This window comes from Streptomyces sp. NPDC048644 (assembly GCF_043199105.1).
Lineage (GTDB): Bacteria > Actinomycetota > Actinomycetes > Streptomycetales > Streptomycetaceae > Streptomyces.
Genome location: NZ_JBICVO010000001.1, coordinates 54,789 through 281,612 on the forward strand (window position 1 = coordinate 54,789; position 226,824 = coordinate 281,612).

At 72.2% G+C, this 226,824-nt stretch carries 199 protein-coding genes, 1 tRNA gene and 1 riboswitch (1 of these 201 cut by a window edge); of the genes, 77 read left to right on the forward strand and 123 right to left on the reverse strand.

What is annotated here, in order from left to right; translation table 11 throughout:
- Positions 1 to 174: 174 nt before the first annotated feature.
- Positions 175 to 329, forward strand: a riboswitch (cobalamin riboswitch).
- A 147-nt stretch (positions 330 to 476) separates the two neighbouring features.
- The 6 genes from ACGFNI_RS00285 to ACGFNI_RS00310 all read left to right on the forward strand — a co-directional run bounded on the left by ACGFNI_RS00285 (position 477) and on the right by ACGFNI_RS00310 (position 7,973).
- A complete protein-coding gene (locus ACGFNI_RS00285; protein ID WP_393679149.1) occupies positions 477 to 1,475 on the forward strand; it encodes a cobalamin biosynthesis protein in 999 nt (332 codons plus the stop codon).
- Positions 1,472 to 3,073: a cobyric acid synthase gene (locus ACGFNI_RS00290; RefSeq protein WP_393679150.1), complete on the forward strand. Its 1,602-nt coding sequence runs from the start codon at positions 1,472 to 1,474 to the stop codon at positions 3,071 to 3,073. The genes ACGFNI_RS00285 and ACGFNI_RS00290 overlap by 4 nt, the downstream gene beginning before the upstream one ends.
- Positions 3,074 to 3,141: 68 nt before the next feature.
- On the forward strand, positions 3,142 to 5,319 hold the full coding sequence (locus tag ACGFNI_RS00295; RefSeq protein ID WP_393679152.1) for a putative cobaltochelatase: 2,178 nt from the start codon (positions 3,142 to 3,144) through the stop codon (positions 5,317 to 5,319).
- A complete protein-coding gene (gene cobO / locus ACGFNI_RS00300) occupies positions 5,319 to 5,915 on the forward strand; it encodes a cob(I)yrinic acid a,c-diamide adenosyltransferase (RefSeq protein WP_393679154.1) in 597 nt (198 codons plus the stop codon). The genes ACGFNI_RS00295 and cobO overlap by 1 nt, the downstream gene beginning before the upstream one ends.
- Positions 5,916 to 5,922: 7 nt before the next feature.
- Positions 5,923 to 7,317, forward strand: coding sequence for a cobyrinate a,c-diamide synthase (locus ACGFNI_RS00305; RefSeq protein WP_393679156.1), 1,395 nt, complete (start codon positions 5,923 to 5,925; stop codon positions 7,315 to 7,317).
- Positions 7,314 to 7,973 (forward strand): VOC family protein, encoded by a 660-nt coding sequence (locus tag ACGFNI_RS00310; protein WP_393679158.1) that lies wholly within the window; start codon positions 7,314 to 7,316, stop codon positions 7,971 to 7,973. Before ACGFNI_RS00305 ends, ACGFNI_RS00310 begins: the two co-directional genes overlap by 4 nt.
- 32 nt (positions 7,974 to 8,005) lie before the next feature.
- Here ACGFNI_RS00310 and ACGFNI_RS00315 read toward each other — a convergent pair whose 3' ends face one another.
- Positions 8,006 to 8,761 carry a ZIP family metal transporter gene (locus tag ACGFNI_RS00315; protein WP_393679160.1) on the reverse strand — a complete coding sequence of 252 codons (756 nt, stop codon included), beginning with the start codon at positions 8,759 to 8,761 and terminating at the stop codon, positions 8,006 to 8,008.
- Positions 8,762 to 8,871: 110 nt separating this feature from the next.
- On the opposite strand from ACGFNI_RS00315, the gene ACGFNI_RS00320 reads away from it, so the two are divergent.
- A complete protein-coding gene (locus ACGFNI_RS00320) occupies positions 8,872 to 10,227 on the forward strand; it encodes a cobalamin biosynthesis protein (protein WP_393679162.1) in 1,356 nt (451 codons plus the stop codon).
- Positions 10,211 to 11,299, forward strand: a complete 1,089-nt coding sequence (cobC, locus tag ACGFNI_RS00325) for an Rv2231c family pyridoxal phosphate-dependent protein CobC (protein ID WP_393679164.1) — start codon at positions 10,211 to 10,213, stop codon at positions 11,297 to 11,299. Before ACGFNI_RS00320 ends, cobC begins: the two co-directional genes overlap by 17 nt.
- A 194-nt stretch (positions 11,300 to 11,493) precedes the next feature.
- Here cobC and ACGFNI_RS00330 read toward each other — a convergent pair whose 3' ends face one another.
- The 3 genes from ACGFNI_RS00330 to ACGFNI_RS00340 all read right to left on the reverse strand — a co-directional run bounded on the left by ACGFNI_RS00330 (position 11,494) and on the right by ACGFNI_RS00340 (position 14,026).
- Positions 11,494 to 12,624, reverse strand: a complete 1,131-nt coding sequence (locus tag ACGFNI_RS00330; RefSeq protein WP_393679166.1) for an SCO1860 family LAETG-anchored protein — start codon at positions 12,622 to 12,624, stop codon at positions 11,494 to 11,496.
- Between the two features lie 202 nt (positions 12,625 to 12,826).
- On the reverse strand, positions 12,827 to 13,573 hold the full coding sequence (locus ACGFNI_RS00335; protein WP_393679168.1) for an SDR family NAD(P)-dependent oxidoreductase: 747 nt from the start codon (positions 13,571 to 13,573) through the stop codon (positions 12,827 to 12,829).
- 45 nt (positions 13,574 to 13,618) lie between these two features.
- Entirely contained in the window at positions 13,619 to 14,026 is a 408-nt protein-coding gene (locus ACGFNI_RS00340) for a hypothetical protein (protein ID WP_393679170.1), read from the reverse strand.
- Between the two features lie 169 nt (positions 14,027 to 14,195).
- Between ACGFNI_RS00340 and ACGFNI_RS00345 the strand changes: the two genes are divergently transcribed.
- Complete coding sequence (locus ACGFNI_RS00345; protein ID WP_393679172.1) at positions 14,196 to 14,552, forward strand: ArsR/SmtB family transcription factor; 357 nt, start codon at positions 14,196 to 14,198, stop codon at positions 14,550 to 14,552.
- A 57-nt stretch (positions 14,553 to 14,609) separates the two neighbouring features.
- Positions 14,610 to 15,671, forward strand: a complete 1,062-nt coding sequence (locus ACGFNI_RS00350; RefSeq protein WP_393679175.1) for a bile acid:sodium symporter family protein — start codon at positions 14,610 to 14,612, stop codon at positions 15,669 to 15,671.
- A gap of 69 nt (positions 15,672 to 15,740) precedes the next feature.
- Here ACGFNI_RS00350 and ACGFNI_RS00355 read toward each other — a convergent pair whose 3' ends face one another.
- Positions 15,741 to 16,841: an amidohydrolase family protein gene (locus tag ACGFNI_RS00355; RefSeq protein ID WP_393679177.1), complete on the reverse strand. Its 1,101-nt coding sequence runs from the start codon at positions 16,839 to 16,841 to the stop codon at positions 15,741 to 15,743.
- A gap of 453 nt (positions 16,842 to 17,294) precedes the next feature.
- Between ACGFNI_RS00355 and ectA the strand changes: the two genes are divergently transcribed.
- The 5 genes from ectA (at position 17,295) to ACGFNI_RS00380 (ending at position 22,156) form a co-directional block, all read left to right on the forward strand.
- Positions 17,295 to 17,861, forward strand: a complete 567-nt coding sequence (gene ectA / locus ACGFNI_RS00360; protein ID WP_393679178.1) for a diaminobutyrate acetyltransferase — start codon at positions 17,295 to 17,297, stop codon at positions 17,859 to 17,861.
- Positions 17,862 to 17,985: 124 nt separating this feature from the next.
- Positions 17,986 to 19,254: a diaminobutyrate--2-oxoglutarate transaminase gene (gene ectB, locus ACGFNI_RS00365; RefSeq protein WP_393679179.1), complete on the forward strand. Its 1,269-nt coding sequence runs from the start codon at positions 17,986 to 17,988 to the stop codon at positions 19,252 to 19,254.
- 56 nt (positions 19,255 to 19,310) lie between these two features.
- The gene (locus ACGFNI_RS00370; protein WP_227045804.1) at positions 19,311 to 19,724 is read left to right on the forward strand and encodes an ectoine synthase; all 414 of its coding nucleotides are present in this window, start codon (positions 19,311 to 19,313) and stop codon (positions 19,722 to 19,724) included.
- Positions 19,725 to 19,829: 105 nt separating this feature from the next.
- A complete protein-coding gene (gene thpD, locus ACGFNI_RS00375) occupies positions 19,830 to 20,729 on the forward strand; it encodes an ectoine hydroxylase (RefSeq protein WP_393679181.1) in 900 nt (299 codons plus the stop codon).
- A gap of 107 nt (positions 20,730 to 20,836) precedes the next feature.
- Complete coding sequence (locus tag ACGFNI_RS00380; protein WP_393679183.1) at positions 20,837 to 22,156, forward strand: alpha/beta fold hydrolase; 1,320 nt, start codon at positions 20,837 to 20,839, stop codon at positions 22,154 to 22,156.
- Positions 22,157 to 22,196: 40 nt separating this feature from the next.
- Here ACGFNI_RS00380 and ACGFNI_RS00385 read toward each other — a convergent pair whose 3' ends face one another.
- From ACGFNI_RS00385 to ACGFNI_RS00400, 4 genes are all read right to left on the reverse strand, one after another.
- Complete coding sequence (locus ACGFNI_RS00385; RefSeq protein ID WP_393679185.1) at positions 22,197 to 23,258, reverse strand: aminotransferase class V-fold PLP-dependent enzyme; 1,062 nt, start codon at positions 23,256 to 23,258, stop codon at positions 22,197 to 22,199.
- A 111-nt stretch (positions 23,259 to 23,369) separates the two neighbouring features.
- A complete protein-coding gene (locus tag ACGFNI_RS00390) occupies positions 23,370 to 24,074 on the reverse strand; it encodes a DsbA family oxidoreductase (RefSeq protein ID WP_393679187.1) in 705 nt (234 codons plus the stop codon).
- 28 nt (positions 24,075 to 24,102) lie between these two features.
- Entirely contained in the window at positions 24,103 to 24,663 is a 561-nt protein-coding gene (locus ACGFNI_RS00395; protein ID WP_393679189.1) for a GNAT family N-acetyltransferase, read from the reverse strand.
- 5 nt (positions 24,664 to 24,668) lie between these two features.
- A complete protein-coding gene (locus ACGFNI_RS00400; RefSeq protein WP_393679190.1) occupies positions 24,669 to 26,219 on the reverse strand; it encodes an aldehyde dehydrogenase (NADP(+)) in 1,551 nt (516 codons plus the stop codon).
- 119 nt (positions 26,220 to 26,338) lie between these two features.
- On the opposite strand from ACGFNI_RS00400, the gene ACGFNI_RS00405 reads away from it, so the two are divergent.
- From ACGFNI_RS00405 to ACGFNI_RS00415, 3 genes are all read left to right on the forward strand, one after another.
- Positions 26,339 to 27,109, forward strand: a complete 771-nt coding sequence (locus tag ACGFNI_RS00405; protein WP_393679192.1) for an IclR family transcriptional regulator — start codon at positions 26,339 to 26,341, stop codon at positions 27,107 to 27,109.
- A gap of 307 nt (positions 27,110 to 27,416) precedes the next feature.
- Positions 27,417 to 28,019, forward strand: a complete 603-nt coding sequence (locus ACGFNI_RS00410; RefSeq protein ID WP_393679194.1) for a hypothetical protein — start codon at positions 27,417 to 27,419, stop codon at positions 28,017 to 28,019.
- A 51-nt stretch (positions 28,020 to 28,070) separates the two neighbouring features.
- Complete coding sequence (locus tag ACGFNI_RS00415) at positions 28,071 to 28,733, forward strand: class F sortase (RefSeq protein WP_393679196.1); 663 nt, start codon at positions 28,071 to 28,073, stop codon at positions 28,731 to 28,733.
- A 61-nt stretch (positions 28,734 to 28,794) separates the two neighbouring features.
- Here the strand turns inward: ACGFNI_RS00415 and ACGFNI_RS00420 are convergent, their stop codons facing one another.
- Together ACGFNI_RS00420 and ACGFNI_RS00425 are read right to left on the reverse strand one after the other, a co-directional pair.
- Positions 28,795 to 30,012, reverse strand: coding sequence for a hypothetical protein (locus ACGFNI_RS00420; RefSeq protein ID WP_393679198.1), 1,218 nt, complete (start codon positions 30,010 to 30,012; stop codon positions 28,795 to 28,797).
- Complete coding sequence (locus tag ACGFNI_RS00425) at positions 30,012 to 31,007, reverse strand: 5-dehydro-4-deoxyglucarate dehydratase (protein WP_393679200.1); 996 nt, start codon at positions 31,005 to 31,007, stop codon at positions 30,012 to 30,014. Before ACGFNI_RS00425 ends, ACGFNI_RS00420 begins: the two co-directional genes overlap by 1 nt.
- A gap of 276 nt (positions 31,008 to 31,283) precedes the next feature.
- Between ACGFNI_RS00425 and ACGFNI_RS00430 the strand changes: the two genes are divergently transcribed.
- From ACGFNI_RS00430 to ACGFNI_RS00440, 3 genes are all read left to right on the forward strand, one after another.
- Entirely contained in the window at positions 31,284 to 32,093 is an 810-nt protein-coding gene (locus ACGFNI_RS00430) for an NAD-dependent epimerase/dehydratase family protein (protein ID WP_393679201.1), read from the forward strand.
- A 225-nt stretch (positions 32,094 to 32,318) separates the two neighbouring features.
- A complete protein-coding gene (locus ACGFNI_RS00435; protein WP_393679203.1) occupies positions 32,319 to 32,591 on the forward strand; it encodes a GlsB/YeaQ/YmgE family stress response membrane protein in 273 nt (90 codons plus the stop codon).
- Positions 32,592 to 32,676: 85 nt separating this feature from the next.
- A complete protein-coding gene (locus ACGFNI_RS00440; RefSeq protein WP_393680290.1) occupies positions 32,677 to 33,930 on the forward strand; it encodes a TerD family protein in 1,254 nt (417 codons plus the stop codon).
- Between the two features lie 102 nt (positions 33,931 to 34,032).
- Here the strand turns inward: ACGFNI_RS00440 and ACGFNI_RS00445 are convergent, their stop codons facing one another.
- The gene (locus ACGFNI_RS00445; protein ID WP_393679204.1) at positions 34,033 to 35,085 is read right to left on the reverse strand and encodes an MsnO8 family LLM class oxidoreductase; all 1,053 of its coding nucleotides are present in this window, start codon (positions 35,083 to 35,085) and stop codon (positions 34,033 to 34,035) included.
- A gap of 102 nt (positions 35,086 to 35,187) precedes the next feature.
- On the opposite strand from ACGFNI_RS00445, the gene ACGFNI_RS00450 reads away from it, so the two are divergent.
- Positions 35,188 to 36,054, forward strand: coding sequence for a class I SAM-dependent methyltransferase (locus ACGFNI_RS00450; RefSeq protein ID WP_393679205.1), 867 nt, complete (start codon positions 35,188 to 35,190; stop codon positions 36,052 to 36,054).
- A 326-nt stretch (positions 36,055 to 36,380) separates the two neighbouring features.
- Here ACGFNI_RS00450 and ACGFNI_RS00455 read toward each other — a convergent pair whose 3' ends face one another.
- Complete coding sequence (locus ACGFNI_RS00455) at positions 36,381 to 37,889, reverse strand: hypothetical protein (RefSeq protein ID WP_393679207.1); 1,509 nt, start codon at positions 37,887 to 37,889, stop codon at positions 36,381 to 36,383.
- Between the two features lie 220 nt (positions 37,890 to 38,109).
- Here ACGFNI_RS00455 and ACGFNI_RS00460 point away from each other — a divergent pair, with 220 nt between their 5' ends.
- A complete protein-coding gene (locus ACGFNI_RS00460) occupies positions 38,110 to 39,948 on the forward strand; it encodes an endonuclease/exonuclease/phosphatase family protein (protein ID WP_393679209.1) in 1,839 nt (612 codons plus the stop codon).
- A 74-nt stretch (positions 39,949 to 40,022) separates the two neighbouring features.
- On the opposite strand, the gene ACGFNI_RS00465 is transcribed toward ACGFNI_RS00460, so the two are convergent.
- From ACGFNI_RS00465 to ACGFNI_RS00525, 13 genes are all read right to left on the reverse strand, one after another.
- A complete protein-coding gene (locus ACGFNI_RS00465; protein WP_393679211.1) occupies positions 40,023 to 41,006 on the reverse strand; it encodes an EI24 domain-containing protein in 984 nt (327 codons plus the stop codon).
- A 50-nt stretch (positions 41,007 to 41,056) separates the two neighbouring features.
- Positions 41,057 to 41,650, reverse strand: coding sequence for a hypothetical protein (locus ACGFNI_RS00470; protein WP_393679212.1), 594 nt, complete (start codon positions 41,648 to 41,650; stop codon positions 41,057 to 41,059).
- 195 nt (positions 41,651 to 41,845) lie between these two features.
- Complete coding sequence (dapD, locus tag ACGFNI_RS00475) at positions 41,846 to 42,835, reverse strand: 2,3,4,5-tetrahydropyridine-2,6-dicarboxylate N-succinyltransferase (RefSeq protein WP_393679214.1); 990 nt, start codon at positions 42,833 to 42,835, stop codon at positions 41,846 to 41,848.
- Between the two features lie 67 nt (positions 42,836 to 42,902).
- Complete coding sequence (locus ACGFNI_RS00480; protein WP_393679216.1) at positions 42,903 to 43,448, reverse strand: TetR/AcrR family transcriptional regulator; 546 nt, start codon at positions 43,446 to 43,448, stop codon at positions 42,903 to 42,905.
- The gene (locus ACGFNI_RS00485; protein WP_393679217.1) at positions 43,448 to 43,768 is read right to left on the reverse strand and encodes a DMT family transporter; all 321 of its coding nucleotides are present in this window, start codon (positions 43,766 to 43,768) and stop codon (positions 43,448 to 43,450) included. The genes ACGFNI_RS00480 and ACGFNI_RS00485 overlap by 1 nt, the downstream gene beginning before the upstream one ends.
- Before the next feature lie 134 nt (positions 43,769 to 43,902).
- Positions 43,903 to 44,244 carry a metal-sulfur cluster assembly factor gene (locus ACGFNI_RS00490; RefSeq protein ID WP_393679219.1) on the reverse strand — a complete coding sequence of 114 codons (342 nt, stop codon included), beginning with the start codon at positions 44,242 to 44,244 and terminating at the stop codon, positions 43,903 to 43,905.
- Positions 44,241 to 44,699 carry a Fe-S cluster assembly sulfur transfer protein SufU gene (gene sufU, locus ACGFNI_RS00495; RefSeq protein ID WP_227045783.1) on the reverse strand — a complete coding sequence of 153 codons (459 nt, stop codon included), beginning with the start codon at positions 44,697 to 44,699 and terminating at the stop codon, positions 44,241 to 44,243. Before sufU ends, ACGFNI_RS00490 begins: the two co-directional genes overlap by 4 nt.
- A 53-nt stretch (positions 44,700 to 44,752) precedes the next feature.
- Positions 44,753 to 46,009, reverse strand: a complete 1,257-nt coding sequence (locus tag ACGFNI_RS00500; protein ID WP_393679220.1) for a cysteine desulfurase — start codon at positions 46,007 to 46,009, stop codon at positions 44,753 to 44,755.
- Entirely contained in the window at positions 46,006 to 46,770 is a 765-nt protein-coding gene (gene sufC, locus ACGFNI_RS00505) for a Fe-S cluster assembly ATPase SufC (RefSeq protein WP_393679221.1), read from the reverse strand. The genes ACGFNI_RS00500 and sufC overlap by 4 nt, the downstream gene beginning before the upstream one ends.
- Positions 46,771 to 46,777: 7 nt before the next feature.
- Positions 46,778 to 47,107, reverse strand: coding sequence for a non-heme iron oxygenase ferredoxin subunit (locus ACGFNI_RS00510; protein WP_393679223.1), 330 nt, complete (start codon positions 47,105 to 47,107; stop codon positions 46,778 to 46,780).
- Positions 47,104 to 48,288: a Fe-S cluster assembly protein SufD gene (gene sufD, locus ACGFNI_RS00515; RefSeq protein WP_393679224.1), complete on the reverse strand. Its 1,185-nt coding sequence runs from the start codon at positions 48,286 to 48,288 to the stop codon at positions 47,104 to 47,106. The genes ACGFNI_RS00510 and sufD overlap by 4 nt, the downstream gene beginning before the upstream one ends.
- A gap of 86 nt (positions 48,289 to 48,374) precedes the next feature.
- Positions 48,375 to 49,796 (reverse strand): Fe-S cluster assembly protein SufB, encoded by a 1,422-nt coding sequence (sufB, locus tag ACGFNI_RS00520; RefSeq protein WP_129296988.1) that lies wholly within the window; start codon positions 49,794 to 49,796, stop codon positions 48,375 to 48,377.
- Positions 49,793 to 50,626 (reverse strand): helix-turn-helix transcriptional regulator, encoded by an 834-nt coding sequence (locus ACGFNI_RS00525; protein WP_393679226.1) that lies wholly within the window; start codon positions 50,624 to 50,626, stop codon positions 49,793 to 49,795. Before ACGFNI_RS00525 ends, sufB begins: the two co-directional genes overlap by 4 nt.
- A 269-nt stretch (positions 50,627 to 50,895) precedes the next feature.
- Here ACGFNI_RS00525 and ACGFNI_RS00530 point away from each other — a divergent pair, with 269 nt between their 5' ends.
- The 3 genes from ACGFNI_RS00530 (at position 50,896) to ACGFNI_RS00540 (ending at position 53,741) form a co-directional block, all read left to right on the forward strand.
- The gene (locus tag ACGFNI_RS00530; RefSeq protein WP_393679228.1) at positions 50,896 to 51,867 is read left to right on the forward strand and encodes an ABC transporter ATP-binding protein; all 972 of its coding nucleotides are present in this window, start codon (positions 50,896 to 50,898) and stop codon (positions 51,865 to 51,867) included.
- Positions 51,864 to 52,634, forward strand: coding sequence for an ABC transporter permease (locus ACGFNI_RS00535; protein WP_393679229.1), 771 nt, complete (start codon positions 51,864 to 51,866; stop codon positions 52,632 to 52,634). The genes ACGFNI_RS00530 and ACGFNI_RS00535 overlap by 4 nt, the downstream gene beginning before the upstream one ends.
- Before the next feature lie 108 nt (positions 52,635 to 52,742).
- Entirely contained in the window at positions 52,743 to 53,741 is a 999-nt protein-coding gene (locus tag ACGFNI_RS00540) for a heme A synthase (RefSeq protein WP_393679231.1), read from the forward strand.
- 138 nt (positions 53,742 to 53,879) lie between these two features.
- Here the strand turns inward: ACGFNI_RS00540 and ACGFNI_RS00545 are convergent, their stop codons facing one another.
- Positions 53,880 to 54,254 carry a hypothetical protein gene (locus ACGFNI_RS00545; protein ID WP_393679232.1) on the reverse strand — a complete coding sequence of 125 codons (375 nt, stop codon included), beginning with the start codon at positions 54,252 to 54,254 and terminating at the stop codon, positions 53,880 to 53,882.
- A 139-nt stretch (positions 54,255 to 54,393) separates the two neighbouring features.
- Positions 54,394 to 55,371 carry a heme o synthase gene (locus ACGFNI_RS00550; RefSeq protein ID WP_393679234.1) on the reverse strand — a complete coding sequence of 326 codons (978 nt, stop codon included), beginning with the start codon at positions 55,369 to 55,371 and terminating at the stop codon, positions 54,394 to 54,396.
- Between the two features lie 410 nt (positions 55,372 to 55,781).
- Here ACGFNI_RS00550 and tkt point away from each other — a divergent pair, with 410 nt between their 5' ends.
- Genes tkt through pgl form a run of 5 tightly spaced genes read left to right on the forward strand, consistent with a single transcriptional unit; the run spans position 55,782 to position 62,368 of the window.
- Positions 55,782 to 57,869, forward strand: coding sequence for a transketolase (gene tkt, locus ACGFNI_RS00555; protein WP_393679236.1), 2,088 nt, complete (start codon positions 55,782 to 55,784; stop codon positions 57,867 to 57,869).
- Positions 57,870 to 57,903: 34 nt separating this feature from the next.
- The gene (gene tal, locus ACGFNI_RS00560; RefSeq protein ID WP_393679237.1) at positions 57,904 to 59,022 is read left to right on the forward strand and encodes a transaldolase; all 1,119 of its coding nucleotides are present in this window, start codon (positions 57,904 to 57,906) and stop codon (positions 59,020 to 59,022) included.
- Between the two features lie 6 nt (positions 59,023 to 59,028).
- Complete coding sequence (gene zwf / locus ACGFNI_RS00565; RefSeq protein WP_393679239.1) at positions 59,029 to 60,552, forward strand: glucose-6-phosphate dehydrogenase; 1,524 nt, start codon at positions 59,029 to 59,031, stop codon at positions 60,550 to 60,552.
- Positions 60,549 to 61,589, forward strand: coding sequence for a glucose-6-phosphate dehydrogenase assembly protein OpcA (gene opcA / locus ACGFNI_RS00570; protein ID WP_393679241.1), 1,041 nt, complete (start codon positions 60,549 to 60,551; stop codon positions 61,587 to 61,589). The genes zwf and opcA overlap by 4 nt, the downstream gene beginning before the upstream one ends.
- A complete protein-coding gene (pgl, locus tag ACGFNI_RS00575; RefSeq protein WP_393679242.1) occupies positions 61,586 to 62,368 on the forward strand; it encodes a 6-phosphogluconolactonase in 783 nt (260 codons plus the stop codon). The genes opcA and pgl overlap by 4 nt, the downstream gene beginning before the upstream one ends.
- Before the next feature lie 90 nt (positions 62,369 to 62,458).
- Here pgl and pgi read toward each other — a convergent pair whose 3' ends face one another.
- The 13 genes from pgi to ACGFNI_RS00640 all read right to left on the reverse strand — a co-directional run bounded on the left by pgi (position 62,459) and on the right by ACGFNI_RS00640 (position 76,774).
- Positions 62,459 to 64,111, reverse strand: a complete 1,653-nt coding sequence (gene pgi / locus ACGFNI_RS00580) for a glucose-6-phosphate isomerase (protein ID WP_393680292.1) — start codon at positions 64,109 to 64,111, stop codon at positions 62,459 to 62,461.
- A 57-nt stretch (positions 64,112 to 64,168) separates the two neighbouring features.
- The gene (locus ACGFNI_RS00585; RefSeq protein ID WP_393679244.1) at positions 64,169 to 65,425 is read right to left on the reverse strand and encodes an MFS transporter; all 1,257 of its coding nucleotides are present in this window, start codon (positions 65,423 to 65,425) and stop codon (positions 64,169 to 64,171) included.
- A 216-nt stretch (positions 65,426 to 65,641) separates the two neighbouring features.
- Positions 65,642 to 65,977 (reverse strand): RNA polymerase-binding protein RbpA, encoded by a 336-nt coding sequence (locus ACGFNI_RS00590; RefSeq protein WP_006606296.1) that lies wholly within the window; start codon positions 65,975 to 65,977, stop codon positions 65,642 to 65,644.
- 157 nt (positions 65,978 to 66,134) lie between these two features.
- Positions 66,135 to 66,371, reverse strand: a complete 237-nt coding sequence (secG, locus tag ACGFNI_RS00595) for a preprotein translocase subunit SecG (protein WP_393679245.1) — start codon at positions 66,369 to 66,371, stop codon at positions 66,135 to 66,137.
- A gap of 166 nt (positions 66,372 to 66,537) precedes the next feature.
- A complete protein-coding gene (tpiA, locus tag ACGFNI_RS00600) occupies positions 66,538 to 67,293 on the reverse strand; it encodes a triose-phosphate isomerase (protein ID WP_393680294.1) in 756 nt (251 codons plus the stop codon).
- Between the two features lie 38 nt (positions 67,294 to 67,331).
- A complete protein-coding gene (locus ACGFNI_RS00605; protein WP_393679247.1) occupies positions 67,332 to 68,543 on the reverse strand; it encodes a phosphoglycerate kinase in 1,212 nt (403 codons plus the stop codon).
- A gap of 145 nt (positions 68,544 to 68,688) precedes the next feature.
- Positions 68,689 to 69,693: a type I glyceraldehyde-3-phosphate dehydrogenase gene (gene gap, locus ACGFNI_RS00610; protein WP_393679248.1), complete on the reverse strand. Its 1,005-nt coding sequence runs from the start codon at positions 69,691 to 69,693 to the stop codon at positions 68,689 to 68,691.
- Positions 69,694 to 69,977: 284 nt separating this feature from the next.
- The gene (gene whiA, locus ACGFNI_RS00615; RefSeq protein WP_030282946.1) at positions 69,978 to 70,967 is read right to left on the reverse strand and encodes a DNA-binding protein WhiA; all 990 of its coding nucleotides are present in this window, start codon (positions 70,965 to 70,967) and stop codon (positions 69,978 to 69,980) included.
- Complete coding sequence (gene yvcK / locus ACGFNI_RS00620) at positions 70,958 to 72,019, reverse strand: uridine diphosphate-N-acetylglucosamine-binding protein YvcK (protein WP_393679250.1); 1,062 nt, start codon at positions 72,017 to 72,019, stop codon at positions 70,958 to 70,960. The genes whiA and yvcK overlap by 10 nt, the downstream gene beginning before the upstream one ends.
- Positions 72,016 to 72,969 carry an RNase adapter RapZ gene (gene rapZ / locus ACGFNI_RS00625; protein WP_393679252.1) on the reverse strand — a complete coding sequence of 318 codons (954 nt, stop codon included), beginning with the start codon at positions 72,967 to 72,969 and terminating at the stop codon, positions 72,016 to 72,018. The genes yvcK and rapZ overlap by 4 nt, the downstream gene beginning before the upstream one ends.
- Positions 72,966 to 75,062, reverse strand: a complete 2,097-nt coding sequence (uvrC, locus tag ACGFNI_RS00630) for an excinuclease ABC subunit UvrC (protein ID WP_393679253.1) — start codon at positions 75,060 to 75,062, stop codon at positions 72,966 to 72,968. The genes rapZ and uvrC overlap by 4 nt, the downstream gene beginning before the upstream one ends.
- A 220-nt stretch (positions 75,063 to 75,282) precedes the next feature.
- Complete coding sequence (locus ACGFNI_RS00635) at positions 75,283 to 76,125, reverse strand: hypothetical protein (protein WP_393679254.1); 843 nt, start codon at positions 76,123 to 76,125, stop codon at positions 75,283 to 75,285.
- A gap of 4 nt (positions 76,126 to 76,129) precedes the next feature.
- Complete coding sequence (locus ACGFNI_RS00640; protein WP_393679256.1) at positions 76,130 to 76,774, reverse strand: papain-like cysteine protease family protein; 645 nt, start codon at positions 76,772 to 76,774, stop codon at positions 76,130 to 76,132.
- A gap of 240 nt (positions 76,775 to 77,014) precedes the next feature.
- Here ACGFNI_RS00640 and ACGFNI_RS00645 point away from each other — a divergent pair, with 240 nt between their 5' ends.
- On the forward strand, positions 77,015 to 77,953 hold the full coding sequence (locus ACGFNI_RS00645) for a hypothetical protein (protein WP_393679258.1): 939 nt from the start codon (positions 77,015 to 77,017) through the stop codon (positions 77,951 to 77,953).
- 34 nt (positions 77,954 to 77,987) lie between these two features.
- Here the strand turns inward: ACGFNI_RS00645 and ACGFNI_RS00650 are convergent, their stop codons facing one another.
- Both ACGFNI_RS00650 and ACGFNI_RS00655 read right to left on the reverse strand, forming a co-directional pair.
- Positions 77,988 to 78,398: a Rieske (2Fe-2S) protein gene (locus tag ACGFNI_RS00650; protein WP_393679260.1), complete on the reverse strand. Its 411-nt coding sequence runs from the start codon at positions 78,396 to 78,398 to the stop codon at positions 77,988 to 77,990.
- A 113-nt stretch (positions 78,399 to 78,511) separates the two neighbouring features.
- Complete coding sequence (locus ACGFNI_RS00655) at positions 78,512 to 79,519, reverse strand: zinc-dependent alcohol dehydrogenase family protein (RefSeq protein WP_393679262.1); 1,008 nt, start codon at positions 79,517 to 79,519, stop codon at positions 78,512 to 78,514.
- A gap of 147 nt (positions 79,520 to 79,666) precedes the next feature.
- On the opposite strand from ACGFNI_RS00655, the gene ACGFNI_RS00660 reads away from it, so the two are divergent.
- Positions 79,667 to 80,749 (forward strand): LacI family DNA-binding transcriptional regulator, encoded by a 1,083-nt coding sequence (locus ACGFNI_RS00660; RefSeq protein WP_393679264.1) that lies wholly within the window; start codon positions 79,667 to 79,669, stop codon positions 80,747 to 80,749.
- A complete protein-coding gene (locus ACGFNI_RS00665; RefSeq protein WP_393679266.1) occupies positions 80,746 to 81,744 on the forward strand; it encodes a carbohydrate kinase in 999 nt (332 codons plus the stop codon). The genes ACGFNI_RS00660 and ACGFNI_RS00665 overlap by 4 nt, the downstream gene beginning before the upstream one ends.
- 168 nt (positions 81,745 to 81,912) lie before the next feature.
- Here ACGFNI_RS00665 and uvrA read toward each other — a convergent pair whose 3' ends face one another.
- Entirely contained in the window at positions 81,913 to 84,903 is a 2,991-nt protein-coding gene (gene uvrA, locus ACGFNI_RS00670) for an excinuclease ABC subunit UvrA (RefSeq protein ID WP_393679268.1), read from the reverse strand.
- Positions 84,904 to 85,200: 297 nt separating this feature from the next.
- Positions 85,201 to 85,911, reverse strand: coding sequence for a TetR/AcrR family transcriptional regulator (locus ACGFNI_RS00675; RefSeq protein ID WP_393679269.1), 711 nt, complete (start codon positions 85,909 to 85,911; stop codon positions 85,201 to 85,203).
- 49 nt (positions 85,912 to 85,960) lie between these two features.
- On the opposite strand from ACGFNI_RS00675, the gene ACGFNI_RS00680 reads away from it, so the two are divergent.
- The 3 genes from ACGFNI_RS00680 to ACGFNI_RS00690 all read left to right on the forward strand — a co-directional run bounded on the left by ACGFNI_RS00680 (position 85,961) and on the right by ACGFNI_RS00690 (position 89,035).
- A complete protein-coding gene (locus ACGFNI_RS00680; RefSeq protein ID WP_393679271.1) occupies positions 85,961 to 87,562 on the forward strand; it encodes an FAD-dependent oxidoreductase in 1,602 nt (533 codons plus the stop codon).
- Between the two features lie 81 nt (positions 87,563 to 87,643).
- Positions 87,644 to 88,369 carry a maleylpyruvate isomerase family mycothiol-dependent enzyme gene (locus ACGFNI_RS00685; protein WP_393679273.1) on the forward strand — a complete coding sequence of 242 codons (726 nt, stop codon included), beginning with the start codon at positions 87,644 to 87,646 and terminating at the stop codon, positions 88,367 to 88,369.
- Positions 88,370 to 88,378: 9 nt separating this feature from the next.
- On the forward strand, positions 88,379 to 89,035 hold the full coding sequence (locus tag ACGFNI_RS00690; RefSeq protein ID WP_393679274.1) for an MBL fold metallo-hydrolase: 657 nt from the start codon (positions 88,379 to 88,381) through the stop codon (positions 89,033 to 89,035).
- Between the two features lie 91 nt (positions 89,036 to 89,126).
- Here the strand turns inward: ACGFNI_RS00690 and ACGFNI_RS00695 are convergent, their stop codons facing one another.
- The 4 genes from ACGFNI_RS00695 to uvrB all read right to left on the reverse strand — a co-directional run bounded on the left by ACGFNI_RS00695 (position 89,127) and on the right by uvrB (position 95,509).
- Positions 89,127 to 90,107, reverse strand: coding sequence for a TerC/Alx family metal homeostasis membrane protein (locus ACGFNI_RS00695; protein ID WP_393679276.1), 981 nt, complete (start codon positions 90,105 to 90,107; stop codon positions 89,127 to 89,129).
- Positions 90,108 to 90,380: 273 nt separating this feature from the next.
- Entirely contained in the window at positions 90,381 to 92,495 is a 2,115-nt protein-coding gene (locus ACGFNI_RS00700; RefSeq protein WP_393679278.1) for a TerD family protein, read from the reverse strand.
- 85 nt (positions 92,496 to 92,580) lie between these two features.
- Entirely contained in the window at positions 92,581 to 93,159 is a 579-nt protein-coding gene (locus ACGFNI_RS00705; protein ID WP_393679280.1) for a TerD family protein, read from the reverse strand.
- 214 nt (positions 93,160 to 93,373) lie between these two features.
- Complete coding sequence (uvrB, locus tag ACGFNI_RS00710; protein ID WP_393679282.1) at positions 93,374 to 95,509, reverse strand: excinuclease ABC subunit UvrB; 2,136 nt, start codon at positions 95,507 to 95,509, stop codon at positions 93,374 to 93,376.
- A gap of 651 nt (positions 95,510 to 96,160) precedes the next feature.
- Between uvrB and ACGFNI_RS00715 the strand changes: the two genes are divergently transcribed.
- From ACGFNI_RS00715 to ACGFNI_RS00725, 3 genes are all read left to right on the forward strand, one after another.
- Entirely contained in the window at positions 96,161 to 97,045 is an 885-nt protein-coding gene (locus ACGFNI_RS00715) for a glycerophosphodiester phosphodiesterase (RefSeq protein WP_393679283.1), read from the forward strand.
- Positions 97,046 to 97,133: 88 nt separating this feature from the next.
- The gene (locus ACGFNI_RS00720) at positions 97,134 to 97,697 is read left to right on the forward strand and encodes a methylated-DNA--[protein]-cysteine S-methyltransferase (RefSeq protein WP_393679285.1); all 564 of its coding nucleotides are present in this window, start codon (positions 97,134 to 97,136) and stop codon (positions 97,695 to 97,697) included.
- A gap of 39 nt (positions 97,698 to 97,736) precedes the next feature.
- A complete protein-coding gene (locus ACGFNI_RS00725) occupies positions 97,737 to 98,279 on the forward strand; it encodes a DUF1697 domain-containing protein (RefSeq protein WP_393679286.1) in 543 nt (180 codons plus the stop codon).
- A gap of 46 nt (positions 98,280 to 98,325) precedes the next feature.
- Here the strand turns inward: ACGFNI_RS00725 and ACGFNI_RS00730 are convergent, their stop codons facing one another.
- Positions 98,326 to 98,787, reverse strand: a complete 462-nt coding sequence (locus tag ACGFNI_RS00730; RefSeq protein ID WP_393679288.1) for a type II toxin-antitoxin system PemK/MazF family toxin — start codon at positions 98,785 to 98,787, stop codon at positions 98,326 to 98,328.
- A 203-nt stretch (positions 98,788 to 98,990) separates the two neighbouring features.
- On the opposite strand from ACGFNI_RS00730, the gene ACGFNI_RS00735 reads away from it, so the two are divergent.
- On the forward strand, positions 98,991 to 100,421 hold the full coding sequence (locus tag ACGFNI_RS00735) for a WGR domain-containing protein (RefSeq protein WP_393679290.1): 1,431 nt from the start codon (positions 98,991 to 98,993) through the stop codon (positions 100,419 to 100,421).
- Positions 100,422 to 100,470: 49 nt separating this feature from the next.
- Here the strand turns inward: ACGFNI_RS00735 and ACGFNI_RS00740 are convergent, their stop codons facing one another.
- The 4 genes from ACGFNI_RS00740 to ACGFNI_RS00755 all read right to left on the reverse strand — a co-directional run bounded on the left by ACGFNI_RS00740 (position 100,471) and on the right by ACGFNI_RS00755 (position 103,758).
- On the reverse strand, positions 100,471 to 101,109 hold the full coding sequence (locus ACGFNI_RS00740; protein ID WP_393679292.1) for a uridine kinase: 639 nt from the start codon (positions 101,107 to 101,109) through the stop codon (positions 100,471 to 100,473).
- Positions 101,110 to 101,150: 41 nt separating this feature from the next.
- Positions 101,151 to 101,588 carry a hypothetical protein gene (locus tag ACGFNI_RS00745; protein WP_393679293.1) on the reverse strand — a complete coding sequence of 146 codons (438 nt, stop codon included), beginning with the start codon at positions 101,586 to 101,588 and terminating at the stop codon, positions 101,151 to 101,153.
- A 139-nt stretch (positions 101,589 to 101,727) separates the two neighbouring features.
- Complete coding sequence (locus ACGFNI_RS00750; RefSeq protein WP_393679295.1) at positions 101,728 to 102,657, reverse strand: IclR family transcriptional regulator C-terminal domain-containing protein; 930 nt, start codon at positions 102,655 to 102,657, stop codon at positions 101,728 to 101,730.
- A 156-nt stretch (positions 102,658 to 102,813) separates the two neighbouring features.
- On the reverse strand, positions 102,814 to 103,758 hold the full coding sequence (locus ACGFNI_RS00755; protein WP_393679297.1) for a zinc-binding alcohol dehydrogenase family protein: 945 nt from the start codon (positions 103,756 to 103,758) through the stop codon (positions 102,814 to 102,816).
- A 717-nt stretch (positions 103,759 to 104,475) separates the two neighbouring features.
- Between ACGFNI_RS00755 and ACGFNI_RS00760 the strand changes: the two genes are divergently transcribed.
- Both ACGFNI_RS00760 and ACGFNI_RS00765 read left to right on the forward strand, forming a co-directional pair.
- Entirely contained in the window at positions 104,476 to 106,137 is a 1,662-nt protein-coding gene (locus ACGFNI_RS00760) for an FAD-dependent monooxygenase (protein ID WP_393679299.1), read from the forward strand.
- Positions 106,138 to 106,402: 265 nt separating this feature from the next.
- A complete protein-coding gene (locus ACGFNI_RS00765; RefSeq protein WP_393679301.1) occupies positions 106,403 to 108,214 on the forward strand; it encodes a CDP-glycerol glycerophosphotransferase family protein in 1,812 nt (603 codons plus the stop codon).
- Between the two features lie 103 nt (positions 108,215 to 108,317).
- Here ACGFNI_RS00765 and ACGFNI_RS00770 read toward each other — a convergent pair whose 3' ends face one another.
- The 4 genes from ACGFNI_RS00770 to ACGFNI_RS00785 form a co-directional block, all read right to left on the reverse strand.
- On the reverse strand, positions 108,318 to 110,486 hold the full coding sequence (locus ACGFNI_RS00770) for an NB-ARC domain-containing protein (RefSeq protein ID WP_393679303.1): 2,169 nt from the start codon (positions 110,484 to 110,486) through the stop codon (positions 108,318 to 108,320).
- 283 nt (positions 110,487 to 110,769) lie between these two features.
- A complete protein-coding gene (locus tag ACGFNI_RS00775) occupies positions 110,770 to 112,707 on the reverse strand; it encodes a helicase-associated domain-containing protein (protein WP_393679304.1) in 1,938 nt (645 codons plus the stop codon).
- Positions 112,704 to 114,290: an SWIM zinc finger family protein gene (locus ACGFNI_RS00780; protein WP_393679306.1), complete on the reverse strand. Its 1,587-nt coding sequence runs from the start codon at positions 114,288 to 114,290 to the stop codon at positions 112,704 to 112,706. Before ACGFNI_RS00780 ends, ACGFNI_RS00775 begins: the two co-directional genes overlap by 4 nt.
- Positions 114,287 to 117,274 carry a DEAD/DEAH box helicase gene (locus ACGFNI_RS00785; protein WP_393679308.1) on the reverse strand — a complete coding sequence of 996 codons (2,988 nt, stop codon included), beginning with the start codon at positions 117,272 to 117,274 and terminating at the stop codon, positions 114,287 to 114,289. Before ACGFNI_RS00785 ends, ACGFNI_RS00780 begins: the two co-directional genes overlap by 4 nt.
- Before the next feature lie 557 nt (positions 117,275 to 117,831).
- Between ACGFNI_RS00785 and ACGFNI_RS00790 the strand changes: the two genes are divergently transcribed.
- Together ACGFNI_RS00790 and ACGFNI_RS00795 are read left to right on the forward strand one after the other, a co-directional pair.
- On the forward strand, positions 117,832 to 119,466 hold the full coding sequence (locus ACGFNI_RS00790) for a UvrD-helicase domain-containing protein (protein WP_393679309.1): 1,635 nt from the start codon (positions 117,832 to 117,834) through the stop codon (positions 119,464 to 119,466).
- Positions 119,467 to 119,512: 46 nt separating this feature from the next.
- Positions 119,513 to 119,827, forward strand: a complete 315-nt coding sequence (locus ACGFNI_RS00795) for a DUF6343 family protein (protein ID WP_393679311.1) — start codon at positions 119,513 to 119,515, stop codon at positions 119,825 to 119,827.
- A 36-nt stretch (positions 119,828 to 119,863) separates the two neighbouring features.
- On the opposite strand, the gene ACGFNI_RS00800 is transcribed toward ACGFNI_RS00795, so the two are convergent.
- From ACGFNI_RS00800 to ACGFNI_RS00815, 4 genes are all read right to left on the reverse strand, one after another.
- Positions 119,864 to 120,241 carry a tetratricopeptide repeat protein gene (locus ACGFNI_RS00800; RefSeq protein WP_393679312.1) on the reverse strand — a complete coding sequence of 126 codons (378 nt, stop codon included), beginning with the start codon at positions 120,239 to 120,241 and terminating at the stop codon, positions 119,864 to 119,866.
- Positions 120,242 to 120,721: 480 nt separating this feature from the next.
- Positions 120,722 to 121,120 carry a cupin domain-containing protein gene (locus ACGFNI_RS00805; RefSeq protein WP_393679314.1) on the reverse strand — a complete coding sequence of 133 codons (399 nt, stop codon included), beginning with the start codon at positions 121,118 to 121,120 and terminating at the stop codon, positions 120,722 to 120,724.
- Positions 121,121 to 121,289: 169 nt separating this feature from the next.
- Positions 121,290 to 121,880 carry a dephospho-CoA kinase gene (gene coaE / locus ACGFNI_RS00810; protein ID WP_393679316.1) on the reverse strand — a complete coding sequence of 197 codons (591 nt, stop codon included), beginning with the start codon at positions 121,878 to 121,880 and terminating at the stop codon, positions 121,290 to 121,292.
- 97 nt (positions 121,881 to 121,977) lie between these two features.
- The gene (locus ACGFNI_RS00815) at positions 121,978 to 122,925 is read right to left on the reverse strand and encodes a proteasome assembly chaperone family protein (protein ID WP_393679318.1); all 948 of its coding nucleotides are present in this window, start codon (positions 122,923 to 122,925) and stop codon (positions 121,978 to 121,980) included.
- A gap of 424 nt (positions 122,926 to 123,349) precedes the next feature.
- On the opposite strand from ACGFNI_RS00815, the gene ACGFNI_RS00820 reads away from it, so the two are divergent.
- Entirely contained in the window at positions 123,350 to 124,330 is a 981-nt protein-coding gene (locus ACGFNI_RS00820) for a right-handed parallel beta-helix repeat-containing protein (protein WP_393679319.1), read from the forward strand.
- A gap of 93 nt (positions 124,331 to 124,423) precedes the next feature.
- Here ACGFNI_RS00820 and rpsA read toward each other — a convergent pair whose 3' ends face one another.
- Entirely contained in the window at positions 124,424 to 125,941 is a 1,518-nt protein-coding gene (gene rpsA, locus ACGFNI_RS00825) for a 30S ribosomal protein S1 (RefSeq protein WP_393679320.1), read from the reverse strand.
- Between the two features lie 371 nt (positions 125,942 to 126,312).
- Here rpsA and ACGFNI_RS00830 point away from each other — a divergent pair, with 371 nt between their 5' ends.
- Positions 126,313 to 127,161, forward strand: coding sequence for a class I SAM-dependent methyltransferase (locus ACGFNI_RS00830; RefSeq protein WP_393679322.1), 849 nt, complete (start codon positions 126,313 to 126,315; stop codon positions 127,159 to 127,161).
- A gap of 89 nt (positions 127,162 to 127,250) precedes the next feature.
- Positions 127,251 to 129,941, forward strand: a complete 2,691-nt coding sequence (gene hrpB, locus ACGFNI_RS00835; protein ID WP_393679324.1) for an ATP-dependent helicase HrpB — start codon at positions 127,251 to 127,253, stop codon at positions 129,939 to 129,941.
- 291 nt (positions 129,942 to 130,232) lie between these two features.
- Here the strand turns inward: hrpB and ACGFNI_RS00840 are convergent, their stop codons facing one another.
- The 4 genes from ACGFNI_RS00840 to ACGFNI_RS00855 all read right to left on the reverse strand — a co-directional run bounded on the left by ACGFNI_RS00840 (position 130,233) and on the right by ACGFNI_RS00855 (position 134,144).
- On the reverse strand, positions 130,233 to 130,871 hold the full coding sequence (locus ACGFNI_RS00840; protein ID WP_393679326.1) for a hypothetical protein: 639 nt from the start codon (positions 130,869 to 130,871) through the stop codon (positions 130,233 to 130,235).
- Between the two features lie 9 nt (positions 130,872 to 130,880).
- A complete protein-coding gene (locus tag ACGFNI_RS00845) occupies positions 130,881 to 131,906 on the reverse strand; it encodes a DUF3068 domain-containing protein (protein WP_393679328.1) in 1,026 nt (341 codons plus the stop codon).
- Between the two features lie 18 nt (positions 131,907 to 131,924).
- Complete coding sequence (locus ACGFNI_RS00850) at positions 131,925 to 132,059, reverse strand: SPW_0924 family protein (RefSeq protein WP_393679329.1); 135 nt, start codon at positions 132,057 to 132,059, stop codon at positions 131,925 to 131,927.
- A gap of 174 nt (positions 132,060 to 132,233) precedes the next feature.
- Entirely contained in the window at positions 132,234 to 134,144 is a 1,911-nt protein-coding gene (locus ACGFNI_RS00855) for a lytic transglycosylase (protein WP_393679331.1), read from the reverse strand.
- 153 nt (positions 134,145 to 134,297) lie between these two features.
- Here ACGFNI_RS00855 and ACGFNI_RS00860 point away from each other — a divergent pair, with 153 nt between their 5' ends.
- Positions 134,298 to 135,164 carry a DUF4184 family protein gene (locus ACGFNI_RS00860; protein ID WP_393679333.1) on the forward strand — a complete coding sequence of 289 codons (867 nt, stop codon included), beginning with the start codon at positions 134,298 to 134,300 and terminating at the stop codon, positions 135,162 to 135,164.
- Between the two features lie 167 nt (positions 135,165 to 135,331).
- Here the strand turns inward: ACGFNI_RS00860 and polA are convergent, their stop codons facing one another.
- Complete coding sequence (polA, locus tag ACGFNI_RS00865) at positions 135,332 to 138,070, reverse strand: DNA polymerase I (protein WP_393679335.1); 2,739 nt, start codon at positions 138,068 to 138,070, stop codon at positions 135,332 to 135,334.
- A gap of 254 nt (positions 138,071 to 138,324) precedes the next feature.
- On the opposite strand from polA, the gene ACGFNI_RS00870 reads away from it, so the two are divergent.
- Both ACGFNI_RS00870 and ACGFNI_RS00875 read left to right on the forward strand, forming a co-directional pair.
- The gene (locus ACGFNI_RS00870; protein WP_393679337.1) at positions 138,325 to 140,610 is read left to right on the forward strand and encodes an FdhF/YdeP family oxidoreductase; all 2,286 of its coding nucleotides are present in this window, start codon (positions 138,325 to 138,327) and stop codon (positions 140,608 to 140,610) included.
- Between the two features lie 114 nt (positions 140,611 to 140,724).
- Complete coding sequence (locus ACGFNI_RS00875; RefSeq protein ID WP_393679339.1) at positions 140,725 to 141,198, forward strand: PaaI family thioesterase; 474 nt, start codon at positions 140,725 to 140,727, stop codon at positions 141,196 to 141,198.
- Positions 141,199 to 141,290: 92 nt separating this feature from the next.
- On the opposite strand, the gene ACGFNI_RS00880 is transcribed toward ACGFNI_RS00875, so the two are convergent.
- A complete protein-coding gene (locus ACGFNI_RS00880; protein WP_393679341.1) occupies positions 141,291 to 141,953 on the reverse strand; it encodes an ANTAR domain-containing response regulator in 663 nt (220 codons plus the stop codon).
- A gap of 98 nt (positions 141,954 to 142,051) precedes the next feature.
- On the opposite strand from ACGFNI_RS00880, the gene ACGFNI_RS00885 reads away from it, so the two are divergent.
- Together ACGFNI_RS00885 and ACGFNI_RS00890 are read left to right on the forward strand one after the other, a co-directional pair.
- Positions 142,052 to 142,124, forward strand: a tRNA-Leu gene (locus tag ACGFNI_RS00885).
- A 110-nt stretch (positions 142,125 to 142,234) separates the two neighbouring features.
- Positions 142,235 to 143,008 carry a transcriptional regulator gene (locus ACGFNI_RS00890; protein ID WP_393679342.1) on the forward strand — a complete coding sequence of 258 codons (774 nt, stop codon included), beginning with the start codon at positions 142,235 to 142,237 and terminating at the stop codon, positions 143,006 to 143,008.
- 52 nt (positions 143,009 to 143,060) lie between these two features.
- Here the strand turns inward: ACGFNI_RS00890 and pyk are convergent, their stop codons facing one another.
- The 5 genes from pyk to pepN form a co-directional block, all read right to left on the reverse strand.
- Positions 143,061 to 144,497: a pyruvate kinase gene (gene pyk, locus ACGFNI_RS00895; protein ID WP_393679344.1), complete on the reverse strand. Its 1,437-nt coding sequence runs from the start codon at positions 144,495 to 144,497 to the stop codon at positions 143,061 to 143,063.
- Between the two features lie 143 nt (positions 144,498 to 144,640).
- Positions 144,641 to 145,357, reverse strand: coding sequence for an SIMPL domain-containing protein (locus tag ACGFNI_RS00900; protein ID WP_393679346.1), 717 nt, complete (start codon positions 145,355 to 145,357; stop codon positions 144,641 to 144,643).
- Between the two features lie 96 nt (positions 145,358 to 145,453).
- The gene (locus ACGFNI_RS00905) at positions 145,454 to 146,932 is read right to left on the reverse strand and encodes a lysine N(6)-hydroxylase/L-ornithine N(5)-oxygenase family protein (RefSeq protein WP_393679348.1); all 1,479 of its coding nucleotides are present in this window, start codon (positions 146,930 to 146,932) and stop codon (positions 145,454 to 145,456) included.
- Positions 146,929 to 148,731, reverse strand: coding sequence for a pyridoxal-dependent decarboxylase (locus ACGFNI_RS00910; protein ID WP_393679349.1), 1,803 nt, complete (start codon positions 148,729 to 148,731; stop codon positions 146,929 to 146,931). The genes ACGFNI_RS00905 and ACGFNI_RS00910 overlap by 4 nt, the downstream gene beginning before the upstream one ends.
- Before the next feature lie 182 nt (positions 148,732 to 148,913).
- Positions 148,914 to 151,475: an aminopeptidase N gene (gene pepN / locus ACGFNI_RS00915; RefSeq protein ID WP_393679351.1), complete on the reverse strand. Its 2,562-nt coding sequence runs from the start codon at positions 151,473 to 151,475 to the stop codon at positions 148,914 to 148,916.
- 184 nt (positions 151,476 to 151,659) lie between these two features.
- Between pepN and ACGFNI_RS00920 the strand changes: the two genes are divergently transcribed.
- Positions 151,660 to 152,382: a transporter substrate-binding domain-containing protein gene (locus ACGFNI_RS00920; protein WP_393679352.1), complete on the forward strand. Its 723-nt coding sequence runs from the start codon at positions 151,660 to 151,662 to the stop codon at positions 152,380 to 152,382.
- 138 nt (positions 152,383 to 152,520) lie between these two features.
- Positions 152,521 to 153,072 carry a MarR family winged helix-turn-helix transcriptional regulator gene (locus ACGFNI_RS00925; protein ID WP_393679354.1) on the forward strand — a complete coding sequence of 184 codons (552 nt, stop codon included), beginning with the start codon at positions 152,521 to 152,523 and terminating at the stop codon, positions 153,070 to 153,072.
- Between the two features lie 71 nt (positions 153,073 to 153,143).
- Here the strand turns inward: ACGFNI_RS00925 and ACGFNI_RS00930 are convergent, their stop codons facing one another.
- The 11 genes from ACGFNI_RS00930 to ACGFNI_RS00980 form a co-directional block, all read right to left on the reverse strand.
- A complete protein-coding gene (locus tag ACGFNI_RS00930) occupies positions 153,144 to 154,172 on the reverse strand; it encodes a Rieske 2Fe-2S domain-containing protein (protein ID WP_393679356.1) in 1,029 nt (342 codons plus the stop codon).
- Between the two features lie 5 nt (positions 154,173 to 154,177).
- Positions 154,178 to 154,393, reverse strand: a complete 216-nt coding sequence (locus ACGFNI_RS00935; RefSeq protein ID WP_393679358.1) for a recombinase-like helix-turn-helix domain-containing protein — start codon at positions 154,391 to 154,393, stop codon at positions 154,178 to 154,180.
- Positions 154,394 to 154,452: 59 nt separating this feature from the next.
- Entirely contained in the window at positions 154,453 to 155,391 is a 939-nt protein-coding gene (locus ACGFNI_RS00940) for a PDR/VanB family oxidoreductase (protein WP_393680295.1), read from the reverse strand.
- Between the two features lie 47 nt (positions 155,392 to 155,438).
- Positions 155,439 to 157,085, reverse strand: coding sequence for a thiamine pyrophosphate-binding protein (locus ACGFNI_RS00945; RefSeq protein ID WP_393679359.1), 1,647 nt, complete (start codon positions 157,083 to 157,085; stop codon positions 155,439 to 155,441).
- A 45-nt stretch (positions 157,086 to 157,130) separates the two neighbouring features.
- Positions 157,131 to 157,919 (reverse strand): SDR family oxidoreductase, encoded by a 789-nt coding sequence (locus tag ACGFNI_RS00950; RefSeq protein WP_393679360.1) that lies wholly within the window; start codon positions 157,917 to 157,919, stop codon positions 157,131 to 157,133.
- Between the two features lie 88 nt (positions 157,920 to 158,007).
- The gene (locus ACGFNI_RS00955; protein ID WP_393679362.1) at positions 158,008 to 158,760 is read right to left on the reverse strand and encodes an SDR family oxidoreductase; all 753 of its coding nucleotides are present in this window, start codon (positions 158,758 to 158,760) and stop codon (positions 158,008 to 158,010) included.
- Positions 158,760 to 159,281 (reverse strand): cupin domain-containing protein, encoded by a 522-nt coding sequence (locus ACGFNI_RS00960; RefSeq protein WP_393679364.1) that lies wholly within the window; start codon positions 159,279 to 159,281, stop codon positions 158,760 to 158,762. Before ACGFNI_RS00960 ends, ACGFNI_RS00955 begins: the two co-directional genes overlap by 1 nt.
- A 35-nt stretch (positions 159,282 to 159,316) precedes the next feature.
- The gene (locus ACGFNI_RS00965; protein WP_393679366.1) at positions 159,317 to 160,120 is read right to left on the reverse strand and encodes an alpha/beta fold hydrolase; all 804 of its coding nucleotides are present in this window, start codon (positions 160,118 to 160,120) and stop codon (positions 159,317 to 159,319) included.
- Positions 160,117 to 160,896: an aspartate dehydrogenase domain-containing protein gene (locus tag ACGFNI_RS00970; RefSeq protein WP_393680297.1), complete on the reverse strand. Its 780-nt coding sequence runs from the start codon at positions 160,894 to 160,896 to the stop codon at positions 160,117 to 160,119. Before ACGFNI_RS00970 ends, ACGFNI_RS00965 begins: the two co-directional genes overlap by 4 nt.
- A gap of 30 nt (positions 160,897 to 160,926) precedes the next feature.
- The gene (locus ACGFNI_RS00975; RefSeq protein ID WP_393679367.1) at positions 160,927 to 161,856 is read right to left on the reverse strand and encodes a VOC family protein; all 930 of its coding nucleotides are present in this window, start codon (positions 161,854 to 161,856) and stop codon (positions 160,927 to 160,929) included.
- A 45-nt stretch (positions 161,857 to 161,901) separates the two neighbouring features.
- Entirely contained in the window at positions 161,902 to 163,428 is a 1,527-nt protein-coding gene (locus tag ACGFNI_RS00980) for an aldehyde dehydrogenase (RefSeq protein ID WP_393679369.1), read from the reverse strand.
- Positions 163,429 to 163,705: 277 nt separating this feature from the next.
- Here ACGFNI_RS00980 and ACGFNI_RS00985 point away from each other — a divergent pair, with 277 nt between their 5' ends.
- On the forward strand, positions 163,706 to 165,139 hold the full coding sequence (locus ACGFNI_RS00985; RefSeq protein WP_393679370.1) for an MFS transporter: 1,434 nt from the start codon (positions 163,706 to 163,708) through the stop codon (positions 165,137 to 165,139).
- A gap of 563 nt (positions 165,140 to 165,702) precedes the next feature.
- On the opposite strand, the gene ACGFNI_RS00990 is transcribed toward ACGFNI_RS00985, so the two are convergent.
- The gene (locus ACGFNI_RS00990) at positions 165,703 to 166,590 is read right to left on the reverse strand and encodes a helix-turn-helix domain-containing protein (protein ID WP_393679372.1); all 888 of its coding nucleotides are present in this window, start codon (positions 166,588 to 166,590) and stop codon (positions 165,703 to 165,705) included.
- 141 nt (positions 166,591 to 166,731) lie between these two features.
- Between ACGFNI_RS00990 and ACGFNI_RS00995 the strand changes: the two genes are divergently transcribed.
- On the forward strand, positions 166,732 to 168,495 hold the full coding sequence (locus ACGFNI_RS00995) for a beta-galactosidase family protein (RefSeq protein ID WP_393679374.1): 1,764 nt from the start codon (positions 166,732 to 166,734) through the stop codon (positions 168,493 to 168,495).
- Between the two features lie 51 nt (positions 168,496 to 168,546).
- Here the strand turns inward: ACGFNI_RS00995 and ACGFNI_RS01000 are convergent, their stop codons facing one another.
- On the reverse strand, positions 168,547 to 171,627 hold the full coding sequence (locus ACGFNI_RS01000) for an endo-alpha-N-acetylgalactosaminidase family protein (protein WP_393679376.1): 3,081 nt from the start codon (positions 171,625 to 171,627) through the stop codon (positions 168,547 to 168,549).
- 189 nt (positions 171,628 to 171,816) lie between these two features.
- The gene (locus ACGFNI_RS01005; RefSeq protein ID WP_393679377.1) at positions 171,817 to 172,623 is read right to left on the reverse strand and encodes a S1 family peptidase; all 807 of its coding nucleotides are present in this window, start codon (positions 172,621 to 172,623) and stop codon (positions 171,817 to 171,819) included.
- A gap of 263 nt (positions 172,624 to 172,886) precedes the next feature.
- Between ACGFNI_RS01005 and ACGFNI_RS01010 the strand changes: the two genes are divergently transcribed.
- Positions 172,887 to 173,786: a hypothetical protein gene (locus tag ACGFNI_RS01010; protein ID WP_393679378.1), complete on the forward strand. Its 900-nt coding sequence runs from the start codon at positions 172,887 to 172,889 to the stop codon at positions 173,784 to 173,786.
- 22 nt (positions 173,787 to 173,808) lie between these two features.
- Here the strand turns inward: ACGFNI_RS01010 and ACGFNI_RS01015 are convergent, their stop codons facing one another.
- Positions 173,809 to 174,126 (reverse strand): MBL fold metallo-hydrolase, encoded by a 318-nt coding sequence (locus tag ACGFNI_RS01015; RefSeq protein ID WP_393679380.1) that lies wholly within the window; start codon positions 174,124 to 174,126, stop codon positions 173,809 to 173,811.
- A 317-nt stretch (positions 174,127 to 174,443) separates the two neighbouring features.
- On the opposite strand from ACGFNI_RS01015, the gene ACGFNI_RS01020 reads away from it, so the two are divergent.
- Positions 174,444 to 174,968 carry a hypothetical protein gene (locus tag ACGFNI_RS01020; RefSeq protein ID WP_393679382.1) on the forward strand — a complete coding sequence of 175 codons (525 nt, stop codon included), beginning with the start codon at positions 174,444 to 174,446 and terminating at the stop codon, positions 174,966 to 174,968.
- 127 nt (positions 174,969 to 175,095) lie between these two features.
- On the opposite strand, the gene ACGFNI_RS01025 is transcribed toward ACGFNI_RS01020, so the two are convergent.
- Together ACGFNI_RS01025 and ACGFNI_RS01030 are read right to left on the reverse strand one after the other, a co-directional pair.
- Positions 175,096 to 175,320: a hypothetical protein gene (locus tag ACGFNI_RS01025; RefSeq protein ID WP_393679383.1), complete on the reverse strand. Its 225-nt coding sequence runs from the start codon at positions 175,318 to 175,320 to the stop codon at positions 175,096 to 175,098.
- Positions 175,321 to 175,342: 22 nt separating this feature from the next.
- Positions 175,343 to 175,621, reverse strand: a complete 279-nt coding sequence (locus ACGFNI_RS01030) for a hypothetical protein (protein WP_393679385.1) — start codon at positions 175,619 to 175,621, stop codon at positions 175,343 to 175,345.
- A gap of 251 nt (positions 175,622 to 175,872) precedes the next feature.
- On the opposite strand from ACGFNI_RS01030, the gene ACGFNI_RS01035 reads away from it, so the two are divergent.
- The gene (locus ACGFNI_RS01035; protein WP_393679387.1) at positions 175,873 to 176,346 is read left to right on the forward strand and encodes a PPOX class F420-dependent oxidoreductase; all 474 of its coding nucleotides are present in this window, start codon (positions 175,873 to 175,875) and stop codon (positions 176,344 to 176,346) included.
- A gap of 10 nt (positions 176,347 to 176,356) precedes the next feature.
- On the opposite strand, the gene ACGFNI_RS01040 is transcribed toward ACGFNI_RS01035, so the two are convergent.
- A complete protein-coding gene (locus ACGFNI_RS01040) occupies positions 176,357 to 177,076 on the reverse strand; it encodes an SDR family NAD(P)-dependent oxidoreductase (protein ID WP_393679388.1) in 720 nt (239 codons plus the stop codon).
- 80 nt (positions 177,077 to 177,156) lie between these two features.
- Here ACGFNI_RS01040 and ACGFNI_RS01045 point away from each other — a divergent pair, with 80 nt between their 5' ends.
- Entirely contained in the window at positions 177,157 to 177,738 is a 582-nt protein-coding gene (locus tag ACGFNI_RS01045; protein WP_393679390.1) for a MarR family winged helix-turn-helix transcriptional regulator, read from the forward strand.
- Positions 177,739 to 177,888: 150 nt separating this feature from the next.
- Here the strand turns inward: ACGFNI_RS01045 and ACGFNI_RS01050 are convergent, their stop codons facing one another.
- The 3 genes from ACGFNI_RS01050 to ACGFNI_RS01060 form a co-directional block, all read right to left on the reverse strand.
- Positions 177,889 to 179,349, reverse strand: coding sequence for a glutamate synthase subunit beta (locus ACGFNI_RS01050; RefSeq protein WP_393679392.1), 1,461 nt, complete (start codon positions 179,347 to 179,349; stop codon positions 177,889 to 177,891).
- The gene (gene gltB / locus ACGFNI_RS01055; protein ID WP_393679393.1) at positions 179,342 to 183,970 is read right to left on the reverse strand and encodes a glutamate synthase large subunit; all 4,629 of its coding nucleotides are present in this window, start codon (positions 183,968 to 183,970) and stop codon (positions 179,342 to 179,344) included. Before gltB ends, ACGFNI_RS01050 begins: the two co-directional genes overlap by 8 nt.
- A gap of 289 nt (positions 183,971 to 184,259) precedes the next feature.
- Positions 184,260 to 185,000, reverse strand: coding sequence for a VIT1/CCC1 transporter family protein (locus ACGFNI_RS01060; RefSeq protein WP_393679395.1), 741 nt, complete (start codon positions 184,998 to 185,000; stop codon positions 184,260 to 184,262).
- Between the two features lie 313 nt (positions 185,001 to 185,313).
- Here ACGFNI_RS01060 and ACGFNI_RS01065 point away from each other — a divergent pair, with 313 nt between their 5' ends.
- The 6 genes from ACGFNI_RS01065 to ACGFNI_RS01090 all read left to right on the forward strand — a co-directional run bounded on the left by ACGFNI_RS01065 (position 185,314) and on the right by ACGFNI_RS01090 (position 192,778).
- The gene (locus ACGFNI_RS01065; protein WP_393679397.1) at positions 185,314 to 186,402 is read left to right on the forward strand and encodes an ADP-ribosylglycohydrolase family protein; all 1,089 of its coding nucleotides are present in this window, start codon (positions 185,314 to 185,316) and stop codon (positions 186,400 to 186,402) included.
- A complete protein-coding gene (locus ACGFNI_RS01070; RefSeq protein ID WP_393679398.1) occupies positions 186,399 to 187,727 on the forward strand; it encodes an ADP-ribosylglycohydrolase family protein in 1,329 nt (442 codons plus the stop codon). The genes ACGFNI_RS01065 and ACGFNI_RS01070 overlap by 4 nt, the downstream gene beginning before the upstream one ends.
- Positions 187,724 to 188,920, forward strand: a complete 1,197-nt coding sequence (locus ACGFNI_RS01075; RefSeq protein ID WP_393679400.1) for an ADP-ribosylglycohydrolase family protein — start codon at positions 187,724 to 187,726, stop codon at positions 188,918 to 188,920. The genes ACGFNI_RS01070 and ACGFNI_RS01075 overlap by 4 nt, the downstream gene beginning before the upstream one ends.
- Before the next feature lie 209 nt (positions 188,921 to 189,129).
- Positions 189,130 to 190,647 carry an ADP-ribosylglycohydrolase family protein gene (locus ACGFNI_RS01080; protein WP_393679402.1) on the forward strand — a complete coding sequence of 506 codons (1,518 nt, stop codon included), beginning with the start codon at positions 189,130 to 189,132 and terminating at the stop codon, positions 190,645 to 190,647.
- Complete coding sequence (locus ACGFNI_RS01085; RefSeq protein ID WP_393679404.1) at positions 190,644 to 191,855, forward strand: CaiB/BaiF CoA transferase family protein; 1,212 nt, start codon at positions 190,644 to 190,646, stop codon at positions 191,853 to 191,855. Before ACGFNI_RS01080 ends, ACGFNI_RS01085 begins: the two co-directional genes overlap by 4 nt.
- Positions 191,856 to 191,950: 95 nt before the next feature.
- Positions 191,951 to 192,778, forward strand: a complete 828-nt coding sequence (locus tag ACGFNI_RS01090; protein WP_393680299.1) for an HpcH/HpaI aldolase/citrate lyase family protein — start codon at positions 191,951 to 191,953, stop codon at positions 192,776 to 192,778.
- A gap of 94 nt (positions 192,779 to 192,872) precedes the next feature.
- On the opposite strand, the gene lgt is transcribed toward ACGFNI_RS01090, so the two are convergent.
- From lgt to hisI, 11 genes are all read right to left on the reverse strand, one after another.
- Complete coding sequence (gene lgt / locus ACGFNI_RS01095; RefSeq protein ID WP_393679406.1) at positions 192,873 to 193,937, reverse strand: prolipoprotein diacylglyceryl transferase; 1,065 nt, start codon at positions 193,935 to 193,937, stop codon at positions 192,873 to 192,875.
- A gap of 105 nt (positions 193,938 to 194,042) precedes the next feature.
- Entirely contained in the window at positions 194,043 to 194,852 is an 810-nt protein-coding gene (locus tag ACGFNI_RS01100; RefSeq protein ID WP_393679407.1) for a DsbA family protein, read from the reverse strand.
- A gap of 137 nt (positions 194,853 to 194,989) precedes the next feature.
- Entirely contained in the window at positions 194,990 to 195,826 is an 837-nt protein-coding gene (trpA, locus tag ACGFNI_RS01105; RefSeq protein WP_393679408.1) for a tryptophan synthase subunit alpha, read from the reverse strand.
- Positions 195,826 to 197,076 carry a tryptophan synthase subunit beta gene (gene trpB / locus ACGFNI_RS01110; RefSeq protein ID WP_393679410.1) on the reverse strand — a complete coding sequence of 417 codons (1,251 nt, stop codon included), beginning with the start codon at positions 197,074 to 197,076 and terminating at the stop codon, positions 195,826 to 195,828. The genes trpA and trpB overlap by 1 nt, the downstream gene beginning before the upstream one ends.
- Positions 197,077 to 197,582: 506 nt before the next feature.
- Positions 197,583 to 197,729, reverse strand: a complete 147-nt coding sequence (trpM, locus tag ACGFNI_RS01115) for a tryptophan biosynthesis modulator TrpM (protein WP_393680300.1) — start codon at positions 197,727 to 197,729, stop codon at positions 197,583 to 197,585.
- A 175-nt stretch (positions 197,730 to 197,904) separates the two neighbouring features.
- Positions 197,905 to 198,714, reverse strand: coding sequence for an indole-3-glycerol phosphate synthase TrpC (trpC, locus tag ACGFNI_RS01120; protein ID WP_393679411.1), 810 nt, complete (start codon positions 198,712 to 198,714; stop codon positions 197,905 to 197,907).
- Positions 198,715 to 198,887: 173 nt separating this feature from the next.
- Positions 198,888 to 199,400, reverse strand: a complete 513-nt coding sequence (locus ACGFNI_RS01125; protein ID WP_393679413.1) for a DUF2752 domain-containing protein — start codon at positions 199,398 to 199,400, stop codon at positions 198,888 to 198,890.
- Positions 199,401 to 199,540: 140 nt separating this feature from the next.
- Complete coding sequence (locus tag ACGFNI_RS01130; protein WP_393679415.1) at positions 199,541 to 199,780, reverse strand: HGxxPAAW family protein; 240 nt, start codon at positions 199,778 to 199,780, stop codon at positions 199,541 to 199,543.
- Positions 199,781 to 199,866: 86 nt separating this feature from the next.
- The gene (locus ACGFNI_RS01135) at positions 199,867 to 200,514 is read right to left on the reverse strand and encodes a TIGR02234 family membrane protein (RefSeq protein WP_393679417.1); all 648 of its coding nucleotides are present in this window, start codon (positions 200,512 to 200,514) and stop codon (positions 199,867 to 199,869) included.
- 73 nt (positions 200,515 to 200,587) lie between these two features.
- Positions 200,588 to 202,111, reverse strand: a complete 1,524-nt coding sequence (locus ACGFNI_RS01140; protein ID WP_393679418.1) for an anthranilate synthase component I — start codon at positions 202,109 to 202,111, stop codon at positions 200,588 to 200,590.
- An 11-nt stretch (positions 202,112 to 202,122) separates the two neighbouring features.
- Positions 202,123 to 202,536, reverse strand: a complete 414-nt coding sequence (gene hisI, locus ACGFNI_RS01145) for a phosphoribosyl-AMP cyclohydrolase (protein WP_393679420.1) — start codon at positions 202,534 to 202,536, stop codon at positions 202,123 to 202,125.
- A gap of 82 nt (positions 202,537 to 202,618) precedes the next feature.
- Here hisI and ACGFNI_RS01150 point away from each other — a divergent pair, with 82 nt between their 5' ends.
- Both ACGFNI_RS01150 and ACGFNI_RS01155 read left to right on the forward strand, forming a co-directional pair.
- Complete coding sequence (locus tag ACGFNI_RS01150) at positions 202,619 to 202,798, forward strand: hypothetical protein (protein ID WP_393679422.1); 180 nt, start codon at positions 202,619 to 202,621, stop codon at positions 202,796 to 202,798.
- A gap of 87 nt (positions 202,799 to 202,885) precedes the next feature.
- On the forward strand, positions 202,886 to 203,518 hold the full coding sequence (locus tag ACGFNI_RS01155; RefSeq protein ID WP_393679423.1) for a TIGR03085 family metal-binding protein: 633 nt from the start codon (positions 202,886 to 202,888) through the stop codon (positions 203,516 to 203,518).
- A gap of 10 nt (positions 203,519 to 203,528) precedes the next feature.
- Here the strand turns inward: ACGFNI_RS01155 and ACGFNI_RS01160 are convergent, their stop codons facing one another.
- Positions 203,529 to 204,422: a LysR family transcriptional regulator gene (locus ACGFNI_RS01160; protein ID WP_393679424.1), complete on the reverse strand. Its 894-nt coding sequence runs from the start codon at positions 204,420 to 204,422 to the stop codon at positions 203,529 to 203,531.
- A 95-nt stretch (positions 204,423 to 204,517) separates the two neighbouring features.
- Here ACGFNI_RS01160 and ACGFNI_RS01165 point away from each other — a divergent pair, with 95 nt between their 5' ends.
- Genes ACGFNI_RS01165 through ACGFNI_RS01175 form a run of 3 tightly spaced genes read left to right on the forward strand, consistent with a single transcriptional unit; the run spans position 204,518 to position 207,997 of the window.
- On the forward strand, positions 204,518 to 205,222 hold the full coding sequence (locus ACGFNI_RS01165; RefSeq protein ID WP_393679426.1) for a succinate dehydrogenase cytochrome b subunit: 705 nt from the start codon (positions 204,518 to 204,520) through the stop codon (positions 205,220 to 205,222).
- Position 205,223: 1 nt separating this feature from the next.
- Positions 205,224 to 207,218 carry a fumarate reductase/succinate dehydrogenase flavoprotein subunit gene (locus tag ACGFNI_RS01170; RefSeq protein ID WP_393679428.1) on the forward strand — a complete coding sequence of 665 codons (1,995 nt, stop codon included), beginning with the start codon at positions 205,224 to 205,226 and terminating at the stop codon, positions 207,216 to 207,218.
- The gene (locus ACGFNI_RS01175; protein ID WP_393679430.1) at positions 207,215 to 207,997 is read left to right on the forward strand and encodes a succinate dehydrogenase/fumarate reductase iron-sulfur subunit; all 783 of its coding nucleotides are present in this window, start codon (positions 207,215 to 207,217) and stop codon (positions 207,995 to 207,997) included. Before ACGFNI_RS01170 ends, ACGFNI_RS01175 begins: the two co-directional genes overlap by 4 nt.
- 15 nt (positions 207,998 to 208,012) lie before the next feature.
- On the opposite strand, the gene ACGFNI_RS01180 is transcribed toward ACGFNI_RS01175, so the two are convergent.
- The 11 genes from ACGFNI_RS01180 to hisD are packed head-to-tail and all read right to left on the reverse strand — an operon-like array spanning position 208,013 to position 214,993.
- Entirely contained in the window at positions 208,013 to 208,603 is a 591-nt protein-coding gene (locus ACGFNI_RS01180) for a nitrile hydratase subunit alpha (protein WP_393679431.1), read from the reverse strand.
- A complete protein-coding gene (locus ACGFNI_RS01185) occupies positions 208,593 to 208,883 on the reverse strand; it encodes an SH3-like domain-containing protein (RefSeq protein ID WP_393679433.1) in 291 nt (96 codons plus the stop codon). The genes ACGFNI_RS01180 and ACGFNI_RS01185 overlap by 11 nt, the downstream gene beginning before the upstream one ends.
- A complete protein-coding gene (locus tag ACGFNI_RS01190; protein WP_393679434.1) occupies positions 208,876 to 209,145 on the reverse strand; it encodes a hypothetical protein in 270 nt (89 codons plus the stop codon). The genes ACGFNI_RS01185 and ACGFNI_RS01190 overlap by 8 nt, the downstream gene beginning before the upstream one ends.
- A 40-nt stretch (positions 209,146 to 209,185) precedes the next feature.
- Positions 209,186 to 209,941 (reverse strand): imidazole glycerol phosphate synthase subunit HisF, encoded by a 756-nt coding sequence (gene hisF / locus ACGFNI_RS01195; RefSeq protein ID WP_393679436.1) that lies wholly within the window; start codon positions 209,939 to 209,941, stop codon positions 209,186 to 209,188.
- A 12-nt stretch (positions 209,942 to 209,953) separates the two neighbouring features.
- On the reverse strand, positions 209,954 to 210,343 hold the full coding sequence (locus ACGFNI_RS01200) for a RidA family protein (protein WP_393679438.1): 390 nt from the start codon (positions 210,341 to 210,343) through the stop codon (positions 209,954 to 209,956).
- A gap of 23 nt (positions 210,344 to 210,366) precedes the next feature.
- Entirely contained in the window at positions 210,367 to 211,095 is a 729-nt protein-coding gene (priA, locus tag ACGFNI_RS01205; protein WP_393679440.1) for a bifunctional 1-(5-phosphoribosyl)-5-((5-phosphoribosylamino)methylideneamino)imidazole-4-carboxamide isomerase/phosphoribosylanthranilate isomerase PriA, read from the reverse strand.
- Positions 211,095 to 211,736, reverse strand: coding sequence for an imidazole glycerol phosphate synthase subunit HisH (gene hisH, locus ACGFNI_RS01210; RefSeq protein WP_393679442.1), 642 nt, complete (start codon positions 211,734 to 211,736; stop codon positions 211,095 to 211,097). Before hisH ends, priA begins: the two co-directional genes overlap by 1 nt.
- Positions 211,733 to 211,897 carry a hypothetical protein gene (locus tag ACGFNI_RS01215; protein ID WP_393679444.1) on the reverse strand — a complete coding sequence of 55 codons (165 nt, stop codon included), beginning with the start codon at positions 211,895 to 211,897 and terminating at the stop codon, positions 211,733 to 211,735. Before ACGFNI_RS01215 ends, hisH begins: the two co-directional genes overlap by 4 nt.
- Positions 211,894 to 212,487, reverse strand: a complete 594-nt coding sequence (gene hisB / locus ACGFNI_RS01220; RefSeq protein WP_393679446.1) for an imidazoleglycerol-phosphate dehydratase HisB — start codon at positions 212,485 to 212,487, stop codon at positions 211,894 to 211,896. Before hisB ends, ACGFNI_RS01215 begins: the two co-directional genes overlap by 4 nt.
- Complete coding sequence (locus tag ACGFNI_RS01225; protein WP_393679447.1) at positions 212,484 to 213,647, reverse strand: histidinol-phosphate transaminase; 1,164 nt, start codon at positions 213,645 to 213,647, stop codon at positions 212,484 to 212,486. Before ACGFNI_RS01225 ends, hisB begins: the two co-directional genes overlap by 4 nt.
- Positions 213,644 to 214,993, reverse strand: coding sequence for a histidinol dehydrogenase (gene hisD, locus ACGFNI_RS01230; RefSeq protein ID WP_393679449.1), 1,350 nt, complete (start codon positions 214,991 to 214,993; stop codon positions 213,644 to 213,646). The genes ACGFNI_RS01225 and hisD overlap by 4 nt, the downstream gene beginning before the upstream one ends.
- A gap of 240 nt (positions 214,994 to 215,233) precedes the next feature.
- Between hisD and ACGFNI_RS01235 the strand changes: the two genes are divergently transcribed.
- From ACGFNI_RS01235 to ybaK, 3 genes are all read left to right on the forward strand, one after another.
- A complete protein-coding gene (locus tag ACGFNI_RS01235; protein WP_393679451.1) occupies positions 215,234 to 216,835 on the forward strand; it encodes an oxidoreductase in 1,602 nt (533 codons plus the stop codon).
- Between the two features lie 130 nt (positions 216,836 to 216,965).
- Positions 216,966 to 217,712, forward strand: coding sequence for an LON peptidase substrate-binding domain-containing protein (locus tag ACGFNI_RS01240; protein WP_393679452.1), 747 nt, complete (start codon positions 216,966 to 216,968; stop codon positions 217,710 to 217,712).
- Positions 217,713 to 217,768: 56 nt separating this feature from the next.
- Positions 217,769 to 218,278, forward strand: a complete 510-nt coding sequence (ybaK, locus tag ACGFNI_RS01245; protein WP_393679454.1) for a Cys-tRNA(Pro) deacylase — start codon at positions 217,769 to 217,771, stop codon at positions 218,276 to 218,278.
- Positions 218,279 to 218,300: 22 nt separating this feature from the next.
- Here ybaK and ACGFNI_RS01250 read toward each other — a convergent pair whose 3' ends face one another.
- The 4 genes from ACGFNI_RS01250 to ACGFNI_RS01265 form a co-directional block, all read right to left on the reverse strand.
- Positions 218,301 to 218,972: an ABC transporter permease gene (locus tag ACGFNI_RS01250; protein WP_393680302.1), complete on the reverse strand. Its 672-nt coding sequence runs from the start codon at positions 218,970 to 218,972 to the stop codon at positions 218,301 to 218,303.
- 68 nt (positions 218,973 to 219,040) lie between these two features.
- Complete coding sequence (locus ACGFNI_RS01255; protein ID WP_393680304.1) at positions 219,041 to 219,871, reverse strand: ABC transporter permease; 831 nt, start codon at positions 219,869 to 219,871, stop codon at positions 219,041 to 219,043.
- A gap of 78 nt (positions 219,872 to 219,949) precedes the next feature.
- Positions 219,950 to 220,960 (reverse strand): ABC transporter ATP-binding protein, encoded by a 1,011-nt coding sequence (locus tag ACGFNI_RS01260; protein ID WP_393679456.1) that lies wholly within the window; start codon positions 220,958 to 220,960, stop codon positions 219,950 to 219,952.
- A 73-nt stretch (positions 220,961 to 221,033) separates the two neighbouring features.
- Complete coding sequence (locus tag ACGFNI_RS01265; RefSeq protein WP_393679458.1) at positions 221,034 to 222,326, reverse strand: NYN domain-containing protein; 1,293 nt, start codon at positions 222,324 to 222,326, stop codon at positions 221,034 to 221,036.
- Between the two features lie 274 nt (positions 222,327 to 222,600).
- On the opposite strand from ACGFNI_RS01265, the gene ACGFNI_RS01270 reads away from it, so the two are divergent.
- The gene (locus ACGFNI_RS01270) at positions 222,601 to 222,774 is read left to right on the forward strand and encodes a hypothetical protein (protein ID WP_393679460.1); all 174 of its coding nucleotides are present in this window, start codon (positions 222,601 to 222,603) and stop codon (positions 222,772 to 222,774) included.
- A gap of 73 nt (positions 222,775 to 222,847) precedes the next feature.
- Here ACGFNI_RS01270 and dnaE read toward each other — a convergent pair whose 3' ends face one another.
- Entirely contained in the window at positions 222,848 to 226,390 is a 3,543-nt protein-coding gene (gene dnaE / locus ACGFNI_RS01275) for a DNA polymerase III subunit alpha (RefSeq protein WP_393679462.1), read from the reverse strand.
- Positions 226,391 to 226,693: 303 nt separating this feature from the next.
- Between dnaE and ACGFNI_RS01280 the strand changes: the two genes are divergently transcribed.
- Positions 226,694 to 226,824, forward strand: partial view of a DUF2252 domain-containing protein gene (locus ACGFNI_RS01280; protein WP_393679464.1) — the 5' portion only. 1,213 nt of this gene lie beyond the right edge of the window; only the first 131 of its 1,344 coding nucleotides appear in the window; the start codon lies at positions 226,694 to 226,696; the stop codon falls past the right edge of the window.

The window sequence follows — 226,824 nt, forward strand, 5'->3', positions numbered from 1 at the left end:
GTCCGAGGCGCCCGGTGGTCCGCACTCCCGCGGCTGCCGGGCGCCTCGTCCGTGCGCTCTGCGGCCGTCCTGTGGTGTGTGCCACAGCTCATGACGGGGCGGAGCACCGCAGGTCAAGGGTGAGTTGACGGCGTTCGCGGGGCGTGGTGGACTGCCGGAGCCAATCGGCGACAGAAGAGGAAGTCCGGTGAGAATCCGGCGCGGTCCCGCCACTGTCACCGGGGAGCGCTCCTCCAACGAAGGCCACGGTCCGCACGTGTCCGCCCGCAGGGTGGGTCCGCAGGGACGGGAAGGCCGGGGGAAGCGCCGATCCGGGAGCCAGGAGACTCTTGTCGCCGTCACGTCGAGCCAGGGCGCGGACCCTGAGTGAGGACATACCGCCATGCCCGGCCGCAGTTCGAGATCTTCGTGCGACGACGCACCGGCACCCGCCGCCGTCGGCCCGTTCCTCCGAGGCGTGACGGCGGTCTGATCCGATGCGTGCCGAACACGCCGGCTACGCGTGCGGCGCGGCCATCGGCTTCCTCGGCGACCTGATCGTCGCCGATCCCGAACGCGGCCACCCGGTGGCCGCGTTCGGCCGGGCCGCCGCCGCCGTCGAATCCCGCCTCTGGCGCGACCACCGTGGATACGGCGCGGCGCACGCCGTGCTGTGCGCGGGCGGTGCCGCCGCGGGCGCCGCCCTGCTGGAGCGCGCCGTACGCGGCGGCCCGCGCACCCCGGGCCCCGCCCGCGCCGTGGCCGGCACGGCGCTGACCGCGGCGGCCGTCTGGGCCGTCCTGGGCGGCACCTCGCTCGGCCGGGAGGCGCGCGCCATCGGCGACGCGCTGCTGGCCGGTGACACCGACCTGGCGAGGCGGCGGCTGCCGCACCTGTGCGGACGCGATCCGCAGGCGCTGGACGGGCCGCAGATGGCGCGCGCGGTCGTCGAGTCGGTCGCGGAGAACACCTCGGACGCCGTGGTGGGCGCGCTCGTCTGGGGCGCGCTGGGCGGCGTACCGGGTCTGGTGGCGTTCCGTGCCGTGAACACGCTGGACGCGATGGTGGGCCACAAGTCGCCCCGTTACCTGAAGTTCGGCTGGGCGTCGGCCCGGCTCGACGACGTGGCCGGCTGGCCAGGCTCCCGGCTCACCGCCGCGCTGACGGTGCTCGCCGCACCCGACAGGCGGGCCGCCGCGCGCGCCTGTCGGGCGGACGGCGGTGCGCATCCCAGCCCCAACGCGGGCCCGGTGGAAGCCTCGTTCGCGGGCGCGCTGGGGGTGCGCCTCGGCGGCACGCTGGCGTACGGCGGGCGGGTGGAGCACCGGCCGCAGCTCAACGGCGCGGGCCGGCCGGCCGGGGCCGCCGACATCGCGCGTGCGGTACGGCTCTCCCGCCGGGTGGGTGTGCTGGCGCTGACGACGACGGTCGCCGGGAGGCTGGCCGCGGGCGCGCTGCGCGCCGCGGTCTCCCGGCGCGGAAGGAGAACCGGGTGAACGGGCGGCACACCGCGCGGGGCGGGGCGCTCGGCGGCGGCCTGCTGGTCGCGGGCACGACGTCGGACGCGGGCAAGAGCGTGGTCACGGCGGGGATCTGCCGCTGGCTGGTGCGGCAGGGCGTACGCGTCGCGCCGTTCAAGGCGCAGAACATGTCGCTGAATTCCTTCGTGACCCGCCGGGGCGCGGAGATCGGCAGGGCGCAGGCGATGCAGGCAGCGGCTGCCAGGACGGAGCCGACCGCGCTGATGAACCCGGTGCTGCTCAAGCCGGGCAGCGACCGCAGCAGCCAAGTGGTGCTGCTGGGCAGGCCGGTGGGCGAGATGAGCGCCAAGGGGTACTTCGGCCGCAGCGGGGACCGCGGCGGCGCGGGCACGCCGTACGCGGGCCGGCGCGAGCAGCTGCTCGGCACCGTCACCGACTGCCTCCAGGAGCTGCGGCGCACCCATGACGCGGTGATCTGCGAGGGGGCGGGCAGCCCCGCCGAGATCAATCTGCGGCGTACCGACATCGTCAACATGGGCATCGCGCGGGCCGGGCGGCTGCCGGTCGTGGTGGTCGGCGACATCGACCGCGGCGGGGTGTTCGCCTCGTTCTTCGGCACCACGGCGCTGCTGTCGAGGGAGGACCAGTCGCTGGTCGCCGGGTATCTCGTCAACAAGTTCCGGGGCGATGTGTCGCTGCTGGAGCCGGGGTTGGAGATGCTGCGCACCCTGACGGGGCGGCCGACGCTGGGTGTGCTGCCGTTCGCGCACGGTCTCGGCATCGACGAGGAGGACGGGCTGCGCGTCTCGCTGCGCGGCGCGGTGCGCGAGAGCGTGGTGGCGCCGCCGCACGGCGCCGATGTGCTGCGGATCGCGGTGGCGGCGGTGCCGCTGATGTCGAACTTCACGGACGTGGACGCGCTGGCCGCCGAACCGGGTGTGGTGGTGCGGTTCGTGGACCGCGCCGAGGAGTTGGCCGACGCGGACCTGGTGGTGCTGCCCGGCACCCGTGGCACGGTGCGGGCGCTGGAGTGGCTGCGCGAGCGCGGTCTGGCGGACGCCATCGCCCGGCGGGCCGCCGACGGCCGCCCGGTGCTGGGCATCTGCGGCGGTTTCCAGATGCTCGGCACGCTGATCGACGACGAGGTGGAGTCCAGGGCCGGCACCGTGCCAGGTCTGGGGCTGCTGCCCGTACGGGTGCGGTTCGCCGCCGACAAGACGCTGGCCAGGCCGGCCGGTACGGCGCTCGGCGAGCCCGTGGAGGGGTACGAGATCCACCACGGTGTGGCCGAGGTCGACGGCGGGGAGACGTTCTTCACCGACGCACGGGGGCAGGCTCTGGACGGCTGCCGCGTGGGTGCGGTGTGGGGTACCCACTGGCACGGCTCGCTGGAGAGCGACGCCTTCCGCCGGGAGTTCCTGCGGCGGGTGGCGGCCGACGCGGGCCGGGCGTTCGTACCGGCGCCCGACACCAGCTTCGGCGCGCTGCGGGAGGAACAACTGGACCGGCTCGGCGATCTGATCGAGGAACACGCGGACACGGACGCGCTGCTGCGGCTGATCGAGAAGGGGGTGCCGGAGGGGCTGCCGTTCGTTCCTCCGGGGGCGCCGTGACGTCCCGATCCGTACCGCCCGACCACGCTCCATCCCTCGAACCCACCCTCGAAAGGGGTACCCGTTACATGGCCTCGGTTCCTTACCCGTTCACCGCGGTCGTCGGCCAGGACGACATGCGTCTCGGCCTCGTGCTCAACGCGATCTCGCCGGCCATCGGCGGGGTGCTGGTGCGCGGCGAGAAGGGCACCGCGAAGTCGACGATGGTGCGCGGCCTGACGGCGCTGATGCCAACTGTCGACGTGGTGCCCGGCTGCCGCTTCTCCTGCGCGCCGCTCGCCCCCGACCCCGGCTGCCCGGACGGCCCGCACGAGGCGGGCGCGGGCCAGGACCGTCCGGCCCGGATGGTCGAACTGCCCGTCGGCGCGTCGGAGGACCGGCTGGTGGGGGCACTGGACATCGAGCGGGCGCTGTCGGAAGGGGTCAAGGCGTTCGAGCCAGGACTGCTGGCCGACGCGCACCGCGGCGTCCTCTACGTCGACGAGGTCAACCTGCTCCACGACCACCTCGTGGACCTCCTCCTGGACGCGGCTGCCATGGGCGCCTCGTACGTGGAGCGCGAGGGCGTGTCGGTGCGGCACGCGGCGCGGTTCCTGCTGGTGGGCACCATGAACCCCGAAGAGGGCGAGCTGCGGCCCCAGTTGCTCGACCGTTTCGGTCTCACGGTGGAGGTCGCCGCGTCCCGCGAGCCGGATCTGCGGGTGGACGTCGTCAGGCGACGCCTCGCCTACGACGCCGACCCCGCGGGGTTCGCCGCGCGCTGGGCCGCCGATGAGGACGCGCTGCGCGAACGGATCGTCGCGGCACGGGAGTTGCTGCCGCGGGTGACGCTCGGCGACACCGCGCTCCGGCAGATCGCCGCGACCTGCGCCGCGTTCGAGGTGGACGGGATGCGCGCGGACATCGTCATGGCCAGGACGGCGGCGGCGCTGGCCGCGTGGGCGGGGCGTGATGACGTGCTCGCCGAGGACGTCCGGCAGGCGGCGCTGCTGGCGCTGCCGCACCGCAGGCGCCGTAATCCGTTCGACGCCCCCGGCCTGGACGAGGACAAACTCGACGAGACCCTGGACGAGTTCGGCGGGGCGGACGGCGAGGACGATCCGGAGCCCGAGGGTCCGGACGACGGTCCCGACGGCGGCGGCGACGGTCCCGACGGGGGCGGCCCTGACGGCGGGCCCGACGGCGGCGGACCCGCGCCGCAGGACGACACCGTGCCGGGGCCGCGCGAGCAGGGGCCGCCGTCCCTGCCCGAGCAGGACGGCGGCGCCGCGGACGGTGCTCCGGACGCGCCGCCCGCCGAGCAGCCCGCCGGTGCTCCCCGGGCGCAGCAGGCCGCGGTCGGCGCGGCGGAGCCGTTCAAGACCCGGCGTCTCGACGTGCCGGGTCTGGGTGAGGGCGCGGACGGCCGCAGGTCGCGGGCGCGTACCGCGCGCGGCCGTACGACCGGCTCCCGGCGCCCGCAAGGCGCGCTGGGCAAGCTGCACTTGGCGGCGACCGTGCACGCGGCGGCGCCGCACCAGCGGGCGCGCGGGCGCAGCGGCCGTGGCCTGGTGCTGCGCCGGGACGATCTGCGCGAGGCGGTGCGCGAGGGCCGGGAGGGCAATCTCGTCCTGTTCGTGGTGGACGCCTCAGGTTCGATGGCGGCGCGCAAGCGGATGGGCGCGGTCAAGGGCGCGGTGCTGTCGCTGCTGCTCGACGCGTACCAGCGGCGCGACAAGATCGGCATGATCACCTTCCGTGGCACGGAAGCCGAGCTGGCGCTGCCTCCGACGTCGTCGGTCGAGGCGGGCGCCGCGCGCCTGGAGACGCTGCCGACCGGTGGCCGTACGCCGCTGGCCGAGGGTCTGCTCAAGGCCCACGAGGTGCTGCGCGTGGAGCGGATGCGGGACGCCTCGCGGCGGCCTCTGCTGGTGGTGGTGACCGACGGGCGGGCGACCGGCAAGGGCGGCGGGGCCGCGGGCGGGCCGCTGGAGCGGGCCGCGCGGGCGGGCCGGCTGCTCGGCGCCGACGGCGTCGCGTCGGTGGTCGTGGACTGCGAGGCGGGGCCCGTACGGCTGGGCCTCGCGGGCACGCTGGCGCGGGAGTTGCAGGGCACCGCCGTCACCCTCGACGAGCTGCGCGCGGACAGCGTCTCGGCGCTCGTACGTGAGGTGCAGGGGGGCCGCGGCGGGGAACGCGCGGACGTCGCGGGCGGCAGGTACGCCCGCGGTCAGGCACACACTCAAGGATCCAGGAGGGTCGCGTAATGCCGCAGGGACAGCCGTCCGTCGTACCGAACGACGGGCTCACCACCCGCCAGCGCCGCAACCGCCCGCTGGTCTTCGTCCACACGGGCGTCGGCAAGGGCAAGTCGACCGCCGCTTTCGGTCTCGCGCTGCGGGCCTGGAACCAGGGCTGGCCGGTCGGGGTGTTCCAGTTCGTGAAGTCGGCGAAGTGGAAGGTCGGCGAGGAGCGGGCGCTGAAGGTGCTCGGCGAGACCGGTGAGGGCGGCAGCGTCGCCTGGCACAAGATGGGCGAGGGCTGGTCCTGGGTGCAGCGCGACATCGCGTCCAGCGAGGACGCGGCGCGCGAGGGCTGGGAGCAGGTCAAGCGGGACCTGGCGGCCGAGACGTACAAGCTGCTGGTACTGGACGAGTTCGCGTACCCGATGCACTGGGGCTGGATCGACACCGACGAGGTGGTGTCGGTGCTGCGCGACCGCCCCGGCACCCAGCACGTGGTGATCACCGGGCGCAACGCCCCGCAGCCGCTGGTGGACTTCGCCGATCTGGTGACCGACATGTCGAAGGTGAAGCACCCGATGGACACCGGCCAGAAGGGCCAGCGGGGCATCGAATGGTGACCGTGGCATGAGCGCAGGCACGATCCCCCGGCTGGTGATCGCCGCCCCGGCGTCCGGCGCCGGCAAGACGACGGTGGCCACCGGTCTGATGGCGGCGTTCGCCGAGGCCGGTCTCGCGGTGTCGCCGCACAAGGTGGGGCCCGACTACATCGACCCGGGCTACCACTCGCTGGCGACCGGCCGCCCCGGCCGCAATCTGGACGCCTATCTGTGCGGTACGGACCGGCTCGCGCCGCTGTTCCTGCACGGTGCGCGGGGCGCCGATCTGGCCGTCGTCGAGGGCGTGATGGGGCTGTTCGACGGCGCGTCGGGGATGGGGGAACTCTCCTCGACGGCGCAGGTCGCGAAGGTGCTGCGGGCGCCGGTTGTGCTGGTGGTCGACGCGTCGTCGCAGTCCCGGTCGGTTGCCGCCCTGGTGCACGGCTTCGCGTCCTGGGATCCGCAGGTCAGGCTGGCCGGCGTGATCTTGAACAAGGTCGGCTCGGACCGCCACGAGGCGCTGCTGCGCGAGGCGATGGAGTCGTCGGGGGTGCCGGTCCTGGGGGCGCTGCGCCGCACCGGTGAGGTGCGTACGCCGTCCCGGCACCTGGGCCTGGTGCCGGTCGCCGAGCGGCGTGCCGACGCGCTGGATTCGGTGCGCGAGCTGGCCGCGCGGGTGCGCGCGGGCTGCGACATGGAGGCGCTCCTTGCGCTGGCGCGCGGGGTGCCCGAACTGCCGGACGCGGCGTGGGATCCGGCCGCCGAGGCCGCCGCTGCCGGGGGTACGGCGCCGGCCGGCCGGCGTCCGCTGATCGCCGTCGCGGGCGGCGCCGCCTTCACCTTCTCGTACGCGGAGCACGCCGAGCTGCTGGCCGCCGCGGGCGCCGATGTGGTGCCGTTCGATCCGCTGCGCGACGAGCGGCTCCCGGAGGGCACCGGCGGGCTGGTGATCGGCGGTGGCTTCCCCGAGGTGTACGCGCCGGATCTGTCGGCGAACGCGCCGCTGCGCGCGGCGGTGGCGGCGCTCGCCGCTTCCGGGGCGCCGGTCTCGGCCGAGTGCGCGGGGCTGCTGTACCTCGCCGGGTCGATCGACGGGAAGCCGATGTGCGGGGTGCTGCCCGCCGAGGCGCGGATGTCGGAGCGGCTGACGCTGGGGTACCGGGAGGCGGTGGCGCTGGAGGACAACGCGCTGGCCGCGGCCGGTACCCGGGTGCGCGGCCACGAGTTCCACCGTACGGCCGTCGAGCCGGGCGCCGGCGCGTCCCCCGCGTGGGGGTTCACGCACCCCGAGCGCCGGGTGGAGGGCTTCGTACAGGGCGGGGTGCACGCCTCGTATCTGCATGTGCACTGGGCGGCTTCGCCCTCGCTCGCCACCCGGCTGGTGGCGGGCGCCGCCCGGGGTACCACGGTGGGTGTCCGGTGAGCGGGGCCGCCGGGGCCGCCGCGGTGCTCGATCACCTCGTCCTGGCCACCCCTGATCTGGACCGCACCGTCGCCGCGTTCGCCGGACTGACCGGACTGCGGCCGGTACCGGGCGGCAGCCACCCGGGCCGCGGCACCCGCAACTGCCTGCTCGGTCTCGGCGACGGGGCGTACCTGGAGATCATCGGTCCCGACCGGGAGCAGCCGGCGCCGGCCGGGCCCCGCTGGTTCGGCATCGACGCGCTGTCCGGGCCGTGCCTGGTGACGTGGGCGGCCCGCTGCACGGACATCGCCGCACGGGTGGCGCGCGCCCGCGCGGCGGGCCTGGACGTGGGCGCGCCGGTGGCGATGGACCGGCGGACACCGGACGGCGGGACGCTCGCCTGGCAGCTGACGCCACCGGTCGCGGTCGACCGCCTCACGCCGTTCCTGCTCGACTGGGGTGACACCCCGCACCCGGCCGCCGCGCTCCCCGTGCTGCCGCTTCGCTCGCTGCACGCGACCGCGCCCGACCCCGGCGCCGCGGCGGACCGGCTGGCGGCGCTCGGCGTCCGGTGGCCGGGCGCCCCGTTCGCCGCAGGTACCGCCGGGCTCACCGCCGTGGTGGCCGGCCGGCACGGTGCGGTGCGCCTGGGCCGGGGGATCGCGGCGGTATGAGGGACGCCCCGCCGTCGTTCGGACACGGGCTCTCAGGTCGCGAGGCCGACCACCAGCCAGATGAAGCCGGCTCCGGCGACGGTGCAGGCCAGCGTGGTCAGCGCGGGGTGGTCGTGGTGGGCCTCGGGCAGGATGTCGGCGGTCGCGAGGTAGAGCAGCAGTCCGCCGAAGAACCCGAGGTAGATGCCGAGCCATTGCTCCGGAAGGGTGAACAGCAAGGTGGCGCCCGCACCGGCCAGCGGCGCCACCGCGTCCGCGCCCAGCATCAGCAGCGCCCGTTTCCTGGCGTTCCCGTAGAGGCTGGTGAGCGTGTACGTGTTGAAGCCGTCGGCGAAGTCGTGGGCGATGACGGCGAGCGCCACGGACACCGCCATCTCGTGGCCCGCCTGGTAGGCCAGGCCGATCGCGAAGCCGTCCATGGCGCTGTGCACCACCATCGCGGCGGCGGCGGTGAGCCCGACCTGCGGCACCCGCTGCCCGTCGGCCGGCCGGTGCGAGGTGGCGTGCGGCGGTCCCGCGCCGTGCGCGGCGCCACGGACCGCGAGCAGCCTCTCCAGGGCGTGCGCGGCGAGGTAGCCGAGGACGAAGCAGAGCAGCGCGAGGGGAACGCCGAAGACCTCGGCGCCCGCGGCTTCCAGCGCCTCGGGCAGCAGGTCGAGGCCGACGACACCCAGCATCAGGCCGCCCGCGAGGCCCAGGACGAGGTGCCTGCGGTCGGTGACGTGCTGGGCGACCCAGCCGCCGAACAGCGTCATCACGAACGCGCCCAGCGCGATGACCACCGGCACTGTCCCGCTCCTTTCCCCGCGCCCGCCCCCCACTGTCACCTGCTTACCTACCCACCGCCGCCCCGGCACGTCCTGCGGCCCGTCCGCCGCCGCCTCCAAGGGGCCCGCCGGTGACCGCGGAAGGGGCGGCCCGCGGGCTCTGTGCCGGGGTGGGCGCGGGCCGTGGCGTGCCGGTGTCCGAGGTGGTGGCGCTGGTCCGGGAGACGCTGGCGCGGGCCGGGTGTCCCGTGGGCGCGCTCGTCGCGCTGGCGACGGTGGAGACCAAGACGGCGGAGCCGGGGCTGGCCGGCGCGGCGCGGCTGCTGGGCGTACCGCTGCTGGGATTTCCCGCCGGTGCGCTGGCCGCCGTGCGGGTTCCGGCGCCGCCGTCGGCGACCGCGCTGGCCGCCACCGGGACGCCGAGCGTGGCCGAGGCGGCGGCGCTGCTGGCCGCAGGTCCCGGCGCCGAACTGCTCGTCGGCAAGCGGAAGTCGGCGCCGCCCGGCGGCCCGGCCCGTGCCACCTGCGCCGTCGCGGCACCGGCCGACGGCGACCGTGGTCGGGCGCCGGCCGTCCCCTCGGCTATCGTCATGGCCTCCCCCACCCGGCCCGGCTGCGGACCGGCCCTGCGGACGCGGAACTCGTACCAAGGAGACAGTGTGCCCACCCCTCCCGCTCTGCTCATCGCCGGTCCCGGCACCCGTGACGACGGCGGTGCGCAGGCCCTGCGCACGCTGCTCGACGTCATCGGCGCGCGCCATCCGGAGGTGCCCGTCGCCGGCGGGTTGACCGGTTCCGCGCCGTCCGCGCTGCCGCTCGGCGCCGCCGTCGACGCTCTCGCCGGGCAGGGCGTGACGCGGATCGCCGCGGTGCCGCTGCTGCCCGATGTGTACGGCGGGGTGCCTGCGGCGCTGGCGCGGGCCGCCGGGCGCCACCCGGATCTCGCGTACGTCTGCGGGCAGGACCCGGGCGGCCATCCGCTGCTCCTGGACGCGCTGGAGCGGCAGCTCGACGAGGCGCTGGGCGGCGGCGCGCGGCGGCCGGGCGACCGGGCGCGGACGACGGTGCTGCTGGTCGGCGGCGGTTCCGGCGACCCGTACGCGAACGCCGACGTGGCGCGGATGGCGCGGCTGCTGTGGGAGGGCCGCGGCCTCACGGGTGTGGAGACCGCCTTCCTCACGCACACCGCGCCCGACGTGCCCGCCGGCCTGGACCGCTGCCGGGTGCTGGGCGGTGCGGTGCCGGGTCCTGGGGCGCCGGGCCGGATCGTGGTGCTGCCCGCCTTCCCGCTGTCCTGCGGCGTGGCGGAGCGGCTGCGGCTCCAGGTCGACGGGTGGCAGGCCGCGCATCCGGAGACCACGGTGACCTGCGCGGAGCCGGCCGGTCCCGGTCCCGAGCTGGCCGACGCGCTGGTGCAGCGGTACCGCGAGGTGCTCGCCGCGGGGATACCCGCCGCGGCGCGGGGGCATCGTGTCGGCGCCCGCTGAGCCCGCGCCGCCGCGCGCGCGGGCGGCCCACGAGCCCGATCTGCGGCATCACGGCGACGCCGAAGTGCGGGGCGGCGAGGCCGGGTTGGCCGATCTGGCGGTCAATGTCCGCGCCGGCACTCCCCCGGCGTGGCTGAAGTCCAGGATCGCCGCGTCGCTTGAAGGACTGGCGGCGTATCCCGACGGGACGGCGGCGCGCCGCGCGGTGGCCGGCCGGCACGGTCTGCCCGTGGAGCGGGTGCTGCTGACGTCGGGCGCCGCGGAGGCGTTCGTGCTGCTGGCGCGTGCCGTGCGGGCCCGCAGGCCGGTGGTGGTGCATCCGCAGTTCACCGAGCCCGAGGCGGCGCTGCGGGACGCCGGGCACACCGTGGGCCGGGTGCTGCTCGACGAGCGGGACGGCTTCCGGCTCGACCCGGCCGCGGTGCCCGACGACGCGGATCTGGTCGTCGTCGGCAATCCGACCAATCCGACGTCGGTGCTCCATCCGGCGGGTGTGCTGGGCGCGTTGGCGCGGCCGGGGCGCACGCTGGTGGTCGACGAGGCGTTCATGGACGCGGTGCCCGGGGAACGGGAGTCGCTGGCCGGGCGGACGGACCTGCCGGGTCTCGTGGTGCTGCGCAGCCTCACGAAGACCTGGGGTCTTGCCGGGCTGCGGGTCGGCTATGTGCTGGCGGCGCCGGAGATCCTCGCGGAGCTGGCGCGGGCGCAGCCGTTGTGGCCGGTGTCGTCGCCCGCGTTGGTGGCGGCCGAGGCGTGCTGTGAGCCGGCCGCGCTGGCGGAGGCGGAGGCAGCCGCCGTGCGGATCGCGGCGGACCGGGAGTATCTGCTGGCCCGGCTGGGCGAGTTCGGCCGGATCACCGTGTGCGGGCCTGCCGCAGGACCGTTCGTGCTGATCGGCCTGCCGGACGCGGCGGCGGTGCGGACCGGGCTGCGGGCCCGTGGGTTCGCGGTGCGGCGCGGTGACACGTTCCCCGGTCTGGGCCCCGACTGGCTGCGGCTCGCGGTGCGCGACCGGGCCACGACGGACCGCTTCACGGCCGCACTGGCCGATGTCCTGGACGGGCGGGAGTGAGCCGGGCGGCGCACTGAACTCCTCGCGCACCAACGGGAGTTGACCCCATCGGGGATGTGCGTGTCCCGCCGGGGCCGGGCGGACCACGCTCCGGCCGGCCCCGGCGAGGGTGGGGCGCGCCGGTCCGGCCGGCGCGCCCCGGGCCGTATGCAGGACCGGCGCCCCCACGGCACCGGTCCTGGATACGGGGTCGGTCAGCCGCGGTCGCCCTGCTGGGCCGCGGCCTTGCGCTTGCGGGCGTAGCCGAGCGATCCGGCGCCCGCGACGACCAGCAGCGCGGCGCCGCCCGCGAGGTACAGCGTGGTCGAACTGCTGCCGGTCTCGGCGAGGTTCTTGCCGTCGGATCCGGTCTGGGTGCTCACGTCGGAGCCCTTGCCGCCGCTCGACGCACCGCCGTCCGACTGCCCGCCGGACTGGCCACCGTTCTGGCCGCCGTTCTGGCCGCCCGTCTGCCCCCCGTCCTGACCGCCCGTCTGGCCGCCCGTCTGGCCGCCGTCCTGGCCGCCGGATGCGGAGCCGCCGGTCGTCCCGCCGGTCTCGCCCTCGCCGCCCGGCGTGGTGCAGGTGGCGTCGGCGAGCTGGACGTGGCCGTTCACCTCGGCGACGTTCAGCTTCAGCGGGTTGACGGAGACCTTGAGGTCCAGCGCGGTGGCCGCCGCCGTCGTGGACGTGACGCTCTTCTTCGACAGATCCAGACGGACGTCCCCCACCCCGGGAACCTTGACCTCCGTCGTGCCGCCCGCGGTGAGCGTGACGGTCTTGCCCAGCACCTTCACGGTGCCCAGCACGTTGGATGTGGCGACCGGGCGCTTGCCCGCCTCGCACACGGCACGCGAGGTGACCTTCTCCACCTCGATCAGGGACAGCAGTGGAAGGCCGGGGACGTGCACCTTGGCGTGCGCGAGGTTGCTGTACCCCTCGGCCTTCTTCGCGTCGGCGGTGGCGCGCGCGGTGGCGACGTCTGCGCTGAGCACGCTGAACGGCTTGCCCTGGTCGACGCCGTCCAGGTCGACGCTGAGCGCCGTCTTGTCGGCGTCGGCGGGCGCGTGCACGTCGTTCAGCGCGACGTGCAGCGGGACGTTGACGGCCTTGTTGAGCAGGCCGACGTCCAGGTTGGTGCGCAGGACGGCGGCACCGGACGTGCCGTGGCCATCGGCGGCCTGCGCGGGCGCGGCGCCGAGGAGGAGAACGGGGCCCGCCGTCAGCGCCGTGGCGACGCAGGTGACGGCGAAGCGGCGCGCGGAACGGCGGGCCGCCGGGGCCTCGGAACCGGTCGGCCGCGGGTGTACGGGCATGCCGGACGGGCCGGTGGAGCTGGTGGACACGTGTGTGGAACCCCCACAAGAGAAGTGGAGCCGCCGGCCGCGCCAATGGGGGACATCACGCGTGCCGACGACCTCGACCCACTCATACTGTAGGTACAGAGGGTGAACAGTCAGCCACGAGAGGTGAGTTCATCATTATGAGTGGATTCAGCGCTCGCATTCGAATCCGTTGACACTTCCGACCGCCCGCGCCCCCACCGTTTCACCGCATCAAGGCGCCGCCATTGACGTCGTACGTCGCGCCGGTGACGAACGAGGTGCGGGAGGCGAGGAAGACCGCGACCCTGGCGACCTCTTCGGGGGTGGCGATCCGGCCGAGCGGCACCTGTGCGACGAGTTCCGCGAGCGCCTCGGGGCCGACGGAGCGGACCATCGGCGTATCGATCATCGCGGGCGACACGGCGTTCACCGTGACGCCGTACGGGGCGAGTTCGGCGGCGAAGACGCGGGTGAGCGCGATCAGTCCGGCCTTGGACGAACCGTAGGCGGCGCCGGTCGGGCGGGGTGTCTGGCCCGCGACGGACGCCATGTTGACGATCCGTCCGAAGCCGCGGTCGCGCATCCCGGTGGCGACGTGGCGGGTCAGCAGGAAGGCGCCACGGAGGTTGACCGCGAACACCTCGTCCCACTGTTCCGGCGTGATCTCCCACAGCGAAGTCGTCAGCGGCCGGGCGGCGTTGTTGACCAGCACGTCCACCGGCCGCCAGGCGTCGACGCGTTGGTGTGCGGCCTCGATGGCCGCGGGATCCCCCAGGTCGGCGCGGACCGGGAGGATGCGGTCGCCGCCGGGGTCGAGTGCGGCGGCGAGCGCGCGGTTGGCCTCCTCGTCGATGTCCAGGGCGGCGACGTACGCGCCTTCGGCGTGGAACGCCCGGACGAGGGCGGCGCCCAGCCCCTGGGCGCTGCCGGTGATCAGTACGGTGTGGTCGGCGAGGCCGGTGTCGAGCACGGTGCGGGCCTTTCGTGGCGGTGGAACGGAGTGGGGCGCGGGGTGTCAGTCGGTGCCGAAGAACAAGGGGCGGCCGATCCTGGCCTCGATGCGCAGGTAGCGCCACAGCCGCCCGGCGCCCGCCTCGGTGTCGCGGACGATGCCGCAGACGGCGGAGACGGTGTCCAGGTCGGGCACGTCGGCGAGGATGTACGACGTCCACGGCCAGCCGGTGGCCGCGCCGACCATCAGCTGGTCGTCGTCGAGGGTGCCGAGCACCCGCACGCCGAAGCGTTCGGCGAGGCGGCCGAAGGCGGGCGGGAGGGCGGCGGCGACCGCGGCGCGCTCGTCGTCGTCCGCGGCGAAGAAGTCCTGGGTCACGCCGATGCAGAACAGCGTGCGCAGCGGGGCGCCGGAGACAGGCCCCGCGCCTTCCTGGTCCGCGGGGGCGGGATCATGGGTCGTACCGGGCATCGGTCACCTCGTCGGTTGCGGGCGGGGTGGCCACGGCGGTCGCACGGGCACGCCGTCGCGGCACGCGGAAGACGGCACGCGAAGGTGCCACCCCGGGTGGATAATTAGAGAGTCGTCGAATGGTTCGACGACTCAGGACGCTATCACTCAGTTAGAGAGCTTTCGAAATATGCCCCTGACGGATCCCCCCAGCGCCTCCCCGCCCGCCGACGCCGACCAGCCCGCGACCGGCGCCATCCGGCTCGGCGAGCTGCTCCAGGCGTACAGCGACCCGCTGCGGCAGCGGATCGTGTGCCGGCTGGCCACCGACGGCGAGGCGGGCTGCGGCGACATCGAGCTGCCGGTGACCCGCGCCACCGGCTCGTACCACTTCCGGATCCTGCGGCAGGCCGGCTGGACACACACCCGCAAGATCGGCCGCGAGCGCTACATCTCGCTGCGCGCGGCCGACCTCGAAGCCCGCTTCCCCGGCCTGCTCGACGCGCTGCTGCGGGCGGCGGCGGCCGACCACGCCGCGGCCGGCTGACGTCCACCATCCGAAATCCGTTGTCCCGTACACGGAGACGGCGGTTAGGGTGCGGCCGTGTCCACCGAGCAGACGAACACCTCGAACGAACCCGGCACGTCCGGGCCGCCGCAGCCGACGAACGGCGCTGCCGGGCCCCCGGCGGGCGACGGCACCACGGCCGGTGCGGCGCCGTCCGGCGACCTCCCCTCGTCCGACCGCGCCGCCCGCCGCGCCGTCACGGTCTTCCCGCTGCTGGTGATCGCCGCCGGCGCGGTCGGCCTGCTGTGGCCCTCGCACTTCACCGGCTGGGCGCCCGCGGTGCCCTGGATGCTCGGCGTGGTGATGTTCTCGATGGGTCTGACGCTGACCCTGCCGGACTTCACCGCCGTCGCCAAGCGCCCCTGGGCGGTGGGGCTCGGCCTGGTCGCGCATTACGTGATCATGCCGGGGCTCGGCTGGCTGATCGCGACCGTGCTCGACCTGCCGCCGCAGCTGGCGGCCGGCGTGATCCTGGTCGGCTGTGCGCCCAGCGGCACCGCGTCCAACGTCGTGACGTTCCTGGCCCGCGGCGACGTCGCCCTGTCGGTCTCGGTCGCCACCGTCTCCACCGTGCTGGCCCCGCTCGTCACGCCCCCGCTGACGCTGCTGCTCGCCGGGCAGTTCCTCGACGTGGACGCCGGGGTGATGGTCACCGACATTCTCAAGACGGTGCTGCTGCCCGTCCTGGCCGGGCTGCTGGTGCGGCTCGCGGCGGGCCGCTATGTCGACAAGGTGCTGCGCGCGCTGCCCTGGATCTCCGTCGTCGCCATCGCCGCCATCGTGCTCGCCGTGGTCTCAGGCAGCGCCGCGGCGATCAAGGACGCGGCGGCCCTGGTGGTGGTCGCGGTGGTGCTGCACAACGGTCTCGGTCTTGCGCTCGGCTACGGCGCGGGCAAGCTGGCCAGGCTCGGCCGGCCCGCAAGCCGGGCGATGGCCTTCGAGGTCGGCATGCAGAACTCCGGCCTGGCCGCCTCCCTGGCGACCGCGCACTTCAGCCCGGCCGCCGCGCTGCCCGCCGCGGTGTTCTCGGTGTGGCACAACGTCTCGGGCGCGGTGGTCGCCGCCTGGATGGCCCGCTCCGCGCGGCGCACGTCGTAGGGCGCGCACGGCGACGAGGCCCCGTCCGGTGCTCCGGGCGGGGCCTCGCGGTTTCGGGCCCGCCGTCCGTCAGCCGATCACCCGTCCCCGCAGCACCACCCGGCGCGGCGCGGCCAGCACCCGGACGTCGGCGCGCGGGTCGGTGGCATAGACCACCAGGTCGGCCGGTGCGCCTTCGGTGAGCCCCGGGCGGCCCAGCCAGTCGCGGGCGCCCCAGGTCGTCGCGGAGAGCGCGTCCACCGCGGGGATGCCGGCCTTCATCAGCTCGGCGACCTCCTGGGCCACCAGGCCGTGCGCGAGCGAGCCGCCCGCGTCCGTGCCCGCGTAGATCGGCACCCCGGCGTCGTAGGCGGCACGGACGGTGTCGTAGCGGCGCGCGTGCAGGCGCCGCATGTGGTCGGCCCACCGGGGGAACTTCGCGTCGCCGCCCGCGGCGAGGTCGGGGAAGGTGGCGATGTTGACGAGGGTGGGGACGATCGCCACGCCGCGTTCGGCGAACAGCGGGATGGTGTCATCGGTCAGGCCCGTGGCGTGCTCGATGCAGTCGATGCCCGCCTCGACCAGCGGCGCGAGGGAGTCCTCCGCGAAGCAGTGGGCGGTCACCCGGGCGCCCAGGCGGTGCGCCTCGGCGATGGCAGCCGCGACCGCGCCTGGCGGCCAGCAGGACTCCAGGTCGCCCGTCGAGCGGTCGATCCAGTCGCCGACGAGCTTGACCCAGCCGTCGCCCCTGCGGGCCTCCTGCGCCACGTAGGCGACCAGGTCGTCCGGCTCGATCTCATGGGCGTAGTTGCGGATGTAGCGGCGGGTGCGGGCGATGTGCCGTCCGGCGCGGATGATCCGCGGCAGGTCCTCGCGGTCGTCGATCCAGCGGGTGTCGGACGGGGATCCGGCGTCGCGGATCAGCAGGGTGCCGTTGTCGCGGTCGGTCAGTGCCTGCTTCTCGCTGGTCGCGGCGTCCACCGGACCGTGCGCGTCCAGGCCGACGTGGCAGTGCGCGTCGACGAGGCCGGGCAGCACCCAGCCCTCGACCGTCGTGAAGTCCCGCACACCCCGCGGGCGTTCGTAGCTGACCCGCCCGCCGACGACCCACATCTCGTCGCGTACGTCGTCCGGCCCGGCGAGGACCCGCCCCTTGAGGTGCAGCGTCGCACCTTCACTCTTCGACGTCATGACGGCACTTTATGCGTACGGTCCCGACGGTCCGTCCGGCCCTCTCGCGGCTCGCCACACTCCGGTCATTTCCCGGAAACCGGGATGCCTGCCGCACTTTCCTTCGGAGCCCTTCCGACGGCCGTCACAAGACCTGAAGAACGCCTTCCGATGGCGAATTCCCAATTCTTGAAATGCACAGCTTCCCGTATTCTTCTTCCCGGTTTTCCGGACCTCAAACGCCAAGATTCCGCTAGTGGCAAGTGCCAAAATTCGGACGGATCTCAAGGACGTTACGGACCTGTGACCGACCCCACAGGGTGACCGTTTCGCCCCAGATTTCCGGGGCAAACCGACACATTCGGCCGCCAGCCCGCGCGCTCGGGCGCCCCCGCGCGATAACATGAAGGCATGTGTCCGCGTAACCCCTCCTCGCGATGCAATTTCCTTTTTCCCTGGGTAAATTTAATTCCCATGACCGCCGCACAAGCAGACCATGCACGTGCCCGTAGCGATATCAAGGAATTGCCGGAGGGTTTCAAGCACGACACCCCACGCGTGGAGGACGGAGCCGCGATCTGGCGTATCGCCCGCGACTCGAAGGCACTGGACCTCAACTCCTCCTACAGCTACCTCCTGTGGTGTCGCGACTTCGCCGCCACCTCTGCCGTCGCCCGCGACGCCGAGGGTGAGCCGGCCGCCTTCGTCACCGGCTACGTCCGCCCCGAGCGCCCGGACACGCTCCTCGTCTGGCAGATCGCCGTCGACGACGCGCACCGCGGCCGGGGCCTGGCAGCTGCACTGCTGGACGGGCTGACCACCCGCACCGCGCACGAACTGGGCGTCCGCCGCATAGAAACGACCATCACGCAGGACAACGCCGCGTCCAACCGGCTCTTCGCGTCGTTCGCCGAGCGCCACGGAGCGCCGCACCACCGCGAGGTGCTCTTCGACGCGGGCCGCTTCCCCGAGACCGGCCACGAACCCGAGGTGCTGCACCTCATCGGCCCGTTCGAACCACCGGCCGGCCCCCTGCGCTGACGGATCCGGCGCACGCGGTAACCCCGTACCCGCAGTCGTCCGGCACGTCTCGTGCCGCCGCCGGACACCCTCTTCCCCTCAGTCTTCGTACTCCCTCACGCCACTCATCTCCCTGGAGCATGCTGTGACCATCACCCAGCCCGACCTGAGCGTCTTCGAGACCGTGGAGTCGGAGGTGCGGAGCTACTGCCGCAGCTGGCCGACCGTGTTCGACCGCGCGCAGGGCAGCCGCATGATCGACGAGGACGGCCACACCTACCTCGACTTCTTCGCCGGCGCCGGCTCGCTCAACTACGGCCACAACAACCCGGTGCTCAAGCGCGCCCTGATCGACTACATCGAGCGGGACGGCGTCACCCACGGCCTGGACATGTCCACCACGGCCAAGCGGGCGTTCCTGGAGTCCTTCCAGAACATCGTGCTGCGCCCGCGTGACCTCCCCTACAAGGTCATGTTCCCGGGCCCGACGGGCACCAACGCCGTCGAGGCCGCGCTGAAACTGGCCCGCAAGGTCAAGGGCCGCGAGTCGATCGTGTCCTTCACCAACGCCTTCCACGGCATGTCGCTCGGCTCGCTCGCCGTGACCGGCAACGCCTTCAAGCGCGCCGGCGCCGGCATCCCGCTGGTGCACGGCACCCCGATGCCGTTCGACAACTACCTCGACGGCAAGTACCCGGACTTCCTCTGGTTCGAGCGTCTCCTGGAGGACCAGGGCTCCGGCCTGAACACCCCCGCCGCCGTGATCGTCGAAACGGTCCAGGGCGAGGGCGGCATCAACGTCGCACGACCCGAATGGCTGCGTGCGCTCGCCGATCTCTGCGAGCGCCGCGACATGCTGCTGATCGTCGACGACATCCAGATGGGCTGCGGCCGTACCGGTGCCTTCTTCTCCTTCGAGGAGGCGGGCATCACGCCGGACATCGTCACCGTCTCGAAGTCCATCAGCGGCTATGGCCTGCCGCTCGCGCTGACCCTGTTCAAGCCCGAGCTGGACGTCTGGGAGCCGGGCGAGCACAACGGCACCTTCCGCGGCAACAACCCGGCGTTCGTCACCGCCGCCGCGACGCTGGACACCTACTGGGCCGACGGCCAGATGGAGAAGCAGACTCTCGCCCGCGGTGAGATCGTCGAAGCACACCTGAAGGCCATCGTCGAGGAGCACCCCGAAGCCATCGCCGAGTACCGCGGGCGCGGTCTGGTGTGGGGCCTGGAGTGCACCGACAAGCCGCTCGCCAACAAGATCGCCAAGCGCGCCTTCGACCTGGGTCTGCTGATCGAGACCTCAGGTCCGGAGAGCGAGGTCATCAAGCTGCTGCCGGCACTGACGACCACCCCCGAGGAGCTGGACGAGGGTCTGCGGATCCTCGCCCGCGCCGTCCGCGACTGCGCCTGAGCAGTCCCGAGGCACCACCGCTCCGTATCCGTTTCACAGAAAGGCACCGACTCACCGTGATCGTCCGATCCTTCAAGGACATCGAGGGCACCGACCGCCACGTCAAGGCCGCATCCGGCACGTGGGAGAGCAAGCGCATCGTGCTCGCCAAGGAGCGCGTGGGCTTCTCGCTCCACGAGACCACCCTGTACGCGGGGACCGAGACCTCGATGTGGTACGCGAATCACATCGAAGCCGTGCTCTGCGTGGAGGGCGAGGCCGAGCTCACCAACGACGAGACCGGCGAGAAGCACGTCATCACGCCCGGCACGATGTACCTGCTCGACGGCCACGAGAAGCACACCATGCGGATCAAGAAGGACTTCCGCTGCGTCTGCGTCTTCAACCCGCCGGTCACCGGCCGTGAGGACCACGACGAGAACGGCGTCTACCCGCTGCTCACCGAGCCCGAACCGGAAGCGGTCCGGTAGCCGACAGGCCCTGGACGCCGCCCGTCTGCCCCGTCCGGCAGTGGAGGAAGGCACGCATACGCGCGTAGGACAAGAGCACGTACGAGAGGAGAGGAAGGCAACACCATGACCACCGCACCCGAGCGCACCGCCGACCTGTACCCGACCCGTGGATCCACCGAAGTGATCACTCCGCGGAAGGATCCGGTGGTGTGGTCGCAGCCCGGCACGGCAGGGCCCTTCCAGCCGTCCGAGCTGAGCGACTTCGAACGCGATGGCTTCTTCGCCATCGGGGAACTGCTCACCGCGGAAGAAGTCGCGGTGTACCGCACCGAACTGGACCGGCTCGTCCACGACCCGACGGTGCGCGCGGATCCGCGCTCCATCATCGAGTCGAAGTCGCAGAGCGTCCGGTCGGTGTTCGAGGTGCACAAGATCAGCGAGGTGTTCGCCCGCCTCGTCTCCGATCCGCGCGTGGTCGGCAGGGCACGTCAGCTCCTCGGCTCGGACGTCTACGTCCACCAGTCGCGGATCAACGTGAAGCCCGGCTTCGGTGCCTCCGGCTTCTACTGGCACTCCGATTTCGAGACCTGGCACGCCGAGGACGGTCTGGCGAACATGCGCACGGTCTCGGTCTCGATCGCACTCACCGAGAACTACGACACCAACGGCGGCTTGATGATCATGCCTGGCTCGCACCGGCACTTCGTGGGGTGCGAGGGCGAGACGCCGAAGGACAACTACAAGCGGTCGCTCCAGATGCAGGACGCGGGCATCCCGTCGGACGAGGTCCTGACGAAGATGGCCGACAAGCACGGCATCCGGCTGTTCACCGGAGCGGCCGGCTCGGCGACCTGGTTCGACTGCAACGCGATGCACGGCAGCGGTGACAACATCACGCCGTATCCCCGCAGCAACGTCTTCATCGTCTTCAACAGCGTGGAGAACACCGCGGTGGAGCCGTTCGCGGCGCCGGTGAGGCGTCCCGAGTTCATCGGTGCCCGTGAGTTCACACCGGTGAGATAGTTTCCCGGCGCCGGCCCGGCCGGCACATGCGGGTGGCGAGGCCGCCGCGCGGAGAAATCCGTGCGGCGGCCTCGCCGTGTGCGACGACGAGAGGTGAGGAAGTGCTGATGGGTGCCGACCGGTTGCCGGGGATCGTGCTGAGGGACCACGTCCAGGAGGTGCCGCTGGACCACGACGCCCCGGACGGCGAACGGATCGCGGTCTACGGGCGCGAGGTGGTGGCCGCCGGCCGGGAGCGGGAGGAACTGCCCTGGCTCGTGTATCTCCAGGGCGGTCCAGGCTGCCCCGCGCCGCGCCCGCTGGGCCGGGAATCCTGGCTGGCCAGAGCGCTGGACGACTACCGCGTGCTGCTGCTCGACCAGCGCGGTACCGGCCGCTCGGCGCCCGCCAACCGGCAGACACTCCCGCTGCGCGGCGGTCCCGACGCCCAGGCCGCCTACCTGGCGCACTTCCGTGCCGACGCGATCGTGCGGGACGCCGAACACTTCCGCGGGCGACTGGCCGGTGACGGCACCCCCTGGAGCGTGCTGGGGCAGAGCTTCGGCGGCTTCTGCACCGTCGCGTATCTCTCGCGGGCGCCCGAGGGGTTGCGCGAGGCGTATGTGACCGGCGGGCTGCCGGGGATCGACGCGAGCGCCGACGACGTCTACCGCGCGGCCTATCCGCGGGTCGCCCGCAAGAACGCCGCGCACTACGCGCGCTATCCGCAGGACGTGGCCGCGGTGCGCGCGATCGCGGAGCACCTGTGCGCACACGAGGTGCGGCTGCCGGGCGGCGGGACGCTGACCCCCGAGGCGTTCCAGGCGCTCGGCCTGATGCTGGGCAGCGGCAACGGGTCGCACGTCCTGCACCATCTCGTCGCCGACGCCTGGGTGCAGGGCACGGCCGGGCGGGAGCTGGGCGACGCGTTCCTGGAGGCCGTGCAGGGTCATCTGTCGTACGCCGCGACGCCGTTGTTCACCGTGCTGCACGAGGCGATCTACGGACAGCGTTCGGTGGATCGGGGGCCGACCGGGTGGGCGGCGCAGCGGGTGCGTGACGGGCTCACCGAGCACCCGGAGTTCGCCGTGCGCACGGCGCTCGACGGCACCGGGCCGCTGTATTTCACCGGCGAGATGATGTACCCGTGGATGTTCGACACCGACCCGGCGCTGCGTCCGCTGAAGGAGACCGCGCAGGCGCTCGCGGAGCGGACGGACTGGCCGGACCTGTACGACGCGGGGCGGCTGGCCGCCAATGAGGTGCCGGCCGCCGCCGCGGTCTACTTCGACGACATGTACGTCGACACCGCGCAGTCGCTGCGGACCGCCGAACGGATCCGTGGCCTGCGGGTGTGGGTGACCAACGAGTGGGAGCACGACGGCCTGCGGGTGAGCGAGGGCGCGGTGCTCGACCGGCTGATCAGGACGGTGCGCGGGGAGGTGTGAGCCCCGGGCGGCGGCGGTCCGGGCCGCGCGGGTCCTGGGCTCAGCCGCCGCCGAGCAGGTCGAGCAGCAGGTCCACGTCGTCGTCGGAGTTGTAGAGGTGGAAGGCGGCGCGCAGCAGTCCGTCGCGCACGGAGACGCGGACGCCCGCGTCGGCCAGGCGGTCCGCGGCGCCGGCGATGCCGGGGGCGCAGACGATCGCCGAGCCGGGGGCGGGGCAGGGGGTGATGCCGCGGGCGAGCAGCCCTTCGCGGTACCGGGCGGCCAGGGCGGTGTTGTGCGCGTGCACCGCCGGTACCCCGATCTCGCCGAGCAGGCCGAGTGACTGCGCGGCGCCCGTGTAGGCGTAGTTGGCGTGCGCCTCGTCGAAACGCCGTGCGGTGGCGGGGAGTTCGGTGACCGGTCCGTAGCAGGACTCGCCCGGGTCCTCGCCCGCGGCCCAGCCCGCGTGCAGCGCGTCGGGCCACGCCGCGCGCTCGCCGCCGAAGACCATGAAGGCCGTGCCGCGCGGGCACAGCAGCCACTTGTACCCGCCGCAGGCGACGTAGTCGAAGTCGGCGGCGCGCAACGGCAGCCACCCCGCGGCCTGGGTGATGTCGAGGTAGGTGCGCGCGCCGGCCGCCCGCGCGGCGTCCCGTACGGCGTCCATGTCGGCGATCCTGCCGTCGCGTGACTGCACGGCGCTGAAGGCGACCAGCGCCGTGCCGGGGCGGACCGCGTCGGCCAGGTCACCCAGGGGCACGGTGCGGAGCGTGATGCCGGGGCGGGCGGCGAACGGGTTGACCAGGGAGCTGAAGTCCCCTTCGGGGGCCAGGACTTCGGAGCCGGGCGGGAGGGTGGAGGCGAGGAAGGCGGACTGCACCGCCACCGAGCTGCCGATCGCCACCCGGTCGGCAGGTACCCCCAGCAGCCGGGCGAAGGCCGCCCTGGCTTCGGCCGACGAGCCGAAGTAGTCGCGGCCCATGCTGCCGTGCGAGAGGGACTCGTCGAGTGCCGCGCGCACGGCGCTGACGGCGCGCAGCGGAAGCAGGCCGCTGGACGCGGAGTTGAGGTAGCAGATCTCGGGCGCGAACTCGGCCCCGCCGAGTGACTCGTGTCGCTGCATGGACCCACTCTGCGGGACGGGCCGCCGCACGTCCACGGCAGGTGGCGGCCACCGGCCCGCGCGTTTCCTTGTTCCCGCAGGTCACAAGGGGTTCGGCGGGCCGGTATCGGCTCACTTCCCGGGGACGGCGCACCCGTCGTCGCCGCAGACATCCGCCGACGCGTCCGGCAGGATCTGCACGGGGCGCTCCGCGTGGGCCCGCTCCAGGGCCTGCCGGAAGACCTCGGCCGGCTGGCCGCCCGAGATGCCGTAGCGGCGGTCGATGACGAAGAACGGGACGCCGGACGCGCCCAGTTCGGACGCCTCGCGCTCGTCGGCGCGCACCGCGTCCGCGTAGGCCGTCGGGTCGGCCAGCACCCGGGCGCTCTCCTCGGCCGGCACTCCGGCCGCGGTGGCGAGCGCGGTGAGGACCTCCGAGTCGTCGAGCGGGCGGGCCTCCGCGAAATTGGCGTGGTAGAGCGCGCCGATGAGAGCGTCCTGGACGCCGTGTTCCTTGGCGAGGTGCAGCAGGCGGTGCAGGTCGAAGGTGTTGCCGTGCAGCCGGTCCGAGCGGTAGCCGAGGCCCTCGCCCGCCGCCGCTTCGGCCACCCTGGCCTCCATCGCCTCGGCCTGCTCGCGGCTCACGCCGTACTTGGTGGCGAGCATGTCGAGGACGGGGACGCCGGAGGACGCCGGGGCGTTCGGGTCCAGCTCGAAGGAGCGGTGCACGACCTCGACGTCGTCGCGGTGCGCGAAGCCGGCCAGACCGGACGCGAAGCGGGCCTTGCCTATGTAGCACCAGGGGCAGGCGATGTCGGACCAGATTTCGACGCGCATGGGGTGACTTTCCTCGTACGGGGGATGGTCACGGGACAACCCGGGCGGGCGGCGGGGTATTCCCCGGGGTGTCCGGCGGGTGCGGCGTCTCATCGGCGGGCGGGGTCACCGGCAGGGTCAGGGTGAGGTGGGTGGCGTCGGGGGCCGGCCTGCGGGCCGGGTCGGGGCGCCAGCCGAGTGCCGCGTAGAAGGTGCGGGCGCGGTGGTTGTGCCAGACCACGTCCAGAGAGGCGACGGCGCAGCCCGCGGTGTGCCAGGCGCGGTGGCAGGCGGTGTGCAGGGCGCCGCCTATGCCGGTGCCCCAGTGGGCGGGGTCGACCTGGAGCTGGTGGAGGGTGACGGTGCCGGGGGCGGTGCCCGTGGCATACCAGGCGGCGCCGAGCACCCGGCCGTGCCGCTCGGCGCACAGCGCCCGCGCGTCGCCGTCCGTCAGGGCGCGGTTCCAGGAGGCGCGGGTCCTGGCCCGCTCGGCCGGTTCGTCGAAGGGCACGCCGGGGAACCGCAGCCGGTCGTGGGCGGCGCGGGCCCTGGCGTGCAGGGCGGCGATCTGCTCCAGGTCGGCGGGGGCGGCCCCACGAACCGTCAGCACGTGCCCTACGCGTGCTCGGCGCGGCCGTCGACCCGGCGGGGCAGGCCGAGCGGGTTGTCCTCGCGCAGTTCCGGCGGGAGCAGTGCGGGCGGGGTGTCCTGGTAGGCGACCGGGCGCAGCCAGCGTTCGGCGGCGGTGGTGCCGACCGAGGTGGCGGTGGAGGTGGTGGCCGGGTAGGGGCCGCCGTGGTGCTGGGCGGGGGCGACGGCGACGCCGGTGGGCCAGCCGTTGACCACCACCCGTCCGGCCAGCGCGGTGGCGTCGGCCAGCAGCCGGGCGCCGCGGCCCGCGCCGTCCCGGCCCGCGCTCTCGTCGGCGCCGAGCTGGAGGGTCGCCGTGAGGTTGCCGGGGAGCCTGGCGAGTACGGCGGCGACCTCGGCCTCGTCGGTGTAGCGGGCGAGGACGGTGACGGGCCCGAAGCACTCCTCCAGGAGGAGGTCGTGGGTGCCGTCTTCGGCGAGCGCCGCGGCGGGGAGGGTGAGGAATCCGGCGCTGACGGTGTGTTCGCCGCCCGCTCCTGGTGTCACCGGGGCCTGCACGCCGGGGAGCGCGGCGCGGGTGCGGACGCCGTCGAGGAAGGCGTCGCGCATCCGGTGGTCGAGCAGCACCCCGGCCTCGGTGTCGCTGACCGCGGCGGTCAGTGCCGTCAGGAGCCGGTCGCCCGCCTCGCCTTCAGGGGCCAGCACCAGGCCGGGCTTGACGCAGAACTGGCCGGTGCCGAGGGTCATCGCCCCGGCGAGCCCGGCGCCGATCGCCTCGGCGCGTTCCGCCGCGGCGGACTCCGTGACGACGACGGGGTTGAGGCTGCCCAGTTCGCCGTGGAAGGGGATGGGGTGCGGGCGGGCGGCTGCGGCGTCGTGGAGGGCACGGCCGCCGCGTACCGAGCCGGTGAATCCGGCGGCGCACACCTGCGGGTGGCGGACCAGGTCGAGGCCCGCCTGGAAGCCGTGGACCAGGCCGATCACGCCGTCCGGGAGCCCCACGTCGGCGGCTGCCCTGCGCAGCAGCGCGGCGCAGAGTTCGGAGGTGGCCGGGTGGTCGGGGTGTGCCTTGATGACGACGGGGCAGCCGGCCGCCAGGGCGCTGGCGGTGTCGCCGCCCGGCACGGAGAAGGCGAGCGGGAAGTTGCTGGCGGCGTAGACCGCGACGGTGCCCAGCGGGATCTTGTAGCGGCGCAGGTCGGGGCGGGGCGGGGTGAGGGCGGGGTCGGCGTGGTCGATGCGGACGTCGAGGAAGGCGCCCTCGTCGACGCTGTCCGCGAAGGACCGCAACTGGTAGGTGGTGCGGGCCAGTTCGCCGGTGAGCCGGCCGGGGCCGAGCGCGGTCTCGGCGTCGGCGGCTTCGATGACCCGCTCCCCCGCCGCGTCCAGCAGGTCGGCGGCGCGGCGCAGCAGGGCGGCGCGGACGGCCCGGTCGGCGAGGGCGGGGCGGGCGGCGTGCGCGGCCCCTACCGCGGTGTCCACCTCGGCCGCTGTGGCCTCCACCGCAACCTGCTCGCGACGCTTCCCGGTACGGGGGTCGACACTCCAGACTGGTGCTGCTGCCGCTGCTGCCACCGTGCATTCCTCCCGGGCGAACGCTTGCCGCACCCAGGATCCCGTTCTATATGCTGAACAGCGTCCCGGATACTGAATACTTGGGACTCTATGGCGGTCCGAACAGAGGGGTCAAGGCGATGTCAGCTGCCGATACCGGTGGATCGCAGGTCAAGTCCGCGGTACGGACGGTGGAGCTGCTGGAGTACTTCGCCGGCCGCCCCGGCATGCACAGCCTTGCCTCCGTCCAGGAAGCCGTCGGCTACCCCAAGTCCAGCCTGTACATGCTGCTGCGCACCCTCGTCGAGCTGGGCTGGGTCGAGACGGACGGCACCGGCACCCGGTACGGCATCGGCGTCCGCGCCCTGCTGGTCGGCACGTCGTACATCGACGGCGACGAAGTGGTGGCCGCGGCCCGGCCGACCCTGGACCGGCTCTCGGACGACACCACCGAGACCATCCACCTCGCGCGCCTGGACGGCGTGAACGTCGTGTACCTGGCGACCCGTCAGTCCCAGCACTACCTGCGGCCGTTCACCCGGGTCGGCCGCCGACTGCCCGCGCACTCGACCTCGCTGGGCAAGGCGCTGCTCGCCACGTACACCGACGACCAGGTCAGGTCGATGCTGCCGCCGACGCTCGCGGCGCTGACCGAGCACACCCTCACCGACCGCGAGCAGCTGATCGAGGAGCTGCACACGGTGCGCGAGCAGGGCTACGCGGTGGACCGCGAGGAGAACACGCTGGGGCTGCGCTGCTTCGGCGTGGCCATTCCGTACCGCACACCGGCGCGGGACGCCATCAGCTGCTCGGTGCCGGTGGCGCGGCTGACCCCGGCCCACGAGCAGATGATCAAGGACACCCTGTTCGACGCCCGCGACCGGCTGACCCTGGCGACCCGGCGGCTGTGAGCGGGCGGGCGGCCCGTCCGCGGTCGCGCGACGTCGGGGCGCCGCCGATACCACACACGAGCGCGCAGAGCGATCACCCGATCACCGCTACGTCACCGTGTCGCCCGACGCCTTCCACATCCCCGCGCTGACCTGGCACTTTGCTGGACGGCTCGGACGACACGCCCCCCGGGCGGGCGAGTTCTGACCCGGCGTCAGCAGGCTCCGGGCGCGCCGGACCGCTTATCTCGGAGGCAGAAGGCGCGGAACCCCGACGTTCCGGCGGCGCACCGACGTGCCGCGACCGCGCTTCGCGGAGGTTCCTCGCATGCGCTCCACTCGACTGCACCTCGGGTCCGCGCTGGCCGTCGCCGTTCTGGGGCTCGCCCCCGTGCCGGCGCACGCCGACGACTTCGGTGTGGTCGACGCCGCGCCCCGTCCCGCCGTTCCCGGGCACACCGCGACGCTGTCCACGTCGGACTGCCAGGGCGGCGGCCCGGCGCGGGTGGACGCCGGTTCGCTGGGCGCCGGCACCCTCACCCTGATCCCCGGGGCGGACGGCGGCCGGCTGGTCGGCACCCTCCCCGTCAAGCGGGGCCTGGCGTCCGGCAATTACGGCATCAGCGGCAGCTGCCCCGACGGCACTCAGCTCACCGGGGCGGTGAAGGTCGCCGCGGGCACCAAAGCCGCGGCGGGTGCCCGCTCCGGCGCGGCGGCAGGTGGCGGGCCCGGCGGTGAGCGGTACGGGCCCGCCGCATCGGCCCCGCACGCCCCCACGGGACCGCCCCGGGGCATGGTGCACGCCGGGACCGGCAGCACCGGCGACGGCTCCGGCTCCGCCGAGATCGCCGCGGGGGTGGGCGCGTTGCTGGTCGCGGGGGCGGGCGGCATCTGGATGCTGCGCCGCCGACGTACCGGCGAGCGGGCCTGACACCGGCCGGAACACCGTTCGGATACGCCCTCTTGGAGGCAGGGAATCGCGATGGGGATCAGGAGCCGTGTGAGCGGCGGGACGACCGGCATATCCGTACTGACGGTGGCGTCCCTGGGTGCCGGGATCTGGCTCATCGCCACCGGCGCGCAGGCCACCGCGCCGCCCCAGCCTTCCACCGCCCAGGCGTTCGGCGCCCAGGCGGTCGCCCCACGCGGCGCGGGGACCTGGGCGGGGGACGCCGCGGCGCCGCTTCCCGCGGCACGGCCGCTCCGCGTCACGGTGCCGGCCGCCGGCATCGACGCGCCCCTGACCGCGCTGCGCCTGGACGCGCACGGCACCCTCCAGGCGCCGCCCGTGCGGCCGGGGAACCTGGCCGGCTGGTACCGGGACGGCACCGCACCCGGCGCCCGCGGCACCGCCCTGATCGCCGGTCACGTCGACACCGAGGAAGGCCCGGCCGCCTTCCACGACCTGGGGTCGCTGAAGAAGCGCAGCACCGTCGAGGTCCGGCGTGCGGACGGCAGGACCGCGGTGTTCAGCGTGGACGCGGTCGAGGTCTACCGGGGCGACGACTTCCCCGACGCCAAGGTCTACGGTCCCTCCCGGCGGGCCGAGTTGCGCCTGATCACCTGCGGCGGCGGCTTCGACAGACAGCGGCACGCGTACCGCGGCAACGTCGTCGTCTTCGCGCACCTGACCGGCGGCGGGTAACCGCCGCGCAGGGGGGCCACATACGCCGGGGCGGCCCGCGGGAGCCGCCCCGGTCCGGTGTTCAGCGCCGGGCCTGCGCGGGCCCGGCCAGCGCCGTGCGTACGGCGGCCAGGTCCGCTTCGCTCGCCAGACCCGCGTGGTAGAGCCGCAGTTCGGTGGCGCCCAGCGAGGCGGCGTGCGCGGCGTCAGCGGCGAGCGTGCCGGGGCTGCCGCCCATCCCGGAGACCACGGTGAGGTTGGCGGCGACGGCGGCGCCCGCCGCGCCGGGCGCCGCGGCGAACGGGGCGAGCGCGTCCGCCCGCGCCGCCGCGCCGCCGCCGCAGGGCACCACCACGCCGTCCGCGTACCCGAACACCCCGGCCGGGTCCACGCCGGGGTTGGGCCCGCAGCGGTGCGCGGCCGGGTCGGCGTGCAGCAGGATCCGGAACTCCCCGGTGGCCGCCGCGCGGACCGCCGCCACCGCCGCGCGCCTGAGGCCGTCGGCCACCCCGTCGCGCCAGGTGTGTGCCACCGCCGCGCGGTCGGCGCCGAGCAGCGCCTCGACCGCGGCCCACTCACCCGCCCTGCCGTCCGCGGACGACGGGACGGCGGCCCCGGTCCACAGCGGCTCCAATGCGCGGATGACGGCCGCGCGCAACTCCTGTGCCTCCAGGCCGAGTTCGGCATAGCCGCGGCGGCAGACCGGGCAGAAGCACAGCGACATCAGGTACTGCGCGGCGCCGGAGAGCGGCACCCCGCCGATCTTGTCGTGGGCGTGCAGATGCGCCATGCCGTACCAGCCGCAGGACTCCAGCTCGGTGCCACGGGCACCGGGCCTCACCGCCGCCTCCGCCGCGAGCGCGACGAGATGGTCGCGCACCTCGGGGCGGGCGATGCACGGCGCCCAGGGGTAGGGGTCGCCGTAGGCGTTGCGCACGACGGATGACGGATGGTCGGCGCCCAGGCGGGAGTTGTGGGCCAGGACCACCCAGCTGTGCACCTCCAGGCCGGCCCCGGCCAGCGCCCGCGCGGCCTCGCCGAACGGGTCGGGGCCCGGCATCCAGTCCTGGACGCGGGGGCGCAGCTCCCGGCCCGCCCAGTGCGCCGGGTCCGGCGGGTAGAGGACCGCGGAGTGCCGGGCGGTGACGATGCGGTGGCGCGGGTGGCGGGGGGTGAGCGCGCGGGTGGAGTGGTAGGCCGATGCCAGGGTGACCTGCCGGATGCCGAGACCGGCGAGGCGCTGCGCGGCCTCCGGGTCGCCCACCACGTCCCAGGGGTAGAGGAAGGCGGCGGTGCGCATCAGGGGCCGACCCATCCGGCAGGTGCCCCGGGGGCGTCGCCCGCCACCAGCCCGAGGCCGTGCCCGATCAGGGTGCGGAGCGTGTCGAGGTGCGCCGGTTCCGGTTCGGCCAGCGGCGGCCTGACGTGGCCGACGTCCAGGCCGCGCAGCCTTACCCCCGCCTTGACCAGCGATACGGCGTAGCCGCGCCCGCGGTTGCGCAGTTCGACGAGCGGCCGGTAGAAGCCGTCCGTCAGCCGGATGACGGTGGCCTCGTCGCCGGTGGTCAGCGCCCGGTGGAAGGCGAGGGCGATCTCGGGTGCGAAGGCGAAGACGGCCGACGAGTAGAGGCGGACGCCCAGACCACGGTAGGCGGGCCCGGTCAGCTCCGCGGTGGGCAGGCCGTTGAAGTAGAGGAAGTCCTCGTCGGGGGCGTCGGTGCGGACCGCGCTGATGATGCGCTGGAGCAGATCGAGGTCGCCCAGGCCGTCCTTGAGGCCGATGATGCCCGGCGTCCTGGCCAGTCCGACGACGGTGGCCGGGTCGAAGACGGCGTTGTCGCGCTGGTAGACGATGACCGGCAGCTCGGTGGCCGCCGCCACCTCGCGGTAGTGCCGCAGCAGGCCGTCCGCTCCGGCGACGACGAGGTAGGGCGGCATCGCGAGCAGCCCGTCGGCGCCCGCGTCGCGGGCGAGCCGGGCGAACTGCACGGCCAGCGCGGTGCCGTAGCCGGTCCCCGCCACCACCGGCACCTGCCCGGCGGCCTCTTCGGCGGCGGCGGCGACGCAGCGCGCGTACTCCTCGGGGGTGAGCGCGTGGAACTCGCCGGTGCCGCAGCAGGCGAAGACGGCGGCGGCACCCGCGTCGATGCCGCGCCGCACATGGGTGCGGAAGGTGTCCAGGTCCACCGTGCCGTCGGGCGCGTAGGCGGTCACGGGGAAGAACAGCAGTCCGTCGAGTCGGGCGGCGAGTCGGGGGTACGTCCCAGCGGTAGCCGGGGGCGGGTCTGAGGTCACGGGCTCTCCCTGGCGTACTCGTACGTGTGGCGGCGCGTACGCGTCTCTCCTCGCACACCGTCGTGCACGTCTCTGATCTACGTACATATCTCTGAACGCCGTCACGCTAGAGCAGCCTTCCCGCGCCGGTCAAGGGCCCGAAACCACCGCGCCGCGAGCCGAACTGGCCGCCCTGGCCGGTGTCTTGACCTGCCCTGATCGGCGTCCCTACCGTGTCCACACATCTGAATGCTGTCCGCGCATGCAGCCTTGCAGCTCAGCCCGAGGAGCCCGCCCATGACCGCACCCCGCACCGTCCTGCTCACCGGCGCCGCCGGCGGACTCGGCACCCTGATGCGCGCGCTGCTGCCGCCGTACGGCTACCGGCTGCGGCTGTTCGACCAGCGGCCGGTCGCGGACGCCCCGGACGCGATCACCGCCGACCTCGCGGACACGGACGCGCTGCGCGAGGCGGTACGCGGCGTCGACGCGATCATCCATCTCGCGGGCATCTCCCTGGAGGCGCCCTTCGAGAAGATCCTGCGGTCCAACATCGAGGGCACCCACCACCTCTACGAGGCGGCCCGCGAGGAAGGCGTCCGCCGGGTCGTCTTCGCCTCGTCGAACCACGCCGTCGGGTTCACCCCGCGGCCCGCCGACGGATCCGCCGCGATCCCCGTGGACACCCCGCGCCGCCCCGACACCTTCTACGGCCTGTCCAAGGGCTTCGGCGAGGACCTCGCCTCCCTCTACTGGGACCTGCACGGCATCGAGACCGTCTCGCTGCGCATCGGCTCCTGCTTCCCCGAGCCGACGACCGTACGGATGCTGTCGATCTGGCTGAGCCCCGCGGACTGCGCGCGGCTGCTGCACGCGGCCCTGACCGCGCCGCACGTCGGCCACACCGTCGCCTACGCCTCGTCGGCCAACACCCGGCTGTGGTGGGACCTGTCGAGCGCCCGCGCCCTCGGGTACGCGCCGCAGGACGACTCCGAACCGTACGCGCCCGCCCTGCTCGCCGCCCAGGGCGCACTCGACCCGGACAACCCCGAACACGCCCATATCGGCGGGGCGTTCTGCACCGACCCGCCCCTCTGGCCGCACTGACCGGGGCGCGCGGCGGGGCCGCCCGCGCCCCCGGCCCGCCATCCGCCGCGGCCGATCCGCCGCCGCACGCAACGCGCCGCCCTCGGCACGCGTCCTTCAGGGCACAACACCACATCCGAAACACCACGTCACACCGGCAGCGCCGCCATACGGGCGGCGCATCGCAACAGCGCACGGCGCGGCGGCACATCAGCGCGGCACCGCGCAGGAACGAGGAAACGCACCATGGGTATCGTCAGCTGGCTCGTACTGGGACTGGTCGCCGGCGTGATCGCCAAGGTCCTGCTCCCGGGACGCGACCCGGGCGGGCTCGTCGGCACCACCCTGATCGGCATCGTCGGCTCCTTCATCGGCGGCTGGCTGTCCGTCAAGATCCTGGACCGCCCGATACCGAAGGACATCTTCGACCTCTCGACCTGGATCGCGGCCATCGCCGGCGCCCTCGTCCTGCTGATCGCCTACCGGCTGCTGTTCGGCAACTCCCGCGACCGGCGCTGACCCTCCCGGGCGGCCGGGCGGCACGGGAGGCCACGGGTAATGGAACCGTAAAAGCCGGTCGTTCGTTACTGCTGGCATGACCGCTATGACTCCTGGCTCGAACCTCCCGCTCACCTCCGCGCGGGTGGCGGTGGACGTCACCGCTCCCGCGCGGCTGGATGTGTCGGGCCTGTTGCTCACCGCCGACGGCAAGGTGCGCTCCGACGACGACTTCGTTTTCTACAACCAGCCCAGCGGCCCCGGTGTGACCCACAGCTCCGGGGCGGCGGGCGGTGGCGACACCATCACCGTCGACACCGCGGCGGTGCCCGACACCATCGAGAAGATCGTCGTCACGGCGAGCCTGGACGCGCCCGGCGCCACCTTCGCCGGTACGGAACCGACCGGCACCGTCCGCAACGCCGATGACGGCAGCGTGCTCGCCTCCTTCACCCCGCCGCAGCTCGGGGCGGAGACCGCGCTGGTGGTCGTCGAGATCTACCGCCGCAACGGCGCGTGGAAGGTGCGCGCCGTCGGCCAGGGCTACGCCGACGGACTCGCCGGGATCGCCACCGACTTCGGCGTCAGCGTCGAGGAGCCCGAACCGCAGGCCGCGCCCGCCCCGCAGCCGCCGGCCGGTCCGCCGCAGGCCCCCGCGGCGCCGCCCGCCGGCCAGTGGGGACCGCCCACCGGTGCCCCGGCACCGCTCGCCCCGCCGCCCGCCGCGCCCGTGGCCCCGCCCGCCGCGCCTCCGGCGCCGCCCGCACCTGCCCCCGGCGCCGGCAAGATCAACCTCGACAAGGGCCGGGTCAGCCTCCAGAAGAACCAGACCGTCTCCCTGGTCAAGGACGGCGCCCCGCTGCTCAGTTCGGTCGCGATGGGCCTGGGCTGGGAGCCCGCCTTCCGCGGCAAGGACATCGACCTGGACGCCTCGGTCATCGCCTACGGACCGGACCGCAAGAAGGTCGCCAACTGCTTCTTCGGCCGGCTCCAGGTGCTCAACGGCGCGATCCAGCACTCCGGCGACAACCTCACCGGCGACGGCTCCGGCGACGACGAAGTGATCACCGTCCACCTCGGCGGCATCCCCGCTGAGGTCACCGGCCTGGTCTTCACCGTGAACTCCTTCTCCGGCCAGAAGTTCACCGACGTCGCCAAGGCGTACTGCCGGCTCACGGACGCCACGACCGGCGAGGAACTGGTGCGCTTCGACCTGACCGGCGCCGAGCCGCGCACCGGCGTGATGATGGCCAAGCTCATCCGGCAGTTCTCCGGCGAGTGGGAGATGACGGCCATGGGCGAGTTCGTCGACGCGCGCACGGTCCGCGGCATGGTCAAGCCCGGGGCCGCCGCGCTCTGAGCCCGCCGCAGCGCCCCGGAAGGCCCCGCAGGCCCGCGGGCCCTCCGGGGGCCCACGGATCCTTCCGGGGCCCGCGCCCGTGCGCCGCTCCGCCCGCGCCGCTCAGCGCCGGTCCGCCGCCTCCCGCCGGCCACCGCCCGCGCCCGCCAGACCCGCCACCCCGGCGAGACGCTCGTAGGACTCCAGCAGCGGCGCCCGCTCATAGGTGCTGGTCGTGACCAGCACCTCGTCCGCCGCGGTCTCCTCGATCAGGGTGCCCAGCGCGTCGGCGACCTCCTCATCCGTGCCGTACAGCTGCCCGCGCAGCGCCGCGTCGTAGAAGCCGCGCTCCCGCTCCGGCATGGCCCCCGCCGCCGCCTCGGCCTCCGCCGCGGGCCGCAGCGGAGGGAAGACCCCGTGGGTACGCGAGTGGGCCAGGGCGTACGCCTCCGGGAGCAACAGCCGACGGGCCTCGGCGGCGCTGCCGGCCACCGCGACGGTCCCCGAGACGACGACGTACGGCCGGTCCCACAGCGCCGAGGGGCGGAAGGCCGCGCGATAGCCGTCGATCGCCTCCCGCATGCGCTGCCTGCCCCGGACGTCCCCGATCACCAGCGCGAGCCCCGCCTCGGCGGCCGACTGCGCGCCCGCGCCGGTGGCCAGCACGAACGCGGGCACCCGCAGCCCTTCGGCGGGCCAGGCGTGCACCTGCGGGTGGCTGCGCTGGGTGCCGGTGAAGTACCCGGTCAGCTCGGCCAGCCGGTCCCCGAAGTCCTCGGCGGCGTCCTTGTCGGCGCCCAGGGCACGGCGGATGCCGCCGGTGAACCCGACGGACCTGCCCAGGCCCATGTCGATCCGGCCGGGGAAGAGCGATTCCAGCACCCCGAACTGCTCGGCGACGACCAGCGGCCGGTGGTTGGGCAGCATCACGCCGCCGGTGCCGACCCTGATCACGGACGTGGCCGCGGCGACCGCGGCGGCGAGCACGGTGGGCGCGGAGCCGGCCACCCCCGGCACGCTGTGGTGCTCGGACACCCAGAAGCGGTGGTAGCCGAGCCGTTCGGCGTGCCGCGCCAGCGCCACGGTGTCGCGCAGCGCGTCCGCCTGCGGATGCCCCTGCCTGGTGCGGGACCGGTCCAGGACCGAGAATCGTGTCGTCCGTATCGTCGAGCTCACCTCCCCTTCAACACCCGCGCGCGCCCAGGATTCCGCCCACCGTGCCGCACGGCCGGCACCCCGCCCCGCCCCGTACGTCACGGCCTGCACGAGGAGCGTGTGATGACGCAGCAGCCGCCCCCGGACGACGCCGGTCACCCGGAAGGCCCCGACCTCCCCGACCGGGTCACCAAGGTCTACGGCGACTTCGACCTCAGCACCGTCGCCGCCTTCGCCGGCGGCTTCATCAACTTCGGCTACTGGGCCCGGATGCCGCACGCCGGACACCACGGCCCGCTGACCGAGGCCGACCGGATCCGCAGTGAGCAGGACCTCTACCGGCTGGTCCTCGACACCTTCGCGCGCACCGACGGCTGCGACGCCCTGGAGGTCGGCTGCGGCCGTGGCCTCGGCAGCGCGCTGGCCCTCCAGGAGTACGGCTTCGCCTCGGTCACCGGCCTGGACGCCCACCCCGACCAGATCGCCCGCGCCCGCCGCACCCACCCCGACCTGTCGGAGCGTCCCGGCACCGGCCGGCTGGAGTTCGTCCGCGGCGCCGCCCAGCGCATCCCGCTGCCGGACGCCTCCGTCGACTGCGTCTTCTCCGTGGAGGCGGTGCAGCACTTCCGCAATCTGCCCGGCTTCGCGCAGGAGACGGCGCGGGTGCTGCGCCCGCACGGCCGGCTGGCGCTGACCACGTTCTTCGCCCGCACCCCGGGGGCCGCACAGGAACTGCCCGGCCTGCTGCCCGCGTTCGCCGACGGCCTGGACGTACCGCACGTCGTCGACGAGGTGACCCAGGCGCTCGCCGGCGCCGGTCTCGCACACGTGCGGATCCGGTCCGTCGGGGACGGCGTCTGGGAGTGCTACGACCGCTACATGGCCGAGCGTCCCGAACTCCGCGACAAGTGGCCGCGCCGGTATCTGACCGCGTACCGGGACGGCCTGCTGGACTACTACCTCCTCACGGCCGCCGCCACGGGCCGGTGACCGCCGGCCTGATGCCGGTGTCCCAACGGGTGCGTCCGAAGGTGCCGGTGGCGGCGGAACACTCGGCGAAGTCTCTCCGAATGAGCGGCATTGTCATCTCCTGGACGGCCGGTTTCTACTCCCCTGTGCCTGCGCGCACACCGTCCCGCGCGGCGGCGAACGCCGGTTGAACGGGGCGCGTCGGCCGGGAAGCGGTTGCCCTTCGTCAGGTGGTGTCCCGGGTGCCTCCGCCCCCGCGCCGGAAAGCACCCGGACACGCCGACGGGCGGCGCCGACACCCTCCGTGCCCGCACCGCCCGTCTCGCCCGTTCCGGCCCCCGCCGGAGTCAGCTCCCGGCGCGGGACCGCGCCTTGAAGGCGGCCTTGCGGGCCTCCTTGGCGGCCTTCTTGTCGGGGTGCAGCCGGCCCATCGCCTCCAGGACGTCGGCGGTGGCCGGGTGGTCCACCCGCCAGGCGGCGTCGAAGAACCCGCTGTGCTGGCCGGTCAGCCCCTGGACCAGTTCGCGCAGCTCGGCCGCGTCCTCGTCGGCGGTGCCCAGCTGTGCCGCGATGGTGTCGATGGTCAGCCAGAAGATCATGTCCTGGGAGGGCTCGGGGATGCCGGGCAGCGCGCGCTCGGCGAGCCAGACCCGGGCGAGGCCGCCCAGCTGCCGGTCGTCCAGGACGTCCCGCAGCGCGGGTTCGGCGTCCGGCGAGACCAGGGACAGCGTCTGCTGGGCGGCCAGCCTGCGCAGCGGGGCGCGCTCGTCGTCACCGCGGGCGGCGGCGAGCAGGTCCTGTGCGGCGTCCGCCGGGGTGCGGGCGGCGAGCCACTGCTCGGACTCGGCCTGGGCGATTGCCTCGGGGTAGTCGGGCAGCGCGTCCAGCAGGACGTCGGCGCCCTTGTCGGTGAGGTCGCCGAGTGCCGGGGCGTCCACGCCGGCGTCCAGCATCCTGGCGCGGACGGCGTAGATGCCGAGCGGGGTGAGACGGACCAGGCCGTAGCGGGAGACGTCCTCCTCGTCGAGCGGCTCGGCGGCCTTGACCGTCTCGCCGTCCTCGTCCATCTCCTCGATGAGCGCCTCGTCGACCGGCGTGTACGCGACCAGGCCGATCGGCTCCAGCACCCGGAACTGGTCGTCCAGGCGCATCATCGCCTCGGAGACCTCTTCGAGCACGTCGTCGGTGGGCTCCTCCATGTCGTCAGGGACGATCATCGAGGCGGCCAGGGCGGGCAGCGGGACGTCCTGGTCGGGGCCTTCGCCCAGGGCGGTGAGCAGGTAGAGGTTGCCGAGGATGCCGTCGAGCAGCTCGGCCTCCTCCTCGGGGTTCCAGTCGATCGCGTCGAGGTCGAGTTCGCCGCCATCGGCGAGCTGGTCGGCGATGTCGGAGAGGTCGGGGGCGACCGCGTCGGCGAGCACCGTCTCCATGCCGCTGAGCCAGATGTCGAGGACGTCCTGGGGGCTGCCGGAGGTGAGGTCGGCCAGCTCTTCGCTGGGGGTCGCGATGCCGACGGCGACGCTGTCGGTGCGCCCGGCATCCGGCGAGCCGTCGGCCGTACCGCCGTCGGAGTCGTCGGTCTCCTCGATGTCCACCAGGCCGGTGTCCACGGCGAGCTGCCACGCCTCGGCGGTGTGGCCGGGGCCGTCCTCGTCGGCGGCAAGGCCGAGGTGTGCGGTGGCCGCCGCCAGGGACTCCTCCAGGATCTCGCCGCCGACGCCGACGGGCACGCCAGGCTCGGCCCAGCGGGCCAGTGCGGCTGCGCGGGCCATCAGGGGTGCGCTCAGCGCGTCCCTGGCCAGTTCCGCTTCGGAGTGCAGCCGCACCGGCGGCAGGGTCGGGCGGTCTGCGGACATCTGGTGCTCAGCTCCTCGAACGGACTACGGCTCGTGCGACGCCCAAGCGTAGACGGAATTCTCCGTATCCCGGACGGTTCGCCCGCCCGCCCCCCGCCGGTCACCTCGGATGTCTTGACAACTCCCTTGCGCACACAAGAGATTGACGCGCGTAGAGAGCGCCGGTCCCGCTCCGTACGCATCGCCGTCCGCCCCGTTCCCTCTCCATCGGAGGCTCTCCATGCCGTCCCGTCGCCCCTTCCGCAGGCCGGCCGTCGTCGCCGCGGTGACCTGCACCGCGCTCGCCACCGGGCTGCTCGCGCTCCCGCAGACCGCCGCAGCCGCGGGCACCCGGATCCACGACATCCAGGGCAGCACCCGCATCTCGCCGCTGGCGGGCCGGCAGGTCAGCGGCGTCCCCGGCACGGTCACCGCCGTCAGGTCGTTCGGCTCGGCCCGCGGCTTCTGGGTGCAGGACCCGCGTCCCGACGACGACCCGGCGACCAGCGAAGCGGTCTTCGTCTTCACCGGAAAGGAGACGCCGAAGGTCGCCGTCGGAGACGCGGTCACCTTCGCCGGCACGGTCAGCGAGTACTACCCGGGCGGCAAGGACGCCGGGCTCCAGTCCGTCACCGAGATCACCGCGGCGACGTGGAAGGTCATCGCGTCCGGTACCCCGCTGCCGGCCGCCTTCCGCCTCGACGCCGCCGCGGTGCCGCAGCGTTACGCCCCCGACGCCGGCGGCAAAAGCATCGAGTCGCTGCCGCTGCGCCCCGGTTCGTACGCCCTGGACCGCTACGAGTCCCTGGAGGGCATGCGGGTCGCGGTGGCCGACGCGCCCGTCGTCGGCCCGACCAGCAGCCACCACGAGCTGTGGGTCACCGCCGAGCCGCAGCACGCCCGCACCGCCCGCGGCGGCGCGCTCTACAGCTCGTACGCGGACCCCAACTCCGGCCGTGTCAAGGTGGCTTCGCTGCTCCCCCTCGACCAGCACCCGTTCCCTGCGGCCGATGTCGGCGACGAGCTGACCGGCACCACCGAGGGGCCGCTGGACTACGACAGCTTCGGCGGCTACACGCTCCAGGCCACCGCGATGGGCAAGGTCACCGACCACGGGCCGGCCCCCGAGACCACCCGCAAGCAGCAGGCCGACGAGCTGGCGGTGGCCACCTACAACGTCGAGAACCTCTCCCCCGCCGCCCCGCAGGCCAAGTTCGACCGGCTCGCCCAGGCGCTGGTGCACCACCTGTCCGCGCCGGACGTGGTGGCCCTGGAGGAGGTCCAGGACGACAACGGTCCCACCGACGACGGCGTGGTGTCCGCCGGCGCCACCCTCAAGAAGCTCACCGACGCGATCAAGGCGGCCGGCGGCCCGGCGTACGAGGCGCGGCAGATCGATCCGGTCGACGACCAGGACGGCGGGCAGCCGGGCGGCAACATCCGGGTCGCCTTCCTCTTCAACCCCGGCCGGGTGTCCTTCACCGACATCCCGGGCGGCGACGCCACCACCCCGGTGCGAGCGGTCGACGACCACGGCAGGGCCGCGCTCTCCGCGTCGCCAGGCCGGATCGCGCCCAAGGATCCGGCGTGGAAGGACAGCCGCAAGCCGCTGGTCGGCCAGTTCTCCGTCAAGAACCGCCCCGGCAGCCGGGTGTTCGTGGTCGCCGACCACTTCAACTCCAAGGGCGGCGACCAGGGACTGGACAGCCGTTTCCAGCCACCGGCGCGCAGCTCCGAGACCCAGCGCACCGCACAGGCCCGCCTGGTGAACGGTTTCGTCAAGGACCTGCTGGCCAAGGACCCGAAGGCCGATGTGGTGGTGGCGGGCGACCTCAACGACTACCAGTTCTCGCCCGCCCTGAAGGCCCTCACCGCCGACGGGGTGCTCACCGACCTCGTGAACGGGCTGCCGCGCGACGAGCGCTACGGCTACGTCTACAACGGCAATTCGCAGGTGCTCGACCACATGCTCACCAGCAGCCACCTGACCAGGACCGACTACGACATCGTGCACATCAACGCCGAGTACGCGGACCAGGCCAGCGACCACGACCCGCAGGTGCTGCGGATCCGGCCGTGAGCAGCCGCGGAAGGACGTGAAGGACGCAGCGGCGCGGTAGGCGGCCGGTGCCGGTCAGGGGCTCCCGGCGCGGCTCACCAGCCGTCCGGTCCTGGCCCTGCGGACCGCCCCGGCCCGTGCGGCGGCTGCGGCAGGCCCGGCGCCTGCCGCGGCCCTTCCTCCGTCGTGAACCGCGGGGGCGGCGGCCCGAATCCGCCGCCGGGTGCGGCCGGTACCTGCGGGTGCCGGGCGGCGCCCGGTGCGTACGGCGGGCCGCCCGCCTGCGGCTGCCCGTGGGGGCCGGGGGCGCCCGCGTCCGTGCCGTCGGCCGGTGCCTCTTCCTCGTCCGGCACCAGATCCCGCACCAGCAGCGTCGCGCCGGCCACCGCGCCCGGCATCAGGACCACCGCGACGAACGGGATGAGGAACAGCAGCACGATCGGGGTGCCGAAGCCGACGGCGAGCGCCTTGCGCCCGCGCAGCAGCCGCAGCCGCTCGCGCACCGGGATGTCGCGGCGCTGCATCGCCACCGACGTCAGCTCGACGGCGAGGAAGAAGCCGGAGACGCAGAAGCCGACCGCCGGGATCACGGTCTGCCCGATGAACGGTACGAAGCCCAGGACGAACAGCACGATCCCGAACGGCGCGGCGCGCAGCAGCACATGGACGCTGTCCCGCAGCGCGATCCAGATCTCCCGCCACAGCGGCCGGTCGGGGCTCCGGGGGCAGCGCCCCTCGGACTCCTCGACCTGCTCCGACAGCGCCTCGTAGAACGGGTCGCCGATCAGCAGCGTGACCGCGGTGAAGGTCAGCACGGACAGCAGCAGCCCGGCGGCGACGAGCAGCGCCACGAACAGGCCGCGCAGCAGGCCCTGCCACGGGGAGCTCCAGCCGTCGGCGAACGGCGTGGCCCAGGCGGCGATGTCGCCCGACCACAGGACGAGCACGGTGAGCACGGCGGCGTACAGCACGAGGGCGATCAGCGCGGGTATCAGCCCGAAGCCCCACCAGCGGCCGTGTCCCGCGACCCAGCGCTGGCCCCTGCCCAAGTACCGCATCCCCGTTACAAGATCACGCATGGCATCACCTTACGGTGGCGCGCGGCTCACGTGACACGCCCATGCCAGTTTTACCCGGCCGCGGCGGACGCCTGGCCGTGTCCCGCGACCACCCGCAACCGGCCGCCCGCGAGCCGCGCGAAATCGCCGAAGCGCACCGTGTCCCGCCCCGCCGCGCACCCGGCGCAGGCCCCGGCCAGCGCCCGGCAGCCGGCCCGCCCCGGGCCCGCGTCGACGAACACCTCGGGCGGCCGCCCGCAGCCGCACGGCCCGACGTGCAGGCTCCGCACCCGCTGGCGCGCGTACCGCATCCCCCGCTCGTACCGGATGCACCCGCCGAGCGCCGTGATCTCCAGCAGCGCGGTACGCCGGTGGGCAGCCGCGCGGGTCAGGGCCAGTGCGTCGGCGCGGCGGTGCAGCGCGTGGAATCCGCAGTCGCAGCGCGGCGCGGGGCTGGGGTGCCGGCGGCCGTACGCGCAGCGGGCGTCGGCCAGGACGCCGTACGGGAGCGCGCCGCCGACCGAGACGCCGGTGAAGCCGGTGCGGGTGCCGTCGCGGGAGAGCAGGGGGTGGGCGAGCTTGTAGCCGCGCGCCGGTCCTTCGGGCCCCGGCTCCGGTGGGCACGGCCGCGCCGACGTGCCGGTGAACTCCCCGCCCAGCCGCATGGCGCCTCCCGGTACGGCCCGTCGGAGACCGTCCCGCCATGGTGGCCCCGCCGCACCGTGTGGGCACCGGCCCGTTCCGGCCATCGCGGACGGCGCGCAGGGTCGTCGGACGCAGCGCGCCCCCGTACGGTCCGTCTCCGGTCCGTACGGGGGCGCCCGGTGCGGGCGGGGGCTGTGCCGCCCCGCGCCGCGCGGTCAGTTGTGGCTGTGCAGCACCTCGTTGAGGCCGCCCCACACCGCCTTGTTCGGCCGGGCCTCGACGGCGCCTGTGGTGGAGTTGCGGCGGAAGAGGATGTGGTCGGCGCCGGACAGTTCCAGCGCCTTGACGATCTGGCCGTCGGGCAGGGTGACGCGGGTGCCGGCGGTCAGGTACAGGCCGGCCTCGACGATGCACTCGTTGCCGAGGGCGATGCCGATGCCGGACTCCGCGCCGAGCAGGCAGCGCTCGCCGATCGAGATGATCTGCTTGCCGCCGCCGGACAGGGTGCCCATGGTGGAGGCGCCGCCGCCGACGTCGGAGCCGTCGCCGATGACGACACCGGCGCTGATCCGGCCCTCGATCATGGAGGTGCCCAGCGTGCCGGCGTTGAAGTTGACGAAGCCCTCGTGCATGACGGTGGTGCCGGCCGCGAGGTGCGCGCCGAGGCGGACCCGGTCGGCGTCCCCGATCCGTACGCCGGTGGGCACGACGTAGTCGGTCATCCGCGGGAACTTGTCGACGCTGGTGACCTGGAGGGGCAGCCCCGCGGCGCGGGCGTTCAGCCGCACCGTCTCCACCTGGTCGACGGCCACCGGGCCGAGCGTGGTCCAGGCGACGTTCGCCAGCAGCCCGAACTGGCCCTCCAGGCTCTGCCCGTGCGGCTTGACCAGCCGGTGGCTGAGCAGGTGCAGCCGCAGGTAGACGTCGTGCGCGTCCAGCGGCTTGTCGTCCAGCGAGGAGATGACCGTACGGACGGCCACGACCTCGACACCGCGGACCGGGTCAGGGCCGATGGCCTTCGGCGCCGCGGCGCCCAGCAGCTCGGCGGCGCGCTCGCCGGTCAGGCGCTCGGTGCCGGCCGGGCCGGGCGAGGCGGCCAGCTCGGGCGCCGGGAACCAGGTGTCGAGAACGGTGCCGTCGGGGGTGACGGTGGCGAGCCCGGAGGCGACGGCGCCGGTGGTACGGGGGGTAGCAGCATCGGTCATGCCGAAAACCTAACCGGAGGGCGCCCGCCGAGGCGAACCGGTCTCAGCGACCGGGCCGCCCGTACCTTCATTCCTCGCCCAGCACACCGGCCAACCCGGCCCGCACGGTGGCGCGTTCGAAGGGCAGCCCGGTGAGCAGGTGCTGGAGCAGCAGGCCGTCGGTGAAGGCCACCACGGCGCGCGCGGTCGGTACGTCGCCGATGCGCCGGGCGAGCAGCCGCACCATGCCCTCCAGGCACTCGGCGGCGATCGGCCGGACCGCTTCGTGCCGCAGCGCCGCCAGGTACAGCTCGTACTCCAGCTCCACCCGGGAGCGGTCGCCCGCCAGGCTCTCCTCGATGAGCCGGGTCACCTCGTCGGCGAGCGGCACCGCGGGGTCGATGCCGTCCGCCCAGCGCGCGAAGTCGGCCAGCCAGCCGCGGTTGACCTGCTGCAGGGCCGCCACCAGCAGTTCGTCGAGCGTCGCGAAGTGATACGTCGTCGAGCCCAGCGGCACGTCCGCGGCGGCGGCCACCGCGCGGTGGCTGAGTCCGGCGATGCCGCGTTCGCCGACCACGCCGATCGCCGCGTCGATCAGGCGCTGGCGCCGGTCCGGGTCGTAGCGCCGCGCCATCAGTGCGCACCGCCCAGATTCAGCACCACGACGCCGGCGATGACCAGCAGCACCCCGAGGATCTTCAGGGCGCTCGTGCTCTCCCCCAGGAACACCATGCCGATCGCCGCGATCAGCGCGGTGCCGGCGCCGGCCCAGATCGCGTAGGCGGTGCCGATGCTCATCGACTTGAGGGTCTGGGCGAGCAGCGCGAAGGCCACGAGGTACCCGGCCGCGGTACCGAGCGAGGGCCACAGCTTGCTGAAGCCGTCGCTGTACTTCATCGCGGTGGTCGCGAGTATCTCGCAGAGGATCGCGCCGGACAGCGTCAGATAGGCCATGCGTACGAGCGTACACAACGATGCGTACGGATGTACATAGCCGTCCGGGTCCTGTATCCCGCCCGAGCGCAGAAACGGCCCTGCCCGCCAGAGGTCTGGCGGGCAGGGCCGTAAGAGCGCGACGGGCGCGGGAATCAGACGTTGAACCCCAGGGCGCGCAGCTGCTCGCGGCCGTCGTCGGTGATCTTGTCCGGGCCCCACGGGGGCATCCAGACCCAGTTGATCTTCAGCTCGTTGACGATGCCGTCCGTGGCGGACTTCGCCTGGTCCTCGATGACATCGGTCAGCGGGCAGGCCGCGGACGTCAGCGTCATGTCGATGGTGGCGATGTTGGAATCGTCGACGTGAATGCCGTAGATCAGGCCGAGGTTGACGACGTCGATGCCCAGCTCGGGGTCGACGACGTCGTACAGCGCCTCGCGGACCTCTTCCTCCGAGGCCGGCTTGGTCAGGGTGTTCTCGGGTGTTTCGGTCATGCGGTCTTCGCCTCCTCGGAGAGGGCCTTGGCCGTGGCGTCCTTCCAGGCCATCCAGCTGAGCAGCGCGCACTTCACGCGCGCCGGGTACTTCGAGACGCCGGCGAAAGCCACCGCGTCCTCCAGCACCTCTTCCATCGCGTCGTCCGGCTCGATCTTGCCCTTCGACTGCATCAGCTCCAGGAACGTCTCCTGGATCCGCTGCGCCTCGCCGAGCTCCTTGCCGACGAGCAGGTCATTGAGCACCGATGCGCTGGCCTGGCTGATGGAGCAGCCCTGCCCTTCGTAGGACACATCGTCAATGGTCGTGCCGTCGTACTTCACGCGCAGGGTGATCTCGTCCCCGCAGGTGGGGTTGACGTGGTGCACCTCGGCGTCGCCGTCCCGAAGACCGCGCCCGTGCGGGTGCTTGTAGTGGTCCAGGATGACGTCCTGGTACATCGAATCCAGCTTCACGACTCAGTCAGTCCTCGTCCTCATCCGCTGTGCGTGATCAACCGCTGTGTTGTCTAACCGAAGAAGTTGCGGACGTACTCCAGGCCCTCGACCAGGGCGTCGACCTCGGCCGGGGTGGAGTACAGATAGAACGACGCCCGCGTGGTCGCAGGAATTCCGTACCGCAGGCAGACCGGCCGCGCGCAGTGGTGACCGACCCGGACCGCGATGCCCTGCTCGTCGAGCACCTGGCCGACGTCGTGCGGGTGGATGTCGCCGAGCGTGAAGGAGATCGCCGCGCCGCGGTCCTCGGCCGTGCTCGGGCCGATGATGCGCAGGTCCGGGACCTCAAGCAGCCGCTTGACGGCGTACTCGGTGATCACGTGCTCGTGCTCGGCGATCCGGTCCATGCCGATGCCCGAGAGGTAGTCCACGGCCGCGCCGAGGCCGACGGCCTGAGCGATCGGGGGCGTACCCGCCTCGAACTTGTGCGGCGCGGGCGCGTAGGTCGACGAGTGCATCGACACGGTCTCGATCATCTCGCCGCCGCCGAGGAACGGCGGGAGGTCCTCCAGCAGTTCCTGGCGGCCCCACAGCACGCCGATGCCGGTCGGGCCGCACATCTTGTGGCCGGTGAAGGCCACGAAGTCGGCCTGGAGCGCCTGGACGTCCAGCACCATGTGCGGGGCGGCCTGCGAGGCGTCGATGAGGACGAGCGCGCCGACCTCCTGCGCCCGGCGCACGATCGCCTCGACCGGGTTGATCGTGCCCATCAGGTTCGAGACCAGGGTGAACGAGACGATCTTCGTCCGCTCCGTGATGACCTCGTTGATGCCGGACAGGTCGAGACGGCCGTCGTCGGTGAGGCCGAACCACTTCAGCTTCGCGCCGGTGCGCTGCGAGAGCAGCTGCCACGGCACGATGTTGGAGTGGTGCTCCATCTCCGTGATGACGATCTCGGTGTCGCGGTCGACCCGGTAGGGCTCATCGGCCCAACCGAGCATGTTCGCCACGAGGTTGAGCGACTCCGAGGCGTTCTTGGTGAAGATCACCTCGTCGCGGCTCGGGGCGTTGATGAAGGCGGCGACCTTGTCGCGGGCGCCTTCATACAGAGCCGTGGCCTCCTCGGCGAGCACATGGACGCCGCGGTGGACGTTGGCGTTGTAGCGCTCGTAGTACTCACTGAGCACGTCGATGACCTGGCTCGGCGTCTGGGACGTCGCCGCGCTGTCCAGGTAGACGAGCTGCTTCCCCTCATGGACCTCGCGGGCCAGGATCGGGAAGTCCTTACGGATCGCCTCGGTGTCGAGGAGGCCGGGCATCTGTGTCACGCGTGTGCGCCACCCTTCGTGTACTCCTCGTAGCCCTCGGCCTCCAGCTTGTCGGCCAGCTCGGCGCCACCGGACTCGGCGATGCGGCCGTTGGCGAACACGTGCACGTGGTCGGGCTTGATGTAGCGCAGGATGCGCGTGTAGTGCGTGATCAGCAGGGTGCCGACCTCACCGGTCTCGCGGACGCGGTTGACGCCTTCGGAGACGGTGCGCAGGGCGTCGACGTCCAGGCCGGAGTCGGTCTCGTCGAGGATCGCGATCTTCGGCTTGAGCAGCTCCAGCTGAAGGATCTCGTGGCGCTTCTTCTCACCGCCGGAGAAGCCCTCGTTGACGTTGCGCTCGGCGAACGCGGGGTCCATGGACAGGCGCTCCATGGCCTCCTTGACCTCCTTGACCCACAGCCGCAGCTTGGGGGCCTCGCCGCGGATCGCCGTGGCCGACGTCCGCAGGAAGTTGGAGACGGAGACGCCGGGGACCTCGACCGGGTACTGCATGGCCAGGAAGACGCCGGCGCGGGCGCGCTCGTCGACGGACATCTCCAGGACGTCCTCGCCGTCGAGGGTGACGGTGCCGCCGGTGATCGTGTACTTGGGGTGACCCGCCAGCGAGTAGGCGAGGGTCGACTTGCCGGAGCCGTTGGGGCCCATGATGGCGTGCGTCTCGCCCTGCTTCACGGTCAGGTCGACGCCCTTCAGGATCTCGCGCGGGCCGTTCTCGGCCTCGACGGAGACGTGCAGGTCGTGGATCTCAAGCGTTGCCATGGGGAACTCAGGACTCCTGGGTGACGGAGACGAGCACGGATGCGTCCGGGCCCTCTCCTTCGATCTTGACGGGGTAAACGGGGACGGGGCGGGTCGCGGGGAGACCGGACGGCTTGCCGGTGCGCAGGTCGAAGCTCGAACCGTGCAGCCAGCACTCGATCGAGCAGTCCTCGACCTCGCCCTCCGACAGCGAGACGTTCGCGTGCGAGCAGATGTCGTTGATCGCGAACACCTCGCCCTCGGTGCGGACGAGGGAGACCGGCGTGCCGTCGATCTCCACCCTCTTGGGGGTGTCCTCCGCCAGCTCGCTCAGGGCCGCCACGCGTACGTAACTCATGCCGCGGACGCTTCCAGCTCGGCCTCGATCTTGCTCATGAGGCGCTCCTCGACGTCCGGCAGGCCGATCTGCTGGACCAGCTCGGCGAAGAAGCCGCGGACGACCAGCCGGCGGGCCTCGTCGGCCGGGATGCCGCGGGCCATCAGGTAGAACAGCTGCTCGTCGTCGAAGCGGCCGGTCGCCGACGCGTGTCCCGCGCCGACGATCTCGCCGGTCTCGATCTCCAGGTTGGGGACCGAGTCGACCCGCGCGCCGTCGGTGAGGACGAGGTTGCGGTTCAGCTCATAGGTGTCCGTGCCGGTCGCGGCTGCCTGGATCAGCACGTCGCCGATCCAGACGGCGTGCGCGTCCTGGCCCTGGAGCGCGCCCTTGTACGTGACGTGCGAGCGGCAGTTCGGCGCCTCGTGGTCGACCATGAGGCGGTGTTCCTGGTGCTGGCCCTGCTCCGTGAAGTAAAGGCCGTACAGCTCGGCCTCGCCGCCGGGGCCCGCGTAGGTGATGCGCGGGTGCAGCCGGACGAGGTCGCCGCCGAAGGTGACCACCACGGACTTGAAGGTGGCGTCCCGGCCGACCAGCGCGTTGTGCTGGCCGACGTGCACCGCGGTGTCGTCCCAGTCCTGGACGGAGACGACGGTCAGCTTGGCGCCGTCGCCGATGAGGAAGTCGACGTTGGCGGCGAGCACGGCGTCGCCGGTGTGGTCGATGACGACGACCGCCTCGGCGAACGCGCCCACCTCGATGACCTGGTGGCCGAAGGCGGTGCCGCCGTCGCCCTGGACGGCGATCCGGATCGGCTCGTCGAGCTGGGCGTCCTTGGGCACCGAGATGACCGAAGCCTTCTCGAAGGAGCTGTACGCCTGGGCGGCGACACGGTCCACGGGCTTGCCGGCCTTGCCGACCCGCGGGTCGTCGCGGCCCACCAGCTCGTGGGTGACGCCCTCCGGCGCCGTGATGTTGATCCTCAGGTCCGCGCCGCCCGCGACGGCGCTGCCGTCGTGCAGGCCCTTCAGGCGCGCGAGGGGCGTGAAGCGCCACTCCTCCTCGCGGCCGTGCGGCACCGGGAAGTCGGCCACGTCATAGGACGGCGGCGCGCTCATCCGGGTGGCAACGGTGGACTCCGCGGCCACCGCGATGGAACCGGTGGTCGTGGAACCCGCCGGGATGTTCTGAGCCTCAGCCATGGCTGTCGTCGTGCTCGCTTTCTGGTTGCGATACTCGGCCTTCCCGGAGGAAGGCCGCCGCGTCGGTCAGGGGTCTTCCGTGGCCGTCAGCCGACCGCGCCTTCCATCTGCAGCTCGATCAGCCGGTTGAGCTCCAGCGCGTACTCCATCGGCAGCTCACGGGCGATCGGCTCGACAAAGCCGCGCACGATCATCGCCATGGCCTCGAACTCCGTCAGGCCACGGGCCATCAGGTAGAAGAGCTGGTCCTCGCTGACCTTGGAGACGGTCGCCTCGTGCCCCATGGAGACGTCGTCCTCGCGGACGTCGACGTAGGGGTAGGTGTCCGAGCGGGAGATGGTGTCCACCAGCAGGGCGTCGCACAGCACGTTGGACTTGGAGCCCGCCGCGCCCTCGCCGATCTCGACCAGACCGCGGTAGGAAGTACGGCCGCCGCCTCGCGCCACCGACTTGGAGACGATGTTGGAGGAGGTGTTCGGCGCCATGTGGACCATCTTGGATCCGGCGTCCTGGTGCTGGCCCTCGCCCGCGAAGGCGATGGACAGGGTCTCGCCCTTGGCGTGCTCACCCATGAGGTAGACCGCGGGGTACTTCATGGTCACCTTGGAGCCGAGGTTGCCGTCGACCCACTCCATCGTCGCGCCCTCGTAGGCGACGGCGCGCTTGGTGACCAGGTTGTAGACGTTGTTCGACCAGTTCTGGATCGTCGTGTAGCGGCACCGGCCGCCCTTCTTCACGATGATCTCGACGACCGCGGAGTGCAGCGAGTCCGACTTGTAGATCGGCGCCGTGCAGCCCTCGACGTAGTGGACGTAGGCGTCCTCGTCGACGATGATCAGCGTCCGCTCGAACTGGCCCATGTTCTCGGTGTTGATCCGGAAGTAGGCCTGGAGCGGGATGTCGACGTGCACGCCCTTGGGGACGTAGATGAACGAGCCGCCCGACCACACGGCGGTGTTCAGCGACGCGAACTTGTTGTCGCCGACCGGGATGACCGTGCCGAAGTACTCCTGGAACAGCTCCGGGTGCTCCTTGAGCGCGGTGTCGGTGTCCAGGAAGAGGACGCCCTGCTCCTCCAGGTCCTCGCGGATCTGGTGGTAGACGACCTCGGACTCGTACTGCGCGGCGACACCGGCGACCAGGCGCTGCTTCTCCGCCTCCGGGATGCCGAGCTTGTCGTAGGTGTTCTTGATGTCCTCGGGCAGGTCCTCCCAGGAGGCGGCCTGCTGCTCGGTGGAGCGGACGAAGTACTTGATGTTGTCGAAGTCGATGCCCGACAGGTCCGAGCCCCAGTTCGGCATGGGCTTCTTGTCGAACAGCTTCAGGCCCTTGAGACGGAGCTTGAGCATCCACTCCGGCTCGTTCTTCTTGGCCGAGATGTCGCGGACGACGGCCTCGGAGAGCCCGCGCTTGGCGGAGGCGCCGGCCACGTCGGAGTCGGCCCAGCCGTATTCGTACTTACCCAGTCCCTCGAGCTCGGGGTGAGCAGTCTCCGTGGGGAGCGTCATGCGGGGTTCCTCCCGGCCGTGCTTGCAGATGCTGTGGTGGTCTTGGTGCTGTGAGCGCTCTTGTCGGCCTTCGGAATGAAGGTCGTGCACACCCCGTCGCCGTGGGCGATCGTGGCGAGACGCTGTACGTGGGTTCCCAGCAGACGGGAGAAGACCTCGGTCTCCGCCTCGCACAGCTGCGGGAACTGCTCGGCGACATGGGCGACCGGGCAGTGGTGCTGGCAGAGCTGTTCACCGAGCTGGGAATTGGGCGCGCTGCGCGCCGTAGCAGCGTACCCGTCCGCGGTCAATGCCTCGGCAAGGGCCCGGGTGCGGGCCTCGGGCTCGGCGGACTCCATCGCCCGGCGGTAGCCCTCGGCCTGGGCGGCCAGGCGGGCACGGGCGAACGCGGCGACCGCCGCCTCCCCCAGCTCGCCGCCGCCCGCGGTCTGCGCGATCCAGCGCAGCGCGTCGGAAGCCAGCTCGTCGTAGGACTGGTCGAAGGCGTCCCTGCCGCAGTCGGTGAGCGCGAACGCCTTGGCGGGCCGGCCGCGGCCACGGGCTCCGTAGACCCGCTTCTCGCGGGGCTCGACGACGCCGTCGGCGGCCAGCGCGTCCAGGTGCCTGCGCACCGCCGCCTGCGTCAGTTCCAGGCGGAGTGCCAGCTCGGCCGCGGTGGACGGGCCGTGGTCGAGGATGGAGCGGGCGACCTTGTTGCGGGTGCCCTGCTGCTCGTCCTGCGGGGAGCTCGCGCCGGCGGCACCCTGGGCGGGCCGCTCGGGCGCGACGGCAGTCGGCCCGGCGGTCTCTTCGACCGCGGGCCCCTTCCGATCCTCGCTCGCGTATTTCACAACGCCATTGTTGCGTAATTCGTCAAGCCGATACAACCCTTGCCCGGACCGCGGACTGGTGGTCTCGATCACTTAGGGTCACCTAATCCGGCCCTCCTCCAGGCCGCCGGAAGCCCGCAAGGCAGGGCATCGGACACCGGCACCCCACCTCTGGCGCACCCGCCAGGAACTCACCGGGGGACGCACCGCCATCCGGGCCCCTCCCGGGCCTGCGCACGGGCCCAAACCCGGATTCCCCCACCCCTCGCCCGCTCCGTAGACTGCCCGGCATGCCCAGCACCTCCCCGGGGGACGCCCCCCGGTCCCCCGGCCGTGCGCCTGCCGTCGAGGTCACCGGCCTGGTCAAGCGGTACGGGACCAAGCCGGTCAAGACCGCGGTCGACGGGCTCGACCTGACCGTCGAGCGCGGCACGGTGACCGCCGTACTCGGCCCCAACGGCGCCGGCAAGACCACCACCATCGAGATCTGCGAGGGCTACCGCCGCCCGGACGCGGGGACGGTACGCGTCCTGGGCCTCGACCCGGTCGCCGACGCCGCCCGGCTGCGCCCGCGGATCGGCGTGATGCTGCAGTCCGGAGGGATCTACGCCGGCGCCCGCGCCGACGAGATGCTCCGGCACACCGCCACCCTGCACGCCCACCCCCTCGACGTGGACCACCTCATCGACCGGCTGGGCCTGGGCAGCTGCGGACGCACCACCTACCGGCGGCTGTCCGGCGGGCAGCAGCAGCGGCTCGCCCTGGCGATGGCCGTCGTCGGCCGCCCCGAACTGGTCTTCCTCGACGAGCCGACCGCGGGCCTCGACCCGCAGGCCCGCCACGCGACCTGGGACCTCGTACGCGATCTGCGCACGGACGGCGTCGGTGTCGTGCTGACCACCCACTTCATGGACGAGGCCGAGCAGCTGGCCGACGACGTCGCGATCATCGACGGCGGCCGGGTCATCGCCCAGGGCAGCCCGGAGGCGCTGTGCCGCGGCGGCGCGGAGAACACCCTGCGCTTCACCGGACGGCCGGGCCTCGACCTCGCCTCGCTGCTCAAGGCCCTGCCCGCGGACAGCGCCGCATCCGAGCCGGCGTCCGGCACCTACCGCGTCGACGGCACCATCGACCCCCAACTGCTCGCGACCGTCGCCTCCTGGTGCGCGCAGAACGGCGTGCTCCCCGACGCCATAGCCGTCGAACGCCACACCCTGGAAGACGTCTTCCTGGAACTCACCGGCAAGGAGCTGCGGGCATGACCGCGACCGGCACGTTCACCCCGCGGCCCGGTGCCGCCCCGCTGCCCCGGATGATCCGGGCGCAGGCGGCACTGGAGACCCGGATGCTGCTGCGCAATGGCGAGCAGCTGCTGCTGACGGTCATCATCCCGACGCTGCTGCTGGTGCTGTTCTCCGCCGTCGACATCATCGACACCGGCGCCGGCAGCTCCGTCGACTTCCTGGCGCCCGGCATCCTCGCGCTCGCGGTGATGTCGACCGCCTTCACGGGCCAGGCCATCGCCACCGGCTTCGAGCGGCGCTACGGCGTGCTCAAGCGGCTCGCCGTCTCGCCGCTGCCGCGCTGGGGTCTGATGACGGCCAAGACCTGCGCCGTACTGGTCACCGAGGTGCTGCAGATCGTGCTGCTGTGCGCGGTCGCCTTCGGGCTCGGCTGGTCCCCGCACGGCAACCCGGCCGCCGTGGTGCTGCTGCTGATCCTGGGCACCGCCGCCTTCTCCGGTCTGGGCCTGCTGATGGCCGGGACGCTGAAGGCGGAGGCCACCCTGGCCGCCGCCAACCTGGTCTTCCTGCTGCTCCTGGTGGGCGGCGGCGTGATCGTCCCGCTGGCGAAGTTCCCGGAGGCGGCGCAGTCGGTCCTGGGACTGCTGCCGATCTCGGCGCTCTCCGACGGGCTGCGCGACGTCCTCCAGCACGGCGCCGGCATCCCCTGGCCCGACCTCAGCATCCTGGCCGTGTGGGCGGTGCTCGGCCTGGGCGCGGCGGCCCGGTTCTTCCGCTGGGAGTAGTCCGGGCGGCCCGGTGACGGGGCCGTACCGCCGGGCGGCCCCGGGCGTTCCGTCGCGATACGCCCCCCTCGTGAAAGTTTGCACAAAGGGCCGCCTACGATGTCTCCCGTGCCGAACACGCTGAACCCCCTTGAGCTGATCGCCCGCCACTGGCAGCCGTCCGCGCGCTTCGTGCGACGGGCCGCGCTCGCCACCGTCGTGATGGCCGTCGTCATCGTCGTCGCCGGTGGCGCCGTGCGGCTGAGCCAGTCAGGGCTCGGCTGCTCCACCTGGCCGCGGTGCACCCCCGACAGCCTCACGCCGACCGCGGCGATGGGCATCAACGGGAAGATCGAATTCGCCAACCGCCTGCTCACGTACGTGCTGTGCGCGTTCATCGGCCTGTTCATCATCGCGGCCCGCGCCCGTGCGCCGCGGCGCCGTTCGCTGACCCGGCTCGGCTGGGCCCAGTTCTGGGGCGTCATGGGCAACGCCGTCGTCGGCGGCATCACCGTCCTGACCGGCCTGAACCCCTACATCGTCAGCGCGCACTTCCTGCTGGCCGCCGGCCTGCTCACGGTCTCCGTGGTGACCTGGCGACGCGCCTGCGAAGGCGACGACGCGCCACGCGACGTGGTCGTCCGGCCGGTGCGCCAGCTGGCCTGGCTGCTGCTGGCCGCGACCGGCGTGCTGATCCTCATCGGGACGGTCGTCACCGGCACCGGACCGCACGCGGGCGACGCCAAGAAGGTCCACCGCATCCCGCTGAACTGGCAGGAGGTGACCCAGCTGCACGTCGACTTCGTGTACATCGTCTGCGGCCTGACCGTCGCCCTCTGGTTCACCCTGCGCGCCGTCAAGGCACCGGCCGCCTCCCGCCGCGCCGTACTGGAACTGTTCGGCTGTCTCCTCTTCCAGGGCGCCATCGGCTACATCCAGTACTTCCTGGGGCTGCCCGAGATCGTCATCGGCCTGCACATGCTGGGCTCGGCCCTGGTCTGGATCGCCGTCCTGCGGGTGGTGCTCGGGCTCCGGGACCGCGGTCCGCTGGCGGACGGGCCCGCCCCCGACGGGGAGCACGAGTCGCTGCCGGCACAGCCCGCGGGCGCCCCGGCCGGCAGCCGGTAGAAACCGGCGGCACCGGAACCGAAGAAGCGGAGGGACACCGTCCCTCCGCTTCTTGCGTCTTCTTGCGTCCCGGAAGCACCGGGCGTGACGCGGCGCCGCACCCGATGGACCCGAAGACGGACGAGCGCCTCGCCGGCCTCAGTCGTTGGCCGGGCCGCCCACCTGGATCCCCGCCATCCGGGACCACTCGTAGCGGCCGGTGCGCACCCGGGCCGCGAGGTCGCCGTCGAAGTCGTCCTGGAGTGTGAGGCCCGCCTGTGCGGCGGCGTCCTTGGCCGAGGCGAGCGAATCGGCCACGAGGTTGCCCCACTCGCCGTTGGCCCCCACGAGGGCGACGCGGACGCGACCGCGGCCGATGTGCGCGAGCTGGCCCTCGGCGCTGCCGCCGTGCGTGGCCGCGAAGGCCCGGATCTCCTTGGCGAGCCTGGCCGTGTGCCGGGCGGCCCGCTTGTCCGTCACGCCGGCCCGCGCCTCGGCCGCCGGCTGCTCCTCCGCCTGCTTGGTGTCTGCCATACAAGGGATGCTACCCGCCGGTACGGCCGTATGTACGGGTGATCCCGCCCACTGACGGAGGGAGGGCCGGAGCCTCTCGTCCGGGTCAGGGAGCGGGATCAGGTGGTGCGTGCGGCTACGAGGGGAGCGGCGACAGGGCTCAGCGGAGGAAGGGGTCCACCGCGACCGCGACGAACAGCAGCGACACATAGGTGATGGACCAGTGGAACAGCCGCATCTCCTTGAGCTTGGCTCCCGTGATGCCTGCCTTGGCGCGGGCCTGCAGCCCGTGCGCCTCCTTGAGCCAGAAGGCACCGCAGAGGACGGCGACGACGGTGTAGAACCAGCCGGTGTAGCCCAGCGGCTGGAGCAGCAGCGAGACGGCGACCATCACCCAGCTGTAGGCGACGATCTGGCGCGCGACGACCTTGTTGCCCGCGACGGCCGGCAGCATCGGCACGCCGACCCGCGCGTAGTCGTCCTTGACCTTCATCGACAGCGGCCAGTAATGCGGCGGCGTCCAGAAGAAGATGACAAGGAAGAGGACGAACGAGGCCCAGGAGACGGAATTGGTCACCGATGACCAGCCGATGAAGACCGGCATGCAGCCCGCGATGCCGCCCCAGACGATGTTCTGCGTGGTGCGCCGCTTGAGGATCATCGTGTAGACGACGACGTAGAAAAGCAGGGCCCCGAGCGAGAGCATCGCCGACAGCGGGTTGACGAGGAACCAGAACCAGGCGGTGGAACCCACCGCGAGCGCGGTCGCGAAGACCAGGCACTCCCGCGGCGAGACCATGCCGGTGACCACCGGGCGCTGCGCCGTACGGTCCATCAGCGCGTCGATGTCGCGGTCGAACCACATGTTGTAGGCCGCGGCACCGCCGGCGGAGAGATAACCGCCGATGCAGGTCGTCAGCACCAGCCAGAGGTCCGGAACTCCACCGGCCGCCAGGAACATCACCGGCACCGTGGTCATCAGCAGCAATTCGATGACCCGCGGCTTCGTGAGCGTCACGAATGCCTTGACTCGGGCCCCGAACGGCCGGTGACCGGGATTCGGACTCCCGGGGCTCTGAGAGAGCGCCCCCGCAGGACGGGATTCGACGGCCGTCACGCACACCCCTGGAAGTAACATCTGCGGCTTCTGCCGCGGAGATAAGGCCAGCAAGCACATCCGGCCGACGGCCGTGAAGCTTGCGCGTACCACGCCACTTTAGACGTTGGCCATACCGCGATCTTCGTGGGGGTCGGGTCGTGTTGGCCTTACCGCGCCGCGCACCCGGGCCGGTCTTTCCCGCACCGTTCGCTCGCCGTTCAAGAGGCGAAGGGACACCATGCCCGGCAGTCTGGTGACGTGGGTGCGTCCGGCCGGGCCGGGAATGCCGGAGTTGCCTTTTCTGTTGCCCGGAGCGACGAGTCCCCGCGGGGTTACGCCATCGACTCGGAGTCGAAAAGACGCACGCACCAGCGGGGGTAGGCTCGACACCGCCTGGCGGACATACCCGTCCGCGGCATTCGACATGTGGAGAGGAGCCCTGACTCAGGGTGAGCACCAAGCCGACCACCACAGATTTCGAGTGGACCGAACTGGACCAGCGGGCCGTGGATACCGTCCGTGTCCTGGCCATGGATTCCGTGCAGAAGGTCGGTAACGGCCATCCGGGTACGGCCATGAGCCTGGCTCCGGCCGCCTATCTTCTCTTCCAGAAGCTGATGCGCCACGACCCGGCCGACGCGGAGTGGACCGGCCGCGACCGGTTCGTGCTCTCCGCCGGCCACTCCAGCCTGACCCTCTACATCCAGCTCTTCCTGGCCGGCTACGGCCTCCAGCTGGACGACCTCAAGGCGTTCCGTACCTGGGGCTCCAAGACCCCCGGGCACCCTGAGTACGGCCACACCACCGGCGTGGAGACCACCACCGGGCCGCTCGGCCAGGGTGTCGCCAACGCCGTGGGCATGGCCATGGCCGCCCGCTACGAGCGCGGTCTGTTCGACCCCGAGGCCGCAGCGGGCACCTCCCCGTTCGACCACACCATCTGGGTCATCGCCGGTGACGGCTGCCTCCAGGAGGGCATCTCCGCCGAGGCGTCGTCGCTCGCGGGTCACCAGAAGCTCGGCAACCTCGTGCTGCTGTGGGACGACAACCACATCTCGATCGAGGGCGACACCGAGACCGCGGTCTCCGAGGACACCCTCAAGCGCTACGAGGCGTACGGCTGGCACGTCCAGCGCGTCGAGCAGCTGCCCAACGGCGACCTGGACCCGGCGGGCCTCGCCAGGGCCCTGGAGGCCGCCAAGGCCGAGACCGAGCGCCCGTCGTTCATCGCGGCCCGCTCGATCATCGCCTGGCCGGCCCCGACCGCCCAGAACACCGAGGCCGCGCACGGCTCGGCGCTGGGTGACGACGAGGTCGCCGCCACCAAGCGCGTGCTGGGCTTCGACCCCGAGCAGAGCTTCGAGGTCTCCCCCGAGGTGCTCGCGCACACCCGTGAGGCGCTCGACCGCGGCCGGGAGGCCAAGGCCGAGTGGGAGAAGTCGTTCGCCGCCTGGCGGACCGCCAACCCCGAGCGCGCCGCCTCGTTCGACCGCATCGCCGCGGGCGAGCTGCCGGACGGCTGGGAGGACCACCTCCCGGCGTTCGAGACCGGCAAGGCCGTCGCCACCCGCGCCGCTTCTGGCAAGGTGCTAGCCGCGCTGGGCGGGGTCATCCCCGAGCTGTGGGGCGGCTCCGCCGACCTCGCGGGCTCGAACAACACGACGATCGACAAGACGTCGTCGTTCCTCCCCGAGGGCAACCCGCTGCCCGGCGCCGACCCGTACGGCCGCACGATCCACTACGGCATCCGCGAGCACTCCATGGCCGCGGAGATGAACGGCATCGCGCTGCACGGCAACACCCGCATCTACGGCGGCACCTTCCTGGTGTTCTCCGACTACATGCGCAACGCCGTCCGGCTGTCCGCGCTGATGCACCTGCCGGTGACCTACGTGTGGACGCACGACTCCATCGGTCTGGGCGAGGACGGCCCGACCCACCAGCCGGTCGAGCACCTGGCCTCGCTGCGCGCCATCCCGGGCCTCAACGTCGTGCGCCCGGCCGACGCCAACGAGACCGCCATCGCGTGGCGCGAGATCCTCAAGCGCTACACGAAGGAGTTCGGCGTGGGCGCCCCGCACGGCCTCGCGCTGACCCGTCAGGGCGTTCCGACGTACGAGGCGAACGAGGACGCGGCCAAGGGCGGCTACGTGCTGTTCGAGGCCGAGGGCGGCACACCGGAGGTCGTGCTGATCGGTACCGGTTCCGAGGTGCAGCTCGCCGTCGAGGCGCGTGAGCAGCTCCAGGCCGCCGGTGTCCCCACCCGCGTCGTGTCGATGCCCTGCGTCGAGTGGTTCGACGCGCAGGACAAGGACTACCGCGACAGCGTGCTTCCCCCGTCCGTCAAGGCCCGTGTCGCCGTCGAAGCCGGCATCGGCCTGACCTGGCACCGCTTCGTCGGCGACGCCGGGCGCATCGTGTCCCTGGAGCACTTCGGTGCGTCGGCCGATGCGAAGGTCCTCTTCCGCGAGTTCGGCTTCACCGCCGACGCGGTCACGGCCGCCGCCCGGGAATCGCTCGAAGCCACCGCGCGCTGACGCACGTATACGACTAGTAGGAGATGCAATCCCCATGACAGACGCACTCAAGCGCCTCTCCGACGAAGGCGTCGCGATCTGGCTGGACGACCTGTCGCGCCAGCGCATCACGTCCGGCAACCTCGCCGAGCTGATCGACCAGCAGCACGTCGTCGGTGTCACCACCAACCCGTCGATCTTCCAGAAGGCCATCTCGGACGGTCACGGCTACGACCAGCAGGTCACCGACCTGGCGGCGCGCAAGGTCACCGTCGAGGAAGCCATCCGGATGATCACGACGGCGGACGTCCGTGACGCCGCCGACATCCTGCGGCCGGTCTTCGACGCCACCGACGGCCAGGACGGCCGGGTCTCCATCGAGGTCGACCCGCGGCTCGCGCACCACACCACGCCGACGATCGCCGAGGCCAAGCAGCTGGCCTGGCTGGTCGACCGTCCCAACACCCTGATCAAGATCCCGGCGACCAAGGCCGGCCTGCCGGCGATCACCGAGGTCATCGGCAAGGGCATCAGCGTCAACGTCACGCTGATCTTCTCGCTGGAGCGCTACCGCGAGGTCATGGACGCCTACCTCGCGGGCCTGGAGAAGGCCAAGGCCGCCGGCCTGGACCTCTCCAAGATCCACTCGGTCGCCTCGTTCTTCGTGTCCCGGGTGGACTCCGAGATCGACAAGCGCCTGGAGAAGCTGGGCACGGACGAGGCCAAGGCGCTCAAGGGCAAGGCCGCGCTGGCCAACGCCCGTCTCGCCTACCAGGCGTACGAGGAGGTCTTCTCCTCCGAGCGCTGGGCGGCCCTGGACAAGGCCCAGGCCAACAAGCAGCGCCCGCTGTGGGCCTCGACCGGCGTCAAGGACCCGGCGTACAAGGACACCCTGTACGTCGACGAGCTGGTCGCCCCCGGCACCGTCAACACCATGCCGGAGGCGACCCTGGTGGCCACCGGCGACCACGGCGTGATCACCGGTGACACCGTGCGCGGCACGTACGAGCAGGCGCAGGCCGACCTCGACGCGATCGGCGCGCTCGGGATCTCGTACGACGACGTCGTGCAGCTTCTGGAGGACGAGGGCGTCGAGAAGTTCGAGGCGTCCTGGAACGACCTGCTCAAGTCCACCGAGGCGGAGCTCAAGCGCCTCGCTCCGTCGGAGGGCTGACCCACTTTGTCCAGCAGCAATCCGCTGCGTGACGCCCAGGACCGGCGGCTCCCGCGTATCGCGGGGCCGTCCGGCCTGGTCATCTTCGGCGTCACGGGCGATTTGTCACGTAAAAAGCTGATGCCCGCGGTCTATGACCTCGCCAACCGGGGGCTGCTGCCGCCGGGCTTCTCGCTCATCGGGTTCGCCCGCCGCGAGTGGCAGGACGAGGACTTCGCCCAGGTGGTGCACGACGCGGTCAAGCAGCACGCGCGCACCCCCTTCCGCGAGGAGGTCTGGCAGCAGCTCATCCAGGGCATGCGCTTCGTCCAGGGAACCTTCGACGACGACGAAGCCTTCGAGACGCTCAAGGACACCATCCAGGAACTGGACAAGGCCCAGGGCACCGGCGGCAACTTCGCCTTCTACCTGTCCGTGCCCCCCAAGTTCTTCCCCAAGGTCGTCCAGCAGCTCAAGAAGCACGGTCTTGCCGACCAGAAGGAGGACTCCTGGCGACGCGCGGTCATCGAGAAGCCCTTCGGGCACGACCTGGAGAGCGCCCAGGAGCTCAACAAGGTCGTCCACGAGGTCTTCCCGCCGCACGAGGTCTTCCGGATCGACCACTACCTCGGCAAGGAGACGGTCCAGAACATCCTGGCGCTGCGGTTCGCCAACACGATGTTCGAGCCGCTCTGGAACCGCTCGTACGTCGACCACGTACAGATCACGATGGCCGAGGACATCGGCATCGGCGGCCGGGCCGGCTACTACGACGGCATCGGCGCGGCGCGCGACGTCATCCAGAACCACCTCCTCCAGCTGCTCGCGCTGACCGCCATGGAGGAGCCCGCCTCCTTCGACGCGGACGCGCTGGTCGCGGAGAAGACCAAGGTGCTGGGCGCCGTCAAGCTCCCCGCCGACCTCGGCAAGGAGACGGTGCGCGGCCAGTACGCGGCCGGCTGGCAGGGCGGCGAGAAGGCCGTCGGCTACCTCCAGGAAGACGGCATCGACCCCAAGTCGAAGACCGACACCTACGCCGCCATCAAGCTCCAGGTCGACAACCGCCGCTGGGCCGGTGTCCCCTTCTACCTGCGGACGGGCAAGCGCCTCGGCCGCCGGGTCACCGAGATCGCGCTGGTCTTCCAGCGCGCCCCGCACTCCCCCTTCGACCACACCGCCACGGAAGAGCTGGGGCAGAACGCCCTGGTCATCCGGGTGCAGCCGGACGAGGGTGTGACGGTCCGCTTCGGCTCGAAGGTGCCGGGCACCTCCATGGAGGTGCGGGACGTCTCGATGGACTTCGCGTACGGCGAATCCTTCACGGAGTCCAGCCCCGAGGCGTACGAGCGGCTGATCCTGGACGTCCTGCTGGGCGACGCCAACCTCTTCCCGCGCCTGGAGGAGGTCGAGCAGTCCTGGCGGATCCTCGACCCGATCGAGGAGTACTGGGACCGCAACGGCAAGCCGGCGCAGTACCCGGCCGGCACCTGGGGCCCCACCGAGGCGGACGAAATGCTCGCACGAGACGGACGGAGCTGGCGTCGCCCATGAAGATCGATCTGACGGAAACCACGGCCAGCAAGATCAACAAGGCGCTGGTCCAGGGCCGCCGCGCCGTCGGCACCCCCGCCGTCGGCATGGTGCTCACCCTCGTCATCGTCACCGACGAGGAGAACGCCTACGACGCCCTCAAGGCGGCCAACGACGCGTCCCGCGAGCACCCCTCGCGGACCCTCGTGGTCATCAAGCGGGTCAGCCGGACGCCGCGTGACCGTGCCAAGGCCAGGCTGGACGCCGAGGTCAGGGTCGGTGCCGACGCGGTCACCGGCGAGACGGTCGTGCTGCGGCTGTACGGCGAGGCGATCGACCACGCCCAGTCCGTGGTGCTGCCGCTGCTGCTGCCGGACGCCCCCGTGGTGGTCTGGTGGGCCGTCAACGCGCCGCTGGATCCGGCCAAGGACCCGCTCGGCTCGCTGGCCCAGCGCCGGGTCACCGACGCCTACGCCGCGGAGCAGCCCATCCGGGAACTGACCGCCCGCGCCGAGACGTACACGCCCGGCGACACGGACCTGTCCTGGACCCGCATCACGCCGTGGCGCTCCATGGTCGCGGCGGCGCTCGACCAGATGCCGTGCAAGGTCACATCGGCCGAGGTCGAGGGCGAGGAGTTCAACCCCAGCTGCGAGCTGCTCGGCATGTGGCTCGCCAGCCGGCTGGAAGTCCCGGTCACCCGTACCGTATCGGCGGGCCCCGGCCTGACCGCGGTACGGCTGGAAACCAGCTGCGGCCCGATCGTGCTGGACCGCCCGGACGGCTCGCTCGCCACCCTGTCGATGCGCGGCCAGCCCGACCGCGCGGTCGCCCTCAAGCGGCGGGAGACCTCCGAACTGCTCGCCGAGGAACTGCGCAGGCTCGACCCGGACGACACCTTCGCCGCCGCGCTCAAGTACGGCGTGGACCGGCTCGGCGACGGTGGCCCGAAGGCGGAGAGCGAGACCGGCTCCGCCCCGGACGGCGAGGCCGGCAATGCTCAGGCGAAGCCCGCGGCGGCCAAGAAGGCGCCCGCCAAGAAGGCAGCCGCCAAGTGAGCGCTCCGCAGGTCGTCGTCCACCGCGACAAGGAGCTGATGGCCCGTGCCGCGGCGGCCCGGCTGATCACGAAGATCGTGGATGCCCAGGCCGCCCGCGGCTCCGCCTCCGTCGTGCTGACCGGCGGGCGCAACGGCAACGGACTGCTCGCGGCCCTCGCCGAGGCCCCCGCGCGGGACGCGGTGGACTGGTCGCGGCTCGACCTGTGGTGGGGCGACGAACGGTTCCTCCCGGACGGCGACCCGGAGCGCAACCACACCCAGGCCCGTGAAGTCCTCCTGGACAGCGTCCCGTTGGACCCCGCGCGGGTGCACGTCATGGCCCCGGCGGCCGGCCCGTACGGCAATGACGCCGACGCCGCGGCCGAGGCGTACGCCGCCGAACTGGCCGCCGCCGCGGGCCCGGAGGACCACGGCCCGGTGCCGACGTTCGACGTCCTGCTGCTGGGCGTCGGCCCCGACACCCATGTCGCCTCGCTCTTCCCCGAACTGCCGGGCGTACGCGAGAGCGAGCGGACGGTGGTCGGCGTGCACGGCGCGCCCAAGCCGCCGCCCACCCGCATCTCGCTGACCCTGCCCGCGATCCGCGCGGCGCGGGAGGTCTGGCTGCTGGCGGCGGGCGAGGACAAGGCCCAGGCCGCGGCCATGGCGCTGTCCGGCGCCGGAGAGATCCAGGCCCCGGCGGCGGGCGCCAGGGGCCGCAGCCGCACGCTGTGGCTGCTGGACGAGGCAGCCGCTTCGCAACTGCCACGCGACCTGTACCCGCCGGCCTCCGCCTGACCTGCCGGTTTCACGCCGAAGGGCCCCCGCACCGTTCCCGGTACGGGGGCCCTTCGGCGTGGTGGCACGACCGGGCCGGCCGCCTTGGGCTCAGCGCCCGTGCAGCTCCCGGTACTTGGCGACCAGAGCGGCCGTCGAGGCATCGAGCCCCGGCACATCGGTGCCGTCCGTCAGCGCCGGCTCGACGCGCTTGGCGAGGACCTTGCCCAGCTCGACGCCCCACTGGTCGAAGGAGTCGATGTTCCAGACGGCGCCCTGGACGAACACCTTGTGCTCGTAGAGGGCGATCAACTGGCCCAGGACGGACGGGGACAGCTCGTCGGCCAGGATCGTGGTCGTGGGGTGGTTGCCACGGAACGTCTTGTGCGGCACCAGCTCATCGGCCACCCCCTCGGCACGCACCTCGTCGGGTGTCTTGCCGAAGGCCAGCGCCTGGCCCTGCGCGAAGAGATTGGCCATCAGCAGGTCGTGCTGGGCGACCAGACCGGGCGCCAGATCACCGACCGGCCGGGCGAAGCCGATGAAGTCGGCCGGGATCATCTTCGTGCCCTGGTGGAGCAGCTGGTAGTAGGCGTGCTGGCCGTTGGTGCCCGGCGTGCCCCACACCACGGGGCCGGTCTGCCAGTGCACCGGATTGCCGTCGCGGTCCACGGACTTGCCGTTGGACTCCATGTCCAGCTGCTGGAGGTAGGCGGTGAACTTGGAGAGGTAATGGCTGTACGGCAGCACGGCGTGCGACTGCGCGTCGAAGAAGTTGCCGTACCAGATGCCGAGCAGGCCCAGCAGCAGCGGCACGTTCTCCTCGGCGGGAGCCGTACGGAAGTGCTCGTCGACGAGGTGGAAGCCGGCCAGCATCTCGCGGAAGTGCTCCGGACCGATCGCGATCATCAGCGACAGGCCGATCGCCGAGTCGTACGAATAGCGCCCGCCGACCCAGTCCCAGAACTCGAACATGTTGGTGGTGTCGATGCCGAACTCCGACACCTTCTCGGCGTTGGTCGACAGCGCCACGAAGTGCTTGGCGACCGCGTCGTCACCGGCGCCAAGGCCGGTCAGCAGCCAGTCGCGGGCCGAGGTCGCGTTGGTGATCGTCTCGATGGTGGTGAAGGTCTTCGAGGCGATGATGAAGAGCGTCTCGGCCGGATCCAGGTCACGCACGGCCTCGTGCAGGTCGGCGCCGTCGACGTTGGAGACGAAGCGGAACTGCATGTCCCGGTGGCTGTAGGCGCGCAGCGCCTCGTACGCCATCGCCGGGCCCAGGTCCGAGCCGCCGATGCCGATGTTGACGACGGTCTTGATGCGCCGGCCGGTGTGGCCCTTCCAGCCGCCGGACCGCACCCGGTCGGCGAAGGTCGCCATCTTCGTCAGGACGGCGTGCACACCGGGCACGACGTTCTCGCCGTCGGTGGCGATGACCGCCGAGCCCGGGGCGCGCAGCGCGGTGTGCAGCACCGAGCGGTCCTCGGTGATGTTGATCTTCTCGCCGCGGAACATCGCGTCCCGCAGAGCGGCCACGCCGGTCGCCGAGGCCAGCTCGCGCAACAGCAGCAGCGTCTCGTCGGTGACCAGGTGCTTGGAGTAGTCCACGTGCAGATCGCCCACCTGGAGCGAGTACCGCGCGGCGCGCTCCGGCTCCTCGGCGAACAGCTCACGCAGCTGCACCTCCCCCAGCTGCTCACGGTGCTTGCTCAGCGCATTCCACTCAGGCATCTGGTCGAGCCTGCTGCGGCCTTCTGCGTTCATCTCGGACATCAGCCTTCTTCGTCTCGTACCGGCCCCGCCACCCTCCAACCTAATTGATCAGCGCGCGATATGAGGTGTCTGTCCGCTGTCGGCCGACGGAAGGACGGGTATCAGCGCGAGCGCCCCGGCCCCCAGCAGCACGGCGGCCAGCAGCGCCGGACTGTTGAGCCCCCAGACCTCCGCCAGCACCCCACCGAGTACCGCGCCCAGCGGGGTGCCGGCCAGGGAAACCGTGCGGAAGGCGGCGCTGATCCTGCCGAGCATCCCGTCGGGACTGCGCTGCTGGACGATCGTGGTCTCCAGGACGTTCCACACCATCCCGGCGAAGCCGAACAGGCCCAGCAGGACGGCCGCCGCCCACAGGGACCGCACCGTTCCGAAGAGAACCAGCGTCACAGCCTGGAGGAGACCGGCGACGAGCAGCGTGCGGGCCGCGCCGCCCGCTGCCGCCACCACCCGGCCGGCGAACACCCCGCCCAGCACCATTCCCGCGCCGTACCCGGTCGTCACGCACACATAGCCGACGTCCCCCGCGCCCAGCCACCCCCTGACCAGGACGACGAGAGTGGCGACCAGCGCGCCGATGCCGACATTGGCCAGCACCACCGAGAAGCACACCGCGCGCAGCACCCTGTCACGCCACAACACCCGTATGCCGTCCGCCGTTTCACGCAGCAGGGTGGGCCCGGCGGCGGCCGGCTTCCGCGCCACCACAGTCGTCCGCAGCGAGGCGACGAGAGCGGCGGCGATGACATACGTGACGGCGTCGACGAGGAACGGAACGGCCGTCCCCAGGGCGATCAGGGCCGGCGCCACCGGCCCGCCCACGAACCGCCGCACCAGCTCCTGACCGGTCATCAGCCGGGCGTTGGCCGCCGTGAGTGCTTCCTTGGACACCACGGACGGCAGCAGCGCGGTGGCCGCGTTGTCGAACAGCGTCTCCAGCGTCGTGAGCGCGAAGGCGAGCGCGAGCAGCAGCCCGATCGAGGCCAGACCGGACGCCACGGCGAGGGCGAAGCCCGCCATCAGCAGCCCGCGCGCCACGTCCACCGCCCACATCGCCCGCCGCTGGTCCACACGGTCGGCGACCGCACCGCCCAGCAGGCCGAAGAACAGCCAGGGCAGGAAGCCGCAGACGGTCACGAGCGAGATGAGCACCGGTGAATCGGTCAGGGCGTACGCCAGCAGCGGCAGCGCGGTGCCGCGCAGCGCATCCCCGAAGCGGGACACGGCCGCCGCACTCCAGAGCCTGCCGAACCCGCCCCGCCACGCAAGGGCGACACCTCCCGGCGCCCCCGCCTCCACCCCCGCCATGACGTCCCCCCGTCCCGGATCCCTCACCACTATGCACACGATAAGCGGGAGCACTGACAACGGCCTCGGGCCAACTCCCGGACGCCTGCTGAGGGTTAGGCCGTGCCGCCGAAAGGAGGCCGCCCAGAGCACGGAGCGCGGATAGCCGAACGGCCCGGTCCGGAGGGGAAGTTCCCTCCGGACCGGGCCGTGAGTCGTCTGTGCTCTGCTCGCCCGTCAGATCTCGCCGCGGAGCTTGGCGAGCGCCTCCGCGAGAATCGCCTCACCATCGGCGTCGCTCCGGCGCTCCCGGACGTACGCGAGGTGCGTCTTGTACGGCTCGGTGCGCGGCGGGTCGGGCGGGCTGTCCCGGTCCTTGCCTGCCGGGAAACCACAGCGCGGGCAGTCCCAGGTGTCCGGAACCTGCGCATCACCGGCGAAGCTGGGCTGTGTCTCGTGCCCGTTGGAGCACCAGAAGGAGATGCGGGTACGCGGCGCGGACTCGCCGCGCTCGGCCTCCCCCATCGGCCCCGCCCCGACCCGACTTCCTCGGATCGCGTTGCCACTTGCCACGGTCGTAACTCCCTGCGTCATGGTGCTGCAAAGCATCTCACTGCCGCTGCGCTGCGGGCGCTTCAGTCTATGTAAGGCCCAACGCGCGTCCAGTGACAGGAGTTACACCCCGCCCGAGGACGCCGCCTTCATGATAGGCCGCGCCTCCGACGGTATGTCAGTTACCGAGCTTCATCAGGACACCGAGGGCGACGATGCAGGCGAACCAGAGCAGACCGATCACGATGGTGATGCGGTCGAGATTCCGCTCGGCGACGGAGGAGCCACCGACGGATGACTGCATTCCGCCACCGAACATGTCGGACAGGCCGCCACCCTTCCCCTTGTGCATGAGCACCAGCATCATCAGCAGCAGGCTGAAGACGATGAGGGCGATCGAGAACCCGATGACCACGGCTGGACCAACTCTCTAGGACTGACGGACGGTATCGATGGTGCTGACGCCTGCCGGCGACAGTCGCGACGCCGCACGACGGTGAAATCGTGCGGGGCCGGGCGGCGCGTGAGCGCCCGACCCGGCCCCGACAGGGTACGACGGGCCGGGCCCGTCGTCATAGCTGCTACTGGTCGCGGAAGCGGACGATCTTCACGAACTCGTCCGCGTCCAGCGCCGCGCCGCCGATCAGCGCGCCGTCGACGTCGGGCTGCGCCATGATCGCCGCGACGTTGCCGGACTTGACCGAGCCGCCGTACTGGATGCGGACCTTGTCGGCCAGCTCCTGGCTGTACAGCTCGGCGAGGCGGCCACGGATCGCACCGCAGACCTCCTGCGCGTCCTCGGGGGTGGCGACCTCGCCGGTGCCGATGGCCCACACCGGCTCGTACGCGATCACGATGGACTCGGCCTGCTCGGCCGGGACGCCGTCGAGGGCACCGTCGACCTGCGCGAGGGTGTGCGCGACCTGGTTGCCGGCCTTGCGGACGTCCAGGCCCTCGCCGACGCAGAGGATCGGGGTCAGGCCGTGCTTGTAGGCGGCCTTGACCTTGGCGTTGCAGACCTCTTCGTTCTCGCCGTGGTACTGGCGGCGCTCGCTGTGGCCGATGGCCACGTAGGCGCACTTGAGCTTCGACAGCATCGCGCCGGAGATCTCACCGGTGTAGGCACCGGAGTCCTGCGCCGAGAGGTCCTGGGCGCCGTACTTGATCTTCAGCTTGTCGCCGTCGACCAGCGTCTGCACCGACCGGAGGTCGGTGAAGGGCGGCAGCACCGCGACCTCCACCGCTTCGTAGTCCTTGTCGGTGAGCGCGAAGGCGAGCTTCTGGACGTGCGCGATGGCCTCGAGGTGGTTGAGGTTCATCTTCCAGTTGCCCGCCATCAGCGGGGTGCGGCCCTCGTTAAGAGCAGTCACGTTGTTCAGTCCTCCAGTGCAGCGAGGCCGGGGAGCGTCTTGCCTTCGAGGTATTCGAGGCTGGCGCCACCGCCGGTCGAAATGTGGCCAAAAGCGTTCTCGTCGAAGCCGAGCTGCCGGACCGCGGCGGCGCTGTCGCCGCCACCGACGACGGTGAAGGCCGACGAGTCCAGCAGCGCCTGCGCGACGGCCCGGGTGCCGTTCGCGTAGTCGGGGTGCTCGAAGACACCCACCGGACCGTTCCAGAAGATGGTGGCCGCGTCGGCGAGCTTCGTCGCGTACAGCTTGCGGGTCTCCGGGCCGATGTCCAGGCCCTCCTGGTCGGCCGGGATGGCGTCCGCCGCGACCGTGGTCGGGTGCGCCGGAGCCTTGGTCTTCAGGTCGGGGAATTCCGCGGAGACCAGCACGTCGACGGGGAGGACGAACTCCACGCCCTTCTCCTTGGCGCGCTCCAGGTACTCCAGAACGGCCGGAATCTGGTCCTCCTGGAGCAGCGAGATACCGACCTCGTGGCCCTGGGCCTTGAGGAAGGTGTACGCCATGCCGCCGCCGATGAGGATGCGGTCGGCCTTCTCCAGCAGGTGGTCGATCACGCCGAGCTTGTCGGAGACCTTCGCGCCGCCGAGCACCACGGCGTAGGGGCGCTTGACGTCCTCGGTGAGCTTCTTCAGGACGCCGACCTCGGTGGCGATCAGGCCGCCCGCGGCGTGCGGCAGCCGCGCCGGGAGGTCGTAGACGGAGGCGTGCCTGCGGTGCACGGCACCGAAGCCGTCGCCGACGTACAGGTCGGCCAGCTCGGCGAGCCGGTCCGCGAAGGCGCCGCGCTCGGCGTCGTCCTTGCTGGTCTCGCCGGCGTTGAAGCGCAGGTTCTCCAGGACGGCCACCTCGCCGTCGCCCAGGCCGGCGACGACGGACTTCGCGGCGTCGCCGACCGTGTCGGTGGCGAAGGCGACCTCGCGCCCGAGCAGCTCACCCAGGCGGGCGGCGGCGGGGGCGAGCGAGAAGGCCGGGTCCGGGGCGCCCTTGGGACGGCCCAGGTGTGAGGCGACGATGACCTTGGCGCCGTTCTGGGCGAGCTTGGCGATCGTCGGCTGGACGGCGCGGATCCGGCCGTCGTCGGTAATGGTCGTGCCGTCGAGCGGCACGTTCAGGTCGGCGCGGACGAATACCCGCTTGCCCGCGACCCCGTCGGCGATGAGTTCGTCGATCGTCTTCATGAACTAGTGACTCCGTTGCATCAGATCAGTCATGGGTCGGGGCCCGTACGTCGCGTCGTCGCGTCGTACGAGCCCCGTCCGCTACATCTCGGTGCTTGGGTGCCCGTGCAGCAGGAGGGCACCGCCCAGTGTCAGCTGGGGGAGATCAGAGCTGTCCGCCGACGAAGGTGGTCAGGTCCACCAGACGGTTGGAGTAGCCCCACTCGTTGTCGTACCAGCCGACGATCTTGACGCTCTTGCCCTGGGTCATCGTCAGGGAGGAGTCGAAGGTGCAGGAGGCCGGCCAGTTGACGATGTCCGAGGAGACGATCGGGTCCTCGGTGTACTCCAGGATGCCCTTGAGCTGGCCCTCGGACGCCTTCTGGAAGGCGGCGTTGACCTCGTCCTTGGTGACCTCGCGCTCCAGGTCGATGACCAGGTCGGTGACCGAACCGGTGGGGACCGGGACGCGCATGGCGATGCCGTCCAGCTTGCCGGCCAGCTCCGGGATCACCAGGGCGGTGGCCTTGGCGGCACCGGTGGTGGTCGGGATGATGTTCTCGGCGGCGGCGCGGGCACGGCGCAGGTCGCTGTGCGGGAAGTCCAGGATGCGCTGGTCGTTGGTGTACGCGTGCACCGTGGTCATCAGGCCCTTGACGATGCCGAAGTTCTCCAGGAGAACCTTGGCCATCGGCGCCACACAGTTGGTGGTGCAGGAGGCGTTGGAGATGACGTTGTGCTGGGCCGGGTCGTACTTGTCCTGGTTGACGCCCATCACGATGGTGATGTCCTCGTCCTTGGCGGGCGCGGAGATCAGAACCTTCTTGGCGCCGGCGGCGAGGTGCTTGGAGGCGTCGGCCTTCTTGGTGAAGATGCCGGTCGACTCGATGACGATGTCGGCGCCCAGCTCGCCCCAGGGGAGGTTCGCGGGGTCACGCTCGGCCATCGTCTTGAAGGTCTGGTTGCCGACCGTGATGGTGTCGTCGGTGTGGCTGACGTCCTGCTTGAGACGACCCAGGATGGTGTCGTACTTCAGCAGGTGCACCAGGGTGGCGTTGTCGGTCAGGTCGTTGACACCGACGATCTCGATGTCCGCACCCTGCTCCAGGAGCGCGCGGAAGTAGTTGCGACCAATGCGGCCGAATCCGTTGATGCCTACGCGGATCGTCACGAAACCGATCTCCTCGTTGGTGCGCCGGCGCGATACCGGCGAGCTGTATGGGATGTCCCCGACCGCCTCCGACCCTACCTCCAATACGAGAGGTACGTGACATTGACAGGAGCCGCTTCAGCACGCTCACCCGACGGCTTCCGGCCGGGTCGCACGACGCCCCCGGAGTCACGTGGAGTACCGGGGGCGAGCGGGGCTTGAGAGGGGTGCGGCCGGCGTCCGGCGGCGGCCCCAGGGGGGCCGACGGGAGCACGGCGGCCGGTCAGCCGTCGTTGCGCGGGACGTCAGCCGACCATGCCGTCGGCCAGTTCCTCGGTGAGATTCGACTCGGTGCCGGGGATCCCGAGGTCCTGGGCCCGCTTGTCGGCCATCGCCAGCAGCCGGCGGATCCGGCCCGCGACCGCGTCCTTGGTGAGCGGCGGGTCGGCGAGCGCGCCCAGTTCCTCCAGCGAAGCCTGCTTGTGTTCCATCCGCAGCCGGCCGGCCGCCGCGAGGTGCTCGGGGACCTCTTCGCCGAGGATCTCCAGGGCCCGCTGGACCCGGGCGCCGGCGGCGACCGCGGCGCGGGCCGAGCGGCGGAGGTTGGCGTCGTCGAAGTTGGCGAGGCGGTTGGCGGTGGCGCGGACCTCGCGGCGCATCCGCCGCTCCTCCCAGGCGAGCACCGATTCATGGGCGCCGAGGCGGGTCAACAGGGCGCCGATCGCGTCACCGTCCCGGACGACGACGCGGTCCACGCCGCGGACCTCGCGGGCCTTGGCGCCGATGCCGAGCCGACGGGCCGCGCCGACCAGGGCGAGCGCGGCCTCGGGGCCGGGGCAGGTGACCTCAAGAGAGGAGGAGCGGCCCGGCTCGGTCAGCGAGCCGTGCGCCAGGAACGCGCCGCGCCAGGCCGCTTCGGCGTCGCAGGTCGCGCCGGACACCACCTGCGGGGGCAGCCCGCGGATGGGACGGCCGCGGCCGTCCACCAGGCCGGTCTGCCGGGCGAGCTGGTCGCCGCCCGCCACCACACGGACGACGTAGCGGCTGCCGCGCCGCAGGCCGCCGGGGGCCATCACCACCAGGTCGGACGAGTGCCCGAAGATCTCCAGGATGTCCTTGCGGAGCCGACGGGCCGCGATGCCGGTGTCCAGCTCCGCCTCGATCACGATGCGTCCGCTCACCAGGTGCAGACCGCCCGCGAACCGCAGGATCGACGAGACCTCCGACTTCCGGCAGCAGGTCCGGGTGACGGGGAGCCGGGAGATTTCATCCTTCACCGCTGCCGTCATCGCCATGGGCCGATCCTTCCATGCATCCGAAAAATACGGTCGTACGCGGCGGCCAGCAGCTCGGGGTCGTGCCTGGCGGAGGCGCCGCCGGCCGTCGGCCGGGAGGCGTCGCCCTGTGCGGCGACCGCCGCCAGCTCGACCTCGCTGCCGACGAGCTGCTTGGCGGCAGTCGTCAGCCCTTCGATGTCGGGCACGGCAGCCTGGTCGGCCAGCACCACGTCGAAGGCGAGTTTAGGGGCGTGTCGGGCCAAAACCTCCAAATGACGCTGCGGTGAGAAGCCATCGGTTTCGCCGGGTTGCGGCGCGAGGTTGAGCGAGAGGACCTTCCTGGCCTTGGTCTCCTCCAGCGCCTCGCGCAGTTCGGGCACCAGAAGGTGCGGGATGACGGAGGAGAACCAGGAGCCGGGGCCCAGCACCACCCAGTCGGCGTCGCGGACCGCGGCGACCACCTCGGGGACGGCCGGCGGGTCCTCGGGGACGACATGCACGGACTGCACCTCGCCGCGGGTGAGCGCGACCGTGGCCTGGCCGCGGACCGTGGCGACCTCATCGGGGCGGCCCTTGTGGTGGCCCTTGACCTGAGCCTGGAGTTCCAGTGGCACAGCCGACATGGGCAGCACCCGGCCGTGCGCGCCGAGCAGCTTGCCGACCAGGTCCAGGGCCTGGACGTGGTCGCCGAGCTGTTCCCACAGGGCGACGATCAGCAGGTTGCCGACGGCGTGGCCGTGCAGCTCGCCGCTGCTCTGGAAGCGGTGCTGGATCACCCGCGACCAGGTCTGGCCCCAGTCGTCGTCACCGCACAGGGCCGCCAGCGCCTTGCGCAGGTCACCGGGCGGCAGGACGCCCAGTTCGTCGCGGAGCCGGCCGCTGGAGCCGCCGTCGTCGGCGACCGTGACGACGGCGGTGAGGTCACCGGTGATCCGGCGCAGCGCGGCCAGCGAGGCGGACAGGCCCATGCCGCCGCCGAGCGCCACCACCTTGGGGGTGGCGCCCTTGTTCGAGCGGCTGCCGGGTACCAGCTTGCGGACCCGGCGCAGCCGCAGTGCCCGGCCGGTCACTCGCGCCCCATGTCGCGGTGGACGGTGACGGTTTCCACCCCTTCGGAGACCAGCCTGCGGGCCAGCTTCTCGGACATGGCGACGCTGCGGTGCTTGCCGCCCGTGCAGCCGACGGCGATGGTCACGTAGCGCTTGCCCTCGCGGCGGTAGCCATCGGCGACGATGCGCAGCAGCTCGGCGTAGCCGTCCAGGAACTCCTTGGAGCCGGACTGGTTGAAGACGTAGTCGGAGACCTCTTCGTTCAGGCCGGTGAAGGGGCGCAGTTCGGGAACCCAGTGCGGGTTGGGGATGAAGCGGCAGTCGATGACCATGTCGGCGTCGACCGGCAGGCCGTACTTGAAGCCGAACGACATGACCGTGGCGCGCAGTTCGGGGACCTCTTCGCCGGCGAACTGGGCGTCCATCTTGGCGCGGAGTTCATGGACGTTGAGGCTGGAGGTGTCGATCACCAGGTCGGTGTCGCCGCGGAGTTCGCGCAGCAGGTCGCGTTCGGCGGCGATGCCGTCGACGATGCGGCCGTCCCCCTGGAGGGGGTGCGGGCGGCGGACCGATTCGAAGCGGCGGACCAGTGCCTCGTCGGACGACTCCAGGAAGACGATCCGGCGCTTGACGTTCTGCGCGTCGAGGGTGGCCAGCGATTCCTTGAGGTTGTCGAAGAAGCGGCGGCCCCGGACGTCCACGACGACCGCGATCTTCGCGACGTTGCCCTGTGAGCGGGCGCCCAGTTCCACCATCGGGGGGATCAGTTCGGGCGGGATGTTGTCGACGACGAACCAGCCGAGGTCCTCCAGGCACTTGGCCGCGGTGCTCCGGCCCGCCCCGGACATACCCGAGATGATCACCAGCTCGGGGATCGCGGCGCTCTCGCCCTGGTCGGACTCGCGCATCATGCCCGTACTCACCTGTGCACCGTCTCTTTCGGATTCCTGCGCTTCGTGCGGTGTACTCATCTGTCCTGCCCCCGTTCCGATGACAACGCGGCCGGTGCGGCCCCGTCATCTTCAATGATCTCTCCTGTGGCGGTGTTCACGGCGGGGCCGGCCGGTGCGGCGCCGGCCAGCGCCGCGAGGACCGTCTCCGCGGTCTTGCGGCCGACGCCGGGGACCTCGCAGATCTCGTCGACGGTCGCGGCCCGCAGCTTCTTGAGCGAGCCGAAATGCTTCAGCAGCGCCTGGCGGCGGCTCTCGCCGAGCCCGGCGACCTCGTCCAGGGGCGAGGACTTGAGCCGTTTGCCGCGCTTGTTGCGCTGGTAGCCGATGGCGAAGCGGTGGGCCTCGTCGCGTACCCGCTGGAGGAGGTAGAGGCCCTCGCTGGAGCGCGGCAGGACGACCGGGTCGTCGTCATCGGGCAGCCAGACCTCTTCGAGGCGCTTGGCGAGGCCGCAGACGGCGACGTCGTCGATGCCCAGCTCGTCCAGGGCCCGGCGGGCGGCGGCCACCTGCGGGGCGCCGCCGTCGACGACCACGAGCTGGGGCGGGTAGGCGAAGCGCTTGGGGCGGCCGTCGTCGTCGGTGGGGCGGCCGGCCATGGGGGCGGGCTCCATGGTGGCGACCGCCGCCCGGTCGACGGCGCCGGCCTCGCCGTTGCCGTCCGCCGGTGCGCCGGTGTCCGCGGCGGGTTCCTCCGTCCACTCCCCCGACTTCTGCTTCTCCTGGAGGTAGCGCTTGAAGCGGCGGCCGATGACCTCGTGCATGGACCGGACGTCGTCCTGGCCCTCGAAGGTCTTGATCTGGAAGCGGCGGTATTCGCTCTTCCGGGCGAGGCCGTCCTCGAACACCACCATCGAGGCGACGACGTCCTCGCCCTGGAGGTGGGAGATGTCGAAGCACTCGATGCGCAGCGGTACGGACTCCAGGCCGAGTGCTTCGGCGATCTCCTCCAGGGCCCGGGAGCGGGTGGTCAGGTCGGATGCCCGCTTGGTCTTGTGCAGTCCCAGGGCCTGTTGGGCGTTGCGCCCGACGGTGGCCATCAGGTCCTTCTTGTCGCCGCGCTGCGGAATGCGCAGCGAGACCTGGGAGCCGCGGCGGTGCGAGAGCCACTGCTGGACCGGCTCTGCGGGCTCGGGCAGCGCCGGGACCAGCACCTCCTTGGGTACCGCGTCGCCCTGCTCCTCGCCGTAGAGCTGCTGGAGGGCGTGTTCGACCAGTCCTGCGGTGGTGACGGCCTCGACCTTGTCGGTGACCCAGCCGCGCTGGCCGCGGACCCGGCCGCCGCGGACGTGGAAGATCTGGACGGCGGCCTCGAGTTCGTCCTCGGCGACGGCGATCAGGTCGGCGTCGGTGGCGTCGGCGAGCACCACGGCGCTCTTCTCCATCGCCCGTTTGAGCGCCACTATGTCGTCGCGCAGCCGGGCGGCGCGTTCGTACTCCATCTCCTCGGCGGCTTCCTGCATCTTGCGCTCCAGGCGGCGGATGTAGGCGCCGGTGCGCCCGGACATGAAGTCGCAGAAATCCTCGGCGAGTTCGCGGTGCTCCTGGGCGGAGATCCGCTCGACGCAGGGTGCGGAGCACTTGCCGATGTAGCCGAGCAGGCAGGGGCGGCCGATCTGCGCGGAACGCTTGAAGACGCCTGCCGAGCAGGTGCGTACGGGGAAGACGCGGAGCATCAGGTCGACGGTCTCGCGGATGGCCCAGGCGTGGCCGTAGGGGCCGAAGTAGCGCACGCCCTTCTTCTTGGCGCCGCGCATGACCTGGACGCGGGGGAACTCTTCGTTGAGCGTCACCGCGAGGTACGGATAGCTCTTGTCGTCGCGGTACTTGACGTTGAAGCGCGGGTCGAACTCCTTGATCCAGCTGTATTCCAGCTGGAGCGCCTCGACCTCGGTGGAGACGACGGTCCATTCCACCGAGGCGGCGGTGGTGACCATCGTGCGGGTACGGGGGTGGAGGCCGGCCAGGTCCTGGAAGTAGTTGGCCAGGCGCTGGCGCAGGCTCTTGGCCTTGCCGACGTAGATGACCCGGCCGTGCTCGTCGCGGAATTTATAGACCCCCGGCGAGTCGGGGATCTGTCCCGGCTTGGGTCGGTAGCTGCTGGGGTCTGCCATGACCACCACCCTACTGACCGCCACTGACAATCAGCGGGTCCGTTCGGGACTGCCCGCGACCGCGCGGGCGGGCGCGGTCGCGGGCGGGTGGTCCGCAGGGGCCGGGGCCCGGCGTCGTCGGCGGGCCGGGGCCCCTGCGTGTCGGCGCGCGGCCCGCGGAGCGTGTGCCGTCCGGCTGCGGGGAGGCGGACGGCCGGCGCACGCTTCGCGGGCCGCCCGTTCAGCGGCGGCGCCGGCGGCGCAGCGCCGCGGTGCCGGAGAGGCCCAGGGCGAGCACGGCGGCCAGGCCGGCGACGGCCGATGCCGCGGCCACCGGGGTGTTGTCCTCCTCCGCTGCGGTGGTCACCGTCCGGGTGCCGGGGTTCTCCTTGCCGGGGGCGGCTCCGCCGGCCTCGCCGAAGCCGCCCGCCTCGCCGCGCTTGTCGTAGGCGGAGCCGGGGAGCTTGTCGCCGTACGCCTTGGAGACCCGCTCCTGGTAGGCGGCGACGGTGGTGCCGTGCGCGCCGACGGCCTTGACCGCCTCGGCGTCCAGCGGCTGGACGCGGTCGCCGTGCTGGACGTACCAGGCGTCGATCTGCGGTTCGTGGAAGACGGTGCCGCCCTTGGCGGTCCTGGCTCCGGCCGCGGCGTAGCGGGTCTCGTCGTCGCCGGTGGCGATGTTGACGACCTTCCAGGTGGTGCCCTGCCTGACGGTCCACACCGATGCCTTGCGGCCGTCGGACGCGACGGCCTTGCTGGCGAGGAATTCCAGTTCGGCGACCGGTGCGCCGGACTTGCCGCGGACGAAGTCGGGCGAGAGGGCGTAGACCGGGACGGTGGCGCCCTCGATGCGCGGGGCGGCCCGGGAGGTGGTGAGGGCGCCGTCCCTGGCGAAGAACCGGGAGAGGGTGGCGAGCGTCGCGGGGGCGGCGGCGGCTTCGTGGGCGGCGGTGACGCTCGTGGCGGCCGGTGCCTTCGGGGGCGCGGGGGTCTCGGCGGCCCAGGACATCTGCGGGGCGAGGCCGGTCAGCAGGGTGGCGAGCGTGCCGGCCGCGGCAGCGCGTACGACGGTGCGGTGCGTCATGGCCTCAGGCTCCTATCCGGTAGAGGGAGTGGGTCCAGGAGAACTCGCTGCCGTTGATGTAGTACTGGTAATCGCCCCAGTTGTAGCGGCTGTTGGAGGGCCACGGGTCGCCCCAGTAGACCCAGTTGTCGGCGGTGTCGTAGCCGTAGATGACGTGCATGTGGCCGCCGCCGGACGACCACTGGATACGGGTCTCGACGGGCCGCTTGGCGTTGATCTCGTTCTGCACGGTGTTGTAGTTGAGGTACCCGGAGACGTAGTTGCCGGGGTTGATGCCCATCCAGTCGAACGCGTTCTGGACGTTGCCGAGGGTGGCCTGGTCGTTCGGGCAGTCGCCGTTCTGCTGGCGCTGGAACGCGGCGTTGCAGAACTGGTTCTGGCTGTAGTTCTTGCCGTACCAGGCGGCGATGGTGTTGCCGGAGCCGGCCCAGCACCAGTTGGAGTTCTCCTGGGCCTGCATCGAGATGTCGAGGCGGTTGGCGGCGCGCGGCGCGGGGGCGGCCGTGCCGGTGTGCGCGGGGGCCGCTGAAGGTGCGGCGGGGGCCGCTGTGGCGGTCGTGGCGGGGAGCGCGGTCAGTGCCGCGGCGGCCAGCGCTACGGCCGGCAGCCATCTGCGGCGCGCGCGGCGGGTGAAGGGGGCACGGTGCATGGCGTTCCTCCCGAACGAGGGGGGTGAGCGGTGGAGGAGCGCATCCGGATGCTGATGAGGAGCATCGGGTGTTGTCGGAGGCAGGTCAACACGCTTCAATGCGGGGTGACATGGGGGTGTGGACGCAGGGGCCCGGGTGTGAACGGCCGGTGCCCGGCGTACTGCAGTGAACAGGCGGGGAGAGCGCGCGGCGTGCGATCCGGTTGTGAACGTTCACCTGCGCGCCGGAGGGTTGAGGACATGGCACAGAACACTCCCGAGTCGGCCGAGCTGGAGCAGCTGTTGCGGACCGGGCCCTTCCATCTGGCGCTGCGGAGCGCGCTGACCGCCCGGGGCCTGGCGCTCCACCGCGTCCAGCACAAGCTCGCGCAGCGCGGCATCAGCGTCGGGGTGACCAGCCTCAGCTACTGGCAGCAGGGCGCGCGGCGGCCCCAGCGCCCCGAATCGCTGCGCGCGGTGCGTGCCCTGGAGGAGGTCCTCGACCTGCCGGCGCGCTCCCTGCACCGGCTGCTGGTGCCCGAGGGCGGTGCGCGCCAGGAGGCGGAGCGGCCGGTCGCCCGCTCATACCGCACGCTGGTGGAGCCGGCCGAGGCGCTGCGGCAGCTGTTCGCCGAGCTGGAGACCCCGGCGGACGACGGGCTGCACACCGTCGGGCACCACGAACGCGTCCGCATCGGGCCGCGCCGTGAGCTGAGCGAACGCGAATCGCTCCAGGTGGTGCGCGCCCACCGGGACGGCGTCGACCGGTACGTCGCCATCCATCGCGGCGAGGCGGGCTGCGACCCGTCACGGGTGACGGTGCGGGCGGCGGAGAACTGCCGGCTGGGGCGGGTGCGCGGGGACGCGGCGACCGGCGTGGTGGTCGCCGAGCTGCTGTTCGACGCCCGGCTGCGGGCCGGTGACACCCATGTCTTCGGCTACGTCTTCGAGGACGGCAGCGGCGGCCCGAGCAGCGAGTACCTCCGCGGCTTCCGCTTCGCCGGCGGGCAGTACGTCCTCCAGGTGCGGTTCGACGAGACCGCGCTCCCGGTGCGGTGCCGCCGCTTCACCCAGGTCTCGGCGGGCGCGCCGCGCAGCGGCAGACAGGAGCTGACGCTGAACGGGCGGCACCGTGCCGTCCACCTGGTGGAGCAGGGGGTGCGCCCCGGGATCCTGGGGATCGGGTGGGACTGGGGGTGACGCGGCAGCGGTCTCGGGTGCCGGTCCGCGCGGCTCAGCCCGCGATCAGCTTGCCGCCCTTGGCCTTGACCGGCACCTCGGGCAGCGGCTCGGTGGCCGGGCCCTGGAGGACCTTGCCCGTGGTGACGTCGAAGCGGCTGCCGTGGCAGGGGCAGTGGCCCTCTTCCTTCTCCACCTCGGTCAGGACGCAGCCGGCGTGCGTGCACTTGGCGCTGAAGCACTTGAACTCGCCCTTGGCGGGCTGCGAGACGACCAGCCGGTCCTCGCGGTAGAGCTTGGCGCCGCCGACCGGGACGTCGGCCGCGGTCCCCAGGTCGACCGGTTCGGTGGGCACCGCCGACGCCTCGTTCGCACCGCCGGTGGAGCAGGCCGCCACACCGAAGCCCGCGGCCCCCACCAGCGCGGCCCCGCGCAGCACGGTTCGGCGGGCGGGGGGCTGGCTCATGGCTGCTCCAGAGATCACGGGGGGGGGTACCGGCCTCCGACGATACCGGTAGGGGTTCTTCCGCTGCCGTCCAGGCTCCGGGGCTGCGGACCTGCTCGGTGCGGGTGTGGCGGTCAGCGCTGCTGCGGGGCGATGTGGATCTTGCGCCCGGTGCCGGCGCGGAAGCGGTTAACCGCCTCGTCGAAGTCGTCCAGGCCGTGGACGTCGCTGACCAGCGGGGTGAGATCGAGCCCGGCGGTGAGCACGTCGATGGCCGGCTGGAAGCTGTTGTGCACCGCCATCGAGCCGATGATGTCGATCTCGTGGTGGTAGACGCGGTACGGCGAGAAGGAGGCGGCGCGGGCCGGGTCGGCCACGCCGAACTGGAGGAACGTTCCGCCGCGGCGCACCCGGCCCAGACCGTCCTCGATGGCGGCGATGACACCGGTCGCGTCGACGACGACCTCGAAGCCCGGAGTCCGGCCGAGCGCGGCGGCGTCGGTGACGGCCGCGTCCACGCCGAAGGACTCGGCGAAGGCCAGGCGGTCCTCGTTGAGGTCCACGACGGAGACCGAGGCGGCGCCCGCGGTCCGCACCAGGGCGGCCATCATCAGGCCCATGGTGCCCGCGCCGTAGATCAGGTAGTGCTCCCCGGGGCGGCGCGGCAGGCGGTTGAGGCCGTGCACCGCGCAGGACAGCGGCTCGACGAGTCCGGCGGCGGCCTCGGGGAGGTCGTCGGGCAGCGGGTAGCAGCAGCTCGCGGGGACGGCGACCAGCTCGGCGAAGCCGCCGTCGCGGGTGACACCGACGGCGCTGTAGTCCTCGCAGAGGTTGCCGCGCCCGATGCGGCAGTAATGGCAGGCGCCGCACGGCATGTTGGGGTCGACGGCGACCCGGGTGCCGACGGGCGGCCCCGCCGCCGCTTCGCCCACCGCCACGACCCGGCCGGTCAGTTCGTGTCCGGGGACCAACGGGTAGCGGGCGGCGGGGAGTTCGCCGCCGAGCAGGTGCATGTCCGTGCCGCACAGGCCGCAGGACGTGACACGCACGACGACCTCTTGGGGGCCGGGCCGTGGGTCGGGCAGTTCGGTGACGGCGGTGCTGCCGGGCTTGCCCGGTTCGGTGACCACGAGAGCGCGCATCGGCGCCTCCTCACGACGTCGTGCGGGTGCGATGCCGGGAAGGTAGCTTGCGCGTAAACGCTTGCGCAAGCGTTTGCGTCTGCGCTGTGATGGACCTCTTCGGCGCCGCACCGCGCGGGACGCGCAGCGGCAGGAAGGGGGAAGCGGATGACCACGATGGCCGATGTGGCACGGCGCGCGGGGGTGTCCGTCGCCACCGTCTCGCACGTGCTCAACGACACCAGGCCGGTCCGCCCCGGCACCCGGGCGGCGGTGCTCGGCGCCATCGACGAGCTGGGCTACACGCACAACACCCTCGCCCGCTCCCTGGTCACCGCCCGCACCCGCTCGATCGGCCTGGCCGTCTCCGCGATCAGCAACCCCTACTTCACCGAGATCCTCCAGGGAGTCGAGGCAAGCGCCCTGGAGGCGGGCTACAGCCTGCTGATCGCCGACCCGCACGACGATCCGGTCCATGAGCGCAAGGTCGTCCAACTGCTGCACGAGCGGCGGGTGGACGGCATGATCGTCGCGCCGTCCGCCGAGCCGTCGGAGATGACCGGCTATCTGGCGAGGCGGTCGGTGCCCACCGTCTTCCTGGACCGGCTGGTGGGCGACGACCACGACCAGGTGTGCGCGGAGAACACCGGCCCGGTACGCCAACTCGTCGAGCATCTCGCCGAGTTGGGGCACACCCGGATCGGCCTGGTGGCCGGCCTCCCGGGGCTGAGCACGACCACCGAACGCGTCCGGGGCTACCGCGAGGGCCTGCGCGCCCGCGGGCTGCCGTTCGCGCCCGGACTGCTGGCCGGCGGCAACTCCGAGGCGGAGGGCGCCGAGCGGGCCACCCATCAGCTGCTGGCCGCGCCCGAACCGCCCACCGCCGTGATCACCGCCAACAACGCGATGACCATCGGCGCCCTGCGCGCACTGGCCGCGCGCGGCCTCCAGGTACCCCGCGACATCGCGCTGGCCTGTTTCGACGACTTCTCCTGGGCCGACCTGTTCGCGCCGCGCCTGACCGCCGTCGCGCAGCCCAGCAAGGACATCGGGGCCGGCGCGGTCCGGCTGCTGCTGGAGCGGCTGGCGGACCCGGCCCGGCCGCCGCGCACCCTCCGTCTCCCCTGCACGCTGGTGCACCGCACCTCCTGCGGCTGTCCCGCCACAGGTCCCGCGGACCGGCACCCGCTCTCCCCGTCACCGGCCCCGGCCACGCCCCCGGCCGCGCAGGAAAGGAACCGCACCCCGTGATCGTTGTCGCCGGCGAAGCCCTGATCGACCTCGTACCCGGCCCGCAGGACCCGCCCCCGGGGGACGGGCTGCCCGCGCTGCTCCCCCGGCGCGGCGGCGGTCCCTACAACACCGCCGTCGCGCTCAGCCGGCTGGGCTCGGACGCCGCCTTCTGCTCGCGGGTCTCGACCGACACGTTCGGCGAGGCGCTCCTGGACGGGCTGCGCACGGCAGACGTGCGCACCTCGCTGGTGCAGCGCGGCGCCGAGCCGACCACGCTGGCCGTGGCGGACATCAGTCCGGACGGCTCGGCGGGCTACGGCTTCTACGTGGAGGGCACCGCCGACCGCCTGTTCGCCCTGCCGCCCGCCCTGCCCGATGAGGCCCGCGCGCTCTCGCTCGGCACCTGTTCGCTGGTGCTGGAGCCGGGCGCGAGCGCGTACGAGGCGCTGCTGCGGCGGGAGTCAGGGCGCGGGGTGTTCACCGCGCTCGATCCGAACATCCGGGCCGGTCTGATCGCGGATCCGGCCGCCTACCGCGCCCGCTTCGCGTCCTGGCTGCCGCATGTGACGCTGCTGAAGCTCTCGGAGGAGGACGCGCTCTGGCTCGCGGACGGCGAAGCGCAGGAGCCGGGCCCGGGGAGTTCGGGCGCCGGGGGCGCGGACACCGCCGGGGCGCTCGACGCGGCCATCGGCCGGTGGCTGGCGGCGGGCCCCGCGGCGATCGTCCTGACCCGCGGCGGCGACGGGCTGAGCGTGCTGACACCGGGGGGCGGCGAGGTGACGGTACCCGGCGAGCGGGTCGAGGTGGTCGACACGATCGGCGCGGGCGACACCGTCAACGCGGCCCTGCTGCACCGGCTCGCCGCCCACGGCGCCCTCTCGCACACCGCCGTGACGTCCCTCCGGCCCGACGACTGGCGCGACATCCTCGGCTTCGCCGCCCGCGCCGCCGCCGCCACCTGCTCCCGCGCGGGCGCGGAGCCGCCGTACGCGGCGGAGTTGGCGGGGCGCTAGGCCACGTCCGATGGGGCGCCGCGACCCGGGCGCGTATCGGGCACGCGCCCCGGCTCGCGGCGGGTGCCCGACCGCCGCACGGCGAACGGGCCGCCGCCCCTGACACCCTGATCCATCGGATCAGGGGTGCGGGGGCGGCGGCCCGTTCCGGTGGCGCCGGCCGTGGGATCAGGAGGCCCGGCGGGCCCTGCTCGCCGTCTTCTTGGCCGCCGTCTTCTTGGCGGCCACGGCCTTCTTGACAGCGGGCTTCTTCGTCGCCGCGGCCTTCTTGGCGGCCGGCTTCTTCGCCGGCTTGCCCGAGGAGGCGGCATCGCTGACGCGGTCGCCGAGGATGTCCCGCAGGAACTTGCCGGTGTGGCTGGCCGGGACCGAGGCGATCTCCTCGGGAGTGCCCTCGGCGACGATCAGCCCGCCGCCGTTGCCCCCCTCGGGGCCCATGTCCACGACCCAGTCCGCGGTCTTGATCACGTCGAGGTTGTGCTCGATGACGATCACCGAGTTGCCCTTGTCGACCAGCCCCGACAGCACCTTGATCAGCTTGCTGATGTCGTCGAAGTGCAGGCCGGTGGTCGGCTCGTCCAGGACGTAGACCGTCCGCCCGGTGGAGCGCTTCTGCAGCTCGCTGGCCAGCTTGACGCGCTGCGCCTCGCCGCCGGAGAGCGTCGGTGCGGACTGCCCCAGGCGGACGTAGCCGAGGCCGACCTCGTGGAGCGTCTTGAGGTGACGGGAGATGGTGGGCACCGCCTCGAAGAAGTCGAGCGCCTCCTCGATGGGCATGTCCAGCACCTCGGCGATGGACTTGCCCTTGTAGTGCACCTCCAGCGTCTCGCGGTTGTAGCGCGCGCCGTGGCAGACCTCGCACGGGACGTACACGTCCGGCAGGAAGTTCATCTCGATCTTGATCGTGCCGTCGCCCGAGCAGTTCTCGCAGCGACCGCCCTTGACGTTGAAGGAGAAGCGCCCCGGCAGGTAGCCGCGGACCTTGGCCTCCATCGTCTCCGCGAACAGCTTGCGGACGTGGTCGAAGACGCCGGTGTAGGTGGCCGGGTTGGACCGCGGCGTCCGGCCGATCGGCGACTGGTCGACGTGCACGACCTTGTCGACCAGGTCGTCGCCGTCCACCCGGGTGTGCCGGCCCGGCACGGACTTGGCGCCGTTCAGCTCGCGCGCCAGGTGCGTGTAGAGGATGTCGTTGACGAGCGTCGACTTGCCGGAGCCCGAGACGCCCGTGACGGCGGTCAGCACCCCGAGCGGGAAGGAAGCCTCGATGTCCTGGAGGTTGTTCTCCTTCGCGCCGTGCACCGTCAGCTGCCTGGCGGGGTCGGCGGGCCGGCGGATCTCCGGCGTCGCGATGGCCTTCCTGCCGGACAGGTACTGGCCGGTGACCGACTCCTTGTTGGTCAGCAGCTCCTTCATCGGGCCGCTGTGCACCACCTTGCCGCCGTGCTCGCCGGCGCCGGGGCCGATGTCCACCACCCAGTCCGCGACCTTGATGGTGTCCTCGTCGTGCTCCACCACGATCAGGGTGTTGCCCATGTCGCGCAGCCGCACCAGCGTCTCGATCAGCCGGTGGTTGTCGCGCTGGTGCAGGCCGATCGACGGCTCGTCCAGGACGTACAGGACGCCCACCAGGCCGGAGCCGATCTGGGTGGCGAGCCGGATGCGCTGGGCCTCACCGCCGGAGAGGGTGCCCGCCGCGCGGTTCAGCGAGAGGTAGTCGAGGCCGACGTCGACCAGGAACTTCAGCCGCTCGTTGACCTCCTTGAGGACACGTTCGGCGATCTTCTTCTCGCGGGTGTCGAGCTTCATGTCCCGCAGGAAGTCGGCGCAGTCGCTGATCGACATGGCCGAGACCTCGGCGATCGACTTCTGCTGGACCGTGACCGCGAGCACGATGGGCTTGAGGCGGGTGCCCTCACACGTCGGGCAGGGCACCTCGCGCATGTAGCCCTCGAAGCGCTCCCTGCTGCTGTCGCTTTCCGCCTCGCTGTGCCGCCGCTTGATGAACGGCACGGCGCCCTCGAACGGGGTGGTGTAGGCCCGCTCGCGGCCGTAGCGGTTGCGGTAGCGGACCTCGATCTGGGTCCGGTGGCCGTGCAGCAGCGCCTTCTTGGCGCGCTGCGGCAGCCCGGCCCACGGGATGTCCGTACGGAAGCCCAGCGCGTCGGCGAGGGCGCCGACCAGGCGGCCGAAGTAGTCCTTGGTGTGGCCGTGCGACCAGGGGTGGATCGCGCCCTCGTCGAGCGACCTGTCCTCGTCGGGGATGATCAGGTCGGGGTCGACCTCCATGCGGGTGCCGATGCCGGTGCAGTCCGGGCAGGCGCCGAAGGGCGAGTTGAAGGAGAAGGAGCGGGGCTCCATCTCCTCGAACGAGAGGTCGTCGTAGGCGCAGTACAGGTGCTCGGAGTACATCCGCTCGCGCTGCGGGTCGTCCGCGTCCAGGTCGACGAAGTCGAGGATGACCATGCCGCCGGAGAGCCCGAGTGCGGTCTCCACGGAGTCGGTCAGCCGGCGCTTGGCGCTGTCCTTGACCGTGAGGCGGTCGACGACCACCTCGATGGTGTGCTTCTCCTGCTTCTTCAGCTTCGGCGGTTCGGAGAGCTGGATCGTCTCGCCGTCGACCCGCGCCCTGCTGTAGCCCTTGGTCTGGAGGTCGGAGAAGAGGTCGACGAACTCGCCCTTGCGCTCCCGCACCAGCGGGGAGAGCACCTGGAAGCGGCTGCCCTCGGGCAGTTCGAGTACCTTGTCGACGATGGCCTGCGGCGACTGCCTGGCGATGGGGCGACCGCACTCGGGGCAGTGCGGCTTTCCGATGCGCGCGAAGAGCAGCCGGAGGTAGTCGTAGACCTCGGTGATCGTGCCGACCGTGGAACGCGGGTTGCGGGACGTCGACTTCTGGTCGATCGAGACCGCGGGGGACAGGCCCTCGATGAAGTCCACATCGGGCTTGTCCATCTGCCCGAGGAACTGCCGGGCGTAGGAGGAGAGCGACTCGACATAGCGCCGCTGCCCCTCGGCGAAGATCGTGTCGAAGGCGAGCGAGGACTTGCCCGACCCGGAGAGCCCCGTGAAGACGATGAGGGAGTCGCGGGGGAGGTCGAGCGAGACGTTGCGGAGGTTGTGCTCGCGAGCGCCACGGACGATGAGACGGTCGGCCACGCCGGTCGGCACCTTTCTGGAGGGGGGCGGGAGCCGCGGAGATCGCATCCGCCGCTCGGTGGATGAGCAGAGGCGGCGGAGCGGAGCGGAGCGGAGCCCCTGCCCCAGGGTATGGGGACCGCCACGGCACTGTCTTAGTGATGCCACACACGAGCCTATAGCACGCGCATTCGATTTACGGCGGACGTCTGCCCGCTTCACTCAAACGTGTGGCGGCGCCGGATCCTTCCCCGCCTCGCCCCAGCGCCGACCCCCGCCACTCCCCCGCAGGTCAGCGCCGTCGGCCACCGGTCCGGCTCACCGCAGGACGGGCAGCGCCCGCTCCAGCGCGTCGAAGGTCCGTTCCAGCGCCTCCGCATAGTCAACGGCCACCGCGTCCACCGGGTCACCGTCGAGCTGCCTGGCCAGCGCTTCCGCGTAGACGGCACGCCACCCGCCCACGATCAGCGCGGCGGACAGCCGGGGCTCCGGACCGTCGTCGCCGGACGCCCGTGCCAGCTCCGCGGCGAGCAGACCTTCGAGCTCCTCGATGGCCTCGCGCCCGCGCGCCCGCAGCGCCGAGGATTCGACCACGGTGCGCCAGAAGTGCGCGAAGCCCTCCCCCACCCCCGCCAGCGGATGCCGCTCCGCCAGCAGGTCACGCCCGAGCCGGCGCAGCGCGTCGAGCGGCGTCTCGTCCGGACCGCGCCCGCGGATCGCGCGGACGATCAGCTCACCGGCCTCCGGGATCCGGTCGAGGAAGAGATCCTCTTTGCGGGGGAAGTAGTTGAAGACCGTCATCGTGGAGACCTCGGCGGCGCGGGCGATCTCCGCGACGGTGACCTGATCGAAGCCGCGCTCGATGAAGAGCCGGGTCGCCTCGCCGGAGATCCGCTGCCGGGTCCGCCGCTTCTTGCGCTCACGCAGAGTCAGCCCGCCCTCACCCGCACCGTCGGCACCTTCGCCCACCGCGCCAACTCCCGCACCGTTCACGCCCGTCACACCTTCCGCACCACTCGCGCCTCCCATGGCCAAAATTTTAGCCGCGATATTTTTTTAGTGACTACACTCTTCTCTCATGGCACATGATGACGCGGACGTGATCGTGGCAGGAGGCGGCCCCGTGGGGCTGATGCTGGCCTGCGAACTCGCACTGGCAGAGGTGAAGGTCGTCGTCCTGGAACGGCTGACCGAAGTGGATACGACGATCAAAGCGGGGTCGATCAACACCCCGAGCGCCTCGGCGCTCTACCGGCGCGGACTGCTGCCCGCCCTGGCTGAGCTGCAGCGCGAGGCCCTGGAAGGGTTCCAGGCGTTCCTGCGGCAGCGGGACCTGACGGCCCCGGAGACACAACCTTCCCCACCGCCCCGGTTCGCCGGGCACTTCGCGGGCATCATGCTGCGCGGCGACCTGCTGGACACGGACGACCCTGAGCTGACGTCCGCCGGCCCCGTCGACACCATCGGCATGGTGCCGCAGGCCGCCCTGGAACAGCTGCTCGCCGAGCACGCGGGCGCCCTCGGCGTCACCGTGCGCCGCGGGGTGGAACTGACCGGCTTCGACGCCGGAGCGGACGGCGTGACCGTACGCACCACCGACGGCGAGCTGCGCGCCGGCTGGCTGGTCGGCTGCGACGGCGGACGCAGTACGGTCCGCAGGCTCGCCGGCTTCCCGTTCCCCGGCACGGCCCCCGAGATCACCGGCCATCAGGCGATCGTGGAGATGACCGGCTCCGAAGCGCTGGGAATCGGCTGGAACCGGACGGACACCGGCACGTACGCGCATGGCCCGTTCCCCGGCCGAATCCTCACCGTCGAGTTCGACGGACCGCCGGCGGACCGCGAAGCACCCGTCACCGCCGAGGAGTTGCAGAACTCCTTGCGGTACACGTCCGGTGTGGACGTCACCGTCACCACGGTGCATTCGGCCACCCGCTTCACCGACAACGCCCGCCAGGTGCCCGACTACCGGAAGGGCAGGGTGCTGCTCGCCGGCGACGCCGCGCACGTGCACGCCCCGTTCGGCGGGCAGGGGCTGAACCTCGGCATCGGGGACGCCGTGAACCTCGGCTGGAAGCTGGCCGCGACGATCCACGGTCGGGCGCCGGACGGCCTGTTGGACAGCTACACCGCCGAACGCCACCCGATCGGCGCCTGGGCCCTGGAGTGGACGCGCGCCCAAGTGGCCCTGATGCGCCCGGAACCGCACACCCACGCCCTGCGGAACATCATCGCCGAGCTGTCCGGCACGGTCACCGCCACCACCTTCTTCGCCAAGAAGATCTCCGGCGTCCAGCAGCGCTACGACCTGCCCGGCACCCATCCACTGACCGGCCGCAGCGCCCCCGACCTGCTGCTGGCCGACGGCAGCAGGCTCGGCGACCTGCTGCACTCCGGCTGCGCCCTGCTGCTCGATCTCACGGACGACGCCGACCTGCGCAAGCGCGCCGCGGGCTACCAGGACCGGGTGCGGGTCCTGACGGCCTCCTGCCAGGAACGACCGGCGCTCGCCGGGCTGTTGATACGCCCCGACGGCTGCACGGCGTGGGCCGCGGACCGGACCGACGGAACGCGGGAAGCGGGCGGCGCCACCGCCGTTGACGGTTCCCCCGACACGCTGGACGGTCTCGACGACGCGCTGCGCCGCTGGTTCGGGGCGCCCGACGACGCCGCGGCCTGAGACCTGGGCGGGGCGGCGACGGGGGTGCCGCCCCGCCCAGTGGGTCTCCCGAAGTCGCCGCCGCGGCGCTAGCTTCGGAACATGACCGATACCGCGCCTGACTTCGCGCACGATTTGGCAGCCGTCCAGGGAGCCACCGACCGGTTCCTGGACTCCGTCGGCACACTCGACGACGCAGCGATCGGTGAACCCTCCCTGCTCCCCGACTGGACCCGCGGCCACCTCCTGGCCCACATCGCGCGCAACGCGGACGCCCTCGTCAAGCTCCTCACCTCGGCCCGCACCGGCGTCCCCACCCCCATGTACGTCAGCGCGACGGCCCGCGGCGCCGACATCGAACGGGACGCCGGGCGTCCGCTGGCCGCGCATCTGGACGACCTGCGGGAGAGCGCCGACCGGTTCGACGCCGCGGCACGGGCGCTGCCGCCCGGACGCCGGGACGCCCGGGTCGAGATGCGCAACGGCGTGATCGAGCGGGCCGACCGGCTGCTGCTGCGCCGGCTGGGCGAGGTGGAACTGCACCACGTCGACCTGGGCGTCGGCTACACCCTCGACCGGCTGCCCACCGCGTTCGTCGGCGCCCAGCTGAACTTCCTCGCCACGGTGAAGTTCGCGGGGCGGGCGGACCTGCCCGCGCTGGAGCTGCGGACGGACGACGGCAGGCAGTGGCGCACCGGTGCGGAGGGCGGCACACCGGTGGTGGTGTCGGGTCCTGCGCCGGCGCTGCTCGGCTGGCTCGCCGGGCGCGGCGACGGGCGTGCGCTGGACAGCCACGGCAGCGCGCTGCCCGCCGTCCCGCCGTTCTAAGCTGATCTCATGGGCTACAGCGGAGCAGTGAAGGTCGGCGGACCGGCCGACGTGCACGAATTGACCGACCTGATGATCTCGAAGGTCGCGGTCGGCCCGACGAACAACAACGCCTACGTACTGCGGTGCCGGGCGACCGATGAGCAGTTGCTGATCGACGCGGCGGCCGAGCCGCACACCCTTCTCTCCCTGATCGGCGACAGCGGCATCGGGTCCGTGGTGACCACGCACCGGCACGCCGACCACTGGGGCGCACTGCGCGAGGTGGTCGATGCGACGGGGGCGCGGACATACGCGGGACGGTACGACGCGGAGGGCATCCCGGTCCCCACGGACGTACTCGTCGAGGACGGCGACACGGTGACCGTCGGCCACGTCGAGCTGACCGCCCGCCACCTCGTCGGCCACACCCCGGGCAGCATCGCGCTGGTCTACGACGACCCGCACGGCGCCCCGCATCTGTTCACCGGGGACTGCCTGTTCCCCGGCGGCGTCGGCAACACCTGGGGCAGCGCCGAGAACTTCAGCAGTCTGATCGACGGCGTCCAGGCCAAGCTCTTCGATCAGCTGCCGGACGAGACCTGGGTCTACCCGGGGCACGGCAACGACACCACGCTCGGCACGGAGCGACCGCACCTCGCGGAGTGGCGCGAGCGCGGCTGGTAACACCAGCGGGCACACGTCGGGTCGCGCTCCCAGGAGGAGCGCGACCCGACGTCCGTTCGGGCGGCGGGCCCGCCTGCCGCGGACCCGGCCGTCAGACGCCCGCGCGGTCCTTGGACTCCGCCTCGGCCGTCAGCTTCCTGGACGCGCGCAGGCTGGTGATCGTGGTGACGACCAGCACGGCGCAGATGACGCCCAGCGAGACCGGAATGCTGATCTCCGGGACGGCCACCCCGGACTCGTGCAGCGCGTGCAGCACCAGCTTCACGCCGATGAAGCCGAGGATCACCGACAGGCCGTACGAGAGGTGGACCAGCTTCTTGAGCAGGCCGCCGATCAGGAAGTACAGCTGCCGCAGCCCCATCAGGGCAAAGGCGTTGGCGGTGAAGACGATGTACGGGTCCTGGGTCAGGCCGAAGATCGCCGGGATGGAATCCAGCGCGAAGAGGACGTCGGTGGTGCCGATCGCCAGCATGACGATCAGCATCGGCGTCATCAGACGCTTGCCGTTCTCGACGATGAACAGCTTGGTCCCGTGATACTTGTCGGTCGACGGGAAGCGCTTCTCGACGGCCTTGAGGAAGCGGTTCTCCTCGAACTCCTCGTCCTTCTCCTCGGCACGGGCTTCCTTGATCAGCTTCCACGCGGTCCAGATGAGGAACGCGCCGAATATGTAGAACACCCAGGAGAAGTTGGCGATGATCGCGGCGCCCGCAGCGATGAAGCCGGCCCGCAGCACGAGCGCGATCAGCACACCGACCATCAGCACACGCTGCTGATAGATCGTCGGCACCGCGAACTTGGCCATGATCAGGACGAAGACGAAGAGGTTGTCGACGCTCAGCGACTTCTCGGTGATGAAGCCGGCGAAGAACTCGCCCGCGGGGCCACCGCCGGCGAACAGCAGCAGCCCGAGCCCGAAGAGCGCGGCCAGCGCGATCCAGACGCCGGTCCAGATACCGGCCTCCTTGAGGGAGACCTCGTGCGGTTTGCGTCCGCCGATGAAGAAATCGGCGGCGATCAGGGCGCAGAGACCAAGGATGGTCAACACCCACAGGTTCAGGGAAACGTCCACTGCTCCTCCGGCAGAGTCGTACGGCACTTACAGCGTCGTCGCTGCCGGAGGTCTCTTCCACCCGGGACCGCGATTACGGTCGCTGCGCCGGGCCGACGTCCCGGGATCTCGTCACACTCGGAATCCGTGATGACGGGTACGTCGTGGCAGGAATACTCCCCTCCGCACATCAGAGAGTAAAGGAATACCAAGGAATAGTAAAGGGAAATACAAAGCTGCAGGTGGGGATGGTCAGGGGAGAGCCTGAGGGCGGCCTCGGACGGAGCCTGCGGGTCAGCCGCGGCCGTCGCGCCGGGCCTCGGCGAGCCGCCCGAGCACCTGGCGCACCACCTGGCTCCCACGCGGTGCGAGCGGCGGTTCGTACGTCCAGGCATGCCCGACCCACGGATCGGCGAGGTGGGCGTCGGGAACCGGCGTGATCCGCAGCAGCGCCCGCCACAGGGGATCCAGCACGGGACCGAACTCCCGTGTCTGGGCGCGGTCGGCGACCATCATCAGGTGCACGCCGACCGCAGGACCTTCGTCGGCCAGGTAGCGGAGCCGGTTGACCGCACGGTCATCGAAACCGTGCGGGAAGTCGTGCACGATCAGCAGCTGCTCCGCGGTGTCCAGATCGGCGGGCAGGGCGTCCGCGGCACGGCTGCGCACGGCCATCTGGACGAGATCCACCCGTCGCGTGAGGGCCTCCAGGACCGCGGCCACCCCGCCGGCCCCGGGCTCCGGTGCCGCGCCCAGTGAGCCCGTCTCCCGCAAGGGCGCCAGCGCGGGCGCCGCGGTCCCTCCCGGATCGATGACCTGGACCGAGAACGCGCCCGCGGGGTGGACGGCGAGCAGCCGCGCCGCGACCGCCACCGCGGTGTTCATGGCCAGGCGGCGGCGCTCGGCCTCGTCGAGCGGCCCGTCCGTGAGCGCGCTGCCCAGCTCGCGGCGGGCGAACTCGCGCTCCGGGTCGTGACCGCCGCGGAGCGCCACCGCGCCGCCGCTGTCAATCCACAGGCCGCGTTCCAGGGGCAGCCGGACCAGCATCGGGATCCGCAGCTCCGCGGCCTCCGGAAGGTGCAGATCGCCCAGCCGCAGCGCCATCGGACGCTCCAGGGGTACGTGGTAGCCCTGCCAGACGGGGCTGCTCCAGGCGGCGTAGGCAGGCGGCAGGGCGGGCTCGACGACGTCCGATTCGGCGGCGAGCTGCGCGAGGTCCCGGTCGAGGGCGGCGCGGGCCCGGCCGACCAGTTGGGCGTGCCGGTCACGGGCCGCCGTCCGGGCGGCGTCGGCTGCGGCGCCGATGCGGTTGCGCGGGTCGGCGAGGACGGTGTCCAGCTCCTGGTCCCTGCGGGACTCGGCGAAGTCGACGGCGCTGCGGTAGGCGGCGACCGTCCGCGCCAGGTCCTCGAACATGCCCCAGACCTGGTTGTAGAGCCGTTCGTCCATGCTCCAGCCGGCCGCGTCACCGGCCACCGGGGTGGGCGGCTCCTCCGGGGCGTGCGCCGCCTCGGGAGCCGCGGCGGGCTGCGCCCGGACGCCCGGGGCGGGCAGCGGCGCGGGGGCGGGGCGGCGCTTCGGGTGGCGGTAGTCGATCGGGCCGCCCCTGGTGCCTGAGTCGGAGCCTTCACCGGGGCCCGGCCGGTCCTTCGCGGGAGCGTCCGGGGACACCGCGCCCAGGGCCGAGGAAGCCACGTTGTCCGAGGAGGTCTCCCGGGCAGGAGGCGCGTCGCCGTCCGGGAGGCTGCCCGGGGCGCCGGGCCGGCGTTCCTCGCCGACGGCACCGCCGTGCAGCGCCGATGGCGCGGCGGGCGGCGCGGTCGTGGCCGGCGGTGCGGGCGGGGCGGGCGCCCGCCCCGTGCCTGCCGCCTCTTCGACCGCCGCGGCCAGTTCCGCGGCCAGCGGCGCCCCCAGCCCCTGGTCGTGCAGCAGGGCGGCGAGCCCGTCGATGTAGCCCTGCCCCACCGCCCGCACCTTCCAGGCGCCCTGCCTGCGGTACAGCTCGATCGCGACCACGGCGGTCTCGGCGCCGAGACCGGTGAGGGCGTACGCGGCGATGCCGGTGCCGTCGAGGCCCGTGACGGCGACGGAGGGAGCGGCGGCGGCACCGAATCCGGCGGGCCCGCCTGCCCCCGGGGACAGTGAGAGCAGGACGCTGACCCGGTGCACGGTGGCGGGCAGCGCTTCCAGGTCCACCACCACGCGCTGCTCGGCCGCCGCCCGGCGGGGCACGTCGACACCGCTGCGCGACGGCGCCCCGGGGTGGGCGACCGCGTCGGCGCCGGACAGCCTGCCCCGCTCGTCCCCGAGCGTGGCCCCGGCCACGACGGGCCCGTCGGCCGTGATCCGGATCTCGACGCGGGTGTGGCCCAGCGGGTGGTTCTGCCCACGGACCAGCTCGGCCGTCATCGTTCGTCCCCCTGGGTCTCGTCCCGCCTCATGAGCCGCCCGGCCAGGCCCCGCGGGCGCCGGGCAAGGCCGGGCCGCGCGGTGCTTACAGGTGCGGCAGGATCGCCGGCACGACGTCCTGGAAGGTACGGCCGTTGGAGGGCTCGCCGATGGCCGTCATCTGCCAGCCGGATCCCACACGGTGCACCTTGGACATGATCTGCGCCGTGTAGTCGCCGCCGCCGGTGAGGGTGTAGCGGGCCAGCTCCTGGCCGTTGGTCTCGTCGACCAGTCGGCAGAAGGCGTCCTCCACCTCGGTGAACGTCTGCCCGGTGAAGGAGTTGACGGTGAACACGATCTGGTCGATGTGCACCGGAACCCGCGCCAGGTCGACCAGGATCGCCTCGTCGTCACCGCCCTGTCCGGCGCCGCCGACGACGTTGTCGCCGGTGTGGCGCACCGAGCCGTCGTCGCTGACGAGGTGCCGGAAGAAGACCACGTCGATGGGGTTCTTGTCGGCGAACAACACCGCGGACGCATCCAGATCGATCTCGCGGGTGCGGCGCCCGAAGAGCCCCCGGCGCGGCGCCGACCGCCACCCCAGCCCCATCCGCACCGCGGTCAGGGTGCCCCCGTCCGCCTTCGCCAGACTGATGCCCTGTCCCTTGGACAAATTGACCGACACGCCGTCCCCTCTCTGTACTGTCCCGCTCTCCCCGTCGCCTCTCCGGCGGCCCTGCCGACCCTACGCAGGAGCCCGGTCCAGGGCCGCACCCACCCCGCGTTCTGTGGCGTTTCTGCGACATGCGCGCGGACGCGGGTGCGGCGTCCACGGGACCATGGCAGGGGCGTTCAACGCCGGGGCGGACCCGCCGCCCCGGTGGGCACCCGCGCCACGGTCACTTGATCCCCGCCTCCCTCATCTGCCGCAGCTCCTTCTTCAGTTCCCCGACTTCGTCGCGCAGCCGCGCCGCCACCTCGAACTGCAACTCGGCCGCCGCCGCCCGCATCCGTTCCGTCATCTCCTCGATCAACTCGGCGAGTTCGGCCGCCGGCCGGTCCGTCAGCGGCGCGCCGGCCTTGCCGCCCTTGGCCGCCTGTCCCTTCGCCGCCTTGCCCCCGAGCGCCGGGACAGGAGCCTTGGCCTCCGCGCCGTCGCCGCCCTTGCGGTACCCGGTGCCCAACAGCTCCTGGGTGTCGATCTCCTCGCGTGCGATGGTCGCCACGATGTCGCCGATCTTCTTGCGGAGCGGCTGCGGATCGATGCCGTTCGCCTTGTTGTACGCGAGCTGCTTCTCCCGGCGGCGGTTGGTCTCGTCGATCGCCCGTTCCATCGCCGGGGTGATCTTGTCGGCGTACATGTGCACCTGACCGGAGACGTTGCGCGCCGCACGGCCGATGGTCTGGATGAGGGCCGATCCCGACCGCAGGAAGCCCTCCTTGTCGGCGTCCAGGATGGCGACGAGGGAGACCTCGGGAAGGTCGAGGCCCTCACGCAGCAGGTTGATGCCCACCAGGACGTCGTACTCGCCCGCCCGCAGCTCCCGCAGCAGCTCGACCCGTCGCAGGGTGTCGACGTCGCTGTGCAGGTACCGGACCTGGATCCCCAGCTCCAGGAAGTAGTCCGTCAGGTCCTCGGCCATCTTCTTGGTGAGGGTGGTGACCAGGACACGTTCGTTCTTGTCCGTCCGGGTGCGGATCTCGTGCACCAGGTCGTCGATCTGTCCGTCGGTGGGCTTGACCACCACCTCCGGGTCCACCAGACCGGTCGGGCGGATGATCTGCTCCACGAAGCCGTCGCCCCGCGACAGCTCGTACTTTCCGGGTGTCGCGGAGAGGTAGACCGTCTGACCGATGCGTTCCAGGAACTCCTCCCACTTCAGCGGCCGGTTGTCCATGGCGGACGGCAGCCGGAAGCCGTGCTCGACCAGGGTCCGCTTCCGTGAGGCGTCGCCCTCGTACATGGCACCGATCTGCGGGACGGTGACGTGCGATTCGTCGATGACCAGGAGGAAGTCGTCCGGGAAGTAGTCGATGAGAGTGTTCGGCGCCGAACCGGGCTCGCGGCCGTCCATGTGCATCGAGTAGTTCTCGATGCCCGAACAGGAACCGATCTGGCGCATCATCTCGATGTCGTACGTCGTGCGCATGCGCAGCCGCTGGGCTTCCAGGTGCTTGCCCTGCTTCTCCATCGTGGCCAGGCTGTCCGCCAGCTCGGCCTCGATGCCCGCGATGGCCCGCTCCATGCGCTCGGGGCCCGCGATGTAGTGGCTGGCGGGGAAGACGTACAGCTCCCGGTCCTCGCTGATCACCTCGCCGGTCAGCGGGTGGAGCGTGGAAAGCGCCTCGACCTCGTCGCCGAACATCTCGATCCGGACGGCCAGCTCCTCGTAGACCGGGAAGATCTCGATGGTGTCGCCGCGCACCCGGAACGTGCCACGGGTGAAGGCCACGTCGTTGCGGGTGTACTGGATGTCGACGAACCGGCGCAGCAACTGGTCGCGGTCGATCTCGTCGCCGACCTTGAGCTGCACCATGCGGTCGACGTACTCCTGCGGCGTGCCCAGGCCGTAGATGCACGACACCGATGCGACGACCACGACGTCCCGCCGGGTGAGCAGCGAATTCGTCGCGGAGTGCCGCAGCCGCTCGACCTCCTCGTTGATGGAGGAGTCCTTCTCGATGTACGTATCGGACTGCGGGACGTACGCCTCGGGCTGGTAGTAGTCGTAGTAGGAGACGAAGTACTCGACGGCGTTGTTGGGCAGCAGCTCGCGGAATTCGTTGGCGAGCTGGGCCGCGAGCGTCTTGTTGGGCGCCATGACGAGCGTCGGCCGCTGCAGCTTCTCGATCATCCACGCGGTGGTCGCGGACTTGCCGGTGCCGGTCGCGCCCAGCAGGACGACGTCCTTCTCACCACCGCGGACGCGCTGCTCCAGCTCGGCGATGGCCGCCGGCTGGTCGCCGTTGGGCTGGTAGGGGCTGACGACCTCGAAAGGCGCCACCGTGCGTTCGATCTTCGATACGGGCCGCATGGAAACCACCGTACGACCCGGCACTGACATCCGGCCGGGAAAACCCTCCGACCAGCGGATTCTCCGCGCCGAGCCGGACCCCGCGAGGGCACCGGCCGGCCCGGCGCGGGGGCCGGATCGCGGCGGGCCGCCTCCCGCCCCTCGCCGCGGTCCCAAGCCCGGCCCTGCCCCCACCCACCCCCGTCTTCACCTTCGCCGCAGGACCGGCCCTCCGCCACCGCCCGCGCCGTTTCCCGTTCGCCGTCCGTTCGCCGCGTCCGCCGTCGTCCGCGCGCGGCGACCGGCCGGCCCGGCGTCCGCCCGCTTCCGGTCACCGTCCGGCTCACCGCACCTTGGCCGGAATCGCTCGCTCCGGAATGCCTGCAAGGCCAAAACCGGTCAGAAGCACGAGGGGTGACGAACCGTCGGCCGAGATGCGGGTTCGCCGCGGCTCCGGCAAGTTGGACGGCGCCGGAACGTACGTCTATTGCGCGGCGATTCCGGGCATCCCGTCACCACGGCGCTCAAACACGGAACACCGGCCACTTCTCGTTCAAATTCTGTCCATCCCCCGCCTGCCTCCCGGTACCGCCTGACTGCGAACCTCTGCCCATCCGACCGGTTCAGGCCACATCACGTCAGCTCTCGTCCACGACGTCCTGAGGAGTCCGTATGCGTCTTCGCCCCGTTGCCACCGTCCTCACCGGTGCGCTCATGGGTCTGTCAGCGTTCGTCCTCTCTCCAGCCACCGCACAGGCCACGACCGGTCACCACAGGACGGTGACGGTCGCGCACCGCGGCGCCCCCGCCTACGCGCCCGAGAACACCATCGCCTCGATCGACCGGGCACACCGACTGGGATCCGACTGGGTCGAGAACGACGTCCAGCGCACCAAGGACGGCGAGCTGATCGTCATGCACGACACGACGCTCGACCGGACGACCAATGTCGAGCAGGTGTTCCCCGGCCGATCCCCGTGGAAGGTCGCGGACTTCACGCTCAACGAGATCGAGAAGCTGGACGCGGGCAGTTGGTTCGGGCCGGAGTTCACCGGTGAGCGAGTGCCCACCCTGCAGACGTACCTGGACGCCGTCACGCACAACGGCCAGAAGCTCCTCCTGGAGCTGAAGTCTCCCGAGCTGTACCCGGGGATCGAACTGCAGACCCTCCTGGAGCTGCGCCATGAAGGATGGCTCGACCGGAACCACGTCAAGCACCGGCTGATCGTCCAGAGCTTCAACGGCGACGCGATCAAGACCGTCCACACCCTGCGGCCGGACGTCAAGACGGGCTTCCTCGGCAATCCCACGACCGCCCAGCTGCCGGACTACGCGAAGTTCTGCGACCAGATCAACCCCACGTACAAGGCGGCGACCCCGGCGTACATCGACGCCGTGCACGCCCTGAAGGGCCCGCACGGCCGTCCGCTGGAGGTCTACACCTGGACCGTCGACGACGCGGCGACCGCCGTCGAGCTCGCCCGATCCGGCGCGGACGGCATCATCTCCAACAGGGCCGACCTGGTCCGCGGCGCTCTGGAGAACAAGGGCAGCTGAACGTGGAGCGCGGTGGCCGGCGGGCCGGGACCGTCCTGTCCTGTCCGTTCGCCACCGCGTTGTCAGTGGCGCGTCCTAGGCTGAACCCGTGACGAACGCAGAGCAGGACGTGCAGGACGTACCGCGGCGCGAGTGGGCCTGGGGGCGGCTGGACACGCCGGTCGGCCCTTTGCTGCTCGCCGCCACGGACGAGGGGCTGGCCGAGGTTCTCTTCCATGCCGACGAACGGGCCTCCCGGCGCGCGACGGCCCGCCTGGAGGGGATCTTCGGTTCGGCCCCGCTCCCGGACACGCCGCACCTGGCCGCGGCCATGGCGGAGCTGACCGCCTACTTCGCCGGCGAACTGCGGGCCTTCACGGTGCCGCTGGACTGGTCGCTCTCCTCCGGGTTCCACGTCCGTGTCCTGCACGAGCTGGCCGTCGGCGTGCCCTACGGCAGCGTCGTCGGCTATCAGGACCTCGCCGACCGCGTCGGGGAACCGGGGGCGGCCCGCGCGGTGGGCGCGGCGATGGGATCCAATCCGCTGCCTGTCGTCGTCCCCTGCCACCGGGTGGTGGCCAGCGACGGAGGCATCGGCGGTTTCAGCGGCGGCCTGGAGACCAAGCGCCTGCTGCTGGCACTCGAGGGAGTGCTTCCCGCTCCCCTGTTCTGATCCCCTCCCGGCCGCCTGCGGCGCACGAAAGGTCCCGTCATGTCCCGCCAGATCGCACTGCTCCGCGGCATCAACGTCGGGGGCCACCGTCCCTTCCCCAAGGCCGCGCAGCAGGCGCTGGCGGAATCCCTTGGCTTCCGGGAGGTGTCCGTTCTCCTGCAGACGGGCAACATCGTCTTCGCCGACCCCGGCACTCCTCCCGGGGAGACCGCGCGGATCATCCAGGACCGGATCTCCGCCGATCTGGGGTTCTCGGTACCCGTCACCGTCCGGACCCGGGACGAGCTGGCCGCCACCGTGGCGGCGAATCCCTTTCCGCAGGCCGTGGCGGTACCCAAGAGCCTGCATGTCACGTTCCTCTCGGACGTGCCGGCCGACGTGTCCCGGCTGGAGGCCCTCGACCTCGGCTCCTACGCCCCCGACCGGTTCCGCCTGATCGGCCGCGAGCTGTATCTCTGGTGCCCCGACGGCATCGGCCGCTCCAGACTCGCCGACGCGGTGAGCCGGGCCCCTCTCGGCGTCACGGCCACCGCACGCAACTGGAACACGGTCAACAAGATCCTGGCCCTGGCCGACGCCTGACCCGTGCGGCGCCCGCGGGGCCCGGAACCATCGGCCAGGACGCGGCTCAGCGCCAGCCGTACCGTTCCCGCAGCCGCTGTGCCACCAGGCCGAAACGGTCCCGGTCCAGCGCGCAGGCTTCCCTGCGCATGCCCTCGGGGCGCACCCGCAGCACCCGGTCGAGAGCGACCCACGAGTCCCGGCCCGCCCGGTCCCACGGCCCGGTCCCGAGAGCGATCCACTCCCCGTCCTGGTCGTGCCGCTTGCTGGACAGCTGCACGGCCAGCAGCGTCCCGGACGCTTCCCGGGCGACGACCAGCACCGGACGGTCCTTGCCCCGGCCGTCGTTCTCCTCGTAGGGCACCCAGGTCCACACGATTTCGCCGGGATCCGGGTCGCCGTCCGGATCCGGCGCATAGGACGTCCGAACGGCACCAACGGTGTCCGGCAGGGCCTCCGTTGTCGCACCGGCCCCTTGGCTGCCCGGCAACGGCGCCTCTTCGCCGGATGCGGAAAAAGAAGTCGTCATGGGCTCACGCTAACGGGCCGTGTGCGGGCCGCCGCCACGGGCACCGGATGTCCTGCCGGCGCGGGGAGCGAGCCGCGCGGATCGCCGTGTCCGCCTGCGTCCGCGGTCCTGTGACCGCAGGTCAGCGGCCGTTGTCAGTGGTGGGTCGTACGGTTTTCAGCAGCGGGGGAAGGTCGCAGGGACCGCCCGGGGAGGGGATCACCATGTCCGAGACCACGACGTATCTGGAACTGTCCCAAGAGGGCGGCGGCGCGCACAAGTTCTACGAGGTGTCGGTGCGCGGCACCGCCGTTTCGGTCCGCTACGGCAGGATCGGCGCGGCCGGCCAGCAGCAGAACTCGACGTTCCCGACCGTGGAAAAGGCGCAGGCTGCGGCTGCCAAGAAGATCGGCGAGAAGGTCCGCAAGGGCTATGCGCCGGCCGTCCCCGGCGGGCGCGCGGCCCGCCCCGTGACCCGCCGCCAGGTCACCTCCGCCCCGTCGACGGCGCGCGCGGTGGCGCCGGTGCTGTGGCGGTTCCGCACGGGCGCCGCGGCCTTCGGAATCCACATCGCGGAGGACCGCTGCTGGGTCGGCAACCAGAACGGCGACGTCCACACCCTCGGACACGACGGCGAGGTGCTGGCGCGCTATCAGCTCCCGGCCGGCGTCAAGTGCCTGGTCGCCGACGACTTCTGGATCTACGCGGGATGCGACGACGGCTCGGTGTACGACCTCTCGTCGAAGCTGCCGTTCGCCGCCTACGACATCGCCCCCGATGTCGACATCTTCTGGCTGGACATCCGCGAGGGCATCCTCAACGTCGCCGACCGCGACGGCGGGCTGACGGTCATCGACCACGAGGACGAGTACCAGTGGTCCCGGCGCAGTGCTGGCAGCAACGCCTGGATGGTGCGGCGTGACGGGCACGCGGTCTACCACGGTCACGGACGCGGGGTGACGGCATACGCCTCCGACGGCAGCCGGGAGTTGTGGCACACGCCGACCCAGGGGGCGGTGCTGTTCGGCTGGCAGGAGGATCACTCGGTGTACGCCGGTACCGACCGCCGGGTGGTGCAGCGGCTGGCCAAGGGCAACGGCGCGCTGGAAGCCACCTACCAGTGCGACACCGTCGTCTACTCCTGCGCCACCGCTCCCGGCGGGCGCTACGTCTTCGCCGGCGACTCGGCCTCCTCCGTGTACTGCTTCGACGCCGACGGCACCCGGCTGTGGAAGCTGGGCACCGGAGGCGGCTCCGCCCTGTCCATGCAGTACCTCGACGAGAAGCTCTACATGGTGACCACCGACGGGTCGCTGGTGTGCGTGGATGCGAGCGACGCGGCCATTGCCGCGGCCCGTTCGGGGACGGTCCCGGTGGCCCGGGACGTCAAGTCGGCCGCTGCGCTGCCCACTTACACCCCGTCGGCCACCGTGCAGACGGTGACTCCGTCGGCCGCCTCCGGGATCGTCGTGGAGTGTGTCCAGGAGAACGGCCGGCTGCGGGTGCACGTCGTCTCCGGGGGCTACGAGCCCTCGTGGAACGTCCAGTTCCCGCGGCACATACGCCGCCCGGGGGTGCGCTACGTGGTCGATGACCTCGCGGCGGCCTCCGGTGGGTTCTATCGCGTCCGTGGCGAGATCCGGCAGCTCGTCTGAGTCCGCCGCCCACGGAACGCCTGCTTCCCGTCCGCCGGTGCGTGCGTGCTCAGGCCGTCCCGTTCCAGGCGGGGCGCCGCGGATCGTCCGCCCGTACGACGACGTCCGCAGCCTCATCGGGCCGGGTTTCGCGCTCGTAGCGCGCGAAGGCAGGCAGCGTCCAGCGCTCGCGCTCCGGGGTGCGGCGGGCGAGGGCGGCTCCGGAGAGTTTCAGGTGCACTGCGAGATCGAAGGGAAACCAGTGACCGAGCAGCAGGGGACCGTGCAGCACCAGCACTCCGCCCGGCGGCAGTTCCACGTACCCGCTGCGGGTGGCCCGGTCGGTCTGCGGATCCCAGAGGTCCGGCAGGACGCGCCCGGTGCCGCCCGGGTCCAGCGGCTGGAACACCTCCCGCCACAGTGCCTGCCGGTCGAACCACTCGTCGTGGTAGGCGTCCGGATCCTCCCGCCCGTATTCCAGGCGCAGGGAGGCGGGGCGCAGGAAGCCGTATGCGCCGACCCGGTGCACGGCCCGGCCGCGCAGCCGCAGGGCCTCGGTCAGCCGGCCCGCCAGGTCCTGCGGGGCCGCGGCGGGAGCACCGTCGACGGCGACCCGGAGCCAAGGGCTGCCGTCCTGCGCCGTTGTGGCGATGATGCGTTCGGCGAGCGCATCGGTGAGCCGTTCCCAGGTGATCGCTTGGAGCCGCACCCCGCCATTGTGCACGCCGGCGGGGCGCGCGGCGCCGGGTGTCAGCGGGACCGGGATCCGTCGTCGCGGAAGCCCGAGATCACCCCGGCCTGGATGACCGTGCCGTGCAGCTCACCGCCGCTGATGGTGTTGTGCACCTCCCGCACGGTCACCCCGCCCCGCTCCGGCTCCAGTTCGTCCAGCAAGGAGCACAGTTCCGCCGCGGCCTCCGGGTCGTCGCGCAGCAGGCGGCGCAGTCGTACCCGCCAGGCAGCGGTCACGTCCTCCACCTCGCCCGCCTCTCCGGCCTCTTGCGCGGCGGTGACCTCGGCCCGCGACGCCTCCAGTTCGCCTTCGATGGCCTCTTCGTCGGCCGTGCCCCGCCGCCGGGCGAGGAAGGCGGCCACCCGCCGCCGTGCCTGTGCCCAGCCATCCGTCGCCATCTGCTGCACCAGCGTCGTCGCACCCGCCGCCGCGAGCGCCGTCAACTCCGCGTCCATCACTGCCCCTTGTCCCCGTGTCCCCGCCCGTGCGGCGGTCCGTCGACCGTACGCCGCCGCACCGCGCCGTGTCCCGTCCCCGGGCCGGTACCGCGTCGCCCTCGCGGCCCGGGGGCAGGCTGGTTCGTGCGCGTGCGTCTCAGGCCCGGTCGGCCGTCGGCCCCGCGGCTCCGTAGCGGCTGAGTTCGGCCGCCGCCTCCTTCGTCGCCTCGATCACCTGCTCCGGCACCACCGGCATCTCGGACTTGCGCTTGAGCAGCAGTACGGCTCCCATGATCGCGCCGTCCCACATGATCGGCGCCGCGCAGGAGTTCCAGCCGGTCATGCACTCCTCGTAGCCGAGCGCGCAGCCGAGGTCGCGGACCTCGGACAGGGAGGCCAGCAGGTCGTCGTTGTCGCTGAAGACCCCGGGCCCTGCCTGGTCGGGTACGGGTTCGGCCAGTACCCGCTGCTGGAGCACGCCGGGCAGGTAGGCAAGGATCGCCCGTCCGGAGGCGCCGGTGCGCAGCGAGCGCGTCACGGACAGCACATCGCGGGGCGTCATGCTCAGTTCGGCGAGGTCGGAGTCGCCGACCTCCATGTCGACGCACTGCCGTTGGGCCCCGGAAAACGGCGCCACCATGTAGAGGAACGCCAGCCCGCCATCGGTGGCCTCTCGCAGTCCGCGGAGGACCGTCTGCGAGACCGCCCCGTCGAGACGGTGGTCGAGTGCGGTGAAGGCCAGTCGGGCCGCGGAGGCGCGCAGCCGGTAGAGCCCCCGGTCCACCCGCTCGAAGCTCCGCTGGTAGATGCCGGACTGCAGGATGCGGTAGACGACGGAGTCGTCCAGACCGGTGAACTCGGCGATCTCACCGGGCCCGTGGGCGGATCCGCCGAGTTCGGCGAAGGCCGTCTGGACGAGGAAGACCCGCTCGGCATGGCTGGATCCCGACGTACGGGGCCTTGCGCCGGCGGCTCCGGACGCCCGGCGCGTGGCCTTCGCCCGCCCATGGGTACCCGCCGTCACGTGCGGGGCTGCGGAGGTGGTGGCCGTCACGGCGGCTTCCGACGCTGTCGTGCTGTTGCCCATCGTGTGCTCTCTCCCCTGGCAGTGATCAGCGCCCGAAGGCGCACGGCAATTCCGGTGCCGGCCGGCACGTCCCCCGCCCGCGGGCCCTGCGTCAACTCTCCACGGTGGCCTCCCGGGCCGTCCGCGGGAGCCGCTGCGTCGGCCCTGACCGGTGCATCAGCGGGCGACGTCGATCATGAGTTTCCCGGTCGGGGTGCGGGCCGCCAGGTCGTGATGGGCCTGCGCCGCCTGGTCGAGCGCGTACGCGGCGCCGGTCAGCGGGGTGAGCGAGCCGGCCGCGACCGCGTCGAACAGCGCCCGCATGGAGGTCGGCAGGGCCGTGCGGTCGGTGTAGAGCTGCGGCAGCCAGAATCCCGAGACGGTGAGGGAGCGCTCCATCAGGTAGCGGGTGGGCACGTTCGCCATCTCGCCGCTCGCGTAGCCGTACACCGCGAGCCTGCCGCGCGGCGCGACGGCGGCGAGCGTCTGCGCGAAGGTGGTGCCACCGGTCATCTCCAGCGCCGTCCGGACCGGTCCGCCCGCCGCTTCCAGGATGCGCTCGGTCAGGTCGTCGCCTGCCGAGTCGACCACCGCGTGTGCGCCCAACTCGCGGGCCAGCTCACGCTTCTCCTCCGATCCGGCCAGCCCGATGACCTTGGCACCGGCCCGGGTGGCGAGCTGTACCGCCAGCGACCCCAGCCCGCCCGCGGCGGCCGGGACGACGACGGTCTCCCCTTCGGTGATCCGCAGCACGGTGAACAGGAGATGCCAGGCGCTGTTCCCCTGGAGGACCAGCGCGACGGCCTGGGCGTCGCTGATGCCGTCGGGGATGTCCCAGGTGACACGGCGGTGCACCAGGGCGCGCTCCGCATAGCCGCCACCCCGGGTCAGCCCGACCACCCGACGGCCGCCGTCCACCGTCCCCACAACCTCGTTGCCGGGGATGTAGGGCAGGTCCACGGGCGCCAGGTAGGTGTTTCCCCGTACGTGCACGTCCGCGTAGTTGATGCCGGCCAGGGTGACGTCGACCCTCGCGTGGCCGGTCCTGGGCCCGGGATCGGGAACATCCGCGAGCCGCAGCACGTCCGGGCCGCCGAACTCCCGCATCACAATCGCGCGCACGACTCTCCCTCTGGGTCTCCGGTGTGGTGCCCGCACAGGGTAGGCACGGGATCTGTGTTCCCGGAGAATCCCGGCCAATTCGCGCCAACCCCGGTCGGTTTCCAGCTCTGTTGTGTCGCGTCGGACGAGCATCTCCGGCAAGCTTTCTCACGTCGCGAGAAACCGTGCACGCGTTTTCCACCCATTGCATCGTCTTGGATCAGGTCTACGCATGGGTATCCGCGGGGTGGCTCCCATTTGCCCCTAGGACATTTCCGGGTACCGCATGTGATCTCCGCGCTCTACGATCCGGAGTCGTGTCCACCGTCGACTGGATGTGACGGCCGTGCTCCCCGGGACTGCGCGCACTCCGTGAGACGGAGGCGCCGGCCCACCGCCTGTGTGACGGGCGGACGGCGGGGCGCGTGGCCGCTCGGGCGGCGGGGCGTGCACAGGCTGAGGGGGAGTCATGATGCGGAAATCCGGCGAGGGCGTACCGGCCTTCGCGCCGGCGTGCCAAGACCTTCAACTGGCGGAGCCGCTGATACCGGCGCAGCTGCGCTTACTGCGGACCGCCACCGCGATCCTCCCGGCGTGGTCGGCCTCCTTCACAGCCGCCACCGATGCCGTCATCGCCGCCGCGCGCCGACGGACCCGCCCGGTCGCGGTGCCACTCTTTCTGGAGGCGGCCCGCGCACGCCCGGGAACCGCGCGCCCACGCCGAGAAAGAGGCTGCCCATGAACACGTCGAGCGGTACGAGCAGCAGCGGGCTCCAGTTCACCCATCCGCATCTCGCCGTGGTATTGGGCGGTGGATTCACCGGCCTGCTCGCCGCCGCCGCGCTGTCCCACGACGCCGATGTGGTCATCGTGGAGCGGGAGATGATGCCCCGCACCCGGGTGCCCTGCCGGGTCCTCCCGCACCCCCGGCGCGCGCATCTGCTGACGACGGCCGGAGCCGACGTGGTCGAGAGCCTGCTGCCGGGCATCACGGAACGCTGGCTGGCCGCAGGCGCCCTCAGGCTGCCGCTCCCCCCGGAGCTCGCGCTCCCGCCCGTACCGGGCCGGGCCCGCCGCCGAGCCCCGTCCGGGCACCTCATCTCCTGCTCCCGCGACCTGCTCGACCGGGTCATCCGGGAGCAGGTGCTGGCCCTCCCCGGCGTCACCGTCCTCGACGAGACCGAGGCCGAGGGCCTGACGGGCACCCCGGAGGACGTCACCGGTGTGCGGGTCCGGGACGCGCTCACCGGTGAGGCTCGGCGGCTGGACGCCGATCTGGTCGTCGACGCCACCGGCAGGGGCTCCAAGACACCCGAGCGGCTGGCCGCCCTGGGACTGCCGGATGTCCGCGAGGAGGTCGTGGACGCCGGTCTCACCACTGCGACCAGGATCTTCCGGGCCCCGGACGGCAGCGGCACCCCCGTGCTCGCCACCGGCGCGGATCCGGAAGGGCCCGCCCCGGGGCAGTCCGCGACGCTGGTCCCCATCGAGGACGGGCACTGGCTGGTGACGCTGACGGGCATCCTCGGGGGACGCCCGTGCCGGCACGCCGACCGGTTCGTGCCGTTCGCCCGCGGCATGGGTGACGGCTCCATCGGCGAACTCATCGCCTACGCGGAGCCGTTGAGCGAAGTACGGCTCTCCCACGAAACGGTCAACCGCCGACGCCACTACGAACAGCTGGATTCCTGGCCCACCGGCTTCGTGGCGCTGGGCGATGCCGTGGCGGCCTTCAACCCCGCATACGGCCAGGGTCTGCCCACCGCCGCCCGCCAAGCCGTCGCGCTGCGCGAGGTGTTGCGGCGGCACGATCTGGACGATCCGGCACTGGCGCGCAGCCTGCAGCGCAGCATCGGCCGCCTCGTCCAGGCTCCATGGGCGCTCGCCGCCGAGCAGGACATCCGCTATCCCGGCGCCACGGGGCCCCGTCCTTCGGCCGCCAGCCGGCTCACCCACGATTCCGTGCACCGCATGCTGCACAACGCCGGCCGGCCCACCGCCTTCCCCGACCACGCCGACCCGGCCGCACCGCCGACGCGCCCGCTGCGCCCCTCACCGGTCCACCGCCTGCTGCCGGTCATCTCACCCCGACCGCTGATCACACCGCCGCTGTCGACACCACTACCGTCCACGGCACTGCCGGGCAGCCCAGGTGCACAGGGCGATCCGGCTGGGCCGGTCTCCCCCGCAGTGCCGCTCCCCGAGTCGCCGCGGGACAACGACAGTTCCGCCAAGGACGCGGCACCCCCGGACCTGCCGTCGGGGGCGCCGGCCCCCGGGACCTGTCCGGACCCACAGCCCGGTTCCCGGTCCGCCACCACACCACCGCCCGACCCTGACTCCTCTGCTCCGGCGGACAGATGGCCCTGCCAGGGCCGCCGCCCGTGGCCCACGCCCTGACCCCGGGCCGCGCGTCGGCTCCGTTCCCGTCGCTTCCTGCGGCCGGGTCCGCTGAGGACCTGGCCGCCAGGGTCCGCGGCGCCTGAATTACGGTGGTGGGCCGACAGAGAAGGCTGATCACGGACAGGGGTTGCGCTCACCGGTGGGACACGCTAATCGCAGCCTGGCCGGAAGCCGGAAGCCGGAAGCCGGAAGCCGGAAGCCGGAAGCCGGAAGCCGGAAGCCGGAAGCCGGAAGCCGGAAGCCGGAAGCCGCTGACGGCTGGGTGTGTGCCGCTGACCGGGACACCAGCCATGGCCTGATACCCGCACTGCGGGTGCCCGTCGGCCCGGACCCCGACCGCTGGCGTACGTTCCCCGGCAAGCGGACCGTGGTGGTCGTCGCCCGGACCGTCACCTCGACCGTCCGGGTCCTCGATGTGCTCGGCCCCGTGTTCCGCGATGATCCGCGCGTGGACCTGGTCTTCGCGTTCGACCCCACCTCCGCCTTCAACGACGGAGTCCACGACCTCGCCCGCTCCGTCGGCGCACGGATCCTGCCCTGGCACCAGTTCCCCCACCTCGCCCCCGACTTGATCATCACGGCTTCCGAGAACGCCGACCTCGTCGTCGATGGACACACCGCCCCCGTCCTCGTCCTTCCGCACGGCGTCGGGTTCCACAAGGTCGTCCCGGACTCCCGGAGCGACCAGAACCGCCTCGCCGGAGTCGTACCGGACGCCCTGCTGCGCAGCGGCCGTGCCCGGATCGCCGTCTCACACCCCGATCAGGCCGCCCAGTTGGCCACCGCCCACCCTTCGACCGCGGGCTGCACCCTCCTCGTCGGCGACCCCTGCCACGACCTGCTGATCAATGGGCAGGAGCTGCGCGACACCTACCGCGAAGCCCTCGGGGTCGGGGACGACCGCCGTCTGATCATGCTCAGCTCGACCTGGCACGACCAATCCCTCCTCGGCCGTGAGCCCTCCCTTCCCGCGCGCCTGCTGGCGGAGCTCCCGCTGGACGAGTACGCCGTCGCGCTGGTCACCCACCCCAACATCGTGTCGGCACACGGCACTTACCAACTCCGCACCGTGCTGAGCTCCGCTCTGGGCGCAGGTCTGCTGCGCATCCCGCCGACGGACGGCTGGCAGGCGACCCTGCTCGCCGGCGATCTCCTGATCGGTGACCACGGCTCCGTGACCTTTTACGGCGCCGCGCTCGGCAAACCGCTGCTGCTCGGAGCCTTCGGTGGTGACGAGGCCGTGCCCGACACCCCCATGGCAGAACTGGGCCGTCTCGCACCCCGGCTCATCACCGACGTACCGCTGCGTCCGCAGATCGAGCAAGCACTCGCCGACGCCGCGCCGGACAGCGAGGGCGCCCGCCCGCTGGCGGCCCTCGGTGACCGTGCACTCGTGGCTCCTGGGCGCGCACTGCAGCGCCTGCGCGCTGTGGCCTACGACCTCCTCCGTCTCGCTCTCCCCGAGCCCTCCGCCCCCCTCCCCCGCCCCGCCCCGGATGACCCGGTTCCGGTGGACCACCAGCCGGACATCACCGCGGTATTCGTCACCACCCGGGTCGGCGATACGCCCGGCGGCCCGCAGGTGACCATCCGGCGCACCCCCGCCTCCGTCGCCCACTTCACCGCCGCGGATGACGCCACCGCGGACGGCATCACCACGGACATCGACTGCGGCGGTGACCCCGCCGGCGCCGAGGGCACGTTCCGCCACCTGTCCTGCAGCGACCGGGAACGGGACCGCAGGCTGCCGGAGAGCGCCTCGGTCCTCATTCGCGAAACACCCGCAGCGACCGTCACCGCGGCCGACCGCTGGGCCACGGCCGTCCTGTCCCACTACCCGGGCTGCCGCATCGCAGCAGCAGAGATCGAAAGCGGTGGCTGCCGTATCCGACTGCACGACGGCCGGGCCGTCGACGTCTCCGCCACGGGAAGCATGCGTGATGCCGCCGTACTGGCCGCAGCGGTCTACGCCCTGCTGCGTTCCGGACGCCCGCTGGCGAACACCATCATCGGCATCAGGGTCGGTACCCGCACTGAGGACGCCGACCTGAGCCTGGTCCACCGGACCGCTTGAAAGGACTGGTGCTCAGGAGGACCGGTGTCCAGGGCGGACACCACGTCACGTCATGCGGGAACTCCTCCTACTCCGCCCACCGCAAGGCTCAACGGCCACACCATCACGGCCCCACCTCGTCGGTAGGCTCCGGCGAAGCCGTAAGACGGCGCCGCAGTTCCTCCGCACGCGGACCGCCGCCGGCCTCGTATATTTCCAGCGCCCGGGTCAGATATCGTCGCCAAGCCTCACTGTCACCCCGCTCAGCGGCGATCTCCGCGAGCACCTCACAGGCATGCGCCTCGTAGTGCACGGCCCCACGCTCCCGCAGCATCTCGACGGCTTCCTCCAAAGCCCTGAACGCCTCATCGGTGTGTCCGAGCCTGCGTTGGGCGCCTCCTATCGCCGCCAGCGCGCGTGCTCCCATTCGCCGGTCATCGATCGCCAGGAACCGACCGTAGGCGTCCTGGAGGGTGCCCAGCGCCTCTTCCGTACGTTCTGCGGCCTCCTGCGCACAACCCATGAAGTACAGCCCGATGGCGATGCCGCGTTCGTCCCCCGCCTCGCGGTAGAACGTCATCGCCTCCTCGTACGTGACGATGGCGCGCGACGGTTCGCACCGGTCCCAGTAGCGGCCGTAGAACTCGCGGACGGAGGCCCGGAGCAGCGTATGGCCCGACTCATCGGCCCTGGCCAGCGCGGTCTCCAGCTCGGCGCGAGCCCGGTCCAGCTCGGCGCGGTCCATCAGAGGGCGGGAAAGGAGCGCGCGCAGCCTGGCCTCGGCGGCCGGATTGCCGTCCGCGGCGGCTTCCTCAGCGCCCAGCTCACCGGACTCGGTCCAGTCGTTCAGATAGCGCCGGTTGAGGTAGAGGGCGGTCAGTGCCTCCGCGAGTTCCCATGCCTGCCGGTGCCAGCCGTGCGTGGCGGCGGCGCGCTGGGCCGACAGCAGCTCACCCCGCCAGCCGTCCAACCAGTCAAGAGCCTCGCCCCGGCTGCCGAACGAGAGGGCTTCGTCGGCTTCGCCCAGCCGTTCGACGTACCGGCCGATCCGCATGCGCCCCGCCATCACGGCATGATCGGCGTGCCCTGCCCGAGTGAGGAGATGCTCCACCACACGCCGCACCGCTGCGGCCCGCTCCGGCTCGCTCTCCGTACGGAGCGCCTGTTCCCGGGCGTGCAGACGGACCAAGTCGTGGAAGTCGTAGCGTCCGTCCGCCACCACCATGACGAGGCTCGCCGTCTCCAGGCTGTCCAGTTGCTCCTGCGCCTGTCCGACGGTCGTGCCCACGGCAGCCGCTGCGGTCTCCGCATCCCAGCGGCGCCCAGGGTAGATCCCCAGCAGGCGGTACAGCCGCGCGTCCTCCTCGGGCAGCCCGTCGTATGCCATGCCGAACACGGCTGCCACGGCCCGTTCCCTCCCGATGCGCAGTGCATCCAGCCGCCTGTGCTCGTCGGCGAGTTCGCCGGCCAGTGCCTCAACAGTCAGCCTCGGGTGCGTCACCAGGCGGGCGGCGGCCACATGCAGGGCGACCGGCAGACCTCCACAGCACTCCACGATCCGTTCGGCGGCCTCCTCCGCCGCCGCTATCCGGGCTTCCCCGCAGAGGTCCTTGAGGAGTTGCAGTCCGTGCTCCGCATCGAGGGGTTCCAGCGGCATCAGCCGTGCTCCGTCCTGTATCAGCTCACCGAGCCGCCCCTGGCTCGTCGCGAGGACCACGCTGCCGGGCCCGCCCGGAATCAGCGCCCGTACCTGCGCCGGTTCGGTCACGTCGTCGAGCACCATCAGCACCCGTTCCCCTGCCGTGCGGCTGCGGAACATCGAGGTCAACTCACCGAGCGATTTCGGCAGATACTGGTCCTCGACCCCCAGCGCGCGCAGGCACCGGCTCACGCCTGCCGAGACGTCGCCGCCCACCTGGACCCGCAGCTCGGAGAAGTCGACGTAGAACTCGCCACCGGGAAAGCCACCGTCCTTGCTGTGGGCCCATCTCCGTGCCGTGGCGGTCTTACCCACCCCGGCGAGACCGCTGAGCACGGCGACCCGTGGCGCCCCGCCGGCGTCCGCCACCCAGCTGTCGATGGCCTGGAGAACCGGCTCCCGGTCGACGAACTGCACCAGATCCGCGGGCACTTGGCGGGGCACCGGCACCTCCGGCCGTGGTACCTCGATCCGTACGCCACCCTCGATCACACCGGCCTGCACCACAGGCCCGTGCACCTCCCCCGAAAGATCGTTCCGTACGCCCCCGTCGCCCGCGCCTCGGCTCTCCATCGCTGCCTCGCCCCTCCCCATCGGCCCTCCCCGATTCCGTACTCCGAAACGCTACTTGACGGCAGTGACACCGCGGTGGGGCTGTGGATAACTCGCTGTAACCGCCGCAGGAGCACCCCAGCGCGGCGGGCCGCTCCCGCAGATCGAACGGGAAGTCGCGGTCCCTGCGCGGGAGCAGGCAGCGTTTCCGGAGGGGCCGGGGCGCCAAGCCGAATCGTGTGCAGGCGTGCGCGGTCGGCACGGCCACGTGCCCGACGTACGCGGCGTGGCGGGGCGGCGGTCAGACTCCGTCGCCCCACCTGCTTCACGAACGTCCGGCCGCGCCCTGCTCCGGTGCCGACTCGGTGCCCAGCAGACGGTGCGCGAGAGTGAGCGCAGTGTTCGGGCGCTGGGCGGGGACGGGAGCCCGGGTGCGGTGTGTGGGCAGGCGTTCGATGGTGGTGACGCCCTCGTCGGATTCGAGGGTGGGGGCGTAGCCGGCTGCTCGGAGTGCCTTGAGGATGTCGGCGGGCGGGCGGCTGCTCACCAGGACCGTGTCGGCGATGGCGCGCAGGCCCAGGTCGCGCAGGGCGCGGTGGGCGGCGAGTTCCGCGATCAGGGTTGCGTCGTCGGACCTGATGCAGCAGGCCGCCGGGAGGACCCGCATCCGGCCGTGGGCGCGGGCGGTGTCCCGGATGAGGTAGACGAGAGGCTGTGGGAGGCTGCCGTCGGCCGAGGCCGTGGTGAGCGCGTCGATGAGGGAGTCGGGCCGACGCCCCGTGTCCAGCGCGCGGCGTACGGAGTCAAGGGTGAAGCGCCAGGTGACGGCGTGGCCTTCGGATTCGCGCTCGGCGGCGGCCGTGAGCAGTGCGGCGAGGCCGGGGGCGGGGCGGCCCGGCACGACGGCCGTCAGGTCCGCCTGGAAATGGGCGTGTTCGAGGAGCGGAGGGAGCAGGTCCGCCAGCGTTCCGTCGAGATCGTGCGGGTCGTTGAGCAGCGCGCGGCCCAGCGGGGTGAGGGTTCCGTGCGCGACGAGGCCCAGGTGGGCCGCTTCGTGGAGGGTGTGCGCGGCACGCTCCTCGGTCATCGGTTGCGCGGCGACAGCGAGCGGGCGGTGCCACTCGGCGGCGTACAGCAACTCCTGCAAGGGGGTACGGGCGGTTCCGTCGCCCTCGGGGTGCTCCAGGGGCGGCAAGGGGGCGCCGGCGCCGAGGGGAACGGTGGCGAGTGCGGCCAGCAGGGCGTGCCGCAGGGCGGGGGCGTGCCGGTCGTGGCCGCGTACCAGTGCCGTCGGGGTCTCTCCGAAGGGTGTGTGGGTGGGGACGTCCCACAGGGCCCGCCACGCGGCGAGTACGGGGGCCAGTCGCGCGCCGTGGGTGCGGGCGAGCCAGTCGTCGTATGCGCTGGTGGGAAGGGCGGTGATGCCGGACGGGGTGCGGGTCAGTGCGATCAGGTCGGCGGCGAGGGTGAGGTCGAGGAGCAGGCGGGTGTGCGGTTCGGTGGTGCCGGCGGCCTTGGCCAGGCGTTTGATTTCGCGGACGGCCAGGCCGCCGGATTTGCGGAGCGCCGCGGGTTGCGTCGCGAGGGCGGCCAGCAGACGGTCGACGGTGGCGGCGAGGGCGGATGCCGCAGCGGCGGATTCGTCGTGGAGGGAGGCCGGACCGATGGCGGCGCTGCCGGGCCGGGCCGTTGCTCCGGTGTCGTACACCGTGGGGCGCGACGCGGCAGGGGTGAACGGCCCGAGGGGGTGGGCGGCCAGGAGTTGGGCGGTGCGTGGCGGGACGACGATCCTGCCGTCCTCGGTGGGGGCGGCGAGTCCGTCGGTGTAGAGGGAGTCGAGGGCGCGTTCGGCGGCCGTGCGGGCGGGGCCGTGCAGGGCGCCGAGCGCGGCGTAGGTCTCCTCGGGTGGCACGGGCTCGCTGGCCAGCTGGGGGAAGGACAGCCGGTGTGCCATCAGGGACTGGTAGTCGGCGCCGGATGAGGGGGCCGCCGGGGCGGGGGTGCCGCGGCCGGTGTGGTCCTGGCTGATGCGGGCGGTGGCCGCGAGTACTTGGAGTCGCGGGTGGTCGAGGTGCAGCACCAGGTGGTGGAGGGTTTCGTACGACCACAACGCGGCTGCCAGGCCCCGGAGTTCGGTTGCTGCGGGACGGCGCGAGAGCGGTTCGGCGTGCCGGGTGAGGAGCGCGGCGAGCTGTTCGGGGGTGCGCCGGGCGAGGGAGCGGGTGAGTGCGTCGAGTCCTTCCACGGTGTCGAGGTTAGTCATCGTGCGAGGAGTTCGGTGAGGGCAGCCAGGGGGTCGGGGTTCGCGGGGCCGGTGGGCCACCAGTCCTCGGCTCCGGGCTCGGATTCGTAGGGGTACCAGCGGCCGTCGTGCCCGAACCGGAGCTGGACGTGGCGATGGGGGTCGGTGAGGTGGTTGTCCTGCGGGCGCATGGCCGGCAGGTCCGCGGCCAGCAGGGAGCTGCGGGCGCGGTCGAAGTCGCCGGCCGGGGGGTTCCACGGCTCCTCCAGGAGGGAGAGTCCTTCGAGGCCGCCCTGTCGCCAGGCCGCGACGGCCCGCGCCACGTCAGCAGGGGTGCGGTCGGTGGCGGTCGCGAGATCGCGGAAGAGCGCACGGGTGGTGGAGGTCAGGCCCGCGGTGGGGTGGGCGGTGGCGGCCAGGCGGATGGCGTCCTCCCACGGGGTGAGCGCGGGGAAGGGGCTCGGCACCGGTATACGGGCGGTGCCGGGTGGCGGGGCGGCTGCGGTCAGGCAGGCGTGGGCGCGGGCAGCCGCGTCGGCGGCGAGGAATTCGAGGGCGGCGGGGTCGAACGGGAGGTCGTCGCCGTCGGGGAGGGCCGGTGCGCCGCCGGGCTGTGCGGGCGGCGGGAAGGGCGGCGGGAGCGGCGGTCTCGGGCGCTCGGCCAGCGCGTCGCGGGCGAGGATGCCGCGTGCTGCGGTGATCGGCGGGGGTTCATCGCCTGCGGGGGCTCCGTGGGGCGCGGCCTCCGGTTGGGCGGCGGGTGGTGCGTCCGGGGTGGTGCGCTCGCTGCTGGGGCGGCCCATCTCCTCCAGGACGGCGTCGGATGTGGTGCCGGCGGGGAGTCTGCGGCCTGTATTCCCGGCCTGGTCCAGCGGCGCGGTCCGCGGGGGTTCACGCGTCTCGCGGACGGTGTGGACCGCGCTGCGGCGGGTGAGGTCGTCGAGGAGTTCGCGTTCCCCACGGCCGCGCATCAGCAGCAGTACGAACGGGTCCGCGTCCAGTAGGCGGGCCGCCTGGAAGCAGAGCGCCGCGGCGTGCTTGCAGGGCCTTCCGTGGTCCGGACAGGAGCAGCGGGGAACGAGGTCGCCCGGCCCCGGCAGGAGCCGTACGTCGCTGTCGGCGAGGGCTTCGGGCAGCTTCTTGGCCAGGAGGGCGGTGAGGTGGTCGGGCTCGGCGGCGATGGCGTCGAGGAGCGCGGACCAGTCCTCGTCCGCGAGGGTCCGCAGGCGGATTTCGGCGCTGTACGGGCGTGGTCTGCTGCCCCGTACCGTGGCGAGGATGCGCCCCGGGGTGACGTTGATGGTGTCCACGTGTCCGTCGCGGGCGTAGGTCCGGCCGCGGGCGAGGCGAGCGCCGTCCAGAGCGGTGGTTTCCAACGCTTCCAGCCAGGCGCTTCCCCACCAGGAGGCGGCGAACGGCCCGCCGCTACGGGACGGCAGGGGCGGGAAGGTACGGGAGCGGTCGGCGCGGGCCATCCGGTCCGCGGCGGCGGCTCGCCCGGAGGTGGTGTACCGGTTCCGGAAGGACGCGCCCGGTGCGGGGCCCGGCGCACCTGCCCGGCCTGTTGCGCGACGGCTCGGCCCGTCGGCGGGGCGAGGGCTCATGCGGGCCTCCTCAGGGAGACGAGGTCGGCCAGTTCGGCATCGGACAGTTCGGTGAGCGCCGTCTCGCCTCCGGAGAGCACCGTGTCGGCGAGGGTTCTCTTGGCGGCGAGGAGGTCGGCGATGTTGTCCTCGACGGTGCCCTCGGCGATCAGACGGTGAACCTGGACGGGCTGGGTCTGGCCGATGCGATAGGCGCGGTCGGTGGCCTGTTCCTCCACCGCGGGGTTCCACCAGCGGTCGTAGTGGATCACGTGTCCGGCGCGGGTGAGGTTGAGGCCGGTGCCCGCCGCCTTGAGGGACAGCAGGAACACCGGTTCCTCACCGGACTGGAAGCGGTCGACCATCGCCTCCCGCTGTGCGACGGGGGTGCCGCCGTGCAGGAGTTGGGTGGGGATGCCCCGGGTACGGAGGTGCTGTTCGAGGAGCCGGGCCATTTCCACGTACTGGGTGAAGACGAGGGCGGCGCCGCCCTCGGCGAGGATGGTGTCGAGGAGTTCGTCGAGCAGTTCGAGTTTCCCGGAGCGGGCGACCAGGCCGGGCGCGGCCTCCTTCAGGTACTGCGCGGGGTGGTTGCAGATCTGCTTGAGCGCGGTGAGCAGCTTCATCACCAGTCCGCGACGGGCGATGCCATCGGCGGCCTCGATCTTGGCAAGGGTTTCCCGGACGACGGCGCGGTACAGCGCCGCCTGTTCGCGGCCGAGCGCCACCGGGTGGTCCGTCTCGGTCTTGGGCGGGAGTTCGGGCGCGATGCCGGGGTCGGACTTCTTGCGGCGCAGGATGAACGGGCGCACCATCCGGGCGAGCCGCCGCGCCGCCTCCGGGTCCTCACCGCCTTCGACGTCGCGTGCGTGCAGGGCACGGAACGTCTTCAGCGGGCCGAGGAGCCCCGGGGTGGTCCAGTCGAGGAGGGCCCACAGTTCGGACAGGTTGTTTTCCACCGGTGTGCCGGTGAGGGCGATACGGGCGGGGGCCTTGATGTCGCGCAGTGCCCTGGCCGTCGAGGATCGTGGGTTCTTGACGTGCTGGGCCTCGTCGGCGACAACCCATCCCCAGGAGCGGGCGGCTAGTTGGGCGGCGCTGCTGCGCATCGTCCCGTAGGTCGTCAGGACGAATCCGCTGTCCAGATCGTCGAGGCTGCGCCCGGCACCGTGGAAGCGGCGTACGGGCGTGCCGGGAGCGAAGCGTTCGATTTCGCGCTGCCAATTGCCCAGCAGGGAAGCGGGGCACACGACGAGAACGGGGGCGGGCGGACGCCGGTGGAGGTACAGGGCGATGACGGTGACGGTCTTGCCCAGCCCCATGTCGTCGGCGAGGCAGCCGCCGAGGCCGAGGGAGGCCATGGTGTCGAGCCAGGTCATGCCGCGTAGTTGGTAGTCGCGGAGTGTGGTGTGCAGTCCTGGTGGCTGGGGCAGTGGGCGGTTCTCGGCGGTGAGGCGGTCCCGCAGCGCGGCCAGCGCCCCCACGGGGACCACCTCGACCGCCTCGCCGTCCACCTCGGTGGTGCCGTTGAGCGTCGCGGCTAGTGCGTCGGCCGGTTCCACGTACCCCAATTCGCGTTTGCGGGCCTTGCGGACGAGCGCGGGGTCCACGAGCACCCACTGGTCGCGCAGCCGCACCATCGGACGGTGCGCCTCAGCTAGTTCGTCCATCTCCGCTTCGGTCAGGGGAACCCCGTCGAGGGTCATCTGCCAGCGGAACTGCAGCAGTTCCTTGGTGTCGAAGAATCCGAAACCGTCCGCGGCGGACCCCGGAGCGGGGCGCAGCACCGCGGCTGCCGTCAGCCCGCGGGCCAGTTCCTTGGGCCAGTGGACGGTCACGCCTGCGGCCTTGAGCCGTGGCGCCGCCGGGCCGAGCAGCTCGTACAACTCGTCCTCGCCGAGCGGCAGTACGTCGGGGACCGGCCGCTCCAGGAGGCGGCCGAGCGGGTGCCATACCCGGGCTGCCCGGCGGAGCGCGAGGAGTGTGTCGACCCGGGACCGCGCGCCGAACTGATCGGGCCCCAGGTCCTCCCACAGGTCCCGGGCATCGGCGACCAGGGTGGGGTCGGTGAGGCTGTGCACCTGGAGTACGGCCGCCGCGGCGCCACGCTCCGGCATGCCGCCCTCCGTACCGGTGTCGTCTCCGGTGCGGGTCTCGTCTCCGGTGCCGGCGAGGGCCGGTGCGCTGACATCGAAGAGCCGGTGTGGAGCGAGGTCCAGGCGCAGCGAGAGCCGGACGCCTGCGTCCACCCCGGCCGCCACCTCTGCGGCCCACTCGCGCGCACCGGGGATCTGCTGGGATGGCTGCGCGGCGTACGGGGCGCCGGCGACGAGGGCGGCGGCGGGTGTGCGCGGCAGTGCGTCGACGACGGCGTCGACGAAGTTCCTGACCAGCTCCGCCGGGTCCGGCAGCCGCAGTGGGCGGGTGCCGGGGATCGGTGTGGCGTAGGCGTAGGCGGGCATCGCTGCGGCGATGGCCCGTAGGTGTGCGGCGTCCTCCGGGTCGAGAGGGCCCGCCCGCCAGGCGTCGGTGTCCGCGTCGGTCAGTCCGGGCAGCAGCCGGCCGCGCGACGTGAGGTGCAGGGCGTGGAGTGCCGCGGCACCCCAGCCGGCCGCCGCAGGATGGGCGGCCGGGTCGTACCGGGCGCCGATCAGCAGAGGGACCGCTTCGGCCACCGGCAGCAGCACGGCGGGCACCGCACGACTGCGTGCGCCGTTGCCGTGCCTACGGGCCACCGTCACCCGCGACTCCGCGGCGGGAATCCGATCGTCACCGGCCACGGCTCCCCCGGGCGCTGCGGCGTCCCCGGCTCCGAGATCCGGGAGCGGGCCGCCGTCCGGCCGCCAGAAGGCGACCCGGCCTGCGCGCGGAGGCTGTGCGGGAAGGAAGGTCACGGCACAGTGGCTCGGAACGGTGCCACCGGACCCGGTGCCGCCGGACGCTGCCGACGCGGCGCGGCGCGGCTGCCAGGACGCCCCCGCGACCTCATCCCGCTGCTGTGCCATGCCGTCCCCTGGAACTCGGTCTCTCCATACCGCTCGCGGCGCCTTCCCTGCCTGCCGACCCTTCCGGGCGGCCCCGACCTGCGAGTCTACGATCGCGCGCACTGCCCCTCCTCCATCGTGCCCGCCCGCCTCTTTCTCCCCGGCGTCGAGCGCCCGATGATCACCGTCCGCAACCGGCGACAGTGCGGCCGAACCCTGCGGTCCGACGATTCCGACCGCGCCCTCCTCACGCCAACCACTCCCCTCCAGCACGGCAATTTCCTGCTTTCCCGGCATCGCTCCGTCGGTCGCGGCGGCGTCGGCACACGAAGGCATCGGGATTGCGTCACCGCCGTGGGCCTGCGCCACCGCCTCGGAATCGATAGAAGCAGACGCCACTGACAATCCGCCCCGCACGACGTCCCCGCCCCCGCGCTCGCCCGCGCACACGATCCGCGGCAAGCGGCAACGCGGAGTTATCCACAGGCCACGAAACTTCTCGCTCCTCGACCTCAAAACAGTTACAGTGAGTGACGAATTAACTCTCAGCCACCAATCGATCTCTCTGAGGAGTTCTCATGTCCGCACCGGCCCCCACCCAAGCCCCCACACCCGAGCAGATGGCTGCGGCGGAAGCGTTCCGGACCGGGTCCGATCTCGTGATCCAGGCCGGCGCCGGAACGGGAAAGACCGCCACGCTCGCGATGCTCGCGCAGGAAGCACGGAGCCAAGACCGGCAGGGCCGCTACCTCGCCTTCAACAGAGCCATCGCACGCGATGCCGCACGGACCTTCCCGGCCGAGGTCAGCTGCGGCACCGCGCATGCCCTCGCCTACGCAGCCATCGGCAGGCGGTACCAGGCCCGGATGAACGCACCCCGGCAGGCAGGCTGGAAGGCGGGAGCGGCCCTGGGCATCGACGCCGGGACGTTCTTACGCCTCGGGTCACGCAAGGTCACCCACAAGGCGCTGTCCTACACCGTCCTGCGAACCGTCACACGGTTCTGCCAATCCGCCGACAGGGACATCGGGTATCACCATGTCCCGCCCCTGCGCGGCGCCGAGTCCGAGCCGCTGCACCGTCGGCTGGCGGAGCTCGTGCTTCCCTACGCACGCAAAGCGTGGACGGATCTGCAGCATCCGGACCACGGCGTCGTCCGGTTCGAGCACGACCACTACCTCAAGATGTGGGCGCTGCAAGATCCCGCCATCGCCGCCGACGTCCTCCTCCTCGACGAGGCGCAGGACACCAACCCCGTGGTCGAGCAGGTACTCACCGCACAGCGCGGACACGCGCAGCTGGTACTGGTCGGCGACTCCGCACAGGCCATCTACGGCTGGCGCGGCGCCCGCGATGTCCTGGCCGGGTTCCCCGGCCGGCAGCTCAGCCTCTCCTGTTCCTTTCGCTTCGGTCCCGCTCTGGCCACCGAGGCCAACCGCTGGCTGACCATCGCCGATGCCCCGATCCGGCTCACGGGCGCGCCGTGGCGCACCACGGAACTGGCAGCGGTCCCCAACCCACAAGCCATCCTGTGCCGATCCAACGCCGGAGCCATGGTGGAGGTGATACGGCAGCTGGAAGCGGGCCACCGGGTAGCGCTGGCGGGCGGCGGGGACGCTCTGCGTGCCTTGGCCCGCGCGGCACACACCCTGGAGTCCGGCCGGCGCACGGCACATCCCGAGCTGATGCTGTTCGAGTCCTGGGCGGAGCTGCGCGAATACGCGGAGTGCGACCCGGCAGGGCGCGACCTGCTGCCGCTGGTCGAACTCGTCGATGACCTCGGCGCCGATGCAGTCCTGCGTGCCCTGGACCGCCTCCCCCCCGAAGACGTCGCCGAAGTCACGGTGTCCACGGTGCACCGGGCCAAGGGGCGGGAGTGGGACAGCGTGCGGATCGCGGATGACTTCACGGGCCCTGATGATCTCGAAGAGCGCGGCGAAGATGGGGCTCCGCTGCCCGGCCCGATCGACGTGGATGAAGCCCGCCTGGCGTACGTGGCCGTGACGCGCGCCCGGTCACGCCTCGACATCGGCGGGCTGTCCTGGACCAACCTGCACCCGGCCGGCGACCCCCGCCCTGCCGCCCCCGGTCCAGTGCCGGCGTCCGTTCCGCTCCGCCCAGCTGAACGGTCGGCGCCGACGACCACGAAGAGACCGCCGCAAGCCCCACGATCACGGGCCGTGCACAACGAAGCGGCACGCGGAGACGAGTGACGGACGCAGCGATCAGGAGGACCATGGAGAAGGGAGATGGGTGCCAATGCGTACGGGAAATGAACCCCTCCACGCACGCAGCCCCCTGAGGATCCGGTGTGGGCTGGCGCTGTGGGGCCTGCTGTGGGCCGTCGCCGGGACGGTGGCCTTCGTCGTGGCCGGCAGACCGGAATGGGCGGCGGCGTGTGCCGTGCTGGCGGCGATCACCGCCACGGATCTGACCCTGGTGATCCGGCACATCCACCAGGGAGCCCACTATCAACCGGGCAAGGAGATACCGCCGTACGAGCCGGACCACGGGCGGAACGGCGTCTTCAGCCGACCGAGATCTCCCGGTCGCGGTCGCAGGCCCGGATCGTAGGCAGTCAGGGCCCGGAGATCACGCAGGCCGCCCGAGTCATCCGCCTTCCTCACTCCGTGCGAAGCGGGCCGCTTCGATGAAGTCGGGGCGGGGGTCCAGGGCGGCGGCGAGGCGAAAGTGCCGCAGCGCTTCCTCGGGGCGGCCGGCCCGCTCGAGGGTGCGGCCCAGAGCGAAGTGGGCGAACGCATTGTCCGGCTCACGGTCCAGCACGATCTGGAACTCCAGTTCCGCCGGACGCAGTTGAGCTCCCAGGAAGAAAGCCCGAGCGCGCAGCAGCCGCGCCGCGGTGTTCTCCGGGTGCGCGGTGATGACGGAGTCGAGCAGGCGGACCGCTCCCCGTGGGTCGCGGGCGGCCAACAGGTGTTCCGCGGCGCGGAAGTCGATGACATGGGTCTCGGGGCTGCGCTCGGGCACGGCCGTCTCCTCTCCGGCGCCGTCGGGCAGGCTTCGGTCACCCGCCGTGGGCGTCACCTGCCGCACAACAGACGCGTCGGCCGTGGCATTCCCGTCCAGGCAAGGGCCCTTCCACAATCGGTATTCGGCCGGTACGGGCAGCACCGCGCAACAGCCGGGCCGAGCCTCGGGGCGCGTGCCCCCGATTGAAGCCCGGCCTCGGCCGCAAGGGGCGGTCGGCTACGCCTCGGCCGGGGCGACGGCCTCCTGGGCGTCGATGCTGCAGGACATGATCATCCGAATGCGGGCGGTGAGGTGCGACCAGCTTCTCCGGGCCGTAGTGGTAAAGCACGTTGCGCGTCTCGAACACCGCGCCCAGGACGCCGTCGCCTACGCCATGTCCGCCTGGGGCCCGCACAGTTCCCCTACCGCTGCGCCTCGAACGAGCCGACGAACCTGCTGCCCCGGGGCCGTGCCGCCAACTCCGGCACGACTGAGCGCTCACGAACTGATGTGGTAGGCCTTGCGCAACGTCTCGTGCACGGTCCATCGCGTGCGGTCGCCCTCGCGCAGCACGCAGGCGTCGCCCGGACCCACCTGGAGCACTGCTCCGCCCTCGACCTCGATGGTGGCGCGTCCGCTGACGACCACGAACAGTTCGCTGGCCTCGGTGTCCGTGACCACGCCGGGCGTGATCTGCCAGATGCCCCGGACCTGTCGGCCGTCCGGCGACTCCCACAGCACCTTCCCGGTCACCACGGGTTCCCCGGAGACGATCTGGGCGGGGTCGAGCAGCTCCGGCTCCAACTCGGCATCCGGGATGCCGGAAATGTTGACGACGAACGAGGCGGGCGCCACGTCGGATCCGGCCAACCTGGCTTCGGGATCAGTAACGTTCATGGCGGTGAGGCTATCTCCCGCCTCCGCATCGGCCGCAGCCGCTCCCCGCCGCCGAAGGGCCGGGGCATGATCCTGCCGAGCCCGCCCTGCCTCGTACTTCCGCCGCGTACTTCCGCTCGTCCGTGCCGCACGTGACGTCCACACGGCACCGGGCGAACGGGGCTTCGCGTCAAGCGGCCCGCAGACGTTCCCAGACCGCCCGCACCTGAGGTTCGAGATCTTCGATCCGGCCGTCGTTGTCGATCACCAGATCGGCGACGGCCAGGCGCTGTTCCCTGGACGCCTGGGCCGCCATACGGGACTTCGCCTCGTCCGCAGCCATCCCACGCAGCCGTACCAGACGGTCGAGTTGGGTCTCCGGCGCCGCGTCGACGACCACCACCAGATCGTAGAGCGGCGCGAGGCCGTTCTCGGTCAGCAGCGGGACATCGTGCACCACCACCGCGTCCGGCCCGGCCGCCCCCTCGAGTTCCGCCGAGCGGGCCCCGACGAGCGGGTGCACGATCGCGTTGAGCGCCTTCAGCTTCTCGGGATCGGCGAAAACGATTCCCCCCAGCTTGGGCCGGTCAAGGGTGCCGTCCGCTGCGAGCACTCCGTCCCCGAACTCCGCAACCACCGCCGCGAGCCCGGGAGTTCCCGGCTCGACGACCTCACGCGCGATCTTGTCGGCGTCCACGATCACCGCACCGTACGACGCCAGGAGCCGCGAGACCTCGCTCTTGCCCGCGCCGATTCCACCTGTGAGCCCCACCTTCACCATGGGCCCACGCTATACGCATGCCGCAGCGACGGACCCAGGGGGCGACTGCCGGCCACGCGCCGGGCGGCGCCATCGCGCGGTCGCCGGCCGGCCCCGCTCAGGCGGTCCCCCCGTCCGCCTCCCGCTCGGCCAGGAAGCGCTCGAACTCCCTGCCGATCTCATCGGCGGAGGGGAGTTCCACCGCCTCGGCCACGAGGTTGCCACGGGTCTCGGCGCCCGCCACCGCGTCGTACTGATGCTCCAAACCGCTGACCAGCGCGACCAGTTCCTCGTCGCCCTCCGATATCTGCCGCTCGATCTCCTCCTGGGTACGGAGCGCCTCCGTCCGCAGCGAGTGCGCGGCGCCGGGCAGGACCAGGCCCGTTGCGGCCGTCACCGCCTCCAGGGCCGTGAGCGCCGCGTCCGGGTACGGGGACCGTGCGATGTAGTGCGGTACGTGAGCCGCCACTCCCAGCACATCGTGTCCGGCCTCGGCGAGCCGGAACTCAATCAGGGCTTCCGCGCTGCCCGGCACCTGCGCCTCGTCGAAGAAGCTGGCGTGACCGGGCATCAGGTCGGTGCGGTTGCCGTGCGGGGTGATGCCCACGGGGCGGGTGTGCGGGACGCCCATCGGGATGCCGTGGAAGTTGACCGAAAGCCGTACGCCCAGCCGCTCCACCATCTGCCGGACGGCGGTGGCGAATCGCTCCCATTCCACGTCGGGTTCGGGGCCGGACAGCAGCAGGAACGGCGCGCCCGTCGTGTCCTCGACGAGTCGCAGCTCGATGCTGGGCGTCTCGTACGACGTCCAGCGGTGGTTCTGGAAGGTGAGCAGCGGGCGACGGGCCCGGTAGTCGACCAGCCGGTCGTGGTCGAAACGGGCGATGACGCGGTGCGTCAAGCCGTCCAGCAGGCGCTCGACGATCTGGTCGCCGGTCTCACCTGCGTCGATGTAGCCGTCGAAGTGGTACAGCAGCACCAGTCCGGCGGAGTCCCTGGCCGCGATGGCCTCGACCGCCGCGAGCCCGCTCGGCTCCCATTCGTACAACCCCTGGGGATCCAACACAGTGACCGCTCCTCCTCGTGTCCGACTGGAAGAACGCACGGAGCGGGTGCCGCATTCCCGGGACCGCCCCGGGACGAGGCGAGCACGGCGGACCTGACGGGTCGCACGTGCCACCGGATTCGGCCACGCCGCCCCGCGCGCCTCGCCCCGTCACATCTCCACCCGCCCCACGGTCGCCCCCCGTCTCCCCCGGGAGTGTCCCGATAACCGCCGTCCACTCATATGAACACGGGGGAAACAACGGCCGACGCACACGCGCCCGGAGCCGCACCCACCCAACTCTCCAGTCCCCGCCCTCACATCAAGGCATCACCGAGCCCTCAGCCGCACGACTCTTGACGGTCGAACGGCCGCGCCCCTAGCTTCTCCAGAACCCTCGCGATTCACGTTTCCGCCCCACGTTCACATACGGGAAGGCAGTTGAATGCGCACCGGACCCCTCCTCACCACATCGGCCGCTCTGGCGCTGGCCCTCGGCACGGCCCTCACCAGCACCGCCGGCGCGGCGGTCACCCCCACATCCGCCCCCGCCCGCGTGGTCGACGTCGCCAACTCCTCCCAGCTCAAGGACGCGTTGAGCGACGCCAAGCCCGGCGACACCATCCAGCTCGCCGACGGTACGTACAACGGGAACTTCAAGACGTCAGCCGCGGGCAGCGCGGACTCCCGGATCACCCTCACCGGTTCCGCCAAGGCGGTGCTCACCGCCGGAGGCGGCTACGGCCTGCACCTGAACGGCGCCTCCTACTGGACGGTCAAGGGGATCACCGTGTCCGGCGGCCAGAAGGGGATCATGATGGACGCCGCGAACGGCGTGGTCATCGACTCGGTGGCCGTCCACAACCTGGACATGGAAGGCGTGCACTTCCGTAAGTCCAGCAAGGACGGCGTCATCAAGAACTCCACGATCCGTGACACCGGCAAGGGCGGCAGCGGGATGGGCGAAGGGGTGTACGTCGGCAGCGCCGGCGGCACCGACGACAAGAGCGACCACGTCCAGATCCTCGACAACACCATCGGGCCCGGTGTCGGCGGCGAGAACATCGACGTGAAGGAAGGCACCACGGGAGCGAAGATCGTCGGCAACACCTTCGACGGCAGTGGCCTCACCGGCGCCAACTATGACGACTCATGGGTCGACGTGAAGGGCAATGACGTCCTCGTCGAGAACAACACCGGCCGGCACACCACCAACAACGGTTACGAGACCCACTCCCAGGAGTCCGGCTGGGGCTGCGGCACGGTCTTCCGTGGCAACAAGTCCGACCTGAGCGGCGCCTCGGGAGAGGGCAGGTACGGATTCAACATCACCAACTACGACAAGGACTGCCCGGTCACCATCGCGGGCGACAACACGGTCACCGGCGGTCGCGGCGTGGCCAATCCGGGTGTCCCCGTGGGCTGATCCGCGGCGGGCCGGTTCCGGACACGACGAAGGCCCGCTCCCCCTTGAGGGAACGGGCCTTCGCCTATCGGCTAGTGCCTAGCGGGGAGCTTTTCAGCTCTGGCCGCCGGCCAGCTTCTCGCGGAGCGCAGCCAGGGCCTCGTCCGACGCCAGGGCGCCGGAGTTGTCCGCCGACTCCGAGGAGTACGACCCACCGGAGACGTTGCCGCCGCCGGTGTTGCCGCCACCGGTGGCCGCCGGCGCCGCAGCGCCCTCGGCCGCGGCCTGCTCGTCGGCCTCGCGGGACTTGATGACCTGAGCCTGGTGCTGCTCGAAGCGCTGCTGCGCCTCGGCGTACTGGTTCTCCCACGCCTCGCGCTGGGCCTCGTAGCCCTCGAGCCAGTCGTTGGTCTCCGGGTCGAAGCCCTCGGGGTAGATGTAGTTGCCCTGGTCGTCGTACGACGCGGCCATGCCGTACAGGGTCGGGTCGAACTCGACGACCGACGGGTCGGCACCGAAGGACTCGTTGGCCTGCTTCAGCGAGAGGCTGATGCGGCGGCGCTCGAGGTCGATGTCGATGACCTTGACGAAGATCTCGTCGTTGACCTGGACAACCTGCTCCGGGATCTCGACGTGGCGCTCGGCCAGCTCGGAGATGTGGACCAGGCCCTCGATGCCCTCGTCGACGCGCACGAACGCACCGAAGGGAACGAGCTTGGTGACCTTACCCGGGACGACCTGACCGATCTGGTGGGTCCGGGCGAACTGCTGCCACGGGTCTTCCTGCGTCGCCTTGAGCGACAGGGACACGCGCTCGCGGTCCATGTCGACGTCCAGGACCTCGACCGTGACCTCCTGGCCGACCTCGACGACCTCGGAGGGGTGGTCGATGTGCTTCCAGGACAGCTCGGAGACGTGCACGAGGCCGTCCACGCCACCCAGGTCCACGAAGGCACCGAAGTTGACGATGGAGGAGACGACGCCGGAGCGCACCTGACCCTTCTGGAGGGTGGTGAGGAAGGTCTGACGGACCTCGCTCTGGGTCTGCTCCAGCCAGGCACGGCGGGACAGGACCACGTTGTTGCGGTTCTTGTCCAGCTCGATGATCTTGGCCTCGAGCTCCTTGCCCACGTAGGGCTGAAGGTCGCGGACACGACGCATCTCGACCAGGGAGGCCGGCAGGAAGCCACGGAGGCCGATGTCGAGGATGAGACCACCCTTGACGACCTCGATGACGGTACCGGTGACGATCCCGTCCTCTTCCTTGATCTTCTCGATCGTGCCCCAGGCACGCTCGTACTGAGCGCGCTTCTTGGACAGGATGAGGCGGCCTTCCTTGTCCTCCTTCTGGAGAACCAGGGCCTCGATCTCGTCACCGACGGCGACGACCTCGTTGGGGTCGACGTCGTGCTTGATCGAAAGCTCGCGGCTGGGGATGACGCCTTCGGTCTTGTAACCGATGTCGAGCAGGACCTCGTCCCGGTCGACCTTCACGATGACGCCGTCGACGATGTCGCCGTCGTTGAAGTACTTGATCGTCTCGTCGATCGCGGCGAGGAAGGCTTCCTCGTTACCGATGTCGTTGACCGCAACCTGCGGGGTGGTGGCGGTGGTCTCGGTGCTGCTCGTCATGTGGGAAAGGGCTCCGGTGCGGACATTGAAGTCGTAGGTACTGCTACGCCGAGAGCCGTTATCGCTTCTGCACAAGCCGGACAGCGTCAGAGGCACATCCTCCGAAGCCCCGCAAAAAGCCGGAGCAACCGAAGCGCCTCGAAAACCGAGGGGACATACATACAGATGCGAGCGCGGCCTGCTCCGTCTGAGGCGCACAAGCCCGCAGCGCAACTTGTAGCATACGGGGGCAGCCGGACACGGTCAATGCGCGAAGGCGCACACCCGGGGCGGAACGCCCTATAACCGGCACGCGTGATGTTCCGCGAGACCTTTACGGCCGCACAGTCCCGACAGCTACAAGCTCAGCGAAGACTACGACGACGGGCGCGATGAACCAAGAGTACGAGCCGGAGGCGACCCGACGTGACGCCTCGGCAACGGAAAGCAGCCAGGCCAGCCGCGGCTGGTGGGACCGCAACGCCGATGACTACCAGAGCGAGCACGGCGCGTTCCTCGGGGACGACCGTTTCATCTGGGGGCCTGAGGGGCTGGACGAGGAGCGGGCCGCGCTGCTCGGGCCCGCCGACGAGCTGACGGGGCTGCGGGTTCTGGAGATCGGCGCCGGCGCCGCGCAATGTTCCCGCTGGCTGGCCGCCCAGGGCGCGCACCCGGTGGCCCTCGACCTCTCGCACCGGCAGTTGCAGCACGCGCTGCGGATCGCCGGTCAGGCCGCGGAGACCGCCGCGTCCGGGAGCCAGGGCGTGCCGTCGGTCGGGCTCGTGGAGGCGGACGCCGGCGCCCTGCCGTTCCGCGACGGGGCGTTCGACATGGCCTGCTCCGCATATGGCGCGATTCCGTTCGTCGCCGACCCGGTGTGCGTGCTGCGCGAGGTACGCAGGGTGCTGCGGCCCGGTGGCCGGTTCGTCTTCTCGGTCACCCACCCCATCCGCTGGGCCTTCCCCGACGAACCGGGCCCCGATGGCCTGTCGGTCGCCGCCTCCTACTTCGACCGCACGCCCTACGTCGAGCAGGACGAGACCGGCCGCGCCGTGTACGTCGAGCACCATCGGACGCTGGGCGACCGGGTGCGGGACGTGGCGGCAGCGGGCTTCCGGCTGGTGGATCTGGTCGAACCGGAATGGCCTGAGGAGAACACCCAGGAGTGGGGCGGCTGGTCGCCGCTGCGCGGGCATCTGATTCCGGGCACGGCGATCTTCGTGTGCGTGGCGGACGACTGACTTCGTGTGCGTGGCGGAGGACCGAGCGGACCGGCTTCGTGCGGGGCGGTCCTTGATCGGCGGTTCCGGTGGAGCGGCAGACTGGGAGCGTGATCCGCCACGACGCTCTCGCCCAGCTGCCCGCCCGTGCCGCCCTGCCCGCGCTGCGCGACGCCCTCGACGGGCCAGGCAGCGCGGTGCTGTGCGCGCCGCCCGGTACCGGTAAGACGACGCTGGTGCCGCTGGAGCTGGCGGGGCTGACGGGCGCCGGGCCGCGGCGCCGGGTGCTGGTCGCCGAGCCGCGGCGGATCGCCGCGCGGGCCGCCGCGCGGCGGATCGCCGCGCGGGCCGCCGCGCGGCGGATCGCCGCGCGGGCCGCCGCGCGGCGGATGGCCTGGCTGCTGGGTGAGCGGGTCGGTGAGCAGGTCGGCTTCACCGTGCGCGGGGAGCGGCGGGCCGGGCCGCGGACCGTCGTGGAAGTGGTGACCACCGGCGTGCTGTTGCAGCGACTGCAACGCGATCCCGAGCTGGCGGACGTCGACGTGGTGATGCTCGACGAATGCCACGAGCGGCACCTCGACGCCGACACCTCCGCCGCGTTCCTGCTGGACGTACGCGAGACGCTGCGTCCGGAGCTGCGTCTGGTGGCGGCTTCGGCGACGACGGACGCGGCGGGGTGGGCGGCGCTGCTGGGCGATCCGGACGGGTCGGCTCCGGTGGTGGAGGCGGCGGGTGTGTCGCACGCGGTGGAAGTGGTGTGGGCTCCCCCGGAGCGGCCGGTGCGGCCTGCGCACGGGATGCGGGTGGATCCCGTGCTGCTGTCGCATGTGGCGGCGGTGGTGCGGCGGGCCTTGCGTGACCAGGCGGGCGATGTGCTGTGCTTCCTGCCAGGCGCCGGCGAGATCGCGCGGGTGGCCGGACAGCTGGCGGGGGTGGACGCGGACGTCCTCCAGGTGCACGGGCGGGCGCCGGCCGAGGTGCAGGACGCGGTGCTGGCGGGCGGCGACGGCGTGCGGCGGGTGGTGCTGGCGACGTCCGTCGCCGAGTCGAGCCTGACGGTGCCCGGGGTGCGGGTGGTGGTCGACAGCGGGCTGGCGCGGGTGCCGCGGACGGATCACGCGCGCGGGCTCAGCGCGCTGGCGACGGTGCGTGCCTCGCGGGCCGCGGCCAGGCAGCGCGCCGGGCGGGCCGGACGTGAAGCACCTGGAGTGGTGTATCGCTGCTGGTCGGAGGGGGAGGACGGGCGGCTGCCGCGGTTCCCGGATCCGGAGATCAAGGTGGCGGACCTGACGGCGTTCGCCCTTCAGACGGCCTGTTGGGGGGATCCGTCGGCCGCCGGTCTCGCGCTGCTGGATCCGCCGCCGGCCGGCGCGCTGGCCGCGGCGCGGGACGTGCTGCGCGCGATCGGCGCGGTGGATGCGGACGGCAGGGCGACGGCGCGCGGACTGCGCCTGAGCCGGCTGGGGGTGCATCCGCGGCTGGCCCGTGCGTTGTGGGACGGTGCGCGGGAGGTCGGTGTGCGGCCGGCGGCCGAGGTCGTGGCGCTGCTGAGCGAGGAGCCGCCGCGGGCGTACGGGGACGATCTGGTGGCGGCGTGGCGTACGGCGCGCCGGGGCGGCGATGCGTATGCGGCGCGGTGGCGGCAGGAGGCCAGGCGGTTGGCCGCGGCGGTGGGGGCGGCCGGGGCGGAGGACACGGCCGAGACCGCTGGGGCTTCCGGAGCGGGCGGGGCGGGGCAGGCGGGTAGTGCTGGTGGTGATGGCGGGGGCAGCGCCCGGGATGACGATGGTGTCGCGGGGCTGGTGGCCGCGCTGGCGTTTCCCGAGCGGGTGGCGCGGGCTCGGGGTGCGGGCAGCTATCTGATGGCGTCCGGTACGCGGGCGGAGACGGGCGCGGCGGGGCCGGGGCACGGTTCGGCGGGCCGGGGCGGTGAGGGGTCGCGGCTGCGGGACGCGCGGTGGCTGGCGATCGCGGTCGCGGACCGGCCGGTCGCCGCCGCGTCGGCACGGGTGCGGCTCGCCGCGGTGATCGACGAGGCGACGGCATGCGCGGCGGCGGGGGCGCTGTATTCCCGCGGCGAGGAGGTCCGCTGGGCCGACGGGAACGTCGTGGCCAGGTCGGTGACGCGGCTGGGCGCGATCGAGCTGGCGGAGCGCCCCTTGGCGAAGCCCGATCCCGAGCTGCTGCGGGACGCGGTGGTCGCGGGCCTGCGGCAGGAGGGGCTCGGGCTGCTGCGCTGGTCGGCGGGTGCGGTCACGACCCGGCAGCGGATGGCGTTCCTGCACCGGGAGTTGGGGGCGCCGTGGCCGGACGTGTCGGACGAGGCGCTGTGGGAACGGGCCGGGGAATGGCTCGGGGTGGAGCTGGGACGGGCGCGCCGGCGGGCCGATCTGGAGCGGATCGACGCGGGGGCCGCGCTGACGCGGTTGCTGCCGTGGGCGACCGGGGAAGCGGTCCGCTTCGACGAGCTGGCGCCGGAGCGGATCGAGGTGCCGAGCGGTTCGCGGGTGCGGGTGGATTACGCAGGTGAGCAGCCGGTCCTTGCGGTCAAGTTGCAGGAGTTGTTCGGGCAGCAGGAGTCACCGAGGGTGGCCGGCGGGCGGGTGCCCGTCCTGGTCCATCTGCTCTCCCCCGCCGGGCGCCCGGCGGCCGTGACGGCGGATCTGGCGTCCTTCTGGCGGGACGGATACCGGTCCGTCCGTGCGGAGTTGCGGGGGCGCTATCCCAAGCATCCCTGGCCCGAGGACCCGTCGTCGGCCGCGCCGACGCGGCACACGACGGCACGGTTGAGGCGGTCCTGATCCCGGGGGAATTCCGGTACCGGGACGGGTGGGTGAGCCGGGCGGGCAGCGGGATCGGACGGCTCGCGGTCAGGTCGGCCGGGTGGTCGGCAGCGGGGTGGCGGCGCCGGACCGTCGCGCAGCGGGTTGCCGCGTGCGCCGGAACGCCGGCACGGCCGTACGTCCCCAACTCGGCGCGGCCCAGAGGCGCGTCTCCGGCGGAGCAGCGGCCGGCGGGCCTTGCACCGTCCACGCGGGACGACGCGTGACCGCCCGTGCCCGTCCTCCGGGTGTCCTGATGAGGCATCGTCGTCAGGCGGCCACCCCCTCGCCGAGGAGCTTCGACGCGTACCAGTCGGGCAGCGTGTCGGGGCCCGGCAGTGCGTCCTCGCGGTCGGCGGGGGCGACGACGAGGACGTTGCGGATGAAGCAGCAGTAGCAGATCGGGTCGGCGTCCTGGGCGAGGAACAGGACGCTGTCGCGGCCGCGCCAGAGGGCGTAGCGGCGGGGCAGGACGGTGGGAGGGTCCGCCGGGCCGGGGCTGCTGGTGACCGCGGAGGGCCGTCCGAAGCGGGCGGTGAGGAGGGCTGCGGTGTCCTGCCAGTCGGCGTCCAACCGGCCGCGCCCCTGGTCGGGATGGAGGGTCCAGCCGCGGGCGCGGCCCCAGACCGCGGCCAGATGGTCGGCGTCGGGCACGCCGTCGTACTCGGGGTCGTAGACGCTGAACGTGGCCCAGGCGGTCTGGCCGTTCGGCTCGGGGCCGGCGTCGTAGTGGCCGGACGAGACGACCTGCCCGGCGGCGGTTTCGTAGGAGTCGTCGAATTCGGAGTAGCGCCAGCCGTGGGCGGCCAGGAAATTGTCGAAGGTTTCGTCGTCCTCGCAGGTCAGGTGGGTCAACTCCAGTAGCTGATCCACCACTTCGCCGGTGACGGGGCAGTTCGCTAGCGTCATGCGTTCACGTTACGGGCTGCCACTGACAATCCCCGGAGCGCCCGGCCCCGATTCGGGGACGGGTGCCGCTTCGTGGTCATCGCCGTCGTTCCGGGGCCGCCGGCTGCGGGCTTCGAGGCGCAGGCCGAGGGCGAGCAGCACGGCGGCCACCACGAGGAATCCCCACGGCAGGTAGCTGGTGAGCAGCAGGACCAGCGTCCGCTGGGACTTGACCAGGGCCACGGTGGACGTGACGAAGTCGGGGCGCATCTTGACGTCGCCGGCGAACGCGGTGACCTTCCCTCCGCCCGGGAGCAGTTGGCCGCCCCGCAGCTCTTCCTTGTGGATCTCCTCGCCGTTGACGGGTGCCCCGGTGACCGGGTCGACCCAGAACATCCGCTTGGTGGTGTACCAGCGGGTGGTGCCCATCTTCTCGACGGACTCCGGCGTGATGCCCTTGACCGGCATCTTCTTGGGCAGCGGCACCTTGGTCCAGGGGATGGACTGCTCGAAGTAGTAGACCTCCAGGCCGTGGAAGGTGCGGGTGCCCCGGTAGTGAATGGGGGCGGAGGCGCGGGTCTGCGCGTCGAAGTAGGCGTAGTCGCGCTTCTCGGTGAGGAACGGCCACTTGAACTCGATGCCGTCACGGCGGACGGTGTCGCCGTCGACCATCTCGCCGGTGGCGTGCACCGGTTCCTGGGAGTGCGCGTCGAAGAGGTAGCGCTCGGGGATCTGGGAGACCATCTTGCCCTGGGGGTCCGCGACATAGGTCAGCATGTCCCAGACGACGACGTCGCGGCCCGCGGTCTTCTCGACCCGGTCGGATGCGGCGACGTTGCCCTTCAGGGTTTCCACGATGCTGACCTTGGGGACCTTCTTGGCTTTCATCGTCCCGTAGTCGATGAGGGTGGCGGGCCGCGCCTCCAGGACCATCGTCTGGTACTGGCTGGGCGGGATCTTGGCGAGCCGGGGGAACGCGTACCACCGCATCAGCGGGGACAGAGCGGTGAAGAAGACGGCGAAGGCGAGCAGGACCAGGCTGGCTTTGCGGCGCATGGTGGCGGCGTCCCTCCCTCAGGGGTGCTCGGGGACGGTGGTCAGCAGCGGTTCGGGCGAGGTCTCGCCGCTGGGCGCGCCGATCGCCGTGAGGGTGAAGACGAGGGCGAGGGCCGCGGCCAGTCCGACGGCTGCTGCTGCCAGGGCGCGCATGGTCGGCCTCCCAGGGAACTGATACGGCGTCAGGGCGGGGGCACCGTAGCAACGGGGGGCCGAGATGAGAACACGTTGCACCGCCGTCCTGCCCTGAGGCGGGCGGGACGGCGGTGGATGTGCCGGGTGTGACGCATGGGACGGGCCGGCCAGGGGCGCGCCCGTGGGCTGCGGCTACCGGCCGGAGGGGGCGGTGACCTTCAGCTCGACGGTCAGGGTCGCGCCGTCGGCCGTGGTCAGCCGCAGCAGGAACGTCCCGGTGTGCGCGTCGGTGTGGACGGCCGGGAGCTTGAGCAGACCGTCGGCGTCCGTCCGCAGGGTGGTGAGGGTACGGACCGGCTTGTCCTTGGCCTCGCCGGTGGCCTGCGGATCCTTGAAGTAGGGCCCGGTCTCGTTCTCGACGGGCTTCTTCGGGTCACCGGTCACCATGGTCGCGGTGACCGCAGCGCCCGCCGCGATCTTGCCCCGGTAGGTCGCCCTGACCTCGATGGCGTCCGCGTACGTACCTCCGGCCGTCGTCGTCAGCTCCTTGGCGGAGGTGCGGGTCAGCGCGTCGGCCTTCGGTGCGGGCCTGGCCTTGACGGTGGCGTCGAAGTCGACGGGGGCCACGGTGCGGCCGACGGCGGTCGCGTGGACGGTGAAGCCGCCCGCCTGCTCACCTGCGCGCAGGGTGGGCGCGGTGGCCAGGCCGTCCTTGCCGGTGGTGACGGTGACGGCGGTCGCGTCGTGCGGGAAACGGGTGTCCGTGGAGCCGGAGAGGGTGAAGCGTACGGGGGCGCCCGCCACCGGCTTGCCCGCGGCATCCTTGGCGCGCACCTGGGGCCGGGCGCTGAACTCGTCGCCCGCGGTCGCCGTCAGGTCCTTGCCGCCGATCCGTTCGATGGTGGTGACCGAGGCCGGATCGGCGGGGTCGGTCGGGGTGGGGGTGTTGCCGGTGGAGCCCTCGGTGCCGCCGGTGCCTGACGTGCCGTCGTTCCCGGAAGGCCCGCCCGTGCCGCCCGTGCCTCCTGTTCCGCCCGTCCCGGTGGAGCCGGAAGAGGTGGAATCATCCGGCTTGTTGCTGCCGTCGTGGTCGGTGTCCGGCTTGGTCGCATCCGGCCCTTGCGGCTTGCCCGTGACCGGTTTGCCCGTGGCCGGTTTGCCGGTGTCGCCGTGGTGTGCGCCGGTCGTCCGGCCGTCCCGGGTGTCGTGGCCGGAGCCGCCGGTTCCGGTGGAGGTCCCGCCGCGCCGTACGGGGAGCAGGCCCTTGCCGTCCGGCACTTCGTGGGTGCCCTTGCGGTAGAACGCGTACCAGGACAGCACGGTCCGCAGGTAGTCCCCGGAGTTGTTGTAGCCGAGGATCGCTCGATCCAGATCGTGGGGCACCGTCATGTCACGGCCGCCGTTGCACAGGTAGTGGCCGGCGGCGAGCGCGGCGTCGAAGATGTTGTGCGGGTCCTTCTTGCCGTCGCCGTTGCCGTCCGCGCCCCAACCCGTGCCCGTGGGACCGCCGTTGGACCAGGTGGAGGGGATGAACTGCATCGGGCCCACGGCGTGGTCATGGGTGAGGTCGCCGTCGTAGCGGCCGTGGTCGGTGTCGGTGATGAGGGCGAAGCCGTTGCCGTTGAGCTGCGGTCCGAGTATCGGCTTGAGAGTGGTGCCGTCGGCGTCGAGCGCGCCGCCGCGTGCCTGGCCGGATTCCACCTTGCCGATCGCCGCGAGCAGTTGCCAGGGCAGCCGGCATCCGGGGTCGGACGCGCGGACACTCGCTTCGGCCTTCTTATAGGCGGCGAGAACGGTCGCGGGAATGCCCGCCTCGGCGGGCCCTGTGACGACCTTGCCGCTGTTCTTGCCGCCGTTCTTGCCGCCGTTCGGTTTGCCGGAACCTCCCGGCGGCACGGGGCTGTTGAGCGGCGGAAGGTCGGTGTAGTAGGGCGATCCGCCGTCGATGGCGGCGTCGGCCGGCGGGCTCGGCTCCGGCTCCTTCGCCGCCGCGGTCTGTGCCGTGCCCGGTGCCTGTGACGCGGTCAGGGCGGCCAGCACCAGGCCCACCACCGCCGCCGAAGCCGCTCCCCGGCGAAGCCGCCGCCCGAATATGGCTGCCATGCGTGACATCCCCTCCGCGTGGACACACCGCGTGGACACCGCGGTGTCGCGCTCCCCTGCGCTCCAGCTGAGGTGACAGTACGACACCTCGGGCCGCGCATCCACCATTCCCACCGGCCGACATAATGATCCGAATCGATCAAGGAGAGGCATATGCCGTTCACTCTCAGCCATGCCGCGGCAGTGCTTCCGGGACTGCGCCGGACGGGCACGGCACGCGGCCCGCTGATCGCAGCCGCCCTGGTCGCGGGGTCCTTCGCCCCCGACCTGACGTACTTCGCGGACAGCTTCATACCGGGCGGGATGCGCTTCGGGGAGGTCACCCACTCCCTGCCCGGCGTGCTGACCGTGGACGTCCTGATCACCGCCGCGCTGACCGGCGGCTGGCTGCTGCTGCGGGAACCGCTGGTGGCGCTGCTGCCCCGCCACCGGCAGGGCCGGGTGTACGCCGTCGCCCGGGGCCGCCCCCGGCAGCCGCGGGGGCCGCGCGAACTCACCGCGCTGATCTGCTGGTTCATCGTCTCCGCGGTGATCGGAGCGGCAACGCATGTCGTCTGGGACGCCTTCACCCACGCGGGCCGCTGGGGGACGCGGCTGGTACCCGTGCTGAACCGGGTGGTCGGCGGCATCCCGCTGTCCGCCTCCCTGCAGTACGCCACCTCCGCGCTCGCCCTGGTAGCGCTCGGCTGGTTCCTGTGGGCCGCGCTCCGGGAGGCACCCGGGGACGGTGGGCGGCCGGGGGGAACGGAACCGGTCGGCGACCTGTCCGCCGTCCCCGTATTGAGCGCGCGGGCCCGGCTGTTGCTGACCTTTCCGGTCCTGCTCTGTGTGGTGGCCGGCGCCGTACAGCGCACCCTGCGGGCGCACGCGGTCCACGGCGACGCGGCGACCTGGTTCGACTACCTCCCCTCGGTGCTCTTCGGCGCCGGCGCCGGTCTCGGCGTGGGGCTCGCGCTCTACGCGGTGGCCGTGCGGCTGCGGTACCGACGTGGCACGGAGCAGCGGCCCGCCCGGGGGTGACCGCACGCCCCGGCACCAAGGGCGGCGTCGGCAGGGCGGCCGACGGGCGACCGAGGTGTGCGCGGCCCGTCGGGGCGGCACCGGCCGCATGGTGAACGCGTCGGGGCCCGTACCCGCCAAGGTGATTCCCCTGGCGAGTACGGGCCCCGAGCGCGGGCGGCAGTGGCTCAGTGAGCCGCCGACTCCCAGTCCCCGCCGGAGCCGACCGAGACGTCCAGCGGCGCCCGCAGTTCGACCGCTCCGGCCATTTCGCGGCGGACCAGTTCCTCGACCTTCTCGCGTTCGCCGGGGGCCACCTCGACGACGATTTCGTCGTGCACCTGGAGGAGCATCCGGGACTCCAACTCCGCGGCCCGCAGCGCCTCGTCGACCTTCAGCATCGCGATCTTGACGATGTCGGCCGCGGTGCCCTGGATCGGCGCGTTCAACGCCATCCGCTCCGCCATCTCACGGCGCTGGCGGTTGTCGCTGTTGAGGTCCGGGAGGTAACGGCGGCGGCCGAGGATCGTCTCGGTGTAGCCGGTGGCCCGCGCCTCCTCCACGACGCGCTGGAGGTAGTCGCGCACCCCGCCGAAACGCTCGAAGAAGTTGTCCATCAGCTTGCGGGCCTCGTCCGGCTGAATGCCCAGCTGCTGCGAGAGACCGAAAGCCGACAGGCCGTACGCCAGGCCGTAGGACATCGCCTTGATCTTGCGGCGCATCTCCGGGTCGACCTGGTGCTTCTCGACCGAGAAGACATGCGAGGCGACGGTGGTGTGCAGATCCTCGCCGGAGGTGAACGCCTCGATCAGGCCCTCGTCCTCGGAAAGATGGGCCATCACCCGCAGCTCGATCTGGCTGTAGTCGGCGGTCAGCAGCGACTCGAAACCCTCACCGACGACGAAGCCCCGGCGGATCGCCCGGCCCTCGTCCGTCCGCACCGGGATGTTCTGGAGGTTGGGGTCCGTCGAGGACAGCCGGCCCGTCGCCGCCACCGTCTGGTTGAACGTGGTGTGGATACGGCCGTCGGAACCGATGGTCTTGATCAGGCCCTCGACGGTGGTGCGCAGCTTGGACTGCTCACGGTGCCGCAGCATGATCACCGGGAGTTCGTTCTCGGTCTGCGCGGCCAGCCAGGCCAGCGCGTCGGCGTCGGTGGTGTAACCCGTCTTGGTCTTCTTCGTCTTGGGCAGACCCAGCTCACCGAAGAGGACCTCCTGGAGCTGCTTGGGCGAGCCGAGGTTGAACTCGCGCCCCGCCGCGGCGTGCGCCTCCTGCACCGCCTGCTGCACGGCCCCGGCGAACTGCTGCTCCATCCGCTCCAGCCAGCCCCGGTCCGCCGCGATGCCCGCCCGCTCCATCCGGGCCAGCAGCCGGCTCGTCGGCAGCTCCAGGTCACGCAGCAGCTCGGCGGCGCCGACCTCCGCCAGCTTGGTCTCGAAGGCCGCACCCAGATCCAGAACCGTCCGCGCCTTCCCCATCAGGGCGTCCGCCTCGGCCTGCTCGTCGGCGCCGAAGGCCAGCTGCCCGCTGCCCTCTGCGGCCGGCGCGAGATCCCGGCCCAGGTACTCGACGGACAGGGCGTCCAGCGCGAAGGAGCGGCGGCCCGGCTTGACCAGGTAGGCGGCCAGCGCCGTGTCGATGGTGACACCCTCGATGTGCCAGCCGTGCTCGCCGAAGACCCGCATCAGGCCCTTCGCGTTGTGCATCACCTTCGGGCGGGAAGCGTCCGCGCTCCACGCGGCGAACGCCCGCTCGTCGGCCTCGTCCAGCTGCGTCGGGTCGAACCAGACGGCCGGCCCCCCGGCCGTGGCGAGCGCCACCTCGGCGACACTGCCGCTGCCCAGCGACCACACGTCGACGGTGGACACACCCAGCGGCCCCGCACCGTGCTCGGCCAGCCACGGGGCCAGCTCGCCGGGGCCGGCCACCGTGCCGTCCACCTCCACGCCGCCCGCCACAGCGGTCTCGTCCGCGGCTTCCTCGGAGCCCGGATCGACGGCGTGCAGCCGGTCCCGCAGCCCCTGATTACGGATCTCCAGACCGTTGAGGAACACCGTCAGCGCCTCACGGTCGTACGCCTCACGGACCAGCGCGTCCGGACCGCAGGGCAGCGCGACGTCACGCACCATCTCGGTCAGCCGACGGTTGAGCTTCACGGACTCCAGGTGATCGCGGAAATTCTGGCCCGCCTTGCCCTTGACCTCCTCGGCCCGCTCCACCAACTCGGCGAACGAACCGAACTGATTGATCCACTTCGTGGCCGTCTTCTCACCGACACCCGGGATACCCGGAAGATTGTCGGACGGGTCGCCGCGCAGCGCCGCGAAATCCGGGTACTGCGAAGGCGTCAGACCGTACTTCTCGAAAACCTTCTCCGGAGTGAAACGGGTCAGCTCCGAGACGCCCTTCGTGGGATACAGCACCGTGACGTCATCGGAGACCAGCTGGAAGGAGTCGCGGTCACCGGTGACGATGGAAACCGCGAAGCCCTCAGCGGTCGCCTGCTCGGTGAGAGTGGCGATGACGTCGTCGGCCTCGAAGCCTTCCACGGCGAACCGCTTCACCTTCATCGCGTCCAGCAGCTCACCGATCAGCTCCACCTGCCCCTTGAACTCATCGGGCGTCTTGGAACGATTCGCCTTGTAATCCGGGAACTCCTCGGAGCGCCAGGTCTTACGCGAGACGTCGAACGCCACCGCGAAATGCGTGGGCGCCTCATCACGCAGGGTGTTCGCGAGCATCGACGCGAAGCCGTAGATCGCATTGGTGGGTTGCCCCGTGGCGGTCGTGAAATTCTCCACGGGCAGGGCGAAGAACGCCCGGTAGGCCATGGAATGCCCGTCCATCAGGAGCAGGCGGGGACGGCCGCCCCCCGCCGCTTCGGTGCCGGTCGCTTCGCTCTTCTTCGCTGCCTTTGCTGCCACGCCCCCGATCCTGCCACGCCCCACTGACAATCCCCGCCGCGGCGGCCGTCCCCCGCACCCCGTCCGCCGCCCGCGACACCGCCCTCACCGTCCGTACCCACCACGAACAAACCCGCCACCGCAGTTGTCCACAGGCTCCCCCGCACCCCTGCACCGCCCGGCCGGTCCGTGGCAGGATCACCTGCACACCCCACCCATCCGTCCCGCCCGACCCACCGCGAGACGGCTCGGCACCCGGCTCAAGGGAGAGCGCCATGGCAGGCAAGCCGCCCGCAACCGACCCCGTCCAGGACGCGCCCGAGGTCGGCGAGCCCCAGCACTCCGCCGTCGGCCTGCCGGCCATCACCCACGCCCTGCGCATCTCCCAGCAGCAGATGGGCGTCCGCCGCACCGCCCTCACCCTGCTGCGCGTCAACCAGAAGAACGGCTTCGACTGCCCCGGCTGCGCCTGGCCCGAAGGCGACCGGCGGCACACCGCCGAATTCTGCGAGAACGGCGCCAAAGCCGTCGCCGAAGAAGCCACCCTGCGCCGCGTCACACCCGAATTCTTCGCCGCGCACTCCGTCGCCGACCTCGCCGGACGCAGCGGCTACTGGCTCGGCCAGCAAGGCCGCCTCACCCAGCCCATGTACCTCGCCGAAGGCGCCGACCACTACACCCCCATCCCCTGGGAACGCGCCTTCGACATCCTGGGCGAAGAACTCACCGGCCTCGACTCCCCCGACGAAGCGGTCTTCTACACCTCCGGCAGGACCAGCAACGAAGCCGCCTTCCTCTTCCAGCTGTTCGCCCGGGAATTCGGCACCAACAACCTCCCCGACTGCTCCAACATGTGCCACGAGTCGTCGGGCTCCGCACTCACCGAAACCATCGGCGTCGGCAAGGGCAGCGTCCTGCTGGAGGACCTCTACAAAGCCGACCTGATCATCATCGCCGGGCAGAACCCCGGCACCAACCACCCCCGGATGCTCACCGCCCTGGAAAAGGCCAAAGCCGGCGGCACCAAAATCATTTCGGTCAACCCGCTGCCCGAAGCCGGCCTGGAACGCTTCAAGAACCCCCAGACCCCCCGCGGACTGGCCGGCGGCGGAACCGCCCTCACCGACCTCTTCCTCCAGGTACGCCTCGGCGGCGACCAAGCGCTCTTCCGCGCCCTCAACCGCCGCATCCTGGAAACCGAAGGCGCCGTCGACGACGACTTCATCCGCGAACACACCCACGGCTACGAAGCGTTCGCCGAAACCGCCCGCGCCGACGACAACTGGGACGAAACGCTCCGCGCCACCGGCCTGACCCGCGAAGAGATCGAGAACGCCCTCGGCATGATCCTCGACTCGCGGCGCACCATCGTGTGCTGGGCAATGGGCCTGACCCAGCACAAACACTCCGTCCCCACCATCCGCGAAGTCGTCAACTTCCTCCTGCTGCGCGGCAACATCGGCCGCCCCGGCGCCGGCGTCTGCCCCGTACGCGGCCACAGCAACGTCCAGGGCGACCGCACCATGGGCATCTTCGAACGCCCCAACGACGCCTTCCTCGACGCCCTGGAAAAGGAATTCGGCTTCGCACCGCCCCGGGAACACGGCTTCGACGTCGTCCGCGCCATCCGCGCCCTGCGCGACGGACAGGCCAAGGTCTTCTTCGCCATGGGCGGCAACTTCGTCTCCGCCACCCCCGACACGGACGTCACCGAAGCCGCCGTACGCCGCGCCCGCCTCACCGTCCACGTCTCCACCAAGCTCAACCGCTCCCACACCATCACCGGCGCCCGCGCCCTCATCCTGCCGACCCTCGGCCGCACCGAACGCGACCTCCAGGACAGCGGCGAACAGTTCGTGACCGTCGAGGACTCCATGGGCATGGTCCACGCATCCCGCGGACGCCTCGAACCCGCCGGACCCCACCTGCTGTCCGAAACCGCCATCATCGCCCGCATGGCCCGCCGCGTCCTCGGTGACAGCAGCCGCACCCCCTGGGACACCTTCGAGAAGGACTACGCGTCCATCCGCGACCGCATCGCGCGCGTCATCCCCGGCTTCGAAGACTTCAACACCAAGGTCGCCCGCCCCGGAGGCTTCACCCTGCCGCACGCCCCCCGGGACGACCGCCGCTTCCCCACCACCACCGGCAAAGCCAACTTCACCGCGGCACCCGTGGAATACCCGACCACCCCCGAAGGCCGCCTGCTCCTCCAGACCCTCCGCTCGCACGACCAGTACAACACCACCATCTACGGCCTCGACGACCGCTACCGCGGCATCAAGAACGGCCGCCGCGTGATCCTCGTCCACCCCGACGACGCCCGCCAACTCGGCTTCGCCGACGGCGACTACACCGACATCGTCAGCGAATGGACCGACGGCAGCGAACGGCGCGCACCCGGCTTCCGCGTCGTGCACTACCCCACCGCCCGCGGCTGCGCCGCCGCCTACTACCCCGAGACGAACGTGCTCGTCCCCCTCGACCACACCGCGGACACCAGCAACACCCCCGCCTCCAAGTCCGTGGTGATCCGCCTGGAACCGCCGCAGCAGAGCTGACCTGCGACCACCCCGCCCGGGAAACCACGACCCCGTGCTGAGCGCTTGCTCAGCGGCCTGATAGGAACAGGCACGGATCGACGACGATCAGGCGAGCGAACGGAGCCGAACGCCATGGGCGAGCAGTACCGCACCACGTTTCCGCAGGAAATCCTCGACCAATGGGCCGGCCTCGGCCTCGACCTGCCCGCACTCTTCTCCGCCGGACACCTCGGCCGGCGGATGAGCGTGCAGGTCCTGGAAGCCGCCCCCGACCGCGTCGTCGGCACCATGCCCGTCGAGGGAAACACCCAGCCCTACGGACTGCTGCACGGCGGCGCGTCCGCGGTACTCGCCGAAACCCTCGGCTCCGTCGGCGCCATGCTGCACGGCGGCCCCGGCAAACTCGCCGTCGGCGTCGACCTCAACTGCACCCACCACCGCGGCGCCCGCTCCGGCCTGGTCACCGGCATCGCCACCCCCGTCCACCGTGGCCGCTCCACCGCCACCTACGAGATCGCCATCAGCGACGAGCAGCACAAGCGGGTCTGCACCGCCCGGCTGACCTGCATGCTCCGCGACGCGGACCCCGACGCCTACCGCAGCTAGCGCCACCTCGGGCCCCGTACGCGCGTGGCCCCGCACCGATCCGGTACGGGGCCACTCGGGACGGCACGCTCCGCACGCCGCCACAGGTCCTGCTACTGATCCTTCTGCTGGTCCTTCTGCTTCTTCTCCGCGGCGTCCTCGATGACCGCCTCGGCGACCTGCTGCATCGACAGCCTGCGGTCCATCGAGGTCTTCTGGATCCACCGGAAGGCGGCCGGCTCGGTCAGGCCGTACTGCGTCTGCAGAATGCTCTTCGCGCGGTCCACCAGCTTCCGCGTCTCCAGACGCTGGGAGAGGTCGGCGACCTCCTTCTCCAGCGTCTTCAGCTCGGTGAACCGGCTGACGGCCATCTCGATCGCGGGAACCACATCGCTCTTCGAGAACGGCTTCACGAGGTACGCCATCGCCCCCGCGTCCCGCGCCCGCTCGACCAGCTCGCGCTGCGAGAACGCGGTCAGCATCAGGACCGGTGCGATGCTCTCCTCAGCGATCTTCTCGGCGGCCGAGATGCCGTCGAGGATCGGCATCTTCACATCGAGGATGACCAGGTCGGGACGGTGCTCCCGGGCCAGCTCGACGGCCTTCTGGCCGTCCCCGGCCTCACCGACGACGGTGTAGCCCTCCTCCTCCAGCATCTCTTTGAGGTCGAGACGGATGAGAGCCTCGTCCTCGGCGATCACGACGCGCGTGGTCAGCGGCGGGACATGCGACTGATCGTCATCGGCGACGGGCTGCTCGGGCTCGGGGGCGCTCACGGGACTCCTTGTTCAGGCAGGTGGTGCCCCATGAGCCTACCTATCTCCTGTATGTTTGACGCACGGCGGGTCTCCGCTAACCTTGGTTTCCAAGGTCGGCCCTGGTAGCCCAGCGGCAGAGGCACGGTGCTCAAACCACCGACAGCGTGGGTTCGAATCCCACCCAGGGCACTTTACCTTCCCTTCGAAGGCACACCCGCCGACCAGCGATCTTCACTCGTCGCAGTGAACACGCCTTCGGTCCGTCATGCGGCGACCACACCCGCGCCAAACTCGGACTCATGTACGACATGGAAACCCGTCGGTGCGCCCTTGCCCTCGTGTCCCAGGGCCTCAGTCTCAACTCGGTGAGCAAGCGGACGGGGATATCCCGCTACGCGATCCGGTCCTGGCAGACGCGGATCGATCCGGTGTCCCGTGCGACAGAGTGCCCGCGGTGCGCGCGTGTGCCCCGGCCGCCCGGCGAGAACGCGGCGTACTCGTACGTACTCGGCCTCTATCTCGGTGACGGTTGCCTCAGCGAACAGCCCGGCCGGCGTGGTTACGCCCTGCGGATCGCCTGCGCCGATGCCTGGCCCGGCCTGATCGACGCCTGTCGGGAAGCGGTCAAGGCGGTGCGTCCCATGAACAGCGTGTGCGTCGTCCGGCGCAAGGGCTGTGTCATGGTCACCAGTTACAGCCGCCACTGGCCTTGTTACTTCCCTCAGCACGGCCCGGGCAAGAAGCACGAGCGGCCGATCGCGCTCGCGCCTTGGCAGCAGCGGATCGTGCACGCACATCCCTGGGAGTTCATCCGGGGGCTCGTGCACTCCGACGGCTGCCGTGTCACCAACTGGACCACGCGCACGGTCGACGGCGTACGCAAGCGCTACGTATATCCGCGGTACTTCTTCACCAACACGTCCACCGACATCCTGCGGCTGTACACGGAGACCCTCGACATGGTCGGGGTCGAGTGGAAGTCCTGCCACCAGTCACGCGCGGGGCAGAACATCTCCGTGGCCCGCAAAGCCTCCGTCGCGCTCATGGACGCACACATAGGGCCGAAGTACTGACAGGGACGGCAGTCAGGACCTCGGCCCGGCATCAACGTGTGCGGGGGTGGGGCTACTTCGGGGAGTCGTCCTCGCCGATGTGGTGGACGCGGACGAGGTTGGTGGAGCCGGCGACGCCGGGCGGGGAGCCGGCGGTGATGATCACGACGTCGCCCTTCTCGCAGCGGCCGATCTTGAGGAGTTGCTCGTCGACCTGGGCGACCATCTCGTCGGTGGAGTTGACGGTCGGTCCGAGGAAGGTCTCCACGCCCCAGGTGAGGTTGAGCTGGGAGCGGGTGGCCGTGTCGGGGGTGAAGGCGAGGAGCGGGATGGGTGAGCGGTAGCGGGAGAGGCGGCGGACGGTGTCGCCGGACTGGGTGAAGGCGACGAGGAACTTGGCGCCGAGGAAGTCACCCATCTCGGCAGCGGCGCGGGCGACGGCGCCGCCCTGGGTGCGGGGCTTGCTGCGGTCGGTGAGCGGCGGGAGGCCCTTGGCGAGGATGTCTTCCTCGGCCGCCTCGACGATGCGGCTCATGGTGCGGACGGTTTCGGTGGGGTACTTGCCGACGCTGGTCTCGCCGGAGAGCATCACCGCGTCGGTGCCGTCGATGACGGCGTTGGCGACGTCGGACGCCTCGGCGCGGGTGGGCCGGGAGTTGTCGATCATCGAGTCGAGCATCTGCGTGGCGACGATGACCGGCTTGGCGTTGCGCTTGGCGAGTTTGACGGCGCGCTTCTGGACGATCGGCACGGTTTCCAGGGGCATTTCGACGCCGAGGTCGCCGCGGGCCACCATGATGCCGTCGAAGGACGCGACGATGTCGTCGATGTTGTCGACGGCCTGCGGCTTTTCGACCTTGGCGATGACGGGGAGGAAGCGGCCCTCTTCGCGCATGATGCGGTGGACGTCTTCGATGTCGCGACCGCTGCGGACGAAGGAGAGGGCGATGATGTCGGCGCCGGTGCGCAGGGCCCAGCGGAGGTCGTTCTGGTCCTTCTCGGAGAGTGCGGGGACGGAGACGGCGACACCGGGGAGGTTGAGTCCCTTGTGGTCGGAGACCATGCCGCCTTCGATCACCAGGGTGCGGACGCGGGGACCGTCGACGCCGGTGACTTCCAGGGTGACCTTGCCGTCGTCGACGAGGATGCGTTCGCCGGTGGTGACGTCGGCGGCGAGGCCCTGGTAGGTGGTGCCGCAGAGTTGGCGGTCGCCTTCGACGTCGGGCTCGACGGTGATGGTGAACTCGTCGCCGCGTTCGAGAAGTACGGGCCCTTCGCGGAATCGTCCCAGTCGGATCTTCGGGCCTTGAAGATCGGCGAGGATGCCGACGCTGCGGTGGGTTTCTTCGGATGCGGTGCGGACCCGGTCGAAACGCGCCTCGTGGTCGGCGTAGGTGCCGTGGCTGAGGTTGAAGCGTGCGATGTCCATTCCGGCGTCGACGAGGGCTTTGATCTGCTCGTACGAGTCGGTGGCGGGTCCTAGTGTGCAGACGATCTTTGCTCGGCGCATGGTTCGACCCTATGACTTACCCATGGGTAGAGAACTGTGCGGAAGTGACTGCCCAACGTCCTCTCGATGAAAGGCTGTTGACAAGTATTGAAATGCGCGCGGTGGTGCTCCGATGAGCGGAATCCCGGGGTGCGGGCGGCGTGTCAGAGCGCCGGACGGGTCATGGTGAAGCGCGCGTTGACGTGGGCGTAGACGGTCTGGCGCTGAGGTTCGAGATCGAGCGCGGGCGTGTCGGACTGGGCCGGGGGGCCGCCTGCGTAGCCGCCGAAGGAGCGTCGGGCGGCGGGCATCGGCGGGGTGTCCTCGGCGCCGATGTCGGCGAGTTCGACGAGGGCGTCGAGGCGGGCGCCGAGCGCTTCGGCGTATTCGCGGGCGCGTTGGACTGCTTCCCGTACGGCGTGGGTGCGGGCGTCGCGGTGGGCGGGTGAGTCGGGGCGCAGGTTCCACCAGGGGCCGTCGACGCGGGTGAGGTCGAGGTCGGCGAGGCGGGTGGTGAGTTCGCCGAGCGTGGTGAAGTCGTTGAGGGTGGCGGTGAGAGTGACGCGTCCGTGGTAGGCGCGGATGCGTTCGTGGCGGCCCTTTTCGGAGATTTGCGGGGTGAGGCTGAAGGAGCCGGTTTCGAGTTTTTCGATGGCGTCGCCGTAGCTCTTGATGAGGGCGAGGGCCTGCTCGTTGCGGCGGGTGAGGTCGTTGAGGGCGGTCGGGCGGTCGGTGCCGCGGGCGCTGATGGTGACCGCGATGCGGGCGATTTCGGGGTCGACTTCCAGGCGGGCTTCGCCGCGTACCGCGAGGCGGGGGGTGTCGGGGGTGCCGTAGGGCAGGGCGTCGGTGGTGTGCGGTGCGGGGGTGGGGTCGGTCATGGTGCGACTCCTTCGGGCGGTCGGCTGCCGGGGTGAAGGGTCGCACATGGGTGGGAGGAGCGGGGTTGGTGTGCGGGTCGGGTGGTGTGCGTCGGGTCAGGGGCGGCGGGCGAGGTGGGAGGTGGGGTGTGGGACAGGTGCGGGGGTGCCGGGGGGTTGCTGGAGGCCGAAGGTGGTGAAGGCGGTGCGGGTGGGGAGGGGGTAAGGGGTGTTGTCGGTGAGGGAGTTGAGGATGGTGGCGCTGCGCCAGGCGGCGAGGCCGAGGTCGGGGGTGCCGACGCCGTGGCTGTGGCGTTCGGCGTTTTGGACGTAGAGGTGGCCGGTGACGGCGGGGTCCAGGACGAGGCGGTGGTCTGCGTCGACGTGGGGGCGGCCGGCGGTGTCGCGGTGCAGGTGGGGGTCGAGAGCGGCGAGGAGGGTGTCGAGGCGGCGTTCGCGGTAGCCGGTGGCGAGGACGACGGCGTCGGTGGTCAGGCGGGTACGGGTGGCCTGTTCGGCGTGGTCGATGTGGAGTTCGATGCCGGTGGGGCCGAGGCGGGCCGCGGAGTGTACGGAGACGCCGGGGGTGAGGGTGGCGTCGGGCCAGCCGCCGTGCAGGGTGCGGCGGTAGAGCTCGTCGTGGATGGCGGCGAGGGTGTCGTGGTCGATGCCTTTGTAGAGCTGCCATTGGCCGGGGACGAGGCCGTCGCGTACGGATTCGGGGAGGGCGTGGAAGTAGCGGGTGTAGTCGGGGGTGAAGTGTTCGAGGCCGATCTTGCTGTATTCCATGGGCGCGAACGCGGGGGTGCGGGCGAGCCAGTGGAGTTTTTCGTGGCCTGTGGGGCGGGCGCGTAGCAGGTCGAGGAAGATTTCGGCGCCGGACTGGCCTGCCCCGACGACGGTGATGTGGTCGGCGGCGAGCAGGCGTTCGCGGTGGTCGAGGTAGTCGGCGGAGTGGATGACGGGGACGGTGGGGGCGTCGGCGAGGGGGCGCAGGGGTTCGGGGATGTGGGGTGCGGTGCCGATGCCGAGGACGAGGTTGCGGGCGTAGGTGCGGCCGAGTGCTTCGGCTTCGCCGTCGGCGTCGAGGTGGGTGAAGTCGACTTCGAATACGGCGTGCCGGGAGTTCCAGCGGACGGCGTCGATCTGGTGGCCGAAGTGGAGGGCGGGGAGGTTTTCGCTGACCCAGCGGCAATAGGCGTCGTATTCGGCGCGGGGGATGTGGAAGCGCTCGGCGAAGTAGAAGGGGAAGAGGCGTTCGCGGCTGCGCAGGTAGCTGAGGAAGCTCCACTGGCTGGTGGGGTCGGCGAGGGTGACGAGGTCGGCGAGGAAGGGGACTTGGAGGGTGGCGCCGTCGATGAGGAGGCCGGGGTGCCAGTGGAAGGCGGGGCGTTGGTCGTAGAAGGCGGTGCGGAGTTGGGTGAGGGGGTGGGCGAGGGCGGCGAGGGAGAGGTTGAAGGGGCCGATGCCGATGCCTGCGAGGTCGAGGGGGTCGGTGGGGCTGGTGGTGTCGGCCGGAGGGGGGCTGTCGGGTTCCGTCGTCGTGGAGGTGGGGGGTGTGGTGCCAGGGGTGCCGGGAAGGGCGGGGGTGGTCATCGGGGAATGTGGCCTTCCACGAGTTTCAGGAGGTTTTCGAGGTCACCGGGCTGGGTGTGGGGGTTCAGGAGGGTGGCCTTGAGCCAGAGTCCGGTGGCAGTGGTCGCGCGGCCGAGGACGGCGTGCCCGTCGGTGAGCAGGCTGCGGCGGATGGCGGCGAGGGTGGCGTCGGCGGCGCCGGTGGGACGGAAAAGGACGGTGGTGAGGGTGGGGCGGGAGTGGAGTTCGAGGTCGGGGTGTGCCTCGACGAGGTCCGCGAGGGTGCGGGCGGCGTCGAGGGTGCGGTCGACGAGGTCGCCGACGCCGCGCCGGCCCAGGGCTTTGAGGGTGACGGCGATCTTGAGGATGTCGGGGCGGCGGGTGGTGCGCAGGGAGCGGCCGAGGAGGTCGGGCAGTCCTGCCTCGGTGTCGTCGTCGGCGTTGAGGTAGTCGGCTCGGTGGTCGAGGGGGGCGAGGTCGGCGCTGCCGGGGACGGCGAGGAGGCCGGCGGCCACGGGTTGCCAGCCGAGTTTGTGCAGGTCGAGGGTGACGGTGTGGGCGCGGTCGAGGCCGTCGAGCAGGGTGCGGTGGGTGTCGCTGAAGAGGAGTGCTCCGCCGTAGGCGGCGTCGATGTGGAAGCGGGCGCCGTGGCGTTCGGCGAGGTCGGCCAGGGCCGGCAGGGGGTCGATGGCGCCGGAGTCGGTGGTGCCCGCGGTGGCGGTGAGGAGGACGGGGCCGTCGAGGCGGGAGAGCGTCGCGTGGACGGCGTCGGGGCTCAGGACGCCGTCAGGGGTGGGGAGGGTGATCGGGGCGGGGAGGCCGAGGAGCCAGGCGGCGCGGTGGATGCTGTGGTGGGCGTTGGCGCCGCAGACGATGCGGAGGGGAGCCGCGGGCTCCGGGCGGTCCGTAAGAGTGAAGGGGTGGGTGGGGGCGTGGAGTTGGGCGGGGCGGGTGTGGTCCCCCGTCTCGGCGTCGACTCCCCCGGTCACGTCCGCGGGGGTGTCCCCGGCGGCGTTCGCCGTGGTGGCGGCCTTGCGGTGGGCCGCGGTGTGGGCGGCCTCCCGGGCGAGGAGGACCGCCAGTTGGTTGGACTCGGTGCCGCCGGTCGTGACCAGTGCGTCGGGGCCGCCGGTGGGGACGGGTGTGCCGGGGACGCCAGGGGTGAAGGGGGCCGTTGAGGGGCCGGGGACGGGGAGAGTGCGGGCGGCGCCGGGGGTTCCGGGTGGGGTGTGCGGCACCGGGCCGATGGTGGCGCGGGCGTTGTCCGGAGCGGTGGCCGGGGCCGGAATGGTGGCGCGGGCCGTTGCGGGGGTGGGGTGGGCCGGGGCGGGGACGGGCCGGGGCTGTGTGTGCGGTGCGACCCATGCCGGGGCGGTCGTGCGTGCGTGGGGGTAGACCAGGGCCGCGAGTTCGCGGGTGGTGAGGGCTTCGATGGCGGAGGCGGCGGGGGCCTGGTCCCAGGAGTCCATGGAGGGGTTGAGGGCGCAGGCGGCCACTTCGGCGGCGGCGGCGATGGCCAGCGGCGGGCAGTGGAGGTGGGCCGCGCAGTGCGGGTCCGCGGGGTCGGCGGCGCCGGCGGCGAGGGCGTGGACGAGGGTGCGCAGGGCGTCGTGCGGCCCGGTGCCTTCGTCTGCGAGGAGGGGGGCGCAAGCGGCGCGTACGGCGTGGGCCACGGCGTCGGGTCCGCCGGCGGGGAGGGGGCCCGCGCGGTCCTCGGCGCCGGCGGTGAGGGCGTCGAGGACGGTGGCGATGAGGGGGCGGAGCGCGCGGGGGCCTTCGGTGCCGCCCGCGAGTGCGGCACCGGTGGCGGGCACAGACATGAACGTGCCCTTCTGTGTGGGGAGTTCGGGACGTTAGGCCGCCCTAAGTTACTTTCCCGGTGCAGCGCGCATCCAGTGGTGCAGGTGGTTCCACTCGTTCGTGTAGGTGACTGCTTCATATGTTCGGATACCGCCGGTCGCCGGCCTCCCCGGCGGTATCCGTGACGGTCCGCTCCGGCGGGTCAGTCGGCGGGCTGCGCCGGGTGGGCCGAGCGGACCCGCAGGGCGCGTTCCAGATCGTCGAGTTGGTCGACGAGCTTGCGGCGCAGCGCGGGGGTCGGGTCGCCGGTGGCGAGGCAGCTTCGGCCGAGGCGGAGGGTTTCCGGCTCGACGAAGGTGCTGGGGAAGGCGTGGCGGCCGGCGGCCTCGGCGAGGGCGGGGCCGCGCTCGGCGGCGAGGGCGGGGACCTCGGCGAAGTAGCGGCTGACGTAGGGGCGGAGCAGGTCGTGCTGTTCGGGGGCCCAGAAGCCGGTGGCGGTGGCGGTGAAGAGGTGGTTGGAGAGGAGGGCCTTGTCGCCGGTGGCGGTGGCTTCGGTGGTGAAGAGGGCTTCCCAGGCGGCCTGTTTGCCGGCCGGGTCGGGGAGGGCGGCGTGGCAGCGGGCGGCGCCTTCGTGGCCGGCGGCGCTGGGGTCGCGGGCGAGTTCGGCGTCGATGCGGTCGGGGGTGAGGGCGCCGAGTACGGCGAGGCGGCCGAGGATGTGCCAGCGCAGTTCGGGGTCGAGGGCGGGGCCGCCGGGGACGCTGCCGTCGTCGAGCCACTCCTGGAGGGTGTCGGGGGTGCGGGCGCCGGCGATGAGGGCGCGGACGGCGGTGAGCCGCAGACCTGCCTCGGCGCCGTGTTCGGGGCCTTCGGTGCGGCGCAGGAGGTCACGGCTGATGGCGGTGAGGGTGGCGAGGGCGGCGGGGCGTTCGGCGGCGGGGAGGTAGCAGTCGGTGAGGGGGGTGCGGGCGAAGGTGAGGACGCTGCGGACGATGGCGACGTCGGGTTCGTGCGGGAGGTGGGCGCGGGCGGCTTCGAGGTAGGCGGTGGGCGGGAGTTCGCCGTCGCGGACCATGTCGCGGGCGGTGTTCCAGACGACGGCGCGACTGAGGGGGTCGGGGATGCCGGAGAGGGCGCGGGCCGCGGTCTGCCAGGAGGCCGCGTCGAAGCGGACCTTGGTGTAGCTCAGGTCGCTGTCGTTGAGGAGGACCAGGGCGGGTGCGGCTCCCGGGAAGGTGCGGCGGGTGTGCCCCTCCTTCTCGGGGATGTCCAGTTCGAGGCGGTCGCGCGGGGTGAGCCCGGCGGGGTCCGCGAGGTCCTGGTCATAGAGGCCGACGGCGATGCGGTGGGGACGGCTGCCGTGGTGCTCGACGGTGAGTTCCCAGCCGTCGGGCCGGTCGTCGACGGAGGCGGTGAGGGTGTCGGTGCCGGAGGTGCGCAGCCAGCGGGCGGCCCAGGTGTGGACGTCGCGGTCGCCGGCGCGGGCGAGGGAGTCGATGAAGTCGGCGAGGGTGGCGTTGCCGAAGCGGTGCCGGGCGAAGTGGTCGTTGATGCCGGCGAGGAAGTCCTTCTCGCCCATCCAGGCGACGAGTTGGCGCAGTGCGGAGGCGCCCTTGGAGTAGGAGATGCCGTCGAAGTTGAGGAGCGCGGATGCGGTGTCGGGGACGTCTTCGGCGCGGGGGGCTACGGGGTGGGTGGAGGGGCGCTGGTCGGCGTCGTAGCCCCAGCCCTTGCGGAAGACGGCGAATTCGGTCCAGGTGCCGGTGAAGTGGGTGGCTTCGGAGAGGACTTGGTAGCCCATGTATTCGGCGAAGGACTCGTTCAGCCAGATGTCGTCCCACCATTGGAGGGTGACGAGGTCGCCGAACCACATGTGGGCCATTTCGTGGGCGATGACCATGCCGCGGATCTGGCGTTCGGTGTCGGTGACGGCCGAACGGTAGAGGAATTCGTCGCGGAAGGTGACCAGGCCGGGGTTCTCCATGGCGCCGGCGTTGAATTCGGGCACGAATGCCTGGTCGTAGGAGTCGAACGGGTAGGGCTCGTCGAAGAGTTGGTGGTAGCGGTCGAAGCAGCGGCGGGTGATGTCGAGGATCTCGTCGGTGTCGGCGTCGAGGGCCGGGGCCAGCGAGCGGCGGCAGTGCAGGCCGAAGGGCAGCCCGGCGTGTTCGGTGCGGACGGAGTGCCAGGGGCCTGCGGCGACGGCGACGAGGTAGGTGGAGATGAGGGGGGTGGGGGCGGCGGTCCAGCGGCCGTCGTCGCCCTGAGTGGTGGTGCCGTTGGCGAGAACGGTCCAGCCATCGGGGGCGGTGGCGGTGAGCCGGAAGACGGCCTTGAGGTCGGGCTGGTCGAAGGCGGCGAAGACCCGCTGGACGTCTTCCATGAACAGCTGGGTGTAGGCGTAGGTCTCGCCGTCGGCGGGGTCGGTGAAGCGGTGCAGGCCTTCGCCGGTGCGGGAGTAGCGCATGGTGGCGTCGAAGCGGAGTTCGTGGCCGCCGGGGGCGAGGCCGGTCAGCGGGAGGCGGTTGTCGGCGAGCAGCGCGGGGTCGAGGGGGCTGCCGTCGAGGGTGACGGTGTGCAGCGCGGCGGGCTTGATCTCGACGAAGGTGTCGGAGCTGCCCTCGGTGTCGCGCACACGGAAGTGGATGACGGTCCTGGAGCCGAACACGTCCTCGCCCTGGGTGAGGTCGAGGTCGATGTCGTAGCTCTGGACGTCGATGATCTGGGCTCGGGTCTGCGCCTCGTCGCGCTGCAGTGCGGGCATGGAGCCATGCTGCCGCACGTGCGGGGGCGGCTGCACGGGGTTGTGGACAACCGGCGGGTACGGCCCGCGGGGGCTGTGGAAAAGTCGGCGGCGGGTGACTGACAGGGGGCGGCGGTCCGTGCCGTGAGGACGGCGGCACCCGGGGCCCGGTGTCCCGTCACGCGGCGCGCCTACGCTCCGCTCCATGACGATCTCACGTGCTGCCATCGCCGGTGATCTGGCGCCGAGCGGCGTGCTGCGGGCCTCCGTCAGCCTGGGTAACCCGGTCCTGGCGCAGGGCACGCCGGATGCGCCGGCCGGCGTCACGGTCGACCTCGCGCGGGAGGTCGGCGCGCGGCTGGAAGTGCCGGTGGAACTGGTCTGCTTCGACGCGGCGCGGAAGTCGTACGAGGCGATGGCGGCGGGGCGGGCCGACATATGTTTTCTGGCCGTCGAGCCCGCACGTGCGGCCCAGGTCGCCTTCACCGCGCCGTATGTCGTGATCGAGGGGGTGTTCGCCGTGCCCCGCGACGCGGCCTTCGTCACGGCGGCCGACGTCGACCGGGCGGGCGTGCGGATCGGCGTGCAGCACGGGTCCGCCTATGACCTCTTCCTGTCCCGCACCCTGCGCCGCGCGAGCGTCGTGCGCGGGCAGGAAGGGGTCGACGTGTTCCGCGCGCAGGGGCTTGAGGCCGCGGCCGGCATCAGGCAGCCGATGACGGAGTTCGTCGCGGCGCATCCCGAAGTCCGGCTGATCGAGGACAGGTTCATGCAGATACCGCAGGCGGTGGGCACGACGACCAGCCGGCGTCCCGAGACCGTCCGGTTCCTCGGGGACCTCGTCGAGGAGCTGAAGGCCGGTGGATTCGTCGCCGGGGCGCTCCGGCGGGCGCAGCAGTCCGACGCCTTGGTCGCCCCGGCCCGGTAGCGGGGCCTGAAGGCGCTCTCCCGCACGGCCCGTTGTCCGGCCGGTGTCGTTAGGTGCCTGGCTTCTCAGTACTAAAGTTTCCCTGGTGTTCGGGTACGAGCCGCGGCCCGACGGTGGAGCCCGGGGAGGGCGGCGGAGATGGTGCGCAGGTCGGCGGAGCAGTCGGACGCGGTGGCGTCGATCATCGAGGACTGGCGGCGGGAGCGGCCGGAGCTGGACACCGCTCCGCTGGAGGTGCTGGCGCGGCTGCACCGGACGTTTCTGCGCTACAGCGCGCGGCTGACGGCGTCGGTGGAGTCGCACGGCCTGTCGGTGGCCGGGTTCGATGTGCTGACGGCGCTGCGGCGGGCGGGGCGGCCGTTCCGGCGTACGGCGGGGCAGTTGGCGGACTCCGGGCTGATCTCGTCGGCGGGGGTGACGCTGCGCGTCGACCGGCTGGAGAAGGACGGGCTGATCGTGCGGGAGCGCGACGCGCAGGACCGGCGGGTGGTGCGGTCGCGGCTGACGGATGAGGGTCTGGCGACGATCGACGCGTTGTTCGCCGAGCATCTGGAGAACGAGCGGCGGATGTTGGCCGGCCTCTCCCCCGCCGAGTGCCGTCAGTTGGCGCGGTTGCTGTCGAAGCTGGAGCGGTCGATATGCGAGGCGGAGGCGGCGGAAGAGGCGGAGGCGGCGGGAGAGGCCGGGTAGGGGAGCAGGCGCCCGGCCACCGTCGCGGCGCGGTGCCGCGGCCGGTGGCCGTGGGCGGGGCGGCTCGTCCGTCAGGCGGGCGCGGTGGCCGCCGCCTGCTTCTCGGCTTCGGCGCGGTAGAGGCGGCGCAGCCGGACGACTCCGAGGTCGTGCTGGTAGAGGTTTTCGGCCTGGTCGGCGTCGTGCGGCATGGCTTCGAGCATGACGCGGTCCTGTTCGAGCACCTGCCAGTGGCGTTCCTCGATGAGGGTGCGGTAGAGGAAGCGCCAGGTGTCGCGCTGCCAGCCGGTGACGCGGCGGTAGCGCCAGAAGAAGACGCCGCTGCGGCGCTCGTCGATGGGGCAGATCATGCCGACGATGCCGAAGGGGCCGCCGGGGCCGGCGGACGGCGGGTAGGGGATGGACAGGTCCACCCAGTCGACGCCGGTGCGGCACAGCTCGACCCAGTCGAAGTTGACGCCGCGCTGGTCGGTCTTCTCGAAGAAGTAGCCGCGGCCGGTCTCGCGGATGCGGAACTTGGCGGTGGTGTCGCCCTCCCCCATGGTGTGCGACTCGTGGTGCAGGAACTGGCCGTGCATGGGGTCGAGGAGGTTCTCCATGCCGTAGCGCCAGGGGGCGTCCCATTCGGCGTAGCAGAGGAACGCGTCGGTGCCGGGTTCGGTGAGCGGTTCGGGGAGGGTCAGTTCGCAGGGTTCGGGGTGTGCGGTGTCGCCGAAGTAGGCGAGGATCGCGCCGCCGATCTCGCGGACCGGGGGGCTGGTGACGAGCTGTTTGCCTTCGAGGGTGCAGCCGGGCAGGCCGGGTACGGAGGTGACGGTGCCGGTGCCGTCGACCTCGACGCCGTGGTACCAGCAGGAGATGCGGTCACCCAGGTGGCGGCCGAGTGAGAGCCGGGCGCCCCGGTGCGGGCAGCGGTCGGCGAGCATGTGCAGGCGGCCGTCGGCGCGGCGGAAGAGCAGCCAGTCCTCGCCGAGTGCGGTGACGCGGCGCATGCCTCCGGGGGCGACGAAGCGGGAGGGGACGACGGGGTGCCACTGGTTGCGCAGACCGGTGGCGTAGAGGTGGTCGGCGGTGGCCGGCGCGGTGGTGTGGGTGGTCACGGTGGTCACGCTCCCAGTCGGTGCATCTCGTCGCGGAAGGACTGCTCGGTCCAGGGTTCGCCGTCCGGTGCCGCGACCTGACGAGCATTCAGACCGGCGATGACGTCGACGAGTTCGTGTCCGACGTGGGTGAAGACCTCTTCGAGGGTGCGGGCGAGTTTGATCTCGTAGGGGGTGGGTTCGTGGGTGCGGGACTGGTGGACTTCGCGGTACGGGGTCACGGTGGCTCCTGGCGGGTGCGGGAGAGCGGCGCGGCGCGGCGGCCGGGCCGCCGGGGTGGTCACAGGTCGAGGACGAGGCGGTCGCCCGCGCAGCGCGAGACGCAGATCATCAGGGAGGTGTGCGCGGCGCGTTCGCCGTCGGTGAGCAGGAAGTCGCGGTGGTCGGGGGTGCCGTCCAGGACGCGGGTCTCGCAGGTGCCGCAGATGCCGTCGCGGCAGGAGCTTTCGACGGCGATGCCGGCGGCTTCGACGGCGTCGAGGATGGAGGTGCCGTCGTCGACGCGGACGGTGCGGCCGGTGCGGCGGCATTCGACGTCGAAGGCGTGGCCGGTGCCGTCGGCCGGGGCGCCCTGGGCGGGCGGCGGGGCGGCGAAGCGTTCGGTGCGCAGCCGGTCGGCGAGGCCGCGGGCGGCGCAGCGTTCCTCGACGGCGGCGAGCAGGGGTTCGGGGCCGCAGCAGTAGACGAGGGTGTCGTCGGTGACGCCGTCGAGTGCGGCGTCGATGTCGGGGTGGCCGTGCACGTCCTGAGGGTGCAGGTCGCAGCGGTCGGTGGCGGACGCGTCGGTGAGGGCGGTGAGTTCGGCGGTGAAGGCGAGGCTGGTGCGGCGCCGGCCGCCGTAGACCAGGTGCCAGGGGGTGCCGGTGCGGTGCGCGTGGCGGGCCATGGCCAGCAGGGGGGTGATGCCGATGCCGCCGGCGAGGAAGAGGTAGCGGGCGGCCGGTTCGATGGCGAAGTGGTTGCGGGGGCCCTGGACGCGGAGGGTGTGGCCGGGGCGCAGGGTGGTGTGGATGTGGGTGGAGCCGCCGCGCGATGCGGGGGTGTGCAGGACGGCGATGCGGTAGCGGCCGGTGTCGTCGGGGTCGCCGCACAGGGAGTACTGGCGGACGTGGCCGCCGGTGTGCACGTCGATGTGGGCGCCGGGTTCCCAGGGGGGCAGCGGCTTGCCCTCGGGGTGGACGAGGTCGAGGGCGAGGACGTCGTCGGCCTCCCAGGTCATCCGGTGGACGAGCAGGTCGATGGCGGTTTCGGGCACGGACGTCCTCCTTACCGTGCGGGCAGTGCGACGGGCGGGGTGAAGGGGGTCTTCATCGGGCCGAGTGCGGTCAGGTCGACCTCGACGAGGGTGGGTCCTTCGCTCGCGGTGGCGGCGGCGAGGACGGGCGCGGCGTCGGCCTCGGCGGCTATGCGGGCGTAGGGCAGGCCGGTGGCGTGAGCGAGTGCGGCGAAGTCGGGGGTGGTGAGGTCGACGCCGGAGCGGCGGTCGAAGTAGCGGTCCTGCATGTTGCGCAGCACACCGTAGCCGCCGTCGTTGAAGACGACGAGGGTGAGGTGGGGGCGTTCCTGGGCGAGGGTGAGGAGTTCGCCGAGGTGGACGGCGAGGCCGCCGTCGCCCGCCATGACGAGGGTGGGGGTGCCGGGCCGGGCGAGGGCGGCGCCGATGCCCATGCCGAGGCCCTGGCCGATGCCGCCGCCGCGCGGGAAGACGTTGGTATGCGGGTGGTGGATGTCCAGGAGGCGGTTGCCCCAGCTGCTGGCGGGGACGGTGACGTCGCGGGCGATGACGGCTTCGGGGGGCAGTGCCGCGCGGATCGCGTCACAGAGGGCGGCCTGCGGGCCGATGCGGTCGCGGAGTTCGGCGCGTACCGACTCGCGGGTGTCGCGGACGCGGGCGGTCCAGGCGCCGTCGGCGGGGGTGGCCGGGCGGGCGGCGAGCCGGGTGCGGAGGGCGGCGAGGGTGGTGGCGGCGTCGCCGTGCAGGGTGTGGCCTGCGGGGTAGCTGCGGCCGAGCGCGGTGGGGTCGTGGTCGATCTGGAGGTGGACGGCGGGCAGGTGCAGGCTCCAGTCGGCGGTTTCGTTGGAGCGGAAGTGGGTGCCGACGGTGAGCAGCAGGTCGGCTTCGGCGAGGAGTTCGCGGCCGGCGGGGGTGGTGGCGAAGTTGCCGATGACGCGGTCGTCGGTCTCGGGGACGGCGCCGCGCCCCGAGTTGCTGGTGAGCAGCCCGGCGTTGATCTGCCGGAGCAGCGCGGTGAGTTCGGGTCCTGCGGTGGTGGCGCCGCCGCCGGCCCAGATCAGCGGGCGGCGGGCGGCGGCGAGCGCGTCGGCGGCGGCGTCCAGCGCGTCGGGTGCGGCCTCGGCGGGTGCCGGTGCGGCGGGCGCCGCGGGCAGGCGGGCCGGGTCCTGGGGCGCGTACTGGAGGTCGATGGGCCATTCGACGCTGGCGGGTCCGCCGGCCGGGCCGAGGGCGTGGGCGGCGGCCTCCCGCAGCACGTGGCCCGCGCTTTCGGCGTCGGGGACGGTGGCGGCGTGGGAGCTGACGGCGCGCAGCATGCCGAGCTGGTCGCGGGTCTCGTGGATGTAGCCGCGGCCCGCGCCCATGTGGTGGCTGTCGATCTGGCCGGTGACGTGCAGGACGCGGCTGCCGGCGCTGAGGGATTCGATCAGCGATCCGGCGGCGTTGCCCGCACCGGCGCCCGTGCTGGTGAGGGCGCAGCCGAGGCCGCCGCGGGCCCGGCCGTGGCCGTCGGCGGCGTTGACGGCGGTGGCCTCGTGGCGTACGGGGACGAACCGCAGGTCGCGGTCGACAGCCTCGACGAGCGGCAGGTTGTGCACGCTGACGACGCCGAAGACGGTGTCGACGCCGAGGTCGCGCAGGAGGGCGACGAGCAGGTCGCCGCCGTTGGGCTGGGGCATGGTGCGGGCTCCTGGGGAATGCGGTGGGGCGGGGCGGGTGCCGGGTCAGGCGATGCCGCGGCCGACTCCGCCGCAGACGTCGATGGTGGTGCCGGTGATGTACGAGGCGCGGGGGGAGAGCAGGGTCAGGACGGCGTAGGCGACTTCGTCGGCGCGGCCGATGCGGCCGAGTGCGATGCCGCGGTCGGCGGCGAGTTCGGCCTGCCACTGTGCGTAGCTCAGGGTGCTGCCGGACGCGGCGTGCCTGCGGGTCCACTGGCCGGTGTCGATCAGGCCGAGGCAGACGGAGTTGACGCGGATGCCGTCGGGGGCGAGTTCCCTGGCGAGGGAGGCGGAGAGGTTGAGGATGCCGGCGCGGGCGGCGCTGGTGGTGATCAGGCGCGGTTCGGGCTGCTTGGCGAGGACCGCGTTGATGTTGACGAGGCAGGCGGCGTCGGAGGCGCGGAGCAGCGGGAGTGCGGCGTGCAGTGGGTTGAGCACGCCGGCGAACTTCAGCTCCAGCTCGTCGCGCCAGTCGTCGGCCGTGGTCTCGGCGAGGCGCTTCATCCGGGAGCTGCCGGCGTTGTTGACGAGGGCGTCGAGGCCGCCGAAGTGGTCGCCCGCGCGGTCGACGAAGGCGGCGGTCGCCTCGGTGTCGCGGATGTCGCAGACGCCGGTGAGCAGCCGGTCGGGCCCCGCGTCGAGGCCGGCGGCGACGGCGGCGAGGGTCTCGGGGGTGCGGGCGCAGGTGGCGACGCGGGCGCCTTCGGCGAGCAGGGCGCGGACCGTGGCCAGGCCGACGCCTGAGCTGCCGCCGGTGACGAGTACGGTGCGGTCGGCCAGGCCGAGGTCCATGGGTGTTCCTCCGGGGTGGGGTTCGGGGGCCGGCGCGGGGTGCGGGCGGGCCGGCCGGTGCGGGCGGGTCGGGGCGGCTGCCGCGCGGTCAGTGCATGGTGAAGCCGCCGTTGACGGCGATGACCTGTCCCGTGAGGTAGCGGGATTCCTCGCTGAGGAGGAAGGCGACGAGGCCGGTGAGGTCGTCGGGCCGCTGGGGACGGGAGACGGCGCGGCTGCTGCGGTAGAGGGCGTGCCGTTCGGCGGGCACGTTCTCGGTGGCCTCGCACTCGGTGATGCCGGGGGCGACGGCGTTGACGGTGATGCCCTTGTCGCCGAGTTCGCGGGCCATCGCCCGGGTGAGGGAGATGACCGCGCCCTTGGAGGCGATGTAGTGGGCGAGCCGCGGTGAGCCGTAGAGGGCGGCGTCGGACGCGAGGTTGACGATGCGGCCCGAGCCGGCGGCGAGGAGCTGCGGCAGCAGGGCGCGGGCGACGAGCCAGGGGCCGCGGGCGTTGACCGTCATGATGCGGTCCCAGGTCTCGACGTCGATGTCCTGGAATTCCTTGCCGCCGACGCCGTCGGCGAGACCTGCGTTGTTGACCAGCCCGCGCAGGGGGCCCAACTCGCCGGTGCGGGCGGCGAGTTCGTCGACCGATGCCGGGTCGGCGACGTCGCAGCGGACGAAGTGCGCGTCGAGTCCTCCGGCGCGCAGCGCGGCGGCGGCCGATGTGCCGCGCCGCTCGTCGAGTTCGGCGAGGACGACGCGGTGGCCGTCCTCGGCGGCCCGGCGGGCCATGGCCTCCCCCAGGCCGCGTCCCGCGCCGGTGACGACGACGGTGCCGGGTGCCGTGGCGGCCATCAGTCGCGGGTCACGCCGTGCATCGGCGAGTGCTCGGGGTAGGTGGGGACCTGCGGCTTCCGCGTGCCGATGACGACGCAGAACAGGGCGTCGGTCTCGCCCTCGTTCTTGAGGCTGCGGGCCACACCGGCCGGCACGACGATCATGTCGCGGTAGCCGAGGGTGCGGTATTCGGCCTCGTCGCTTCCGCGGTGGATGCCGACGCGGACCTCGCCCTCCAGGACGAAGAAGGCTTCCTCGACATCGTGGTGGGTGTGCTCGGGGCCCTCGGCGCCGGGCGGCAGCAGCATGTTGGAGAAGGTGAAGCCGCCGGACGGCAGGATGCGGTTGTCGCCGTCGTGGTTGCCGGTGGCGCCGGATCCGACGTAGCGGATCTGGGCGCGGCGGTACTGGTCACCGGCCTTCGCCTGGAAGGCGAGGGTGTCCCAGTCGGGTTCGCGGGATTCCTTGGTGGCGATCAGCGAGTCGGTGTAGCCGGCGAGGTCGCCGCCGTTGTCGTAGTCGGTGGTGGTGATCGGCACGGGTGAACTGCCTTTCGTGTGGCGGGTGTCGGTGGTCACCGGTCGGCGTCCGGGTGGGCGGCGATCCGGAGGTGGGCCAGGAGCCAGGCGTCGAACGCCTCGGGCTGCTCCTGGTTGGCGAGGTGACCGGCGTCCTTGACGATCACGTACGCGGACCTGTGCAGCGCGCCGGCCAGGATCTGGCTGGCGTCGGGTCCGGTGACCCGGTCGCGGTCGCCGCACAGGACGAGGGTGGGGGCGGTGATGCCGGGCAGCTCGCCGCGCAGGTCGGCGGCGGCCATCGAGTCCGCGGCGTAGCGGTAGCCGGGGAGCCGTACGGAGCGGGCCATGGTGTCGACGACGCGCCGGACCAGTGCGGCGGGCGCGGTGTCGGAGACCAGGCGGGGGCCGCGGCGCTCGGCGAAGGCGCGCGGTCCCGCGGCGGCGAGTTCGGCGGCGCGGGCGCGCATCGCGTCGGCCCTGGCCGGGTCGGCGCCGGAGCCCGCGCTGGAGTCGGCGATGATCAGCGAAGCGACGAGTGCGGGGTGCCGGGCGGCGAGGCGCAGGGCGATGACGCCGCCCCAGGAGACGCCCAGTACGTGGGCGCAGCCGCCGCGGGCGCGGATCAGGGCGGCTGCGGTGTCGGCGTAGGCGTCGAGGTCCAGTGGCTGGTGCGGGTCGGCCGATGCGCCGTATCCGGGTGCGTCCCAGGCGAGCAGCCGCAGGTGGGCGCCGAGCGTGGCGAACTGCGGGGCGAAGGAGGCGGATGAGGAGCCGATGCCGTGCAGGCAGAGCAGCAGCGGCCCGTGGTCGCCGGTCTCCTCGACGTGCAGTCCCGCGAGGTCGTAGGGGGCGCTCACAGGATCATCCCGCTGCGTCCCGACAGGGCGGCGAGGCTGCGCAGCACCGCGTGCGGGACGACCTGGCTGGTGGCCGGGTTGGCGGTGTCGGGCAGGTGCCGCACTTCGAAGCGGTAGCTGCCGTGGCCGCCGGTCGCCTCGATGAGGTGCCTGGTGTGCCGGGCGGCGGGGTCGGCGACGACGCTGACCTGCACCGCGTCGAGGTCGCCGACGGCGAGGGCCACCGAGGCGGCGACATTGGTCGACCGGGGGAACTTCGCCGGTACCTCGCGTGCGGTGCCGCGCAGTACCTCGACGGGGCCGGTGGCGGTCCGCATCCTGGCCAGCAACTCCGCGTCCATCCAGGGCTGTTCGAGGGTGGCGGGCAGTTTGGTGGTGGTCAGCCGCACGTCGGTGAGCGGGCCGAGGGAGCAGGCGGCCTGGAGGAGGTCGAGGCCGCCGACCGCGCCGCCGGTGAAGTACACCCGGCCGGGGCCCGCCGCGCGCAGCCGTCCGGTCAGCGCGTCGTCGGTCAGCGCGCCGGTGGAGGCGATCAGCAGGTCGGTGCCCGAGGTGAGGATCCGCTCGCCGTGGGCGCGGACGACGCCCTGTCCTGCGGCCTCGACGATCAGGTCGCAGCGCTCCAGCGCCTCGTCGATGGCGAGTTGGGGTGCCGGGGCGGTGTCGCCGAGCGGGCGGTTGTCGATGACGCAGACCAGTTCGGCGCCGGGCAGCAGGCCGTCGGCGAGTGCGGTGCCGACGACGCGGCCGATGGCGCCCCAGCCGATGAGGCCGATGCGGCGGGGGGGCTGCGGTCGGTGCGGCGGTCATGCGGTTCCCTTCGGGGTGGCGAGCGGGCCGGGGTCGGGGGTGCCTGCCATGTGGCGGCGGATGCCGGCGGACGGCGGGCCCGCGGTGCCCCACAGGTCGGAGAGTTCGGGGGTGCGGCGCCAGACGCGGGCGATCCAGGCGTCCTCGACGATCTGCGCGACCTCGGACGTGTATTCGCAGACCAGTCCCGACGGGTCGGTGAAGTAGGCGAAGGTGTTGTCGCCCGGTCCGTGCCTGCCGGGCCCCCACTGGGGGGTGATGCCGTGGTGGCGCAGCCGTCCGAGGCCGCGCATGAAGTGGTCGACGGAGGTCATCTCGTAGGCGACGTGGTTGAGGGAGGCCCACTCGGCCTGGTTGAAGGCGATGCAGTGGTGGTCGGCGTTGCAGCGCAGGAATGCCATCTGGTGTTCGGACCAGTCGGAGACCCGCAGGCCCAGGACGTCGCGGTAGAAGGCGACCGAGGCGTCGATGTCGGTGGTGTTGAGGACGGTGTGGGTGACGCCGACGGGGAGTGCGCCGTCCCGACCGCGCGGGGCGGCGGCCTCGACGTGGGCGCTGAGTTCCAGGAGCCGGCCCTCGGGGTCGGTGAAGCGCAGTCCGTAGCCGCCGCCGATCTGGTCGAGCGGTCCCGGGCCGTGGACGGGGATGAGGCCGCGGGCTTCGAGGCGGCGGGCGGCCTCGTCGACGTCTGCGGGGGTGGCGACCGCGAAGCTGATCTTGCCGAGCCCTGTGCGGTCGGCGCGGGTGAGGCCGAGTACGTGGTGTTCGGGCCCGGTGCCGCGCAGCCAGCCGGCGCTTCCCGGCTCGGTGGCGACGACCTCCAGGCCCCACACCTCGCGGTAGAAGTCGGTGGATTCGGTGAGGGCGGGGGTGTGCAGCTCGACGGCGCGCAGCGCGCGGAGCCTGGCGATGGGCTCGTGCGGCATCGGTTCCGGTCTCCTTCGGGGTGGGTGGGGTGCGGCGGGCGCGGGTCAGCTGCCGGCCCAGGGCAGCGGGGTGGCGGCGGTGCCCCAGTAGAGGCTCTTCTGGCGTTGGTAGGCGCGGATGCCGCCTTGCCCCTTCTCACGCCCGAGTCCGCTGTCCTTCATCCCGCCGAACGGGGTGGCGCTGCTGAACTGCTTGTACGTGTTGATCCACACCGTGCCCGCGTCGATCCGGCGGGCCAGCCGCCAGGCGGTGGCGGCGCTGCGGGTCCACAGGCCGCAGGCCAGCCCGTAGACGGTGTCGTTGGCCTGCGCGACCAGGTCGTCCTCGTCGTCGAAGGGCAGCGCGACCAGGACGGGACCGAAGATCTCCTCCTGGCAGACGCGGGCGGAGTGCGGCAGCCCGTCCAGGACGGTGGGCAGGTAGTACGCGCCGTCCCGGTAGCGCTCGCCTTCGGGCGGGGCGCCGCCGCACCGCACCCGGGCGCCCTCGCTGCGGGCGAGGTCGACGTAGCCGGCGACGTGATCGCGGTGCGCGTGGTGCACGAGGGGCGCGACCTGTGTGTCGGGGTCGGTGCCGGGGCCGACGCGCAGCTTCCGTGCCCGGTCGACGAGTTCGCCGACGAAGGCGTCGTAGCGGGAGCGGGCGACGAACAGCCGGGAGCCGGCGATGCAGCTCTGCCCGCTGGAGGAGAAGATGCCGAACAGGACACCGGCCAGGGCCTGTTCGGTGTCGGCGTCCTCGCACACGATGGTCGGCGACTTGCCGCCCAGCTCCAGCGAGACGGGCATGACCTTGTCGGCGGCCAGGCGCGCGATGCCGCGGCCGGTGCGGGTGCCGCCGGTGAAGGTGACCTTGCCGACGGCCGGGTGGCGGACGATGGCGTCGCCGGTGACGCGGCCGGGCCCCGGCAGGACGGACAGCAGTCCGGCCGGCAGGCCCGCTTCGGTCAGCGCGTGGTGCACGATCCGGCCGAGCGCGAGGGCGACGAGCGGGGTCCATTCGGCGGGCTTGAGCAGGACGGCGTTGCCCGCCGCCAGGGCGGGGGCGACCTTCTGGGCGTCGCTGGCGATCGGCGAGTTCCAGGGGGTGATGGCGCCGATGACGCCGATCGGTTCGTGGACGCTGAGCGTGACGTAGTCACCGCGGGCCGGGGTGACGGCGTCCTCGGCGGTCTCCAGGACGGCGGCCGTGTAGCGGAAGGTGCCGGCCGCGCTGTGCACCAGGGCGAGGGTCTCGGCGCGGCACTTGCCGGTGTCGGCGGTCTGGAGCGCACAGAGCCGGCCGGCGCCGTCCTCGATCAGTTCGGCGATGCGGTGCAGCAGCCGGGCGCGCCGGTGGGCGGGCAGCTCGCGCCAGGCGGGGTCGGCGGCGGCGACGGCGGCGCGGCGGGCGGCTTCGCCGACGTCGGCGGCGTCGGCCCCGGCCAGTACGGCGAGGGTGCGGCCGGTGGCCGGGTCGACGGTTTCGACCGGGGCGCCGTTGCCGCGCCGCCACTCCCCCGCGACCAGTACCTCGTCCGGAGTGGAATCCGGTGCGGGCACCAGGTGCCCCGCCGGCTCTTCGACGGTCATCCGCGGCCTCCTGAAGGCGACTTGAGCGCTCTGCCCGTTCCGCTGATTGCTTCAGCGCCAGAAATCTAAGCACTTAACTATTTACTGGCAACCCCTCAGCGCGGAAAAAGTTCCCTTGGTCAACCTCTTGACGACCACACCCCCCGGATCGGTAGAACTTAAGCGCTTAGAAACTTTGCACTTACGGACGGGACATCAAGCGGCCACCCCACACCGCGCCCGCCGCCCTCCCCCTCGTCCCTCACCCGCTTTCCGAGCGGGTCTGGAGGAATCCCGGATGAGCCTTGCCGCCTCCCCGGACCGCGAGACCGGCGCCGCCCGCGCCGCCATCGCCGCCCGATTCGAACGACTTCCGCTGTCCCGATGGCACGTCACCGTCCGCGTCATCATCGGCGTGGTCACCTTCTTCGAAGCCTTCGACCAACTGCTCATCGCCTACGCGATGCCCGAACTGCGCCAGGAATGGAGCCTGTCGACGGCCTCGTCCGCCCTCGTCCTGACCATCGGATCGATCGGCATGCTCATCGGCGCGCTGTTCTCCGGCCGGATGGCGGACCGGATCGGCCGGGTCAAGGTCATCGCCCTGTGCATCGGCGTCTCCGGCGTCGCCTCCCTCGCGCTCGCCGCCAGCACCGGGCCCACCCCCTTCATGCTGCTGCGCTTCGTCCAGGGCCTGGCCATCGGCGGTGAGGTGCCCGTCGCCGCCACCTTCATCAGCGAGATCACCCGCAGCCTGGGCCGAGGCCGCTTCGTCCTCCTCTACGAACTGGTCTTCCCCGCCGGCCTCACCATCGGCGCGCTCTGCGCCGCCTGGATCGTGCCCGCACTCGGCTGGCGCTGGATGTACGCCCTGGCCGCGCTCCCCGGGCTGCTCGCCGTCCTCGTGCAGCGGAAGGTCCCCGAATCGCCGCGCTGGCTCGCCGACCGCGGCCGGATGCGGGAGGCCGAGGCGACCATGGCGCTGATCGAGGCGAAGGTCGAGGCCGCCACGGGAGCGCCGCTGCCGGACGCGCCACCGGACGCCCCGGCCGCGCCCGCTACCCCACCCGACGCCCGCACCGTGGCCCCCGCCACCGCCGCCGAGCGCGCCGCCACCGGCATCCGCGGCCTGTTCACCGGCCGCTACCGGCGCCGTACGCTCGTGCTCGGCGCCCTCTGGTTCACCGGCTACTTCGTGAACTACGGCATCTCGTCGTGGCTGCCGACCATCTACGGCAGCCGGTTCCACCTCGGTCTGGCCGACGCGCTGCTCTACTCCACCGTCACCTCGGTCGCCGGACTGCTCGGCTGCCTGGTGGCGGCGCTCACCGTCGACCGCGTCGGCAGGCGCCGGATCTTCGCCCTGTTCCTCGGCGGCACCGCCGCCACCCTGCTCGTCCTCGCCGCGCTCGGCGCCCGCACCCCCGTCCAGGTCCTCGTCTGGACCTCACTGGCCGCGGTCTGCTTCTTCGGCTCCAACATCTGCCTGTACCTCTACACACCGGAGCTGTACCCGACCCGGATGCGGGCGCTCGGATGCAGCGTCGGCGGTGCGCTCAACCGTCTCGGCGTCATTCTCGGGCCGCTGATCGTCGGCGCGGTGTACGCCGGAGGCACCGGTCTGAGCGCGGTCTTCGTCACGCTGGGCGCCGTGGCGCTGGCCGGTGCGCTGACCGCCGCGCTCTTCGCGGAGGAAACCACCGACCGGCCACTGGAGGAGGTCTCGCCCTGAACAGGCCCTGGGGCGTGGGGAGTTGTCCGTGACGGATACCGTGCCGGCCGTCTGTGGGGACTGCCGGGGCGGCCTCTGTGAGGTGCCGCGGGGCCGGAGGGGGCGCACCGGGGTCTCTCCTCGACGCAGGTGCCCTCGGCTACGTGTGAAGAGGCTGCCGGCGTTGGCACCTGTCGCTGCGGGGAGCCCCCGGTACGCCCCCTCCGGCCTGCGTACCCGACTGCGGACGCCCGGACGCTCCCGTCAACGCACCCCCTGCGGGGAGCATTCAGCCGCGTACGGGACGAACGCGGCCGGAGGCCGAGGCCGCAGGGAGCCCCCACCGGCGGTCAGCCGTGTACGAGACCGGGTGGGTCGGAGGGGCCGCACCGGGTCGCTCCCCGCAGCGACAGGTGCCGACACCGGCAGGATTCTTGACACGTAGCCGAGGGCACATGCGTCGAGGAGACGACCCGGTGCGGCCCCGCCCCCCCCCCCCCCCCCCCCCCCCCCCCCCCCCCCCCCCCCCCCCCCCCCCCCCCCCACCCCCACCCACCAACGCCAAGCACCCCACCGACCCCGCCTCACCCCACCCGCCCGCTCACCACCGGCGGATCATCCGGATCGGGCACCGTGTCCGACCACCCGCCCGGCACGCTCCGCCCCTGCCGCGCGCGGAAGCGGACCGGGGCGGTCCCCACCCGCCGGGTGAACAGCCGGCTGAAGTACGCCGGATCGTCGTAGCCGACCCGCCGCGCCACCGCAGCCACCGGAAGCTCGGTGGCCACCAGCAGTTCCTTGGCCCGCCCCAGCCGGATCCCCAGCAGGTAGTCCTTGGGACTGCACCCCGCCCCACGCCGTACCGCGACCCGCAGTTCGGCCGGGCTCATGCCGTGCCGCGCCGCGTGCTCGGCCACCGACAGCGGCTGGAACGCGTCCCTGGCCAGCGCCTGGAGCACCGGATCGCCGTCCGCGTCGGTGTCGGCCCGCGCCCGCCGCAGCGCGACGAGCAGTTCGTGCACGGCCGCCGATGCCTCCACCTCCAGCAGCGGATTGCCGCGCCGCGCCGCCCGCGCGATCCGCCCCACTGCGGTACGGGCCGCGACGGTGTCGGTGAGCGGCACCACCGGCCGCCCCGGCTCGATGTAGCCCAGCTCCGTGTACGTGTCGGCGACCGGCCCGGTGAAGTCGACGAAGCTCTCGTCCCAGCCGGTCTCCGGGTCGGGCCCGTAGTGGTGGGACACCCCCGGCACCAGCCACAGCAGCGCCGGGGCGGTGACGTCCTGCCGCCGCCCGTCCGGGCCCGTGCACCAGCCGCGGCCCGCGCTGATGACAACGGCGACGTGGTGGTCCAGGACCCGCGGCCCCACCGCGGGCAGCGCACCGTGCTGCAACCCGACGCCCAGGCACACCAGGCCCAGCCGGTGGTGCACCGGGCCCGGCGTGAAATACCGCATCCAGGTGTGGTACATCCCCGGGACCTCCCACCGCCGCCCGCACGGCCGCCGCTCCGTCCAAACAACGCCGATCTTTGTCCATGGACCGCCGCACCGCCAGAGGGCGAAGGTGACCGGCAAGGACGGGCGGGGCCGACGAGAGGCGGGGCGGGCGACGTGAGCGAATTCCTGGTGGGCGAGCGGGACTTCCTGCTGGACGGGCGGCCCCTGCGGCTGCTGTCCGGCGCGCTGCACTACTTCCGGGTGCACGAGGACCGGTGGGACCACCGACTGGCGATGCTGCGCGCCATGGGCCTCAACTGCGTGGAGACCTACGTCCCGTGGAACCTGCACGAACCGCGCCGTGGCGACCTGCGGGACACCGGGGCGCTGGGCCGCTTCCTGGACGCCGCCGACCGGGCGGGACTGCGGGCCCTGGTCCGGCCAGGACCGTACATCTGCGGCGAGTGGGAGAACGGCGGGCTGCCGCACTGGCTGACCGGGCCGCTGGGCCGCCGGGTGCGGACCCGCGACCCGGAGTACCTGCGGGCGGTCGAGGCGTGGTTTCGCCGGCTGCTCCCCCAGGTCGTCGCCCGCCAGTGCACCCGCGGCGGGCCGGTGCTGATGGTGCAGGTGGAGAACGAATACGGGTCCTACGGGTCCGACACGGCCTATCTCGCGTGGCTCGCCGGGCTGCTGCGGGACCTGGGCGTGACGGTGCCGCTGTGCACGTCCGACGGGCCCGAAGACCACATGCTGACCGGCGGCAGCGTGCCGGGGGCGCTGGCCACCGTCAACTTCGGTTCGGGCGCGCGCGAGGCGTTCGACGTGCTGCGCCGCCACCAGCCGGACGGGCCGCTGATGTGCATGGAGTTCTGGTGCGGCTGGTTCGCGCACTGGGGCGCGGGGCCCGCCGCCCGCGATCCGCTGGAGGCGGCCGGCGCGCTGCGCGAGATCCTCGACCAGGGGGCTTCGGTCAACCTCTACATGGCGCACGGCGGCACCAGCTTCGGCGGTCTGGCGGGCGCCAACCGCGCGGGCCCGCTGCACGAAGGGCCGCTCCGGCCGACGGTCACGTCCTACGACTACGACGCGCCGATCGACGAACGCGGCCGTCCCACCGAGAAGTTCCACCGCTTCCGCGAGGTGCTGGCACCGCACGCACCGGGCCCGCTGCCCGAGCCGCCCGCCCCCTGCCCGGTGCTCGGCGCGCCCGCCGCCGTACGGCCGGCGGGGTGGGCCGGGCTCGACGCGGTGACGGACGCGCTGGGCGGTGCCGAGGTGCACGCCGCGGTGCCGCCGACGTTCGAGGAACTGGACGTGGACCGGGGCCTGGTCCGCTACCGGCTGACGGTCCCCGGGCCGCGCGGCCCGTACGAACTGCGGGTGCGGGGGCTGCGGGACCGTGCGGTGACGTTCGTGGACGGGGTGCCCGGCCCGGTCGTCGACACCGAGGACGCGGTGCTCGGGCCGGTGCCGGGGCCCGCCGTGGTGGAGCTGTGGGTGGAGTCCCTGGGGCGGGTCAACTACGGGCCGCGCCTCGCCGAGTCCAAGGGCCTCACCGGCGGGGTGCTGCACGAGCGGCAGTTCCTGCACGGCGTACGGGCCCGCGGGCTGCGTCTCGACGCGCTGGATGACGCGGCGGCGGTGGCGCGGCTGCCGTTCGGGCCCGGCCTGCCGGGTGCGCGCGGGCTGCACCGGGGGACGGTCACCGTGCCGGCGGGCGGGGCGGGCGACGCGATGCTCGAACTGCCGGGCTGGACACGGGGGTTCGCGTGGGTGAACGGCTTCCCGTTGGGGCGCTACTGGTCGGTGGGGCCGCAGGAAGCGCTGTACGTGCCGGGCCCGGTGCTGCGCGAGGGGGCGAACGAGGTGCTGGTACTGGAGCTTGCGGGGCCGCCGCCGGGCGGCACGCCGGGGGCGCCGCGGCTGGTGCCGTGAGCGCCCGGGTGCGGGGTTCCGGGACGACCCCCGGAACCCCGCGCGCCTGCCTCACACCTCCCTGACCTCGAAGCTGTCCAGGACGAACTCCGCCTTCGCGTCGTCGCCGACCTTGCGCAGCCCCACCCATGCCTCGCCGCGGTCGGGAGCGGTGAACTCGTAGGCGAGGGTGGCGGGTTGGGTCGCGGCCGGGAGCGGGCGGCGGCTCAGTTCGCGGGCCGCGGGCTCGTCGACGGCGGTGATCCAGGCGTACTGGCCGGCCTTCTCGTTCTCGTAGCGGAAGGTGACGCGGTAGCGGCGGCCCGGCAGGAAGCGGACGGTGTGCGGCACGGTCCGGTGGACGACCCCGGTGTTCTCGCCGCGCGACTTGAGGGACCGGCCGCCGTCCACGACGTCGTCGATCGCCTTGCCGTTCCAGCCGCGCCGGGTGTACGGCGCGTGCCGCTGGGTGAGATGGGTGCGCGGGTCCGTCGAGCCGCCCGCGTCGCCCTTGACGAAGACGCCCCAGCCCTGCGGGACGTGCTCGAAGTCCTCGTACACCGGCGTGCCCCGCTTGGTGCTGCGCTCGGCGGGCACCACCCGGATGTTGTCGAAGCGCACCCGCGCGTTTCCGGCCGCCGCGGTCAGCGCGAGGGTGACGGGGCCGCCGCCGTCGGGCACCGTGAAGGGAGTGAACATCCGCTGGAAGCGGGTGCCGTGCTTGCGGTCGGCGGCGATGTAGTTGCCCGCGGTGGAGGTCTCGGTCCAGTTGGCCGCGGTGACCCCGTCGGCGGTGCGCACCTCCAGGGCGGCCCGGCGCCGCTCCCCCGCCGCCCGACCGACCTCGACCTGTACGGACGCGGCGTAGCTGCCGGGCGCCAGCCGGTCGAGGCGCCGGCTGACCGAGGCGGCGGCGCCCGCGCCGATGACCAGTTCGTAGTCGCCGAGTGTGCTCGTCTCGACGCGGGCGGGCCCGGCCACCTGCCAGCCGTCGAGCCCGCCGGAGTGGAATCCCGGGTCGCCGACGCCGGTGCCCTCGCCCCACCGCGGGTCCTGCTGCGCCGGGGCCTTGGTGCGGTGGAGGACGTAGGGGTGGCCGGCGTCCGCGTCGACGGTGACCGCGCCGCCGCGCACCGGCAGTCGCCGTTCCTGGGTTCTGCCCTGGTCGGTGAGGCGGTACGCGTACACCGCGGTGGCGTCCGACCAGCCGCGCGGCAGGGTCCAACGGGTGCTGCCGCCCTGCGGGTTGTAGTGGTAGAGCTTGTCCGGGTCGGTGGCCAGGCGCGGCTCCCAGGGCAGCAGGTAGCGGCCGTCGTCGTAGACCAGCCGGCCGTCGGTGGTGATCTTCCGGGTGCCGTCCGCGTCGGATACGGAGGTCTTCGTCGGCCCTTCGAAAGTGATCTCGTGCGCGGCCCAGGTGCGGATCGGGTACGCCTGGAGGTACTTGGCGGGCAGCGCGTCGCGCCAGATGACGTCGGTGAAGGCGTGCCAGTCGGTCTTGCCGACCCAGCCCTCGAAGTTGCCCATCCGGGGCGCGCCCAGCAGGGTGGGCCACTTGTCGGCGAAGACGTCCTTGTGGTGGTTGCGCAGGAAGCGGATCAGCTGGGAGTTGATGCCGCGTGAGGTGTCGGCGCCGTAGTCGGTCTCGTTCGCCCAGTGCGACCAGAGCGAGGAGCGTTCCAGGCCGTGGCCCCATTCGCTGGTGACCTGCCAGCCCTGGTCGTGCAGGTGGCGCTGGAGGCGGTCGGAGTTCCAGCCGGATTCGCGGAAGACGTCGAAGTAGATCATGTTGAGCGCGGGGTCGGTCTGTGCGCGCAGCTGTGCGAGGCGCGTGGCGATGCCGCCGGAGAGCAGGTCGTGGCGGGCGTCGATCCGGTAGGACTGGTCGAGCCAGTCCCACTGTTCGTCGGTCTTGTCCACCAGCTTCTCGGAGAAGGCGTGCGCGACGGGGTAGGACTCGGTGGCGTTGACGTGCACCGCGAAGTCGCTGTTCCACTTCTTGCCGGCCCGCACCAGCGCGTTGAGGTCGTCGAGTCCGCCGGCCCCCGTGTTGTAGTTGCCGCCGTAGTCCGGGTGCGCCGAGTCGTGTCCTTCGGACTGGTAGCCCTTGAGGAGGGTGAACTGCCGCAGTCCGTCGGTGGCCAGCGCGATCCGTTTGACGTTGTCGAGGGTGGCGAGGAACGGGTTGGTGGCCTGGCCTGCGAAGTTGAAGGGGATGTGCGGGACGACGCGGAGGTGCTGCTCGTCGGCGCCGCGCGGCACGACCATGATGTCCCGCAGCGCGATGGCGCCGTCCTGCCAGTCGGTCCTGCCGTCGCCGTTGCGGTCGCCGGTGACGACGACCGTCGCGTAGGGCAGCGGTTCGGTGGCGTCCCACGGCGCGCCGGCCGCGCGGTGCGTCCACTGGCCGCAGCCGAGTTGCGCCGTGACGAAGCCGTCGCCGCGCACGACCTGGTGCCGGAGTCTGCCGTTCTCCCAGGCGGTGGTGCCGGACGGCAGGTCGTGGACGGTGTTGGTCTCGACGGCGGCGGCGAGTTCACCGGTGGACACCACCGCGTACGCGCATCCGGTGGGCGCCTCGTCGGGCTCGGTGTCCGGCGTGACCTGCACCAGGGTGTCGCCGCTGGTGGCTTTGTCGAGGTCGATGCGGGCGGCGAGCAGGGTCGGGGCGGGCTGGTCGCTGCGGACGGCGAGCAGCGCGAGGCCGGGGATTTCCAGGGTGCCGACGGGCCGCGCCGCGGTGTCGTCGATGCCGGTGACCCGCCAGTGGACCTGCCGTCCGGCGACCGCGATCTCGACGGTGATCTCGGTGCCTCCGTCGAAGGCGAGGGTGTAGGCGGCCCGGTCGGCGCGGGCGCGGTGGGTGACCTGCGGGGTGCGGGCGGTGCCGTCGATCAGGACCTGGTGCACGGCGGTCCCCTGGCCGTGCAGGACGGCGCCGGTGGCGCGGTCGGTGTAGGCGACGATGCGCGGGAAGTCGGTGGCGACGCGGACCGTCAGCTCCCGGGAGCGCAGGACGGCCTCGCCCGCCCGGGGTGCGGCGGACGCCGAACCGGCGCCGAGTGGCAGGGCGGTGGCGGCCGAGGCGAGCGCGGTGGCGGCGACGACTTCGCGGCGGCTGGGTCCGCCGCGGCCCTTTGTCTGTTCGTTCACGCGCGTCTCCTCCTCGGCACCTGCACTGCTGTCGCCGGACAGCGTGCGGCCGGTGGGGCGGGCGCGCCTATGGACAAAGGAGGGACAGGTGTTGGACTAACGGATGCGGGCCGGCGTTTCCTTGACGCAGGGCCGCGCCGTGGCGCAGGGCGGGCCGCCGCCCGTCCTGCGCCCCGGCGCGGTTCCGGCTCAGCTGCCGAGTTCGCCGGCGGCCTTCTGGATGTCGGCCGCGAAGGTGCTCACCTCGCTGTAGACGCCGGGCTTGCCGGGCCGTGCGCAGCCCTCGCCCCACGACACGATGCCGACCTGGAGCCACTCGCCCGCGTCGTCCTTGCGGAACATCGGGCCGCCCGAGTCGCCCTGGCAGGTGTCGACGCCGCCGGTGTCGAGCTTGCCCGCGCAGATCTCGTCGCCCGGGGTCAGCGAGTCGCCGTACGCCTTGCCGCAGGTCGCGTCGTCGATGAACGGGACGGTCGCCTTGAGGAGGTAGCGCTGCTGGTCGCCGCCTTCCTTGTCGGCGCCCCAGCCGGCGATGGTGAAGTCGCCGTTGTTGAGCTTGTCGTCCTGCGCGATCTTCAGCGTGGGCTGGTCGATCGGCTTCTCCAGCTTGATCAGCGCCCAGTCCTTGCCCTTGCCGTTGTAGCCGGGGGCCTGAAGGACTTCCTTGGACTTGACGGTGACGGCGGCGGAGTCCTCCAGGTCGACGACACCGGCGGTGGCGGTGATGTCGGTGTTGGGGCCGCTGCCGTCGACGCAGTGCGCGGCGGTGAGGACGATGTCCTTGGCGTACAGCGCGCCGCCACAGCCCATCGACAGCCGGACCATGAAGGGGAATTCACCCTGCTCGGCCTTGGTGCCGCCGACGACCTTGGTGTGGACGCCGGAGGGGTCGGGCGCGGGGGCGGCGGATGCCGTGCCGGGCTGGAGGCTGAAGGCGGCGAGGGCTATCGCGCCGAGGGCGGTGGTTCTCTTGAGGTGCTTCAGGGTGCTGCGCAACGGGCTTCCTTTCGTGGGGGGTTGCACGTCGATGACGAGCTCGTGTCCCACCGGAGCCGGTGTGCGCCGCCGGACAGTCCGCGTGGAGAAGGGCAGCACACTTCAAGGCGTCCGGACCCAGTGGGGGATGAGTCCGTAAAGCGCCCTGTGATTATGTGGATAACGCGATCAGGGTGACAAGGGTCCGTAATCGGCCAACTCCCCCGCGCCGCCCGCCCGTACGCCCCGTACCGGCCGGTCCCGCCCGGTCGTAGAGTGGCCCGGTGGCAACGGGCACCCCCGGCGGGGAGATCGCACACGGCTACCCGCATCTCGACACGGTGCGGGCCTCCCTCACGGCGCTGCACCGCCGCCTGTCGTACGACACGGTGAGCACCTTCGACACCAGCGTGCTCCCCGTTGACGTGGCCTTCGACGACACGGACGACCTGCATCTGGGGGTGCAGCGGGTGGCCCGCGCGATGGTCCTTCACCTGCGGCTGCCGGACGCCCGGATGGTGGTGTCGTTCCGGACGATGGAGCACGCCGCTTCCGTCGAACTCGCCGCGGGGCCTGAGTACTTCATCGAGCTGAACGAACGATTCCGGTCACATCGCAAGGACATCGGCGCGGCCCTGGCACACGAGGTGATGCACGTCTATCTGCACCGCCTGGACCTGGCCTTCCCCGGCACCCGCGACAACGAGATCCTCACCGACACCGCGACGGCCTACCTGGGCGCCGGCTGGCTGCTGCTGGACGCCTACCGCGAGCACGGCCCCCTCTCGCAGAAGCTGGGCTATCTCACCCCGGAGGAGTTCGGCTACGTCCTGGCGCTGCGCGCGGAGTTCTTCGGCGAGGACCCCGCGCCGTGGTTCACCAGCCCGCAGGCGTACGACGCGTACACGGCGGGGCGGGCGCGGGCCAGGGATGAGGCCCGCAGGCCGCCGCTGGCCGCGGCCGGCTGGGCGGCCAGGCGCCGGTACGCCAGGGCGCGCCGCGCGGCGCACGACGCGCAGCGCACCGCGCCCGACCGGGAGTACGGCTTCGCCTTCGAGGGCCCGGGGCCGCAGCGGGTGTCGTTCCCCTGCCCCGCCTGCCTGCAACGCGTCCGGGTTCCGGTCCGCGGCCGGCTCCAGGCCCGCTGCGGGCTGTGTCACACGCTGCTGGACTGCGACACCTGACGGCGCGCCGGGCCCGTGCGGCTCACAGCCAGTCGCGCTCCGGTGTGTGGCCGGGCACGTGCAGCACCCGGACCGGCTCGGACCAGCCGTCGACGGTGTCCCCTTCGCGCAGCGCGACATCGACGCCGACGTGCCGCAGCGGCGGCAGTCCGGCCTCGGCGAACCCGGCGAAGATGCCCTCGTACAGGGCCTGTTCGGTGGGGCTCAGGGGCGGCACGGGTTCGGGGGCGGCGCCGCTGATGTACGGGACGTCGTCGGCGCCGGCCAGCACGGTGGCCCCGGTCGCGGCCACCAGGTCGGCGGCCGATCCCATGTGGTCGATGTGGCTGTGGGTGAGCACGATCTGCCGCAGGTCGCGGGGTTGCCCGCCGAGCCGGGCAGCGCGTCGAGGATCGCCGGGGCGGAGCCGGGTACCGACGTGTCGACCGCGGCGTAGCCGTCACCCGGCAGGGCGACGAGGTAGACGTGTCCGACGGGGAACGGGAGGTGCCAGATGGTCTCGGTGACCGGTATGAGGGTGTCCATGTCCTGGACGTCAGACAGCTCCGTGCGGCCCTGCCTCGCCTTGCGCCGTCGGCGGATTGCGCGCACGGCGCAACGGGGCCGGAACCCGAACGGCGCCTGCTCCGTCCCATCGGTGACCCGAGGAGGCATGTCATGCGAACAACCACCGCGCAGCGGACCACGGCCCTGACCGGCACCGGCCGGCGCGCCGGGGCCCGCACTCTGGCCGCTCTGATCGCCCTGGCCGCCGCAGGCACCGCGGCCCTGTCCGGGTGCGGCGGCGGCACGTCCCAGACCGTGGGCAACGCGCCGCCGAAGAAGCAGGATCCGTTCGAGCAGCGGGCCGACACCGTCGTACGGGACTGGCCGAAGGTGAAGCCGGTCTCCGGGCACCACGACGCGGTGCTGCCGCTGGCCGGTGCGGACCGGCCGAAGGACACCAAGGCGCGGGAGCTGACGGTGACGGTCGGCCACGGCGCCTGCGACTCCCATTACGGCACGCATGTCCGCGAGTCGGAGAAGCTGGTGGTGATCTCCGGCTGGAGCGAGAAGAGCAAGACGAAGAAGATGTGCACCGCGCAGCTGGACACCGACAAGGTCAAGGTGAAGCTGAAGGACGCGCTCGGCGACCGCAAGATCGTGGACGCGGCCACCGGCAAGCAACTGCCCGCCGCGTAGACCGTGCGCGCCCCCAGCGGGAGACGGCCCGGCCGTACGGCCCGCACCGGTCGGCCGGTGCGGGCCGTCGCACCGACAGAGGCCGGTTGTGCCGGTCAAGGTGCACTGCAACCCCTGGCCGGCACGACTACCGAGGTGCGAATTTTGGCCCGTCGGGTGCTTCTACCACTGTGAACCGGGCTGCCAGTTCCGCAAAGGGCCGGCCGTCGTACTCGGGCGGCACCTCAAGTTCTGCGATCCTGCGGTCGTCGCTGGGAACAAGACGAATCCTGACACGCTCGTCACCCTCCTCGACAATCTCCGCAAGGGCGATGATGTTCCCGTCTTTACCAAACGACGCTTCAACGCGCATGAACTGATCCGTCCTCTCTTTTTCACACGGTGACAAGCATGAGCAACATAACGAACTGCGTGTTTCCGGTGGCCCGAAGCTCCACACCCCAGAAGGGGGGAATCGGATCATTGCCTTCCCAGTATGCGTACTCCGACACATACTGGAGCCGGGAGAGCGCATCGGTGAAGGGGTGGAAGTACACGCACGGCCGAATCCAGGCGAATACATTCGGATTCTTGCCGAAATCGCGCGCAAATGTCTGCTGCTGACCGTCCGCAAGGAACAGAAAGGGACTGCGCAGCACTTCAATATTCGCCACGGATCTCTCCTTCTTCATTCGGGAATTTTTTACAAGAAGAGGGTTCCCTTGCGAATATTTTGCGAACGCGGATGGTGTGAATTTAACTCGCCTGGACGATGACACTGCCCGTAAGGTGCCGGAAAAAGAAAAGCGTCTCCGACCGGCGACCCGGACCGCATGGGCCCCTGTGCGCGGACACATCTGGAAGCCGATCGGACAAGCAGGCCCGAACGACGGGCCATCGGCCGGGCAGCAACTACCCTTCCCGCATGAGCCCTTCCATCGCCCGTGCCACCCGCGTCGAACTGCCGGAGCTGCTGGAGTTCGTCCGCCCGCGCCACCGCGCCATCCTGCTGACCCGCCGCTCCGACGGCACCCCGCAGGGGTCGCCGCTGACCTGCGGCGTGGACAACTCCGGGCGTCTGGTGATGTCGACGTATCCGGAGCGCGCCAAGGTCCGCAACGTCCGCAGGGCGCCGTCGGCCAGTGTGATCGTGCTGTCCGACGAGTGGAACGGGCCGTGGGTGCAGATCGACGGCGAGGCCGAGGTGCTCGATGTGCCGGACTCGATCGAGCCGCTGGTCGAGTACTTCCGCAACATCTCCGGCGAGCACCCGGACTGGGACGAGTACCGCGAGGCGATGCGCACCCAGGGCAAGTCGCTGATCCGGGTGACGCCGCTGCGCTGGGGCCCGGTCGCCACCGGCGGCTTCCCGGCCCGTCTGGTGGCGGGCGAGGAGTGACGGCGGCACGTCAACGGGTGCGGTGGGCCCCCCCGTTGACGTGCAGCACCTGCCCGGTGAGGTGCCGGGCCGCGGGGGACGCGAGGAACGCGACGGTGCCCGCGATGTCCGCGGGCACGCCGGGGCGTCCCGTCGGCGTGGCGTCGATGAGGGTCCGGCGGCGTTCCTCGGGGAGCTGCCCGTGGAAGAACTCGGTGTCGGCGATGTAGCCGGGCGAGACGACGTTGGCGGTGATGCCGCGCGGGCCGAGCGCGGCGGCCAGTCCGGAGTTCCAGGCGGCGAGTGCCGCCTTGGCCGCGCCGTAGGATCCGGCCCCGGTGTCGGCGGCGATCGAGCCGATGTGCACCACAGCGCCGCCGTCCGTGAGCCGCGCGTCCAGGGCGCGGACGGTCAGTGCGGCGGTGAGCAGGTTGGCGTCGAGGTTGGCGCGGAAGTCGCGGGCGTAGGCGGCGAGGTCGTCGGCCCCGTCGGTCTGGAAGTCGGTGTTGCCGCCCGCGTTGTTGACCAGTACGTCGATGCGTGCGGGGAGCGTGTCGAGGAGTGCGGCCAGGGCCGCGGGGTCGGTGTGGTCGCAGGTCACCGCGCGGATGCCGGCACGGTCCGCGGTCTCCTTGAGGGGTCCGGGGCGGCGTCCGGTGACGACGACGCTGTCGCCCGCCGCGGCGAAGTGGTGGGCGACGGCCCGGCCGATGCCCGTACCGCCACCGGTGACCAGGATGGTGCGTGTCATACGATGAGCTCCACTCTGTTCGTTCAGCTCTAAATTCAGGGCTAAATTTAGAGCTGAACATAACACTTCCAGGAGGTCGGGTGGCAAGCACACCGAAGCATCAGGACGGCCACGGCGACCCCGCGGCCGGCGCCGGCACGGACCCCGTCGAGGAGATCGCCGCAGCCTGGCAGCGCGAGCGGCCCGGCACCCCGGTCTCCTCGATCGGGATCGTCACGCCCCTGTGGCAGCTGGCCAAGCTGTTCGGCGACAACCGCCGCCGGGTGCTGGCGCGGGCCGGCGTGGACCCGGCCACCCTCGACCTGCTGAGCGTGCTGCGGCGCGGCGGCGAGCCCTACGCCCTCACCACCAGGGAACTCGCCCGCCGCTGCCTGGTCACCGCGGGCGCCGTCTCGCAGCGGGTGGCGCGCGCCGAGCGCGAGGGCCTGGTCACCCGCGAGCCCGGCGAGGGCAGGCCGCGCAGCGTGCTGGTGCGGCTGACGGCGGCGGGCCACGAGCGGGTCGAGGCGACCGTCGACCAAGTCCTGGGCCGCGAGACGGAGTTGCTCGACGCGCTCACCGACGAGCAGCAGGACCAGCTGGCCGGACTGCTGCGGATCCTGCTGCGCGATGCCCAGCAGCGGCTCGGCGACGACCGGATCGGGCAGGTGGGCGCGGACTGACCGGGGCGGGCACCGGGACGTGCCCGGGAACGACGCGCGGCGCCTGCCCTCCGGTCGGGGAGGGGGACAGGCGCCGCGGTACGGGGGCCGGGATTCTCCCCGGTCCCATGCCGCCGCACGACGTTGTGCGGGACAGCGGGGGACGGATCGCTACACGGTCAGTGCGCGGTCCGTCGGCTTGATGGGAGCCGGCAGGGCGCTGGCTCCGGTGAGGAAGCGGTCCACGCCCTGGGCGGCCGAGCGGCCCTCGGCGATGGCCCAGACGATGAGGGACTGGCCGCGGCCCGCGTCACCGGCGACGTACACGCCGGGCACGTTGGTGGCGAACTCCGCGTCGCGGGCGACATTGCCGCGCGCGTCCAGCTCCAGGCCGAACTGCTCGACCATGCCATTGGCCTGGTCCGTGCCGGTGAACCCCATGGCCAGGGTGACCAGTTGGGCGGGGATGCGGCGCTCCGTGCCCGGCTTCTGCTCCAGCTTGCCGTCCTTGAACTCCACCTCGATCAGGTGCAGCCACTGGACGTTGCCGTCCTCGTCGCCCTCGAAGTGGGTGGTGGAGACGGAGTAGACCCGCTCGCCGCCCTCCTCGTGCGCGGAGGTGACCTTGTAGAGCATCGGGAACGTCGGCCAGGGCTGGCCCGGGTTCCGCTCATCGCCCGGCTTGGGCATGATCTCCAGCTGGGTGACGGACGCGGCGCCCTGGCGGTGGGCGGTGCCGACGCAGTCGGCGCCGGTGTCGCCGCCGCCGATGACCACGACGTGCTTGCCTTCGGCGCTGATCGGGGCGACGGTCAGGTCGCCCTCCTGCACCTTGTTGGCCAGCGGCAGGTACTCCATCGCGGCGTGGATGCCGTTCAGTTCGCGTCCGGGCACCGGCAGGTCACGGGAGGTGGTGGCACCCGCCGCGATCACCACGGCGTCGTAGCGCTTGCGCAGCTTCTTCGCGTCGATGTCCCGGCCGATCTCCATCTCGGTACGGAACTTGGTGCCCTCCGCCCGCATCTGCTCGATGCGGCGGTTGATGTGGCTCTTCTCCATCTTGAACGCGGGGATGCCGTAGCGCAGCAGCCCGCCGAGCCGGTCGGCGCGCTCGTAGACGGCGACGGTGTGGCCCGCCCGGGTCAGCTGCTGGGCGGCGGCGAGTCCGGCAGGGCCCGAGCCGATGACGGCGACGGTCTTGCCGGAGAGCCGCTCGGGCGGCTGCGGGGTGACGTCACCGCTGTCCCACGCCTTGTCGATGATGGTGACTTCGACGTTCTTGATGGTGACGGGCTGCTGGTTGATGCCCAGCACACAGGCCGCCTCGCACGGCGCGGGGCACAGCCGCCCGGTGAACTCCGGGAAGTTGTTGGTCGCGTGCAGCCGCTCGCTGGCCGCGCTCCAGTCGTCCCGCCAGGCGTAGTCGTTCCACTCGGGGATGAGGTTGCCCAGCGGACAGCCGTTGTGGCAGAAGGGGATGCCGCAGTCCATGCAGCGGGACGCCTGCTTGCTGATGATCGGCAGCAGGGAGCCGGGCTGGTAGACCTCGTTCCAGTCCTTGACGCGTTCCTCGACGGGGCGGGTCGTGGCGACCTCGCGGTCGTGGTTCAGGAAGCCCTTGGGGTCAGCCATGGGTCGCCGCCTCCATCATCTTCTCGTGGGTCGCGGACTCGGAGAGTCCGGCCAGCTCGGCGGCGTCCTTGGCGGCGAGCACTGCCTGGTAGGTGGGCGGGATGACCTTGCTGAAGCGGGCCGCGGCTCCATCCCAGTCGGCGAGGAGCTTCGCGGCGACGGTCGAGCCGGTCTCCTCCTGGTGGCGGCGCACGACGTCGTGCAGCCACTGCTTGTCGGCCTCGTCCAACGCGTGGACGGCGTCGGCCAGTTCCTTGTTGACGTGGGCCGGGTCGAGGTCGATGACGTAGGCGTAGCCGCCGGACATGCCGGCCGCGAAGTTGCGGCCGGTCTCGCCCAGGACGACCGCGTTGCCGCCGGTCATGTACTCGCAGCCGTGGTCGCCGACGCCCTCGGAGACCACCGTCGCGCCGGAGTTGCGGACGCAGAACCGTTCGCCGACCCGGCCGCGCAGGTACAGCTCGCCGCCGGTCGCGCCGTAGGCGAGGGTGTTGCCCGCGATGGTGGAGTACTCGGCGAGGTGGTCGGCGCCGCGGTCCGGGCGGACCACGATCCGGCCGCCGGACAGGCCCTTGCCGACGTAGTCGTTGGCGTCGCCCTCAAGGCGCAGCGTGACGCCGCGCGGCAGGAACGCGCCGAAGGACTGGCCGGCCGAGCCGGTGAAGGTGAGGTCGATGGTGTCGTCGGGCAGCCCCGCGCCGCCGAACTTCTTCGTGACCTCGTGGCCGAGCATCGTGCCGACGGTCCGGTTGATGTTCCGGATGGCGACCTGGGCGCGCACCGGCTGGGCGGCCTCGGCGGTGTCGGCGGACAGCGCGTCGGCGGCGAGCTTGATCAGCTCGTTGTCCAGGGCCTTCGCCAGGCCGTGGTCCTGGACGGTGACCTGGTGGCGGACGGCGCCGTCGGGCAGCTCCGGCACGTGCAGCAGCGGTGCCAGGTCCAGGCCCTGGGCCTTCCAGTGGTCGACGGCCTGTGTGGTGTCGAGGATCTCGGCGCGGCCGATGACCTCGTCCAGGCTCCGGAAGCCCAGCTCGGCCAGCAGCTCGCGGACCTCTTCGGCGATGAACTCGAAGAAGTTGACGAGGTACTCGGCCTTGCCGCTGAACCGCTCGCGCAGCGCCGGGTTCTGGGTGGCGATGCCCACCGGGCAGGTGTCCAGGTGGCAGACGCGCATCATGACGCAGCCGGAGACGACCAGCGGAGCGGTCGCGAAACCGAACTCCTCGGCGCCCAGCAGGGCGGCGATGATGACGTCCCTGCCGGTCTTGAGCTGGCCGTCGGTCTGCACGACGATGCGGTCGCGCAGGCCGTTGAGCAGCAGCGTCTGCTGGGTCTCGGCGAGTCCCAGCTCCCAGGGGCCGCCCGCGTGCTTGAGCGAGGTGAGCGGTGACGCGCCCGTTCCGCCGTCGTGTCCCGAGATGAGGACGACGTCGGCGTGCGCCTTGGAGACGCCCGCGGCGACGGTTCCGACGCCGACCTCGGACACCAGCTTGACGTGAATGCGCGCCCGGGGGTTGGCGTTCTTCAGGTCGTGGATGAGCTGGGCGAGGTCCTCGATGGAGTAGATGTCGTGGTGCGGCGGCGGGGAGATGAGCCCCACGCCCGGCGTCGAGTGCCGGGTCCTTGCGACCCACGGGTAGACCTTGTGGCCCGGCAGCTGGCCGCCCTCGCCCGGCTTGGCGCCCTGCGCCATCTTGATCTGGATGTCGTCGGAGTTGACGAGATATTCGCTGGTCACACCGAAGCGGCCGGAGGCGACCTGCTTGATGGACGAGCGGCGCGCCGGGTCGTACAGGCGCTCCGGGTCCTCGCCGCCCTCACCGGTGTTGGACTTGCCGCCCAGCTGGTTCATGGCGATGGCGAGGGTCTCGTGCGCCTCGCGGGAGATCGACCCGTAGGACATCGCGCCGGTGGAGAAGCGCTTGACGATCTCGGACGCCGGCTCGACCTCGTCGAGCGGGACCGGGGGCCGCTCGGACGTGCCGTTCTTCCCCGACTTCAGGCCGAACAGGCCGCGCAGCGTCATCAGCCGCTCGGACTGCTCGTTCACCCGCTCCGTGTACTGCTTGAAGATGTCGTAGCGGCGCGAGCGGGTGGAGTGCTGGAGCCGGAAGACGGTGTCCGGGTCGAAGAGGTGCGGCTCGCCCTCGCGGCGCCACTGGTACTCGCCGCCGATGTCCAGCGCGCGGTGCGTGGCGGCGATGCCGGAGACCGGGTACGCCTTGGCGTGCCGCGCCGCGACCTCCTTGGCGACGACGTCGAGCCCGGCGCCGCCGATCTTGGTGGCGGTGCCCTGGAAGTACCTGCCGACGAACTCCTCGTCCAGGCCGACGGCCTCGAAGACCTGCGCGCCGCGGTAGGAGGCGACGGTCGAGATGCCCATCTTGGACATGACCTTCAGGACGCCCTTGCCGAGCGCCTTGATGAGGTTCCTGATGGCCCCTTCGGCGTCCGTGCCCGGCAGGAACGTACCGGCCCGCACCAGGTCCTCGACGGACTCCATGGCGAGGTAGGGGTTGACCGCGGCGGCGCCGTAGCCGATGAGCAGCGCGACGTGGTGCACCTCGCGCACGTCGCCCGCCTCGACCAGCAGGCCGACCTGGGTGCGTTCCTTGGTGGCGATGAGGTGGTGGTGGACCGCGGCGGTGAGCAGCAGTGAGGGGATCGGGGCGTGCTCGGCGTCGGAGTGGCGGTCGGAGAGCACGATCAGCCGGGCGCCGTCGTCGATGGCGGCGTCCGCCTCGGCGCAGATCTCGGCGATCCGGGCGGCCAGCGACGCGCCGCCGCCGGAGACCCGGTAGAGGCCGGCGAGCGTGACGGCCTTCATGTCGGGCATGTCGCCGTCGGCGTTGATGTGGATGAGCTTGGCCAGCTCGTCGTTGTCGATGACCGGGAACGGCAGGGTCACGCTGCGGCAGGAGGCCGCGGTGGGCTCCAGGAGGTTGCCCTGGGGGCCGAGCGAGGAGATCAGCGAGGTGACGAGTTCCTCGCGGATGGCGTCCAGCGGCGGGTTGGTGACCTGTGCGAAGAGCTGGGTGAAGTAGTCGAAGAGCAGCCGGGGGCGGTCGGAGAGCGCGGCGATCGGCGAGTCGGTGCCCATCGAGCCGATCGGCTCGGCGCCGGCCTTGGCCATCGGCGCGAGCAGCACCCGCAGCTCTTCCTCGGTGTAGCCGAAGGTCTGCTGGCGGCGGGTGACCGAGGCGTGGGTGTGCACGATGTGCTCACGCTCGGGCAGGTCGGCGAGGTCGATCAGGCCCTCGTCCAGCCACTGCTGGTACGGCTTCTCGGCGGCGAGCTGCGCCTTGATCTCGTCGTCCTCGATGATGCGGTGCTCGGCGGTGTCCACGAGGAACATCCGGCCGGGCTGGAGGCGGCCCTTGCGGACGACCTTGGCGGGGTCGATGTCGAGGACGCCGACCTCGGATGAGAGCACGACCAGGCCGTCGTCGGTGACCCAGTACCGCCCGGGGCGCAGGCCGTTGCGGTCCAGGACCGCGCCGACCTGGGTGCCGTCGGTGAAGGTGACGCAGGCCGGGCCGTCCCAGGGCTCCATCATCGTGGAGTGGTACTGGTAGAAGGCGCGGCGGGCCGGGTCCATGGCCGGGGAGTTCTCCCACGCCTCGGGGACCATCATCAGCACCGAGTGCGGCAGCGACCGGCCGCCGAGGTGCAGCAGTTCGAGCACCTCGTCGAAGGAGGCGGAGTCGGAGGCGTCCGGGGTGCAGACGGGGAAGATCCGCTCCAGGTCGCGCTCCCCGAAGAGCTTCGACGCCAGCTGCGATTCGCGGGCGCGCATCCAGTTGCGGTTGCCCTTGACCGTGTTGATCTCGCCGTTGTGCGCGACGAAGCGGTACGGGTGGGCCAGCGGCCAGCTCGGGAAGGTGTTGGTGGAGAACCGCGAGTGGACCAGGGCGATGGCCGTGGCGAAGCGGCGGTCGGACAGGTCGGGGAAGAACGGCTCCAGCTGCCCGGTGGTCAGCATGCCCTTGTAGACGACGGTCCGGGAGGAGAGCGAGGGGAAGTAGACCCCGGCCTCCCGCTCGGCGCGCTTGCGCAGCGCGAACGCCTTGCGGTCCAGGGCGAGTCCGGTGCCGGCGGCGCCGTCCGTGTCCGCGACGAACAGCTGGGAGAAGGCCGGCATGGTGGCGCGGGCGCCGTTGCCGAGGAGCTGCGGGGCGACCGGGACGACCCGCCAGCCCAGGACGTCCAGGCCCTCTTCCCCGGCCATCGTCTCGATGCGCGAGACCGCTTCGGCCGCATCCTGGGCATCTGCCGGGAGGAAGGCGATGCCGACGGCGTACCCGCCGGCCTCGGGAAGCGCGAAGGTGACGTTCTCCCGCAAAAACGCGTCCGGCACCTGGAGCAGGATGCCCGCGCCGTCGCCCGAGTCGGGCTCGGAGCCGGTGGCGCCGCGGTGCTCCAGATTCGTCAGGACGGTGAGCGCCTGCTCGACCAGCGCGTGGCTGGCCTCGCCGGTGAGGGTGGCCACGAAGCCGACGCCACAGGCATCGTGCTCGTTGCGCGGGTCGTACATCCCCTGCTGGGCGGGGCGCCCGTCCATGGGCGACCATGCGGCGCTGGCGCTGCCGGTGGTCGCGGAGTGCGTGGACGCGGAACGCATCGGCTCTCCCAACGTCGTCGTGGCAAAGGTATTGCCGAGGGACGACGTTGGCCCTCCGCGAAATTTCGTGCAGGTTACAGGATGGCCCGCTTCTCGAAAAGCGGATAGAGCCTTCCAGCATGCGGACACCGCACGGGGCGGCGAGTCAGGGACGCGGACGGACAAAGCGATCCGAAAGCGTGGCGTGCACCGAGCGACATTGCCCGTGACGCCTCGGCCTTATGCCCGGTCGTCAACACGATGAAACCGCCGGGTAACGCGTTAATTATGTGCCGGCCCGCATGGCGCGTCACCCTACGACGGTTCCGAACACCGTTCCCAGGATGTACGTCACACCGGCAGCCGCGCCACCGAGAGCCAGCTGCCGCAGCCCGCTGAACCACCACGACCTGGCCGTCACCCGTGCCACGACCGCCCCGCAAGCGAAGAGTCCGAGCAGCGCGAGAAGCACCGCGGGCCACAATGCAGAAGCCCCCAGCAGGTAAGGAAGCACAGGCAAAAGCGCGCCCAATGCAAATGAACCAAAGGAAGAAACCGCGGCCACCATGGGCGAAGGAAGGTCCGACGGGTCAATACCCAATTCCTCGCGCGCGTGAATCTCCAGCGCCTGCTCCGGGTCCTTCGACAGCTGGTCGGCGACCTGCCCGGCAAGGCCGGGCTCGACCCCGCGGGACTCGTACAGGGCGGCCAGCTCGTCCCGCTCGTCCTTGGGGTGCGCCCGCAGTTCACCCCGCTCGATGTCCAGCTCCGCGAGGACCAGTTCGCGCTGCGAGGCGACCGACGTGTACTCACCCGCCGCCATCGAGAAGGCACCGGCCGCAAGCCCCGCCAGGCCGGTGATGATCAGCGTCTGCTGGGACACCGCGCCACCCGCGACACCGGTCATCAGCGCGAGGTTCGACACCAGGCCGTCCATCGCTCCGAAGACGGCGGGGCGCAGCCAGCCGCCGTTGACGTCACGGTGCGTGTGGTTGTCGCGGTGGGCTACGTGGGTCGGCGCCGAAGCGTCCATGACTCCTATGACAGACATGCGGGACCTACTCCCTTCAGCGAGGTGTGGGCCGCTATCGGCACTTCCCCCTCCAACACATCGAAAGTAGGCGGCAAGACCCGTCCGCCGCTAGCAAGGAAGGCCGAACTTACCTCTCTGACCTGCGGTTTCTCCTAAAGGATCTCCTTGAGATCCTGGTCACCAGGGCCCCTCGGCAGCACCACGGGCCGCCGCACGGCGCCGTTCGGGTGACACGACCGGGTGACCCTGGCACCCCGGGCAGGAGAGCGGGCCCCCGGCGTGGCACGGATACCGGACAGCGGTCCGGTCCGCACCACAGAAGGGCACGCCCATGAGCGCTCCCCATCCCCCGCCCGCGAAACCCCCGCCCGCCGGCGCAGACCCCGCACCCCGGCCCCGCACCCCGGCCGCCGCACCCGACCGGGCACGCGGCGCGATGCTCGGGCTCGCCGTCGGCGACGCGCTCGGCGCCCCCGCGGAAAACATGAAACCGTCCCAGATCCGCCGCCGTTGGGGCCGCATCGAAGGCTTCGTCGATGAGGACCCGGCCGGCACCGACGACACCGAATACGCGATCTTCTCCGGACTGCTGCTCGCCGCACACGGCTCGGCGCTGACCGTCGCCGACGTCGAGAACGCCTGGCACCAGTGGATCGCCGACCGCGACGAAGGCCCGTTCCGCGGCGCCGGATTCAGCGAACGCGGCACGCTGGAGAACCTGCGCCGCGGACTCGCCGCCCCCATCTCCGCCCAGCACCGGCACGCCTGGAGCGACGGCCTCGCCATGCGCGCCGCCCCGTTCGGCGTGTTCGCCGCCGGACGCCCCGCCGAAGCCGCCCGGCTGGTCGCCATCGACGGCACCGTCAGCCACGACGGCGAAGGCATCTACGGCGGCCGGGCGGTCGCCGCCGGGGTCGCCACCGCGATGGTCGCCCGCTCCACCGACGCCGTGATCGCCGCCGCGCTCTCCGTCGTCCCCGAGGACTCCTGGACCGCCCGCTCCCTGCGCCGGGCCGTCGGCGCCGCCCAGCGCTCCCGCCACGACCCCGACCTCACCCAGCTCGGCACCGAACGCGCGGTGCGCTCCGCCGTCGTCATCGGCGGCTACCCCTGGACCGACCTGGCACCCGAAGCCGTCGGCCTCGCCTTCGGCGCGTTCGCCGCGGCCCGCGGCGACTTCTCCGCATCGGTGCTCACCGCCGTCAACATGGGCCGGGACGCCGACACCACCGCCGCCGTCGCCGGCGCACTGGCCGGCGCACTCGGCGGCACCGCGGCCATCCCCGCCCCCTGGGCCCGCGCCATCGGACCGGTACGCGGCAGCTGCCTGCCGTCGATGGCCGGCTACCACGTCCTCGACATCGCCGGCCTGCTGGCACCCGGCACCTCGGCCGACGAGGCCGGAACGGCGGCCCGATGACCCACGAACCACCCCGCACGGCGCCCCTGCCCGCCGCAGCTCCCCGGCCCCCCGGAGCCCGCACCGGCCCCGACGAACCCGCCACCCGCTGCCCCGCACCCGCGCACGGCACGCCGCAGGCGGCGCCCCCCGACACCCACTCCCGCATCGAAGGACTGCTCATCGGACTCGCCGCCGGCGACGCGGCGGGCTGGCCGGCCGCCCGCCACCGCGCCGCACGGATGCCCGAATGGACCCGCCGCCTCACCCGCGAACTCGACACCTTCGCCGAACAGAACGCCACCACCACCCTGCCGGTCCCGATCGCACTCAACCAGCCGCCCGAACCCCTGCGGCTCGGCCCGTCCGACGACGCCGAATGGGCCGCCTTCACCGCGAGTTCGGTCCTCACCGCCGCCGGCGCCCCGCTCAGCGACCTCGGCAGGGACCTGCGGATGCGCGCCGCCATCGACCTCGCCTGGAACGGCCTCGCCGCCGAGATCGCCGCAGCCGCCGACCGCGCACCCGAAGTGGAATCCGCCGTACTCCCGCTGCGCGCCCGCATCTCCGTACGCGCCGGACTCGGCAACCTGGCCGCCGGGCTGCGGCCACCCGCCACCGGCCACGACAACCCGCACTTCTTCGACGACGCCGCCTGCGTACGGGCCGCCGTACTCGCCGTCGTCCACCCCGGCGCACCCGGCCCCGCAGCCGAACTCGCCGCATACGACGCCCGCTACACCCAGGACGGCGACGGCGTGCACGGCGCCCGCGCGATGGCCGCCGCCATCGCCACGGCACTCGGCGGCGCCCCCGTCGGCACCTGCCTGACCGCCGCCGTCGACCAACTCCCCGACGGCACCGAAATCCGGCGCAACACCCTGCACGCCCTGCACCTGGCCCGCGCCTGCGCCGGCGCACGCTCCGGCCGCCCCGGGCACGCGTTCGCCCTCGTCCCCGTGCTGGAACACGAAATCGTCGACCACGTCTACAGCTACGGCATCGCCGCCGCCGAAACCGTCCCCGTCGCCCTCGCCCTGGCCCACGCCGCCGGCGGCCAGGTCACCGAAGCCGTCCCCGCCGCCGCCTGCCTGTCCCGGGTCGCCGACTCGGCCCCCGCACTCGCCGGAGCACTGACCGGCGCACTGGGCGGCGCCCCCGCGATCCCCGACAGCTGGCGCGACGCCTGCCGGGTGCTGTCCGGCTGCGCCCTGCCCCGGCTCGCCGGCACCGACCTCGTCGACCTGGCGGCACTGCTGGCCGGCAGCGAACTGACCGCACCCGAAAGCCCGTTGGCACCACCCGCCACCACCCGCCCCACCGCGGAAGGACTCACCCGCACATGACCCCCACCACGCACCACCCGGCCCCGGCCACCCCGCAACCCGCCGCCCCCGCGGCCGAACCGCTCACCGACCGCGTCACCGGATGCCTCGTCGGCGCGGCGGTCGGCGACGCGCTGGGCGGGCCCGTCGAGGGCTGCACACCGGAACAGATCGCCGCACGGCACGGCGGCCGGGTCGAGGGCATCGTCGGCCCGTTCCACGCCGACTGGCGCACCGCCCGCCCCATCGCGCCGTACCACAAGGGCGACGGGCACGTCACCGACGACACCCTCATGACACACGCCCTGGTACGCGTCTACACGACCGTCCGCGACCACATCGACGCCTACGCCGTCGCCGACCACCTCGTACCCGACCTCATCGGCACCCCCCGCTGGATCCCCGAACTGGAGGCCGAAGCCCTGCCGTTGCAGCGCCTCTTCCTCGCCGAGAAGTGGATCGTGGCCCGGCTGCACTACGGACACGTGGACCCGCGGGAGGCCGGCGTGGGAAACATCGTCAACTGCGGCGCCGCGATGTACATGGCACCGGTCGGCCTCGTCAACGCGGGAAACCCACCCGGCGCCTACGCCGAAGCGCTGGACATCGCGGGCGCCCACCAGTCCTCCTACGGACGCGAGGCCGCCGGCGTCTTCGCCGCGGCGGTGGCCGCCGCCTGCACCCCCGGCGCCACCGCGGCATCCGTCGCCGACGCAGCACTGCGGCTGGCCAAGGACGGCACCCGCGCCGCCATCGAAGCGGTCTGCGAAGCCGCGGCCCCGCACACCGGCACCACAGCGGCGCGCATGGCCCTGCGGGCTGCCGTCGCGCCGTTCGACACCGTGGGCCCCGACTACCGCAGCCCCTCCCTGGGCGCCCGCCGCCCGTCCCGGCTGCACGCCATCGAGGAACTGCCCATCGCCCTCGGCATGCTGCTGGTCGCCGACGGCGACTACCGGCGCGCCGTCCTCGGCTCCGTCAACTACGGCAGGGACTGCGACTCGATCGCCACCATGAGCGGCGCACTCGCCGGCGCACTGCACGGCGCCGCCGCGGTGCCCGCCGCATGGAGCGCCGAGGTCGCCCGCGCCAGCCGCCTCGACCTGACGGCCCCGGCCCACGCCCTGGCCGCGGTGGCCCGCGAGGTCTTCGCCCGGGACCGGGCCCGCCGCCTGGCCCACGAGCGGGCGTTCGGCGCGCTGGCGGAGGCATGATGCCCGGTCGCCCCACCGGCACGGGACGCGGCCCCGGCGATCTCTGGCACAGCCGCCACGGATCGTTCCGGGTGGTGACACGACGAACACCCGGAACCACGGGCCCCACAGCCACCACCCCTGCGACCACTCCCCCTCCGTCAACTCCCCTCCCCCACACCGCAGTTCACCCTTCAGCCACACCTCCCCCTCCCCTCCGGCTGACCTGGGTGCAGCCCGAAGACCTCATCGGACACGAACTGCGCCAGGCGGCCGAGGACGGACGGGACGCCACCGCACTCGCCCGCCGCTGGCAGGCCGCCGGCGGCCCACCGCCCCCCGAACGGGCCGGCGCCTCCCCCGCCCCCGCCGACCCCGCGCTCCGCACCCTCGCCCACCACCTCCTCGACGAACTCGCCCAGCTCCCCTCACCGTTGGCCGCCGACGAACCGACCGCACTCGACGCCATCGCCGCCGCACGGCCGCCCCGCGTCGCCGCCCGCGAGGGGAGGGGGCGAGGCTCCCCCCGCCCCCTCCCCCCTCTCCCCCTACGGGGGAGGGGGCGGGGGTGGGTTCGGGGGTGGGGGGAGCGCTCCGGCGCCGAACCACCCGCCCCCACCACCCCCCTCTCCCCCACAGCCACCCCCACCCCCCTGCCCACCCGCCTCGAAGCCGCCTGGCTGGGCCGGGCCGTCGGGTGTCTGCTCGGCAAGCCGGTGGAGAAGCTGCCGCTCGACGGCGTCCGCGCACTGGCCCGCGCGAGCGGCAACTGGCCGCTCGCGTCCTACTTCACCGAGGCCGGCACCGATCCGGCGGTCACCGCCCGCCACCCCTGGAACCGCCGCAGCCGCGGCACCTCACTCGCCGAGAACATCCACGGCATGCCCGAGGACGACGATCTCAACTACCCGCTGCTCGGCCTGCTCCTCATCGAACGCCACGGCCACGGCTTCACCACCGCCGACGTGGCGCGGCTGTGGCTGGACGAGCTGCCCGCGGGCCGCGCCTTCACCGCCGAGCGCGTCGCGTACCGCAATCTGCTGGACGGCATCGAGCCGCCGGACACGGCCCGCCACCGCAATCCGTTCCGCGAGTGGATCGGCGCGCAGATCCGCGCCGACGTCTTCGGCTGGACCCGGCCAGGCGACCCGTACGGCGCCGCCGCCGAGGTCTGGCGGGACGCCGTCCTCAGCCATACGGCGAACGGCGTGTACGGCGCGATGTTCGCCGCCGCCACAGTCGCCGAGGCCGCGGGCGGCGCCTGCGATGTGCACGGTGCCCTGCGCGCCGGCCTCGCCGTCGTCCCCGCCCGCTCCCGGCTGGCCCGCGCCGTCCGCTTCGGCATCGCCGCCGCCCGCGAGGAGCCCACCGGCACACCGGACGGCTTCACGGGCGTCGTCGACCGCCTGCACGCCGCCTACGGGCACCACCACTGGGTGCACGCGGTACCGAACGCCGCGCTGCTGGCCGCCGCCCTCACCCACGCCGACGGCGAATTCTCCGGGTCCATCTGCCGTGCCGTGTCAGGCGGTTGGGACACCGACTCGAACGGCGCGACGGCCGGTTCGGTCGCCGGACTGCTGGCCGGTGACCCCGGCGCGCTCCCTGACCGCTGGACGGCGCCGCTGGGCAACCGGCTCGCCACGACCGTCGGCGGTCTGGACGGCATCGGCTTCGACACCCTCGCCCGGCGCACCGCGGCGCTCGCCGTCCCCCGCCCCCACCGACCGGAGGTATCCCTGCCATGACCGCGCCGCACACCCCTCCCGTACCCGGTCCGCTGTCGGGGCTGCGGGTGCTCGATCTGGCCACGTTGTTCGCCGGGCCGCTCGCCGCGACCCTGCTCGGCGACTTCGGCGCCGAGGTGATCAAGGTGGAGCATCCCCGGCGGCCCGACCCGTCGCGCGGCCACGGCCCGGCCAAGGACGGCGTGGGCCTGTGGTGGAAGCTGCTCGGCCGCAACAAGAAGAACCTCACCCTCGACCTCGCCGACCCTGGTGGCCGCGAGGTGCTGCTCCGGCTGGCCGCCGGCGCCGATGTCGTCGTCGAGAATTTCCGGCCAGGCACGCTGGAGAAGTGGGAGCTGGGCTGGGACGAGCTGTCCGCGGCCAACCCCCGGCTGGTGCTGGCCCGGGTCACCGGCTTCGGCCAGTTCGGCCCGTACGCCCGCAGGCCGGGGTTCGGCACCCTCGCCGAGGCGATGAGCGGGTTCGCCGCGCTCACCGGTGAGGCGGACGGGCCGCCGACGCTGCCGCCCTTCGGTCTGGCCGACTCGATCGCCGCGCTCACCACCGCGTACGCCGTGATGGCCGCGCTGCGCGGGCGGGAGGCGACCGGCCGCGGGCAGGTCGTCGACATGGCGATCATCGAGCCGCTGCTGACCGTCCTGGGGCCGCAGCCCCTCTGGTACGACCAGCTCGGCTACGTCCAGCCGCGGACCGGCAACCGCTCCCCCAACAACGCGCCGCGCAACACCTATCGCACCGCCGACGGGCGGTGGGTCGCGGTCTCCGCGTCGGCGCAGTCCGTCGCGGAGCGGGTGCTGCGGCTGGTGGGCAGGCCCGAGCTGGCCGGCGAGCCGTGGTTCGCCACGGGCGCCGGCCGCGCGGCGCACGCCGACGAGCTGGACGCGGCGGTGGGCGGCTGGATCGCCCGGCACGACAGGGACGAGGTGATCGCCGTCTTCGAGAAGGCGGAGGCCGCCGTCGCTCCGGTGCAGGACATCCGGGACGTGATGGCGGACGAGCAGTACCGCGCGCTCGGCTCGATCACCGAGGTCCCGGACGACGAGCTGGGAACGGTCCGGATGCAGAACGTCCTCTTCCGGCTTTCCGAGACGCCGGGCGCCATCCGCTGGGCAGGCCGGCCGCACGGCGCGGACACCGACGAGGTGCTCACCGGGCTCGGCCTGACCGGCGACGAGATCGCCGGGCTGCGGGCGGCGGGTGCCCTGTGACCTGCGCGTACCGCCCGCCGGACGACGGCGGAGCGACGGCCCCGACCGGCGCGGCGGACCGCCCTGACCCCGCCGCCGATGCCGCCCCTGCGCCCCTGACCTGGCTCTACGTACCGGGCGACCGGCCCGGCGTGGTCACCAAGGCGCTGGGCTGCGGCGCCGACGTGGTGCTGATCGACCTGGAGGACGCGGTCGCCCCGGAGCGCAAGGACCACGCGCTGCGGGCCACCGCCGAGCGGCTCGGCGATCCGGCGCCTGGCCCCGTCCCGGTGCACGTCCGCGTCAACGCCCTGGACGGGCCGCGCGCCGCCGCCGAGATCCGCGCACTCGCCGGACTGCCGGGCCTCGCCGGACTGCGGCTGCCCAAGGTGCACGGCCCCGCCGCCGTCCACCGGGCCGCCACCTGGGCCACCGGATCCGCAGCGGGCCCGGTACCCGCCCTCTACGCCCTGCTCGAATCCGCACTCGGCATCGAGCACGCCTACGCCATCGCCACCGCCCACCCGGCGCTGCGCGGCATCGCCATCGGTGAGGCCGACCTCCGGGCGGAGCTGGGGCTGCGGGACGACGGCGGGCTGCTCTGGCCGCGCAGCCGTACGGTGATCGCCGCCCGCGCCGCCGGGCTGGCCCCGCCGCCCCAGTCGGTGTACCCGGACGTACGCGACGGGGACGGGCTGTCCCGCTCCTGCGCGCACGGCCGTGACCTGGGGTTCTGGGGCCGGGCCGCGATCCATCCGCGGCAGCTTCCGGTGATCGAGGCGGCGTATCTGCCGACGGGGGCGGAGATCGAGGCGGCGGAGGAAGTGGTGAAGGCCGCGGCCGGTGGCGCGGGGGCCGTGGCGCTGCCCGACGGGCGGTTCGTGGACGCCGCGGTGGTCGCCGGAGCCCGCCGGGTGCTGGCGCTTGCGCACCGCCGCCGCTGACGTCCCCGCACACGGCACCGGGCGGGCCCGAAGACATCGGGCCCGCCCGGTACGGTCCGGCGGTGAGCCGCCGCACCAAGTGCGGCGGCGGTGTTCAGGACTTCTTGCCGCTGCTCTCCGCGGGCTCGGTCCCGCCCTTCGCCCCGGCGTCCTCGGCGTCGGGACCGTCCTTCGCGTCCGCACCGTCGCCGTCGGACGCCTTCCCCGGCGCATCCCCCGGCTTCCCGTCCACGGGCTTCCCGTTCGCGGGCTTCCCGTTCGCGGGCTTCCCGCCCTCGGTGGCCTGCCCCTCACCGTCGTCGCCGCCGTCACCGTCGGCGTCCGTGCCGTCATCGGGCTGCGCGCCCGGCTCCACGACCGCCTCGCGGCCCGGCGCCTTCCGCGCGGAGACCACCATGTAGACGAGGGCCAGGACCAGGACGATCAGCGCGGTCCAGACGTTGAGCCGCAGGCCCAGGATGTGGTGCGCCTCGTCGACGCGCATGTACTCGATCCAGGCGCGGCCCACGCAGTACGAGGCGACATACAGCGCGAACGCCCGGCCGTGCCCGAGCCGGAAACGCTTGTCGGCCCAGATCACCAGCGCGGCGACGCCCAGGCACCACAGGCTCTCGTACAGGAACGTCGGATGGTACGTGCCGCCGACCCGGCCGATCGCCGGGTCGGAGCTGATCTTCAGCGCCCACGGGACATCGGTCGCCCGGCCGTAGAGTTCCTGGTTGAACCAGTTGCCCCAGCGGCCGATGGCCTGGCCGATGGCGAGGCCGGGGGCCAGCGCGTCGCAGTAGGCCGGCAGCGGGATACCGCGGCGACGGCAGCCGATCCAGGCACCGACCGCGCCGAGCGCCACCGCTCCCCAGATGCCGAGGCCGCCCTCCCACACCTTGAAGGCGTCGAGCGGATGGCCGTCCTTGCCGAAGTACGGCTCGTACGTCGTGATGACGTGGTAGAGCCGCCCGCCGACGAGCCCGAAGGGCACGGCCCAGACGGCGATGTCCGCGACCGTCCCGGACCGGCCACCGCGCTGCACCCAGCGCTTGTTGCCGAGCCAGACGCCCAGGAAGACACCGATGATGATGCAGAACGCGTAGCCGCGGAGCGGGATCGGGCCTAGATGAACGACACCGGTCGACGGGCTGGGAATGAATGCGAGGTCCATGGCAGGGTCGACGCTACCCCGCCGGGCGGGGTCGGCGGCAACCCGCCCGGCAACGGCTCCGTAACGACACCGGCGGGCGCCGCCCCGCCCCGCCCCGGAGCGGAGTTACGACGACGGCGCCGCGCTCGTGCCCGGCTGCTTGCCCTTGTTGGCGTCCAGCACCATCTTCTTGAAGTCCGCCGGTGTGAACTGCCCGTTCTTTTCCTTTGCCAGATCCTTGCCGTTGAGCAGGACGGTCGGGGTGCCGCGGTAGCCGGACGAGGTGAAGGCGGCGTTGGACTTGCGGACGAGCGCGTCGTACGTCCCGTCGTTGACGCAGGCGCTGAAGGCGGCGGACGGCAGGCCCTTGACCTTGCCCGCGAGTTGGATGAGCAGCTTCTTGTCGGCGAACTTGTCCTGCTGCTCGGGCGGCTGGTTCGCGTAGAGCACGTCGTGATAGTCGCGGAACCTGCCGGCGTTCTGGGCGCAGAGGGCGGCGTTGGCGGCGTTGAGTGATCCCATGCCGCCCGCGCTGCCGTCGATGATCGTGGCGAGGTGGTACGAGGACCTCAACTGCCCGGAGTCCTCCAACTCGTGGATGACCGACCGGAATCCGGTCTCGAACTGCTGGCAGGCGGGGCAGCGGAAGTCCTCCCAGACCGTGAGGCCGGAGGGGGCGTCGGGGGCGCCCACCGGGACGGCGGGCTTGGCACCGCCGGTCGCCCCCTTCGGGACGGTCACCCGGGCGGCACTGTCCTCGCTCCCCCCGGACGACGACGCCCAGAAGGCGATGCCGCCGCCGACCGCCAGCACCGCGACCACCGCCCCGGCGACGACCGCCTGCCGGCTGCGCCGGGCGCGGGCCTTCTCCTTCGCACGCTGTTCCTGCAGCCGCTCGCGGGCGCTGCTCTTACCGTCTCGATTCTTCTGGCTCACCCCAGGGACAACGAAGCGGAGGGGTGCCGCTGCCCCCCTCCGCCCGATGTTCGCCCTATCGGGGGACGGAACCGCCGGTGCCGCACACCCGTGCCCGGCCGCCCGCACCGGCGCGGTGCGGGCGGCCGGACGCACTGCTAGCGGCGCTTGCGGACCCCCGCCGCGAGTTCACCGGCCAGCGCGCGGACACCCGCGAGACCGGCCTCCAGGTCGTCCTCATCGGCCAGCATCCGCTTGACGAACGCCGAGCCGACGATGACGCCGTCGGCGAACTGCGCGACCTCCGCGGCCTGTTCGGGGTTGGAGACGCCGAGTCCGACGCAGACCGGGAGGTCCGTGGTGGCCCGGGTCCTGCCGACCAGTTCCTGTGCCTCGCGGCCGACCGACTCGCGGGTGCCGGTGACCCCCATCAGCGAAGCGGCGTAGACGAAGCCGCTGCCGGCCGCGGTGATCTTGGCGAGGCGGGCGTCGCGGCTGCTCGGCGCGACCACGAAGACGGTGGCAAGGCCGTGCTCTTCGGCGGCCTTGCGCCACACGTCGGACTCCTCGACCGGCAGGTCGGGCAGGATGCAGCCGGCCCCGCCTGCGGCGGCGAGATCGGCGGCGAACCGCTCGACGCCGTAGCGGTCGACGGGGTTCCAGTACGTCATGCACAGCACCGGCGCCCCGGTGGCCGCGTGTGCCTCGCGGACCGTGCGGATCACGTCGGTGATCTTCACTCCGGCCCGCAGCGCGATGTCGTCGGCGGTCTGGATGACCGGCCCGTCCAGGACCGGGTCGCTGTGCGGCAGCCCGACCTCGACGACGTCGCAGCCGCCCTCCAGCATGGCCGTCACCGCGCGGATGCCGCCGTCCACGGTCGGGAAGCCGGCCGGGAGGTAGCCGACGAGCGCGGCCCGCTTCTCGGCGCGGGCGTCCGCCAGCACCGACTCCAGCAGCGCGATGTTGCCCGGTGTACCCGAATTGCCCGCCATCACTTCTCCCCCGCGCCCGTGGCGTCGTTGTCGTACAGCCCGAAGTAACGGGCCGCGGTGTCCATGTCCTTGTCGCCCCGGCCCGAGAGGTTGACCAGCAGCAGCCCGTCGGGGCCCAGCTCGCGGCCCAGTTCCAGCGCCCCGGCGAGTGCGTGCGCGCTCTCGATGGCGGGGATGATGCCCTCGGTCTGCGACAGCAGCCGCAGCGCCTGCATGGCCTGGTCGTCGGTGACCGCACGGTACTCGGCGCGGCCGATGTCCTTGAGGTAGGAGTGCTCGGGGCCGATGCCCGGGTAGTCCAGACCGGCGGAGATCGAGTACGGCTCGGTGATCTGCCCGTCCTCGTCCTGGAGTACGTACGAACGCGAGCCGTGCAGGATGCCGGGGGTGCCCGCGGTGAGGGTGGCGGCGTGCTCGCCGCTCGCCACGCCGTGGCCGCCGGGCTCGCAGCCGACCAGCCGGACGCTCTCGTCGGGCAGGAAGGCGTGGAAGAGGCCGATGGCGTTGGATCCGCCGCCCACGCAGGCCACCGCGGCGTCCGGCAGCCGGCCGGCCCGCTCCACGATCTGCCGGCGGGCCTCGACGCCGATGACGCGGTGGAAGTCGCGCACCAGGGCAGGGAAGGGGTGCGGGCCCGCGACCGTACCGAAGAGGTAGTGCGTGCGGTCGACGTTGGCGACCCAGTCGCGGAACGCCTCGTTGATGGCGTCCTTGAGGGTGCGGCTGCCGGACTTCACGGCGATGACCTCGGCGCCGAGCATCCGCATCCGGGCGACGTTGAGTGCCTGGCGCTTGGTGTCGACCTCGCCCATGTAAATGGTGCATTCGAGGCCGAAGAGGGCGCAGGCGGTGGCGGTGGCGACGCCGTGCTGGCCCGCGCCGGTCTCGGCGATGACCCGGGTCTTGCCCATCCGCTTGGTGAGCAGCGCCTGGCCGAGCACGTTGTTGATCTTGTGCGAGCCGGTGTGGTTGAGGTCCTCGCGCTTGAGGAACACCCGGGCGCCGCCCGCGTGTCGGGCGAACCGCGGCACCTCGGTGAGCGCGCTGGGACGCCCCGTGTAGTTGACCATCAGGTCGTCCAGCTCGGCGGCGAACGCGGGGTCCGCCTTGGCCTTCTCGTACTCGGCGGCGACCTCGTCGACCGCGGCGACCAGCGCTTCGGGGATGAACTTGCCGCCGAAGGCACCGAAATAGCCCGTGGGGTCGGGAACTTGCCCCTCGGGGTCGGGAAGGAAGAAATCGGAGGACATCTGACGCGCTCCTAGGCCGGGGCAACTGCCCCGGAAATCTGGGGTGTCTGGGATATCGGGAACGTGTGGATACGCCGGGGATCCGAGGGCCGACGAGTGGCGAGCGGAGCCGGGGGCGAGCTGGACGGTTGCCGGGGGGAGCCGGACGGTTGCCGGGGAGGGCAGAGCCGGACGGTTGCCGGGGGGAGCCGGACGGTTGCCGGGACCGACGCCGAAGCAAGCGATGACCGGCGCCGATGCGAGGCGCTGCCGCCCCTGGTGCTCCCCCGCCCCCTCCCCCCTCTCCCCCTACGGGGGAGGGGGCGGGGGTGGGTTCGGGGGTGGGGGGGGGCAGCAGCCCTTGGGAACAGCAGCCCTTGAGGGACAGCAGCCTTCCCGCACAGCGACCGACGCCGACCCGCACAGCGCCGGCATCGGCCCGCGCAGCATCCGCCACCGGGCCCACCTGACCGGCAGCCCTCAGCCGAAGCGACCGCCGTTCAGCGCCCGCCGCGACGCGCCGCGTCTCAGCGCGTGGTCTCCCGGCGCCATCGCATGCCGTTGATCTGGCCCGGTTCGGAGCCGATGTGGTACCTGACCCGACGGCCGTGGATACGGCGGGCGGGTGCCCGGCAGCCGCGGTGCCAGGGCGGCAGCGCGCAGCGGCTCGGCAGCGCGCAGGACCGGCGGGACGCCGCCGTGCGCGCGCGGGGTCCTGGCGCCGGGTACGGCAGCCGGACGGCAACCACCGCGGCGCGCACACCGGCCGGGCCCGGGTCGGTGTCCCGGGCGGGGCGGCGGGTGCCGGTGGCGGCTGCGGTCATGTCGGTGTCCTCGTGCCCGCGCCGGTCAGGACCGGCCGTGCCGGATCGCCGGGTGCGAGCCCGCGGCGACCAGGTCGGCGACGGCGGTCCTGGGGTCCTTGCCGGTGACCAAGGACTCGCCGACGAGGACGGCGTCCGCACCGTCGTTGGCGTACGCGATCAGGTCGTGCGGGCCGCGCACCCCCGACTCGGCGATCTTGACGATGTGGTCGGGGATCTCGGGGGCGATCCGGGCGAAGTTGCCGCGGTCGACCTCCAGGGTCTTGAGGTTGCGCGCGTTCACGCCGATGATCCGGGCGCCGGCGTCGACCGCCCGCGCGGCCTCTTCCTCGTCGTGCGCCTCGACCAGCGGCGTCAGGCCGATCGACTCGGCCCGCTCGATGAGCGAGACCAGTGCTTCCTGCTCCAGCGCGGCGACGATCAGCAGCGCCAGGTCGGCGCCGTGCGCACGGGCCTCCCACAGCTGGTAGGCGGTGACGATGAAGTCCTTGCGCAGGACGGGGATGTCGACCTTGGCGCGGACCGCGTCGAGGTCGGCCAGCGAACCGCCGAACTTGCGCTGCTCGGTGAGTACGGAGATGACCGCGGCGCCGCCCGCTTCGTAGTCGGCCGCCAGACCTGCCGGGTCGGCGATCGCGGCGAGCGCGCCCTTGGAGGGGCTGGAGCGCTTGACCTCGCAGATCACCGTGACGCTCTCGCCCTTGAGGGCGGCGACACCGTCCTTGGCCGGGCGGGCCTTCCGGGCGCGCTCCTTCAGCTCGTCGAGGCTGACGCGCGCCTGTCGCTCGGCGAGGTCGGCGCGGACTCCGTCGATGATCTCGTCAAGCACACTCACGCGAGCGGCCTCCTTCTAGAACGGTGGAGGGGAACAGTCGCCCAGGGGGCGGGGTACGTCCCCTCAGGCTCTTCGATGGTATCCGGCCGGGGGCTCAGGTCCCGCATCCGGTGGACCGTGGTCCCACCACCTGGACATCGGCGGGTGGCCGACGAATGCCACATGGCCGCAGGTCACGGCGTCAGGGCGGCGCCGAAGGGGAGGTTGCGGACGGCCGTGAAGACCAGCAGCAGGGCGCCGGCCGCCCACCAGTGGACGGCGCCCAGCCGCGGCCCCGCGGTGGGCAGGCCGCGGGCCGCGCGGAGTGTCCACACCACCCAGAACACGGCGCAGGCGGCGTAGCAGGCCACGGCCGGGGCGTTGGCCTCGAGCGCGGTGCCGAGATCGCCGTGCGCCACCGCGTGCGCGCTGCGCAGGCCGCCGCAGGCGGGGCAGTAGATGCCGGTGAGATGCAGCAGCGGGCAGACGGGATAGTGGCCCGGGTGGTTCGGGTCGACGGCGCCGACGTAGCCGAAGGCGGCGAGGCCGGCCGCCAGGGCGCCGAGGGGCGCCGTCAGCCGGCGGAGCGGTCCCGGGCGGGCGCCGGGCGGGCCGCAGGGCCGGTGGGGCGCGGCGGGTGCGGGGACGCTCTCGCGGAGGGGTGCGGCGGCGGGTTCCTGCCGGGTCTGCGCCACGGGTTCACTCACGCTGCCGATTGTGCTGCGGCATGCGCGAAGGCGCAGCTTCTCGGCCTCCGTACGGGGCGTACGGACGGGGGCCGGGGAGCGGCGCCTTCGGTGAGGTGTGCGGTCCGGGCGCCGGGGTGCGGCGCCGGACGAGCGGTCGGTCAGCCTTCCTGCGGCTGGACCTGGGGCGCGGGCTTCGGGGAGCTCTTCGGGACCGAGCCGAGGCCGGCCACCCGCATCACGCCGCCGACGACGGCACCGAGGCCGATCAGGACCATGCCCGCCCAGAATCCGGGCACGTTCGCCATCACGATGAAGGCGCCCGCGACACAGAAGCCGATGAACGAAATGATGACGCCGGTCCATGCGGCGGGGGTGTGTCCGTGGCCACTGCTCGACATGAATGCTCCTCGTAGCTCTTTCGCGCCGGTCTCGGGGCGCGGTGATACCTCGTCGTCCATTGTCACCGATGCCGGACGGGGCACGGCTACCGGGTCGGGTCCTCACCGCGGTCGAGGGACTTCCAGATCTCCTCGGGGCGGTCCGGGTCCGGCGCCTGCGCGGCGCGGCGCGGGCCGCGGGCGCCGTCGGCCGTGCGCTCGTAACGGCCCGACATCGCAGGCCAGTGGCGCCCCCGGAACAGTGCGAGCAGTCCGGCGATCAGCAGCAGCACGCCGCCGGCCGCGGCCACCCAGGGCCACAGGGTGTGCGTGACGTGATGCACATCGGTTCCGCTCAGGCCGACCGCGGTGGCGGCCTTCTCGCGCAGCGCGGCGGTGTCGGAGTTGCCGAGCGCGGCGGCGACGGCGATGCCGAGGCCGCTGAGGGCGAGCAGTGCGGCGACGGCGTACCGGCCGACCCTGCGTACCGCGAAGACGGCGACCAGGGCGGCGAGGCCGACGACGGCGAGGGCGCCCGGCACGCCGGTCACGTCCGTGCCGGACACGGTGCGCGGCAGGTCGCCCTGGGCCAGGACCGCGGTGCCGCGGGCCCAGGTGCGGCCGGAGGCGAGCAGTGCGAGCCCTGCGCCCGCGGCGCCGAGCAGCAGCGCGGCGGCGAGGCTGCGCCGGGCGCTGCGGGGCGGGGCGGCCGGCGCGGGCGCGGCGTCTGTACGGGGCTGGGGTGCGGCACTCACGGGTACCACTATCGCGTACGTCCTGCGGTGGCCGGGCGCGGGGTGGTCCGCGCCCGGCGGCGTCGGGGCCGGGTCAGCTGCCGAGGTGGTTGGCGGTGTGCACGGCGCGCAGTACGGCGGCTGCCTTGTTGCGGCACTCGGTGTCCTCGGCGACCGGGTCGGAGTCGGCGACGATTCCCGCGCCGGCCTGCACGTACGCGGTGCCGTCGCGCAGCAGGGCGGTGCGGATCGCGATGGCGGTGTCGGAGTCACCGGCGAAGTCGAGGTAGCCGACGCAGCCGCCGTACAGGCCGCGCCGGGTCGGCTCCAGTTCCTCGATGATCTGGAGGGCGCGCGGCTTGGGGGCTCCGGAGAGGGTGCCGGCGGGGAAGCAGGCGGTGAGCACGTCGAAGGCGGTGCGTCCTTCGGCGACGCGTCCGGTGACGGTCGAGACGATGTGCATGACGTGGCTGTAGCGCTCGACGGACATGAAGTCGACGACCTCGACGCTGCCGGGCGCGCAGACCCGGCCGAGGTCGTTGCGGCCCAGGTCGACGAGCATGAGGTGCTCGGCGCGTTCCTTGGGGTCGCCCATCAGCTCGTCGGCGAGTGCCTGGTCCTCCTGGACGGTGGCGCCGCGCGGGCGGGTGCCGGCGATGGGGTGGACCGTCGCCCGGCCGTCCTCGACCTTGACCAGCGCCTCGGGGCTCGATCCGACGACGTCCACGCCGTCTTCGAAGCGGAAGAGGTACATGTAGGGGCTGGGGTTGGTGGCCCGCAGCACGCGGTAGACGTCCAACGCGCTTGCCGTGCAGGGGGTTTCGAAGCGCTGGGACGGCACCACCTGGAACGCCTCGCCGGCCCGGATGCGCTCCTTGATGTCCTCGACGGTCTCCTGGAACGCCGCGCCGCCCCATTCGGCGGTGAACGGCGGGAGCGCGGACGGCGGGAGTGCGGCGGCGCTCGCGGGGGCGGGCCTGGCCAGGTCGTCGGCCATCGCGTCGAGCCGGGCGACCGCGTCCGCGTACGCCTCGTCGATGCCGGTGTCGAGGTCGTTGTGGTTGATCGCGTTGGCGATCAGCAGGACGGTGCCGTTCCAGTGGTCGAGGACGGCGAGGTCGGAGGTGAGCAGCATGGTCAGTTCGGGCAGTCCGAGGTCGTCGTCGGTCTGCTCGGTGAACTTCTCCAGGCGGCGCACGATGTCGTAGCCGAGGTAGCCGACCATGCCGCCGGTGAAGGGCGGCAGGCCCGCGTCCTCCAGGAGGTCGCGGGGGGTGTGCAGCGTCTCGACGGTGGCGCGCAGGGCGGCGAGCGGGTCGCCGTCGGTGGGCACGCCGACGGGCGGGGTGCCGAGCCAGTGGGCCTGTCCTTCGCGTGCGGTGAGCGTCGCGGCGCTGCGGACGCCGATGAAGGAGTAGCGCGACCACGTGCGGCCGTTCTCGGCGGACTCCAGGAGGAAGGTGCCGGGGCGTTCGGCCGCGAGTTTTCGGTAGAGCCCCACCGGGGTGTCGCCGTCGGCGAGGAGGCGCCGGGTGACGGGGATGACCCGGCGGTCCTTGGCGAGGGTGCGGAAGGTGTCGAGGTCCGGAGTGGCGGTGCCGGTGGTTCCCGTGGTCATGGCAGCGGAGCCTACTGGTCGGCGGGGGGCGCGGTGATCAGTACGTCCGCATCGAAGCAGGTGCGGGCACCGGTGTGGCAGGCCGCGCCGACCTGGTCGACGGTGACCAGGACGGTGTCGGCGTCGCAGTCCAGGGCCACGGACCTGACGTGCTGGACGTGGCCTGATGTGTCGCCCTTGACCCAGTACTCGCGGCGGCTGCGGGACCAGTACGTGCAGCGTCCTGTGGTGAGGGTGCGGTGCAGCGCCTCGTCGTCCATCCAGCCGAGCATCAGGACCTCGCCGGTGTCGTACTGCTGGGCGATGGCGGGGACGAGTCCGTCGGGGCCGTGCTTGAGACGGGCGGCGACGGCGGGGGCGAGGGCGGTGCTGCCGGGGGCGGCGGGGCCGGGGGTGGCGGTGGTTTCGGGGGCGGGGCTGCTCATGGGGCCATTGTGCCGTGCCGGGCCCGGCCTGCGGGTGGGGCGTGCGGTGCGGGGGCGGTGGGTGTGCGGCATGCTGCTGGGCATGTCGTCGCCGCAGCCGCCCGTGCCGCCGTCGGGGCGCCCGGGTCCTGAGCCGGTGTCCGGGTCGGGACCGTGGGGTGATCAGGACCGGGCGGCGAAGGTCGCCGTGGTGGTGCTGGGGGCGGTGTTCGGGGCCGCCGTGGTGGTGGCGGTGGTGCTGGGGGTCGTGCTGAGGGGATGACGGGGCCGGGGCGGCGGCCGTGGAGGGTGCTGCGGGTGTGTGTGCGGTGGCGTGGCAGGGGCCGGGAGGCGGTCGTAGGCTGGCCGTATGTCGACCCATGCGAAGCGTGAACGGCTTCTTCTCGCCGACCTGTTGGAGAGCGCGGGCCCCTCGGCTCCGACGCTGTGCGCGGACTGGACGGCCCGGGATCTCGCCGCCCATGTCGTGGTGCGGGAGCGGCGGGCCGACGCGGCGGGCGGTCTTTTCGTCAAGCCGTTGGCGGGGCGGCTCGAACGGGTGCAGGCGGAGTACGCGCGAAAGCCGTTCGATGAACTGATCGGGCTGATCAGGAGCGGGCCGCCGCGGATGTCGCCGTTCGCCCTGAAGCAGATCGACGAGGCGTCGAACACGGTGGAGTTCTACGTCCATGCCGAGGACGTGCGCCGGGCGCAGCCGGACTGGGTGCGGCGGGAGCTGGATCCGGTGTTCTCGGACGTGTTGTGGTCGCGCCTGGAGAAGATGGCGCGGCTGCTGGGGCGGAAGTCGCCGGTCGGGCTGGTGCTGCGGCGGCCGGACGGGCGGGTGGCCGTGGCGCGGCGTGGGGTGCCTGTGGTGACGGTGGTCGGTGAGCCGGGTGAGCTGACGTTGTTCGCGTTCGGGCGGCAGGCGGCGGCCGACGTGACGCTGGAGGGGGATCAGGAGGCCGTCGGGCGGGTGGTGACGGCCGCGTTGGGGGTGTGACGGCCGGAGTTCATGAGGGGGCGGGGGCCAGGTGGGTCCGGAGCATGTTCTGGAGTTCTCTGGCGGCTCGCGGGGGTGAGACGTCGCCGCGGTGTGCCATGGAGACGGTGCGGTGCATGCCGGGGGTGGCGAAACGGGTGACGCGCAGGCCGGAGCGTTCGGCGACCATGCTGGGGACCACAGCGATGCCCAGGCCCGCGCGGGCGAAGCCGAGTACGGCGTCCATTTCGCCGCCCTCGACGGTGAAGGCCGGTTCGAAGCCTGCCGCGCGGCAGGCAGCGGTGGTGAATTCGCGGAGGTCGTAGCCGCGGCGGAACATCGCCAGCGGGTGGTCACGGAGGTCTTCGACGCGGATGCGGCGGCGGCCCGACGGGGCGGGGGTGCCGGGAGCCGAGACCACGACGAGTTCCTCGCGGAGGAGTTCGGTGGTGGTCAGGGCGGGGGCCTGGACGGGGAGCGGCGTGATGACCAGGGCCAGGTCGAGTGCGCCGGCGGCCAGGGCGCGGACGAGGTCCTGGGAGCCGTCCTCGTTGACGATCAGCTCGACGCCGGGGTAGCGGGTGTGGAAGGCGCTGAGGACGTCGGGGACGAGGGTCGCGCAGAGGCTGGGCGGGGCGCCGAGACGCAGTCGGCCGCGGCGGAGCCTGGCGACTTCCTGGACCTCGCGGCGGGCGGTTTCGGTGTCGGCCAGGATGCGGCGGGCCAGCGGGAGGAGGGTTTCGCCGGCGTCGGTGAGGGTGATGTGGCCGCGGGCGCGGTGGAAGAGGTCGGCACCCAACTCCCGTTCCAGGGCGCGGATCTGCTGGGAGAGGGAGGGCTGGGCGACGTGTTCGCGGTCGGCGGCGCGGGTGAAGTGACGGGTGTCGGCGACCGCGGTGAAGTAGCGGAGCTGCTGTAGCTGCATGGTGGGGATGGTAGGCGACGATAGGCGTGGGCTATGGAGATCAGCCGGTCCATGTCTTGGACTGATGAGGGTGGCCGTCCCTACCGTCAGGACTCATGGCACTGGACACTCGGACGGACCGACGGCCGTCCTTCGCGGGCCTGCTGTGGGGCTCGACCGTCGGCAAGAAGACGGCGATGGCCGTCAGCGGCGTGGTGATGCTGCTGTATCTGGTCGCCCATCTGCTGGGCAATCTCAAGATTTTCTTCGGGGCGGGTGAATTCAATGCGTACGGGCGGTGGCTGCGGACGGTGGGTGAGCCGTTCCTGCACCACGAGTGGTTCCTGTGGATCGCGCGGGTGGTGCTCGTGGCATGTGTGGTCACGCACGGGGTGGCCGCTTATCAGCTGAGCCGGCGGGATATCGCGGCCCGGCCGACGGGATATGTGCACAAGCGGCGTCGGGCGAGTTATGCCACGCGCACGATGCGGTGGGGCGGCGTCATTCTCGCGCTGTTCATCGTCTGGCACATTCTCGATCTGACGACGATGACGGTGAACCCGCGGGCCGAGTCCGGGCATCCGTACGAGAATCTCGTCGCGAGTTTCGACCGGTGGTACGTGGCGGCCTTCTACATCGTGGCGATGCTCGCGCTGGGACTGCACATCCGGCACGGGTTCTGGAGTGCCGCGCAGACGCTGGGCGTGGGCAGTCGTGCCCGTGACCGTGCGCTGAAGACCGTCGCCGATGTTCTTGCACTGGTGCTGACGGCGGGCTTCGTTTCGCTGCCGGTCGCCGTGCTGTGTGGATGGGTGAGGTGAGATGACTTTCAGTGATTACGTGACCGGGGATCCGCTCGTCGACGGGAAAGCTCCCGGCGGGCCGGTCGCCGAACGCTGGGACGCCCGGCGGTTCCAGGCGAAGCTGGTGAATCCGGCGAACCGGCGCAAGCAGACCGTCCTCGTGGTGGGCACCGGTCTCGCCGGCGGCGCGGCGGGCGCGACGCTGGCCGAACAGGGCTATCACGTCGTGCAGTTCTGCTATCAGGATTCGCCGCGCCGGGCGCATTCGATCGCGGCGCAGGGCGGCATCAACGCGGCGAAGAACTACCGCAACGACGGGGATTCCGTGCACCGGTTGTTCTACGACACCGTGAAGGGCGGCGACTTCAGGTCGCGGGAGTCGAATGTGCACCGCCTGGCGCAGGTGTCGGTGGAAATCATCGACCAGTGCGTGGCGCAGGGCGTGCCGTTCGCGCGGGAGTACGGCGGGCTGCTCGACACCCGGTCGTTCGGCGGGGTGCAGGTGTCGCGGACGTTCTACGCGCGCGGGCAGACGGGCCAGCAGCTGCTGCTGGGCGCCTATCAGGCGCTGTCCCGGCAGATCGCCGCGGGGAATGTGGAGATGCATCCGCGGACCGAGATGCTGGACCTGATCGTGGTGGACGGACGGGCCCGCGGCATCGTGGCGCGGGACCTGATCAGCGGGCGGATCGCCACGTATTTCGGCGATGCGGTGGTCCTGGCGAGCGGCGGTTACGGCAATGTCTTCCACTTGTCGACGAATGCCATGAACTCCAATGCGACGGCGGTGTGGCGGGCCCACCGGCGGGGTGCGTACTTCGCCAATCCGTGCTTCACGCAGATCCATCCGACGTGCATTCCGCGGACCGGCGACCACCAGTCGAAGCTGACGCTGATGAGTGAGTCACTGCGCAACGACGGCCGTATCTGGGTGCCGAAGGTGCAGGGCGACCTGCGGCCGGCCCGGGAGATCCCGGAGGACGAGCGGGACTATTACCTGGAGCGGATCTATCCGGCGTTCGGCAATCTCGTACCCCGCGACATCGCGTCCCGCGCCGCGAAGAACGTGTGTGACGAGGGACGCGGTGTCGGACCCGGCGGACAGGGCGTCTATCTGGACTTCGCGGACGCCATCGCGCGGATGGGGCGCGCCGGGGTCGAGGAGAAGTACGGGAATCTCTTCGACATGTACGAGCGGATCACCGCGGAGAATCCGTACGAGGTACCGATGCGGATCTATCCGGCGGTGCATTACACGATGGGCGGACTGTGGGTGGATTACGACCTCCAGACGACCGTCCCCGGCCTGTTCGCGATCGGCGAGGCCAATTTCTCCGATCACGGCGCGAACCGGCTGGGCGCATCGGCGCTGATGCAGGGGCTCGCGGACGGGTATTTCGTGCTGCCGTCGACCATCAACGACTATCTCGCGCGGCATCCGCACGACGGGAGTGTGGACGCGGAGCATCCGCAGGCGGTGGCGGTGGTGCGGCAGACGCAGGAGCGGCTGGCGCGGCTGCTGGCCGTCGACGGGGACCGTACGCCGGATTCCTTCCACCGCGAGCTCGGTGAACTCCTGTGGGAATTCTGCGGAATGGCCAGGACGGAGAGCGGGCTGCGCAAGGCGCTGGAGCGTATTCCGGAGATCCGTGCGGAATTCTGGCGGCGCATCAAGGTGCCGGGCAGCGGCGAGGAGTTCAACCAGTCGCTGGAGAAGGCCAACCGGATCGTGGACTACCTGGAGCTGGCCGAGCTGATGTGCCTCGACGCGCTGCACCGGAGCGAGTCCTGCGGCGGGCACTTCCGTGAGGAGTCGCAGACACCGGACGGCGAAGCGGCCCGGCGCGACGAGGAGTTCTCCTACGTGGCGGCCTGGGAGTACCGGGCGGCCGGTGACGGCGAAAGCCCCGGTGAAGGCCCCGGTGACGACATCGGCGGCCCCGGGGCGCCCGTTCTGCACAAGGAAGACCTGGTCTTCGAGTACGTCCATCCCACCCAGCGGAGCTACGCATGAAGCTCACCCTGCGCGTCTGGCGCCAGAAGAGTCCCGATGTCCCCGGCGCCATGGCCGCCTACGAAGTCGAGGGCATCTCGCCGGACATGTCGTTCCTGGAGATGCTCGACACCCTCAACGAGGAGCTGATACTCGGCGGCCAGGAGCCGGTCGCCTTCGACCACGACTGCCGCGAGGGGATCTGCGGGGCGTGCAGCCTGGTGATCAACGGCGACGCGCACGGTCCGAATGGGGTTTCCCCTGCTCAAGCGGATTCGAGAGCTTGGGGAAGCACCACCACCTGCCAGCTGCACATGCGGTCCTTCCGGGACGGCGACACCATCGATGTGGAGCCGTGGCGGGCCGCGGCCTTCCCCGTCGTCAAGGACCTGGTCGTGGACCGTTCGTCGTTCGACCGGATCATCCAGGCCGGCGGCTACGTCGCGGTGCCGACCGGGGCGGCGCCCGACGCCCATGCGACGCCGGTGCCCAAGCCGGACGCCGACTTCGCCTTCGAGCACGCCGAGTGCATCGGCTGCGGCGCCTGCGTGGCGGCCTGCCCGAACGGTTCGGCGATGCTGTTCACCTCGGCGAAGGTCAACCATCTCAACGTGCTGCCGCAGGGCGCACCGGAGCGCGAGTCCCGGGTCCTGGACATGGTGTCCACGATGGACGACGAGGGGTTCGGCGGCTGCACCCTGGCCGGGGAGTGTGCGACGGCCTGCCCGAAGGGGATCCCGCTGTTCAGCATCACGTCGATGAACCGGGAGTTCGTGCGGGCCGCCCGCAAGCGCCGCTGATGCCCGGAGCCGGTGTCAGACCGCGGCGGTGCCGATGAGCCCCTCCCGGGTGACGAGCGCGGCCAGCTCCGGCTCGGTCAGCCCGCCGGTGCCGTCGGGCCGCCGCGGCAGGACGAGGTAGCGGCTCTCCGCGCTGGAGTCCCACACCGTGATCGCCGTGTCGTCGGGCAGGTGCAGCCCGAACTCGGCGAGCACGGCGCGGGGTTCGCGGACCACGCGGGAGCGGTACGCCTCGCTCTTGTACCAGGACGGCGAGGGGCCCAGCAGGCCGATGGGGTAGCAGGAACACAGGGTGCAGACGAGGACGTGGTGGGTGCGCGGGGTGTTCGCCACGACCTTGAGGCGCTGCTCCTGGATGCCGCCCCGCATCGACAGGCCCACCTCGGGCAGCGCGGCGTTGGCGTCGGCCAGCAGCCGGGCGCGGAAGCCGTCGTCGCTCCAGGCGCGGGCCACGATCCGGGCGCCGTTGAGCGGGGTGGCGCCCTTGAGCATCGAGGCGAGGACCGCGTCCAGCTGGTCCTGGCCGACCACTCCGGCGTCGATCAGCCGCTCCTCCAGCCGCCTGACCCGCGCCGCCACCGGCACACTCGCGTGCTCACCGCTCATCCCGCGTCCTCTCCGTCTTTTCCAGGTACGACTCCCAGAGGTCGACCGTGACCTCGTGCGCTCCGGTGCCCCACAGGTCGCGGGCGGCGAAGGCGACGGTGTAGACGGGCTCCACGCGGGGGGCCGCGACCCCTGCCGCGACCTCGTCGGCCAGCTCCCAGCGGCCCTGCGTCTCGACGATCCGCCCGGTGTGCCCGCGTACGTACCGTGGCGCGCGGGTGTGCCCCACAGGGTCGGTGGCGCGTACCCGCACCCGCTCCCCCGCCCGGAACTCAGTCACCCGCGCTCACCCCACGGCGTTCCAGAAGGGTCTCGATGGCGGCCAGCCAGCGCTCGTAGTAGGACGCCGCCAGGTATTCCGCGGGCGGCAGCCGTTCGACGGTGTCACGGAACTCGTCGAGGCGGTAGACGCCGTTGCGCACCAGCACGGAGTTCAGCGCGAACACCCGTGCCTCCCAGTCGGCGTGGAACGGCGGTTCGTCCGCCTCGATCTCCAGCGCCCCGAACCCCGTCTGCCCGCCCACATCATTGACCCGGCTCATGGGCGGAGCCTACGCGGTCCGCGGCGGACACCGGCCGGGTTCAGCGAACCGGGTGCCCGGCGTCCCTGAGCGAGTCCTTGACCTGGCCGATGCGCAGGTCGCCGAAGTGGAAGACGGAGGCGGCGAGCACCGCGTCGGCTCCGGCGTCGACGGCGGGCGGGAAGTCGGCGAGGCGGCCGGCGCCGCCCGAGGCGATGACGGGGACGCTGACGTGCGCGCGGACCGCCCGGATCATCTCGACGTCGTAGCCGTCCTTGGTGCCGTCCGCGTCCATGGAGTTGAGGAGGATCTCGCCGGCGCCCAACTCGGCGGCGCGGTGGGCCCATTCGACGGCGTCGACGCCGGCCGAGCGGCGCCCGCCGTGCGTGGTGACCTCGAAGGAGCCGCTCTCGGTGCGGCGGGCGTCGACGGAGAGGACCAGGACCTGACTGCCGAAGCGTTCGGCGATCTCGCGGATCAGGTCGGGGCGGGCGAGGGCCGCGGTGTTGACGCCGACCTTGTCGGCACCGGCCCGCAGCAGCTTGTCGACGTCCTCGGGGGTGCGCACCCCGCCGCCGACGGTGAGCGGGATGAAGACCTGCTCGGCGGTGCGGCGGACCACGTCGTAGGTGGTCTCGCGGTTGCCCGACGAGGCGGTGATGTCGAGGAAGGTCAGCTCGTCGGCGCCCTCGTCGCCGTAGATCTTGGCCATCTCGACGGGGTCGCCCGCGTCGCGCAGGTTCTGGAAGTTCACGCCCTTGACGACCCGGCCGTTGTCCACGTCCAGGCAGGGGATGACTCGGACCGCCAGGGTCATGGTCACGGCTCCTTAGGAGGGTTGCTTGAAAGCTTCGAGTTCTACTTCGACCAGGACACGGGAGTCGAGGAAGCCGGAGACCACGACGAGGGTCGCGGCGGGCGGGGCGGCGCCGAACAGCTCGTGGTGGGCGCGGCCGACGGCGTCGACGTCGCGTGCGTGGGTCAGATACATGCGGGTGCGCAGGACATCGGTGGCACCCAGGCCGAACGGGGTGAGGGCGGCGATGGCGTTGCCGAAGGCGGTCTTCGTCTGCTCGTAAGGGTCGCCCTCGCCCTGGAGCACGCCGTCCACCAGCGGCATGGTGCCGGCGACCAGGACGCGGTCGCCGGCCGCCACGGCGCGTGCGAAGCCGATGGCCTCTTCCCAGGAACTTCCGGTCCGTACGCGCTCGATGGTCATCACGCCGCCTTTCGGTTACACCGTCACGACACTGCTGCCAGCGCCTCTTCCAGGGTGAACGCCTTCGCGTAGAGCGCCTTGCCCACGATCGCGCCCTCGACACCTTCGGGCACCAGAGCCGCGAGGGTCCGCAGGTCGTCGAGCGAGGAGACGCCGCCGGAGGCGACGACCGGCCGGTCGGTGGCCGCGCAGACGTTCTTGAGCAGGTCGACGTTGGGGCCCTGGAGGGTGCCGTCCTTGTTGATGTCGGTGACGACGTAGCGGGCGCAGCCCTCGGAGTCGAGCCGGGCCAGCGTCTCGTACAGGTCGCCGCCGTCGCGGGTCCAGCCGCGCCCGCGCAGGGTCGTGCCGCGGACGTCCAGACCCACCGCGATCTTGTCACCGTGCTCGGCGATGACCTTGGCGACCCACTCGGGGGCTTCGAGTGCCGCGGTGCCGAGGTTGACGCGGCGGCAGCCGGTGGCGAGCGCGGCGGCCAGCGAGGCGTCGTCGCGGATGCCGCCGGACAGTTCGACCTTGATGTCCATGGAGCGGGCGACCTCGGCGATCTGGGCGCGGTTGTCGCCGGTGCCGAAGGCCGCGTCGAGGTCGACGAGATGCAGCCACTCGGCGCCCGCCTGCTGCCAGGCCAGGGCGGCCTGGAGGGGGTCGCCGTAGGACGTCTCGGAGCCGGACTCGCCGTGCACGAGACGGACGGCCTGGCCGTCGCGGACGTCGACGGCGGGGAGGAGTTCGAGCTTCGGGTGCGGCATTACAGAGTCTCGATCCAATTGCTCAGGAGCTGGGCACCGGCATCGCCGGACTTCTCGGGGTGGAACTGGGTGGCCCACAGCGGGCCGTTCTCGACCGCGGCCACGAAGGGCTCACCGTGGGTGGCCCAGCTGACCTTGGGCGCGGTGATGTGCGCGTTGCCGACCTCCAGCTCCCACTCGCGCGCCGCGTAGGAGTGCACGAAGTAGTAGCGGTCACCGGCGTCGAGGCCCGCGAAGAGGCGGCTTCCCTCGGCGGCGTCGACGGTGTTCCAGCCCATGTGCGGGACGACGTCGGCCTTGAGGGGGCCGACGGTGCCCGGCCATTCGTCGAGGCCCTCGGTCTGAACGCCGTGCTCGATGCCGCGGGCGAAGAGGATCTGCATGCCGACGCAGATGCCCATGACCGGGCGTCCGCCGGAGAGCCGGCGGCCGATGATCCACTCGCCGCGGGCGTCCCGCAGGCCGCGCATGCAGGCGGCGAACGCGCCGACGCCGGGGACCAGCAGCCCGTCGGCGTTCATCGCCCGCTCGTAGTCGCGGGTGATCTCCACGTCGGCGCCGACGCGGGCGAGGGCGCGCTCGGCGGAGCGGACGTTACCGAAGCCGTAGTCAAAGACCACGACCTTCTTCGGGGCCGTCAATTCCACACCTCCAGCCGCAGCACGCCGGCGACCAGGCACATGGCGGAGCCTATGGCGAGCAGCGTGATCAGGCTCTTGGGAAGCTTCTGCTTCCAGAAGGAGTAGACACCGCCGATGAGGAAGAGACCGACCAGGATGAAGGCGGTCGACAGGCCGTTCACAGGGCACCCTTCGTGGAGGGGAGGATTCCGGCGGCGCGCGGGTCGCGTTCGCTGGCGTACCGCAGGGCCCGTGCCAGGGCCTTGAACTGGCACTCCACGATGTGGTGGGCGTTGCGTCCGTACGGTACGTGGATGTGCAGGGCGATCTGGGCCTGCGCGACGAACGACTCGAAGATGTGCCGGGTCATCGTCGTGTCGTAGCTGCCGATCATCGGCGCCATCGGCTCGGGCTCGGTGTGCACGAGGTAGGGGCGGCCCGAGAGGTCGACGGTGACCTGGGCGAGCGACTCGTCCAGCGGGACGGTGCAGTTGCCGAAGCGGTAGATGCCCACCTTGTCGCCGAGCGCCTCCCGGAAGGCGGCGCCCAGCGCGAGTGCGGTGTCCTCGATGGTGTGGTGGGTGTCGATGTGCAGGTCGCCGTCGGTCTTGACCTTGAGGTCGAAGAGGCCGTGCCGGCCGAGCTGGTCGAGCATGTGGTCGTAGAAGCCGACCCCGGTCGACACGTCGACCTGGCCGGTGCCGTCGAGGTCGATCTCGACCAGTACCGACGTTTCCTTGGTTGTGCGCTCCACGCGTCCCACGCGGGTCATCGCTCGTTCTCCTTCAAGCTGCGTTCCTTGAACAGCGCGCGTACCGCGTCGAGGAACGCGTCGTTCTCTTCCGGGGTGCCGGCGGTGACCCGCAGCCATCCCGGTACTCCGTTGTCCCGGACCAGTACGCCGTGGTCGAGGAGGGCCTGCCACGCGACGTGCGCGTCGTCGAAGTGGCCGAACTGCACGAAGTTGGCGTCGGATGCGACGACTTCGCAGCCGATCGCACGCAGCTCGGTGACCAGGCGGTCCCGCTCGGTCTTGAGCTGCTGGACGTACTTCAGGAGGGTATCGGTGTGCTCCAGGGCGGCGAGCGCGGTGGCCTGGGTGACCGACGAGAGGTGGTACGGGAGACGCACCAGCTGCACGGCGTCGACGACGGCGGGGTCGGCGGCCAGGTAGCCCAGGCGCAGCCCTGCGGCGCCGAACGCCTTGGACATGGTCCGCGAGACGACGAGGTTGGGGCGGCCCTCGATCAGCGGGAGCAGCGAGGGGCGGTGGCTGAACTCGCCGTACGCCTCGTCGACGACGACGAGGGCGCCCGCGGTGTCCGCCCTGGCGGCCTGGGCCGCGTCGTGCAGCGCGAGGACGGTCTCGGCGTCGACGGCGGTGCCGGTGGGGTTGTTGGGCGAGCAGATGAAGACCACGTCGGGCCGGTGCGCGGCGATCTCGGCGCGGGCCGCGTCGACGTCGATGGTGAAGTCGTCGTTGCGGGCTCCGGCGATCCAGCCGGTGCCGGTGCCGCGCGAGATCAGCGCGTGCATGGAGTACGACGGTTCGAAGCCGAGCGCGGTGCGGCCGGGGCCGCCGAAGGTCTGCAGCAGCTGCTGGATGACTTCGTTGGAGCCGTTGGCGGCCCACACCTGGTCGGCGGTGACGTGGTGGCCGCCGGTGCGGGAGAGGTACGCGGCCAGGCCGGTGCGCAGTTCGACCGCGTCCCTGTCGGGGTAGCGGTTGAGGTTCCTGGCGGCCTCGGTGACGCGTTCCGCGATCCGCCTGACCAGCGGCTCGGGCAGCGGGTAGGGGTTCTCGTTGGTGTTCAGACGGACCGGGACGTCGAGTTGCGGTGCGCCGTAGGGCGACTTGCCGCGCAGTTCGTCACGGATGGGGAGATCGTCGATGCGGGTCGCAGCGGGGGTGCGGGTCACGTGCCTGCTCACTTGTTCTGTGGGACCTTCCAGCCGTTGCGATTCTCGCGCTCCTCCTCGGAGAAACGCGCCATGACGGCCGCGCCGTGGGCCGGAAGGTCTTCGGCATCGGCGAGGGTCACCACATGATGGGCGACCTCGGCGAGCGCGTCGCGGGAGTAGTCCACGACGTGGATGCCGCGCAGGAAGGACTGCACGGACAGGCCCGATGAGTGGCAGGCGCAGCCGCCGGTGGGAAGGACGTGGTTGGAGCCCGCGCAGTAGTCGCCGAGCGACACCGGGGCGTAGGGGCCGACGAAGACGGCGCCGGCGTTGCGGACCCGGGCGGCGACGGCGGGGGCGTCGGCGGTCTGGATCTCCAGGTGCTCGGCTCCGTAGGCGTCGACGACCTTCAGGCCCGCGTCGATGCCGTCGACGAGGACGATCGCGGACTGCTGCCCGGCCAGGGCTGCGGTGACCCGTTCGACGTGCTTGGTGGCGGCGACCTGCGGCGCGAGGGCGGCCTCGACGGCGTCGGCGAGCGCGGGCGAGTCGGTGACCAGGACGGCGGCTGCGAGGGTGTCGTGCTCGGCCTGGCTGATCAGGTCGGACGCGACGTGCTCGGGGTCGGCGGTGGCGTCGGCGAGCACCGCGATCTCGGTGGGCCCGGCCTCCGCGTCGATGCCGATCCGGCCCTTGAGCAGGCGCTTGGCGGAGGCGACGAAGATGTTGCCGGGGCCGGTGACGAGGTTGACCGGGCGGCATTCATCGGTGCCGTAGGCGAACATCGCGATGGCCTGGGCGCCGCCGGCGGCGTAGACCTCGTCGACGCCGAGCAGCGCGCAGGCGGCGAGGATCGTGGGGTGCGGAAGGCCGCCGAACTCCTTCTGGGGCGGGGAGGTGACGGCGATGCCGTCGACGCCGGCTTCCTGGGCCGGGACGACGTTCATCACGACGGACGACGGGTAGACCGCCAGACCGCCGGGGACGTACAGGCCGACCCGCTCGACCGGCACCCAGCGTTCGGTGACCGTGCCGCCGGGGACGACCTTGGTGGTGGTGTCCGTGCGGCGCTGTTCGCGGTGGACGATCCGGGCGCGCCGGATGGACTCCTCCAGGGCGGCGCGGACGGCCGGGTCCAGCTCTTTCAGGGCCTGGTCCAGGGCGTCGGCCGGGACGCGTACCCGCTCGATCTCGACACCGTCGAACCGCCGCGCGTAGTCGATCAGCGCGGCGGTGCCACGATGGCGTACGTCCTCGCAGATGGGCCGCACCTTCTCCAGGGCGGCTTCCACGTCGAACTCGGCACGGGGCAGCAGGTCGCGCAGGGCGCCGCCCTCGGGAAGGGCGTCACCGCGCAGATCGATTCGGGAGATCACCCTCCCAGTGTCTCAGACCCGCCCCGGCGTCCCGTTGTCCGTATCACTGAGTGATACAACGCGCCGCACGGCCCGGACCTGCCGATCGAAGTTGACCGGAGTTGGCCCTGACCGCCCGTGTTCAGGCGTTCACCGGGCGGGAATGGGCCAGGTACAGGCGGACGCAGGCCCGTACACGACCGGTACGGAGGGCGGCGGGGCGCGCCGGATCCGTACGGAGAACGAAAGGGGGAACACGCAGTGACCGAGCCCGGGGACGGCGACGCGCCGGCCGATCTGCAGCTGACATCGGCGGAATGGAGCATGTGGCAGGCGTTCCGTAACGGCAGCACCTGCGATCTGCACATCGGGGACGCGGCCAGGGACGATCCGCACGGGCAGCATCTGTGGGGTCCGGACCGCCGGGTGCGGGCCCGTGTGGTGGCGCTGCTGCTGCTGGACGGGCCGCCGCCGCAGCCGGGCCGGGTGCCCGCGCTGAAGGTCACCGGCGCGTACATCACCGACATCCTCGACCTCGCGGGCGGCGCGATCAAGCCATTCGTGGAGCTGCGGGACTGCCGCTTCGAGGGCGAAGTGGTACTCCCGGAAAGCCGGTTCACGACGCTGCGGCTGGTGAACTGCGCGATACCCCGGGTGGAGGCGGCGCGGCTGCAGACCGAGGGCGATCTGCATCTGCCGCGCTGCGTGGTGCACTCCGGCATCCGGCTGACGGATGCGCACATCGGCACGGACCTGCTGCTCAACCAGATCGTGGTGCACAAGGACCGGCAGGGCAGGTCGATCATGGCGGACGGGCTGACCGTCGCCCAGGACCTCCAGGCCGAGATGATGGAGTCGTACGGCGAACTGTCGCTGCGCGGTGCGACGGTCGGCGTGTCGCTCAGCCTGCGCGGCAGCCGGCTGAGCAATCCGTTCGGCCGCCGGGCGCTGAACGCCCCGCAGCTGACCGTCGAGCGGACCCTGCATCTGACCGCGGCCGGCCTGGCGAACTCGCCGTTCTCCAGCAGCGCCACTCCCCCGTACGGCCTCGCGCACACGCCCCCGCGCGGCACCCGGATGCAGCGCTTCGAGTGCGAGGGCGGGATGCGTCTTGACGACGGGCGGTTCGGGGACGCGGTCGACATGGAGCACGCGCGCTTCATCATGGAGTCCGACCAGGAGCTGTCGCTGCGCCGCATCCAGACGCCCGAGCTGCGGTTCCTCGGGGAGCGTCCGCAGCGCGGCCGGGTGATCCTCTCCGGCGCCCGGGTCGTCAATCTCGTCGACAAGGCGGCGAGCTGGCCGGGGCTCGGCGGGCTGTGGATGGCCGGTTTCACCTACGAGACGCTGATACCGCGCGGGCACTTCCCGCTGGCGCTGCGGATCCAGTGGGTGGCCGCGGCGACACCGGAATACGCGCCGGAGCCGTACGAGATGCTCGCCACGGCGCTGCGCGTCAGCGGCGAGGACGCCGACGCGCGGGAGGTGCTGCTGGCCAAGCAGCGGCGGCGCCGGGAGACGCTGCCGCTGGCCGCCAAGGCGTGGGGGTTCCTCCAGGACTGGACGGTGGCCTACGGCTACCGCCCTGGCCGGGCCGCGGTGTGGATGGCGATCCTGTGGGCGATCGGCACGGCGTACTTCGCCCACTCGCCTCCCCCGGCGCTGAAGGCGGACGAGGCGCCGCCGTGGAACCCGTACCTGTACGCGCTCGATCTGCTGCTGCCGGTGATCGACCTCAATCAGGGGGCCGCGTGGAATCCGGGCGGCGGTGCGCAGTGGGTGGCCGCCGTCATGATCATCACGGGCTGGATCCTGGCCACGACGGTCGCCGCGGGCGCCTCACGGCTGCTGCGGCGGCAGTAGCGGGGCCGGTGGCGCGGCTGCTCCCGGGCGCCGCGCCCCGGTGTACGCCGTCCGGGCGCGGACGCGGAGGCACGGCCTCCGCCCGGGGGGCGGGCACGGCGCCGGACGCGCTCCTCTAGGCTTACCGGCTGTGACCTCCGTACGCCTACCGCTCTTCCCGCTGAACTCGGTGCTGTTCCCGGGGCTCGTGCTCCCGCTGAACGTGTTCGAGTCGCGGTACCGGGCGATGATGCGCGACCTCGACGCGCTCCCCGATGACGACCGCCGCTTCGGCGTGATCGCGATCAGGGACGGCCGCGAGGTGGCGCCCACCGCCCAGGGCATGCCCGACGCGACGGTCCCGGCCGCCCAGGGCCCCGCCGCCGGCTTCGGCGACGAGCCGATGGCCGCCTTCCACGCCGTGGGCTGCCTCGCGGACGCGGCGACGATCCGGGCCAAGTCGTCGGACGAGGACACCGGCTACGAGGTGCTGGCCACCGGCACCACCCGCTTCCGGCTGCTGTCGGTGGACGCGTCGGGCCCGTATCTGACCGCCGAGATGGAAGAGCTGGACGAGGATCCCGGCGACGGCGCCGGCACCCTGGCCGCCGGTGTCGTGCGGGCCTTCCGCACCTACCAGAAGCGTCTTGCCTGGGCGAACGAGCGGACGCTCTCCAGCGGGCAGGACCTGCCGGCCGATCCGTCGGTGCTGTCGTATCTGGTCGCCGCGGCGGCCGTCCTGGACGTGCCGGCCAAGCAGCGGCTGCTGGAGGCGCCGGACACCGCGGCCCGGCTCGGCGAGGAGCTGAAAGTCCTTCGCCAGGAGTCGGCGGTGCTCGGTAAGCTCCCCTCGCTGCCGGCCGTGGACCTGACCCGGAAGCCGACCAGCCCCAACTGACGTACGCCCGGCGGGCGTACCGACGTTGCCACCCCACCGACGCGAGGCACCTCACGTTGTCCAAGAAGTCGAAGAAGGACCGGCCCGGAGCCGCGGGCGGCACCCCGGCGACGGTCGCCCTGGCCGCTTCCGGTGTGCCGTTCACCGTCCACTCCTACGTGCACGACCCGGCCGCCCCGTCCTACGGCGAGGAGGCGGCCGAGGCGCTCGGGGTGGCGCCCGAGCAGGTGTTCAAGACGCTGCTGGCCGAGGTGGACGGCGCCCTGACGGTCGCCGTGGTGCCGGTTTCCGGTGCCCTCGACCTCAAGGCGCTGGCGTCCGCGGTGGGCGGCAAGCGCGCCGCGATGGCCGACCCGGCAGCCGCCGAGCGCAGCACGGGATACGTACGCGGCGGGATCTCGCCGCTGGGGCAGCGCAAGCGGCTGCGGACGGTGGTGGACGCGTCGGCCGAGGGCCGGGCGACGGTCTGTGTATCGGCCGGCCGGCGCGGCCTGGAGGTCGAGCTGGCCCCCGCCGACCTGGTCTCCCTCACCGGGGCGCTGGTCGCGCCGATCGCGCGGGGCTGAGCGGGGGCCTGCCCGTACGGCCTCAGGCGTCCGGTGACCGCTGCTCGTGCGGGTCGGGCCAGTGCGCCGCGAACATCTCGGGCTCCGGGTCGCGCGGCCCGAACAGCCCGGTCAGCACCAGCTGCGTCACCATCGCCGCGATCGGCCAGGCCAGCAGTGCGCCCATCGCCTGGAGGCGGAGCGGCCCGTCGAAGGTCACTCCGGTACCTGCCTGCTTGGCGTGCGCGACGACGTCGTCGGTCGGGCCCAGCGTCATGCCGAGCTGCCAGCCGAGCACGGCGCCCAGGAGTCCGCCGATGACCAGGGCGATCACCAGCGGGACGCCGCCGCGCCTGCGGAAGAGGAAGACCGCGGCGGCGCTGACCAGGCCGAAGCCGAGGGAGAGCAGCACGAAGGTGCCGTCGGCGCCGATCGCCTCCTCGCCCTCGGTGTTCTTGAGGTAGACGTTGCGGGTGTCGGCGACCAGCGGGATGTGCGGCGCCAGCCAGGCCCAGAGCACACCGAGCAGCGCGCCGCTGACCGCCACCGCAAGCGTGATCACCGCGGCGTCGCGCAGCTCACGGCCGAACGGCGGTGCGTCGGCGGCGGACGGCGGGTGGGCGGACGGGTCTGCCGATGAGCCGGTGGCGGGCGCGGCCCCCGGGTTCTGCGGTTCGTCGGACGGTTCGTTGTCGGGCGTCAGCGGTGCGGTCACCCCGTCATCGTGCCAGGTGGACGGGGTGCTGTCGGCAGCAGGACGGCCGTCGGGGCCGGTGGCGCCGGTCACCGGCTCGCCGCCCGGCGAAAGGCCCAGGTCGCGAGGGCCAGCGAAAGCAGTCCGACGGCGGCGCAGACGCCCAGGTCGGCGCCGACCGCGAGCCAGTCCGGATGGGGCTCGAAGGTGCGCGACAGCGCCTCCACGCCGTAGGTGGAGGGCAGCAGATCGCGGGCGTAGCCGATCAGTGTCGGCATCCGCTCGGCCGGCAGCACGCCCAGCAGCAGCGCGGCCGACATGCCCAACTGGCCGCAGAGGGTGGCGAGTTCCTGACGCGGGGCGAGCAGGCCGAGGAAGGCGCCGAGGCCGGACAGGGCCGCGCCCGCCAGCGGGAGCACCGCGGCCAGCACCCAGAGGTTGGCCATCGGCAGCTGGAAGAGGCCGCAGCCGATGAGGGCGGTCACCACCGTCCCCGGCACCGTGAACGAGGCGTACGCGCCGGCCGCGCCGAGCACCACGGCGGCCGGCGGCACCGGCAGCGTCGCGTAGTGGTCGAGGCCGCCGCCCGCCCTGAGCTGCCCGAAGTACTGGGCCAGGAGGTTGAGCGCGACGAACGCGACGACCAGCACGCTGGATCCGGAGACCACGGCGCGGGCCTCTTGTGCGCTGTCGACCACGCCGCGCATCAGAACCATGATTCCGACGGACTGGAAGGTGGCGACGAACAGCAGCGGGATCCGCGCGACCCGGGCCCGGGAGAGCTGGGCGCGGTAGACGGCGCCGAGCGCGGGCAGCAGCCGGGCGCGCGGTGCCAGCGGTGCCGCCGGGCCGTGTCCGGCGCGTTCCCCGGCGCCGGGGGGCACCGCACCTGCCTCGGTCACCGCCTGCACGGGCACCACACTCACGCGTTCATCCTGCCTTCCTCGGTACGGCGCGGCGCCGCGGCCCGCTGCCGCCCGGCCTGCGTACGCCGCGGCTCACGCCTTGACCAGCCCATCGGACCGGCCGCCGAGCGCGAGGTAGACATCCTCCAGGCTCGGGGTGGCCAGCGTGAAATCGTCCAGGGCGGCGAAGGCGGCGCCCGAGGTGACCGCGGCGACCGCGGCGCGGGCCTCGTCGGCGGGCAGCCGCAGGCTCCAGCGGCGCCCCGACACGCGGGCCGCCGCCCGCAGCGCGGCGACCTCGGGGACGCCGAGCGGCGGACGGTCACGCCACACCAGCTCCAGCCGCACCCCGTCGCTCACCCGTTCCTTCAGCCCACCGGGCGTGTCACAGGCGATCACCTGTCCCCTGTCGATCACCGCGACCCGGTCCAGGACGCTCTCCGCCTCCAGGACGTTGTGCGTCACCAGGAGGACGGTCGCGCCGCGCTCGGCCCGGCGGCGGTCGACGGCGGCCCAGACGGCGCGCCGGGCGACCGGGTCCATGCCGGTGGTCGGCTCGTCCAGGACCAGCAGGGGCCGCTCGCCGGTCAGGACGGTGGCGAAGCAGGCCAGCCTGCGCTGCCCGCCGGAGAGCTTCTTCAGGGGGCGGCCCGCCAGCTCGCCGAGTTCCAGTTCGGTGAGGATCGCGTCCCGCTCGGCGCGTGCCCGGCGCGGGTCGAGGCCGCGCAGCCGGCCGGTGGTCTCCACGGCCAGGGAGACGGTCATCTCGTCCAGGGCGGTGGATTCCTGCCCGAGGTAGCCGAGCAGCCGGGCGGCGCGTTCGGGGTGGCGCACCACGTCGTGGCCGAGGATCCGGACGCTGCCGGAGTCGGGCCGCAGCAGTCCGGTGAGCTGGCGGACCAGGGTGGACTTGCCGGCGCCGTTGGGGCCGAGCAGACCGAAGATCTCGCCGCGGTGGACGTCCAGGGAGATGCCGTCGCTGGCTCGTACGGCAGGCGCCTGTGCCGCCCCGCGGCGCCCGCGCATCGCGGGGTACGTCTTGACCAGGTCCCGCACGGCGCACACCGTCTCGCCGCGGTCCGCCTGTTTTGCGCCCGTCCTCACGAGCTATGAGGGTACGCGTCCCCGGCCCGCCCCCGGCCCGCGGGGCGGCGGTGGCGGGCCGGGTGCGGGCGGGTCAGTCCCCGGCCGGTGCGTGTTCGGCGGCGGTGCGCTGGTCCACCTCGCGCCAGAAGCCGGCCCTGATCGCGTACCTGTCGTGCTCGTCGATCTGGTCGTCCTTGTGGGCGAGCAGCCCGAAGCGGGCGGCGTAGCGCAGGAGTTCACCGTCGATGCGGTGCGGGATGCGGGGGTATTCCGTCGAGAGCAGCTGGAGGTGGGTGGTGCCGGAGAGCCGGTCGGTCCAGCGCCTGGCGAAGACCTGGCCGACCTCGAAGGGGTCGCCGCTGACCGCGGTGATGTCCTCCTCGCGGTCGGCCCAGCGCTGCTCGGCGCTGGTCAGCTGGGCGAGGGTGGGCAGCAGCGCGGTCTCGGACGGTTCGCCGACCGGGCCGCCGCGCTCCACCCAGCCCTTGTCCGACGACCAGCGCAGGGTGGCGCTGGGGGCGGGCACCTGGGGTGCGGCGGGCGACGGGGACGCGCCGGGCGCGCGGCCGAGCCCGGCGAGGTCCTTGGGGGTGGGGACGACCTTGGCGCCGCCCGAGCCGTTCTCGCTCCCGGCGGTCGCCCCCTCGCGTTCGGCCGCGGGCCTGGCGCTGCCGTTGCCGTTGCCGTGCCGTTCGTGGCCGCCTTCGTCGGTGTCGGGCCCGGAGGCGGAGGCCGCTGCCGCGGCTGCCGCGACGGCGGATTCGGGCAGCGGCGCGGAGAGGATGGCGGCGATCTCCGGGCGGGGCACCGGCGGCGGGGCGCAGGGGCCGCCCAGTTCCTTCGCGCGTACCGCGCGGGTGATCCAGGTGCGGTCCAGCACCCGGCGTTCGTCGGCCTCGGCGACCAGGTCCTCGGACTGGTTGTAGTCGCCGTCGGCGGCCTGCACGGCCCAGAGGTGGACGGCGACGCCGTGTTCCTTCGCGGACATCAGGCCGGGCAGCAGATCGCCGTCGCCGGTGACCAGGACGATGTCGGAGCAGGCGCGGTTGCGGGCGAGTTCGGTCAGTTCGGCGTGCATGGCCGCGTCCACGCCCTTCTGTGCCCAGCGTCCGTCGCTGCGGGTCAGTGCGCCGAGCCGGACGGTGACCCGGGGCATCACGCGCAGCCTGCGGTGTTCGGGCTGCGGGACGCGGTCGGGGGCGCCGTCGAACCAGTAGATGCGCAGCAGCGGCTGTTCGGTGTCGGCTTCGGCACGTTGACGCAGGCCCTGGATGAGGGCGGCGTGGTCGACGGTGATCCGGGACCGGGCGGGCTCTCCTGCCAGCAGGCTCGCGGCGGCGCCGAGCAAGTATCCGGCGTCCACCAGGACGACGCAGCGATCCATGTTCCACCCTCTTCCCTGAGGTGCTGAAGTCCGGTCGCCCCCCGACTCGGGCCTGGTGGCGCGAGTTTCCTTCGGGTTTACCTTCGAGTCTGCCCGACCGTACGGGGGTTATCTGCCCGACCTGGATCATCGGCGTGGCGGATTCGGCGGTTCCGCGGGTGGTGCCGGACACTTGCGCTTCTCACTCATGGTAATTGCCCGAAATGCAGGGTGGTGTCCGGCATGTAACTCTGGTCGCGGCCCCGATCCCAGGATCCCCCTCAGGAGGCAGATCATGGCCAAGCACAAGAAGGACCGAAGTAAGCAGCAGAAGAGCGGCCCGGCCGAACACGGCCGCGAGCAGGCCCAGAAGTCGACCATCGAAGCCATCTCGCAGCCGCAGCAGTCCGCGCAGGGCAGCCCGGCGGACGTGGCCCGCAAGCACCAGCGGCGCTTCGGCCACAACTGACGTATCCCGCACCGAAGTCGAGGGGCGCGCCCGATGCGGGCGCGCCCCTCGCGCGTGCGTGCGTGCCTGCCGCTCAGCCGGCCAGGCAGGACGGGCCGAGCAGCACCTTCAGGTCGCCGAACAGCGCCGGATCGGCCGTGACGCGGTGCCGGTCGAGGCGCAGCACCGTCGTCTTCCGGGTGCCCTGGAGCTTGATCCGCACCTCGGTGGCGCCGCGGTGGCTGGTCAGCACCTCGCCCAGCTTCTCGACCAGCGGCGGGGTGACCTTCACCGTCGGGATGGTGATCGTCACCGGCGCGTTCGCCCCCGCCTCCGAGAGGTCGGGGACCATCATCTCCATGGCGACCAGCCGCGGTACGTCCTCGCGCTTGTCGAGGCGGCCCTTGACGAACACCACGGTGTCCTCGACGAGCTGGGTCGACACGAGCTGGTAGGTGGCGGGGAAGAACATGCAGTCGATGGAGCCCGCCAGGTCCTCGACGGTCGCGATGGCCCAGGCGTTGCCCTGCTTGGTCATCTTGCGCTGGAGGCCGGAGATGATGCCGCCGATGGTGACGATCGAGCCGTCCGAGTAATCGCCGCCGGTCAGCTGGGCGATGGCGGCGTCCGCCTTGTCGGACAGTACGTGTTCGAGCCCGAACAGCGGGTGGTCGGAGACGTACAGGCCCAGCATCTCCCGTTCCTGGGCGAGGAGATACGCCTTGTCCCACTCGATGTCCGAGAACTCGACGTCCAGGCCGAAACCGGGGCCCTCGTCCGCGGTGGCGTCGCCCATGCCGCCGAAGAGGTCGAACTGCCCCTCGGCTTCCTTGCGCTTGACCTGGACGACGTTGTCGATCATCGGCTCGTACTGTGCGGTGAGGCCCTTGCGGGTGTGCCCCATCTCGTCGAACGCACCGGCCTTGATCAGCGATTCGGTGGTGCGCTTGTTGCAGGCGGCGGCCTCGACCTTGTCGAGGTAGTCGGGGAAGGAGACGTACTTCCCCTTGGCCTTGCGCGAGCGGATGATCGCGTCGACGACGTTGGTGCCGACGTTGCGGACGGCGGAGAGGCCGAAGAGGATCACGTCGTCGCCCTGGGCGGCGAAGTTCTGCTCGGACTCGTTGACGTTCGGCGGCAGCACCTTGATGCCCATGCGGCGGCACTCGTTGAGGTAGACGGCCGACTTGTCCTTGTCGTCCTTGACCGAGGTGAGCAGCGCGGCCATGTACTCGGCCGGGTAGTTGGCCTTCAGGTACGCGGTCCAGTAGGTGACCAGGCCGTACGCCGAGGAGTGCGCCTTGTTGAACGCGTAGCCTGCGAACGGGACCAGTACGTCCCACAGGGCCTGGATCGCCGCGTCGGAGAAGCCGTTCTTGCGGGCGCCCGCCTGGAAGATGCCGAAGTTCTTCGCCAGTTCCTCGGGCTTCTTCTTGCCCATCACGCGGCGCAGGATGTCGGCCTCGCCGAGCGAGTAACCGGCGATGATCTGGGCGGCCTTCTGCACCTGCTCCTGGTACACGATGAGGCCGTAGGTGAGGCCGAGGGTCTCCTTCAGGGGCTCCTCGAGCTCGGGGTGGATCGGGGTGATCTCCTGGCGGCCGTTCTTGCGCTCGGCGTAGTTCGTGTGCGAGTTCATGCCCATCGGGCCCGGCCGGTACAGGGCCGAAACGGCGGAAATGTCCTCGAAGTTGTCGGGCTGCATCTGGCGCAGCAGCGAGCGCATCGGGCCGCCGTCGAACTGGAAGACGCCGAGCGTGTCACCGCGGCAGAGCATCTCGTACGTCTTGGGGTCGTCCAGCGGGACCTCGAGGAGCTCCAGCTTGATGCCCTTGTTGGCCTCCACCATCTTGCGGGCGTCGTCCATGATGGTGAGGTTGCGCAGGCCCAGGAAGTCCATCTTGAGCAGGCCGAGCGACTCGCACTGGGGGTAGTCCCACTGCGTGATGGTGACGTTGTCGGTGTGCCGGACCCAGACCGGGGCGTGGTCGACGATGGGCTCGCTGGACATGATCACGCCGGCCGCGTGCACACCCATCTGCCGGACCAGGCCCTCCACGCCCTTGGCGGTGTCGATGACCTTCTTGACGTCCGGCTCGTTCTCGTACATCCCCCGGATCTCGCCCGCCTCGCTGTAGCGCGGGTGCTTGGGGTCGGTGATGCCGGAGAGGTCGATGCCCTTGCCGAGGACGTCGGCGGGCATGGCCTTGGTGAGGCGGTCGCCCATCGCGTACGGGTAACCCAGGACGCGCGCGGAGTCCTTGATCGCGTTCTTGGCCTTGATCTTGCCGTAGGTGCCGATCATGGCGACCTTGTCGGCGCCGTACTTTTCCGTCACATACCGGATCACTTCGACGCGCCTGCGCTCGTCGAAGTCGATGTCGACGTCGGGCATGGACACGCGCTCGGGGTTGAGGAACCGCTCGAAGATCAGGCCGTGTTCGATGGGGTCGAGGTCGGTGATGCCCATGGCGTACGCGACGATCGAACCGGCCGCGGAGCCTCGGCCGGGGCCGACGGCGATGCCCTGGTTCTTGGCCCACATGATGAAGTCGGCGACCACGAGGAAGTAGCCGGGGAACCCCATCTGGATGATGACGTCCATCTCGTACTCGGCCTGCTTCTGCCGGTCCTCGGGGATGCCGCCCGGGAAGCGGCGGTTCATGCCGACCCGGACCTCCTCCTGGAACCAGGTGACCTCGGTGAAGCCGTCGGGGATCTCGAACTTCGGCATCAGGTCGCGCTTCTCGAACATGCCGTCGGTCTCGATCTGCTGGGCGACCAGGAGGGTGTTGCGGCAGCCCTCCTGCCAGGCGTCCGACGAGTCGATGGCGTACATCTCGTCGGTGGACTTGAGGTAGTAGCCGGTGCCGTCGAAGCGGAAGCGGTCCGGGTCGGAGAGGTTCTTGCCGGTCTGGATGCACAGCAGCGCGTCGTGCGCGACGGACTCATGCGCGTAGGTGTAGTGCGAGTCGTTGGTGACCAGCGGCGGGATGCCCACCTCCTTGCCGATCCTCAGCAGGTCGTCGCGCACCCGGCGCTCGATGTCGATGCCGTGGTCCATCAGCTCCAGGAAGTACCGGTCCTTGCCGAAGATCTCCTGGTACTCGCCCGCGGCCCTGCGGGCCTCGTCGTACTGGCCCAGGCGCAGCCTGGTCTGGAGCTCGCCCGAGGGGCAGCCGGTGGAGGCGATCAGCCCGTCCGACCACTTGGCGATGGTCTCCTTGTCCATCCGCGGCCACTTCTGCAGCCAGCCCTCGGCGTACGCGTCGGACGAGAGCCGGAAGAGGTTGTGCAGGCCGGTCTTGTTGGCCGCCCAGATCGTCTTGTGGGTGTAACCACCCGAGCCGGAGACGTCGTCCCGCTTCTGGTGCGGCTGGCCCCACTGGATCTTGCGTTTGGTCCGCCGGGACTCCGGCGCGACGTACGCCTCGATGCCGATGATCGGCGTCACCCCGGCCTTCTGGGCGGAGTGGAAGAAGTCGTAGGCGCCGTGGAGGTTGCCGTGGTCGGACATGGCGATGTGCGTCATGCCCATCTCGTTGCACGCCTTGAACATGTCGCTCAGCCGCGCGGCACCGTCCAGCAGGGAGTACTGGGTGTGGACGTGCAGGTGCGTGAAGGGCGGCTTGGACACGGCTGGAGACCTCCGGAGACGGCGGGGACGGCGGGGACGGCGCGGCGCTCGGCGACCTCGGCGAGGGGGTGCCGGCGGACGGGTGGACGGTCTCGAAGTCTACGACCCGGCACTGACATCACCGCCGCGAAGGCGGCCGGCCCGCAGCGCTCCGGGTGGCGGACGGCGGCCCCGCCGGGCACTCGCGGGCGTCCTCGCGCGTTGTCACCGGCGGAGCGTCCGCACCGGTCGTCCCTCCGGCCACCGGTGCGCTCGTCCGTCCGGCCATCCGTCCCGAACGTCACCGCCAGGAGGCACCCAGCGATGTCGCCCCAGCACGCCCCGGCGCAGGACACCGCGCAGCGCGGCGAGGAGATCCTCGCTGTCTTCGGCACCGCCTTCGGAGAGCTGCTCGCCGCCGATCCCGCGGCCTTCCGCGTCAAGTTCCGGAAGAT

Coding starts and splice junctions, on each gene's coding strand:
- ACGFNI_RS00285 (WP_393679149.1), top strand. CDS start 477: ATGCGTGCCGAACACGCCGGCTACGCGTGCGGCGCGGCCATCGGCTTC.
- ACGFNI_RS00295 (WP_393679152.1), top strand. CDS start 3,142: ATGGCCTCGGTTCCTTACCCGTTCACCGCGGTCGTCGGCCAGGACGAC.
- cobO (WP_393679154.1), top strand. CDS start 5,319: ATGCCGCAGGGACAGCCGTCCGTCGTACCGAACGACGGGCTCACCACC.
- ACGFNI_RS00305 (WP_393679156.1), top strand. CDS start 5,923: ATGAGCGCAGGCACGATCCCCCGGCTGGTGATCGCCGCCCCGGCGTCC.
- ACGFNI_RS00340 (WP_393679170.1), bottom strand. CDS start 14,026: ATGCCCGGTACGACCCATGATCCCGCCCCCGCGGACCAGGAAGGCGCG.
- ACGFNI_RS00345 (WP_393679172.1), top strand. CDS start 14,196: ATGCCCCTGACGGATCCCCCCAGCGCCTCCCCGCCCGCCGACGCCGAC.
- ACGFNI_RS00355 (WP_393679177.1), bottom strand. CDS start 16,841: ATGACGTCGAAGAGTGAAGGTGCGACGCTGCACCTCAAGGGGCGGGTC.
- ectA (WP_393679178.1), top strand. CDS start 17,295: ATGACCGCCGCACAAGCAGACCATGCACGTGCCCGTAGCGATATCAAG.
- thpD (WP_393679181.1), top strand. CDS start 19,830: ATGACCACCGCACCCGAGCGCACCGCCGACCTGTACCCGACCCGTGGA.
- ACGFNI_RS00380 (WP_393679183.1), top strand. CDS start 20,837: ATGGGTGCCGACCGGTTGCCGGGGATCGTGCTGAGGGACCACGTCCAG.
- ACGFNI_RS00385 (WP_393679185.1), bottom strand. CDS start 23,258: ATGCAGCGACACGAGTCACTCGGCGGGGCCGAGTTCGCGCCCGAGATC.
- ACGFNI_RS00390 (WP_393679187.1), bottom strand. CDS start 24,074: ATGCGCGTCGAAATCTGGTCCGACATCGCCTGCCCCTGGTGCTACATA.
- ACGFNI_RS00405 (WP_393679192.1), top strand. CDS start 26,339: ATGTCAGCTGCCGATACCGGTGGATCGCAGGTCAAGTCCGCGGTACGG.
- ACGFNI_RS00410 (WP_393679194.1), top strand. CDS start 27,417: ATGCGCTCCACTCGACTGCACCTCGGGTCCGCGCTGGCCGTCGCCGTT.
- ACGFNI_RS00415 (WP_393679196.1), top strand. CDS start 28,071: ATGGGGATCAGGAGCCGTGTGAGCGGCGGGACGACCGGCATATCCGTA.
- ACGFNI_RS00420 (WP_393679198.1), bottom strand. CDS start 30,012: ATGCGCACCGCCGCCTTCCTCTACCCCTGGGACGTGGTGGGCGACCCG.
- ACGFNI_RS00430 (WP_393679201.1), top strand. CDS start 31,284: ATGACCGCACCCCGCACCGTCCTGCTCACCGGCGCCGCCGGCGGACTC.
- ACGFNI_RS00435 (WP_393679203.1), top strand. CDS start 32,319: ATGGGTATCGTCAGCTGGCTCGTACTGGGACTGGTCGCCGGCGTGATC.
- ACGFNI_RS00440 (WP_393680290.1), top strand. CDS start 32,677: ATGACTCCTGGCTCGAACCTCCCGCTCACCTCCGCGCGGGTGGCGGTG.
- ACGFNI_RS00450 (WP_393679205.1), top strand. CDS start 35,188: ATGACGCAGCAGCCGCCCCCGGACGACGCCGGTCACCCGGAAGGCCCC.
- ACGFNI_RS00455 (WP_393679207.1), bottom strand. CDS start 37,889: ATGTCCGCAGACCGCCCGACCCTGCCGCCGGTGCGGCTGCACTCCGAA.
- ACGFNI_RS00460 (WP_393679209.1), top strand. CDS start 38,110: ATGCCGTCCCGTCGCCCCTTCCGCAGGCCGGCCGTCGTCGCCGCGGTG.
- ACGFNI_RS00465 (WP_393679211.1), bottom strand. CDS start 41,006: ATGCGTGATCTTGTAACGGGGATGCGGTACTTGGGCAGGGGCCAGCGC.
- ACGFNI_RS00470 (WP_393679212.1), bottom strand. CDS start 41,650: ATGCGGCTGGGCGGGGAGTTCACCGGCACGTCGGCGCGGCCGTGCCCA.
- dapD (WP_393679214.1), bottom strand. CDS start 42,835: ATGACCGATGCTGCTACCCCCCGTACCACCGGCGCCGTCGCCTCCGGG.
- ACGFNI_RS00480 (WP_393679216.1), bottom strand. CDS start 43,448: ATGGCGCGGCGCTACGACCCGGACCGGCGCCAGCGCCTGATCGACGCG.
- ACGFNI_RS00485 (WP_393679217.1), bottom strand. CDS start 43,768: ATGGCCTATCTGACGCTGTCCGGCGCGATCCTCTGCGAGATACTCGCG.
- ACGFNI_RS00490 (WP_393679219.1), bottom strand. CDS start 44,244: ATGACCGAAACACCCGAGAACACCCTGACCAAGCCGGCCTCGGAGGAA.
- sufC (WP_393679221.1), bottom strand. CDS start 46,770: ATGGCAACGCTTGAGATCCACGACCTGCACGTCTCCGTCGAGGCCGAG.
- ACGFNI_RS00510 (WP_393679223.1), bottom strand. CDS start 47,107: ATGAGTTACGTACGCGTGGCGGCCCTGAGCGAGCTGGCGGAGGACACC.
- sufD (WP_393679224.1), bottom strand. CDS start 48,288: ATGGCTGAGGCTCAGAACATCCCGGCGGGTTCCACGACCACCGGTTCC.
- sufB (WP_129296988.1), bottom strand. CDS start 49,796: ATGACGCTCCCCACGGAGACTGCTCACCCCGAGCTCGAGGGACTGGGT.
- ACGFNI_RS00530 (WP_393679228.1), top strand. CDS start 50,896: ATGCCCAGCACCTCCCCGGGGGACGCCCCCCGGTCCCCCGGCCGTGCG.
- ACGFNI_RS00535 (WP_393679229.1), top strand. CDS start 51,864: ATGACCGCGACCGGCACGTTCACCCCGCGGCCCGGTGCCGCCCCGCTG.
- ACGFNI_RS00545 (WP_393679232.1), bottom strand. CDS start 54,254: ATGGCAGACACCAAGCAGGCGGAGGAGCAGCCGGCGGCCGAGGCGCGG.
- ACGFNI_RS00550 (WP_393679234.1), bottom strand. CDS start 55,371: ATGTTACTTCCAGGGGTGTGCGTGACGGCCGTCGAATCCCGTCCTGCG.
- tal (WP_393679237.1), top strand. CDS start 57,904: ATGACAGACGCACTCAAGCGCCTCTCCGACGAAGGCGTCGCGATCTGG.
- opcA (WP_393679241.1), top strand. CDS start 60,549: ATGAAGATCGATCTGACGGAAACCACGGCCAGCAAGATCAACAAGGCG.
- pgi (WP_393680292.1), bottom strand. CDS start 64,111: ATGAACGCAGAAGGCCGCAGCAGGCTCGACCAGATGCCTGAGTGGAAT.
- ACGFNI_RS00585 (WP_393679244.1), bottom strand. CDS start 65,425: ATGGCGGGGGTGGAGGCGGGGGCGCCGGGAGGTGTCGCCCTTGCGTGG.
- tpiA (WP_393680294.1), bottom strand. CDS start 67,293: ATGGCGGGCAACTGGAAGATGAACCTCAACCACCTCGAGGCCATCGCG.
- ACGFNI_RS00605 (WP_393679247.1), bottom strand. CDS start 68,543: ATGAAGACGATCGACGAACTCATCGCCGACGGGGTCGCGGGCAAGCGG.
- whiA (WP_030282946.1), bottom strand. CDS start 70,967: ATGGCGATGACGGCAGCGGTGAAGGATGAAATCTCCCGGCTCCCCGTC.
- rapZ (WP_393679252.1), bottom strand. CDS start 72,969: ATGAGTACACCGCACGAAGCGCAGGAATCCGAAAGAGACGGTGCACAG.
- uvrC (WP_393679253.1), bottom strand. CDS start 75,062: ATGGCAGACCCCAGCAGCTACCGACCCAAGCCGGGACAGATCCCCGAC.
- ACGFNI_RS00635 (WP_393679254.1), bottom strand. CDS start 76,125: ATGACGCACCGCACCGTCGTACGCGCTGCCGCGGCCGGCACGCTCGCC.
- ACGFNI_RS00640 (WP_393679256.1), bottom strand. CDS start 76,774: ATGCACCGTGCCCCCTTCACCCGCCGCGCGCGCCGCAGATGGCTGCCG.
- ACGFNI_RS00645 (WP_393679258.1), top strand. CDS start 77,015: ATGGCACAGAACACTCCCGAGTCGGCCGAGCTGGAGCAGCTGTTGCGG.
- ACGFNI_RS00650 (WP_393679260.1), bottom strand. CDS start 78,398: ATGAGCCAGCCCCCCGCCCGCCGAACCGTGCTGCGCGGGGCCGCGCTG.
- ACGFNI_RS00655 (WP_393679262.1), bottom strand. CDS start 79,519: ATGCGCGCTCTCGTGGTCACCGAACCGGGCAAGCCCGGCAGCACCGCC.
- ACGFNI_RS00660 (WP_393679264.1), top strand. CDS start 79,667: ATGACCACGATGGCCGATGTGGCACGGCGCGCGGGGGTGTCCGTCGCC.
- ACGFNI_RS00675 (WP_393679269.1), bottom strand. CDS start 85,911: ATGGGAGGCGCGAGTGGTGCGGAAGGTGTGACGGGCGTGAACGGTGCG.
- ACGFNI_RS00680 (WP_393679271.1), top strand. CDS start 85,961: ATGGCACATGATGACGCGGACGTGATCGTGGCAGGAGGCGGCCCCGTG.
- ACGFNI_RS00685 (WP_393679273.1), top strand. CDS start 87,644: ATGACCGATACCGCGCCTGACTTCGCGCACGATTTGGCAGCCGTCCAG.
- ACGFNI_RS00690 (WP_393679274.1), top strand. CDS start 88,379: ATGGGCTACAGCGGAGCAGTGAAGGTCGGCGGACCGGCCGACGTGCAC.
- ACGFNI_RS00700 (WP_393679278.1), bottom strand. CDS start 92,495: ATGACGGCCGAGCTGGTCCGTGGGCAGAACCACCCGCTGGGCCACACC.
- uvrB (WP_393679282.1), bottom strand. CDS start 95,509: ATGCGGCCCGTATCGAAGATCGAACGCACGGTGGCGCCTTTCGAGGTC.
- ACGFNI_RS00715 (WP_393679283.1), top strand. CDS start 96,161: ATGCGTCTTCGCCCCGTTGCCACCGTCCTCACCGGTGCGCTCATGGGT.
- ACGFNI_RS00725 (WP_393679286.1), top strand. CDS start 97,737: ATGTCCCGCCAGATCGCACTGCTCCGCGGCATCAACGTCGGGGGCCAC.
- ACGFNI_RS00730 (WP_393679288.1), bottom strand. CDS start 98,787: ATGACGACTTCTTTTTCCGCATCCGGCGAAGAGGCGCCGTTGCCGGGC.
- ACGFNI_RS00735 (WP_393679290.1), top strand. CDS start 98,991: ATGTCCGAGACCACGACGTATCTGGAACTGTCCCAAGAGGGCGGCGGC.
- ACGFNI_RS00745 (WP_393679293.1), bottom strand. CDS start 101,588: ATGGACGCGGAGTTGACGGCGCTCGCGGCGGCGGGTGCGACGACGCTG.
- ACGFNI_RS00750 (WP_393679295.1), bottom strand. CDS start 102,657: ATGGGCAACAGCACGACAGCGTCGGAAGCCGCCGTGACGGCCACCACC.
- ACGFNI_RS00760 (WP_393679299.1), top strand. CDS start 104,476: ATGAACACGTCGAGCGGTACGAGCAGCAGCGGGCTCCAGTTCACCCAT.
- ACGFNI_RS00770 (WP_393679303.1), bottom strand. CDS start 110,486: ATGGGGAGGGGCGAGGCAGCGATGGAGAGCCGAGGCGCGGGCGACGGG.
- ACGFNI_RS00775 (WP_393679304.1), bottom strand. CDS start 112,707: ATGACTAACCTCGACACCGTGGAAGGACTCGACGCACTCACCCGCTCC.
- ACGFNI_RS00780 (WP_393679306.1), bottom strand. CDS start 114,290: ATGAGCCCTCGCCCCGCCGACGGGCCGAGCCGTCGCGCAACAGGCCGG.
- ACGFNI_RS00785 (WP_393679308.1), bottom strand. CDS start 117,274: ATGGCACAGCAGCGGGATGAGGTCGCGGGGGCGTCCTGGCAGCCGCGC.
- ACGFNI_RS00790 (WP_393679309.1), top strand. CDS start 117,832: ATGTCCGCACCGGCCCCCACCCAAGCCCCCACACCCGAGCAGATGGCT.
- ACGFNI_RS00795 (WP_393679311.1), top strand. CDS start 119,513: ATGCGTACGGGAAATGAACCCCTCCACGCACGCAGCCCCCTGAGGATC.
- ACGFNI_RS00805 (WP_393679314.1), bottom strand. CDS start 121,120: ATGAACGTTACTGATCCCGAAGCCAGGTTGGCCGGATCCGACGTGGCG.
- coaE (WP_393679316.1), bottom strand. CDS start 121,880: ATGGTGAAGGTGGGGCTCACAGGTGGAATCGGCGCGGGCAAGAGCGAG.
- ACGFNI_RS00820 (WP_393679319.1), top strand. CDS start 123,350: ATGCGCACCGGACCCCTCCTCACCACATCGGCCGCTCTGGCGCTGGCC.
- rpsA (WP_393679320.1), bottom strand. CDS start 125,941: ATGACGAGCAGCACCGAGACCACCGCCACCACCCCGCAGGTTGCGGTC.
- ACGFNI_RS00830 (WP_393679322.1), top strand. CDS start 126,313: ATGAACCAAGAGTACGAGCCGGAGGCGACCCGACGTGACGCCTCGGCA.
- ACGFNI_RS00840 (WP_393679326.1), bottom strand. CDS start 130,871: ATGACGCTAGCGAACTGCCCCGTCACCGGCGAAGTGGTGGATCAGCTA.
- ACGFNI_RS00845 (WP_393679328.1), bottom strand. CDS start 131,906: ATGCGCCGCAAAGCCAGCCTGGTCCTGCTCGCCTTCGCCGTCTTCTTC.
- ACGFNI_RS00850 (WP_393679329.1), bottom strand. CDS start 132,059: ATGCGCGCCCTGGCAGCAGCAGCCGTCGGACTGGCCGCGGCCCTCGCC.
- ACGFNI_RS00855 (WP_393679331.1), bottom strand. CDS start 134,144: ATGGCAGCCATATTCGGGCGGCGGCTTCGCCGGGGAGCGGCTTCGGCG.
- ACGFNI_RS00860 (WP_393679333.1), top strand. CDS start 134,298: ATGCCGTTCACTCTCAGCCATGCCGCGGCAGTGCTTCCGGGACTGCGC.
- ACGFNI_RS00870 (WP_393679337.1), top strand. CDS start 138,325: ATGGCAGGCAAGCCGCCCGCAACCGACCCCGTCCAGGACGCGCCCGAG.
- ACGFNI_RS00875 (WP_393679339.1), top strand. CDS start 140,725: ATGGGCGAGCAGTACCGCACCACGTTTCCGCAGGAAATCCTCGACCAA.
- ACGFNI_RS00890 (WP_393679342.1), top strand. CDS start 142,235: ATGTACGACATGGAAACCCGTCGGTGCGCCCTTGCCCTCGTGTCCCAG.
- pyk (WP_393679344.1), bottom strand. CDS start 144,497: ATGCGCCGAGCAAAGATCGTCTGCACACTAGGACCCGCCACCGACTCG.
- ACGFNI_RS00900 (WP_393679346.1), bottom strand. CDS start 145,357: ATGACCGACCCCACCCCCGCACCGCACACCACCGACGCCCTGCCCTAC.
- ACGFNI_RS00905 (WP_393679348.1), bottom strand. CDS start 146,932: ATGACCACCCCCGCCCTTCCCGGCACCCCTGGCACCACACCCCCCACC.
- ACGFNI_RS00910 (WP_393679349.1), bottom strand. CDS start 148,731: ATGTCTGTGCCCGCCACCGGTGCCGCACTCGCGGGCGGCACCGAAGGC.
- pepN (WP_393679351.1), bottom strand. CDS start 151,475: ATGCCCGCACTGCAGCGCGACGAGGCGCAGACCCGAGCCCAGATCATC.
- ACGFNI_RS00920 (WP_393679352.1), top strand. CDS start 151,660: ATGACGATCTCACGTGCTGCCATCGCCGGTGATCTGGCGCCGAGCGGC.
- ACGFNI_RS00925 (WP_393679354.1), top strand. CDS start 152,521: ATGGTGCGCAGGTCGGCGGAGCAGTCGGACGCGGTGGCGTCGATCATC.
- ACGFNI_RS00940 (WP_393680295.1), bottom strand. CDS start 155,391: ATGACCTGGGAGGCCGACGACGTCCTCGCCCTCGACCTCGTCCACCCC.
- ACGFNI_RS00945 (WP_393679359.1), bottom strand. CDS start 157,085: ATGCCCCAGCCCAACGGCGGCGACCTGCTCGTCGCCCTCCTGCGCGAC.
- ACGFNI_RS00950 (WP_393679360.1), bottom strand. CDS start 157,919: ATGGACCTCGGCCTGGCCGACCGCACCGTACTCGTCACCGGCGGCAGC.
- ACGFNI_RS00955 (WP_393679362.1), bottom strand. CDS start 158,760: ATGGCCGCCACGGCACCCGGCACCGTCGTCGTCACCGGCGCGGGACGC.
- ACGFNI_RS00975 (WP_393679367.1), bottom strand. CDS start 161,856: ATGCCGCACGAGCCCATCGCCAGGCTCCGCGCGCTGCGCGCCGTCGAG.
- ACGFNI_RS00980 (WP_393679369.1), bottom strand. CDS start 163,428: ATGACCGTCGAAGAGCCGGCGGGGCACCTGGTGCCCGCACCGGATTCC.
- ACGFNI_RS00985 (WP_393679370.1), top strand. CDS start 163,706: ATGAGCCTTGCCGCCTCCCCGGACCGCGAGACCGGCGCCGCCCGCGCC.
- ACGFNI_RS00990 (WP_393679372.1), bottom strand. CDS start 166,590: ATGTACCACACCTGGATGCGGTATTTCACGCCGGGCCCGGTGCACCAC.
- ACGFNI_RS01020 (WP_393679382.1), top strand. CDS start 174,444: ATGCGAACAACCACCGCGCAGCGGACCACGGCCCTGACCGGCACCGGC.
- ACGFNI_RS01025 (WP_393679383.1), bottom strand. CDS start 175,320: ATGCGCGTTGAAGCGTCGTTTGGTAAAGACGGGAACATCATCGCCCTT.
- ACGFNI_RS01035 (WP_393679387.1), top strand. CDS start 175,873: ATGAGCCCTTCCATCGCCCGTGCCACCCGCGTCGAACTGCCGGAGCTG.
- ACGFNI_RS01040 (WP_393679388.1), bottom strand. CDS start 177,076: ATGACACGCACCATCCTGGTCACCGGTGGCGGTACGGGCATCGGCCGG.
- ACGFNI_RS01050 (WP_393679392.1), bottom strand. CDS start 179,349: ATGGCTGACCCCAAGGGCTTCCTGAACCACGACCGCGAGGTCGCCACG.
- gltB (WP_393679393.1), bottom strand. CDS start 183,970: ATGCGTTCCGCGTCCACGCACTCCGCGACCACCGGCAGCGCCAGCGCC.
- ACGFNI_RS01060 (WP_393679395.1), bottom strand. CDS start 185,000: ATGTCTGTCATAGGAGTCATGGACGCTTCGGCGCCGACCCACGTAGCC.
- ACGFNI_RS01065 (WP_393679397.1), top strand. CDS start 185,314: ATGAGCGCTCCCCATCCCCCGCCCGCGAAACCCCCGCCCGCCGGCGCA.
- ACGFNI_RS01070 (WP_393679398.1), top strand. CDS start 186,399: ATGACCCACGAACCACCCCGCACGGCGCCCCTGCCCGCCGCAGCTCCC.
- ACGFNI_RS01075 (WP_393679400.1), top strand. CDS start 187,724: ATGACCCCCACCACGCACCACCCGGCCCCGGCCACCCCGCAACCCGCC.
- ACGFNI_RS01085 (WP_393679404.1), top strand. CDS start 190,644: ATGACCGCGCCGCACACCCCTCCCGTACCCGGTCCGCTGTCGGGGCTG.
- lgt (WP_393679406.1), bottom strand. CDS start 193,937: ATGGACCTCGCATTCATTCCCAGCCCGTCGACCGGTGTCGTTCATCTA.
- trpA (WP_393679408.1), bottom strand. CDS start 195,826: ATGGCGGGCAATTCGGGTACACCGGGCAACATCGCGCTGCTGGAGTCG.
- trpB (WP_393679410.1), bottom strand. CDS start 197,076: ATGTCCTCCGATTTCTTCCTTCCCGACCCCGAGGGGCAAGTTCCCGAC.
- ACGFNI_RS01130 (WP_393679415.1), bottom strand. CDS start 199,780: ATGTCGAGCAGTGGCCACGGACACACCCCCGCCGCATGGACCGGCGTC.
- ACGFNI_RS01140 (WP_393679418.1), bottom strand. CDS start 202,111: ATGACCACGGGAACCACCGGCACCGCCACTCCGGACCTCGACACCTTC.
- hisI (WP_393679420.1), bottom strand. CDS start 202,536: ATGAGCAGCCCCGCCCCCGAAACCACCGCCACCCCCGGCCCCGCCGCC.
- ACGFNI_RS01150 (WP_393679422.1), top strand. CDS start 202,619: ATGTCGTCGCCGCAGCCGCCCGTGCCGCCGTCGGGGCGCCCGGGTCCT.
- ACGFNI_RS01155 (WP_393679423.1), top strand. CDS start 202,886: ATGTCGACCCATGCGAAGCGTGAACGGCTTCTTCTCGCCGACCTGTTG.
- ACGFNI_RS01160 (WP_393679424.1), bottom strand. CDS start 204,422: ATGCAGCTACAGCAGCTCCGCTACTTCACCGCGGTCGCCGACACCCGT.
- ACGFNI_RS01165 (WP_393679426.1), top strand. CDS start 204,518: ATGGCACTGGACACTCGGACGGACCGACGGCCGTCCTTCGCGGGCCTG.
- ACGFNI_RS01170 (WP_393679428.1), top strand. CDS start 205,224: ATGACTTTCAGTGATTACGTGACCGGGGATCCGCTCGTCGACGGGAAA.
- ACGFNI_RS01175 (WP_393679430.1), top strand. CDS start 207,215: ATGAAGCTCACCCTGCGCGTCTGGCGCCAGAAGAGTCCCGATGTCCCC.
- ACGFNI_RS01180 (WP_393679431.1), bottom strand. CDS start 208,603: ATGAGCGGTGAGCACGCGAGTGTGCCGGTGGCGGCGCGGGTCAGGCGG.
- ACGFNI_RS01190 (WP_393679434.1), bottom strand. CDS start 209,145: ATGAGCCGGGTCAATGATGTGGGCGGGCAGACGGGGTTCGGGGCGCTG.
- hisF (WP_393679436.1), bottom strand. CDS start 209,941: ATGACCCTGGCGGTCCGAGTCATCCCCTGCCTGGACGTGGACAACGGC.
- ACGFNI_RS01200 (WP_393679438.1), bottom strand. CDS start 210,343: ATGACCATCGAGCGCGTACGGACCGGAAGTTCCTGGGAAGAGGCCATC.
- priA (WP_393679440.1), bottom strand. CDS start 211,095: ATGCCGCACCCGAAGCTCGAACTCCTCCCCGCCGTCGACGTCCGCGAC.
- hisB (WP_393679446.1), bottom strand. CDS start 212,487: ATGACCCGCGTGGGACGCGTGGAGCGCACAACCAAGGAAACGTCGGTA.
- ACGFNI_RS01265 (WP_393679458.1), bottom strand. CDS start 222,326: ATGGATCGCTGCGTCGTCCTGGTGGACGCCGGATACTTGCTCGGCGCC.
- ACGFNI_RS01270 (WP_393679460.1), top strand. CDS start 222,601: ATGGCCAAGCACAAGAAGGACCGAAGTAAGCAGCAGAAGAGCGGCCCG.